This window comes from Pseudarthrobacter sulfonivorans (genome assembly GCF_014712225.1).
In the GTDB taxonomy this organism is placed as follows: domain Bacteria; phylum Actinomycetota; class Actinomycetes; order Actinomycetales; family Micrococcaceae; genus Arthrobacter; species Arthrobacter sulfonivorans.
The window spans coordinates 57065-286612 of record NZ_JACXBW010000001.1; the positions used below are offsets into that span (position 1 = coordinate 57065).

Annotated in this window: 214 protein-coding genes and 4 tRNA genes (2 of these 218 only partly in view); 74 read left to right on the top strand and 144 right to left on the bottom strand. The window is 65.2% G+C overall.

Annotated elements, in window-relative coordinates; all coding sequences use genetic code 11:
- From IAQ70_RS00275 to rpsJ, 22 genes are all read right to left on the bottom strand, one after another.
- On the bottom strand, positions 1–301 hold the 5' portion of the coding sequence (locus IAQ70_RS00275; RefSeq protein ID WP_190987670.1) for an adenylate kinase. 269 nt of this gene lie to the left of the window's left edge; 301 of the gene's 570 nt are visible here — the first part of the coding sequence; the start codon lies at positions 299–301; its stop codon lies beyond the left edge, outside the window.
- 5 nt (positions 302–306) lie between these two features.
- Entirely contained in the window at positions 307–1617 is a 1311-nt protein-coding gene (secY, locus tag IAQ70_RS00280; protein WP_190987314.1) for a preprotein translocase subunit SecY, read from the bottom strand.
- Between the two features lie 217 nt (positions 1618–1834).
- Entirely contained in the window at positions 1835–2329 is a 495-nt protein-coding gene (rplO, locus tag IAQ70_RS00285; RefSeq protein ID WP_190987315.1) for a 50S ribosomal protein L15, read from the bottom strand.
- The gene (rpmD, locus tag IAQ70_RS00290) at positions 2330–2536 is read right to left on the bottom strand and encodes a 50S ribosomal protein L30 (RefSeq protein ID WP_190987316.1); all 207 of its coding nucleotides are present in this window, start codon (positions 2534–2536) and stop codon (positions 2330–2332) included.
- Between the two features lie 3 nt (positions 2537–2539).
- Entirely contained in the window at positions 2540–3271 is a 732-nt protein-coding gene (gene rpsE, locus IAQ70_RS00295) for a 30S ribosomal protein S5 (RefSeq protein ID WP_190987317.1), read from the bottom strand.
- Positions 3268–3651, bottom strand: coding sequence for a 50S ribosomal protein L18 (rplR, locus tag IAQ70_RS00300; protein WP_190987318.1), 384 nt, complete (start codon positions 3649–3651; stop codon positions 3268–3270). The genes rpsE and rplR overlap by 4 nt, the downstream gene beginning before the upstream one ends.
- Before the next feature lie 2 nt (positions 3652–3653).
- The gene (rplF, locus tag IAQ70_RS00305; protein ID WP_056344361.1) at positions 3654–4190 is read right to left on the bottom strand and encodes a 50S ribosomal protein L6; all 537 of its coding nucleotides are present in this window, start codon (positions 4188–4190) and stop codon (positions 3654–3656) included.
- A gap of 18 nt (positions 4191–4208) precedes the next feature.
- Complete coding sequence (gene rpsH / locus IAQ70_RS00310) at positions 4209–4607, bottom strand: 30S ribosomal protein S8 (RefSeq protein WP_018773673.1); 399 nt, start codon at positions 4605–4607, stop codon at positions 4209–4211.
- 91 nt (positions 4608–4698) lie between these two features.
- Complete coding sequence (gene rplE / locus IAQ70_RS00315) at positions 4699–5280, bottom strand: 50S ribosomal protein L5 (RefSeq protein ID WP_190987319.1); 582 nt, start codon at positions 5278–5280, stop codon at positions 4699–4701.
- Positions 5280–5639 carry a 50S ribosomal protein L24 gene (gene rplX / locus IAQ70_RS00320; RefSeq protein WP_024366125.1) on the bottom strand — a complete coding sequence of 120 codons (360 nt, stop codon included), beginning with the start codon at positions 5637–5639 and terminating at the stop codon, positions 5280–5282. The genes rplE and rplX overlap by 1 nt, the downstream gene beginning before the upstream one ends.
- A gap of 3 nt (positions 5640–5642) precedes the next feature.
- Positions 5643–6011, bottom strand: coding sequence for a 50S ribosomal protein L14 (rplN, locus tag IAQ70_RS00325; protein WP_024366126.1), 369 nt, complete (start codon positions 6009–6011; stop codon positions 5643–5645).
- A 935-nt stretch (positions 6012–6946) separates the two neighbouring features.
- Complete coding sequence (gene rpsQ, locus IAQ70_RS00330) at positions 6947–7255, bottom strand: 30S ribosomal protein S17 (protein WP_190987320.1); 309 nt, start codon at positions 7253–7255, stop codon at positions 6947–6949.
- Positions 7252–7581, bottom strand: a complete 330-nt coding sequence (rpmC, locus tag IAQ70_RS00335) for a 50S ribosomal protein L29 (protein WP_066293285.1) — start codon at positions 7579–7581, stop codon at positions 7252–7254. Before rpmC ends, rpsQ begins: the two co-directional genes overlap by 4 nt.
- A gap of 2 nt (positions 7582–7583) precedes the next feature.
- The gene (rplP, locus tag IAQ70_RS00340) at positions 7584–8000 is read right to left on the bottom strand and encodes a 50S ribosomal protein L16 (RefSeq protein ID WP_190987321.1); all 417 of its coding nucleotides are present in this window, start codon (positions 7998–8000) and stop codon (positions 7584–7586) included.
- On the bottom strand, positions 8001–8834 hold the full coding sequence (rpsC, locus tag IAQ70_RS00345; RefSeq protein WP_190987322.1) for a 30S ribosomal protein S3: 834 nt from the start codon (positions 8832–8834) through the stop codon (positions 8001–8003).
- Positions 8835–9200 (bottom strand): 50S ribosomal protein L22, encoded by a 366-nt coding sequence (rplV, locus tag IAQ70_RS00350; RefSeq protein ID WP_003803798.1) that lies wholly within the window; start codon positions 9198–9200, stop codon positions 8835–8837.
- A 38-nt stretch (positions 9201–9238) separates the two neighbouring features.
- The gene (gene rpsS, locus IAQ70_RS00355; protein WP_011692805.1) at positions 9239–9520 is read right to left on the bottom strand and encodes a 30S ribosomal protein S19; all 282 of its coding nucleotides are present in this window, start codon (positions 9518–9520) and stop codon (positions 9239–9241) included.
- A gap of 12 nt (positions 9521–9532) precedes the next feature.
- Positions 9533–10372, bottom strand: a complete 840-nt coding sequence (rplB, locus tag IAQ70_RS00360; RefSeq protein ID WP_164205891.1) for a 50S ribosomal protein L2 — start codon at positions 10370–10372, stop codon at positions 9533–9535.
- Between the two features lie 29 nt (positions 10373–10401).
- Positions 10402–10707 carry a 50S ribosomal protein L23 gene (gene rplW, locus IAQ70_RS00365; protein ID WP_018773664.1) on the bottom strand — a complete coding sequence of 102 codons (306 nt, stop codon included), beginning with the start codon at positions 10705–10707 and terminating at the stop codon, positions 10402–10404.
- Complete coding sequence (gene rplD, locus IAQ70_RS00370) at positions 10704–11327, bottom strand: 50S ribosomal protein L4 (protein ID WP_190987323.1); 624 nt, start codon at positions 11325–11327, stop codon at positions 10704–10706. The genes rplW and rplD overlap by 4 nt, the downstream gene beginning before the upstream one ends.
- 4 nt (positions 11328–11331) lie before the next feature.
- Positions 11332–11982, bottom strand: coding sequence for a 50S ribosomal protein L3 (rplC, locus tag IAQ70_RS00375; protein WP_108599010.1), 651 nt, complete (start codon positions 11980–11982; stop codon positions 11332–11334).
- A 17-nt stretch (positions 11983–11999) separates the two neighbouring features.
- Positions 12000–12308: a 30S ribosomal protein S10 gene (gene rpsJ, locus IAQ70_RS00380; RefSeq protein ID WP_038464699.1), complete on the bottom strand. Its 309-nt coding sequence runs from the start codon at positions 12306–12308 to the stop codon at positions 12000–12002.
- 455 nt (positions 12309–12763) lie between these two features.
- Here rpsJ and IAQ70_RS00385 point away from each other — a divergent pair, with 455 nt between their 5' ends.
- Positions 12764–14200, top strand: coding sequence for a GH1 family beta-glucosidase (locus IAQ70_RS00385; protein WP_190987324.1), 1437 nt, complete (start codon positions 12764–12766; stop codon positions 14198–14200).
- 7 nt (positions 14201–14207) lie between these two features.
- Here the strand turns inward: IAQ70_RS00385 and IAQ70_RS22985 are convergent, their stop codons facing one another.
- The 9 genes from IAQ70_RS22985 to IAQ70_RS00425 form a co-directional block, all read right to left on the bottom strand.
- Positions 14208–14333 carry a hypothetical protein gene (locus IAQ70_RS22985; protein ID WP_263406468.1) on the bottom strand — a complete coding sequence of 42 codons (126 nt, stop codon included), beginning with the start codon at positions 14331–14333 and terminating at the stop codon, positions 14208–14210.
- A 30-nt stretch (positions 14334–14363) separates the two neighbouring features.
- Positions 14364–18746: a hypothetical protein gene (locus IAQ70_RS00390; RefSeq protein ID WP_190987325.1), complete on the bottom strand. Its 4383-nt coding sequence runs from the start codon at positions 18744–18746 to the stop codon at positions 14364–14366.
- Positions 18747–18962: 216 nt separating this feature from the next.
- The gene (gene tuf / locus IAQ70_RS00395; protein ID WP_190987326.1) at positions 18963–20153 is read right to left on the bottom strand and encodes an elongation factor Tu; all 1191 of its coding nucleotides are present in this window, start codon (positions 20151–20153) and stop codon (positions 18963–18965) included.
- Positions 20154–20413: 260 nt separating this feature from the next.
- Positions 20414–22528, bottom strand: coding sequence for an elongation factor G (gene fusA / locus IAQ70_RS00400; protein WP_190987327.1), 2115 nt, complete (start codon positions 22526–22528; stop codon positions 20414–20416).
- 69 nt (positions 22529–22597) lie between these two features.
- On the bottom strand, positions 22598–23068 hold the full coding sequence (rpsG, locus tag IAQ70_RS00405) for a 30S ribosomal protein S7 (RefSeq protein ID WP_011692813.1): 471 nt from the start codon (positions 23066–23068) through the stop codon (positions 22598–22600).
- A gap of 1 nt (position 23069) precedes the next feature.
- Positions 23070–23444, bottom strand: a complete 375-nt coding sequence (gene rpsL / locus IAQ70_RS00410) for a 30S ribosomal protein S12 (protein ID WP_011692814.1) — start codon at positions 23442–23444, stop codon at positions 23070–23072.
- A gap of 421 nt (positions 23445–23865) precedes the next feature.
- Positions 23866–27765: a DNA-directed RNA polymerase subunit beta' gene (locus IAQ70_RS00415; protein WP_190987328.1), complete on the bottom strand. Its 3900-nt coding sequence runs from the start codon at positions 27763–27765 to the stop codon at positions 23866–23868.
- A gap of 106 nt (positions 27766–27871) precedes the next feature.
- The gene (gene rpoB / locus IAQ70_RS00420; RefSeq protein ID WP_190987329.1) at positions 27872–31381 is read right to left on the bottom strand and encodes a DNA-directed RNA polymerase subunit beta; all 3510 of its coding nucleotides are present in this window, start codon (positions 31379–31381) and stop codon (positions 27872–27874) included.
- A gap of 297 nt (positions 31382–31678) precedes the next feature.
- On the bottom strand, positions 31679–32146 hold the full coding sequence (locus tag IAQ70_RS00425; RefSeq protein WP_190987330.1) for a hypothetical protein: 468 nt from the start codon (positions 32144–32146) through the stop codon (positions 31679–31681).
- Positions 32147–32367: 221 nt separating this feature from the next.
- On the opposite strand from IAQ70_RS00425, the gene IAQ70_RS00430 reads away from it, so the two are divergent.
- Together IAQ70_RS00430 and IAQ70_RS00435 are read left to right on the top strand one after the other, a co-directional pair.
- Positions 32368–33567, top strand: coding sequence for an acetyl-CoA C-acetyltransferase (locus tag IAQ70_RS00430; RefSeq protein ID WP_190987331.1), 1200 nt, complete (start codon positions 32368–32370; stop codon positions 33565–33567).
- Entirely contained in the window at positions 33567–34064 is a 498-nt protein-coding gene (locus IAQ70_RS00435) for an aminoacyl-tRNA deacylase (RefSeq protein ID WP_190987332.1), read from the top strand. The genes IAQ70_RS00430 and IAQ70_RS00435 overlap by 1 nt, the downstream gene beginning before the upstream one ends.
- 126 nt (positions 34065–34190) lie before the next feature.
- Here the strand turns inward: IAQ70_RS00435 and rplL are convergent, their stop codons facing one another.
- The 9 genes from rplL to IAQ70_RS00480 form a co-directional block, all read right to left on the bottom strand.
- Positions 34191–34568 (bottom strand): 50S ribosomal protein L7/L12, encoded by a 378-nt coding sequence (rplL, locus tag IAQ70_RS00440; protein WP_164205871.1) that lies wholly within the window; start codon positions 34566–34568, stop codon positions 34191–34193.
- Between the two features lie 80 nt (positions 34569–34648).
- On the bottom strand, positions 34649–35248 hold the full coding sequence (gene rplJ, locus IAQ70_RS00445; protein ID WP_190987333.1) for a 50S ribosomal protein L10: 600 nt from the start codon (positions 35246–35248) through the stop codon (positions 34649–34651).
- 306 nt (positions 35249–35554) lie between these two features.
- Positions 35555–36673 carry a GNAT family N-acetyltransferase gene (locus IAQ70_RS00450; protein WP_190987671.1) on the bottom strand — a complete coding sequence of 373 codons (1119 nt, stop codon included), beginning with the start codon at positions 36671–36673 and terminating at the stop codon, positions 35555–35557.
- 8 nt (positions 36674–36681) lie between these two features.
- A complete protein-coding gene (locus IAQ70_RS00455; protein WP_190987334.1) occupies positions 36682–37797 on the bottom strand; it encodes a GNAT family N-acetyltransferase in 1116 nt (371 codons plus the stop codon).
- Positions 37798–37919: 122 nt separating this feature from the next.
- The gene (gene rplA, locus IAQ70_RS00460; RefSeq protein ID WP_190987335.1) at positions 37920–38627 is read right to left on the bottom strand and encodes a 50S ribosomal protein L1; all 708 of its coding nucleotides are present in this window, start codon (positions 38625–38627) and stop codon (positions 37920–37922) included.
- A 183-nt stretch (positions 38628–38810) separates the two neighbouring features.
- Positions 38811–39242, bottom strand: coding sequence for a 50S ribosomal protein L11 (gene rplK / locus IAQ70_RS00465; protein ID WP_190987336.1), 432 nt, complete (start codon positions 39240–39242; stop codon positions 38811–38813).
- A gap of 130 nt (positions 39243–39372) precedes the next feature.
- Complete coding sequence (gene nusG, locus IAQ70_RS00470; RefSeq protein WP_190987337.1) at positions 39373–40254, bottom strand: transcription termination/antitermination protein NusG; 882 nt, start codon at positions 40252–40254, stop codon at positions 39373–39375.
- Between the two features lie 116 nt (positions 40255–40370).
- A complete protein-coding gene (gene secE, locus IAQ70_RS00475) occupies positions 40371–40655 on the bottom strand; it encodes a preprotein translocase subunit SecE (protein WP_190987338.1) in 285 nt (94 codons plus the stop codon).
- 81 nt (positions 40656–40736) lie between these two features.
- Positions 40737–40809 (bottom strand) — tRNA-Trp (locus IAQ70_RS00480).
- A gap of 270 nt (positions 40810–41079) precedes the next feature.
- On the opposite strand from IAQ70_RS00480, the gene IAQ70_RS00485 reads away from it, so the two are divergent.
- Positions 41080–42297 carry a pyridoxal phosphate-dependent aminotransferase gene (locus tag IAQ70_RS00485; RefSeq protein WP_190987339.1) on the top strand — a complete coding sequence of 406 codons (1218 nt, stop codon included), beginning with the start codon at positions 41080–41082 and terminating at the stop codon, positions 42295–42297.
- Positions 42298–42445: 148 nt separating this feature from the next.
- Here the strand turns inward: IAQ70_RS00485 and IAQ70_RS00490 are convergent, their stop codons facing one another.
- Both IAQ70_RS00490 and IAQ70_RS00495 read right to left on the bottom strand, forming a co-directional pair.
- The gene (locus tag IAQ70_RS00490) at positions 42446–43129 is read right to left on the bottom strand and encodes a LuxR C-terminal-related transcriptional regulator (RefSeq protein WP_190987340.1); all 684 of its coding nucleotides are present in this window, start codon (positions 43127–43129) and stop codon (positions 42446–42448) included.
- Complete coding sequence (locus IAQ70_RS00495; protein ID WP_190987341.1) at positions 43126–44574, bottom strand: ATP-binding protein; 1449 nt, start codon at positions 44572–44574, stop codon at positions 43126–43128. Before IAQ70_RS00495 ends, IAQ70_RS00490 begins: the two co-directional genes overlap by 4 nt.
- A 124-nt stretch (positions 44575–44698) precedes the next feature.
- Between IAQ70_RS00495 and IAQ70_RS00500 the strand changes: the two genes are divergently transcribed.
- From IAQ70_RS00500 to IAQ70_RS00520, 5 genes are all read left to right on the top strand, one after another.
- On the top strand, positions 44699–46270 hold the full coding sequence (locus IAQ70_RS00500) for a PspC domain-containing protein (protein ID WP_190987342.1): 1572 nt from the start codon (positions 44699–44701) through the stop codon (positions 46268–46270).
- A gap of 1 nt (position 46271) precedes the next feature.
- A complete protein-coding gene (locus IAQ70_RS00505; RefSeq protein WP_190987343.1) occupies positions 46272–46565 on the top strand; it encodes a hypothetical protein in 294 nt (97 codons plus the stop codon).
- A gap of 3 nt (positions 46566–46568) precedes the next feature.
- Positions 46569–46820: a PspC domain-containing protein gene (locus tag IAQ70_RS00510; RefSeq protein WP_190987344.1), complete on the top strand. Its 252-nt coding sequence runs from the start codon at positions 46569–46571 to the stop codon at positions 46818–46820.
- Between the two features lie 200 nt (positions 46821–47020).
- Positions 47021–48046, top strand: coding sequence for an ATP-dependent 6-phosphofructokinase (locus IAQ70_RS00515; protein WP_190987345.1), 1026 nt, complete (start codon positions 47021–47023; stop codon positions 48044–48046).
- A gap of 27 nt (positions 48047–48073) precedes the next feature.
- On the top strand, positions 48074–48790 hold the full coding sequence (locus tag IAQ70_RS00520) for a GNAT family N-acetyltransferase (RefSeq protein ID WP_190987346.1): 717 nt from the start codon (positions 48074–48076) through the stop codon (positions 48788–48790).
- Positions 48791–48809: 19 nt separating this feature from the next.
- Here IAQ70_RS00520 and IAQ70_RS00525 read toward each other — a convergent pair whose 3' ends face one another.
- From IAQ70_RS00525 to IAQ70_RS00550, 6 genes are all read right to left on the bottom strand, one after another.
- Positions 48810–50333: a DHA2 family efflux MFS transporter permease subunit gene (locus IAQ70_RS00525; protein WP_190987347.1), complete on the bottom strand. Its 1524-nt coding sequence runs from the start codon at positions 50331–50333 to the stop codon at positions 48810–48812.
- Between the two features lie 2 nt (positions 50334–50335).
- Positions 50336–50785 carry an ankyrin repeat domain-containing protein gene (locus IAQ70_RS00530; RefSeq protein WP_190987348.1) on the bottom strand — a complete coding sequence of 150 codons (450 nt, stop codon included), beginning with the start codon at positions 50783–50785 and terminating at the stop codon, positions 50336–50338.
- Positions 50785–51867 carry a CAF17-like 4Fe-4S cluster assembly/insertion protein YgfZ gene (gene ygfZ, locus IAQ70_RS00535; RefSeq protein WP_190987349.1) on the bottom strand — a complete coding sequence of 361 codons (1083 nt, stop codon included), beginning with the start codon at positions 51865–51867 and terminating at the stop codon, positions 50785–50787. Before ygfZ ends, IAQ70_RS00530 begins: the two co-directional genes overlap by 1 nt.
- Positions 51868–51963: 96 nt before the next feature.
- The gene (locus IAQ70_RS00540) at positions 51964–52686 is read right to left on the bottom strand and encodes a flavodoxin family protein (RefSeq protein ID WP_190987350.1); all 723 of its coding nucleotides are present in this window, start codon (positions 52684–52686) and stop codon (positions 51964–51966) included.
- Positions 52687–52777: 91 nt separating this feature from the next.
- Complete coding sequence (locus tag IAQ70_RS00545) at positions 52778–53392, bottom strand: nitrobindin family protein (protein ID WP_190987351.1); 615 nt, start codon at positions 53390–53392, stop codon at positions 52778–52780.
- Positions 53393–53560: 168 nt separating this feature from the next.
- A complete protein-coding gene (locus IAQ70_RS00550; RefSeq protein ID WP_190987672.1) occupies positions 53561–54295 on the bottom strand; it encodes a permease in 735 nt (244 codons plus the stop codon).
- Between the two features lie 379 nt (positions 54296–54674).
- Between IAQ70_RS00550 and IAQ70_RS00555 the strand changes: the two genes are divergently transcribed.
- The 8 genes from IAQ70_RS00555 (at position 54675) to asd (ending at position 62895) form a co-directional block, all read left to right on the top strand.
- A complete protein-coding gene (locus tag IAQ70_RS00555; RefSeq protein WP_190987352.1) occupies positions 54675–55373 on the top strand; it encodes a winged helix-turn-helix transcriptional regulator in 699 nt (232 codons plus the stop codon).
- Between the two features lie 228 nt (positions 55374–55601).
- A complete protein-coding gene (gene mshD / locus IAQ70_RS00560; RefSeq protein ID WP_190987353.1) occupies positions 55602–56573 on the top strand; it encodes a mycothiol synthase in 972 nt (323 codons plus the stop codon).
- Between the two features lie 149 nt (positions 56574–56722).
- Positions 56723–58972, top strand: coding sequence for an RNA degradosome polyphosphate kinase (locus IAQ70_RS00565; protein WP_190987354.1), 2250 nt, complete (start codon positions 56723–56725; stop codon positions 58970–58972).
- Positions 58973–58980: 8 nt separating this feature from the next.
- Positions 58981–59949: an NUDIX hydrolase gene (locus tag IAQ70_RS00570; RefSeq protein ID WP_190987673.1), complete on the top strand. Its 969-nt coding sequence runs from the start codon at positions 58981–58983 to the stop codon at positions 59947–59949.
- Positions 59950–60071: 122 nt separating this feature from the next.
- The gene (locus IAQ70_RS00575; RefSeq protein ID WP_190987355.1) at positions 60072–60875 is read left to right on the top strand and encodes a thymidylate synthase; all 804 of its coding nucleotides are present in this window, start codon (positions 60072–60074) and stop codon (positions 60873–60875) included.
- Positions 60872–61456: a dihydrofolate reductase gene (locus IAQ70_RS00580; protein WP_190987356.1), complete on the top strand. Its 585-nt coding sequence runs from the start codon at positions 60872–60874 to the stop codon at positions 61454–61456. Before IAQ70_RS00575 ends, IAQ70_RS00580 begins: the two co-directional genes overlap by 4 nt.
- Position 61457: 1 nt before the next feature.
- Positions 61458–61676 carry an NF038396 family protein gene (locus IAQ70_RS00585; RefSeq protein ID WP_190987357.1) on the top strand — a complete coding sequence of 73 codons (219 nt, stop codon included), beginning with the start codon at positions 61458–61460 and terminating at the stop codon, positions 61674–61676.
- An 88-nt stretch (positions 61677–61764) separates the two neighbouring features.
- Positions 61765–62895, top strand: coding sequence for an aspartate-semialdehyde dehydrogenase (asd, locus tag IAQ70_RS00590; RefSeq protein ID WP_190987358.1), 1131 nt, complete (start codon positions 61765–61767; stop codon positions 62893–62895).
- Between the two features lie 84 nt (positions 62896–62979).
- On the opposite strand, the gene IAQ70_RS00595 is transcribed toward asd, so the two are convergent.
- Together IAQ70_RS00595 and IAQ70_RS00600 are read right to left on the bottom strand one after the other, a co-directional pair.
- Complete coding sequence (locus tag IAQ70_RS00595; RefSeq protein WP_190987359.1) at positions 62980–63957, bottom strand: type IV toxin-antitoxin system AbiEi family antitoxin domain-containing protein; 978 nt, start codon at positions 63955–63957, stop codon at positions 62980–62982.
- A 199-nt stretch (positions 63958–64156) separates the two neighbouring features.
- Positions 64157–65254: a winged helix DNA-binding domain-containing protein gene (locus tag IAQ70_RS00600; protein ID WP_190987360.1), complete on the bottom strand. Its 1098-nt coding sequence runs from the start codon at positions 65252–65254 to the stop codon at positions 64157–64159.
- A 37-nt stretch (positions 65255–65291) separates the two neighbouring features.
- Here IAQ70_RS00600 and IAQ70_RS00605 point away from each other — a divergent pair, with 37 nt between their 5' ends.
- Positions 65292–65804: a hypothetical protein gene (locus tag IAQ70_RS00605; RefSeq protein ID WP_190987361.1), complete on the top strand. Its 513-nt coding sequence runs from the start codon at positions 65292–65294 to the stop codon at positions 65802–65804.
- A 30-nt stretch (positions 65805–65834) separates the two neighbouring features.
- On the opposite strand, the gene IAQ70_RS00610 is transcribed toward IAQ70_RS00605, so the two are convergent.
- Genes IAQ70_RS00610 through IAQ70_RS00620 form a run of 3 tightly spaced genes read right to left on the bottom strand, consistent with a single transcriptional unit; the run spans position 65835 to position 67820 of the window.
- On the bottom strand, positions 65835–66902 hold the full coding sequence (locus tag IAQ70_RS00610; protein ID WP_190987362.1) for a UDP-N-acetylmuramate dehydrogenase: 1068 nt from the start codon (positions 66900–66902) through the stop codon (positions 65835–65837).
- Positions 66903–66912: 10 nt separating this feature from the next.
- Complete coding sequence (locus tag IAQ70_RS00615) at positions 66913–67350, bottom strand: MaoC family dehydratase (protein WP_190987363.1); 438 nt, start codon at positions 67348–67350, stop codon at positions 66913–66915.
- Between the two features lie 2 nt (positions 67351–67352).
- Positions 67353–67820, bottom strand: a complete 468-nt coding sequence (locus IAQ70_RS00620) for an FAS1-like dehydratase domain-containing protein (RefSeq protein ID WP_190987364.1) — start codon at positions 67818–67820, stop codon at positions 67353–67355.
- Positions 67821–67928: 108 nt separating this feature from the next.
- Between IAQ70_RS00620 and IAQ70_RS00625 the strand changes: the two genes are divergently transcribed.
- Positions 67929–68309, top strand: a complete 381-nt coding sequence (locus IAQ70_RS00625) for an ArsR/SmtB family transcription factor (RefSeq protein ID WP_190987365.1) — start codon at positions 67929–67931, stop codon at positions 68307–68309.
- Positions 68306–69982, top strand: coding sequence for a SulP family inorganic anion transporter (locus IAQ70_RS00630; RefSeq protein WP_317983542.1), 1677 nt, complete (start codon positions 68306–68308; stop codon positions 69980–69982). The genes IAQ70_RS00625 and IAQ70_RS00630 overlap by 4 nt, the downstream gene beginning before the upstream one ends.
- 10 nt (positions 69983–69992) lie before the next feature.
- Here the strand turns inward: IAQ70_RS00630 and IAQ70_RS00635 are convergent, their stop codons facing one another.
- The 4 genes from IAQ70_RS00635 to IAQ70_RS00650 all read right to left on the bottom strand — a co-directional run bounded on the left by IAQ70_RS00635 (position 69993) and on the right by IAQ70_RS00650 (position 74078).
- The gene (locus IAQ70_RS00635) at positions 69993–70217 is read right to left on the bottom strand and encodes a DUF3188 domain-containing protein (RefSeq protein ID WP_190987366.1); all 225 of its coding nucleotides are present in this window, start codon (positions 70215–70217) and stop codon (positions 69993–69995) included.
- A 124-nt stretch (positions 70218–70341) separates the two neighbouring features.
- Positions 70342–71205: an HpcH/HpaI aldolase/citrate lyase family protein gene (locus IAQ70_RS00640; protein WP_190987367.1), complete on the bottom strand. Its 864-nt coding sequence runs from the start codon at positions 71203–71205 to the stop codon at positions 70342–70344.
- Positions 71206–71371: 166 nt separating this feature from the next.
- A complete protein-coding gene (locus tag IAQ70_RS00645; RefSeq protein WP_190987368.1) occupies positions 71372–72313 on the bottom strand; it encodes an aldo/keto reductase in 942 nt (313 codons plus the stop codon).
- Between the two features lie 46 nt (positions 72314–72359).
- Positions 72360–74078, bottom strand: a complete 1719-nt coding sequence (locus tag IAQ70_RS00650) for a glycoside hydrolase family 13 protein (RefSeq protein ID WP_190987369.1) — start codon at positions 74076–74078, stop codon at positions 72360–72362.
- A 121-nt stretch (positions 74079–74199) separates the two neighbouring features.
- Between IAQ70_RS00650 and IAQ70_RS00655 the strand changes: the two genes are divergently transcribed.
- Positions 74200–75366, top strand: coding sequence for an ROK family protein (locus tag IAQ70_RS00655; protein WP_190987370.1), 1167 nt, complete (start codon positions 74200–74202; stop codon positions 75364–75366).
- A gap of 62 nt (positions 75367–75428) precedes the next feature.
- On the opposite strand, the gene IAQ70_RS00660 is transcribed toward IAQ70_RS00655, so the two are convergent.
- From IAQ70_RS00660 to IAQ70_RS00680, 5 genes are all read right to left on the bottom strand, one after another.
- Positions 75429–77000 carry a Na+/H+ antiporter gene (locus tag IAQ70_RS00660; protein WP_190987371.1) on the bottom strand — a complete coding sequence of 524 codons (1572 nt, stop codon included), beginning with the start codon at positions 76998–77000 and terminating at the stop codon, positions 75429–75431.
- Between the two features lie 149 nt (positions 77001–77149).
- Entirely contained in the window at positions 77150–77806 is a 657-nt protein-coding gene (locus tag IAQ70_RS00665) for an SDR family oxidoreductase (RefSeq protein ID WP_190987372.1), read from the bottom strand.
- Positions 77807–77841: 35 nt separating this feature from the next.
- Positions 77842–78402, bottom strand: coding sequence for a dihydrofolate reductase family protein (locus IAQ70_RS00670; RefSeq protein WP_190987373.1), 561 nt, complete (start codon positions 78400–78402; stop codon positions 77842–77844).
- 103 nt (positions 78403–78505) lie between these two features.
- Entirely contained in the window at positions 78506–79288 is a 783-nt protein-coding gene (gene yidC, locus IAQ70_RS00675) for a membrane protein insertase YidC (RefSeq protein WP_190987374.1), read from the bottom strand.
- A 159-nt stretch (positions 79289–79447) separates the two neighbouring features.
- A complete protein-coding gene (locus IAQ70_RS00680; RefSeq protein ID WP_190987375.1) occupies positions 79448–80563 on the bottom strand; it encodes a S1 family peptidase in 1116 nt (371 codons plus the stop codon).
- A gap of 2754 nt (positions 80564–83317) precedes the next feature.
- On the opposite strand from IAQ70_RS00680, the gene IAQ70_RS00690 reads away from it, so the two are divergent.
- The gene (locus IAQ70_RS00690; protein WP_190987377.1) at positions 83318–83668 is read left to right on the top strand and encodes a hypothetical protein; all 351 of its coding nucleotides are present in this window, start codon (positions 83318–83320) and stop codon (positions 83666–83668) included.
- A gap of 450 nt (positions 83669–84118) precedes the next feature.
- On the opposite strand, the gene IAQ70_RS00695 is transcribed toward IAQ70_RS00690, so the two are convergent.
- From IAQ70_RS00695 to IAQ70_RS00720, 6 genes are all read right to left on the bottom strand, one after another.
- Positions 84119–84334, bottom strand: coding sequence for a hypothetical protein (locus IAQ70_RS00695; protein WP_190987378.1), 216 nt, complete (start codon positions 84332–84334; stop codon positions 84119–84121).
- Between the two features lie 20 nt (positions 84335–84354).
- The gene (locus tag IAQ70_RS00700) at positions 84355–84522 is read right to left on the bottom strand and encodes a hypothetical protein (protein ID WP_190987379.1); all 168 of its coding nucleotides are present in this window, start codon (positions 84520–84522) and stop codon (positions 84355–84357) included.
- A gap of 911 nt (positions 84523–85433) precedes the next feature.
- A tRNA-Met gene (locus IAQ70_RS00705) sits at positions 85434–85507 on the bottom strand.
- Positions 85508–85568: 61 nt separating this feature from the next.
- Positions 85569–85640 (bottom strand) — tRNA-Thr (locus tag IAQ70_RS00710).
- A gap of 251 nt (positions 85641–85891) precedes the next feature.
- The gene (locus tag IAQ70_RS00715) at positions 85892–88132 is read right to left on the bottom strand and encodes a DEAD/DEAH box helicase (RefSeq protein ID WP_190987380.1); all 2241 of its coding nucleotides are present in this window, start codon (positions 88130–88132) and stop codon (positions 85892–85894) included.
- 414 nt (positions 88133–88546) lie between these two features.
- Positions 88547–89200, bottom strand: a complete 654-nt coding sequence (locus IAQ70_RS00720; protein ID WP_190987381.1) for an MOSC domain-containing protein — start codon at positions 89198–89200, stop codon at positions 88547–88549.
- Between the two features lie 180 nt (positions 89201–89380).
- Here IAQ70_RS00720 and IAQ70_RS00725 point away from each other — a divergent pair, with 180 nt between their 5' ends.
- Genes IAQ70_RS00725 through IAQ70_RS00735 form a run of 3 tightly spaced genes read left to right on the top strand, consistent with a single transcriptional unit; the run spans position 89381 to position 92722 of the window.
- The gene (locus IAQ70_RS00725; protein ID WP_190987382.1) at positions 89381–89944 is read left to right on the top strand and encodes a Tat pathway signal protein; all 564 of its coding nucleotides are present in this window, start codon (positions 89381–89383) and stop codon (positions 89942–89944) included.
- A 2-nt stretch (positions 89945–89946) separates the two neighbouring features.
- On the top strand, positions 89947–91158 hold the full coding sequence (locus IAQ70_RS00730) for a glutathionylspermidine synthase family protein (protein ID WP_190987383.1): 1212 nt from the start codon (positions 89947–89949) through the stop codon (positions 91156–91158).
- 31 nt (positions 91159–91189) lie between these two features.
- Positions 91190–92722 (top strand): APC family permease, encoded by a 1533-nt coding sequence (locus tag IAQ70_RS00735; protein WP_190987384.1) that lies wholly within the window; start codon positions 91190–91192, stop codon positions 92720–92722.
- A 64-nt stretch (positions 92723–92786) separates the two neighbouring features.
- Here IAQ70_RS00735 and IAQ70_RS00740 read toward each other — a convergent pair whose 3' ends face one another.
- The 5 genes from IAQ70_RS00740 to IAQ70_RS00760 form a co-directional block, all read right to left on the bottom strand.
- Positions 92787–94115 (bottom strand): MFS transporter, encoded by a 1329-nt coding sequence (locus IAQ70_RS00740; RefSeq protein WP_190987385.1) that lies wholly within the window; start codon positions 94113–94115, stop codon positions 92787–92789.
- On the bottom strand, positions 94112–94600 hold the full coding sequence (locus IAQ70_RS00745; protein ID WP_190987386.1) for a winged helix-turn-helix transcriptional regulator: 489 nt from the start codon (positions 94598–94600) through the stop codon (positions 94112–94114). Before IAQ70_RS00745 ends, IAQ70_RS00740 begins: the two co-directional genes overlap by 4 nt.
- 67 nt (positions 94601–94667) lie before the next feature.
- The gene (locus IAQ70_RS00750) at positions 94668–95831 is read right to left on the bottom strand and encodes a cystathionine gamma-synthase (RefSeq protein ID WP_190987387.1); all 1164 of its coding nucleotides are present in this window, start codon (positions 95829–95831) and stop codon (positions 94668–94670) included.
- A 13-nt stretch (positions 95832–95844) separates the two neighbouring features.
- Positions 95845–97230: a cystathionine beta-synthase gene (locus IAQ70_RS00755; protein WP_190987388.1), complete on the bottom strand. Its 1386-nt coding sequence runs from the start codon at positions 97228–97230 to the stop codon at positions 95845–95847.
- Between the two features lie 43 nt (positions 97231–97273).
- The gene (locus IAQ70_RS00760) at positions 97274–97666 is read right to left on the bottom strand and encodes a VOC family protein (RefSeq protein WP_190987389.1); all 393 of its coding nucleotides are present in this window, start codon (positions 97664–97666) and stop codon (positions 97274–97276) included.
- Positions 97667–97796: 130 nt separating this feature from the next.
- Between IAQ70_RS00760 and IAQ70_RS00765 the strand changes: the two genes are divergently transcribed.
- Positions 97797–98792 carry a DNA-3-methyladenine glycosylase family protein gene (locus IAQ70_RS00765; protein WP_190987390.1) on the top strand — a complete coding sequence of 332 codons (996 nt, stop codon included), beginning with the start codon at positions 97797–97799 and terminating at the stop codon, positions 98790–98792.
- Between the two features lie 23 nt (positions 98793–98815).
- Here IAQ70_RS00765 and IAQ70_RS00770 read toward each other — a convergent pair whose 3' ends face one another.
- Positions 98816–100492: an AMP-binding protein gene (locus IAQ70_RS00770; protein WP_190987391.1), complete on the bottom strand. Its 1677-nt coding sequence runs from the start codon at positions 100490–100492 to the stop codon at positions 98816–98818.
- Between the two features lie 113 nt (positions 100493–100605).
- On the opposite strand from IAQ70_RS00770, the gene IAQ70_RS00775 reads away from it, so the two are divergent.
- On the top strand, positions 100606–100884 hold the full coding sequence (locus IAQ70_RS00775; protein ID WP_190987392.1) for a putative quinol monooxygenase: 279 nt from the start codon (positions 100606–100608) through the stop codon (positions 100882–100884).
- 152 nt (positions 100885–101036) lie between these two features.
- Here the strand turns inward: IAQ70_RS00775 and IAQ70_RS00780 are convergent, their stop codons facing one another.
- The gene (locus tag IAQ70_RS00780; RefSeq protein ID WP_190987393.1) at positions 101037–101465 is read right to left on the bottom strand and encodes a thioredoxin family protein; all 429 of its coding nucleotides are present in this window, start codon (positions 101463–101465) and stop codon (positions 101037–101039) included.
- A 159-nt stretch (positions 101466–101624) separates the two neighbouring features.
- Between IAQ70_RS00780 and IAQ70_RS00785 the strand changes: the two genes are divergently transcribed.
- Together IAQ70_RS00785 and IAQ70_RS00790 are read left to right on the top strand one after the other, a co-directional pair.
- Positions 101625–102608 carry an ABC transporter ATP-binding protein gene (locus tag IAQ70_RS00785; RefSeq protein ID WP_190987394.1) on the top strand — a complete coding sequence of 328 codons (984 nt, stop codon included), beginning with the start codon at positions 101625–101627 and terminating at the stop codon, positions 102606–102608.
- Positions 102605–103405, top strand: coding sequence for an ABC transporter permease subunit (locus IAQ70_RS00790; protein WP_190987395.1), 801 nt, complete (start codon positions 102605–102607; stop codon positions 103403–103405). The genes IAQ70_RS00785 and IAQ70_RS00790 overlap by 4 nt, the downstream gene beginning before the upstream one ends.
- Positions 103406–103438: 33 nt before the next feature.
- On the opposite strand, the gene IAQ70_RS00795 is transcribed toward IAQ70_RS00790, so the two are convergent.
- Positions 103439–103993, bottom strand: a complete 555-nt coding sequence (locus tag IAQ70_RS00795; RefSeq protein WP_190987396.1) for an acyl-CoA thioesterase — start codon at positions 103991–103993, stop codon at positions 103439–103441.
- A 440-nt stretch (positions 103994–104433) separates the two neighbouring features.
- Here IAQ70_RS00795 and IAQ70_RS00800 point away from each other — a divergent pair, with 440 nt between their 5' ends.
- The gene (locus IAQ70_RS00800; protein WP_190987397.1) at positions 104434–105423 is read left to right on the top strand and encodes a LysM peptidoglycan-binding domain-containing protein; all 990 of its coding nucleotides are present in this window, start codon (positions 104434–104436) and stop codon (positions 105421–105423) included.
- Between the two features lie 86 nt (positions 105424–105509).
- Here IAQ70_RS00800 and IAQ70_RS00805 read toward each other — a convergent pair whose 3' ends face one another.
- The 3 genes from IAQ70_RS00805 to IAQ70_RS00815 form a co-directional block, all read right to left on the bottom strand.
- Positions 105510–105941, bottom strand: a complete 432-nt coding sequence (locus tag IAQ70_RS00805) for a CBS domain-containing protein (RefSeq protein ID WP_190987398.1) — start codon at positions 105939–105941, stop codon at positions 105510–105512.
- Between the two features lie 311 nt (positions 105942–106252).
- Positions 106253–106334 (bottom strand) — tRNA-Tyr (locus tag IAQ70_RS00810).
- Positions 106335–106515: 181 nt separating this feature from the next.
- On the bottom strand, positions 106516–106770 hold the full coding sequence (locus IAQ70_RS00815; RefSeq protein WP_190987399.1) for a hypothetical protein: 255 nt from the start codon (positions 106768–106770) through the stop codon (positions 106516–106518).
- 202 nt (positions 106771–106972) lie between these two features.
- On the opposite strand from IAQ70_RS00815, the gene IAQ70_RS00820 reads away from it, so the two are divergent.
- Positions 106973–107464 (top strand): YajQ family cyclic di-GMP-binding protein, encoded by a 492-nt coding sequence (locus IAQ70_RS00820; RefSeq protein ID WP_190987400.1) that lies wholly within the window; start codon positions 106973–106975, stop codon positions 107462–107464.
- Positions 107465–107647: 183 nt separating this feature from the next.
- Here the strand turns inward: IAQ70_RS00820 and htpX are convergent, their stop codons facing one another.
- Together htpX and IAQ70_RS00830 are read right to left on the bottom strand one after the other, a co-directional pair.
- Positions 107648–108514 carry a zinc metalloprotease HtpX gene (gene htpX, locus IAQ70_RS00825; RefSeq protein ID WP_190987401.1) on the bottom strand — a complete coding sequence of 289 codons (867 nt, stop codon included), beginning with the start codon at positions 108512–108514 and terminating at the stop codon, positions 107648–107650.
- 35 nt (positions 108515–108549) lie between these two features.
- Positions 108550–109821: an MFS transporter gene (locus IAQ70_RS00830; RefSeq protein ID WP_190987402.1), complete on the bottom strand. Its 1272-nt coding sequence runs from the start codon at positions 109819–109821 to the stop codon at positions 108550–108552.
- 78 nt (positions 109822–109899) lie between these two features.
- Between IAQ70_RS00830 and IAQ70_RS00835 the strand changes: the two genes are divergently transcribed.
- From IAQ70_RS00835 to IAQ70_RS00845, 3 genes are read left to right on the top strand one after another with little or no spacing between them, the layout of a single operon-like run.
- The gene (locus IAQ70_RS00835; protein ID WP_190987403.1) at positions 109900–110724 is read left to right on the top strand and encodes a hypothetical protein; all 825 of its coding nucleotides are present in this window, start codon (positions 109900–109902) and stop codon (positions 110722–110724) included.
- A gap of 30 nt (positions 110725–110754) precedes the next feature.
- Complete coding sequence (locus IAQ70_RS00840) at positions 110755–111237, top strand: Fur family transcriptional regulator (protein ID WP_190987404.1); 483 nt, start codon at positions 110755–110757, stop codon at positions 111235–111237.
- 7 nt (positions 111238–111244) lie between these two features.
- Entirely contained in the window at positions 111245–112738 is a 1494-nt protein-coding gene (locus tag IAQ70_RS00845; protein ID WP_190987405.1) for a catalase, read from the top strand.
- 128 nt (positions 112739–112866) lie between these two features.
- On the opposite strand, the gene IAQ70_RS00850 is transcribed toward IAQ70_RS00845, so the two are convergent.
- The 4 genes from IAQ70_RS00850 to IAQ70_RS00865 form a co-directional block, all read right to left on the bottom strand.
- Positions 112867–113760, bottom strand: a complete 894-nt coding sequence (locus IAQ70_RS00850) for an ABC transporter ATP-binding protein (protein ID WP_190987406.1) — start codon at positions 113758–113760, stop codon at positions 112867–112869.
- Complete coding sequence (locus IAQ70_RS00855) at positions 113750–114523, bottom strand: ABC transporter permease (RefSeq protein WP_190987407.1); 774 nt, start codon at positions 114521–114523, stop codon at positions 113750–113752. The genes IAQ70_RS00850 and IAQ70_RS00855 overlap by 11 nt, the downstream gene beginning before the upstream one ends.
- Entirely contained in the window at positions 114520–115275 is a 756-nt protein-coding gene (locus IAQ70_RS00860; protein WP_317983557.1) for an ABC transporter permease, read from the bottom strand. Before IAQ70_RS00860 ends, IAQ70_RS00855 begins: the two co-directional genes overlap by 4 nt.
- Positions 115276–115358: 83 nt before the next feature.
- Positions 115359–116348 carry an ABC transporter substrate-binding protein gene (locus IAQ70_RS00865; RefSeq protein WP_190987409.1) on the bottom strand — a complete coding sequence of 330 codons (990 nt, stop codon included), beginning with the start codon at positions 116346–116348 and terminating at the stop codon, positions 115359–115361.
- A gap of 263 nt (positions 116349–116611) precedes the next feature.
- Between IAQ70_RS00865 and IAQ70_RS00870 the strand changes: the two genes are divergently transcribed.
- On the top strand, positions 116612–117247 hold the full coding sequence (locus IAQ70_RS00870) for a DUF2461 domain-containing protein (protein ID WP_190987410.1): 636 nt from the start codon (positions 116612–116614) through the stop codon (positions 117245–117247).
- 170 nt (positions 117248–117417) lie between these two features.
- On the opposite strand, the gene IAQ70_RS00875 is transcribed toward IAQ70_RS00870, so the two are convergent.
- The 7 genes from IAQ70_RS00875 to IAQ70_RS00905 form a co-directional block, all read right to left on the bottom strand.
- Complete coding sequence (locus IAQ70_RS00875; protein WP_190987411.1) at positions 117418–118944, bottom strand: amino acid permease; 1527 nt, start codon at positions 118942–118944, stop codon at positions 117418–117420.
- A gap of 175 nt (positions 118945–119119) precedes the next feature.
- Complete coding sequence (locus IAQ70_RS00880) at positions 119120–119527, bottom strand: DUF779 domain-containing protein (protein ID WP_190987412.1); 408 nt, start codon at positions 119525–119527, stop codon at positions 119120–119122.
- Positions 119527–120549: an alcohol dehydrogenase AdhP gene (gene adhP, locus IAQ70_RS00885; protein WP_190987413.1), complete on the bottom strand. Its 1023-nt coding sequence runs from the start codon at positions 120547–120549 to the stop codon at positions 119527–119529. The genes IAQ70_RS00880 and adhP overlap by 1 nt, the downstream gene beginning before the upstream one ends.
- A 76-nt stretch (positions 120550–120625) precedes the next feature.
- A complete protein-coding gene (exaC, locus tag IAQ70_RS00890; protein WP_190987414.1) occupies positions 120626–122152 on the bottom strand; it encodes an acetaldehyde dehydrogenase ExaC in 1527 nt (508 codons plus the stop codon).
- 238 nt (positions 122153–122390) lie between these two features.
- Entirely contained in the window at positions 122391–123785 is a 1395-nt protein-coding gene (locus IAQ70_RS00895) for a helix-turn-helix domain-containing protein (protein WP_190987415.1), read from the bottom strand.
- Positions 123786–123810: 25 nt separating this feature from the next.
- Positions 123811–125205, bottom strand: a complete 1395-nt coding sequence (gene xylB, locus IAQ70_RS00900) for a xylulokinase (protein WP_190987416.1) — start codon at positions 125203–125205, stop codon at positions 123811–123813.
- A gap of 49 nt (positions 125206–125254) precedes the next feature.
- Positions 125255–126076: a DeoR/GlpR family DNA-binding transcription regulator gene (locus IAQ70_RS00905; protein ID WP_190987417.1), complete on the bottom strand. Its 822-nt coding sequence runs from the start codon at positions 126074–126076 to the stop codon at positions 125255–125257.
- Between the two features lie 136 nt (positions 126077–126212).
- Between IAQ70_RS00905 and IAQ70_RS00910 the strand changes: the two genes are divergently transcribed.
- Both IAQ70_RS00910 and IAQ70_RS00915 read left to right on the top strand, forming a co-directional pair.
- Complete coding sequence (locus IAQ70_RS00910) at positions 126213–127577, top strand: MFS transporter (protein WP_223858580.1); 1365 nt, start codon at positions 126213–126215, stop codon at positions 127575–127577.
- 31 nt (positions 127578–127608) lie between these two features.
- Positions 127609–129096, top strand: a complete 1488-nt coding sequence (locus tag IAQ70_RS00915; protein ID WP_190987418.1) for a mannitol dehydrogenase family protein — start codon at positions 127609–127611, stop codon at positions 129094–129096.
- 9 nt (positions 129097–129105) lie between these two features.
- On the opposite strand, the gene IAQ70_RS00920 is transcribed toward IAQ70_RS00915, so the two are convergent.
- Positions 129106–130539 (bottom strand): FAD-dependent oxidoreductase, encoded by a 1434-nt coding sequence (locus IAQ70_RS00920; protein ID WP_190987419.1) that lies wholly within the window; start codon positions 130537–130539, stop codon positions 129106–129108.
- A 154-nt stretch (positions 130540–130693) separates the two neighbouring features.
- Complete coding sequence (locus IAQ70_RS00925; protein ID WP_190987420.1) at positions 130694–131692, bottom strand: DNA topoisomerase IB; 999 nt, start codon at positions 131690–131692, stop codon at positions 130694–130696.
- Between the two features lie 84 nt (positions 131693–131776).
- Between IAQ70_RS00925 and rarD the strand changes: the two genes are divergently transcribed.
- Positions 131777–132814, top strand: a complete 1038-nt coding sequence (gene rarD / locus IAQ70_RS00930) for an EamA family transporter RarD (RefSeq protein ID WP_190987421.1) — start codon at positions 131777–131779, stop codon at positions 132812–132814.
- A gap of 29 nt (positions 132815–132843) precedes the next feature.
- Here the strand turns inward: rarD and IAQ70_RS00935 are convergent, their stop codons facing one another.
- The 5 genes from IAQ70_RS00935 to IAQ70_RS00955 form a co-directional block, all read right to left on the bottom strand.
- Complete coding sequence (locus tag IAQ70_RS00935) at positions 132844–134424, bottom strand: endo-1,4-beta-xylanase (RefSeq protein WP_223858581.1); 1581 nt, start codon at positions 134422–134424, stop codon at positions 132844–132846.
- 135 nt (positions 134425–134559) lie between these two features.
- Positions 134560–136344, bottom strand: coding sequence for a polysaccharide deacetylase family protein (locus tag IAQ70_RS00940; protein WP_190987423.1), 1785 nt, complete (start codon positions 136342–136344; stop codon positions 134560–134562).
- A gap of 59 nt (positions 136345–136403) precedes the next feature.
- Positions 136404–138176, bottom strand: a complete 1773-nt coding sequence (locus IAQ70_RS00945; protein WP_190987424.1) for a polysaccharide deacetylase family protein — start codon at positions 138174–138176, stop codon at positions 136404–136406.
- Between the two features lie 19 nt (positions 138177–138195).
- A complete protein-coding gene (locus IAQ70_RS00950; protein ID WP_190987425.1) occupies positions 138196–139530 on the bottom strand; it encodes a glycosyltransferase family 2 protein in 1335 nt (444 codons plus the stop codon).
- A 2-nt stretch (positions 139531–139532) separates the two neighbouring features.
- The gene (locus IAQ70_RS00955) at positions 139533–140024 is read right to left on the bottom strand and encodes a hypothetical protein (RefSeq protein ID WP_190987426.1); all 492 of its coding nucleotides are present in this window, start codon (positions 140022–140024) and stop codon (positions 139533–139535) included.
- Between the two features lie 636 nt (positions 140025–140660).
- Here IAQ70_RS00955 and IAQ70_RS00960 point away from each other — a divergent pair.
- Positions 140661–142043, top strand: coding sequence for a dihydrolipoyl dehydrogenase family protein (locus tag IAQ70_RS00960; protein WP_190987427.1), 1383 nt, complete (start codon positions 140661–140663; stop codon positions 142041–142043).
- A 3-nt stretch (positions 142044–142046) separates the two neighbouring features.
- Here IAQ70_RS00960 and gabT read toward each other — a convergent pair whose 3' ends face one another.
- On the bottom strand, positions 142047–143429 hold the full coding sequence (gene gabT / locus IAQ70_RS00965) for a 4-aminobutyrate--2-oxoglutarate transaminase (RefSeq protein WP_190987428.1): 1383 nt from the start codon (positions 143427–143429) through the stop codon (positions 142047–142049).
- Positions 143430–143465: 36 nt separating this feature from the next.
- Positions 143466–144896 (bottom strand): gamma-aminobutyraldehyde dehydrogenase, encoded by a 1431-nt coding sequence (locus tag IAQ70_RS00970; RefSeq protein WP_190987429.1) that lies wholly within the window; start codon positions 144894–144896, stop codon positions 143466–143468.
- A gap of 147 nt (positions 144897–145043) precedes the next feature.
- Here IAQ70_RS00970 and IAQ70_RS00975 point away from each other — a divergent pair, with 147 nt between their 5' ends.
- Entirely contained in the window at positions 145044–146477 is a 1434-nt protein-coding gene (locus IAQ70_RS00975) for a PucR family transcriptional regulator (protein WP_190987430.1), read from the top strand.
- Positions 146478–146525: 48 nt separating this feature from the next.
- On the opposite strand, the gene IAQ70_RS00980 is transcribed toward IAQ70_RS00975, so the two are convergent.
- Positions 146526–148157 (bottom strand): CYTH and CHAD domain-containing protein, encoded by a 1632-nt coding sequence (locus tag IAQ70_RS00980; protein WP_190987431.1) that lies wholly within the window; start codon positions 148155–148157, stop codon positions 146526–146528.
- A gap of 127 nt (positions 148158–148284) precedes the next feature.
- Here IAQ70_RS00980 and IAQ70_RS00985 point away from each other — a divergent pair, with 127 nt between their 5' ends.
- Positions 148285–149505: an MFS transporter gene (locus tag IAQ70_RS00985; RefSeq protein WP_190987432.1), complete on the top strand. Its 1221-nt coding sequence runs from the start codon at positions 148285–148287 to the stop codon at positions 149503–149505.
- Positions 149506–149512: 7 nt separating this feature from the next.
- Complete coding sequence (locus IAQ70_RS00990) at positions 149513–150193, top strand: FadR/GntR family transcriptional regulator (RefSeq protein WP_190987433.1); 681 nt, start codon at positions 149513–149515, stop codon at positions 150191–150193.
- 199 nt (positions 150194–150392) lie between these two features.
- On the opposite strand, the gene IAQ70_RS00995 is transcribed toward IAQ70_RS00990, so the two are convergent.
- A complete protein-coding gene (locus IAQ70_RS00995; protein WP_190987434.1) occupies positions 150393–150929 on the bottom strand; it encodes a hypothetical protein in 537 nt (178 codons plus the stop codon).
- Between the two features lie 149 nt (positions 150930–151078).
- On the opposite strand from IAQ70_RS00995, the gene IAQ70_RS01000 reads away from it, so the two are divergent.
- From IAQ70_RS01000 to IAQ70_RS01010, 3 genes are read left to right on the top strand one after another with little or no spacing between them, the layout of a single operon-like run.
- Positions 151079–151366: a hypothetical protein gene (locus IAQ70_RS01000; RefSeq protein ID WP_190987676.1), complete on the top strand. Its 288-nt coding sequence runs from the start codon at positions 151079–151081 to the stop codon at positions 151364–151366.
- Between the two features lie 3 nt (positions 151367–151369).
- Positions 151370–152197 carry a DUF1206 domain-containing protein gene (locus IAQ70_RS01005; RefSeq protein WP_190987435.1) on the top strand — a complete coding sequence of 276 codons (828 nt, stop codon included), beginning with the start codon at positions 151370–151372 and terminating at the stop codon, positions 152195–152197.
- Positions 152198–152228: 31 nt separating this feature from the next.
- Entirely contained in the window at positions 152229–152669 is a 441-nt protein-coding gene (locus IAQ70_RS01010; RefSeq protein ID WP_190987436.1) for an SRPBCC family protein, read from the top strand.
- A 134-nt stretch (positions 152670–152803) separates the two neighbouring features.
- Here IAQ70_RS01010 and IAQ70_RS01015 read toward each other — a convergent pair whose 3' ends face one another.
- The 3 genes from IAQ70_RS01015 to IAQ70_RS01025 all read right to left on the bottom strand — a co-directional run bounded on the left by IAQ70_RS01015 (position 152804) and on the right by IAQ70_RS01025 (position 156427).
- A complete protein-coding gene (locus IAQ70_RS01015) occupies positions 152804–154270 on the bottom strand; it encodes an FAD-dependent oxidoreductase (RefSeq protein WP_190987437.1) in 1467 nt (488 codons plus the stop codon).
- A 36-nt stretch (positions 154271–154306) separates the two neighbouring features.
- Complete coding sequence (cobA, locus tag IAQ70_RS01020; protein ID WP_190987438.1) at positions 154307–155596, bottom strand: uroporphyrinogen-III C-methyltransferase; 1290 nt, start codon at positions 155594–155596, stop codon at positions 154307–154309.
- 219 nt (positions 155597–155815) lie between these two features.
- Entirely contained in the window at positions 155816–156427 is a 612-nt protein-coding gene (locus IAQ70_RS01025; RefSeq protein ID WP_190987439.1) for a TetR/AcrR family transcriptional regulator, read from the bottom strand.
- A gap of 73 nt (positions 156428–156500) precedes the next feature.
- Between IAQ70_RS01025 and IAQ70_RS01030 the strand changes: the two genes are divergently transcribed.
- Positions 156501–157013, top strand: a complete 513-nt coding sequence (locus IAQ70_RS01030; protein WP_190987440.1) for a cupin domain-containing protein — start codon at positions 156501–156503, stop codon at positions 157011–157013.
- Here the strand turns inward: IAQ70_RS01030 and IAQ70_RS01035 are convergent.
- The 10 genes from IAQ70_RS01035 to IAQ70_RS01080 form a co-directional block, all read right to left on the bottom strand.
- Positions 157010–157459, bottom strand: coding sequence for an SRPBCC family protein (locus IAQ70_RS01035; RefSeq protein ID WP_190987441.1), 450 nt, complete (start codon positions 157457–157459; stop codon positions 157010–157012). The two genes, IAQ70_RS01030 and IAQ70_RS01035, sit on opposite strands and share 4 nt — an antisense overlap.
- Positions 157460–157582: 123 nt before the next feature.
- Positions 157583–158545 carry an ABC transporter permease gene (locus IAQ70_RS01040; protein ID WP_407682551.1) on the bottom strand — a complete coding sequence of 321 codons (963 nt, stop codon included), beginning with the start codon at positions 158543–158545 and terminating at the stop codon, positions 157583–157585.
- Positions 158535–159260: an ABC transporter ATP-binding protein gene (locus IAQ70_RS01045; protein ID WP_190987443.1), complete on the bottom strand. Its 726-nt coding sequence runs from the start codon at positions 159258–159260 to the stop codon at positions 158535–158537. Before IAQ70_RS01045 ends, IAQ70_RS01040 begins: the two co-directional genes overlap by 11 nt.
- A gap of 41 nt (positions 159261–159301) precedes the next feature.
- The gene (locus tag IAQ70_RS01050; RefSeq protein WP_190987677.1) at positions 159302–160438 is read right to left on the bottom strand and encodes an ABC transporter substrate-binding protein; all 1137 of its coding nucleotides are present in this window, start codon (positions 160436–160438) and stop codon (positions 159302–159304) included.
- Between the two features lie 133 nt (positions 160439–160571).
- The gene (locus IAQ70_RS01055) at positions 160572–161738 is read right to left on the bottom strand and encodes an RtcB family protein (RefSeq protein ID WP_190987444.1); all 1167 of its coding nucleotides are present in this window, start codon (positions 161736–161738) and stop codon (positions 160572–160574) included.
- A 145-nt stretch (positions 161739–161883) separates the two neighbouring features.
- Entirely contained in the window at positions 161884–163308 is a 1425-nt protein-coding gene (locus IAQ70_RS01060; RefSeq protein ID WP_190987445.1) for a sulfate adenylyltransferase subunit 1, read from the bottom strand.
- Positions 163309–164256, bottom strand: coding sequence for a sulfate adenylyltransferase subunit CysD (gene cysD, locus IAQ70_RS01065; protein WP_190987446.1), 948 nt, complete (start codon positions 164254–164256; stop codon positions 163309–163311).
- A complete protein-coding gene (locus tag IAQ70_RS01070; protein ID WP_190987447.1) occupies positions 164253–165044 on the bottom strand; it encodes a phosphoadenylyl-sulfate reductase in 792 nt (263 codons plus the stop codon). Before IAQ70_RS01070 ends, cysD begins: the two co-directional genes overlap by 4 nt.
- A complete protein-coding gene (locus tag IAQ70_RS01075; RefSeq protein ID WP_223858585.1) occupies positions 165041–166789 on the bottom strand; it encodes a nitrite/sulfite reductase in 1749 nt (582 codons plus the stop codon). The genes IAQ70_RS01070 and IAQ70_RS01075 overlap by 4 nt, the downstream gene beginning before the upstream one ends.
- Before the next feature lie 154 nt (positions 166790–166943).
- Positions 166944–167678, bottom strand: a complete 735-nt coding sequence (locus IAQ70_RS01080; protein ID WP_190987448.1) for a sirohydrochlorin chelatase — start codon at positions 167676–167678, stop codon at positions 166944–166946.
- A 60-nt stretch (positions 167679–167738) separates the two neighbouring features.
- Between IAQ70_RS01080 and IAQ70_RS01085 the strand changes: the two genes are divergently transcribed.
- Positions 167739–168434 carry a trimeric intracellular cation channel family protein gene (locus tag IAQ70_RS01085; RefSeq protein ID WP_190987449.1) on the top strand — a complete coding sequence of 232 codons (696 nt, stop codon included), beginning with the start codon at positions 167739–167741 and terminating at the stop codon, positions 168432–168434.
- 14 nt (positions 168435–168448) lie between these two features.
- A complete protein-coding gene (locus IAQ70_RS01090; RefSeq protein WP_190987450.1) occupies positions 168449–168874 on the top strand; it encodes a hypothetical protein in 426 nt (141 codons plus the stop codon).
- A 170-nt stretch (positions 168875–169044) separates the two neighbouring features.
- Here the strand turns inward: IAQ70_RS01090 and IAQ70_RS01095 are convergent, their stop codons facing one another.
- From IAQ70_RS01095 to IAQ70_RS01110, 4 genes are all read right to left on the bottom strand, one after another.
- A complete protein-coding gene (locus IAQ70_RS01095; protein ID WP_190987451.1) occupies positions 169045–169875 on the bottom strand; it encodes a type IV toxin-antitoxin system AbiEi family antitoxin domain-containing protein in 831 nt (276 codons plus the stop codon).
- Positions 169876–170405: 530 nt separating this feature from the next.
- The gene (locus IAQ70_RS01100) at positions 170406–171506 is read right to left on the bottom strand and encodes a polyprenyl synthetase family protein (RefSeq protein ID WP_190987452.1); all 1101 of its coding nucleotides are present in this window, start codon (positions 171504–171506) and stop codon (positions 170406–170408) included.
- The gene (locus IAQ70_RS01105; protein WP_190987453.1) at positions 171503–172834 is read right to left on the bottom strand and encodes a geranylgeranyl reductase family protein; all 1332 of its coding nucleotides are present in this window, start codon (positions 172832–172834) and stop codon (positions 171503–171505) included. The genes IAQ70_RS01100 and IAQ70_RS01105 overlap by 4 nt, the downstream gene beginning before the upstream one ends.
- A 5-nt stretch (positions 172835–172839) precedes the next feature.
- Positions 172840–173616: a demethylmenaquinone methyltransferase gene (locus IAQ70_RS01110; protein ID WP_317983544.1), complete on the bottom strand. Its 777-nt coding sequence runs from the start codon at positions 173614–173616 to the stop codon at positions 172840–172842.
- A gap of 105 nt (positions 173617–173721) precedes the next feature.
- On the opposite strand from IAQ70_RS01110, the gene IAQ70_RS01115 reads away from it, so the two are divergent.
- The 4 genes from IAQ70_RS01115 to IAQ70_RS01130 all read left to right on the top strand — a co-directional run bounded on the left by IAQ70_RS01115 (position 173722) and on the right by IAQ70_RS01130 (position 177823).
- A complete protein-coding gene (locus IAQ70_RS01115; RefSeq protein WP_190987454.1) occupies positions 173722–175077 on the top strand; it encodes an isochorismate synthase in 1356 nt (451 codons plus the stop codon).
- 224 nt (positions 175078–175301) lie between these two features.
- A complete protein-coding gene (locus IAQ70_RS01120) occupies positions 175302–176102 on the top strand; it encodes an ABC transporter substrate-binding protein (RefSeq protein WP_190987455.1) in 801 nt (266 codons plus the stop codon).
- 114 nt (positions 176103–176216) lie between these two features.
- Positions 176217–177008, top strand: a complete 792-nt coding sequence (locus tag IAQ70_RS01125) for an amino acid ABC transporter permease (protein ID WP_190987456.1) — start codon at positions 176217–176219, stop codon at positions 177006–177008.
- A gap of 11 nt (positions 177009–177019) precedes the next feature.
- Positions 177020–177823: an amino acid ABC transporter ATP-binding protein gene (locus IAQ70_RS01130; RefSeq protein WP_190987457.1), complete on the top strand. Its 804-nt coding sequence runs from the start codon at positions 177020–177022 to the stop codon at positions 177821–177823.
- 418 nt (positions 177824–178241) lie between these two features.
- Here IAQ70_RS01130 and menD read toward each other — a convergent pair whose 3' ends face one another.
- The 6 genes from menD to IAQ70_RS01160 all read right to left on the bottom strand — a co-directional run bounded on the left by menD (position 178242) and on the right by IAQ70_RS01160 (position 186086).
- Entirely contained in the window at positions 178242–180026 is a 1785-nt protein-coding gene (gene menD / locus IAQ70_RS01135) for a 2-succinyl-5-enolpyruvyl-6-hydroxy-3-cyclohexene-1-carboxylic-acid synthase (RefSeq protein ID WP_190987458.1), read from the bottom strand.
- A 156-nt stretch (positions 180027–180182) separates the two neighbouring features.
- Positions 180183–182258, bottom strand: a complete 2076-nt coding sequence (locus tag IAQ70_RS01140; protein WP_190987459.1) for a PhoX family protein — start codon at positions 182256–182258, stop codon at positions 180183–180185.
- Between the two features lie 248 nt (positions 182259–182506).
- Positions 182507–183529 (bottom strand): o-succinylbenzoate synthase, encoded by a 1023-nt coding sequence (locus tag IAQ70_RS01145; protein WP_190987460.1) that lies wholly within the window; start codon positions 183527–183529, stop codon positions 182507–182509.
- Between the two features lie 58 nt (positions 183530–183587).
- Positions 183588–184001: an Hpt domain-containing protein gene (locus tag IAQ70_RS01150; protein ID WP_190987461.1), complete on the bottom strand. Its 414-nt coding sequence runs from the start codon at positions 183999–184001 to the stop codon at positions 183588–183590.
- Positions 183998–184690, bottom strand: coding sequence for a GAF and ANTAR domain-containing protein (locus IAQ70_RS01155; protein ID WP_190987462.1), 693 nt, complete (start codon positions 184688–184690; stop codon positions 183998–184000). Before IAQ70_RS01155 ends, IAQ70_RS01150 begins: the two co-directional genes overlap by 4 nt.
- A gap of 379 nt (positions 184691–185069) precedes the next feature.
- Complete coding sequence (locus IAQ70_RS01160) at positions 185070–186086, bottom strand: magnesium and cobalt transport protein CorA (protein ID WP_190987463.1); 1017 nt, start codon at positions 186084–186086, stop codon at positions 185070–185072.
- Positions 186087–186192: 106 nt separating this feature from the next.
- On the opposite strand from IAQ70_RS01160, the gene IAQ70_RS01165 reads away from it, so the two are divergent.
- From IAQ70_RS01165 to IAQ70_RS01175, 3 genes are all read left to right on the top strand, one after another.
- The gene (locus IAQ70_RS01165; RefSeq protein WP_190987464.1) at positions 186193–186528 is read left to right on the top strand and encodes an ArsR/SmtB family transcription factor; all 336 of its coding nucleotides are present in this window, start codon (positions 186193–186195) and stop codon (positions 186526–186528) included.
- A gap of 14 nt (positions 186529–186542) precedes the next feature.
- The gene (locus IAQ70_RS01170) at positions 186543–187052 is read left to right on the top strand and encodes an SRPBCC family protein (RefSeq protein ID WP_190987465.1); all 510 of its coding nucleotides are present in this window, start codon (positions 186543–186545) and stop codon (positions 187050–187052) included.
- 95 nt (positions 187053–187147) lie between these two features.
- Positions 187148–188224: a LacI family DNA-binding transcriptional regulator gene (locus IAQ70_RS01175; RefSeq protein ID WP_190987466.1), complete on the top strand. Its 1077-nt coding sequence runs from the start codon at positions 187148–187150 to the stop codon at positions 188222–188224.
- An 88-nt stretch (positions 188225–188312) separates the two neighbouring features.
- Here the strand turns inward: IAQ70_RS01175 and IAQ70_RS01180 are convergent, their stop codons facing one another.
- The 4 genes from IAQ70_RS01180 to IAQ70_RS01195 are packed head-to-tail and all read right to left on the bottom strand — an operon-like array spanning position 188313 to position 193126.
- The gene (locus IAQ70_RS01180; protein WP_190987467.1) at positions 188313–189812 is read right to left on the bottom strand and encodes a glycoside hydrolase family 32 protein; all 1500 of its coding nucleotides are present in this window, start codon (positions 189810–189812) and stop codon (positions 188313–188315) included.
- Positions 189813–189840: 28 nt separating this feature from the next.
- Positions 189841–190722 (bottom strand): carbohydrate ABC transporter permease, encoded by an 882-nt coding sequence (locus IAQ70_RS01185; protein ID WP_190987468.1) that lies wholly within the window; start codon positions 190720–190722, stop codon positions 189841–189843.
- 8 nt (positions 190723–190730) lie between these two features.
- Positions 190731–191708, bottom strand: coding sequence for a carbohydrate ABC transporter permease (locus IAQ70_RS01190; protein ID WP_190987469.1), 978 nt, complete (start codon positions 191706–191708; stop codon positions 190731–190733).
- Entirely contained in the window at positions 191705–193126 is a 1422-nt protein-coding gene (locus IAQ70_RS01195) for an extracellular solute-binding protein (protein WP_190987470.1), read from the bottom strand. The genes IAQ70_RS01190 and IAQ70_RS01195 overlap by 4 nt, the downstream gene beginning before the upstream one ends.
- 203 nt (positions 193127–193329) lie before the next feature.
- On the opposite strand from IAQ70_RS01195, the gene IAQ70_RS01200 reads away from it, so the two are divergent.
- A complete protein-coding gene (locus IAQ70_RS01200; RefSeq protein WP_190987471.1) occupies positions 193330–194238 on the top strand; it encodes a phosphatase PAP2 family protein in 909 nt (302 codons plus the stop codon).
- A gap of 47 nt (positions 194239–194285) precedes the next feature.
- Here IAQ70_RS01200 and IAQ70_RS01205 read toward each other — a convergent pair whose 3' ends face one another.
- The 4 genes from IAQ70_RS01205 to IAQ70_RS01225 form a co-directional block, all read right to left on the bottom strand.
- Positions 194286–195800: an APC family permease gene (locus tag IAQ70_RS01205; protein WP_190987472.1), complete on the bottom strand. Its 1515-nt coding sequence runs from the start codon at positions 195798–195800 to the stop codon at positions 194286–194288.
- Between the two features lie 23 nt (positions 195801–195823).
- Entirely contained in the window at positions 195824–196384 is a 561-nt protein-coding gene (locus IAQ70_RS01210; protein WP_190987473.1) for a hypothetical protein, read from the bottom strand.
- A 394-nt stretch (positions 196385–196778) separates the two neighbouring features.
- A complete protein-coding gene (locus IAQ70_RS01220; RefSeq protein WP_190987475.1) occupies positions 196779–197693 on the bottom strand; it encodes an LssY C-terminal domain-containing protein in 915 nt (304 codons plus the stop codon).
- Positions 197694–197766: 73 nt separating this feature from the next.
- Entirely contained in the window at positions 197767–198984 is a 1218-nt protein-coding gene (locus IAQ70_RS01225) for an MFS transporter (RefSeq protein ID WP_190987476.1), read from the bottom strand.
- Between the two features lie 118 nt (positions 198985–199102).
- Here IAQ70_RS01225 and IAQ70_RS01230 point away from each other — a divergent pair, with 118 nt between their 5' ends.
- Positions 199103–199444: a hypothetical protein gene (locus tag IAQ70_RS01230; protein ID WP_190987477.1), complete on the top strand. Its 342-nt coding sequence runs from the start codon at positions 199103–199105 to the stop codon at positions 199442–199444.
- A 64-nt stretch (positions 199445–199508) separates the two neighbouring features.
- Here IAQ70_RS01230 and IAQ70_RS01235 read toward each other — a convergent pair whose 3' ends face one another.
- Entirely contained in the window at positions 199509–199841 is a 333-nt protein-coding gene (locus IAQ70_RS01235) for a hypothetical protein (protein ID WP_190987478.1), read from the bottom strand.
- A gap of 183 nt (positions 199842–200024) precedes the next feature.
- Between IAQ70_RS01235 and IAQ70_RS01240 the strand changes: the two genes are divergently transcribed.
- On the top strand, positions 200025–200777 hold the full coding sequence (locus IAQ70_RS01240) for an SDR family oxidoreductase (protein WP_190987479.1): 753 nt from the start codon (positions 200025–200027) through the stop codon (positions 200775–200777).
- A gap of 340 nt (positions 200778–201117) precedes the next feature.
- Positions 201118–201444, top strand: coding sequence for a hypothetical protein (locus IAQ70_RS01245; RefSeq protein WP_190987480.1), 327 nt, complete (start codon positions 201118–201120; stop codon positions 201442–201444).
- Positions 201445–201774: 330 nt separating this feature from the next.
- On the opposite strand, the gene IAQ70_RS01250 is transcribed toward IAQ70_RS01245, so the two are convergent.
- Entirely contained in the window at positions 201775–203673 is a 1899-nt protein-coding gene (locus tag IAQ70_RS01250; RefSeq protein WP_190987481.1) for an O-antigen ligase family protein, read from the bottom strand.
- A gap of 112 nt (positions 203674–203785) precedes the next feature.
- Between IAQ70_RS01250 and IAQ70_RS23240 the strand changes: the two genes are divergently transcribed.
- Together IAQ70_RS23240 and IAQ70_RS01260 are read left to right on the top strand one after the other, a co-directional pair.
- Positions 203786–205702 (top strand): carboxypeptidase regulatory-like domain-containing protein, encoded by a 1917-nt coding sequence (locus tag IAQ70_RS23240; RefSeq protein WP_190987482.1) that lies wholly within the window; start codon positions 203786–203788, stop codon positions 205700–205702.
- A 343-nt stretch (positions 205703–206045) separates the two neighbouring features.
- The gene (locus IAQ70_RS01260) at positions 206046–208817 is read left to right on the top strand and encodes a fibronectin type III domain-containing protein (protein WP_190987483.1); all 2772 of its coding nucleotides are present in this window, start codon (positions 206046–206048) and stop codon (positions 208815–208817) included.
- 164 nt (positions 208818–208981) lie between these two features.
- Here IAQ70_RS01260 and IAQ70_RS01265 read toward each other — a convergent pair whose 3' ends face one another.
- Positions 208982–210268, bottom strand: coding sequence for a MinD/ParA family ATP-binding protein (locus IAQ70_RS01265; RefSeq protein ID WP_190987484.1), 1287 nt, complete (start codon positions 210266–210268; stop codon positions 208982–208984).
- Positions 210269–210896: 628 nt separating this feature from the next.
- The gene (locus tag IAQ70_RS01270; RefSeq protein WP_190987485.1) at positions 210897–211040 is read right to left on the bottom strand and encodes a hypothetical protein; all 144 of its coding nucleotides are present in this window, start codon (positions 211038–211040) and stop codon (positions 210897–210899) included.
- Positions 211041–211294: 254 nt separating this feature from the next.
- Between IAQ70_RS01270 and IAQ70_RS01275 the strand changes: the two genes are divergently transcribed.
- The 3 genes from IAQ70_RS01275 to IAQ70_RS01285 all read left to right on the top strand — a co-directional run bounded on the left by IAQ70_RS01275 (position 211295) and on the right by IAQ70_RS01285 (position 214135).
- A complete protein-coding gene (locus tag IAQ70_RS01275; protein WP_190987486.1) occupies positions 211295–212203 on the top strand; it encodes a hypothetical protein in 909 nt (302 codons plus the stop codon).
- Positions 212204–212289: 86 nt separating this feature from the next.
- Complete coding sequence (locus IAQ70_RS01280; RefSeq protein WP_190987487.1) at positions 212290–212727, top strand: MarR family winged helix-turn-helix transcriptional regulator; 438 nt, start codon at positions 212290–212292, stop codon at positions 212725–212727.
- Positions 212720–214135 (top strand): MFS transporter, encoded by a 1416-nt coding sequence (locus tag IAQ70_RS01285; protein ID WP_190987488.1) that lies wholly within the window; start codon positions 212720–212722, stop codon positions 214133–214135. The genes IAQ70_RS01280 and IAQ70_RS01285 overlap by 8 nt, the downstream gene beginning before the upstream one ends.
- A 161-nt stretch (positions 214136–214296) precedes the next feature.
- Here IAQ70_RS01285 and IAQ70_RS01290 read toward each other — a convergent pair whose 3' ends face one another.
- Positions 214297–215112 carry an MBL fold metallo-hydrolase gene (locus IAQ70_RS01290; protein WP_190987489.1) on the bottom strand — a complete coding sequence of 272 codons (816 nt, stop codon included), beginning with the start codon at positions 215110–215112 and terminating at the stop codon, positions 214297–214299.
- Positions 215113–215349: 237 nt separating this feature from the next.
- Here IAQ70_RS01290 and IAQ70_RS01295 point away from each other — a divergent pair, with 237 nt between their 5' ends.
- The 3 genes from IAQ70_RS01295 to IAQ70_RS01305 all read left to right on the top strand — a co-directional run bounded on the left by IAQ70_RS01295 (position 215350) and on the right by IAQ70_RS01305 (position 216977).
- Positions 215350–215646 (top strand): hypothetical protein, encoded by a 297-nt coding sequence (locus IAQ70_RS01295; protein ID WP_190987490.1) that lies wholly within the window; start codon positions 215350–215352, stop codon positions 215644–215646.
- 1 nt (position 215647) lies between these two features.
- Positions 215648–216172 carry a hypothetical protein gene (locus tag IAQ70_RS01300; RefSeq protein ID WP_190987491.1) on the top strand — a complete coding sequence of 175 codons (525 nt, stop codon included), beginning with the start codon at positions 215648–215650 and terminating at the stop codon, positions 216170–216172.
- A 67-nt stretch (positions 216173–216239) separates the two neighbouring features.
- Positions 216240–216977, top strand: coding sequence for a hypothetical protein (locus IAQ70_RS01305; protein ID WP_190987492.1), 738 nt, complete (start codon positions 216240–216242; stop codon positions 216975–216977).
- Positions 216978–217001: 24 nt separating this feature from the next.
- On the opposite strand, the gene IAQ70_RS01310 is transcribed toward IAQ70_RS01305, so the two are convergent.
- Entirely contained in the window at positions 217002–217862 is an 861-nt protein-coding gene (locus IAQ70_RS01310; RefSeq protein WP_190987493.1) for an SGNH/GDSL hydrolase family protein, read from the bottom strand.
- Between the two features lie 102 nt (positions 217863–217964).
- On the opposite strand from IAQ70_RS01310, the gene IAQ70_RS01315 reads away from it, so the two are divergent.
- From IAQ70_RS01315 to nhaA, 4 genes are all read left to right on the top strand, one after another.
- Entirely contained in the window at positions 217965–218402 is a 438-nt protein-coding gene (locus IAQ70_RS01315) for a DUF1003 domain-containing protein (protein WP_190987494.1), read from the top strand.
- Between the two features lie 111 nt (positions 218403–218513).
- Positions 218514–219746: an amidohydrolase gene (locus IAQ70_RS01320; protein WP_190987495.1), complete on the top strand. Its 1233-nt coding sequence runs from the start codon at positions 218514–218516 to the stop codon at positions 219744–219746.
- Positions 219747–219849: 103 nt separating this feature from the next.
- Positions 219850–220026 (top strand): CsbD family protein, encoded by a 177-nt coding sequence (locus tag IAQ70_RS01325; protein WP_190987496.1) that lies wholly within the window; start codon positions 219850–219852, stop codon positions 220024–220026.
- 490 nt (positions 220027–220516) lie between these two features.
- Entirely contained in the window at positions 220517–221860 is a 1344-nt protein-coding gene (nhaA, locus tag IAQ70_RS01330; protein ID WP_190987497.1) for a Na+/H+ antiporter NhaA, read from the top strand.
- Positions 221861–221878: 18 nt separating this feature from the next.
- Here the strand turns inward: nhaA and IAQ70_RS01335 are convergent, their stop codons facing one another.
- From IAQ70_RS01335 to IAQ70_RS01350, 4 genes are all read right to left on the bottom strand, one after another.
- Positions 221879–222472 (bottom strand): hypothetical protein, encoded by a 594-nt coding sequence (locus IAQ70_RS01335; RefSeq protein WP_190987498.1) that lies wholly within the window; start codon positions 222470–222472, stop codon positions 221879–221881.
- A 278-nt stretch (positions 222473–222750) separates the two neighbouring features.
- Positions 222751–223587 (bottom strand): cation diffusion facilitator family transporter, encoded by an 837-nt coding sequence (locus IAQ70_RS01340; RefSeq protein WP_190987499.1) that lies wholly within the window; start codon positions 223585–223587, stop codon positions 222751–222753.
- A complete protein-coding gene (locus IAQ70_RS01345; protein WP_190987500.1) occupies positions 223584–223910 on the bottom strand; it encodes an ArsR/SmtB family transcription factor in 327 nt (108 codons plus the stop codon). The genes IAQ70_RS01340 and IAQ70_RS01345 overlap by 4 nt, the downstream gene beginning before the upstream one ends.
- 169 nt (positions 223911–224079) lie before the next feature.
- A complete protein-coding gene (locus IAQ70_RS01350) occupies positions 224080–225270 on the bottom strand; it encodes an SLC13 family permease (RefSeq protein WP_190987501.1) in 1191 nt (396 codons plus the stop codon).
- Positions 225271–225378: 108 nt separating this feature from the next.
- Here IAQ70_RS01350 and IAQ70_RS01355 point away from each other — a divergent pair, with 108 nt between their 5' ends.
- From IAQ70_RS01355 to IAQ70_RS01365, 3 genes are all read left to right on the top strand, one after another.
- Entirely contained in the window at positions 225379–227919 is a 2541-nt protein-coding gene (locus tag IAQ70_RS01355; RefSeq protein ID WP_190987502.1) for a polysaccharide pyruvyl transferase family protein, read from the top strand.
- An 837-nt stretch (positions 227920–228756) separates the two neighbouring features.
- On the top strand, positions 228757–229470 hold the full coding sequence (locus tag IAQ70_RS01360) for a hypothetical protein (RefSeq protein ID WP_190987503.1): 714 nt from the start codon (positions 228757–228759) through the stop codon (positions 229468–229470).
- Positions 229471–229491: 21 nt separating this feature from the next.
- Positions 229492–229548 carry the 5' end (the start) of a hypothetical protein gene (locus tag IAQ70_RS01365; protein ID WP_091420562.1) on the top strand. The gene runs 612 nt beyond the window's last position, so the window shows 57 of its 669 coding nt (coding positions 1–57); the start codon lies at positions 229492–229494; the stop codon falls past the right edge of the window.

A 229548-nucleotide genomic window follows, 5' to 3' on the forward strand; every position in this document is an offset into this window, starting at 1 on the left:
TGGTGGCGAGGATCCCGTCGAGGTAGTCCACCTGCGCGGTGGTGCGCGGGTAGCCGTCCAGGAGGAAGCCGTTTTCGACGTCGGACTCGCTGAGGCGGTCGCGGACCATTTTGTTGGTCACGCTGTCCGGAACGAAGTCGCCGGCATCCATGTACTTCTTGGCTTCGATGCCAAGGGGCGTTTCGCCCTTCACATTGGCGCGGAAGATATCGCCGGTCGAGATCGCCACAACACCGAGGCGTTCGGAGATACGTTCCGCTTGGGTTCCTTTACCGGAGCCGGGTGGCCCAATAATCAACATTTTGGTCATCGCAATAGCCCTTCGTAGTGACGTTGCTGTAGTTGCGCATCTATTTGCTTGACGGTTTCAAGGCCAACGCCCACCATGATCAGGATCGAGGTGCCACCGAACGGGAAGTTCTGGTTCGCGTTGATCAGTACCAGTGCAATCAGCGGAATCAGCGCCACGAAGCCCAGGTAGATGGCGCCGGGCAGCGTGATCCGTGAGAGTACGTACTGCAGGTAGTCCGCCGTCGGTTTACCGGCGCGGATACCCGGGATGAAGCCGCCGTACTTCTTCATATTGTCGGAGACCTCTTCAGGGTTGAAGGTGATCGCGACGTAGAAGTAGGTGAAGAACACGATCATGGCGAAGTACAGCGCCATATAGATCGGGTGGTCTCCTCGGGTCAGGTTGTTGTTGATCCACTCAACCCATGGCTGAAGCTGCTCGCCGGGCTTGGGCTGGTTGAACTGTGAGATCAGCCCCGGCAGGTAAAGCATGGAGGAAGCGAAGATCACGGGGATCACGCCAGCCATGTTCACCTTGATGGGGATATAGGTGCTGGTACCGCCCACGGTGCGGCGTCCGATCATGCGCTTGGCATACTGCACCGGAACGCGGCGCTGGGACTGCTCCACGAATACCACCAGGGCCACGGTCACCAGCCCGATGGCGAGGACCAGGAAGAAGGTGCCCGGTCCCTGCGAGGTCCAGATGGCACCGAGCGAGGTGGGGAACTGCGCCGCGATGGAGGTGAAGATGAGCAGCGACATGCCGTTGCCCACACCCTTTTCCGTGACAAGCTCGCCCATCCACATGATGAGCCCGGTACCTGCGGTGAGGGTGATGATCAGCAGGATGGTGGTGATGATGCTGCTGTCGGGGATGATCGGCAGTGCACAGCCCGGGAGCAGCTGGCCTGAACGTGCCAGCGACACCAGTGTCGTTGCGTTCAGGAGGCCCAGGGCGATGGTGAGGTAGCGCGTGTACTGCGTGAGTTTGGACTGCCCGGAGGCGCCCTCCTCGTACAGTTCCTGGAACCGGGGAATAACCACCCGGAGCAGCTGCACGATGATGCTGGCCGTAATGTACGGCATGATGCCCAGGGCGAAGATGGACACCTGAAGCAAGGCACCGCCGCTGAACAGGTTGACGAGCTGGTAGAGCCCGCCTGCCGTCTGACCGTTCTGCAAGCATTGCTGGACATTCTGGTAGTTCACACCAGGCGAGGGAATGAAGGCACCCAAGCGGAAGATTGTGATGATTGCCAGCGTGAACAACAACTTGCGTCGCAGATCAGGCGTGCGAAAGGCCCGGCCAAATGCGCTAAGCAAGCGTCCTCCTGTGTTGTTAATAAGCGTGGTGTGATGGGGGTCAATAATCCCAACAACCGAGTCTAACGGGTGGATTGGCCATGCGAATAATCCGCAGGGCCAACCGCGCGACGGGCGGCAGGAATTACTCGGCGGGCGGATGCGAAAAAACTCCCGGCGTGCAGGGCCCTGGGGTCCTGCACGCCGGGAGTTTACAACGGGCTTCCGCCCACCGTCTCTAGAGAGCGGTGGTGCTTCCGCCTGCTGCAGCAATCTTTTCCGCGGCGCTGGCCGAGAATGCGTGGGCGGTGACGTCAACCTTGACGGTGATGTCGCCGGTGCCCAGCACCTTGACGGGCTGGTTCTTGCGAACGGCACCCTTTTCGACCAGGTTCTCCACGGTGACAGCGCCACCTTCGGGGAACAGCTCGTTGAGCTTGTCCAGGTTTACGACCTGGAACTCAACGCGGAACGGGTTCTTGAAGCCGCGCAGCTTCGGCAGGCGCATGTGCAGCGGCAACTGGCCGCCGGCAAAGCCAGCCTTGATCTGGTAGCGGGCCTTCGTACCCTTGGTACCGCGACCAGCGGTCTTACCCTTGGAACCTTCACCACGACCAACGCGGGTCTTGGCGGTCTTGGCACCCGGGGCGGGACGCAGGTGGTGGACCTTCAGAGCATTCTGCTTCTCAGCAGTCGCGCTCTGTGCCTTCTCAGCAGTGTTTTTCTCTGCCATTTACTTCGCCTCCTCTACCTTTACCAGGTGCGGAACCGTGTTGAGCATTCCAACGGTCACGGCGTCGGCGGTGCGGACAACGGTGTGTCCGATCCGCTTCAGGCCGAGGGACCGAAGGGTGTCGCGCTGGTTCTGCTTGCCGCCAATGACGGACTTGATCTGAGTGATCTCCAACTGGGAGTCGGAGGGAATCAGGTTCTTAGCCATGACTTAGACACCCGCCTTCTGGTTCAGGATTGCCTTCACCATTGCCGGCGGAGCAACCTCGTCGAGGGGCAGGCCGCGGCGTGCTGCCACTGCCGCCGGCTCTTCGAGCTGCTTCAGGGCAGCAACCGTCGCGTGAACGATGTTGATGGCGTTTGCGGAGCCCAGCGACTTGGAGAGGATGTCGTGGATGCCCACGCACTCCAGTACTGCACGGACCGGGCCACCGGCGATAACACCGGTACCGGCGGAAGCCGGACGCAGCATTACGACGCCTGCAGCGGCCTCACCCTGAACGCGGTGCGGGATGGTGTTGCCGATGCGGGGAACGCGGAAGAAGGACTTTTTGGCCTCTTCCACGCCCTTCGCGATTGCGGCAGGAACTTCCTTAGCCTTGCCGTAGCCAACGCCGACCATGCCGTTACCGTCACCAACGACGACCAGAGCGGTGAAGCTGAAGCGACGACCACCCTTGACCACCTTGGAAACGCGGTTGATGGTGACAACGCGTTCTATGAACTGGCTCTTCTCAGCTTCACGGCCGCCGTCGCGGCCGCCACGGCCACCACGGTCGCCGCGGCCCTGGCCACGGTCTCCACGCTCGCCACGACGAGCGCCGCCACGGCGGTCGTCAGCAGCGGCTGCGGGAGCAGTGGTCTCAGTGGCCGGAGCAGCTACGGCGTCAGTCGCCTTCTGATCTGCAGACACAGTGTCCTTTTCGTTGTTTGCTTCCGTCACAGTGACAGCCCACCTTCACGTGCGCCGTCAGCGACAGCAGCGATCCGGCCGTGGTACTTGTTACCACCGCGGTCGAAGACAACTGCTTCGATACCGGCAGCCTTCGCACGCTCGGCAACGAGCTCGCCAACGCGCTTGGCCTTGGCGGTCTTGTCGCCTTCAAATGCACGAAGGTCGGCTTCCAAGGTGGAGGCGCTTGCTACGGTCAGGCCCTTGGTGTCATCGACAACCTGGACGAATACGTGGCGTGCGGAACGGTTGACGACCAGACGAGGACGTACAGCCGTACCGGAGATGCGCTTGCGGATACGAAGCTGGCGGCGGCTGCGCGCGGCAGACTTGCTCTTGTTCGTACGCTTTTTGTTAATTGAGATGGCCATGGTTACTTACCAGCCTTTCCGACCTTGCGGCGGATGACTTCGCCTGCGTAGCGAATGCCCTTGCCCTTATAGGGGTCCGGCTTCCGCAGCTTGCGAATGTTGGCAGCAACCTCGCCGACCTGCTGCTTGTTGATACCTGAAACAGAGAGCTTGGTCGGGGTCTCAACTGCAAAGGTGATGCCGTCCGGTGCGGTGACATTTACCGGGTGGCTGTAGCCGAGAGCGAACTCAAGGTCAGATCCCTTGGCCTGAACGCGGTAACCAGTACCAACGATTTCAAGCTTCTTCTCGTAGCCCTTGGTAACGCCCTCGATCATGTTCGAGATCAGGGTGCGGGTCAGGCCGTGGAGTGAACGGGAGGCGCGCTCGTCGTTCGGGCGGGCGACAGTCAGGGTCTCTGCTTCCAGGGAAACCTCGATCGGGCTGGCCACAGTGTGGTTCAGCTCGCCTTTGGCACCCTTGACGCTGACGACAGAGCCGTCAACCTTGACCTCAACGCCGGCGGGAACGGTGATGGGGAGACGTCCAATACGTGACATTATTCTCTTCCTTTCCCGTTACCAGACGTAGGCGAGGACTTCGCCGCCCACGCCCTTCTTGCCGGCTTGCTTATCAGTCAAGAGGCCGGAAGAGGTGGACAGGATTGCGACACCCAGGCCACCGAGCACGTGCGGGAGGTTGGTGGACTTTGCGTAAACACGCAGGCCCGGCTTGGAAATACGACGAACGCCAGCGATTGAACGCTCGCGGTTCGGACCGAACTTGAGCTCGAGGGTCAGCTTCTTGCCAACCTCAGCGTCTTCTTCTTTCCAGGAGGCGATGTAACCTTCGGCCTTCAGGATGTCGGCAACGCGTGCCTTGAGCTTGCTGTACGGCATGGTCACGGAATCGTGGTATGCCGAGTTTGCATTGCGCAGACGCGTAAGCATGTCTGCGACAGGATCTGTCATTGTCATGGTGGGCTCTTGCCCTTCCTCATAACGGTTTCCTCGGTCCGGCCTCTGCAGGAACTGCAGGCTGCACCGAAGGACCTGTTACGTAGTTAGATTAGTCTTCGGCCTTGAACGGGAAACCAAGCGCCTTAAGCAGCGCGCGGCCTTCGTCATCGGTCTTGGCAGTGGTGACAACCGTGATGTCCATGCCGCGGGTGCGGTCGATGGAATCCTGGTCGATTTCGTGGAACATAACCTGCTCGGTCAGACCGAAGGTGTAGTTGCCATTGCCGTCGAACTGCTTGCCACTGAGGCCGCGGAAGTCGCGGATACGGGGCAGAGCCAGCGTGACCAGACGATCCAGGAATTCCCACATGCGGTCTCCACGCAGAGTTGCGTGTGCGCCGATGGGCATGCCTTCGCGCAGCTTGAACTGTGCGATCGACTTGCGGGCCTTGGTTACCTGCGGCTTCTGGCCGGTGATCAGGGTCAGATCGCGGACAGCGCCGTCGATCAGCTTGGAGTCCTTAGCGGCATCTCCAACACCCATGTTCACAACGACCTTCACCAGGCGGGGAACCTGGTTGACGTTGGTGTACTTGAATTCCTCAACGAGCGTGCTCTTGATGGAATCGGCGTACTTTGTCTTCAGACGAGGAACGATCTTCGCTGCCGGAGTCTCGAGAGTCTCAGTCATTAGATGTCCTTCCCGGAGCTCTTGGCCACGCGTACACGCACTTCGCGCTTCACGCCATCGCGCTCAACGGTCTCGGTGCGGAAACCGACGCGGGTGGGCTTCTTGGTGGACGGGTCAACCAGAGCCACGTTGGAGATGTGGATCGAGGCTTCGACGACCTCGATGCCACCGGTCTTGGTGCCGCGCTGCGACTGACCGACCTTGGTGTGCTTGGTTACGCGGTTAATGCCTTCAACCAACACGCGGTTGGTCTCGGGGAATACGCGCAGAACCTTGCCCTGCTTACCCTTGTCGCCGCCGCGCTCAGCCTTGGCGCCAGTGATGACCTGAACGAGGTCACCCTTTTTGATCTTAGCCATGGACTAGAGCACCTCCGGAGCCAGAGAAACGATCTTCATGAACTTCTTGTCACGGAGTTCACGACCAACCGGTCCGAAGATACGGGTACCGCGGGGGTCACCGTCAGCCTTCAGGATCACAGCTGCGTTCTCGTCAAACTTGATGTAGGAACCATCCGCACGGCGGCGTTCCTTCTTGGTACGGACGATGACTGCCTTGACAACATCGCCCTTCTTTACGTTGCCGCCCGGAATTGCGTCCTTGACGGTAGCGACGATGACGTCGCCAATGCCTGCGTAGCGACGGCCAGATCCACCGAGAACGCGAATGGTAAGGATTTCCTTAGCACCCGTGTTGTCGGCGACCTTGAGTCGCGACTCCTGCTGAATCACTATTTACTCCTTGCGTCGCGCCGGTTCTCAGACCGAAAATCTTCCTACGGAATGAGCCTTGCGGAACGGTTGATCGGGGTGTCTCTTGACCTGCCTGGATTTTGCCAGACCAGGCCTAAACTCCCGTGCCAAAAACATTTGCTTCCCAGGCGGTTTCGGACAGGTCCGAAGCGCTAGGGGGCACTATGCCGTGGCACGATTGTTTACGAGGTTGATGTTGGCGCACGAACGGCGCCATACAAACTCAAAATCTTAGCACAGTTTGGGCCATCTCCCATATCACACCCCGGCAGTCCGTGCCCACTCCCCGGCTGCCTCACAGGGGAACGCGCGACGGCGGCGCGCGCGGCACGCTTTCGGCCCGCCGCGGGTGCCGCTCCCCGTAAACCCGCGCCACCGCCGTCGGGCTCCTGCCCGCCCACCCTCCTCCCCCCGGACGCTCCCACTGCCGGACGCTCTATCACTTAATGCGGGTTTTCAACCAACGCTCTCTCACTCTCCTCAAGAAAGTGAGAGAGCGTACCCCGAAAACCTGCGTTAACTGAGAGAGCGTTCCAGACGGGGCGGACGACGGCGGCGCGCACGGCACGCTTTCGGCCCGCCGCGGGTGCCGCTCCCCACAAACCCGCGCCACCGCCGTCGGGCTCCTGCCCGCCCACTCTCCGCCCCCCCGGACGTTCCCACTGCCGGACGCTCTATCACTTAATGCGGGTTTTCAACCGACGCTCTCTCACTCTCCTCAAGAAAGTGAGAGAGCGTACCCCGAAAACCTGCGTTAAGTGAGAGAGCGTTCCAGGCGGGGCGGACGACGGCGGCGCGCACGGCACGCTTTCGGCCCACCGACGGTGCCACTCCCCCGCAATGCGAGGAAACCCCCGCTCCCAAAAAGGGAACGGGGGTTTCCAGGGCAGGACCTGCAAGCAGGCTGCGGGGTGTTACTTGGCCTTTTCGAGGATCTCGACCAGGCGCCACCGCTTAGTAGCGGACAGCGGGCGGGTCTCGGCGAGGAGAACGAGGTCGCCGATGCCGGCGCTGTTCTCTTCGTCGTGAGCCTTGATCTTGGTGTTGCGGCGGATGACCTTGCCGTAAAGGGCGTGCTTCACGCGGTCCTCAACCTGGACAACGATGGTCTTTTCCATCTTGTCCGAGACCACGTAGCCGCGCTTCGTCTTACGGTCACCGCGCTCGGCAGCGGTAGCTGCCGCGGAAACAGTTTCCGTCACGTTCTCGTCCTTTTCAGTCACTTGGCATCCTCCTCGGTCTCAACCGTTTCAGCCTTTTCGGCCTTCTTGGTTGCAGCCTTCTTGGACTTCTTCTCTTCCTTGGCTTCCACAACCGGTGCGGCAACCTCGGCACGAATGCCCAGCTCGCGCTCACGGAGAACGGTGTAGATGCGTGCGATGTCCTTCTTTACCGCGCGCAGACGACCGTGGTTCTCCAGCTGACCGGTGGCGGACTGGAAACGCAGGTTGAACAGCTCTTCCTTAGCCTTACGGAGTTCTTCAACGAGGCGCTCGTTGTCGAACGTGTCCAGCTGTGCGGATGCAAGTTCCTTGGATCCTACTGCCATTTCTATTCACCACCTTCGCGACGCAAAATGCGTGCCTTCAACGGGAGCTTGTGGATTGCCAGGCGCAGGGCCTCGCGAGCTACCGATTCTTCGACGCCGGAGATCTCAAAGAGAACCCGTCCCGGCTTGACGTTAGCGACCCACCACTCCGGCGAACCCTTACCGGAACCCATGCGGGTTTCGGCAGGCTTCTTCGTGATCGGACGGTCCGGGTAAATGTTGATCCAGACCTTGCCGCCACGCTTGATGTGGCGGGTCATCGCGATACGGGCAGACTCGATCTGACGGTTGGTTACGTATGCCGGGCTCAGGGCCTGGATACCGTACTCACCGAAGGAGACCTTGGTGCCGCCCGTAGCAGCGCCGGAACGACCCGGGTGGTGCTGCTTACGGTGCTTGACTCGACGTGGGATAAGCATTTAAGCCTGTCCTCCTTCTACTGCAGCGGGTGCAGCCTCAACTGCCGGAGCCTCGGCAGCCGGAGCTGCCTCTGCTGCCGGACGGTCGGTACGACGACGGCGGTCACCACGGTCAGCGCCACCCGGGCGGCCCGGGCGATCGCTGGGGCCGCGGCCGCGGGACGGAGCAGCAGCTGCCTGCTGAGCCAGTTCCTTGGCGGTGACGTCACCCTTGTAGATCCAGACCTTCACGCCGATGCGGCCGAAGGTGGTCTTGGCCTCGTAGAAGCCGTAGTCGATGTTCGCGCGGAGGGTGTGCAGGGGCACACGGCCTTCGCGGTAGAACTCCGAGCGGGACATTTCAGCGCCGCCCAGTCGACCGGAGCAGGCGATACGGATGCCCTTGGCACCTGCACGCTGCGCGGACTGCATGGCCTTCTTCATCGCACGGCGGAAAGCCACGCGGGAAGTCAGCTGCTCAGCAACGCCCTGGGCAACAAGCTGAGCTTCCATCTCGGGGTTCTTGACCTCGAGGATGTTCAGCTGAACCTGCTTGCCCGTGAGCTTCTCAAGCTCGCCGCGGATGCGGTCTGCTTCAGCGCCGCGGCGGCCGATAACGATGCCGGGACGTGCCGTGTGGATATCCACGCGGACACGGTCACGGGTGCGCTCGATCTCAACCTTGGCGATGCCGGCGCGCTCCATGCCCGTGGACATGAGCTGGCGGATACGGATGTCTTCGCGAACGAAGTCCTTGTACCGCTGTCCGGCCTTGGTGCTGTCAGCAAACCAGTGCGATACGTGATCGGTGGTGATGCCGAGTCGGAACCCGTGCGGGTTAACTTTCTGTCCCACTTAGCGAGCCTCCTCTTTCTCCGGGGTAGCGACTACCACGGTGATGTGGCTCGTGCGCTTCTTGATCTGAAATGCACGACCCTGGGCGCGCGGCTGGAACCGCTTCATGGTCGGGCCTTCATCAACAAACGCTTCGCTGATGATGAGGTCACCTTCGTCAAACGCAACGCCGTCGCGGTCCGCGAGGACCCGGGCGTTGGAGATTGCCGACTGAACTACCTTGAATACCGGCTCTGAAGCTGCCTGCGGGGCAAACTTCAGAATTGCCAGAGCCTCATTCGCTTGCTTACCACGAACAAGGTTGACGACGCGCCGGGCCTTCATAGGCGTTACGCGGATGTGACGCGCAATTGCCTTGGCTTCCATTGCTTTCCTTCTCTCGTCTTTGACGTAAGTGCAGGCGCCTAGCGGCGCTTGCCCTTACGGTCGTCCTTGACATGGCCGCGGAATGTCCGCGTGGGAGCGAATTCGCCGAGCTTGTGCCCGACCATCGACTCAGTGACAAACACCGGAATGTGCTTGCGTCCGTCGTGTACGGCGATCGTGTGCCCGAGCATGTCGGGGATGATCATCGAACGGCGGGACCAGGTCTTAATGACGTTCTTGGTGCCCTTTTCGTTTTCCCTGTCCACCTTCACAAAGAGGTGCTGGTCAACGAAAGGACCTTTTTTCAGGCTGCGTGGCATGTGTCCAGGCTCCTATCGCTTGTTCTTGCCAGTACGACGACGACGCACAATAAGCTTGTCGCTCTCTTTGTTCGGGCGGCGGGTGCGGCCCTCACGCTTACCGTTCGGGTTGACGGGGTGACGTCCACCGGACGTCTTACCCTCGCCACCACCGTGCGGGTGGTCAACCGGGTTCATGGCGACACCACGGACGGTCGGGCGAACGCCCTTCCACCGCATACGGCCGGCCTTGCCCCAGTTGATGTTCGACTGCTCGGCGTTGCCGACCTCGCCGATGGTTGCGCGGCAGCGCACATCAACGTTGCGGATTTCGCCGGAAGGCAGACGCAGCTGGGCGAAGCGGCCTTCCTTGGCAACAAGCTGGATCGATGCGCCGGCGGAGCGGCCCATCTTGGCGCCGCCACCCGGGCGCAGTTCGACTGCGTGGATTACGGTACCGACCGGGATGTTGAGCAGGGGCAGGTTGTTACCGGGCTTGATGTCAGCACCGGCACCTGCCTCTACGACGTCACCCTGGGACAGCTTGTTCGGGGCGATGATGTAACGCTTGGTGCCATCAACGTAGTGCAGGAGGGCGATGCGAGCCGTGCGGTTCGGATCGTACTCGATTTCGGCAACGCGGGCGTTGACGCCGTCCTTGTCGTGGCGACGGAAGTCGATCAGACGGTACTGGCGCTTGTGGCCACCACCCTTGTGACGGGTCGTGATCTTACCGGTGTTGTTACGGCCGCCCTTTTTGGGCAACGGACGTACCAACGACTTTTCCGGAGTCGACCGCGTGATTTCGGTGAAGTCCGCTACGCTCGAGCCACGACGGCCCGGGGTAGTCGGCTTGTATTTACGGATTCCCATAATTTATTTCCTCGTTAAAGTGGTCTCCGCTACGAGAGCGGACCGCCGAAGATGTCGATGGTGCCTTCTTTGAGGCTCACAATTGCACGCTTGGTGTTCTTGCGGGTACCCCATCCGAATTTGGTGCGCTTGCGCTTACCGGCACGGTTGATGGTGTTGATCGATTCGACCTTGACGGAGAAAATCTTCTCCACGGCCAGCTTGATCTCGGTCTTGTTCGAGCGGGGGTCCACCAGGAAGGTGTACTTGCCCTCATCGATCAGGCCGTAGCTTTTTTCCGATACGACGGGTGCAAGCACGACGTCGCGCGGGTCTTTGATGGTGGCTGCACTCACTTGGCATCCTCCTCGTTCTTTGCCACTGCCTTGTCAGCAACGAATGCTTCGTAGGCAGCCTTGGTGAAGACAACGTCGTCAGAGACGAGTACGTCGTAGGTGTTCAGCTGGTCTGCGTACAGAACGTGAACTCCGGCGAGGTTGCGCACGGAAAGTGCTGCAACATCGTTGGCGCGCTCGATGACAACCAGCAGGTTCTTGCGCTCGGAAACTCCGCGCAGCGTTGCCAGTGCGGTCTTGACGGACGGCTTGGTGCCCTCCACCAGTTCAGCAACAACGTGGATGCGACCGTTGCGTGCCCGGTCAGACAGTGCGCCGCGCAGTGCAGCAGCAATCATCTTCTTGGGGGTGCGCTGGCTGTAGTCACGCGGTGTGGGACCGTGGACAACGCCACCACCGGTCATGTGAGGAGCACGGATTGAACCCTGACGGGCGCGGCCGGTGCCCTTCTGCTTGAACGGCTTGCGACCTGCACCGGAAACCTCGGCGCGGGTCTTGGTCTTGTGGGTACCCTGGCGAGCAGCAGCGAGCTGGGCAACGACGACCTGGTGCAGCAGCGGCACGTTGGTCTGAACGTCGAAGATCTCTGCGGGCAGGTCAACCTTGACAGTGCTAGTCATTGAACTAGGCTCCCTTCACGGCGGTGCGTACGAGTACGACCTGGCCGCGGGCGCCGGGGACGGCACCCTTGATCAGGAGCAGCGACTTCTCGACGTCAACTGCGTGAACCGTGAGGTTCAGCGTGGTGTGACGAACGGCGCCCATGCGGCCGGCCATTTTCATGCCCTTGAAGACGCGGCTCGGGGTGGATGCGCCACCGATTGAACCGGGCTTACGGTGGTTCTTGTGGGCACCGTGGGAAGCTCCAACGCCGTGGAAGCCGTGACGCTTCATAACACCGGCGAAGCCCTTACCCTTGGTGGTGCCAATAACGTCGATCTTCTGGCCGGCTTCGAAGAGCTCAACAGAAAGCTCCTGGCCCAGCTCGTAAGTGTCAGCATCTGCAGTGCGCAGTTCGACGACGTGGCGGCGAGGCGTGACGCCTGCCTTTTCAAAGTGACCAGCCAGCGGCTTGGTGACCTTGCGGGGATCGATCTGGCCGTAGCCGATCTGTACAGCGACGTAGCCATCAGTGTCTGCGTTGCGCAGCTGGGTGATGACATTCGAATCTGCCTGGACCACAGTGACGGGGATGAGCTTGTTGTTCTCGTCCCAGACCTGGGTCATGCCGAGCTTCGTGCCCAGCAGGCCCTTTACGTTACGGGTTGCGGTCATAGTCTCTCAGCACCTCCCTACAGCTTGATTTCGATGTTCACGTCGGCCGGCAGGTCGAGACGCATAAGCGAATCAACAGCCTTCGGCGTGGGATCGATGATGTCGATAAGACGCTTGTGCGTGCGCATTTCAAAGTGCTCGCGGCTGTCCTTGTACTTGTGCGGAGAGCGGATTACGCAGTAGATGTTCTTCTCCGTAGGCAGCGGCACAGGGCCAACTACCGTTGCGCCTGCGCGCGTGACCGTCTCAACGATCTTCCGGGCTGAAACGTCAATGACCTCGTGGTCGTATGACTTCAGCCGGATGCGGATTTTTTGTCCCGCCATGTCGCCTGACTCTCTTTCGTTAGTGCTGCTCTGAGTAGGGCTGCTCTGTTCACTATTCGTGTTGCATGTGGCTGCCGAAGCATTTGAAGTCTGAACTACCACCCGCCGCACAAGCTGAATCCGGATAAATCCGGGTTCCTCAACCTGCCGACGTAACCGACCCCCGCGGTCGGGCGTGTCGCGCTTAGCACGCATACAAATCCGCAGTTCCATGGGGAGTGGGTTATGTTTGGTCTTCCACTTGGACCCTGACACCCGGCATTATCCGGATCGGGACACGAAGAAGCGCTTGAACAACTCATCTAGTATGCCGGATATTATCCGGAGAAGCGAATCTGCCGGCCGCTCCCCCAACTGGGTAGCAGCAGATGCCGGTTTGAGGGTCCATAACGACATCTGCTGCTACCCAGTTGGAAGTCATTGCCTTCGTCAACTTCCGAATGGATGATGGGGGGATGACCGTCGAAAATGACGTTTCCATTCAGGATTTGGCAGGTCGGCTGCCCCGCACCTTCACCCTGGGAGTAGCAGCCGCCGCTTTCCAGATCGAGGGCGGTCTGGCCGCCGGCGGCCGGGGCCCCTCCGGCTGGGATGCCTTCGTGGAGAAGCCGGGCGCCATCTGGGACGGCCACTCACCTGCGGTGGCCTGCGACCACTACCACCGCTCGGCCGAAGATGTCACGCTCATGCGGGAACTCGGCGTCGACTCCTACCGCTTTTCCATTTCCTGGCCGCGGATCCAGCCGGAGGGCCGCGGCGCGTTCAACACGCAGGGCCTGGACTTCTACGACCGCCTGATCGACCAGCTCCTTGAAGCGGGCATCTCCCCCATGGCCACTTTGTACCACTGGGATACGCCGCTGCCCCTAGAGCACGGCGGCGGCTGGATGAACAGGGTCACCGCGGAGCGGTTTGCTGAATACTCGGCCGCGGCCGGCAGGCGATTTGGTGACCGGGTGGACCAGTGGGTCACGCTCAATGAGCCGGCCTCGGTGGTGTTGAACGGCTACGCCCTAGGCACGCATGCGCCCGGACGTTACCTCCTCTTTGACGCCTTCCCCGCGGTGCACCACCAACTGCTTGCCCACGGCTTGGCCACTCAGGCGCTGCGTGCGGAGGGCGTCCGGGGCGGCATCGGTGTAACCAACCTACACTCCCCCGTCCGGCCGGCCTCCAGACGAATCAGGGACAGGGTTGTCGCCAAAGTATTCGACCTGATGTTGAACCGGATCTATGCCGATCCGATTCTCCTGGGCCGGTACCCCTCCTCGCTGAGGCTCGCGAAGCCGTGGCTGCGTTCCCTGCCCAGGATTTCCGACGCCGATCTGCGCACCATCCACCAGCCCGTGGACTTCTACGGCGTGAACTATTACCAGCCGGTAAAGGTGGCTGCCGGCCAGGGCACCGGCGACGACCTCACGGTGCCGGCAGAAGCGATGATCCGGATCCCGGCCCATCAGGTGCCGTTCGACGAGTACGGGACGACGGGCTTCGGCTGGCCAGTGGCTCCTGACCACCTGGGAATTTTGCTGCGCGAACTGAAGGACCGCTACCGGGACGCCTTGCCGCCGCTCTACATCACTGAAAGCGGCGCCAGCTTCCCGGAGCCGGAGCACGTGACGGGCCCCATTGATGACCGTCAGCGGATCGACTACCTCGCGGGCCATCTGCACCACGCGCTGGAGGCAACAGCCCCCGGCGGCATCGCCGAAGATGTCGATCTTCGCGGCTACTATGTGTGGACTTTGATGGACAACTTTGAATGGGCTGCCGGATACTCACAGCGCTTCGGCCTGGTGCACGTGGATTTTGACACCCTGGAACGCACCCCGAAGGAGTCGTTCTATTGGTACAGGGCGCTCAGCCGGGCCCGGAAACCGTTGGCTGACTGAGGCCCGGTTACTGGTTCTTGTTGGCGCGGTTAATGCGCTTGGCGCGGTCGATCTCGTTGCGGAAATACTTCTTGGCCCAGAACCCTCCGGCGACCACGGCAGCCACGATGATCAGAAAAATCAGCCATTCCATGATGTACTCCTCTCGCTGTTAGCAACAGTATCAGTGCCTTCGGGGCGGTTTCCTGTCACCGCGGAACTCTCCCCCTCTCGCCGGCCGCCTGTCCCCTGTTTCCGTCGACTGCTCCCTGTCACTGCCAAGCCAGAGGCCGGTCGAGGGGTCCGGCCCACGTGCCGGACCGTCTGCCGGTCCAGCGATCGGCCCGGTCCCGGGCCCGGTCGCGGGCGCGGTCGCGGGCGCGTCGGGTCCCGCGCCGGCCGGGCCGCGGTTCAAGCGCCAGACCGCAAAGGCGATCAGCCCCACAGCTATCACCGCAAGGAGCAGGAACGTGTAATTCCTCATCGCCCACAGAATGCAGGCCGCCACACCGGCCGCGCCCCACCAGACAAACATCCGCTCGCCCGCAACAAGGCCAGCCACCAGCAGCAGCGCCAGCAGGACCAGCACCCACAACTGTTGCGCACCGGTTCCGCCGAACACGACACCCAGAGCACCCAGCGACAACAGCCCGGCAGCGGCACCCACCAGGAACCGTCCGGCCTGCTGATGGCCGGAGACGTAGCGGCACCCGCCGAGGACAGCGCCCAGGACTACGTACCATTGAGCCACCCAGAACGGATCGGGAAGGCCAGCGAACACCCGGCCATTCAGCCTGACCGGCACATCCAGGGCAAAGATGGCGGCGCGCTGGACCGCTGCCGTAAGAGCCAGGGCACCCACCTCCAGGGCAATCCGCCGCGCCTTTGCAGGGGCCTCCCGGTAGGCGATTCCGACGGCGGCGGCCAGGACCGCTGCGGCCGTCCAGGAGGTGACGTCATGCCTAACTCCCGCCATGGCCACCAGGAGCAGACCCAGGAAGGCGCCGCCCGCAAGCGACCAGCGACGCACCGGATCGCCTTCCAGCGGGCCGGCGTCCACGCGGCCCACGTCCACCCGGCCCACGTCCAGGCGGCTGGCGTCCAACGCGTCACCGCGAATCAGCCGCCCAGCATAGAGTGCAACCGAGGCCGGGGCCGCGCCTGCCAACCATGGCAAGAAACCGCCCCAGGCTCCGGCAGTATCCGGGAGCGCCTCCCCCGCCAGTGCAATGGCACCCCAGAGCGTTGCCAATGCTGCCGGTGGGTACAGCAGCGCCTGGTCCTCGACGTGCGAAGCCGCAAACAACACCACGGCCAGAACCAGAACAGCAGCACCCGTCACCCAGCCTGCCGCCAACGGGGAGACGACCAGGCCCGCGCCAGCGAAGGAGCCGGCGGTCACCAACCAGAGCCAATGCTCAATATCTCCAGCGTCCACGTTGCGGCTGCGTCGAAGGGCTCCGGCCGCAACGGCGAGCAACGCTACGGTCAGCAGCACCGCAGCGGTCCCGGTGTGGCTGAACACCGCGGAGACCAGGAACGTCCCGCCGAAAGTGACCAGCGGCCCCAGCGCGAGAACTCCGAACAGTGCCGCATACACAGCAAAGTAAAGGGAACCCCGGGCTGTGAACAGTTTGCGGGCCACGGCTGCAGAGACAAGAAGCAGGAGCAGCTCGAACAGCACCACCCAGCGGCCGCCGTCGTCATGCTGTGCCGGCAGCCTGGCGGCACTTTGTCCCGCCAGATACACGAGAGGCAGGATGGCCTGCCCCGCCAGCGTGATCCAGACTGCAGCCTGCTGGTACGGGACCTCGGCCAGCCGTGCGCGCATCGCCCAACGGACTCCATGCTGGGCGGCCAGCACCAGGGCAAAGGTCACGGAAACCACGGTGGCTGAAGCGGTGATGTCATAGCTCAGTACCAACGCCAGGCCTGCGGTCAGAACCCGGGCGGCGACGAAGTACCAGCCCTTCCAGGCACGCTGCGGCTCCGCCACCACCATCAGCGTGCTGTAGACGGCGAAGATACCCAGGACCAGTTCAACGATCAGGAGGCTGCCGTTACTGAAGGCCAGCAGTGAGCCGAACGCGAACGGCGCCAACCAGAGGGCACCTGCCTCGCGGCGGAGGAAGTAGCCTGACGCAGCGCCGCCCAGGGCCGCAAGTACCGTAGCGGAGGTGTGCTGCCATCCTGCGGAATCGGCCTGCGCCAGAAGGGCAGTGGCCACCAGCTGAACGAGGATCACTGCGGCAGCGTCTGCGGCAATCCCGCGGGGAGCACGACGGCGTGCTGCCGCCACCAGCGGCAGGCACAGCTGGAGTGCCAGTACCGTGACGAGGACCAAGGCGGGGCGCACCGCCTCATCCCCGATGACCACGGCGCCGGCGTCCCGCTGCAGCTGGTCAAAGGCCGTCATGGTGAGGACCGTTGCTGCCGCCCGGGCGAACCACCAGTAGGCCCAGCGGTGTTGGCGCAGCGGCAGGCGCTTCGCCGTGATCACCAGATAGGCGACCACGAAGAGCAGCGCCACGTTTCCGGCACCCTGCGAGACCGCCTGGAAAGCCACGGCAACAGCACCCACGGACAAGGCCAGCGGCACCGCTTCCCACACAGTCGCGGACCAGTCCTTCTCCGCAGCAGGCCGCGGAAGCAGCATCGCCCCGACCCCGAGGGCCGCCAGCAGTTGAATCATCAGGGCCACGGCCGTCAGGGCGTGGTCCGGTGCGGCCTCGAGGAACGGCAGCGCGACCAGAACCAAGGCTCCCGCGGACCCGAATGCTCCCAGCGTGGCCTGCGGGGCAAAAGCGGACACCCCGGAACGCTGCAGGGCGGCGGTAAGGAGTTGCTGGCACACCAGTGCTAGCAAAAGTGCGAACGCCGAGGCTTCATCCCGCCCTGGCCCCTGCCCCATCACGGCCGCCACAGTCACGGGCACAGCGAGCGTGAGTGCTGCCCGGGCTCCCAAAACATGCCGTCCACGGGCTGTTCCTGCCGAGAAGGCTCCGCGGACAGCCCAATAACCGGAGCCCAGAAGAAGCATCACGGCCAAGGGCCACTCGCCCATGGGCCCACTTGCCAGCCCCGCCATGGCAAGGGCAGCTACCGGCCCCCACTCGGTGCGGCCACGCCATCTGGCAGCCAGCACCATGCCAGCGGCGAGCGAGCAGGCCACCGGAATCCACAGCGGCACTGCCAGCTCCCTGTCCGCCAGACCCTCCCTGACAAATAACTGGACGAACCTGGCGACTTCCTGGGCAGCCCCAAAGGCCACCGTGGCCGCCAGCTGCACCGCAAAGGTGACCACGGCATCAGTCTGCCAGCGGGCACCGGCACCACTGCGGGAAGCGCCGGCGGCAGGACCGTGGGAAGCCCTCTGAGGACCTCCGGCACGCCGGCCGGGAAGCTGCGGGCCGACAAATACGTCCGCCAGCCGGGCGGACAACAGCGCCACGCCCAGCACCTGGACAGCGAGCAGGACGCTGGCCGTCAGCAGGGCATCGCTCCCCCGGCCGGTCAAGTCCCAGATCGCGACGGCGGCCGCTACAGTCAGGGCAGCCCGGGCGGCGTAGAAGTTGCGGAGCCGCCACGGCCCCGGGACAACAGACATCAATGCGAAATAGACCCCGCACAAAGCAATGATGAGCGCGTATTCGGCCTTGTCCAGGTACAGGGGCACGCAGGTGGCAGCGGCAGCCACCGCCGGAACCACGTAGGGGTGCAGGACCATCAGCGGCCGGACATAGACGGGCGGCAGCCAGCCGGGCCGAGCCAGGGCAAGGACGGTCAGCAATGCAGCCACACCGATCAGCGACGCGAAATACCAAACCAAGGCGCCGCCGAGGACGGAGACTCCGGAGAACGCCGTGGAAGCGAGGAAGGTCAGCGATAGGTAAACCAGCACCCGGCTCTCCAGCCGGACAGCCGCCGCGACGTAGGCCATGGTGCCCACTAACGACGTCAACAGCCAGGCTGTAGGACCGTTTGGCAGGGCAAAGTTGTACAGCGCCAGGCCCATCACCGGAACGAGGGCAAGTCCGGTGCCGGCGAACGCCACCGCGGCCGGCCGGAGCCGCGGCACCCGGGAATGGAGTACAAAACCCGCGCCGTAGAACAACGCGGTAACGGTGACGACCCCCGCGAACCGCATCATGGGCGGAAGGCTTGTGCCGATGAACAAGGCAGCGGCCGCCACCAGGAGAAGACTGGCTACGTAGAGGGTGATGTTGATGTTTTGGCGGTCCCGCTTTTCGCGTCGCGCCTGGCGCTCGGCCGGCGTCTCCGGGTACCTCTGGAAGGCAGCGGCCGGCGACGGCGACGGCGACGGCGCCTGGATGGTTACGCGTGCAGGCCATGCCTGCGGCGCTGCAGGCGGCAACGGCGACACTTCAGCCCAGGGTGATGGAGGTGTCAACGCAACCGGAACGTCGGCGACCGGAACCGGAGCCGGCGCAGGCACGCCGCCGCGTGCCGCCGTCGTACTTCCTGTTGCCGGCGGCACGTCGGGGAGCGGCTGGGACGGCGCGCCGCGGCCTGTACCCAGTTGCCCCGCTGCCTGGAGTTTGGCCACGGCATCAAGCCATCCCTGGAGATGACCGGCGCGGTATCCCGCCTCATAAGATTCGTTCCTCAACGTGATACCTCCGGCGCAGATCAGTCCGCACAATTAATCCAGTGATTGGATTAACGATAGCAAACAACAGCCCCGCCGCGTAGATACGCAGCGGGGCTGTTGATAAGTGTCAGCGGACCGTCATGCGGCCTGCCAACATCAGATCAGCAAGTATTACTTGATGATCTTGGTAACGCGTCCTGAACCAACGGTGCGGCCGCCTTCGCGGATAGCGAAGCCGAGGCCCTCTTCCATGGCGATGGGCTGGATGAGCGCAACGGTCATCTCAGTGTTGTCGCCAGGCATAACCATTTCCGTGCCTTCCGGCAGGGTGATAACGCCGGTTACGTCCGTGGTGCGGAAGTAGAACTGCGGGCGGTAGTTCGAGTAGAACGGGTTGTGACGTCCGCCTTCGTCCTTGGAAAGGATGTAGACGTTGGCCTCGAAGTCGGTGTGCGGGGTGATGGAACCCGGCTTGACGACAACCTGGCCACGCTCTACGTCATCACGCTTCAGACCGCGGAGCAGGAGGCCACAGTTCTCGCCGGCCCATGCTTCGTCGAGCTGCTTGTGGAACATCTCGATACCGGTAACCGTGGTCTTCTGGATCGGGCGGATGCCGACGATCTCGACCTCGGAGTTGATGGCGAGGGTTCCACGCTCGGCGCGGCCCGTAACAACGGTGCCACGGCCGGTGATCGTGAAGACGTCTTCGATCGGCATCAGGAAGGGCTTGTCGCGGTCGCGGATGGGGTCCGGAACAGAGTTGTCGACAGCTTCCATGAGCTCCTCGACGGACTTGACCCACTCCGGGTCGCCTTCCAGAGCCTTCAGGCCGGAAACGCGGACAACCGGTGCTTCGTCGCCATCGAAGCCCTGCGAGCTCAGGAGCTCACGAACTTCCATTTCAACGAGGTCCAGCAGTTCCTCATCGTCAACCATGTCGGACTTGTTCAGCGCGACCAGCAGGTAGGGAACGCCAACCTGGCGGGCGAGCAGAACGTGCTCGCGGGTCTGTGCCATCGGGCCGTCAGTGGCGGCAACCACGAGGATTGCACCGTCCATCTGTGCAGCACCGGTGATCATGTTCTTGATGTAGTCAGCGTGACCCGGGGCGTCTACGTGTGCGTAGTGGCGCTTCTCGGTCTGGTACTCAACGTGGGAGATGTTGATGGTAATGCCGCGCTGACGCTCTTCGGGAGCAGAGTCAATGGACGCGAAGTCACGCTTCTCGTTGAGAGTCGGGTACTTGTCGTACAGCACCTTGGAAATGGCGGCAGTCAGCGTCGTCTTACCGTGGTCAACGTGACCAATGGTGCCGATGTTGACGTGCGGCTTAGTCCGCTCGAACTTTGCCTTTGCCACAGGTTCCTCCTAGAACGTTTTCAAATGACTTACCCTTCAACCGCGCTTGTCGCGGCAGAAACTCAAGCAAGTCTACTTGGGGGGCTTTGGATTGGTGAAATTGCAGATTCAGGAACTAATACTAGTGCCTAGAGCCTGTTCGTGCAGATGGCCGCGGCCCGGCTTGACCGGACTGCATCCGACCGGGACCCGGCCACCTGCACCAGGTGGCTTCCGTCAACCGGAAACGCACCCGAGTTTTTGCTGCGAAGCCGTAAAGACTACTCGCCGCGGTTCTTCTGGATGATCTCGTCGGCAAATGCCTTCGGGACCTCGGCGTAGCTGTGGAACGTCATGGAGTACACAGCGCGGCCCTGGGTCTTTGAACGCAGGTCACCGATGTAGCCGAACATGCCGGACAGCGGGACGTGCGCACGGATGACCTTGACACCCTGTGCATCTTCCATGGACTGCATCTGGCCACGGCGGGAGTTGATGTCGCCGATAACTTCACCCATGTATTCCTCAGGGGTGCGGACCTCGACATCCATCAGCGGTTCAAGCAGGACAGGGTTCGCCTTGCGTGCGGCTTCCTTGAAAGCCATACGGCCGGCGATCTTGAACGCCATTTCCGAGGAGTCAACATCGTGGTAAGCGCCGTCAATCAGCGTCGCCTTGATGCCAACAACCGGGTAGCCGGCCAGGACGCCGTCGTTCAGTGCATCCTGGATACCAGCGTCAACCGAAGGGATGTATTCGCGAGGAATACGGCCACCGGTCACCTTGTTCTCGAACTCGTACAGCTCGCCCTCGGAAGTGTCCAGCGGCCCAATGGCAATCTGGATCTTCGCGAACTGGCCCGAACCACCGGTCTGCTTCTTGTGCGTGTAATCGTGACGCGCAACAACATTCTTGATGGTTTCGCGGTACGCGACCTGCGGCTTGCCGACGTTGGCCTCGACCTTGAATTCGCGGCGCATGCGGTCCACCAGGATGTCCAGGTGGAGCTCGCCCATGCCGGCGATGATGGTCTGACCGGTGTCTTCGTTGAGGGAGACCTGGAAGGTCGGGTCCTCAGCGGAGAGCTTCTGGATGGCCGTGGAGAGCTTCTCCTGGTCACCCTTGGTGTTCGGCTCGATGGCAACAGAGATCACGGGCTCCGGGAAGCTCATGGACTCGAGAACGATCTGGTTGGCGGAGTCGCACAGGGTGTCGCCCGTGGTGGTGTCCTTCAGACCGATCGCTGCGTAGATGTGGCCGGCGGTAGCGCCGTCAACGGGCATTTCCTTGTTGGCGTGCATCTGGAACAGCTTGCCGATGCGCTCCTTCTTGCCCTTGGTGGAGTTGACCACCTGTGCGCCTGCTTCCACGTGACCGGAGTACACGCGGATGAAGGTGAGCTGGCCGAAGAACGGGTGCGCGGCAATCTTGAACGCCAGAGCCGAGAACGGCTCCTCAGAGGAAGGCGCGCGGACGATCTCCTTCTCTTCGTCGCGGGGATCGTGACCGATCATCGGCGGGACGTCGAGCGGGTTCGGCAGGTAGTCGATGACAGCATCGAGCATCGGCTGAACGCCACGGTTCTTGAACGCGGAACCACAGAAGACCGGGTAGAGCTCGGAGTTGATGGTCATCTTGCGGATGCCAGCCTTGAGTTCCTCGACGGAAATCTCTTCGCCTTCGAGGTACTTCTCCATGAGCTCCTCGGAGGACTCTGCAACGGTCTCAACGAGCGCTGCGCGGTACTCTTCGGCCTTTTCCTTGAGGTCAGCCGGGATCTCCTGGACCTCGTACTTGGCACCCATGGTGACGTCACCCTTGGAGTCGCCCGGCCAGACCAGCGCGCGCATTTCCAGGATGTCGACGACGCCGATGAAGTCGTTCTCGGCTCCGATCGGCAGCTGCATAACGAGCGGCTTGGCACCGAGGCGGCCAATGATGGTGTCGACGGTGAAGTAGAAGTCAGCGCCGAGCTTGTCCATCTTGTTGACGAAGCAGATGCGCGGGACGTTGTACTTGTCAGCCTGGCGCCACACAGTCTCGGACTGCGGCTCCACGCCTTCCTTGCCATCGAAGACGGCGACAGCGCCATCGAGGACGCGCAGTGAGCGCTCAACCTCAACGGTAAAGTCAACGTGGCCGGGGGTGTCGATGATGTTGATCTGGTTGTTTTCCCAGAAGCAGGTCACGGCGGCAGACGTGATGGTGATGCCGCGTTCCTTCTCCTGTTCCATCCAGTCAGTGGTCGAAGCGCCGTCGTGCGTTTCGCCGATCTTGTGGTTCACACCCGTGTAAAACAGGATGCGCTCGGTGGTGGTGGTCTTGCCGGCATCGATGTGAGCCATGATGCCGATGTTGCGGACCTTACTAAGGTCGGTAAGCACGTCCTGTGCCACGGTGTCTCCCTTTCGGATGGACTACACGTTCGCCGCCGGCTCAGGTGAGCCGGCGGCGTCCGGGAGTTATTACCAGCGGTAGTGTGCGAAGGCCTTGTTGGATTCGGCCATCTTGTGGGTGTCTTCGCGACGCTTCACAGCGGCACCGAGACCGTTGGAGGCATCCAGGATTTCGTTCTGGAGGCGCTCGGTCATGGTCTTCTCGCGGCGGGCCTTCGAGTAGCCAACCAGCCAGCGCAGTGCGAGGGCGGTAGAGCGACCTGGCTTGACCTCAACCGGAACCTGGTAGGTGGCGCCACCGACGCGGCGTGAGCGGACCTCGAGGGAAGGCTTGACGTTCTCCATGGCCTTCTTGAGGGCTGCTACGGGGTCGCCGCCGGACTTGGCGCGGGCGCCTTCGAGGGCACCGTAAACGATGCGTTCTGCGGTGGACTTCTTGCCGTCAACCAGCACCTTGTTGATCAGCTGCGTGACCAAGGGGGAGCCGTAAACGGGATCTAGTACGAGCGGCCGCTTCGGGGCCGGACCCTTGCGAGGCATATTACTTCTTCTCCATCTTTGCGCCGTAGCGGCTGCGTGCCTGCTTACGGTTCTTCACACCCTGGGTATCGAGGGCGCCACGGACGATCTTGTAGCGGACACCCGGAAGGTCCTTAACACGACCGCCGCGAACGAGCACAATGGAGTGCTCCTGCAGGTTGTGGCCTACGCCGGGGATGTAAGCGGTAACTTCAACGCCACCGTTGAGGCGCACACGTGCGACCTTACGCAGAGCCGAGTTCGGCTTCTTGGGGGTGGTGGTGTAAACGCGGGTGCAAACACCGCGGCGCATCGGGCTGCCGTTCAGGGCAGGAGCCTTGGTCTTTTTGACCTTAGGCGTGCGGCCCTTGCGGACCAGCTGGTTAATCGTAGGCACTCTCGTGTTCTCCGTTGGTTTGATCTCTACCGGCACATTCAGGCGTCAGCCGTGCTTGCATCGGTTTTGGCGTTGTCCCTGCAGCCTTGGCGTCTCGAATCTTGCTTAGGCGTGCAAAAGAGTGGCATTCGTCGCGCACCTAGCCCGCAACCCGGAAACAAGCTCACACCCAGCATCATGAGAACAAAACCAAAATGATGCTGCGGCGGCCTTCATCCACTGCCACACAGAACAATTACCAAAATTCTAGCACGGCTTGATCCTGAGCCTTAATCGGGTGTATGGCGGACGACGGCGGAAGCCGGGTGCCGCCGTCGGCCTTCCTCAGAGTCTTCCAGCACTTAAACAGCAACGCGGGGTCACTTTGAGCCCGATCCAGGGTGTGGACCGGGCCGTAAGTGACCCCGCGTTGCTTTAGGCGCTAGCGGAAGTCGTTTCCGAGATCGTAGTCATCCAGCGGGATGGCGTGGAACTCAGGAGCTCCGTCGCCGCCCAGGGAGTCGTACGAGAAGTCACTGAACGCGCTGGGGCCGGTGAACAGGTTGGCCTTTGCTTCCTCGGTGGGCTCCACGGTGACCTCGGTGTAGCGCGGGAGACCCGTGCCGGCCGGGATCAGCTTACCGATGATGACGTTCTCCTTGAGGCCGAGCAGCGGATCGCTCTTGCCTTCCATGGCCGCCTGCGTCAGGACGCGGGTGGTCTCCTGGAAGGAAGCTGCGGACAGCCAGGACTCGGTGGCCAGGGACGCCTTGGTGATGCCCATGAGCTCGGGACGTCCGGAAGCCGGAGTCTTGCCCTCGGACACAACGCGGCGGTTGGCCTCCTCGAAGCGGCTGCGCTCGGCGAGCTCGCCGGGCAGCAGGTCCGATTCGCCGGACTCGATGACCGTGACGCGGCGCAGCATCTGGCGGACGATAACCTCGACGTGCTTGTCGTGGATACCGATGCCCTGGCTGCGGTACACGCCCTGGACCTCGTCCACCAGGAACTTCTGCGCGGCACGGGGACCCATGATGCGCAGAACCTGCTTGGGATCAACCGGGCCGTTGATGAGCTTCTGGCCTACCGTGACGTGCTCGCCATCCTCAATGAGGAGGCGTGAACGGCGCAGTACCGGGTATGCGATCTCTTCAGATCCGTCATCCGGGGTGATGACCAGGCGCATCTGGCGCTCGGACTCTTCGATGGCGATGCGGCCGGCTGCTTCAGCAATCGGTGCGACACCCTTCGGAGTACGGGCTTCGAAGAGCTCCTGGATACGGGGCAGACCCTGGGTGATGTCATCGCCACCGCTGGCGGAAACAGCACCACCGGTGTGGAACGTACGCATGGTCAGCTGGGTACCGGGCTCACCGATGGACTGGGCAGCGATGATGCCGACGGCCTCACCGATGTCCACGGTCTTGCCGGTGGCCAGTGAACGGCCGTAGCACAGGGCGCAGGTGCCGACGCTGGATTCACAGGTGAGTACGGAGCGGACCTTGACCTCGGTGATACCGGCTGCGAACAGCTCGGCGATAACGACGTCGCCGCAGTCGGTGCCGCCGGCCGCAAGGACGTTGCCCTTGGAGTCCACAACATCAACAGCGAGCGTACGGGCGTAGGCGCTGTTCTCGACGTTCTCGTCCAGGACCAGCTCGCCGTTGGCGTCCGGAACGGCAATCGGCGTGACGAGGCCGCGTTCGGTGCCGCAGTCCTCTTCACGGACGATGACGTCCTGCGAAACGTCCACCAGACGACGGGTCAGGTAACCCGAGTTGGCGGTACGCAGCGCGGTGTCAGCCAGACCCTTACGGGCACCGTGCGTGGCGATGAAGTATTCCAGCACCGACAGGCCCTCGCGGTAGGAGGACTTGATGGGGCGCGGGATGATCTCACCCTTAGGGTTGGCCACCAGGCCACGGATACCCGCGATCTGACGGACCTGCATCCAGTTACCACGTGCACCGGAGGACACCATGCGGTTGATCGTGTTCATCGGGGACAGGCTGTCACGCATCGCCTGGGCGATTTCGTTTGTTGCCTTGTTCCAGATCTCGATCAGTTCCTGGCGACGCTCGTCGTCGTCGATCAGGCCCTTGTCGTACTGGCCCTGGATCTTGGCAGCCATGGTTTCGTAGCCGGCAAGGATCCGCGGCTTGTCCTTGGGTACCTCGATGTCCGAGATGGCGACGGTAACGCCGGACCGGGTGGCCCAGTAGAAACCGGCGTCCTTCAGGTTGTCCAGCGTTGCCGCCGTGATGACCTTCGGGTAGCGCTCGGCGAGGTCGTTGACGATCGTGGACAGTTCGCCCTTGTCCGCAACGTTCTCAACCCAGGGGTAGTCCTCGGGCAGGGTCTGGTTGAAGATGACCTGGCCCAGGGAGGTCTGGACGAGTACCGGCTGGCCGGCCTCCCAGCCTTCCGGAGCTTCCCAGCCTGCGTAAGGAACAAAGCCTTCAAGACGGATCCTGACCTGCGAGTTCAGGTGCAGTTCGCGGAGGTCGTAGGCCATGATGGCTTCGGATACCGAGGAGAAGACGCGGCCTTCGCCGGCTGAACCGACACGCTTGGTGGTCAGGTGGTAGAGACCGATGATCATATCCTGCGAAGGCAGGGTGACCGGACGGCCGTCGGACGGCTTCAGGATGTTGTTCGAGGACAGCATCAGGATGCGTGCCTCGGCCTGGGCTTCGGGGCTCAGCGGCAGGTGGACTGCCATCTGGTCGCCGTCGAAGTCAGCGTTGAAGGCGCCACAAACCAGCGGGTGGAGCTGGATTGCCTTACCTTCAACAAGCTGCGGTTCGAACGCCTGGATGCCGAGGCGGTGCAGGGTAGGTGCACGGTTGAGCAGCACCGGGTGTTCGGTGATGATCTCTTCCAGCACGTCCCAGACCTGCGGACGGTAACGCTCAACCATGCGCTTGGCCGACTTGATGTTCTGTGCGTGGTTGAGGTCAACCAGGCGCTTCATCACGAACGGCTTGAAGAGCTCCAGAGCCATCTGCTTGGGCAGGCCGCACTGGTGCAGCTTCAGCTGCGGGCCGACGACGATGACCGAACGGCCGGAGTAGTCCACGCGCTTGCCGAGGAGGTTCTGGCGGAAACGGCCCTGCTTGCCCTTGAGCATGTCGCTCAGGGACTTCAGCGGACGGTTGCCCGGTCCGGTGACCGGACGGCCGCGGCGGCCGTTGTCGAAGAGGCTGTCAACAGCTTCCTGAAGCATGCGCTTCTCGTTGTTGACGATGATCTCCGGCGCGCCGAGGTCAAGCAGGCGCTTGAGGCGGTTGTTGCGGTTGATCACGCGACGGTAGAGGTCGTTGAGGTCGGAGGTCGCGAAGCGGCCACCGTCCAGCTGGACCATCGGGCGCAGTTCCGGCGGGATCACCGGGACGGCGTCGAGAACCATGCCGAGCGGGCTGTTGTTGGTGGTCAGGAACGCGTTGACCACCTTCAGGCGCTTCAGGGCGCGGGTCTTGCGCTGGCCCTTGCCGTTGGCGATGATGTCGCGCAGCAGGTCCGACTCGGCCTGCATGTCGAAGTTCTCAAGACGCTTCTTGATGGCTTCGGCACCCATGGAGCCTTCGAAGTACATGCCGTAGCGGTCGCGCAGTTCGCGGTAGAGGCCTTCGTCGCCTTCGAGGTCAGCGACCTTCAGGTTCTTGAAGCGGTCCCAGACCTGCTCGAGGCGCTCGATTTCGGCGTCGGCACGCTTGCGCACGTTCGCCATCTGGCGGTCGGCGGAGTCGCGGGCCTTCTTCTTGTCGGCAGCCTTGGCACCTTCACCTTCGAGGCGCGCGATCTCGTTTTCGAGGTCGCGGGCGATGGTGGCGATGTCGGAGTCGCGGTTGTCGATCAGCTGCTTCTTCTCGATGTCGTGCTCAACCTGAAGGTTGGGCAGTTCCTCGTGGCGGCTGTCGGCATCGACGCTGGTGATCATGTAGGCGGCGAAGTAGATGACCTTTTCGAGGTCCTTCGGTGCCAGGTCAAGGAGGTAGCCCAGGCGGGACGGAACACCCTTGAAGTACCAGATGTGCGTGACCGGGGCGGCCAGCTCGATGTGGCCCATGCGCTCACGGCGGACCTTTGCGCGGGTGACTTCAACGCCACACCGCTCGCAGATGATGCCCTTGAAGCGCACGCGCTTGTACTTACCGCAGTAGCATTCCCAGTCGCGGGAAGGGCCGAAGATCTTCTCGCAGAAGAGGCCGTCCTTCTCGGGCTTGAGCGTGCGGTAGTTGATGGTTTCCGGCTTCTTAACCTCGCCGTAAGACCAGCCACGGATGTCATCCGCGGTGGCGAGGCCGATCTGCATGAGGCCGAAGGAGGATTCGCTGGACATATGGTCCCTGTTCTCTCTTGTTCTCTAAATTCTGAAGTCTTGGGTTGCGGGAGGAGGGAGGTGACATCCGACGGCGGGTGGTCACCCGCCGTCGGACATCAGCCTGCTAAACCTCTTCTACGGAACTGGGCTCTGCACGAGACAGATCGATGCCCAGTTCTTCCGCAGCCGTGAAGACTGCGTCATCAGAGTCACGCATTTCAATTGTGGTTCCGTCCGTGGAAAGTACTTCCACGTTCAGGCACAGCGACTGCATTTCCTTGATCAAGACCTTGAAGGACTCAGGAACGCCCGGTTCGGGGATGTTCTCGCCCTTGACGATGGCTTCGTAGACCTTCACGCGGCCATGGATATCATCGGACTTGATCGTGAGGAGCTCCTGGAGCGTGTACGCGGCGCCATAAGCTTCCAGCGCCCAAACTTCCATCTCACCGAAGCGCTGGCCACCGAACTGTGCCTTACCACCCAGCGGCTGCTGCGTGATCATGGAGTACGGGCCGGTGGAGCGCGCGTGGATCTTGTCGTCCACCAGGTGGTGGAGCTTCAGGATGTACATGTAGCCGACCGAGATCGGATCCGGGAACGGCTCGCCGGAGCGGCCGTCGAACAAGCGGGTCTTGCCTGAGGAGTTGATCAGGCGGTCGCCGTCGCGGGTGACATTGGTGGAATCCAGCAGACCCGTGATTTCCTCTTCACGGGCGCCGTCGAACACCGGCGTTGCGACAGTGGTGGAGCCACTCTCGCGCGGCAGGTTCGGCAGCTGCTTCATCCACTCGGGCTCACCTTCGATCTTCCAACCGGTCTTGGCAACCCAGCCGAGGTGCGTTTCCAGCACCTGGCCGACGTTCATACGGCCCGGAACACCCAGCGGGTTCAGGACAATATCAACGGGGGTACCGTCGGCAAGGAAGGGCATGTCCTCGATCGGGAGGATCTTGGAGATAACACCCTTGTTGCCGTGACGGCCGGCGAGCTTGTCGCCGTCGGTGATCTTACGCTTGGCAGCCACGTAGACGCGGACCAGCTGGTTCACGCCCGGGGGCAGTTCGTCGTCATTGTCGCGGTCGAAGACGCGGACGCCGATGACGGTGCCGGACTCGCCGTGCGGAACCTTCAGGGAGGTGTCGCGCACTTCGCGGGACTTCTCGCCGAAGATGGCACGCAGCAGGCGCTCTTCCGGGGTCAGTTCGGTTTCACCCTTCGGGGTGACCTTTCCGACCAGGATGTCGCCGGCTTCAACTTCAGCACCGATGTGGATGATGCCGCGCTCGTCCAGGCCTGCCAGGACTTCCTCGGACACGTTGGGGATGTCACGGGTGATTTCCTCGGCACCAAGCTTGGTGTCGCGGGCATCGATCTCGTGCTCCTCGATGTGGATGGAGGAAAGAACGTCCTCGGCAACAATCCGCTGCGAGAGGATGATGGCGTCCTCGAAGTTGTGGCCTTCCCATGACATGAATGCCACGAGCAGGTTCTTACCGAGGGCGAGTTCGCCCTGGTCCGTTGCCGGGCCGTCGGCGATGATGCCGCCGACCTCGAGGCGCTGGCCTTCGTTTACCAGGACGCGGTTGTTGTAGCAGTTGCCCTGGTTGGAGCGCGCGAACTTGTTGATGCGGTAGTTGGTTTCCGTACCGTCGTCGTTGAGCATGATGACCAGCTCAGCGGAGACCTCGGTAACCACACCTGCCTTCTTGGCGATGGTGACATCACCGGCGTCGACGGCGGCTGCACGTTCCATGCCGGTGCCCACGAACGGGGCCTCGGAACGGACCAGCGGCACGGCCTGGCGCTGCATGTTGGCACCCATGAGTGCGCGGTTGGCATCGTCATGCTCGAGGAACGGGATCAGGGCCGTAGCCACGGACACCATCTGGCGCGGGGAAACGTCCATGAACTCGACGTCGGCGGCGGGAACGAGCACGGGCTCGCCTCCACCACCGCGGGCGCGGACCAGGACGGTCTCTTCGGCGAAGCGCTTGTTCTCGTCCAGCGGAGCGTTGGCCTGTGCGATCAGGACCTCTGCCTCGTCGTCGGCCGTCAGGTACTGGACCTCATCGGCCACAACGCCTTCGGAAACGAGACGGTAAGGAGTCTCGATGAAACCGAACGGGTTGATGCGGCCGTAGGATGCCAGCGAACCGATCAGACCAATGTTCGGGCCTTCAGGGGTTTCGATGGGGCACATACGTCCGTAGTGGGACGGGTGGACGTCTCGAACTTCCATGCCTGCGCGGTCACGGGACAGACCACCCGGGCCAAGCGCGGACAGACGGCGCTTGTGGGTCAGACCCGAAAGCGGGTTGTTCTGGTCCATGAACTGCGACAGCTGGGACGTTCCGAAGAACTCCTTGATGGCTGCGACAACCGGGCGGATGTTGATCAGGGTCTGCGGCGTGATCGCTTCGACGTCCTGGGTGGTCATCCGCTCGCGGACAACGCGTTCCATACGGGACAGGCCGGTGCGGACCTGGTTCTCGATGAGCTCGCCGACGGCGCGGATGCGGCGGTTGCCGAAGTGGTCGATGTCATCGATCTCGACGCGCAGCTCGTGGTCCTGGCCGTCGCGCTTGCCCGTGAGGGTCTTCTCGCCGGCGTGCAGGGCAACCAGGAACTTGATCATGGCCACGATGTCTTCAACGTGCAGGACCGAAGCTTCCTTGTCACCAAGGGAGCGGTCGATGCCAAGCTTGCGGTTGATCTTGTAACGGCCAACCTTGGCCAGATCGTAGCGCTTGGAGTTGAAGTACAGGTTGTCCAGCAGGGACTGGGCAGCCTCGACTGTGGGCGGCTCGCCCGGTCGCAGCTTCCGGTAGATGTCCAGCAACGCGTCTTCGCGGGTTTCGGTGGCGTCCTTCTCCAGCGTTGCACGCATGGAGTCGTACTGGCCGAACTCTTCGAGGATCTGGCCTTCGGTCCAGCCGAGGGCCTTCAGCAGAACGGTGACCGACTGCTTGCGCTTGCGGTCGAGGCGTACGCCGACCTGATCGCGCTTGTCGATTTCGAGTTCAAACCAGGCACCGCGGGACGGGATGATCTTGGCAGTGAAGATGTCCTTGTCACTGGTCTTGTCAGCGGTGCGCTCAAAGTAGGCGCCCGGTGAACGGACCAGCTGGGAGACGACCACACGCTCGGTGCCGTTGACGACGAAGGTGCCCTTCTCGGTCATCAGCGGGAAGTCGCCCATGAACACGGTCTGCTGCTTGATTTCGCCCGTGTTGTTGTTCATGAACTCGGCCTTGACGTACAGCGGAGCCGAGTAAGTTGCGTCCCGGTCCTTGCACTCGGCCATGGTGTACTTGGGATCAGCGAACTCGGGATCGGAGAAGCTCAGGGACATGGTGCCCTGGAAGTCCTCGATCGGGGAGATCTCTTCGAAGATGTCCGACAGTCCGGACGTGGTGGCGACGCTGAGGTCGTTTTCTTCGACGGCTTTCGCTACGCGTGCCTGCCAGCGTTCGTTTCCGACCAGCCAGTCGAAGCTGTCCGTCTGCAGGGCAAGCAGATTCGGAACGTCAAGCGGTTCGTGAATCTTTGCGAATGAGAGCCGGCGAGTGGCACCATCAGTGCTGTCGGCGGTGTTAGCGGTTTGGTTATTAGAGGTGCTCGAGGCGACCAAGAGGGATCCTTCCACAGACCTTCAGGCGTTTTCAGATCTCCCCCGCTGTGCACCCTGCGAAATGACTCCGCAGTGCTACCATCCGGTTCCGCTATATGACCCGGGGCCGGGGCTGACCATACAATGACGTTGTTGACGGCACGTTGATGGTCAGCTGCCAGGCAAAGCCCACCGCTATATGAAGGCTGAAGGTAAACAGGGAAGACGCAAATATCTACGATACGGCAAAACCAATTACGTGTCTACCCCACAACCGCACGTTTTGCAAGCACCGATTTTTTCGGTGCAGATCCGTCATCAGAGCGTGAGCGTCACGCCCTCGGCCGTGCAGGCTCCGGCGTTCGCAAAGACCGCGTCACGCACGGCGTCCTTGGTGACCTGGTCCGGTTGGCCGCCGTTCCCGACGACGGCAGAGTGGCTGATGGTCAAGGCGCTCAGCGACGAAAATAATCCCCTCAGGTTTCCCGTGTACCCGTCCTTGGCTTTCCATGCCTTCGAGTAGATCTCCTCGTAGGCGTTGGACGTCGGCTCGCTGGCTCTGTACTCGGCGAAGAGCGAATTGAACAGCTCGCAGCCTTCCTTTACCTTTCCGGCCTGGGGAGCGGATGCGCCGGTAGGGCGCGACGGCGAAGCCTGGGAAGGTGCGGCGCTGGATGTTATGGAAGTAGTCGTCGCAGTAGCGCCCTCCGGAGCGCGCGTGGTTACGCTGCAGGCCGTGAGTCCGGCGAGGCAGACGAAGGCCGCCGCGGCGAGGATTTTCTTCAAGATTCTGCTCCCTGTTTTTGCGCTGCCGTGAGGCTTTGCGTTCGTCGTCCACCCTACGCACCGTGCCGGGGCGGTGCACACTGCGGAGATGGGTAGTTCTCCCCTATCCCCCCGCGCGGACGCCCGGCGGAATCCCCGGGGCCGTTTCTGCGTTTGGATTAATGTGTGAAGAGGCTCACGATAGCCTTTGGCCTACACGTTACAGAGCGGAAGAGATCACAATGGGCAACACCATGAACAACACCGACGTTGTCATCCTGGCAGCAGCGCGGACCCCGCAGGGCCGCCTCAACGGGCAACTGGCGAGCTTTACCGCCGTCGAACTTGGTGCGCACGCCATCAAGGCCGCGCTCACCGCGAGCGGCGTGGATGCAGGCAAGGTGGGTGCGGTCATCATGGGCCAGGTGCTGCAGGCCGGTGCAGGGCAGAACCCGGCACGGCAGAGTGCCATTGGTGCCGGCATCGGCTGGAACGTCCCCAGTGTCACCATCAACAAGGTGTGCCTGTCCGGCCTGACCGCCGTGATTGACGCCGCCCGCATGATCCGCAGCGGCGACGCCACTGTGGTGGTTGCCGGCGGCCAGGAGTCCATGACCCGCGCACCCCACCTGCTTCCCGGCTCCCGCCAGGGCTGGACCTACGGCGCCATCCAGGCTTTGGATGTTGCCGCGCACGACGGCCTCACGGACGCCTTCGACGGCCAGTCCATGGGCCTTTCCACCGAGACCAGGAACCTCACCCTCGGCATCGACAGGACTTCGCAGGACAACGTGGCAGCCCAATCGCACCAGCGTGCCGCGCTGGCTGCGAAAGACGGAATCTTCGACGACGAGATTGCGCCGATCAGCGTCAAGCAGCGCAAGGGCGATCCCCTGGCTGTCGGCACCGACGAAGGCGTCCGGCCCAACACGTCCATCGAGACCCTGGCGGGCCTCCGGGCCGCGTTCGTCACGGACGGGACCATCACCGCCGGGAACTCCTCTCCCCTGTCCGACGGCGCCGCCGCACTGGTGCTTGCCTCCCGCCAGTTCGCCGAGGAAAACGGGCTGGAATACCTGGCCGTGGTGGGCAAGCCGGGCCAGGTCGCAGGCCCGGACAACTCCCTGCATTCCCAGCCGTCGAACGCGATCATGAACGCCCTGGAGCGCGCGGGGTGGAGCACCAGGGATCTGGACTTCATCGAAATCAACGAAGCATTTGGTTCAGTGGCGGTGCAGTCCTTGAAGGACCTGGACTATCCCCTGGAGCAGTGCAACATCCACGGCGGCGCCATCGCCCTGGGCCACCCCATCGGGGCCTCCGGTGCCAGGCTTGCCCTGCACGCCGCCCACGAACTCAAGCGGCGGGGCAGCGGCAAGGCCGCGGTCTCCCTGTGCGGCGGCGGCGGCCAGGGCGAGGCCCTCCTGCTGTACCGCGACTGATGGTGGGGCAAATCGAAAACGGAGGCGCCGCCGTCGGACGTCAGCGCTTCCTGGCTGACGCGGCAGCGCGCGGCCTGGACGTGCAGATTGTGGAGCGGTTGGCGGCCCGGAGCCTGGAGGAGGCTGCCGGGATCCTGGGCATCACGCCGGCCGACATCGTGAAGTCGCTGGTGGTCAAACACAAGGACGGGACATTCCTGTTTGCGCTGATTCCGGGTGACCGGCAGATCTCCTGGCCCAAACTGCGGGCTCTGGTGGGCGTGAACAAGCTGTCGCTGCCGCCGGCCGACGTGGCCCTCGACGCCACCGGGTACGAGCGCGGCACCATCACACCGCTCGGCAGCACCACGGCCTGGCCGGTGTACGCGGACGCCACGATCACGGGCCGGCGGATCTCCATGGGGGCCGGCGAGCACGGCTACAGCGCCTTCGTTGAGGCGGACGAGCTCACCTCGGCCCTCGGCGCCGTCGTCGCTGACATCTCGGAACCCAACTAACCCAACTAAGTAGCAGTACATGTCGTTATGAGCGCTCATAACGACATGTACTGCTACTTACTTGGGTTAAACGCAGGAAAACCCCGCCCACCGAAGTGGACGGGGTTTTCCGTGAAGCAGCGTGAGTTACTTGAGGGTAACGGTGGCGCCGGCAGCCTCGAGCTGCTCCTTTGCCTTCTCGGCAGCTTCCTTGGTGACGCCTTCGAGAACAGCCTTCGGAGCGCTGTCAACAACGTCCTTAGCTTCCTTGAGACCGAGGGAAGTGATGGCGCGAACTTCCTTGATCACTGCGATCTTCTTTTCGCCGGCAGATTCGAGAACGACGTCGAATTCGGTCTTCTCTTCAGCTTCTTCAGCAGCGCCGCCACCGGCGGGGCCTGCAACAGCAACAGCAGCTGCAGTTACTTCGAAGGTCTCTTCGAAGAGCTTGACGAACTCGGAGAGCTCGATGATGGTCAGTTCCTTGAAAGCTTCAATGAGCTCTTCGTTGGTGAGCTTCGCCATGGTGTGGCGTCCTTCCTATAGGTGGTGCTTGGCGGCCTGGGCCGTTGCCTTCGCACCGGAGTCTGGTGGGTAAAGAGAAACTAGTTCTCTTCGGCAGCGGGTGCTTCGGCGGGGGCCTCTGCAGCTGCTTCGGGGGCTTCTTCAGCTGCAGGAGCTTCTTCAGCGGCGGGAGCCTCGGCAGCTGCCGGTGCACCGTTCTCTTCTTCAAGCTTGAGGCGCAGTGCGTCAATGATGCGTGCAGCGGCGGCAGCAGGAGCCTTGAGGATGCCTGCAACCTTGGCGAGCTGCAGCTCGCGGGACTCGAGTGCTGCCAGGGCAGCAACTTCGCTGGCGTTCAGTGCCTTGCCCTCGAAGTAACCGGTCTTGATGACCAGCTGCTTGTTGGCCTTGGCAAAATCCGTCAGGCTCTTGGCAGCGGCAACTGCGTCACCCTTGATGAACGCGATCGCAGTGGGGCCGGAAAGCTCGCCGTCGAATGCTGCGACGCCTGCTTCCTTGGCTGCAATAGCGGTCAGGGTGTTCTTGACGACCGAGAACTTGGTGTCCTGGCCGAGAGAAACACGCAGCTGCTTGAGCTGTGCAACGGTGAGCCCACGGTATTCGGTCAGGACAGCGGCGTTCGATTCCTTGAAATCGTTAGTGATCTCAGCTACTGCTGAAACCTTTGTAGGCGTTGCCATAACCCTCCTTCCGGGGATAGTGCCGGTATGCGACGGTCCCCGCTCAAGGTGAGCTAAAACTAAAAACGCCCCGCGCAGATGCACGGGGCTTGGCTCAACATGGCTAATGCCTTGGAGCGTTTGCTTCGTTCACCTGCGCCGGCCGCCCTATGTCAGGGTCCTTCGTCCAGAAACCCATTTTGGCCTCCCGCGCACAACTGCAGAGTTGAGCTGAGTACAGGAGAATGGATTTCCAACAACCGACGGTCTTTGGTAGTCCAAGCTTACGGGACGCGCCGCCCCTCTACCAAATCGGGCAAACTCGCCTCAGCTCTTGCTGGTACCCAGGTACGGCAGCTCCTTCTGCCAGATGCCTGTCACGCCGGCCGTTGTGAAACCGAGCTGCTGGTTGACCGTCAGCAGGTACCTGTTCTCCGGCGCGTTCCAGGTGTAGATGACGCGGGCGTCGGGGAACTGCTCGGTGAGCCGCTCCATATTGGCCACCTTGATCAGCAGGCCCAGTTTGTTTCCGCGGTGCTCCTGCAGGACCAGCGTGTCATCCTGGAACACGACGTCCGGCCGGTGGGCCAGGACGCTGATCGTGGTAAGGCCCACGAGGGATCCGCTGGCGAGATGCTCGACGGCGGTAACCACCGTTCGCCGTCCCTGCGCGATGGTGACCTCTTCCGCTTCCCGGAGGATCCCGCCGTCGAACACCATGCCCTGCTCGATGGGAGTCTCCAGGGAAGGGTCGACGTCGGCGCCCGCCTGGTTCTCGAGCGCAGCCACCGCTTCCAGCCACTCGTCCGGGCACCTGTCCGTCCAATGGTGGAGCCGGTAGCGGCCGTTGTTTGCCGCATCGGCCTCGGCCTGCAGATCGGCCACGAGCTTGGTATCCAGCGGAAGCATGCACGAACTGAACTGCTCGATGTGCTGGAGGGTGTACCCGGTTTTGCGGGCAAACTCGACTTCCCGGCTTTCCAGCGGCACAAACCCCTGCCCCGAACCCGGTACCAGTTGCGCCTTCTCGAACTCGTGCAGCGACGCCCCGGGGTGGTTGGTGTCCACCAGGATCAGCGTGCGGCCCTCGCTTCGGGCAAGGTGTTCGGCGGCCTGGAGGAGCTTGCGGCCCACACCCTGCCGCTGGATTTCAGGCAGGATGTCCAGCGTGAATTCCGCAAGGTCGAGGTTGTCCGTCAGCGGCAGGGCGATGTCCACTGCGCCCACGATCTCGCCGTCAACCTTGGCCACCAAAATGACCTGGCGCTCGTAAGGGTCGGCCAGCTCAAGCAGTTTTTCCAGCGGCGTGTACGCGAGGTCATCGCTGCCCCACGTCTGCATCCTGACCTTCCGGCCCACCTCCACTGCCGCCAGGAAGTCCGCTGCGTCCGGCGCGTCAAGGGAGTCCGGGATCCATAGCTGCTCGATCCGCACGTCTTTAGCCATAAAGGGCATCATCCCAGCCGTTTCTGCCATTCACCCTCATAACCAGCAGGCTTGAATCCAAGCGATGTATTGATCGCCAGCATATGCTGGTTTTCCACGGCGTTCCACGTGAGCACCGAACGCGCCGCCGGCCACCGTTCCTGGGCAGCCCGCAGGTTCGCGGCCTTAGTCAGCAATCCAAGTTTCTTCCCGCGATGTTCGGCGGTGACCAAGGTGTCCTGCTGGATGATGCTCGCCGGAACGCCGGCCCGCCAGGTCAGGACCGTGTAAGCCACGAGCCGGCCCGTGCTCTCGTGCAAGGCTGCTGCGACCTGCGCCTGGATCCCGCCGCGGCCGTTTGCCCGCTCTTCATGCCGAACCCTGGCAGGGTCCCAATCCTCCGCCTCCCAGTTCAATCCGGCGGTGGGCACATCGATGGTCATGCGGTTCCTGAGGATCGCGTACTCGCCCACGAGCCACTCCGGGCATTTGTCAGCCCAAGCCACCACGGCGTAACCGCCGCCGGCCCGCCGGCGCGCGGCGCTCTCCAGTTCCTCAAGCTGGTCAGCCGGGACCGGAAGCGCCAAGCGGCTGGCCCGCTCCACCTGTTCCAGTTCATAACCGCAGCCGGCGGCAAAGGCCACGCTGGGATCATCTGCGGGAAGTCCCCCGGCCCCCGATTTGGCGGGAACAAGCCGCCCGGCCCGCTCCACCGTGTCGGCGGGCAACTCACAGTAGGCGTCCAGCGAGGTCCTGGCACGCGCCGTTGCCACGGCTTCCGCATACTCCAACAGCCTCCGCCCCCGGCCCTGCCGCCGGTAGCCAGTCGACACCAGGACGTTGATGCCCGCTGTAGTCGTGTTTTCACGCAATGGCAGCGTCACCGAACACATGCCCACGGCGTCGCCGCCCTGCCGCGCCATGAACAGGTGCCGTTCCTCGTACTCGCTTCCTCGCCAATACTCCAGGTCTTCAAGGAGAGTGGGGCAGCGGTCCAGGTTGCCCCACTTCTCCAGTTCGTGCGCTTCCAGCAGCGCGTGGCACTCCTGGAACTCCGTGGCACTGTCCGGGCTTCCGTCGAGGACGTAGGTGCCGGCGTCGGGCGTTGGCGGGATCTTTACCGGAGTGATGGCCAGCGCTGTCATCACCCCAGCCTAGCCATCCGGACTGTTCAGTCGAGTGACGGGTAAAAAACAAAGACCGCCCGGCGACATGCCGGACGGTCTTTGGTGTGCCGGACAGGTCCGGCGGGGAGTCGCTGTGAGGATTAGACCTCGGTCAGGACCTTCGTGACGTTGGGGTCAACGGAGATGCCGGGACCGAACGTGGTGGCCACGGTGGCCTTCTGGATGTAGCGGCCCTTGGAAGCGGACGGCTTCAGGCGAAGGACCTCTTCCAGTGCTGCCGCGTAGTTCTCGGCAAGCTTGAGGGCGTCGAAGGAGACCTTGCCGATGATGAAGTGCAGGTTCGAGTGCTTGTCGACGCGGAAGTCGATCTTGCCGCCCTTGATGTCGTTGACAGCCTTGGCGACGTCAGCGGTCACGGTGCCGGTCTTCGGGTTCGGCATCAGGTTACGCGGACCCAGGACCTTACCGAGGCGGCCAACCTTGCCCATGAGGTCAGGGGTGGCAACGGCGGCGTCGAAGTCGGTCCAGCCGCCCTGGATCTTTTCGATCAGGTCATCGGAACCAACGAAGTCGGCGCCGGCAGCGATTGCTGCCTCAGCCTTGTCGCCCGTTGCGAAAACCAGGACGCGGGAGACCTTACCGGTGCCGTGGGGCAGGATAACGGTGCCGCGGACCATCTGGTCAGCCTTGCGAGGGTCAACGCCCAGGCGGAAGGCAACCTCAACGGTGGCGTCGAACTTGGACGGGTTGGTGTCCTTGGCGAGCGTTACTGCCTCGAACGGCGCGTAGAACTTCTCCGCGTCGATCTTGGCGGCTGCTGCCTCATATGCTTTGCTGCGCTTTGCCATGCTGCTTATTTCTCCTTGTGCAGTTGTGGTCTGCGGACCGCGCTGGGCCCTGCCACAGTTGGTGAACGGGCTCGTTATCCGTGCCCGGTTCCCAACATTTCAATTTCGGTGGTGCCGGTTCCCCGGCGGTGCCGCCCGTCGTCGTGATCGGTTTCCCGAACCCAACATTTGGCAGCGAGGGAATTAACCCTCGACGGTGATACCCATGGAGCGGGCGGTGCCGGCGATGATCTTCGCTGCGCCTTCGAGGCTTGTGGCGTTGAGGTCTTCCATCTTGGTGGAGGCGATCTCGTTGACCTGGGCCTGGGTCAGCTTTGCAACCTTGACGGTGTGCGGGGTGGGTGAACCCTTGGCAACGCCTGCAGCCTTCTTGATGAGCTCTGCAGCCGGCGGGGTCTTGGTGATGAACGTGAAGGAACGGTCTTCGTAGACCGTGATTTCCACGGGGATAACGTTTCCGCGCTGGGCTTCTGTGGCAGCGTTGTACGCCTTGCAGAATTCCATGATGTTGACACCGTGCTGGCCAAGCGCAGGACCGATCGGCGGAGCCGGGTTAGCGGCGCCTGCCTGGATCTGCAGCTTGATGAGGCCGGTGACCTTCTTCTTGGGAGCCAATGTAAGGTCCTTCTCTCAATATCTTCCTGGGACACAGGAGCGTGCCTCAGGTTGTTGGCCGCCATGGCGAGGCGGCCGGCCGTTCCGGGGCTGCTAAGCGGGCAGTCCGGAACGAATTCTGTGCGGGTTGCTAGATCTTGCTGACCTGGTTGAACGCCAGGGTGACAGGAGTCTCACGTTCGAAGATCGACACGAGGACCACGAGCGTCTGGGATTCAACCTTGATCTCGGAGATCGTGGCGGGGAGGGTCTCGAACGGACCTTCCTTGACGATGACCGACTCGCCGACCTCGAAGTCGACGTCAACCGGGGTCTGCGACTGCTTGTTGACCGGCTTGCCCTTTTCGGCCTGCTCTTCTTCAAAGACCGGCGCGAGCATGGAGAAGACTTCGTCGAGGCGCAGCGGCACCGGGTTGTGGGCGTTGCCCACGAAGCCGGTCACACCGGGAGTGTGGCGGACGGCGCCCCAGGAGGCATCCGTCAGGTCCATGCGGACAAGCACGTAGCCGGGAATGCGGACGCGGTTGATGACCTTGCGCTGGGCGTTCTTGATCTCCACGACTTCTTCCATGGGCACCTGGATTTCGAAGATGTAATCTTCCATGTCCAGGGTCTGGATGCGGGTCTCAAGGTTGGCCTTGACGCGGTTTTCGTAACCGGCGTAGGAGTGGATGACGTACCAGTCACCCTCCTGGCGGCGCAGCTTGGCTTTGAATTCGTCGGCGGGGTCGACCTCGGCCTTGGCGGCTGCAGCTGCCAGGGCGTCTGCCTCAGCGTCGTCGCCTTCTGAATCGCCTTCTGAATCGGCGTCGTCGCCTTCGGAGTCGCCGTCTGAATCGGCGTCCTCTGCAGCGGAATCGTCGGCAACATCAGAATCGTTGTCGGCGTCGGCAGATTCGGGCGCAGCGGACTCGACCTCGGACTCTTCACCGGCTTCGACCGTGGGGGCCGCCGTGTTGTCCGTGGACTCTTCCAGCTCAGTCTCGGTTACCTCGAGCTCCTGCTCAGACACTTGGTCTCCTGCTTCCTCATTGCCTAACATGCCTATTTAAATGGCTCAATTCCGCACACCCCGTGGATTCTTACCGGTTACCCGGTCAGTGCCACGCGGCCTGCGGACGGTGCGCCTTAGCGGTCCCCGGGAGCGATCCCGCCGAAGACCCAGCTGACCGCGGTTCCAAAACCGAGATCCAGAATGCTAACGATCACCATCATGATGGCGACGAACACCAGCACCACGAGCGTGTAATTGATCAGTTCCTTGCGGGTTGGTGCAACAACCTTCTTCAGCTCGCCGATGACCTGGCGGACGAAGAGTGCAATACGGGCGAAGAAGCTTGCCTTGGCGGCCTTCTTAGCTGGGCGGCCCTTGGAGCTGCTGGCAGCTGTTTCGGTCACCTGGTCCTCGCTCATCTTTGCAATGTTGGATTACCCGGTCCAGATCAGAACCATGGTTACTGCGCGTGCTCCGGCATTACGCCGGAACAGCTTGCGCAGGGCAGACAGGACTCGAACCTGCAACCTGCGGTTTTGGAGACCGCTGCGCTACCAATTGCGCCACTACCCTTTGGGAGGAAAACGAAATCCTGCCGTGATCGCCAGCTTTCACTGGGGCGCACGTCATCATCCGTGTTTCAACACCGGAGAACAAGTCTACGCAACAACTTCGTCTACGTCGAACCAGCCTCGTTCCGGACCTCCGTTTCGCCGTCATATGTGCCCCTGGCCTGCAGTCACATCCACGCCGGCAATCCGAACGATCCGGTGAACAGCATAGAGTAGATCTCGTCGAATTCCACCATCAGCCCTCGGGCTGCAAGCGAAGAACGGACCCGCCATGTCTTCCGCCCGCGTTTCCCAGCGCATATCCGCCATTGCCGAATCCGCAACCCTGGCCGTTGACGCCAAGGCCAAGGCGCTGAAGGCAGCCGGCCGGCCGGTCATTGGCTTCGGCGCGGGCGAACCGGACTTTCCCACCCCGGACTACATCGTAAAGGCGTCCATCGAGGCAGCCGGCCAGCCCAAATACCACCGCTACTCTCCCGCCAGTGGCTTGCCGGAACTGAAGAAGGCCATTGCGGAAAAGACCCTGCGCGATTCCGGCTACACCGTTGACCCGTCCCAGGTGCTGGTGACCAACGGCGGCAAGCAGGCCGTTTACAACACCTTCGCCACGCTCGTGGATCCGGGCGACGAAGTGATTGTGCCCACGCCGTTCTGGACCACCTACCCGGAGGCCATCCGGCTCGCTGGCGGCGTTCCCGTAGAGGTTTTCGCCGGCCCGGAGCAGGACTACCTGGTCACAGTGGATCAGCTTGAGGCGGCCCTCACGGAGAAGTCCAAAATCCTGCTGTTTGTGTCGCCGTCGAACCCCACCGGCGCGGTGTACTCCCCCGAGCAGGTCGCTGAAATCGGTAAGTGGGCCGCGTCCAAGGGCCTGTGGGTCGTCACCGACGAGATCTACGAGCACCTGACCTACGACGGCGTTCCGTTCACTTCCATCGCCACCGCGGCCCCGGAACTCGGCGACAAAGTGGTCATCCTCAACGGTGTGGCCAAGACCTACGCGATGACCGGATGGCGTGTCGGCTGGATGATCGGCCCGGCCGATGTCATCAAGGCCGCCACCAACCTGCAGTCCCACGCGACCTCCAATGTCTCCAACATCATGCAGATCGCCGCCCTCGCCGCCGTTTCCGGACCGCTGACCGCCGTCGACGAGATGAAGGTGGCCTTTGACCGCCGCCGCAAGGCGATCGTCGCGGGCCTGAACGCCATCGACGGGGTGGAATGCCCGACGCCGAAGGGCGCCTTCTACGTGTACGCGGACGTCCGCGGGCTGCTGGGGAAGGAATTCCCGACGGCGGCAGGCACCGCGACGCCGTCGACCTCCGCGGAACTGGCTGCCTTGATCCTGGACGAGGTCGAGGTTGCTGTCGTGCCGGGTGAGGCCTTCGGCCCCTCCGGCTTCCTGCGTCTCTCCTACGCCCTCGGCGACGAGGACCTGGCCACCGGCGTCGCCCGGCTCCAGGACTTCCTGGGCAAGGCCAAGTAGGGACGCTCTCTCACTTATTGCAGGAAAAACCGGAACGCTCTATCACTTTCTTTAGGAGAGTGATAGAGCGTTCCGGTTTAAACCGCATCAAGTGAGAGACCGATTGCGTATGAGCCGCATTAAGTGATAGAGCGTTTTGGGGGCGGGGCTAGAGGAGGCGGCGCTCCGCAGCCCACTTGGTCAGCTCGTGGCGGCTTGAAAGCTGGAGCTTGCGCAGCACCGCGGACACGTGGGTCTCCACGGTCTTGATGCTGATGAACAGCTCCTTGGCGACTTCCTTGTAGCTGTAACCGCGGGCGATCAGCCGCATCACTTCCAGTTCGCGGGCGGAGAGCTTGTCGAGTTCATTGTCGGCGATGTCGGCCGGCGCGGTGCCGAATGCATCCAGCACAAAGCCGGCCAGCCGGGGCGAGAACACGGCGTCGCCGCCCGCAACGCGGAACACGGCATCCGTGATCTCGGCGCCGGAAATGGTTTTGGTGACATAGCCGCGTGCCCCGGCCCGGATGACCGCCACCACGTCCTCGGCTGCGTCGGAGACACTGAGGGCCAGGAACTTTGTGGTCCCCAAGAGCGCTGCGGAGCCTGCGATGACCTCGCGTCCGCCGCCGCCCAGGCCGCCCGGCAGGTGCACGTCCAGCAGCACCACCTCGGGCCGTTCCCGGGCGATCACCGCAATGGCCTGCTCCACGGTGGCGGCCTCACCCACCACCTGGATGCTGGCGTCGAGGTCGGCTTTGAGGCCTGACCGGAAAATCCCGTGGTCGTCCACGATCACTACCCTGACGGACTGTGCCGGGCGATTGGGTGCGGTGCCCTGTGCGTTGTTCATAATCTTCCTTCTGCGTTATCCGGATGGCGCGCGGGCAGGCCCAAACGCACCTCGGTGCCGTTAGGGGTGCTGGTGATGGCGGCCGTCCCCCCGTGGCGCTTCATGCGTCCGATGATGGATTCCCGGACGCCCAGCCGGTCCTCGGGAACATCGTCCAGGTCGAAGCCCGGGCCCCGGTCCTTAACGAAGACTTCGACGCGGCCATCCGAGACCTCCAGGTACACGGAGACGGTTCCGCCGCCGTGCCGGGAGGCGTTCAGCATCGCCTCGCGGCTGGCCTGGACCAGGGCTTCATGGGCTTCGGTCATGGCGGTGTCCCCGACGCTGACCACCTCTACGGCGTTGCCCAGGAAATCCTCCACCTCGGCGGCCGCGGCCTTGATCCGGTCCGAAAGCTGGCCGGCTTCCTTGCCCGGGTCCTGGAACAGCCAGCCCCGCAGTTCACGCTCCTGCGCCCTGGCCAGGCGCACCACATCGTGTTCACTGCCGGCGCGCCGCTGGATCAGGGCCAGGGTCTGCAGCACGGAGTCGTGCAGGTGTGCTGCGATCTCGGCCCGCTCCGTTTCGCGGATCCTGCCCGAGCGCTCCGCTTCCAGGTCCCGCCAGAATTTCAGCGCCCACGGCAGCAGCACCAGCATCACCCCGCCCAGGACCGCCACCGATGCCAGCAGCGCCAGCCAGGTCTGTTCCCAGGAGCCGGAACCGGACACCATCACCAGCACACCGGCTACCACCAGCGCCAGGCCGGCAGCGAGACGCCCCCACCCGCCCGCCTGGTCTGCCTTGGTTTTGTCCACCAGTCCGGCGCGGCGGTTTTCGTCGAGCTGCATCCAGGCGATGGCTGCCCCGCCAAGCACGGCGGCAGCGGGGATGAGGGTCCCCAGCGGCACGTCCACGCCCAGGAGCTGGGCGATCATGATGCCCGCCACCAGCAGCAGACCGGTTCCCAGCAGGATCTCCTTGCCGTACCGCACACCGCGGACGCTGAACCACGGCGCAGTGGGGGCAGCGCCGTCACCGGCGCCGGGGAGGACAGCCAGGGGCGGGACAGCAGCGGGCGGAACAGCAGCACCGGAAGCACCCGCGCTGGAGCGCACCCCCGCAGCGGAGGCACCGGCGTCGGGCATTCCCCACAGCGGGGCCGACGGCGCGTGGCCGGTAAAGTGCGCCGCCGTTACGGGCGCCGGCGTGAGGCTCACGGCCGGGGCAATGGGCGACGCCGGACGCCGGGCGTTGCGCCGGGCGCTTTCGTCTGCCGTGGGGACCATGATCCACAGCCACGCGTAGAAAGCCAGCCCCGCACCACCCGCGAGTGTTGCGAGCGCCATGCCGGTCCTGACGTTTCGCACGGGCCAGCCCAGATGGGCCGCCAGGCCGGCACACACGCCCGCGATGACGCGGTCGGTGCTGCGGACCAGCGGGGGGCGGGTAAGTGCGGTGGTCATGAGTCAATCCAAGCACGGATCAGGGTCTCCCGGACCCGGTTGCGGCCGGAACCGGGGGTGACTCAGGGACGAGTCAGGGTGTTCCCCAATAGTGCCCGGCCGCCGCTGACGGCAGGATCGAAGTATGAACTCGCAGACCCCTATCCCCGACGACGGCCAGCCCACCGAACCCGTTCCACCGGGCGGTCAGGACCAGCCCACTGAGCCTCTTCCGCCCCGCGGACAGGACCAGCCCACCGAACCCCTCCTGCCGCCGCCCCCGGCCGCAGGCCAGCATCCCGGCCCGCAGGCGCCCGGGCAGCCGACTGACTTCTTCCCCTGGATCCGGAGCCACGGCATCTACCGTGGACGCGACCGGTGGATCGGCGGCGTTTCCAGCGGCATCGCACACCGGATGGGCATCGATCCGCTGATCGTCCGGGGCATCTTCATCGTCCTGACCCTGTTCGCCGGAATCGGCGTCCTGCTTTACGGCTTGGCCTGGGCCCTCCTGCCAGAGCCCGACGGGCGCATCCACGTCCAGGAGGCCGGCGCCGGCCGGTGGTCAAGCGGCATGACCGGCGCGCTGATCACCACAGTGCTCGGACTCACCGGCCTCGGCGGCGGATTCTGGGGCTGGAGCCACAACGGCTTCGGCGGATTCCTCTGGACCGTCTTCTGGGTGGGCGGTGCCATCTACGTCATCTACTACCTCACCCAACGGAACAAGGCCCGGAACGGAGCCCCCATGAACGCCACACCCCGGCCCGCCGGGGCCGGCGGCAACGCCGCCTTCGCAGCCCCCTATGCCACGCAATACCCCACGGCCCCCTACACGTCGCCCTACGCCGGGACGGATACCGGCTCCGCCGCAATTCCTCCCTACACCCCGACGCCGTCCGCAGGCTCCACGCCGCCCTCCGGCGGTGCGTTCCCGGGCGGTGACAAGTACGGTGGCGGCAGCTACGGTGGCGGCAGCTACGGCAGCGGGGGCTACGGCGGGAGCAATTACGACGGCGGCAGCTCGGGCGGCGGTAACTATGGCGGCGGCTACCAGGCAAAGGGCCCCGCCCAGGCACCACATGCCCGCCCCTCCGGCCCCGGCGCCCCTGCCGTGGCCGTCACCGCCGGCGTAGCGCTGCTGGTGGGCGGCGGACTGAAGGCCCTCGACGCCTTCAACGTGATCGATCTCGGCCAGTCCGCCAACGCCGTCGTATGGGCCAGCGGCGCAGCCGTGGTTGGCCTGGGCATCCTCATTGCAGGCCTCCGCGGTAAGACGGCGGGCATCCTCAGCCTCTTCGCCGTAGTAGCCCTGATCACGGGCGGTATCTACAACGTGGTGGGCAACAGCGACAGGGTCCGCTTCACTGACGTCAACTGGACGCCGGTAAGTATTGAACAGGCCCGGGACGGCTACAACGTCACCGCAGGTCGCGGCACTCTTGACCTCACCGACCTGAACGTCACCGCACCGCTGACGTCCGACGTCGTGGTTCCCCTTGACGTCACAGCCAGCAACGTCACGGTCGTGATCCCGGCGGACGTCCCCGTGACGGTCAGGGCCGATATGACCATGGGCAACATTCACGAAGGCGCCGACAGCCGCAGCGGAATCACCACCCGCGAAAGCAAGTACAACACCGACAAACGCGGAGCCAGCCTGATCGTGCAGATTGACGGCACCTTCAGCAACGTCACCATTCAGGAAGGAAACTGACATGAGCAGCTTTGATCCGGCACCGGATTCATCCAAGTCGGAAAGCACGACGCCGGCAACGCCGTCCGGAACCGACGCACCGCAGCAGCCATCCGCCCGCGTCGGCACCATAGTCTGGAGCCTCATCGTCCTGGCACTGGCCGCACTCATCATCGTCGCCCAGCTGGGCGTCGTGACGCTGAACGGCACCTATGTGCTGATCGGGCTCATGATCGGGGCCGGCGCGGCACTCGTCATCGGCGGCCTGCTCTCGGCCCGGAAACGTGACAACAAACCTACAACAGGGAAGTCTTGAACCATGGACAAGTTCTTCAGCATCGTCAGGGGCTTCGGCCTGAAACGCGGTCCCGAACGCTGGCTGGGAGGCGTGTGCGGCGGCATCGCAGCCAGGCTCAATGTGGATGTGGCCTTTGTGCGGATCGCTTTCCTGGTCTTCTGCCTCCTCCCGGGCCCCGCCGTTGTGATCTACCTCGCGGCGTGGCTGGTCCTTCCGGACCAGCGCAACTCCATCCCCCTGCAGAACTTCCTGGACCGCCGCGCAATCAGCTGATCAGGGCACCAGGCAGGACCCGGCGAGACAGGCCCCCGCACCGGAGAACCCCTTCGGACCGGGGGCCTTTTGCTGTCTCGCCTGAAAGGTGCCCTTTGTCACCGGTTTGTGTCGTAACGCACACGGCCGACTACAATCTAGGTGAGCTCAGCGTGGCGCTCTGCCCCTAACCCCCTTCACATCAGGATTTGAGCAGAGACATGAAAATTGGAATTCTCACCAGCGGTGGGGACTGCCCGGGACTGAATGCCGTGATCCGCGGAGCGGTCCTCAAAGGCATCGCCATCCACGGCCACGAATTCGTCGGCTTCCTGGACGGCTGGCGCGGTGTGGTCGAAGGCGACATCATCGACATCCCCCGCACCATGGTCCGCGGCATCGCCAAGCAGGGCGGCACCATCCTGGGCACCTCCCGCACCAACCCCTTCGAAAACGGCGGCGGCCCCGAAGTCATCAAGGCCCACATGGACCGCCTCGGCATCGACGCCATCATCGCGATCGGCGGCGAAGGGACCCTGGCAGCAGCAAAACGCCTCACCGACGCCGGCCTCAAAATCGTGGGCGTCCCCAAGACCGTGGACAACGACCTCGACGCCACCGACTACACCTTCGGCTTTGACACCGCAGTCCAGATTGCCACCGAGGCCATCGACCGCCTCCGCACCACCGGCGAGTCCCACCACCGGTGCATGATCGCCGAGGTCATGGGCCGCCACGTGGGCTGGATCGCCCTCCACGCCGGCATGGCAGCCGGCGCCCACGCCATCCTGATCCCGGAGCAGAAAGTCAGCATCGAACAGATCACCGAGTGGGTCCAGGAAGCCCATGACCGCGGCCGCGCGCCGCTGGTGGTGGTGGCCGAAGGCTTCGTGCCGGAACACATGGAAACCCCGCACTCCGAGCGCGGCCTGGACACCTTCGGACGCCCCCGCCTGGGCGGCATCGCGGACCAGCTGGCGCCCGAGATCGAGGCGCGGACCGGCATCGAAACCCGCGCCACCATCCTCGGCCACATCCAGCGCGGCGGCGTACCCTCAGCCTTCGACCGCGTCCTGGCCACCCGCCTGGGCATGGCCGCCATCGACTCGGTGGTGGAGGGATACTGGGGCACCATGGTGGCGCTCAAGGGCACCGACATCGAACACGTCGGCTTCGAGAAGGCCCTGGGCCAGCTCAAGACGGTTCCGCAGAAGCGCTACGACGAAGCGGCCGTCCTGTTCGGCTGAGCCGCGCATTCCCCCTAGGCTGGGGATATGACTCTTGACCCCGGTTCCGCCGCCATCGTCCAGCTCGCGTGGGCCCGGCACCTGGGGCTCGACGACGACGCTTTCGGTTCGTCCCTGGCGTCCGGCGAGCGGGTGGTCAGGGCCGACGAAACGGCCAAGACAGTGGAGTTCGTCAGGCTTTTCGGGAGCTCCGCCCTGGTGGGTCCGCAGTGGCTGATCCACGCCGCGGCCGGCATCCCGGATGACGAGATGGCCCACCACGTGACCCTCCTGACCCTGACCCGGTCCCACGGAGGCCACGGCCTCGGCGCTGCCGCACTGTTCTTCGCGGATGACCTTCCGCTCCGCCAGCCGGCCGAGGAGCTGACCGTGTCCCACGGCAACCCCGCGGCGATCGAGCTGGAAGGGCTTTGCCCGCCGGATGACGTCAACGAGGTGGGCCTGTCCGAGCTCGAAAACCGGTACACCATCGTGCATGAGGTGGACGGCCGGCAGGTGCCGGTGGCGTGCGGTGCATACGCGGAATGGGAGGGCCTGCTGGGCCACCTCGGAGTTCTGGTGGACCCCGAGTGGCGGCGGCGAGGACTGGGTTCCCTGGCAGCGTCGATCGCGGCCCACGAAGCACTCGCTGCCGGCCTGACTGTCCAGTGGCGGGCCGAAGTCAGCAACACCGGGGCCGTTGCCCTGGCGCGGCAGCTGGGCCTGACCGCGGGCGGGATCCAGACCAGCGTGCAGCTGGGCTGAGGCTCCTGCCGGCCCGCGCCTACGCGGGCCGGGAAGCGCCTTCCGGGGCCTCCCCGGCCACCGCAGGCGCCGGTCCTGCACCCCAGCCGTCAACGGCCTTTGGCTTGGCGAAGAACAGTGCCACAGCCGCGCCGAGCAGGATGACGGCCGCCGGCAGCATGATGGACTGGCCCATCGCCGTCGAGAATCCTTCATGGAGGGCCTCAGGCAGGGCTCCCCCGAACGACATGGGACTGGCGCCCTCTGCACCCCCGGGCGCGGCGGGCAGTTCGGCAGCCAGCCTGGATTGGATCAGCACGGCGATTGCGGCACTGCCCAGCACCGCGCCGATCTGCCGGGTGGTGTTGTAGACGCCTGACCCGGCACCGGCCTGGCGCGGCGGGAGGTTCCGCGTCGCGGTGGTACTCAGCGGAGCCCAGATCCCGGCGTTGGCGAACCCCAGCACGGCGCTGGGGAGCAGGAAGAGCCAGATGGGGGTGTCCGGGTGCATCAGTGCCGAGTTCCAGAAGAGGGCCACGGCCATCAGGACCAGACCGGTGGCAGTGATGTACTTCGGATTGACGCGGTCAATGATCTTGCCCACGACCGGCGCAAGACCGCCGGAAATCACGGCCATGGGAACCATCATGAGTGCCGACTGGGTAGGCGTCAGGCCGCGGACCACCTGGTAATAGAAAATCAGGGGCAGGCTAAAGGCTGTGACCGTGAAACCCACGGTGGTGATGCCAATATTCGCGAGCGAGAAATTGCGGTCCCTGAAGAGTGCCAGGGGCAGTAGCGGCTCACCCTTGTTGAACCGCTGCCAAAGAACGAACACCACGAGTACGGCAAGGCCAGCAATGATGAGTCCCCACACCGTGATAGGCCCGCTGATGGTCCCCCAGTTGTAGGTCTCGCCTTCCTGGATTCCGAAAACCAGCAGAAAGAGGCCGACGGCGCTGAGTAGGACGCCGGGGATGTCGAATTTGTGCGGGTGGGTGCTGAGGGACGGCACGAACCGCCACGCAAGGATGAACCCGACGACGCCCACCGGTATGTTGATGAAGAAGATCCACTCCCAGCCCAGGCCATCCACCAGGACGCCGCCCAGGATTGGGCCCACTAAAGTGGCCACACCCGCTGTGGCGCCCCAGATGCCCATCGCGGCACCGCGCCTGTCCGGTGGAAAGATCCGCGTGATGACGGCCATGGTTTGCGGGGTCATGATGGCGGCACCGAGGCCTTGGAGTACCCGGGCCATGATGAGCGTCTGGACGTCACCGGAGAGTCCGCACCACAGCGAGGCCAGGGTGAAGACCACCAGGCCGGCAAGGTACAGGCGCTTCGGCCCGAAGCGGTCGCCCAGCCTGCCCGTGATGAGCAGCGGGACCGCGTAGGCAAGCAGGTACGCGCTGGTCACCCAGATCACCGAATTGATGTCGGTGTTCAGGCCTTCCATGATCCGGGGATTGGCCACGGAGACGATGGTGGTGTCGATCAGGATCATGAAGAACCCGATCACGAGGGACCAAAGGGCGGGCCAGGGCCTTGCGACATTCTCCAAGTTCAGTTTCCCAACAGTTCGAGGATTTCGGTGCGGGCGAACATCTGCGCCGCCGCGCGCGCCGAGGGTGTGCCGGCGTCCGGATCAGCACCGGCCTCCAGCAGGGCTTTGGCGACGTCCGTGTACCCCTTGAAGGCGGCGCCGGCCAGCGGCGTCTGGCCGCGGTCGTTTGCCTTGCCGGCCTCCGCCCCGTGCTGGAGGATCAGCCGCACCGTTTCGGCGTGGCCATGGTAGGCGGCCAGCATCAGGAGGGAGTCCCCGGCGGCGTTGGTCATGGAAGCCGGGGCGCCGGCGTCCAGGTACGCCCGCAGCAGCCCGGTATCTCCGTCCCGGGCGGCCTGGAAGAGTTTCGCTGCCAACGCGAGGGTTTCCTCGTCCGGCGCTTGGGTGCCGGGCGGTGTGGAGGTCGTGGAGCCAGGCGTCGTGGAGCCAGGCGCGGAGTTTTCGGTCATCAGCGGGTCCCCCTGAGGAATCCTGTCTGGCGCCCGACTACCTGACCGGCGTCGGGGGCAACAATCACTTCCTGGGCGGCGGTGTAGGGTTCCTCGCCGTCCAGCACGGTCAGCATTTCATCCGGCGCCACGGACCGCTTGATGACAGCCAGGGCAACGGGACCCATTTCGTAGTGCTGTGCCACGGAGGTGACTGTCCCTACTTTCCGCTCGCCGAGCAGGACCTGGCTGCCCGGTGCAGGCATGGTGTGCTGGGACCCGTCCAGCTGCAGGAAGACCAGGCGCCGCGGCGGGTGCCCCAGGTTGTGCACCCGCGCGATGGTCTCCTGGCCCTTGTAGCAGCCCTTCGCCAGGTGCACGGCGGTGCGGAGGAGGTCCAGTTCGTGCGGAATGGTTTTGTCGTCGGTTTCAGCGCCCAGCCGGGGGCGCCAGGCGGCGATGCGGAGGGCTTCGGCGGCCATCATCCCGGCCAGCGGCCGGTCCCCCACCGTCTGTTCCAGTTCGGCGGCAGGCACCAGGTACTCGATCCACGGCCGTTCCAGGCCGGGGTGTCCTTCTTCGGGGACCACCGCATACGAGTAACCCCCGGCACCCACGTGCGGCCACGGATCGCGCCAGGCGAGCAGCCCGGCCCAGTCCGCTACTTCCTTGGTGGACCCGAGCACTGCCCAGTCGCCGGAGACGTCGCTGATTTCCACCCGGAGCGTGAACTTCATCTTGTTCAGCCACTCGGCCAGCGGGCCAGCCTCTGCGGCCTCGACGATCAGCCAGGTGGTCCCGCCGTCGTCCACTACCCGGGCGTCAAACTCTATCCGGCCCTGGACGCTGAGCAGGAGCAGCTCGCTCGATTCCCGCGGCTGCAGGCCGGTGACCTGCTGGGAGGACAGGGTGTTCAGCCATGTCAGCCGGTCCGGACCGCTGACGGTCACCACGCCGCGGTGGGAAAGGTCGACGACGGCGGTTCCGGCTGCGAGCGCGCGCTGCTCGCGCAGCGGCTCACCGTAGTGGGCGGCGACGCCGGCGTCCGCGCCGGCGGCCTCGACGGCGCCAGGGCGCGACAGGAGTGGGCTAGGGGTAGTCATACAGGCGGCAACGTCCTTTAGTCAGTGAGTATTCCGTTGGGGCCACCCCCGCCGGGTTCCCTGGCCGAGCTTGCGAGGTCAGGGTGCGGGTGGGGATTAGCGGTATTCCGGGTTTTCGAAATCGAAGCGCGTGCCGGCTTTCCATTCTTCGGGAAGGTTTCCGTACGCGGGAATCCCGCCGGCGTCCTTGAGCATCCGGGCAAGGTGCAGCAGGTTCCAGGTCATGAAGGTGGTGTTGCGGTTCGTGAAGTCGGACTCCGGGCCGCCGGAGCCCTCGTCCAGGTAGCTCGGCCCCGGGCCCACGGGCCCGATCCAGCCGGCGTCCGCCTGGGGCGGGATGGTGAAGCCGATGTGCTGCAGGCTGTACAGGACGTTCATGGAGCAGTGCTTGATGCCGTCTTCGTTGCCGGTGATGAGGCAGCCGCCCGCTTTGGGGTAGAACGCCCACTGGCCTCTGCTGTTGAGTTGGCCCGAGTGGGCATAGAGCCGCTCAATGAGCTTCTTGGTCTGTGAGGAGTTGTCGCCAAGCCAGATCGGACCGGCCACCACCACAATGTCCGCTTCGTCAACAGCCGGGTACAGTGCCGGCCACTCATCGGTTGTCCAGCCGTGCTCGGTCATGTCCGGATACACGCCGCTGGCGATGTCATGATCCACTGTCCTGATCACCCGCGTGCTGACGCCCTGTTTTTCCATGATGAGGCGGCTGACCTCAATGAGACCCCCGGTGTTGCTGGATTCCGGGGACCTCTTCAGCGTCCCGTTGAAATACAGCGCCTTCAGGTCGCTGTAGTCGGTGGTGTTCTGCGGTGCCGCCATGATGCTCCCCTGGTTCACTGGCGCGGGCTGACCCGTGCGGACTGGGCTGTGGAAGCCCAGTCTACTGATGGTCAGTGAAACAGGAGCCGGGTCAGGAGACTTTCTTCAGGAAGGCAGACGCGTGCGCTTCAAGGCCGCTGCCGGGCGTCGAGGCGCCACCCGTGGCGACGTCCCAGCGCCAGAGCAGGTTGCCGTCCACCAGGCCGAAGATGCGCGTGGCGGCGCTGTAGTCCTTCGAATGGCTTCCGCGCATCACCATATCGGTGGTGAGCTGGATCTGGGGGCCCTTGATCTGCCCGTAATAGAGCTCGGAGATGCCGCCGGGGTGCGCGATGGACACCGAGATGTCGAAGCCGCCGTCCTTGTTGCGCAGGGCTTCGACCTCGTCGGCGCTCTTGAGCGCCGGCACAATGTCGGCCGGGATCAGGCCCGGGCCGCCGTCGGCGTCCAGCTGTTTGCGTTCAAGCGCCCAGAAACCGGTCTCAACCGTGAGCGGCCTAAGGCGCGTTCCGTCGTCGTCCGTCAACCAGCTCTCCGCACGGTACTGCAGGTACGGCAGGCCGTTGTGTGTGAAGGAGACGTGCTGGACGAAGTGTTCCGAATCCTCATCCCCGCTGCCGAGCCGGCCGCTGCCCTCCCACTCACCAATGAGCCAGGAAAGCGGAACAAGTTCCGGTGTCAGGTCTGTAGGAATCTCTATCGGCACAACAATTACCTCAGGAAATCGCTAGCTGCGGGACGGGTTTACTTCTGGCCTTTGAAGAGGCGGTAAACCACAAAGCCGGCAAACCAGGCCATGGAAAGGCTGGCGACGCCGAGCAGGACAAGGAAGAAGATTTCAAATGCAAGTACGGACATGATGCCATCCTAACCGTTAGTAGATGAGTAGTTTGTCTATGAAGTAGGCGAGGGAACCCACAGCGGACACGGGTGCCAGACCCATGCTAAGGGCCGCGGCGAGATTCAGCGGAGCCCCGCGGAGTGTGACGAGCCGGCGGAAGCTGACCAGGACAGCGCCAACCACCACGCCGAAGATCGCGGCGGGCAACACGGCAAGGTCGGAGAAGACCAGCCCTGCGAGCGGTCCCGCAAGACCCGCCAGGACGATGCCCAGCGGAGCAACCACCCTGTCCGGCCAGCGGATGAGCCCGGCGAACAGAGCCACGGCGGCACTGATGGCTGCCACCAGCATCATTTCGCGGACCCCGTTGAACCGGGCACCGGCTATCCATCCGGCGCCGAGGCAGGAGAGGAGCACCCCGGCGCAGCAGCCCAGCGTGGATTCCAGCCGCTGGGCCTGGCCGGTGCCGCGAATGAGCTGCACCACAAAGACGGCCATCATCCCCAGCGCCATGAAGGCGGGTGTCCAGTCCAGGAAACCCGGCGCCGGGACCAGGCCGGCGGCGATTGCGGATCCGACGCCAGGCAGGGCAATGACAGCGGCAAGCGTCTTCTTCGCCGGAATGCGGAGGAAATGGGGCCAGCCGACGCCTACCGCCACAGCAATGGCACTGGCGACGCCAACGAGTGCCTCCGGCGAGACGTACACGCCAACAATGATGGCTACGAGCCCCGCCACGCCTATCAGGCCAATGACCCAGGAGCCCAGCGACCGCGCCGGGGCCCGTTCTTCCCCGCTCACGCTGATCCCAGCCCTTCCGGTCCGCCGTTTCGACACTGCACTCAATTCGCTGCATTCCCATTCTGGCTATAGCCCGGCGGCTTGCCCTCCGCGGGAGGGCATTCTGCCCCACGGCTCAATCCTGCCTTATATGACTCGGATATGTCGCAAAACGAAGGTCCGCAGCGGCGGAATCCCTGTTCGCGGGAACACCGTTCGGTATACTCAAAGTTCAGCTATGCTTCCTGCAACGGTTGCCGGCCGGACAGATGTTTTGCCGGCCCAAGATCGTGGCAGTGAGCTGGTTCCAGCCGGTGAAAACCCGGTTCAGTCGCCCGAAGATGCGCGGACGCCCCTTGGAGGAACAATGTCGCACATCCTGCTATTGACGAACAGCACCGGGTCATCGGTGGACATTCTGCCTGCCCTCGAATTACTGAATCATCGCGTGCACATCCTCGCCGCTGAGCCCACCGCCCTGCTGGAGACTGATCCGTGCGACATCGTGCTGCTGGATGCCCGCAAGGACCTGGTGGGCGCCCGTTCCCTCACGCAGTTGCTGAAGGCAACCGGGTTGAGCGCACCGCTTGTCCTGATCCTGACCGAAGGCGGCATGGCTGCCGTTTCTTCGGCCTGGGCTGTGGACGATATTGTGCTCGACTCCGCTGGTCCGGCCGAGGTGGAAGCACGCATCAGGCTCTCGGTGGCAAGGGCAGTTCCCGAACAGGACGATGCTCCCACGGAGATCCGGGCAGCCGGGGTGGTTATCGACGAGGCCAGTTACACGGCCCGCGTCAACGGCGCACCGCTGAACCTGACATTCAAGGAGTTCGAACTCCTCAAGTACCTGGCCCAGCACCCCGGCCGCGTCTTCACCCGCCAGCAACTGCTCACCGAGGTTTGGGGCTATGACTACTACGGCGGCACCCGGACCGTTGATGTCCATGTCCGCCGCCTCAGGGCCAAACTCGGGGCGGACCACGAAAACCTGATCAGCACGGTCCGCAACGTCGGCTACCGCCTCACCCTGGTGCGGCAGCAGGAGGACGAGCTGACGGAAGCCTGACAGCCGGCATCCGGAATTAACACAACAGCCCCGGACCACCTCAAGTGGTCCGGGGCTGTTGTTGCATATTTCGTGGAGGACATACGGGTCGAACGTATCGAGGCCACCCCACTGGTGGATCCCCCTCGCTCCCGCCAGTCTCCTGCCGGGTGAGGTACCGACTATACGTAACTGCCGGGGCACCATCAAATCGGGGCACGTTCCAGTCCGGACGTATAGCCTAGCCTCATGAGTCCTGCGCACCCGGAAAAATGGCCCGTCCTCGTTGTCCACGGCGGTGTGGACGAGCAATTGCAGAAGGATTGCCTGGGGCTCCTCGCCGCCGCCGAGGAATCCGACGGCAACCCTTCGCTTTCCGAGCAGACAGTGGTAACACTCCGCGCCGGGGATTCCGCCGAGCACTCGCTCCTGACCCTGGCCCTTTACGCCCCGGACGAGGACTCAGACCCTTCCTCCGGCCAGGACCTGGCCGGGTTCGCGGTGGTGGTGGAGGAAGCCGACGGCAGCGGCGTGCTGGAGATTGCAGTCCACCCCAGCTACCGCAACCAGGGCGTGGCGGACCGTCTGGTAGGTGCATTGAAGTCCGAGCGGGGTTTGGACGGCCTGAAGGCGTGGTCGCACGGCAACCACGAGGCGGCAGCGGACCTTGCCGCCCGTTACGGCTACGGTCCGGTGCGGGAGCTCTGGAAGATGAGGCTGACCACCGCCACCGCTGAACTGCCCGACGTCGGCCTTCCGGACGGCGTTACGCTCCGCGCCTTCGTGCCGGGCAGGGATGAGGACGGATGGCTTGCAGCGAACCGCACCGCCTTCGCCCATCACCCGGAACAGGGTTCGCTGACCCGTGCGGACCTCGATGCCCGGATGGCCGAGGACTGGTTTGATCCCGCCGGCTTCCTGCTTGCCGTGGACGCGGAGGGCCAACTGCTGGGTTTCCACTGGACCAAGGTCCACCCACGGCACGGCGCGCACCCGGCGATCGGTGAAGTGTATGCGGTGGGAGTCACCCCGGCCGCGCAGGGCAGGGGCCTGGGCAAAGCGCTCACTGTTGCCGGGATCAGGTACCTGCAGGGCCTGGGGCTGCACGCCGTCATGCTGTACACGGACGCGGACAACGCGCCGGCCGTCGCCCTCTACCGTGGCCTGGGTTTCACGCGCTGGGACATGGACGTCCAGTACGGGCCTCTGACCACGGCTTAGGTTCGCCTCGGGTGAGTTATCCCACTCGCCGGACGAAAGGCCCCCGCTTGCCGTAAGTACAGGGTCCGCGGACCCTGTTTGATTGTAAGGTTGGTAGGGAACCGCGCCGGCCGTGGGCCAGCATCAAGCGCCAGGTAAGAGGAGACACCATGAAACCGGAACCCGCGGGAACAGCCACGTCCAAGGGCGCTTCAGCGCCCGCGCGGGCCCGTTTCGGCTCATCCGAAGTACCGGCTTCGCGCGCCACGCAGGACCGGATCGACATTCCGGAGTTTGCGCCCAACCTCGTGCCCGAAGGCGACATCCGGCCCGACCGTTTCCTTGACCGCGAGCTGAGCTGGCTTGCCTTCAACTCCCGGGTCCTGGAGTTGGCCGAAGACCCGAACCTCCACCTGCTGGAGCGCGTCGCCTTCCTCTCCATCTTCGCGTCCAACCTGGACGAATTCTTCATGGTCCGGGTGGCCGGGCTCAAGCGGCGTATCGCCACCGGCCTCGCGGTGCCCTCCCCCGCCGGCCTCAGCCCGGTGGAGGTCCTCGAAAAGATTGGCGACGAAGCCCACCGCCTCCAGCAGCGCCATGCCCAGGTCTACGCCGAACAGATCCGGCCGGCACTGGCCTACGAGCACATCCACCTGATGCACTGGGACGAACTGGACGATGCCGCCAAGCAGCAGCTCAGCGCGATGTTCGCCGAAAAGGTCTTCCCCATCCTGACGCCGCTTGCCGTCGATCCGGCGCATCCCTTCCCTTACATCTCGGGACTCTCGCTGAACCTCGCCGTGGTGGTGCGCAACCCCGTCAGCGACAAGGAACTCTTTGCCCGCCTTAAGGTTCCGGACCAGCTTCCCCGCCTGATTTCCATCGACGGTCCCCGCGCCGGTGCCATTGCCGGGCGCGTGGCACGCTTCATCGCGCTCGAAGAGGTCATCGCCGTCCACCTGGACAAGCTTTTCGCCGGCATGGAGGTCCTCGAGCACCATATCTTCCGCGTTACCCGCAACGAGGACCTGGAAGTCGAAGAGGACGACGCCGAGAACCTGCTGCAGGCGCTCGAAAAGGAACTGCTGCGCCGCCGTTTCGGCCCGCCCGTCCGCCTTGAGGTCAGCAATGACATCAACCCGAACATCCGAGCGCTGCTGATCCGCGAACTCGGAGTGGAGGAGTCCGAGGTCTATTCGCTTCCCGCGCCGCTTGACCTCCGCGGGCTGTCCGTCATTGCCGGCATCGACCGTGCAGACCTCCATTATCCGAAGCACATGCCGCACACGTCCCGGTTCCTCAACGAGTCCGAGACATCCAAGGCCGCCAACGTTTTCTCGGCCATGCGCCGCCGCGACATCCTGCTCCACCACCCCTATGACTCCTTCTCCACATCGGTGCAGGCGTTCCTGGAACAGGCCGCAGCGGACCCCAAGGTCCAGGCGATCAAGCAGACCCTGTACCGGACTTCGGGAGACTCCCCCATTGTTGACGCCCTGATCGACGCGGCCGAGTCGGGCAAGCAGGTGCTGGCGCTGGTGGAGATCAAGGCCCGTTTCGATGAGCAGGCCAACATTTCCTGGGCCCGCAAGCTCGAGCAGGCCGGCGTCCACGTGGTGTACGGCATTGTGGGATTGAAAACGCACTGCAAGCTGTCGCTCGTGGTACGGCAGGAAGTGGACGGGCTCCGCCGCTACTGCCACATCGGCACCGGCAACTACCACCCCCGCACCGCCCGCTACTACGAGGATCTTGGCCTGCTGACCGCCAACGAGCAGGTGGGCGAGGACCTGTCCAAGCTGTTCAACCAGCTTTCCGGCTACGCGCCCAAATCCACGTTCAAGCGCCTGCTTGTGGCTCCCCGCTCTGTCCGGTCCGGCCTGATTGACCGGATCGAGACCGAAATCCGCAACGCCCGTGCCGGGCTGGCCGCAAGGGTGCAGATCAAGGTCAACTCTATGGTGGATGAGGCCATCATCGATTCCCTCTACCGCGCCTCCCAGGCAGGCGTGAAGGTGGACGTCATTGTGCGCGGCATCTGCTCGCTGCGTCCGGGGGTGCCCGGCCTCAGCGAGAACATCACGGTTCGTTCCGTGCTGGGCCGCTTCCTTGAGCACTCCCGGGTATTCGCCTTCGCCAACGGCGGGGACCCCGTGGTCTACATCGGCTCGGCCGACATGATGCACCGCAACCTGGACCGCAGGGTCGAGGCCCTGGTCCAACTGGCCAACCCGGACGACATCACCTACGTCCTTGACCTGCTGCGGCGGTACATGGACCCGGAGACTGCCAGCTGGCACCTGGACAACGAGGGCCTGTGGAACCGCCACCACATATCCGACGACGGCACGCCCCTTGAGGACATCCAGTCGTGGCTGTTGGCATCGCGTTACCGCCAGCGCAGCCTGAGCCGGCGGTAGGGCCGGCGTTGTCGAGCGACATCCTCGTAGCAGACCAGACAGACCACCCCGGCGAAGCGGTCGCGGTGGTTGCTGCCGGGGCCATTCCCTGGCGGGTCAACTCGAACGGCCTTGAGGTCCTCCTGATCCACCGGCCCCAGTACGACGACTGGTCCTGGCCCAAAGGCAAAATCGACGCCGGCGAGACGATTCCCGAGTGCGCCGCACGTGAGGTGCGCGAGGAGATCGGGCTGTCAGCGCCCCTGGGCATTCCCTTGCCGCCCATCCATTACCACGTGGCCTCCGGCCTCAAGGTGGTCCATTACTGGGCGGTCAAAGTCAACGGGGCCAAGCTCGTTCCGGACGGCAAGGAAGTGGACCGGGTAGTCTGGTGCGCCCCCCAAACCGCCGCCGGGCTGCTGACCAACCCGTCCGACGTCGTCCCTTTGGATCATCTGCGGGCCGCCCACAAAAACGACCAGCTCGACACGTGGCCGCTCATTGTGGTGCGCCACGCAAAGGCGAAGCCCCGCTCGTCCTGGACGAAGGCGGAGGGAGAGCGGCCCCTGGCGGCCACCGGCATGCGGCAGGCGCAGGCCGTCGGCCGGCTGCTGCAGGCCTGGCAGCCACCGCGTGTGGTCACGAGTCCCTGGCGGCGCTGCGTGTCCACGGTGGCGCCCTATTTGAGGGCGTCCGGTGCCAAGGTCAAGCTTGTCGATGCGCTGACGGAACACCGGCACGCCCGCACCCCCAAGAAAACGGCTGCCGTCATCGAGTCCCTCCTGGACAAGCAGCGGCCCGTGGCCCTGTGCACGCACCGGCCGGCGCTCCCCACCGTCCTGGCCCAGCTGGGCAAGAACATGCCGGGCCGCCTGCGGGCCCTCCTGCCGGACGCCGACCCGTACCTTTCCCCCGGGGAACTGGTGGTGTGCCACGTCGCCCTGGGCGACAAAAACCGCATCGTGGCAGTGGAACAGTTCAAGCCTTTTGACGACTAGTGGCACTGAGCCGGCGGACGTGGTTTGTGACACGGAGGCCGGCAAGAAGGTGATCGCCGGGATAGCTCCGGGCGTGGCAGTGCTTCGCCGCGCGCATCCGGCCGTCCCGGTAGACTTTAGCCGTGAGCATCCCGACGCCCTATGAAGACCTCCTGCGCGATGTCCTGGCCCATGGCACGCACAAATCCGACCGTACGGGCACCGGAACCACCAGTGTTTTCGGCCGCCAGATCCGCTTCGACCTGGCCAAAAGCTTCCCGCTGATCACCACCAAGCGGGTGCATTTCAAGTCCGTGGCGGTTGAACTCCTGTGGTTCCTGCGGGGCGAATCGAACGTGAAATGGATGCAGGACCAGGGTGTGACCATCTGGAACGAGTGGGCCGACGCCGAAGGCGAACTCGGCCCGGTTTACGGCGTCCAGTGGCGCAGCTGGCCCACCCCTGATGGCGGCCACATTGACCAGATCGCCGAGCTGGTGGAGAACCTGAAGTCCAACCCGGATTCGCGCCGGCACATCGTCTCCGCCTGGAACGTCTCCGAGCTTAAGGACATGGCGCTGCCTCCGTGCCACGCGTTCTTCCAGTTCTACGTGGCGGACGGCAAACTGTCCTGCCAGCTGTACCAGCGCTCGGCCGACATGTTCCTGGGCGTGCCCTTCAACATTGCCTCCTACGCCCTGTTGACCTGCATGATCGCGCAGCAGGTTGGGCTCGAGCCCGGCGAGTTCGTTTGGACCGGAGGCGACGTCCACATTTACGAGAACCACATGGACCAGGTCCTCAAGCAGCTGGACCGGGAGCCGTATGAGTACCCGCAGCTGAAGATCACCCGGAAGCCGGCGTCGATCTTCGACTACACACTGGACGACTTCGACGTGGTGGGCTACCAGCACCACCCCACGATTAAGGCACCGATCGCCGTATGAGCACCGAAAACACTGCAGACCCGCAATCCTTCACCGAGGACCTCGCCGGTACCGTCAGCGGCGTCGGCCTGGTGTGGGCGCAAACCTCCGGCGGCGTGATCGGCAAAGACGGCGACATGCCGTGGGACCTGCCCGAAGACATGAAGCACTTCACCCGGCTCACCACGGGGCACCCGGTGATCATGGGCCGCAAGACATGGCTGTCTTTCCCGGAGAAGTACCGTCCGCTGCCTGGCCGCACGAACATTGTGATCACCCGGCAGAAAAACTGGGGCGGATCACCAGAGGCGGAGGGCGCCGTCGTGGTTCCTTCCCTTGATGACGCGCTCCTGGAGTCCCAGTTTGTCGACGGCGGCGAGACCGTCTGGATCCTGGGCGGCGGCGAAGTGTTCCGGCAGTCCACTGAACTCGCCAACGTTGCGGTGGTCACCACCATCGATGTGGAGGCCGACGGCGACACGTACGCTCCCGAGCTCGACGAGACCTGGGAGGCGGCCGCCGCTGTCCCGCCGGACGGGTGGCTGACGGCAGCGAACGGGACACGCTACAGATTTACCAAATGGGTGAGGACGCAGGGCTGAGATGTTGAAAAAACCGGAAACACTGTTTGTGCTGGGCTACATGCTCCTGCCGCTGCTCGCGCTGCTCTCTGCCATTGTTGGCCTCACCATGATCCTGGGCGGCAACAAGATCGCCGGTGCCATCGTGCTGGTCGTGGTGACGCAGGCCTTCGCGTTTGGTGCCTTCTTCGCGCTGCGCGCCCGGAAGGCTGCCGTGCTGGAGGAAAACAACCGGAGTTGACGGAAGTTTGTCCGGGGGAATCAGCGCGAACCGGTAGCCGTGACGTAACCGACTGCGCAGGGCCGGTTCCGAAGTCTAAACTGTACGAATGACTACAGCAGCTACCCCCTCCGTCGGCCTGGTCGGATGGCGCGGCATGGTCGGCTCCGTCCTGATGCAGCGCATGCAGGACGAGGGCGACTTCGCCAACCTCAACCCGGTGTTCTTCTCCACCTCCAACGCAGGAGGTGCCGCCCCGTCGTTCGCTGACGGTGCCGGCAAGCTCGAGGACGCGTTCGACGTCGATACCCTGGCGAAGCTGCCCATTATTGTCACCGCCCAGGGCGGCGACTACACCAAGCGCGTGCACACCGAGCTGCGCGGCCGCGGCTGGGACGGCCTCTGGATTGACGCCGCCTCCACGCTGCGCATGAACGACGACTCGATCATCGTGCTGGACCCGATCAACCGCGACGTCATCGACAAGGGCCTGGTCAACGGCACCAAGGACTTCATCGGCGGCAACTGCACCGTGTCCTGCATGCTGATGGGCCTGGGCGGGCTGTTCAAGAACGGCCTCGTCGAATGGGGCACCTCCATGACCTACCAGGCGGCCTCCGGCGGCGGCGCCCGGCACATGCGCGAGCTGCTCAGCCAGTTCGGCACGCTCAACGCCGAGGTCAGCTCGGAACTGGACGACCCGGCGTCGGCCATCCTCGAAATCGACCGCAAGGTCCTGGCCCACCAGCGTACGGACATCGACGCCACCCAGTTCGGCGTGCCGCTGGCAGGCTCCCTGATCCCCTGGATCGACGCGGACCTGGGCAACGGACAGTCCAAGGAAGAGTGGAAGGCCGGGGTTGAGACCAACAAGATCCTGGGCACCTCGGATGAAAACCGGATCATCATGGACGGCCTGTGCATCCGCATCGGTGCCATGCGCTCCCACTCGCAGGCTCTGACGCTCAAGCTCCGCGAGGAGCTCTCCGTGGCCGAGATCGAAACCCTCCTTGCCGATGACAACGAGTGGGCCAAGGTCATCCCCAACACCAAGGAGGACTCCATGGCCGGCCTGACCCCGGTGGCCGCTTCCGGCACGCTGGAGATCCCGGTGGGCCGTATCCGGAAGATGGAAATGGGTCCGGAGTACATCAGCGCGTTCACCGTGGGCGACCAGCTCCTCTGGGGCGCCGCCGAGCCGCTGCGCCGCATGCTCAACATCGCCACCGGGAACCTGTAGCCTTCCCGCCCCCTGAGAGCGGCCCTGACCCGCAGGAGCGGTGCTACCCAGCACCGCCCGTGCGGGTCGGGGCCGCTTTCGCGTCTAACGAGCAAGAACTTGGCCACGCAGAATCCGGGACCGGTCCATTATGGTCGCGATGCGCCGGCACAGTTCTCCAGGATGGGCCAGGTGATTCCATTCAACGCGGAGTACCAGCCATCCTTCTTCGATCAGCGCATTCTCACGGCTTCGCTCGGCGAGTAGCACCTCGTCGGTCGGTTTGTAATCGGTGTACTTCCCCCTGCCATCAAACTCGATCACCACTCGGGACTCAGGATCCGCGAAGTCTGCCCTGAAGCGGCCCAGGGCGGTCGGGATCTCAAATTGTGGAATGAACATGGTCAGCCCAAGAGACCGGAGCAATAGCCGCGTGCGGGTCTCCCCCACCGATTCTGACCGACCATCGAGGACCGCCAGGAGATCCAGCGCCCGGCGGCTGCCGCGCTTGACCGGGCTCTCTTCCAACAGACGGCGCATACTGTCAATCCGGGCACCCTTGCACAGTGCGTGGTCGCCGATCACCGCGGCCTGTTCCAGCGGAAGGATACGAGCGCAATCCAGGACTGTGCGTTCGATGCTGGTGGTCAGGATCTCTCTGCCGTCCGGGCCCCACAGCGTTGAAAGGTCCCCGGGCTGCAGGTCCATCCGATGCGTCCGCACGTTCCTGCCTGAGCTCTTCCTTGTGTTGGCATAGTCGGTGGTGACGTGGACCAGTGGCCCTACGTCCCAGACGTGACAGCTGTGCAATCTGGCCGCGCTGACGTGGCTGTAACGGGAGAGCCCGCCGGTCGACAGGAAATGGGCTTGGATCTTCAAGGCGTCCCTAGTCCAGGGCTTGGCGACTTTCCAGTCGGTAGTCCGGATATAGGCTCCGCGGCGAAGCCTCAAGAGGATCCCGCTTCGGATGGCTGCCGTCAGCACCCGTTCTTCCAGTCCGGCCGCGCCCAACTGTCGGGTGGAGGCCATTGGGAACACCGGCCACCGTGCGTCCAAGAGCAATTGCAGCTTGTCGCTATTCATGATCCAAGGCTCTCGGACCAGCCACAACAACGGCAGGTTCCGGCAACGTTATGTGGACAACTCTGCGGCCGGCGTACGCCCGCCTCCGCTTCCGGCTGGCTTCTGCGGCCCTGGCCCGCAAAAGCGTTGCTGGCCAGCACCGCTCAAGCGGGGCCGGGCCGCTCTTGCGGGTCCGGGGCCGGATGAGGCGCGCGCGGCCTCAGTGATCCAGGAAGCTGAGGTACTGTTCGGCGGCCTTGTCGAACGCCGCCTGCGCGCCGGCACCGAGGGACCGGGTTCCGTCGAAGAATTCGGGCACGACGGCGGCGCTCCGGCTGGTCCCGGCACGCGCCCAGGTGCCAACCACCTCTCCCCCGGCCACGATGGTCTTCTTGAATACACCGTTGCCGCCGGGAACGATTCTGTTGGCATGCTCCGGCGCCAGCACCAGGCTCCGGTCCTGGTAGCCCAGCAGGAACTCGTCAAAACCGGGCAGAAGGAGCACCGACCGCTGCCCGGGCACACCGTCGTCGAGCAGTGATGCGGTCTTCGGCGACATCCAATAGCTGGCATGGCCGAATTCCAGCTCGACCAGCTGGCCCCGGACCTGTTCAAAAGCTGACCGCACTTCGGTCAGCGGGATCTGGGTCCACCACGCAAAGTCGCGGAGCGTGGCCGGGCCGTGGCTGCGGAAGTAGCGAAGCATAAACTCGGCGATCGCGTCCTGCCGCTCAAGGACCCTCGATTCCGGGATCCACTCATCGAACGCCGCCAACAGCTGCTGGTTACCGGCGAGCGGACCCTGGACCAGCCACGCATGCCGGCACAGCGTCCCCAGGATGTGGATCCCGCGCTGGCCGGTGGTGGGCTGCCCGGCAGCCTCAAACACTGAAAAAAGCTCGCTGCGGCTGAGAGATCCGCCCCCGACCACTCGTTCCAAGGCCACGTCGCGGCACTTTTCGATGTCCGCCCAAGTGATGTCCAGTTCCCGGTGCCGGCCGGCGACCACCCGGTGAAGCCGCTCCGCCGTGAGGCCCAGCATCCAGCGCAGGTCCTCCGGAGCCACCAGGTGGAGCGTGCCACGCATCGGCCAGGAGCGGACCACGCTGCCATCCTCCAGGGCGGCCCGGACATCCGCGAGCCCTGCCCCGGGAACCCGGAGGCCGATGGCCATGAGTGACGCCTGCAGGTCCTGCGCCTGGGTGGCCGTCATCCAGCGGACAGCCGCCGGGACTGAGGCCAGCCCGGGACCGAGCAGCCCTTGGGAAGCAAGCCGGAGCCGGCCCATGACGTTGCGGGTGACGCGGGTGGCGGCCATGCCCTCATCCTAGATGCTGTCCAGATAGGGTAGGACCATGACTTTGGGGAGTTTGTGGCAGTTGTTCGAACGTGAAACAAAGGGCTGGATGGTGGGAGGGACCGTCGCGGTCCTGGCGGGCGTGACCATCGGGCTCGCCCCAACTCTGGGACTCGGGGAGGGCGGATTCGCGGACGCCGGGTCCCCGGCCCAAGGCAGCATGGAACTCCTTTTGCCCTCGCTGTTCCTGTCGTTGGGTGGAGGGTACGCCGTCCTGTTTCCCGGGTTGCGGGCAGGCGGCGATGTTCACCTTCTCCGCGATTGGAAGGTGTCGCCACTCAGTGGCAGGCTCCTCTGGGCCCTCTCCCTCGCCACCGCGACGGCGGGTCTGATGGCCTGCATCCTCGCCGCCGCGACGCATTCGGCCCTTCCAGTGGCGCTGGTCTGGCTGTTCATGGGCCCGTTCCTGGCGCTCAGCGGCTGGGCCGCCGCACTCATGGGGACAGCGGCGGCCGTCCGGCGGACAGACGCTACAGACGCGCACGGAGCCCTGGCCACGCAGTCCTGCTGACTTACCGCTCTGCCTGCTGTCCTGCTGACTTTAAAGCGTCAGCCCGATCAGCAGCGGTTCCGGGTGCAGTTCAATGCCAAAACGTTCGACGACGCCGTCCCGCACCTCGCGTGCGATGGCCAGCATGTCCTTGGCGCTGGCTGAGCCCCGGTTGGTGATGGCCAGCGTGTGCTTGGTGGACAGCGACGCGCGCCCGCCGGAGGCGCTGTCCGGTTCCAGGCCGTAGCCCTTGCCGAACCCGGCCTGTTCGATCAGCCAGGCAGCAGAGAGTTTGACCATGCCGTCCACACCGGCGGGGTACTGCGGCGCGTTGTCCGGCAGCCCTGCAGCCACGTCCGCGGGAACAACCGGATTGGTGAAGAAGGAGCCGGTGGAATAGGTGTCCCGGTCCGCAGGGTCCAGCACCATGCCCTTGGACGCGCGCAGGCGGAGCACTTCGCGCCGGACGTCGTCGGAGTAGGCACGTTTGCCGGGTTCAACACCCAGGGAACGGGCCAGCTCCGCGTAGCGGATGGGCGCACTCATCCGGCCCAGAGGCAGCTGGAATTCGACGGTCAGCACGACGTAGCGGGGCGACCCCTCCACGGTGGTCTGCTTCAGGATGGAATCCCGGTAGCCGAACTTCAGCTCCGAGTTGGTGAAGGTCTGGACCGCGTTTCGATGCCGGTCCCAGGTGCGGACCGCGGCGATGGTCTGAGATACATCCGAACCGTAGGCGCCGACGTTCTGCACAGGAGTGGCACCTGTTGCACCGGGGATGCCGGAGAGTGCCTCGATGCCGGACCAAGCGTGCAGTACGGCATGCTCAACCAGGGCATCCCAGTTGTGGCCCGCCTGGACCACCACGGCCACACCGCCGCAGGAGTCCTCCGCGCTGACGGTGAAACCCTCCGAGGCGATACTGACCACGGTGCCGGGGAACCCGTCGTCGGAAATCAGGAGGTTGGAGCCGCCCCCGATGATCAGGACCTGCTCCCCCGCGGCGTCGGCCGTGCGGACGGCGTCGATGATCTCCGCCTCGTTCCGGGCTTCAACATACTTGCCGGCGGGACCCCCGACGGCGGCCGTGGTTAGGGCAGAAAGCAATTTCAGGCTCACAGCTTCACCCCTAGGACAGCCTGACGACGGCCTGGGCCTTCATCAGCACTTTTTGCCCTGCCGAAACCACGGTGAGGTCAACGCGTGCGGTGCCCGCCTCGGCGTCGAGCTTTCCGATGGCGCCGCTGACCTCGATAGTGGCCCCGGGCTCGTCGGTTCCGGTGGTGTCCGTGACCAGGACCGGCTTGGTGAAGCGCGTCTGGAAGTCGACGACGGCGGCGGGGTCGCCTGCCCAGTCGGTTACGAGCTGCACTGCGGCACCCATGGTGAACATGCCGTGGGCGATCACGCCGGGCAGTTCCACGCCGGTGGCGAAGGCCTCGTTCCAGTGGATGGGGTTGAAGTCGCCGGACGCGCCGGCGTACTTGACCAGGTCGGTGCGGGTGACCTCGATGGTACGGCTGCCGATGTCCTGGCCGGCGCTGAGTTCGTGGAAGCTGGGGCTCATGGTTACTGTCCCTCTCCGCGGACGAGGATGGATGAGGTGGCGGTGGCGACGGGCTCGCGTGAATCGCTGCCGCCGTCGGTCAGGGCAAAAATTTCCTGGCGCGTGGTGATCATGGCACCGCCGCCCATGGCGCGGACGCCGTCAACGTGCAGTTCCGCCACCAGCCGGTCGCCGGCGACGATGGGGCGGTGGTGGATGAAGCGCTGGTCGGCGTGGACTACGCGGGTGAAATCGATGCCGGCATCCGGGTCCTCGATCAGCTGGGCGTCGGCGCGCTGGGCGATGATGATGGCGAACGTGGGCGGCGCCACCAGGTCGGCGTGGCCCAGGGCCTTGGCGGCCTCGACGTCGAAGTGGGCGGGGTGCGTTGCCTTGACGGCGCGGGCGAACTCGCGGATTTTCTCGCGGCCGACGTCGTACACCTCTGCGGCAGGGTAGCTGCGGCCCTGCAGGTCCGGATTGATAGTCATGGCCTCAAGCCTATCGTTCCGGGCAGCCGTCGGGGTCTTGCCATCCCTTGATATGATGAATTCATCATTCCATCAAGTGACCTGCTTGCAGGATCAGGAGCGCTCCCGATGTTGACTCCCGCCCAGGCTCCGCTGTACGAGATCAAGGCCAACCTCTTCAAGGCATTGGCCCACCCCGCTCGGATCCGAATCCTCGAACTGCTGTCTGCCGCCCCGCAAAACACCGCACCCGTCAGCTACCTTCTTGCGGAGACAGGGCTGGAGGCCTCCCACCTCTCCCAGCACCTGTCGACGCTGCGCAGGCACAAAGTGGTGACATCGGTGCGGAGCGCCAACGCAGTGACCTACAGCCTGGCCCACCCGGGCATTTCGCAGCTGTTGGCCATCGCGCGCACCTTCCTGCTGGACAGCCTCGCCGACTCCAACGAACAGCTCCGGCTGGCGCGGCAGCTGCCGGCCGGGCATTTGCCCGCGGAGTCCGCCTCGTGAGCACCGGGCTGCGTTCCGGTTCTCTGGCACTTGCCCGCTTCCTGCCGTCCCGGGCGGACTACGCCGGGCTCCGGCACTCCTGGCGGACGGACGTATTCGCTGGTATCACGGTGGGCATCGTGGCTTTGCCGCTGGCACTGGCATTCGGGGTCAGCTCCGGGGTGGGCGCGGAGGCGGGACTCATTACAGCGATCGTGGCCGGACTGGTTGCCGCCGTCATGGGCGGCTCCCACGTCCAGGTCTCGGGACCAACAGGGGCCATGGTGGTGGTCCTCGCGCCGGTGGTGGCGGTGCACGGAACCGGCAGCGTAGCCCTGGTGTCACTGATGGCCGGACTGATGGTCTGCGCGCTCGGCATTAGCGGCCTGGGGAAGACCGTGGCCTTCATTCCCTGGCCCGTGGTGGAAGGCTTCACCCTCGGAATCGCCGCCATCATCTTCCTCCAGCAGGTTCCCCTGGCCACCGGTACGGCCGGGACCCCGGGACACAACACGCTGCTCGCGGCCATCGAGGCGGCGTCCGGGGCAGCGGCGCCCACCGTCCTGCTGACCCTCGCGCTCGTGGCGGGGGTCGCCGTTGTGATGGTCCTGGTCCAGAAGTATTTCCCGGCACTGCCGGCGAGCCTGCTCGCGGTACTACTTGCGACGGCGGCTGCCGAACTTCTGCGGCTGGACGTGCCCCGGATCGGCGCGCTGCCGCACTCCCTGCCCTCGCCCTCATTGCCCGCCATGGACCTTGCGTCCGTTGGCGCGCTGGCGATGCCCGCCGTCGCCATCGCAGCCCTCGCTGCCATCGAATCCCTGCTTTCTGCGCGCGTGGCAGGCGGAATGGCCGGGCCGGACGGAACTCCGAGCGGCCCCTACAGCCCGGACCGGGAGCTCACGGGTCAGGGCCTGGCATCCATCGCCGCCGGCTTGTTCGGCGGAATGCCCGCCACCGGCGCCATCGCCAGGACCGCCGTGAATGTGCGCTCCGGCGCGAAGACCCGACTGTCCGCCGTTGTGCATGCCGTGGTGTTGCTGGCCATTGTGTATCTGGCGGCCGGACTGGTGGGCAGCATTCCGCTCGCGGCCCTCGGCGGCGTGCTGATGGTCACCGCGGCGCGGATGGTGTCCCGGCGCACGGTTGCCGCCATCCTTCGCTCAACCCGCTCGGATGCGGCGGTCTTTGTCCTCACGGCCATCATCACCGTGGCGTTCGACCTGATCGTGGCGATCCAGATCGGGCTGGCCGCGGCGGCACTTTTCACGCTGCGGAAATTCGCGTCGCTGAGCAGTGTGCAGCGTGAGGAGATTGCCGGACCGGCCGCTGACGGCGATGACCACATTGCCGTCTTCCGGCTCGATGGTGCCATGTTCTTCGGTGCCGCCGAACGCATCCTCCAGGAGATCAGCCAGGTCAGGGACGTCCAGGTGGCCATCATCAGGCTCTCCCAGCTACGGATGCTTGACGCCACGGGCGCCCACGCACTCGTAGAGGTGATCTCCGCCTTGGAACTGCGCGGCATCACGGTGCTCCTGAAGGGAGTCCGGCCGGACCATCTTGCCCTGGTGACCAATGTCGGCGTGATCCGTTCGCTGCGCCACCACAAGCATCTGTTCGAGGACCTGCCGGCTGCCGTGGAGCATGCCCGCAGCCATGTGCGCCGGAACGCGGCAGCAGCTACCGCGTGAGGTTCCCTCGCTACCGCTTGAGGTTCTTCCGGATCGCCTGGCCCCGGACCACGATGCCGACGATGTGCAGGACCAGGCCCAGCCCGATGACCGGCAGTGACGCTGTGGCCAGGCCTTGGTTACCGGACGTGTTGCCGATCAGGTTCAGGATGATTCCGACGCCGATCAGCCCCATGGCGCAGAAGACGGTGACCTTGTAGGCGGTGGGCGCGGTGTTCCAGAATTCGTTCAGCACCGTCCAATTCTAGCGAGCATTCAGGACAGGGACTGCCGGGGCACCGTCCCAAAAGACCCCGTGAACCAGATAGCGCGTATCGGTCACGGGGCCTCCTGTCCTGTCTTGGGACGTGGCGGAGGCGTCAGAGCGCCGGCTGCACCCCAAAGGCAATTGCGAGCTTCATGATTTTTTCGGCGCGGCCGAGGCGGGGCAGGTCTGAGCCGTCGCGGATGACGCGGCCGTTGGCTTCGAAGTCGTTCATGAAGTCGGTGGCCCAGGCGACGTCGGACGGCGTGGGGCTGATGACCTCGTTGATGACCGGGGTCTGGTCGATGGCCAGGCAGAGCTTGCCGGTCATGCCCATCATCACGGTGATGCCGGTCTGCTCGCGCAGGATCGGGTGGTTCGTGCCGACCGTGGGGCCGTCGATGGGGCCCGGCAGGTTCCCGACGCGGCTGGCGACGACGAGCTTGGCGCGCGGGTAGGCCATGGCCTCGGCGGTGGCGGCCATGCCGGTGTCGCGGCGGAAGTCGCCGGAACCGAAGGCCAGGCGGAACGCTCCCTGGGCCTTGGCAATGTTGTTGGCTTCCTCGATGCCCACGGCGGATTCCACGAGCGGGATGACGGGCGTCTTGCCGTCCATCCGGTGGAAGCTTTCGGTCACCTGGTCTGCGGACTCGGTCTTGGCGAGCATCACGCCGAGCAGGCCCGGGGTGCCGCGCAGTCCGGCGAGGTCGTCGGCCCAGAACGGGCTGGTGGCATCGTTGATGCGGACCCAGGCCTTGCCGCCGCCGGTCAGCCAGTCAATGACATGTCCGCGCGCCTGGTCCTTCTGGGACGGGTCCACCGCGTCTTCAATGTCCAGGATGATCGAGTCAGCGCGGGAAGCAGCCGACTGGTCGAACAGTTCGGTTTTCATCGCGTTGACCAAAAGCCAGGAACGGGCGATTTCAGCTGGGATGTTGCGCTCGGGCCGTACGGTCTCCGTGGCGGTGATTGACGTCATGCTTCTACCGTATCTGGCCGGGCCCTGCGAGCGCTAAGCAGGAATGCCATACGTGATGACCAATACGAACAGTACCGGCCTCAGGTGCTCGGCGGGACGCGAATGTAGGTAGCAGCAAGTGTCGCTATGGGCTCTCAAAACGACACTTACTGCTACCTAGTTGGGGTTACGGGAGGTTGCCGCCGCGCGCCGCGATCCAGAGCCCGTACCAGTCGGCACGGGTCATGGCGTCAGCTACCCGGGCGGCATCAGCACACGCGGCGATCCGCGCCCGATTCACGGTGCCGATCACGGGTGTGATGCCGGCCGGGTGCTTCATCAGCCAGCCCAGGAGGACGGACTCCCCCGTGGTGCCGTATTTGCCGGCGAGCTCCCGGACGAGGACCGCGGTGGAAGTCTCGGCCGTCGTCGGGTCTTCCGGGCCGGCACCGGTGTACAGCCCCCGTGCCAGCGCGCCGTATGCCTGCAGGGTGACACCGTTGCTGGTGCAGTATTCCAGTGTGCCGTGCGGAAAGCTGTAGTCCAGCAAGTCCGCATGGTTCACCAGGACCTGGCTCTCCAACCAGGCACGCTTCAGCAGGCTCATCTCCAGCTGGTTGGCCACCACGGGCGCCTCCAGCCGGTCCTGCAGCGCGTGGATCTGCGCGCCGGACATATTGGACACGCCCACCTGCCGCACTTTGCCTTCGGCGAGCAACTGCCCGACGGCGGCCGCCACCTCCGCCAGGTCCGTCAGGGGGTCGGGGCGGTGCAGCAGGAGCACGTCCACATAGTCCGTCTGCAACCGTTTCAGGCTGCCGGCCACCCGCTCCAGAATGGATTCCCGGCTCAGGTCGTAGTGTGTGGCAAGCCCGCGCTCATTGAGCCGGATCCCGCACTTGGTCTGCAGCCGGATCCGGCTGCGCAGGCCGGGCGTAGCGGCAAGCACTTCACCGAAGACGGCCTCGGACTTGCCGCTCCGGTAGATGTCCGCGTGATCGAACAGCGTGATCCCTGCAGCCAGGGCAGCCTCGACGGCGGCAGCGGCCTCGTCCACATGGTCAGTGCCATGCGGCTCGTCGGACCAGCTGCCGCCCAGGCCCATGCAGCCGTAGATGAGCTCCTGCATCAGGCGGAGTTCCCGTCCGCCACGGCTGCCGCCACCGGAACCGGCATCAGCGCAGCCACGCCGTGCTGTTGGCCGGCAGCTTGCCGTCCTGCAGCGGAGAGCTGCTGATGAGCACGGACCCGGCGGGAAGTTCGACGGCGGTGTCCCCGAAGTTGGTCACCGACTGCCAGCCACCGGGGCGGCTGAAGTGCAGGACTTCCGGGTTGCCTGTCTCCACCCATTCCAGTTCCTCCCCGGCCTGCAGTTCCCGGCGCAGCTTCAGGGCCTTGCGGTACAGCTCAAGGGTGGAGTTTTCGGTGCCGTCCTGCGCCTCGACGGCGTACTTGCTGAACCAGTCCGGCTGAGGAAGGTGCGCGCCGCCGTCGCCGAAGCCGAACGAGGTGCCTTCAACCTTCCAGGGCAGCGGAACCCGGCAGCCGTCGCGGCCCACCTCAACGCCTTTGTTCCTGAAGAAGGCCGGGTCCTGGCGTTCGGAATCCGGGATCTCGGCCACTTCCTGGAGCCCCAGCTCCTCTCCCTGGTAAAGGTAGGCAGAGCCGGGGACTGCCAACATCAGGAGGGTGGCAGCACGGGCGCGCTGCTCGCCGAGCGCCACATCCAGCTGGTCCGAGGGGCCGCCGGCCAGGAGCCAGGCTTTCCCGTCCTGCCCCTTGGCCTCCTTAGCCTTCAATCCTGCGGACCCCTTGGGCAGCCCGTAGCGCGTGGCGTGCCGGACGACGTCGTGGTTGGAGAAGACCCAGGTGGACGACGCCCCGGTCTCCTTGGCCTCAGCCAGGTTGCGGGTGATGATTTCGCGGAATTCCTCGGCGTCAAAGTCGGCCTGGAGCAGGTCGAAGTTGAACGCCTGGCCCAGGCCTTCCGGGCTGGCGTAGCGGGCCCGGCGGGTGGCGTGCACCCAGGCTTCAGCGACGGCGGTGCGCGGCGGGTCGTACTCGTTGAAGACCTCCCGCCATTCGGCGTAGATCTCGTGGACCTCGTCGCGGTCCCAGAACGGGTGGGTACCGTCATCGAACCCGTCCACCAGCTGCCCCTCCCGGGCAAGTTCGAGCTTGGACAGCAGCGGCTCCGTGAGGTCCTTGGTCAGCGCATGGGCCACGTCCACGCGGAAGCCGTCCACGCCACGGTCGGACCAGAACCGCAGCGTCTTCAGGAAGTCCTCCCGGACCTCGCGGTTGGACCAGTTCAGGTCCGGCTGCTCCTTGGCGAAGATGTGCAGGTACCACTGGCCGGGCGTCCCGTCAGGTTCGGTGATGCGCTCCCACGCCGGGCCGCCGAACACGGAATCCCAGTCCGACGGCGGGAATTCGCCGTTGGGCCCCTTGCCGTCACGGAAGATGTAGCGCTCCCGGGCGGCCGAACCCTTGGGCGACGCCAGCGCCTCGCGGAACCATTCGTGCCGGTCCGAGGAATGATTGGGGACGATGTCCGCGATGAGCTTGATGCCGGCCCCATGCAGGGCCGCTGCCATCGCGTCGAAGTCGGCCAGGGTGCCGAGCTTGGGGTCCACATCACGGTAGTCGTCCACGTCGTAGCCGCCGTCGGCGAGCGCCGACGGATAGAACGGGCTCAGCCACACGGCGTCGATCCCCAGTTCCCTCAGGTACGGGACTTTGGCAGTGATGCCCTTGATGTCCCCCAGCCCGTCACCGTTGGAATCAGCGAAACTGCGCGGGTAGATCTGGTACACGGCAGCCTGGCGCCACCAGTTCGGGTCAGCGGGGCGGTCAGCTTCGGACAGGGTTGCCAGCGTGGCAGTGGTGGCCAAGGGGATGATCCTTTTCGTCTGGGAGGGTGATCGTTACGGGACGGCTGGGTACAATTTAGATAGTTACTAAATATATTCCACCACCAATTATGGGACTGCGAAATCTGGAGGTCAAGGACGCATGAAGAACGCCCGGTCACCAAGCCCCCAACTGCTGCGGCGCCATAACGCCAACGCCGTCCTGTCCTTCCTGCGCACCGCGGAGGTAGCCACCGGTTCAGACCTGATGGCGTCGACGGGACTGACCCGGGCGTCGGTCATCGCCGTCTGTGAGGACCTGCTCCAGCGGGGCTGGATCTGGGAACTGGAGGCGGACCGCCAGTCCGGCCAGCCGAAGGGACGGCCCGCCCGCCGGTTCGAGCTGAATCCGCGGGCCGGCGTGGTCCTGGGCATCGACATCGGGGCGGCCACCACCACCGCCGCAGTTGCCGACCTCCGCGGAAACATCCTTGCGAGTGCCAGCCGCGGCTTCCGAATCCCCGAGATCCCGGCCTCGGAACGCATCGATGTTGTTGACCGGGCCTGCCGGGCAGCACTTGCAGAGGCGGGTGCCACTTCCCCGGACGTCCTGGCGGCCAGCGCCGGCCTTGCGGCGCCGGTGGACCGCGCCGGCAACGTCCTGGTGACCCGGCCTTTCTGGCGGTTGTTCGACGTCGGCCTCCGGGCCGCCATGAAGGACCTCCACGGCTGGACGGTGCTGCTGGAGAACGACGCCAACCTCGCGGCCCTGGGTGAGCGGTGGCGCGGAACGGGCGCAGGCGTTGATGACCTGGTGGTACTGCTCGCCAGCGAGCGGATCGGTGCCGGCATCATCGAGTCCGGGCGGCTGCTTCACGGACTGTCCGGGGCGGCGGGCGAAATGGGCTACCTGGATCTGGTGGAAGGGGTGGGCAGTTCCGCCGGTATTGCCGTGCTGGCCCGGGAGTGGTACCAGGCCGAAACGGGATCCCTGCTTGAGGCACCGGAAGTCTTCGCCGCCGCGGCCGCGGGCAATCCCGCCGCCGCGGCAGTCCTGGACCGGCTGGCCGAACGGCTGGCGCGGGTGGTGGCATCACTGGCGGTCCTGCTGAACCCGGAGCAGGTGGTGATCGGCGGAGCAGTGGCCGGCTCGGCTGGCGCCCTGGTCCCCGGCATCGAGGCGTGGCTTCCGCGCTTCACGGCGACGGTTCCGCGCGTCACGGTGTCACCGCTGGGCGATGCGATCGTGACCATCGGGGCAGTCCGGCATGCGCTGGACTTCGTGGAGGCCAATGCGCTGGACCTGGCACTCGCGCGCCGGCCGGCTTGAGGTGCTGCCGGCGGCCCGGAGGCGCACTCCCGGAGCCCTCCCGGCGACTGCACACGCCCTGCTCACTCCGGCATGATCATGGTCCGCAGGTCCAGCTGCCGCAGCACCCTGTCCGCGACCTCGGGATCCATGTCGGGTTCATTGCGGGCCATCACCACTTCCTGCCGTGCAGCATCCAGGGCGATGGTTTGGACTGCGATGGCGAGCCCGCGGCCCCGGGACCGAAGCTCGGCCACGCTCTCGTTCCGCAGGCTGCCGTCCAGGAGCTCGGCATGCAGCCGGCTCATCTTTGCCTTGACCAGGGCCACTTTCTCCGGCGGAAGATCCTTCATGAGGTCATGCTGCTTCAGTGCGGCAACCGCCGCCTCCTGCGCCCGTTGGGCCAGCAGACGGGCGGCATCGCGTTCCTCTGACCCGTCCCCGGAAGCATCCAGGACCCGCATCAGCCACGGCAGCGTCAGCCCGGGCAGCACCAGGGTGGCCACCAGCACGGCACACGCGATTACCAGCAGGTAGTCCCGGGCAGGGAACGGCGTGCCGTCGGCCAGGGTGACCGGCAGCGCAAGCGCAAGGGCCAGGGTAGCGAGCCCGCGCATGCCGCACCAGGTGAGGATCAGGACCTCCTTGGCCGACGTGGGCTGGAGGACATTCTTGCGGTTCCGGGACCCCAGGGCCAGGACGGCCAGCCACAGGAACCGGACAACGAACACCAGCACGCAGACCAGCCCGGCGACGCCGAGCATGCCGAGGATGTCCGCACGTTCATCGTGGATGACGTGCCGGATTTCCAGCCCGACCAGCCCGAAGGCCAGACCGGTAGCCAGCAGCTCCACCACGTCCCAGAAGGCCGCCCGGGTGACCCGCTCCTCCGCGTACTGCGGCCGGGAGTGCCGCTGCATCTCCAGCGCGGTAACCACCACGGCAATCACGCCGGAGGCGTGCACCTCTTCTGCCAGGATGTAGGCCGCGAAGGGCACCACCAGCGTCACCGCGCTGCGTGCCACCAGCGAGGTGACCAGCCTGGTGATGAGTCCTGTCAGCCAGCCCATGGCCATGCCCACCACCACGGCAAGCGCGGCGCCGATCACAAACTTCAGGACGACGTCGGGCCCTATTTCGGTGCCGCCCACTGCAGCGGCGACCGCCGCCTGAAAGATCACGATGGCAGCGGCGTCGTTGAAGAGTCCCTCGCTTTGCAGCACGGTGGTGAGCCGGCGCGGCATGTGCACGCGGCCAGCCACCGATTCCACCGCAATGGGGTCCGGCGGCGCCACCATGGCACCCAGTGCGATCGCCGCCGGAATGCCGATGCCCGGAATCATGAGCCACGCGGCACCCGCCACAGCGGCGGTGCTGATGACCACCAGCGCCACGGCCAGCATGATCAGCGTGCGCCACCGTACCCGGAAGACCGCCCATGAACTGCGCTGTGCCGTGGCAAAGAGCAGCGGCGGCAGGAAGATGGGCAGGATCAACTCAGGTGCGATGTTCAGGTCAGGGAAGCCAGGGATGAAGGTCAGACCGATGGCCAGCAGGAGCATGAGGACCGGATACGGCAGGCGGAGCCGGTCCCCCAGACCGACGGCCACCACTGTGGCCAACAAAAGTCCGATGATGAGTGCCAGCTGATCCATGTGCCTGCTTCCCCGGCGGGGCGGCCTGTCCCGCCGCCCGGTGGGAGGCGCCTGCCGCCGGTGTCAGTTTATCGGCGGCGGCACTTCATCGGCGCCTGTACTTTGGCGATGGCGGCACCGCCGCCAGGCCGCCTGCGCCGGATCGACCGTTAGGGCAGCGGTTCCAAAGCCGCCGCGATGGGCAGGGTGCCGTCGCGGAATTCGATGGTCCGTCCTGCTGTTTCGGGCAGGTCCAGTACTGCCGCAGCCACGCTGGCCGTGTTGCTGCGGGAGGTGGCTCCGTTGCCGTCCCGGGGCGGGTCGACTTCGATCAGGCCGCTCGCCGGCTGGTCCGTCAGGCTGCCCGGCCCCAGGATGGTCCAGGCAAGTCGGGTGCCGCGCAGGTACTGATCCGCCGCCGCCTTGGCATCGGCATAGGCGAAGAATGGGTTGTCAGCCGGGACGCCGTGGTCCGGGCCAGCGCCCAGGTAGGACACCATGACATACCGCCCGACGCCGGCCTCCGCCGCCGCGTCCATGGACCGGATGGCGGCGTCTCGGTCCACCGCGTAGGTGCGTTCCGGATTCCCGCCGCCGGCGCCGGCTGACCAGACCACGGCGTCGTGGCCGCTGAGCGCAGCGGCGATGGCCGCCGTCGTCGAGTCTTCAACATCCAGGACCGACGGCGTTGCCCCCGTTGCCGCGACGTCGGCGGCATGGTCCGGGTTGCGGATGATCGAGGTGACGCTGTGGCCCTCCGTGGTGAGGAGCGTGGACAGGTGGAGGGCCACTTTGCCGTGGCCGCCGATGATAGCGATGCGGGTCATGCCCCCATTCTGCCCCTCCATGCCGTTCAGCGCAGTCAGGCGAGGGTGCGGTACCTGAGATAGACCACGCCGTTGCCGAACCTGTGTTCCGCCAGGAGTTCGAGCCGCAGGTTCAGGCCGTCGGGCAGGAAGCGCAGGCCGCCTCCAACAGCCACCGGGTTAACGAAGAGCTGGCACTCGTCCACGAGCCCGGCCTGCAGGGCGGCCGCGGCGAGGGTGGCGCCGCCGATGCTGATGTTCCCGTCTGTGCTGTCCTTTAATTTCTGGACTGCTTCCGCGTCGAACGTCCGCTCGATCCTGGTCCGCGCTGTGGTGACGGTTGCGAGCGACGAGGAGTAGACAACCTTGTCTGCCCCTTGCCAGATCCGGCCGTAATCCTGGATATAGTCCGGCGCACCGGGCGTGCTGCCGAGGGTTTCCCAAACCGACATGACCTCATACATGCGGCGTCCGAGCAGGTACGTGCCGGCATCGCGTTCGAGATCATTGACGAAGGTGTGGACTTCCTGGTCCGGTTCGCTCCAGCTGAAGTCGCCGTCCCGGTCCGCCACGTACCCGTCAAGGGACGCGATGCCTGAATAGATGAGCTTGCCCATCCGCCCATTGTGCCGCCGTCGTGCGGTGTTGGATAGGCCGCGCCTCCCTGGAGCGGCGACGTCTCGTCGCTATTGCACGCCCTCCGCAGCGAGAGCTCGCCCCTCACTTGACGAAGAACTGTTGGGCCAAGGTCCAGAGGTTGGTGGTGGTCCAGTAAATCAGGACGCCGATCGGGAAGAGGACGCCGCCAACGCTGAAGATCAGCGGCAGGATGTACAGGAACATTCTCTGCTGTCGCAGCAAGGGATTGTCCGCGGAATCCTCGGGCATGCTCCTGGCCATAATCCGTCGCTGCGTCATGAACTGCGAGGCCGTCATGGCCAGGATCATGAGGACAGTCAGGACTGTGACCGCCGCTTGATCACCTGCGCCGCCGTGCAGTACGGACGCTGACAGCGGGGCACCAAAAATACTTGATTGGTCGAACTGCACCACCTGCTGGCGGCTCATCGCGCCAATGCCCTGACCTTGCCCGGCTGCTGAGGTGATGCCGGAAAGCACCTGGAAAAGGGCGAGGAAGAACGGCACCTGGATCAGCACGGGAAGGCAGGCGGACAAAGGATTGGTTCCATGTTCCTTGTACAGCGCCATCTGCTCCTGCGCCATGGCCTGCCGGGAAAGCTGATCCGTTTTGCCCCTGTACTTGTCCTGCAGCTTCTTCAAGTCCGGCTGCAGTCGCCGCATCCGGCGCTGGGCGTTGACCTGTCTGAGGAAGACCGGAATCAAAGCGGCACGGATGATCAGCACCAGCCCGATGATGGAAAACGTCCATGTCCAGCCGTTGGCCGCCGGCATGCCGATGCTGCTCAAGGCGTCGTGGAACCAGACCATGAGGGCGGAGACAAGCCACTTGAACGGGGCCATGATCGTTGCGAAGACGTCCACTGAAACCCCCTTCGCCAGATGCTGCCAAGCTACGGCGAAAAGCCTCGCTTGTCACGGCCCGGCGCAGCAGAGCACGGGTCAGCACAGCTCGTCGCCGCTCCGGTTGAACACAGGGTGGGCAGGGCATTTCAGGCCGCCGTGGGGGTGCGGCCTCACGACTCAACTCGAGTGGCCGTGATCAGGGTCGCCCGAGGACAGTGATGGCGCCGAAGCTGTGGCTGTCGCTAGCGTCGTCTTGCGTCGTTGTTGGAATAAATAGACGGCGCCCGCGATCACCATGGCGGCTAGTACGCAGAGTGCCACGATGAGAGTCGTAGTCAGTGAATTGTCACTAGTCGAAGCCGCCTGCGGTGCAGCTGGCTGGGCAGCTGCACCATTCGACCCGGAGGTCGTCGACGCCCCCGCAGCTGCTGTAAGCTTCACGCCGTTTTGCTCCAGAAAGGTCCGGAGGGTCGCAGTATCCGTCACAAACGATTCATTCCTATTGGTAAACCCGCTGCTGTTGACACCAACGACCTCGCCAGCCGCGTTAAGTGTAGGTCCGCCAGACATGCCACTGATCAGCTCGCCATCCAGTTGAAGCTTCGGCACGCCTTTCTTGGATACGGTCTGGGCGCTTATCGATCCCTCCTTGAAGGTAGGTGACTGCCGGGTGGCTTCCGTGATTGATGCGGTGTCACTGGGAAAGCCGACAGCTGTTATGTGGTCGCGAACCTTCGGCGCCTGCTCCGCAATTGGGAGGACAGTGCCGGCAGTATCCTTGCCGACAACCTGCACTAAGGCGTTATCGCCGGCTTCGGGATCCTGAGCAGCGACCAGTCGTGCCGTGATCCCGTCCTTGTCGAAAGGGGCATTCTTGACGATGCTCGGCTGGCCAATTGAGATGGTCGGTGTCGATTCGACCCGAACAGTCCACGTGAGCTGATCCAGATTGAACTGGCCACTGGTGGGGGCGAGCTTGTTCTCATTGATAACGGTCTGGAGCAGTGCCTTGCGAACGGCGTCATCGTACTGCACGCAGTGGCCCGCTGTCACGATATCGCCGGCTCCGCTGACGATGAAGCCTGTGCAGCCTTTGCCTGCGGTCGCCGTGAAGCGCTGGGAAGTGTCATCCGAGTATGGAACTTCAACTTGACCTACCCAGGAGGAGTCAACCCACACCGTCGATCGCATCACCTGATCAGTGTCGATGTCCGCAACAGCGGGCAATGCGGGCACTCCGACCGCCAGAAGTGCGAGGCAGGGAACTAGCGAGGCTCGTAGCAGGGGCTTCATGGCCATATCTTTCTCGTTCGGCGGCGCATCCATCCCCTGCTACGAATGCATGATCCGGGTGAATCATGCCTGCATTGTAGGCGATAAAGTATTTGCCTTCAACGAAATTTTGACCAATATTTACCGGTTTGAAAGTGTCACTCCTAAACTGTCGTGCACATGCGGCATTCTGAAAGCCCGCCCTCATTAAAAGCGGGCTTTGCGGAATGCCGGCGAGCGTCACGGCCCGGGGCGGGGCCCGACGGGAAGGGGGGCCACCCTCACCCATCACGCTCCCGAAAGTCCATAAAACCGTACTTCCGCGAATACATACGGGCAAATACACGGGTTTAGCTGGGGGCTCCGACCGGCGTTGGTTCGGTGACCTCTGATTTACAGTCAAACGTTTTTGCTTCGAACCGGGGCCAGCGGCACTGGTGTCCGGAGCAGGTAGTCGAACAACCGGGAGCATCATCTCCCGGTGGCCTGTTCAGGCCACCGGGAGGCGCTTACGGGACAAACGGTAGATCACACGGCCATGAGAGGAAGGCTGGGGCCGTAGATGGCTACTGAGATCCTCATGTGGCTCCTTAGCCCCGCTCCGCACCGGAAGCGAGCCGCCACACCTCCAAGAGTTTCCTCACGTGTGCTTGCACACAGAAAAACCCCGGGAATCTCAAGGATCCCGGGGGCTTAGCCTGTAGCGGTGGGGAGGCTCAATCTCCCGACCTCACGATTATGAGTCGTGCAATTGTTCCTCTAGATTAGTAAGGCCTTTCGGCAGTTAGTAGCCATTTCGTAGCCACCTCTTTTTCGGAGCCGCTCAGTTGGCCACGGCGGGGGCAGTCAGTAGGGCATCGACGGCCCGCGCCGACGACTGCCCGTCGTGAGCGAACAGTTGAGCGTAAACGTCCATCGTCGTCACGGCCGAACTGTGGCCCGCTATCTGCTGCCCAACTTTAGGGTTGGCTCCAGTGCTGATCGACAATGTCACGGCGGTGCGCCGCAGGTCATGAAACACGATGTTCGGAAGCTTTGGGTCCAGCGCTTGGCATCGCTTCACCGCGGGATGGAATACGCGGCGTGCAAAGTTGGATGATCTCGGTTCCGCACCTGATGGTGATGTAAAGACCAGGGCACGAATGCCAGGCGCTCGTTGATACCTTCCCTGTCGCCAAGACGGGGAGGTGGAGGTCCAATTCTCCGCGCCGCGGAGCCAAGTTCTCACTGCAGGTCCGCCCGTAGACGGGTCATGAGCGGTCCTGAGCGGCGAAATTTTGACAACGGTACTGCGCCTGGCACGAAAGACACCCGGACCCCTTGACAGCGTCAATTGATCGTCCGGTAGCCGCCAGTAGCCAAGCGCAAGAGTGCAGCACGGTTCCCCTCGATGGGCAACCCATATGCGGTGCCGTTTGAAATGTCCTCGACACGTCAAGTGTCGCGGTCATGAACGGATGCGGTTAGTGCTGGGTCGGCCTTGACGCCGACCGGCCGGTGGGGAGTCGGTGAAGGTCCGGAGCCGGGTGCCGCCCGGGGCGATGTGCGCCCCGGAACACCTATCAGGGCTTGGGGGCCGGTTGCGATCGGGCGGGTGGCGCCTTCCGTCACCAGAATGTGTCCAGCGATTAGTGGTCCCGGGCCTAGCATAAGAATCAGGCCCGGGAGCCGTTCTGTCAGGGCGGGGGGATGTCACTCACCCCCTGCCCGACTCACCTCTTCGGGCGTTGGACATACGCTACGCACTCGCCCTGGTTCTTGAACTGCGGGTAATTTTTCCATCCCCCGTTCTTGCACTGGTCCACGCTGGTCGGCGCAGCGGGAACGACTGGAACGACACCATTGGAGGTCGAAAATGTTTCATTGAATGGTTGGAAAATTGCTACCCCATTGTTTGGCATCTCAGCATCCCTGGCGAACGCTGTGCCGCTGTCCGTGTAGCTCGCGCCTCCAGTGTTGATGGTGGCCGAGTAAGTCAGGGCCGGCGCGTCAAAAGCCCCGAACGACCCGGCGCACCAAGCGAAGCCTCCGCCGCCCGCGGCAAGGTCCTTCGTCCCGGTTACCGTGCCCGCGGCACTCGTGATGGTAAACGTGGAGTGAAATGAGCTTAGGGTGCTCGTTATGTCCGGAGGATTAGGAATGCCAGCGGCACCGACAGTGATGTCTTCGACGAAGGTGCCAGGGTAGGGTCCCGTCGCGGTTCCGGTTGCATGAAGGGTGAACGTGCCACCCCCAGTGCTCGTACAGGCGTAGGATGCAGCATCGAACGCCCCCTGTGGGCTTAGGAACACCTCTCCAGCAAGACTCGGCGGGGGGGGTTGTCGCGGCCTGCGCGCCCGGGGATGCTACGACGAGTCCGGCGGCAACTAGGAACATAATCGGGAACATTTTGCTGATTTTCATGATGCGACTTCGGGCTGCAGTGGGCATGATGACCTCTCTGTCATCTCGGGTAGAGAAAGCAAAGGTACCTTCTGTTCCAAGGCACGAGCCAAGAAAGCAGGATGGTTAGGGACCAAATTAGGGGTTCGTTGTCCGCACTCCCCAAGGGGGACAGGTAAGCACCCCCCGAGATTGTCTTCACACGCTGGATGTGGCCCCGCAAGTTTCCCCGCGATACATGCCAAAAGGCCCGAGTCCGGGAGCTCCGAGTATGCGAAGCCGCCAACCTTGGCGAACAGGGAGAGATGTCGGCCGGTTGTCCGCAAGGCCGGCCACCTTCCCTGATGGATCGCTTAGGCGTTAACGTAAGCCATGGAATTGTTAGTTGGGATCGTGATCATCCTGATTCTCTGGTTCATTGGGGTCTTGGCCTGCACGATTCTCCCCATCCTGGCTCTGGGCAGGTTTGTCCGGCGGCGATCGAGGCCGGAGCCGCAGCAGTTCTCGTACGTGCGACAGCCGCCGAAGCCGCCCGTGAGGCGGGAGAAGCCCCAGGGACCCGACCCTGCGGAGTACTTGCAGAAGTGGGACGCGCCCCACAAGCGGTTCGTCGTCCAGGACAAGAATGCATGGGACCGCGAGTTCAAAGCGGCCGAGGAGGGGACGGAGCCGCCCCCGGTGCAGCCGACGGCGACGTCGGAAGTGCTTGCCAAACTGAGCTCCAGGCTGGGGCAACTCGAGTAGGACGGAGACAGGGACGGGAGAGGCTTTCCCCGACGGCCGGGGTCGCGGCCTCGCGGATTGACCGGCGAAGGTGGTGTTCCGCCCCACGCTAAGAACCATGCCGTCCGCGCCGTTCACAGGTTCATCAGCGCCGAAGCACATAGCCTCAATTGGGCGGCATGACATGAATAAGATACTCGATGCATTCGATTCCCATATCGACCCGATTGTCACTTATCAACCGAATATGGTTGGTTCTTAACCCGTACGCGAGCCTAGGCGCTTGAGCGGGCAGGCGCCATAGCCGCTTTGGGGTCACCCCCAGGGGTCTAGGCAAGGGCCCTGGGGGCCTGTCCAGGAGTCGCACTCGGGTGTCCGTTGCGCAGGTCAGCTCCATCATGGGAGCCAACATGTTGCCCGGGAGATATGGAGCCAGAGATATTGCGAAGGACCCCCGGCGGGACGCCCTTGTTACTTGGGCGTGTCTTGCAGTTCCTTTGCCCTGCTCTGGAGCTTATTGCGCTTACGTCTGAGCAGGTGGTAGGGGATCATCAGGGCCAGCGCAGCCACTACGAACCAAATACTGTTCCCCGTGGTGGCCAGGTCGGTGGTCAACCAGAGCCAGAGCCAGATCGCCACCACCGCCCAGTACAGCACGTTGAGTGACGTGATTGCGTAGTCGATCATTGAGCGCTGCATGACGCGACTCAGTGGCGGGGCGCCCGGTTGATCTCAATGAACCGGTGCGATCCCGAGAACCGCTTCGGGTACTTCGCTCTGTTCTCCCGGTTCCAGCGGCGTATCAGCATCTTGCTTAGAATGACCACCACCACCAGCGAGGCTACAGCGACGATCCAAGCTGTTACAGGGTCCATGTCTCCATCCTCTCAGTCGATTTAGTGACTGATCCACGAGGCACTTACCCTTCTTTAGGATTGGGTCCAACAGTCGTTCGGATGCGCCTTTGCAGAACTTTTGCGGTCACCTCTCCCTTTCGTGCTGACAACTGAAGAGGCCCGGGGCAGTCCAGGACTAGAGGCCAAGAACGACAAGGGCGTCGAGACCGAAATCTAGCCGGGGGGTGACACCGTGTCTGCCGCGCAAGGCTCGCGCCCAAATTGAAGCACTAGTGGTGTGTATCAGTTTTGTTTGATGGTTTCGAGGGCGACGCGCCGCGGGCTACTTTTTCGAGGATTGAGTCTGCCGTCGCGGTCCAGATCAGGGGTTTGGGTTCGGTGTTGTGAGCGGCGAGTGAATGCATGATGGTAATAGCCCTGCGTCTCCTCGAGTTTCCCCGGAGAAGGGGGCAGAGAAAATTACGTCCACGCTGCTAATCATTGCGTACGCCAGAGGGAGTGCTGCGCAGTCTTGGACGTGTCAGAGCAAGGTGTGCACCGGGATAAGGCTCCGACCGGCGTCGATCCAGTGAAACTTTCGATTTTCAGACGAACGTTTCACTTCGAGCCGCTTTCTAGCAGCACTACCCGGGAGCAGGAAGTCGAGCAGCCAGGACCATGCTCTCCCAGTGGCCGCTCTACGCGATCAAGAAGCCCTCACCTGACCCGACTCTAGGAGTAAGGCTGTAGGGGGCCGATGAGGGCCGTACACGGCTGCTAAAGGCTCCACTGTGGCCATACCAGCCCCGCCCCAGTAGTAGCCATTTAACAGCCACTCCACAGAGAATATGGTGGTTTTCGGGAGAATCTAAGAGACGCCTCTTGGAGGTGAGTCTTCATCCAACACAGAAAAGCCCCCGGAATCTCAAGGATTCCGGGGGCTTAGCCTGTAGCGGTGGGGAGGCTCGATCTCCCGACCTCACGATTATGAGTCGTGCGCTCTAACCAACTGAGCTACACCGCCACGAATGAGAAAAACCTGCATCAAGCCGGTCAAAACCGCCTTGACACAGGCCCTCATCCAGAGCCCCCCACCGGAATCGATCCGGTGACCTCGTTCTTACCAAGAACGCGCTCTACCACTGAGCTAGGGGGGCAACGAGTAAATACTCTACCGGAAGACTTGGCCACCAACAAATCGGCAGCCGAATGCGGCCCGGGACACGAAAAAGCCCCTAAACCCGGGCCTAAAAGTGCCTTCGGGTGCCGGCTGGGGAGCCCTTGGAGCCCGGCCGCGTTGCAGGGTGTGACGAAGCGAACATACGGCACATGCGCGAGTCGGTTAAACACCGAAAGGCCGGCTCGAAAGCCGGCCCCTCGGGGAGAAACTTGTCAGGCTAGCTGACGGTTACCACTTGCCCTTGCGGTTGAAACCGCCTTGTCCGCCTTCGGTGCGGGGCTTGCGTGAGCCGTCGCCGTGGCCGCCAAAGCGGGAATCGCTGGCCTGGCCGCGGCTGGAGCCGCTGTCGGCACCAACGCTGCGCTCTGAACGGTCGCTGTACGAGCGGCCACCGCGGTCAGCGGAGGAACGCTCGCCGTCGGACTTGCGGAATTCCTTCTTGAACCCGCCGCTGCCCTTGAAGTTGCCACCGCGGTCGCCGCCGCCGGAGTAACCGCCGCGGTCTCCGCCGCCACGGTTGCCCTGGTAACCCCCACGCTCGCCGCCGCCCGACGGCTTGCGGCCGTTGTCCAGCTCGAGGTGGATCAGTTCGCCGCCGATCCGGGTGCGGGACAGGGCGCGCAGCTGATCGGCGCTCAGGTCTGCCGGGAGCTCCACGAGGGAGTGGTCCGAGCGGATGTCGATGCCGCCGATCTGGGCGGAGGAAATGCCGCCCTCGTTGGCAATGGCGCCCACGATGGAGCCCGGCATAACGCGCTGGCGGCGTCCGACGGCAATCCGGTAGGTGGCGTTGCCCTCGGTGAGCGTGCGGGTCGGGCCACGTGAGCCGAAGCCGTCCTTGGAGCGCTCGCGCTTCTGGAACTCGGGAGCTGCCGGCAGTTCCTTGACTAGCAGCGGCTGTCCACCCTGTGCCATGACGGCCAGCGCGGCGGCGATCTCCGAGGCGGGAACGTTGTGCTCCTGCTCGTAGGAGGCGATGAGGTCGCGGAACGCCGAAACGTCCTCTGACTCGAGGGTCTCGGTGATCTTCTCGGCGAACTTGCCCAGGCGCAGCGTGTTCACGGTCTCGGCCGTGGGCAGGTGCATCTGCTCCACCGGCTGGCGGGTGGCCTTCTCGATGGAACGCAGCAGGTACTTCTCCCGCGGCGTCATGAACAGGATGGCGTCGCCGGAACGGCCTGCACGGCCGGTGCGGCCGATGCGGTGGACGTAGGACTCCGTGTCGTGCGGGATGTCGTAGTTGACCACGTGGCTGATGCGCTCAACGTCAAGGCCACGGGCGGCGACGTCGGTGGCCACCAGGACGTCGATGCGGCCTTCCTTCAGCGCATCAACAGTGCGTTCGCGCTGCTGCTGCGGAATGTCGCCGTTGATGGCGGCAGCCTGGAACCCGCGGGCCTTCAGCTTGTCAGCCAGGTCCTCGGTAGCCATCTTGGTGCGCACGAAGGCGATCACGCCGTCGAACTCTTCAACCTCAAGGATGCGGGTCAGCGCGTCGAGCTTGTGCGGGCCCATGACCTGCAGGTACCGCTGGCGGGTGTTGGCGCCGGTGGTGGTCTTGGATTTGACCGAGATCTCGGCCGGGTTGTTCAGGTACTGCTTGGACATCCGGCGGATCTGGCTCGGCATGGTGGCGGAGAACAGCGCCACCTGGCGGTCCGACGGGGTCTGCTGGAAGATCTGCTCCACGTCTTCGGCGAAGCCCATGCGCAGCATTTCGTCGGCCTCGTCCAGCACCAGGTACTGGAGCTCGGACAGGTCCAGGGAACCCTTGGAGATGTGGTCGATCACGCGGCCGGGGGTACCGACGACAACCTGGGCACCGCGGCGCAGGCCGGCGAGCTGGGGGCCGTAGGCGGAGCCGCCGTAGACGGGGAGGACCGTGAAGTCATCGATGTGCTTGGCGTACGAGGTGAAGGCCTCGGCAACCTGGAGCGCCAGCTCGCGGGTGGGGGCCAGGACCAGGGCCTGGGTCTTGCGGGACGGGCCGTTGAGGTCGTGGAGCTCGGCCAGGCGGGACAGTGCCGGTACTGCGAATGCTGCAGTCTTACCGGTGCCGGTCTGGGCGAGGCCCACGACGTCGCGGCCTTCAAGCAGCAGCGGAATGGTTGCTGCCTGGATGGGGGAAGGCTTTTCGTAGCCGACGTCCTGCAGGGCGGCCAGGACACGGCCGTCGATGCCGAGATCGGCGAAGCGGACGCCTTCCTCTTCGTCGTCCTCGGCCTTAGCGGGGGCGGCCGGGGCTTCCTCAGCCGTGGCGGCGGGTGCTTCTTCGGCAGCCGGAGCTTCCGCAGCGGTTTCGGCGGCGGGCGCTTCGGCCTCGGTGAATTCGACGGCAGCCGGAGCTTCTGCAGCGGGTGCTTCGGTTTCAGCGGCGGGCTCGGCTGCGGGGACAGCGGCCTCGGTGAATTCGACGGCAACGGTTTCGGCGGTTACCGCTTCGGTGGCGTCGTTCTGATTTTCGGGCATAGGGAAATTTCCTCATCCATAGGGGGCCAGGCGGCACAACCCGAGGTGAGCGGAGCCGCAGTACGTGTGCCGTGGGTGCCGGGCATACATTGACCGGCCGGTCACTGGAAGTCCGGCGCTTTCGCAATCCCGTGGCAGGACTTCCCGCTGCATCTCTTGGCTGCTATCCCAGCAGTCTGTACAGCGTTTTCTTTAGCCGGCTCTCCCTATGAAAATGCCCGCATCGCTTGTGCGGGCCCCAACACTTGCCAGTCCTGCCTCAAAAATTGGGCAGGAATAAGGGATTTCCGGAGTGGGGGATATTTCTAGTGTACGGTACGCATCCCCTTTGATTGAAATTGAAACGTACGACGGCGGCGGTGAGCTTGCGCACACCGCTTTTGCGGGTGCCGCGTGAGGAGGCTCCAGCGGCTGCTACCGGGCCAACTGCTGCTGCAGCCGCTCGAATTCCCCCCGGTACTCGGGCTGCAAACGGATCTCGCCGTCGGCGTCGGCGTCCCGCAATGCCTCCATCAATTCAAGGTCCGGCTCGCTGAACCATTTTCCGATCGTGATGCCGTGCCGGGGAACAAACAGGCGGTGGATGTGGTCCCCGGCCCGGATGGTGCCGGTCCGCACCACCCGAAGGTAAGCGCCCACGCGGCCTGCTTCGGTAAAGCGCTTCACCCACTGCGGCTCGCCCATGCTGCGTTGGAAGGTGGCACATGGCGTTCGTGGAGAGGTGATCTCCACTTCGACGTCGAGACCGATCTTCCAGCGTTCCCCAATGACGGCGCCGGTAGTTTCGATCCCGGCCACGCGCAGGTTCTCGCCGAAGATTCCGGGTGGGAGGTCGCGCTGCAGCTGGTTCATCCAATACTCGGCGTCCGCCTGGGAATAGGCGTAGAGGGCCTGGTCTTCACCGCCGTGGTGGACACGGCTCGCCTGGATATCTCCGTGGAGTCCCAGTTTGTGGACCTTGACAGGCCCTGCCACCGGCCGTTTGTCGATGGCCGTGACACCCACGCTCCCCTCGTCGGGCAGGAGCTGATGGACGCGGCAGACGGCAAGCACTGAAGCAGGTTCCATGGCTCCAGTGTAGGTTCCCGCCCACGCGTTCAGGCGGCGGGGCGGGGTTGGGGCTTCTCCCCCGGTTTCTGCTCGCTGCCGGCCGGGGCACCGGCTAGGCTGATTTCAGGATTGAGCGTCCGGCGCGCCGTTGCGCCCCTTTCAGCTCGAGTTCAACATCGACTACCGAGGGGGAATGTCATGGACGCGGATAAGGACCCAGCCGACGGTCCTGCCGGGGACAAAGCCAAGGACGCGCCAAAGCCCCCGCCGTGGCAGGTTCCCAAGCCGGAACTGCGGCCGGAGCTTTTGAATCAGCCCACCCCGTCGGTGGACCCCTTCGCCAAGGAGCGCGAGCGCCAAGCACATGAAATGGCCACCCGCAAGAAACGCTCCCAGCGTCGCACCGTAGTGGTGGGCCTGGGCGTCACGGCGCTCCTCGCCGGCACCATCACCGCCATCGTGGCCAGCAACGAGGATGAGCCCGAGTACGCGCAGGTCTGTTTCAACGACGAAACCGGCGAGCGCGTGGAGGACACCCAGTGCAACAGCTCGGCCGGGCGCAGCGGCGCACTCTATGCGTGGTACTTCTACTCCCGCGGCGCAAGTGTGCCCGCCGTAGGCCAGAACCGGTCAACGGCGCCGAACTTCAGCAGAAGCGTTCCCAGCGGCGCCAAGGCCTCCACCGGCTACAGCACCAAGGGCGGCACGGTCAGCAGGGGCGGCTTCGGCAGCAGCTCCAAGGGCGGAAGCACGGGGGGCTAGGCGTGAAGCGGTTGTTATCGGAACCCCGGCCCGGCTGGAAGCAGAAGATCGAAGAGCAGGGCCTGGTCTTCTCCACCACCACCATGCCCGACGGCCGGAAGATCGAATACTGGAACGAGTCCGCCTACTACGAATTCACCCTCGATGAGGTGGAGACGCTGGAGGTGACAGCCGAGGACATGCACAAGATGTGCCTCGAAGCGGCGAAGTTCCTGGCCACCGGCGCCATGGGGAATATCGGCATCGGCCCGCAGGCCCTGGAGCTCGCCGCCGAATCCCTGCAAGCCGGGGATATGGACATCTATGGGCGCTTCGACTTTATCTATGACGGCCGGGGCGGCCCGGCCAAAATGCTGGAGTACAACGCCGACACCCCCACGGGCCTGATCGAGGCCGCCGTCGCGCAGTGGTTCTGGCTGCAGGACGTGTTCCCGGAAAAGGACCAGTGGAACGGCATCCACGAGGCCCTGATCCGGCAGTGGAAGAAGATGCAGTACCGCACCGGGATGAGCACCCTCCACATCGCCCACTCCGAAGCGGAGGAATCGGGCGAGGACTGGATGACAGCCGCCTATATGCGTGATGCGGCCAGCCAGGCAGGCTGGACCACCATCGGCATCAACATGTCCGATATCGGCTGGGACCCCAACCTGAACAGGTTCGTGGACCTGGACAACTTCATGATCAGCACCATGTTCAAGCTCTACCCGTGGGAGCTGATGATGAAGGAGCCGTTCGGGCACCGGCTGCTGCAGCGGGCCCACAATCCGCGGTGGGTGGAGCCCGCGTGGAAGATGCTGCTTTCCAACAAGGCCCTGCTCGCGGCGCTCTGGCACCTGTACCCGGACCACCCCAACCTGCTGCCCGCCTACCTCAACGAGCCCGGGCCGCTGAAGGAGTGGGTGGCCAAGCCGCTGCACGGGCGCGAGGGCGACAGCATCAAGATCCATGCCCAGGGCATCAGCATGGAACAGCCCGGCGGCTACGGCCGCGAGGGCTGGTGCTACCAGCAGTTCCAGCCGCTGCCGGACTTCGACGGCAACCATCCGGTCCTGGGACTGTGGGTGGTGGACAGCGAGTCCGTGGGCTGCGGGATCCGGGAATCGGACGGCCCCATCACCGACTACTTCTGCCGTTTTGTGCCCAACACCATTGACGCTCCCGCCCCGCTTTCGGCGGCGGCCCACTCCAATAAGGCAGGTATCGCCCTATGAGCCCCCTGACACTTCCGAGCCCGGTGGCACGATGAGCGCGGAGACCACGACGGCGGGCGGCGGCTCCGGCGGGCCGTTCGGCAGTGCCGTCCCGGCCAAGGGGCTCCGTGCCGGAATCCTGGACCTCGGCGACTCGGTCATGCTGGGCCTGGCGTCCACGGCGCCTGTGTATTCGCTCGCAGCCACGCTGGGCCTGATCGTGGCCGTCAACGGGAACTACACTCCCCTGATCCTGATCCTCGGCTTCATCCCCGTCCTCTTCATCGCCTACGCGTTCCGCGAACTGAACAGCGCCATGCCTGACTGCGGCACCACGTTCACGTGGTCGCGCCGGGCATTCGGTCCCTGGGCCGGCTGGCTGGGCGGCTGGGGCGTGGCCCTGGCCGGCATCGTGGTTCTGGCCAACCTGGCGCAGGTGGCAGGGCAGTACCTGTGGCTCCTGATCGGCGACGGTTCGCTGGCCCAGAACAAGCTGGTGGTCACGGCCACCGGCGTGCTGTTTATTGTTTTTATGACCCTGGTGAACTACCGGGGCATCCGGCTCGGCGAGCACGTCCAGCGGGTCCTGACCTACGTGCAGTATGTCTCGCTGGGCATCTTCGCGCTGGCCATCATTGTGCGGATCGCGGGCGGCGCCCCCGAAGGCCAGGCGTTCGACCTCGAATGGTTCAACCCGGCGGGTGCCTTCGCCGATCCCGGTGCGGTGGTGCACGGATCGCTCCTGGCACTCTTCATTTACTGGGGCTGGGACACCTGCCTCGCGGTCAACGAGGAAACCGAGAACCCGTCCACCACCCCCGGCCGCGGGGCCGTCATTTCAGCCTTTGTGCTGGTGGCCATCTACGTCTCGGTGGCACTGCTGGTGATGATGTACGCCACCGTGGGCACCGAGGGCATTGGGCTGGGCAACGAGGCGAACCAAAGCGATGTGTTCCTGGCCATGAAGGACGTGGTGCTGGGTCCGTGGGGCTGGCTGATCATCGTGGCTGTCCTGGCCTCGGTCCTGTCATCCACGCAGACCACCATCCTGCCCACGGCCCGCGGCACGCTGTCGATGGGCGTGCACGGCGCGCTGCCGCCGAAATTCGGCGAAGTCCACCCCCGCAACCAGACCCCGGGATTCTCCACCCAGGTGATGGGCGCCGCCGCCGCGGCCTACTACGTGGCCATGAGCATCCTCAGCGAGAACTTGCTCTCCGATTCGATCAGTGCCATCAGCCTGTTCATCGCCTTCTACTATGCACTGACCGGCTTCGCGTGCTTCTGGTACTTCCGGGGCACGCTCCGCGGGTCGGCCCGCAACCTCTGGTTCCGGGGCATCCTCCCCCTCGTCGGCGCGCTGATCCTCACGGCGGCGTTCTTCATTTCGGCGGTCCAGATGTGGGATCCGGCCTACGGCGACACCCAGATCTTCGGCGTCGGCGGGGCCTTCATCAGCGGCGTGGTGCTCCTGGCCCTGGGCGTGGTGCTCGCCATCGTCTGCCGGTTCCTGCCGTCGACGCGGGGGTACTTCACGGGGAGGCCGACGGCGGCGGCCAGCACACCGCCGTCGTCCCCCAAGTAAGTAGCAGTAGATGTCGTTTTGAGGGGTCAAAACGACATCTACTGCTACCCAGTTGGGGAGGTGGCTAGGCGGCGGCCACCGGGACCGGTGCGGGGTCTTTGTCAGACTTGTCCTTGCGGATCGTTGCACTGATGACGGCGGCGATGGTGCACATGGCGGCCGCGCCGAACCAGGCGTAGGTGTATTCGCCGGTGGAATCCCGGATGGCACCGGCGCCGAGCGCAGCCGCGGCCGCACCAAGCTGGTGCGCAGCGAAGACCCAGCCGAACACCACACTGCCGTCCGCGCCGAACGTTTTCCGGCAGATTGCCGCGGTGGGCGGCACGGTGGCCACCCAGTCCAGGCCGTAGATCACGACAAACACGATCATGCTCGGCTGGACGGTGGCGCTCAGCAGCAGCGGCAGCACCAGCAGGCCGATCCCGCGGAACTGGTAGTACACGGCCAGCAGGACTTTGGGGTTGTAGCGGTCGGTCAGCCAACCGGAGGCGATGGTCCCCAGAATGTCGAAGATCCCGACGACGGCGAGCAGCCCGGCCGCGGTGGTTTGCGGCATGCCGTGGTCGTGCGCGGAGGGGATGAAGTGGGTGCCGATCAGGCCGTTGGTGGTGGCGCCGCAGATCGCAAAGCCTGCCACGAGCGCCCAGAATGTCCGCACTTTGCTGGCGCGTTTGAGGACCTGGAGCGCGCGCACGGCGGCGTTGCTGCTGCGTTCGCTGTCCGGTGCGGCTGCCGCGGCAGCGGACGCGGCCGCTTCCTCCTCAGGTTCCGTTTCACCGTAAGGCAAGGCGCCGACGTCGGCCGGTGAGTTCTTGAGGAACTTCAGCACCAGCGGAACCACCGCCAGCGCGCCGGCGGCGATCAGCAGCGAGGCCTGCCGCCAGCCTGGATCCTGGGCCAGCATGGCGATGAACGGCAGGAACACGAGCTGGCCCGCGGCACTCCCGGCAGTAAGGATCCCGATCACCAGGCCCCGGCTCTTGGCAAACCACGTGTTGGCGATGGTGGCGGCGAAGACGAGGGCCATGGAACCCGTGCCCAGCCCGATCAGCAGGCCCCAGGTCAGGAGGATCTGCCAGGACTGGCTGACCAGGACCGTGAGCGCGCTGCCGGCGCCGATCATCACCAAGGCCGTGGCGGTGACGGCCCGTATGCCGAACCGTTCCATCAGGGCGGCGGCGAAAGGGGCGGTCAGGCCAAACAGCACCAGGTTGATGCTCACGGCGGCAGAGAGGACGGTGGTGGACCAGCCGAACTCCTGCTGCAGCGGCACCATGAGCACCCCCGGGGCGGCCCGGAACCCGGCGGCCCCCACGAGGGCCAGGAAGGCGACCGCGGCAACAACCCAGGCAGGGTGGATCCGCCGCCGGCGGGCGGTTTCGGTGGCGCTCATGCGGCGGTGGCCAGTTGCATAGGCGCGTCCGTCCGGGTGAGGCTGTGCCAGCTGGTGTTGGCGGCCGTGAGCTGTTCCCCGCACGCGGTGCAGGTGTCCGCGGAGCCGGTGCGCTGGCCGCAGCCGGAATGGATCACGAACATGTGGGCCTGCTCGGAGGGTGCGGGCAGGTGCTTTTCGGACCAGATGGCCACGGCATTGAGGACAGGGAGGGCGTCCTCCCCCTTGGGCGTCAGGACGTACTCCTGACGGGGGCGGCCGCCGTCGTCGTACGCCTTTTTGGTCAGCAGCCCGGACTCCACGAGCCCCGCCAGGCGCTTGGTGAGCACGGAGTCAGCCACCGCCAGCCGGGACTTCATGGCGTCGAAGCGCCCGTTGCCAAAGAAAACCTCGCGGAGCACCAGCACGGTCCACGGGTCGCCCAGGATGTCGAGGCCGCGTGCCATGCTGCAGGTGCGTTGGGACCAGTCGGATCGGAGTGCCATAAAGGCACCCTAGCTAACTTTCTTGAAGAAAGCCAGGGTGCCTTTTAGGTGAATCGACTCGGCAGGTTTACTTCAGGAACGTGAAGGCCTGCTCCAGGTCCGCGATGAGGTCCTCCACGTCTTCGATGCCGCAGGAGAGCCGGATCAGGTTGACGGGAACCGCCAGCTCCGTGCCCTTGACCGACGCGTGGGTCATCTCGGACGGGTAGTTCATCAGCGATTCGATGCCGCCCAGGGACTCAGCCAGGGTGAACACCGACGTGTTTTCCGCGACCGTGCGGGCTGCCGCTTCGCCGCCCTTGAACTGCACGGAGACCATGCCGCCGAACTTCTTCATCTGCTTCTTCGCGAGCTCGTGGCCGGGGTGCGAGGGCAGGCCCGGGTACAGCACGGCCTCCACCTCGGGACGCTCCAGCAGCCATTCGGCCACGGCCTGGCCGTTGTCGCTGTGCCGGTCCATGCGCACGCCGAGCGTCTTCAGCCCGCGCGTGGTGAGAAACGCGTCCATCGGGCCGGACACTGCCCCCACGGCGAACTGGACAAAGCCGATCTTCTCCGCGAGCTCCGCATCGTTGACCACAACCGCGCCGCCCACCACATCGGAGTGGCCGCCGATGTACTTGGTGGTGGAGTGAACCACTACGTCGGCACCCAGGGCGAGCGGGGTCTGCAGGTAGGGCGACGCGAAGGTGTTGTCCACCACGAGGAGGGCCCCGGCGTCGTGCGCGATGGTGGCGAGCGCCTCGATGTCGGTGATCTTCATCAGCGGATTGGAGGGGGTCTCCACCCAGACGAAGCGGGTCTTGTTCGCGGCCACCGCAGTGCGCACGGCATCCAGGTCCGCCATGTCCACGGGGGTGTTGCCGATCCCCCACTCGCCAAGCACGCGGCTGATGAGCCGGTACGTGCCGCCGTAGGCGTCGTTGCCGAGCACGATGTGGTCGCCGGGCCGGGTCAGCGCCCGGATCAGCGAGTCCTCCGCCGCGAGGCCGGAACTGAAGGAGTAGGCGTGGGTGCCGCCTTCCAGCGCCGCGAGCTGCTCCTGCAGGGCGTCACGGGTGGGGTTGGTGCCGCGGCCGTATTCGTAGCCGTCGCGGAGACCGCCGATGCCGTCCTGGGCATAGGTGGAGCTGAAGTGCACCGGGGGAACCACGGCGCCGGTGCGGGGCTCGAAGGCCTGGCCGGCGTGGACGGCGCGGGTGTTGAAGCCCTGGTTTTCAGAAACAGACATTGAGTTCCTTTGGCTAGTTGCTGAGGTAGGCGAGCAGGTCGTGGCGGGTGAGGATTCCCACGGGCGCGCCGACGAAGGTCACCATCACGGTGTCCACGTCGGAGAGCAGCTCGCGGGCAGCGGAGATGGTCTCCAGCGAGCCGATGACCGGCAGCCGCTCCCCCATGTGTTCGGAGATCTTGTCCGTCAGCTTGGCCTCGCCCCGGAACAGCTTGCTGGTCAGGGTGCGCTCGTCCACCGCGCCGAGGACCTCGCCCATCACCACGGGCGGTTCCTGCGAGAGGACGGGGATGTGGCTGACGCCGAACTCGTTCATGATGTTGATGACATCGCGGACGGTCTCGTTCGGGTGGATGTGCACCAGGTCGGGCAGTTCGCCGTTCTTGGTCTTGATGACCTCGCCGACGGACGCTTCTTCGCCGCCGGACAGGAAGCCGTAGGAGCGCATCCACTGGTCGTTGAAGATCTTGGCCAGGTAGCCTCGGCCGGAGTCGGGGAGGATAACCACCATCACGGCGCTTTCGGGGAGGTCGCGGGCGGCCTTCAGTGCTGCCACCACGGCCATGCCGGAGGAGCCGCCCACCAGCAGCCCTTCCTCGCGGGCCAGCCTGCGGGTCATCTCGAACGAGTCGGCGTCGGTGACGGCAATGACGTCATCCGGCACGGACTTGTCGTAGTTGTCCGGCCACATGTCCTCGCCGACGCCTTCAACAAAGTACGGGCGCCCGGTGCCGCCCGAGTAGACCGAACCTTCGGGGTCCGCCCCGATGACCTTGACCCGGCCGCCGTCGGCCTCGGGACGGTCCGCGGAGACCTCCTTGAGATACCGGCCGGTGCCGGTGATGGTGCCGCCGGTGCCGGCGCCGATCACGCAGTGCGTCACCCGGCCGTCCGTGTCCCGCCAGATTTCCGGGCCGGTGGTCTCGTAATGGCTGCCCGGCGCGGCCGGATTGGAGAACTGGTCCGGCTTGTAGGCGCCGGGGATTTCGGTGACGAGCCGGTCCGAGACGCTGTAGTAGCTCTGCGGGCTGTCGGGAGCCACGGACGTGGGCGTGACAACAACCTCCGCGCCGTAGGCCTGAAGCACGGCGCGCTTGTCCTCGCCCACCTTGTCCGGCACCACAAAGATGCACTTGTAGCCCTTTTGCTGGGCCACAAGCGCCAGCCCCACGCCGGTGTTGCCCGACGTGGGCTCGACGATGGTCCCGCCGGGCAGGAGCTTGCCGGTCCGTTCGGCCTCTTCGATCATCTTCACCGCGATGCGGTCCTTGATGGAGCCGCCGGGATTGATGTATTCCAGCTTGACCAGGACTGTGGCTTTGATGCCTTCCGTCACGTGGTTGAGCTTGATGAGCGGCGTGTTTCCGATGAGGTCCAGGACGGACTGCGCGTACTTCATAGGTACAAAGTTACCGCCTGCTGCGGCCTGCCCTTTCCGGGCGTCAGTTGCCCGCCGCGGAATCCGTCTGCCAGAGGCCCATGATGTTGCCTTCAGTGTCCGTGAAATAGGCGTACCAGCCCATCCCGGGAACGGCGGCCTTGGCCTGGGCCACCGAACCCCCGGCGGACTCGACCTGCGCCAGGGCCGCGTCAACGTCCTCCACATCGATGGTGATGATGGGGGTTTTGAGGCTGTCCGTGCGCGGGAACAAGGCCCCGTTGATCGCTCCGGGAGCGCTCGGCATGCCGGTCTTTTCATCCGACGGAGTGGTGATGGCGCTGGTGTAGTCCATCCCCTGCATGGGGATCAGGTTCCAGCCAAACGCGCTTTGATAGAAGGTGTTGGCGCGTTCTTTGTCACCGGTGGGGATCTCGAAATGCACAACTCCAGCCACTGCATGCTCCTTTGAATGCGGGGGAAAGCGCGGACGCCCCGCGCCACAGTTGGAGTCTAGCCCCGGCGTCCGCGGCCCGTAAGGGGGCTCCGGAACGCGCGTTGTCGGCGCACCGTGGGACGATGAAGACATGACCATAGCTGACGTTCCCGCCCGGCTGGCCGCCGCCGCGGACGCGTCGCTCCGCTGGCACCCTGATGGCCCCTACAGCCTGCAGCAGACGCTCGGCACCCTCCTGCGGGGCACCGGGGATCCCTCGTTTTCGTTCCGCCCGGACGGACTGTGGACTGCCTTTACGACGCCGGACGGCCCGGTCACGCTGCGCCTTTCCGCTGCTGCGGGTTCGGGAGCGGGCGGAGCCTTTGAAGGCGCCGTCGATGCCCAGGCATGGGGCCCCGGATCCGCTGCCGGACTCGCCGGCGTGCCGCGGCTCCTGGGCGCCGGCGACGACTGGACGGCCTTCGACGAGCCCGCTTTCCATGCCACGCTCCCCCGGATGGTCCGGGACGCCCGACGCCGGAACCCGGCTGTCCGCCTGCCCTCCACCGGGCGCGTGGTTGACTGCCTCGTGCCCACCATCCTGGAGCAGAAGGTCACCGTCATCGAGGCCCGGCGCGGCTACCGCTACCTGATGTACCGCTTCGGGTCCCCGGCGCCGGCGGCAGGTCTGTCCGCACCCGAGGGGCTCCGCGTCCAGCCCACCCCGGAGCAGTGGCTGCGCATCCCCTCCTGGGAGTGGCACCAGGCCGGAGTTGGCCCCCAGCGCTCGGCGACGGTCATGCGGGCGCTGCGCTCCGCCGTCGCGCTTGAACGGCTGGCCGCCCTCCCCGCCCTGGAGGCAGCAGAGAAGCTGCAGGTCATTCCCGGCATCGGGATCTGGACCGCGGCCGAGGTGGTGCAGCGGACCCACGGCTGCCCGGACTCCATCGCCGTGGGCGACTATCACCTCGCGGCCTATGTGGGAGCCGCATTGACCGGCCGGCGGACAGATGATGCCGGAATGCTGGCGCTGCTGGAGCCGTGGAAAGGGCACCGCCAGCGGGTGGTCCGCATGATCGGCTTGAGCGGCTTCCGCAAACCTACGTTCGGGCCGCGGATGACCATCCAGGACCACCGCCGGCACTGACCTTCTTTTCAAGCAACGGTGGGTCAGAGCCCCAGGCGGGCCACGGCTTCCTCGCGCATCTCCACCTTGCGGATCTTCCCTGAGACGGTCATCGGGAAGCTTTCGCGGACATCCACGTAGCGCGGGATTTTGTAGTGTGCCAGCTTGCCCTGGCAGAATTCGGCGACGGCGGCCGCGTCCAGGGGTTCAGCGCCCGGCTTCAGGATGATGCAGGCCATCAGTTCCTCGCCGTACCTTGCATCCGGGACGCCGATCACCTGCACGTCCTGGATGGCGGGGTGGGTGTACAGGAACTCCTCGATCTCGCGCGGGTAGACGTTTTCACCCCCGCGGATCACCATGTCCTTGATCCGGCCTTCGATCACCACGTAGCCATCCTCATCCATCCGGGCAAGGTCACCGGTATGCATCCAGCCGTCGGCGTCGATGGCTTCGGCGGTTTTGTCCAGCTGGTCCCAGTAGCCCTTCATCACGGCGTACCCGCGGGTGCACAGCTCGCCGATCTGTCCGCGCTCCAGGACCTCCCCGGAGCCGGGGTCGATGACCTGGTTTTCGAGCAGGGGCATGGTTCGGCCCACGGTTTCCGTCCGCTGCTGCAGGGTGTCGCCGTCGCGCGTCATGGTCGAAACCGGCGAGGTCTCGGTCATGCCGTAGCAGATGGCCACGTCCACCATGTGCATCTCGGAAATGACCCTGTTCATCACCTCGATGGGACACAGCGAACCCGCCATCACGCCGGTCCGCAGCGTGGAGAGGTCGTAAGAGGTGAAGTCCGGCAGCGCCAGTTCGGCGATGAACATGGTGGGCACCCCATACAGCGATGTGCCGCCGAAGTCCTGCACAGCCTCCAGCGCGGCAGCCGGGGTGAAGCCGCGTCCCGGAATGATGGTGGCGGCGCCGTGGCTGAGGGCGGCCAGGTTCCCGATCACCATCCCGAAGCAGTGGTAGAACGGCACCGGGATCACCACCCGGTCATGCTCCGTGTAGCCCAGCAGTTCGCCAATGGAGAAGCCGTTGTTCAGGATGTTGTGGTGCGTCAGCGTGGCACCCTTGGGGAAGCCGGTGGTCCCGGAGGTGTACTGCAGGTTGATGGGATCGTGCGGGCCGAGTTCCGCCATCCGCTCCCTGAGTCCGGAATGGCCGACGGCGTCAGCCCGCTTGAGCAGCTCGGCGTACGTCAGCTCTGCCTCACTTTGGGGGTCGCCGGCGTCGAGCCCGTCGGCATCGGCGGCCGGCAGGAACACGAGTTCCTGCAGGTCCGGGCAGGCGGCCAGCGCCTGGCGGGCCATGCCCACATAGTCGCTGGTCCGGTCCGACGGCGCCGTGACCAGCATCCGCATGCCGTTTTGCTTCACCACAAACTCGAGTTCGTGACTGCGGTAGGCCGGGTTCACATTCACCAGGATGGCGCCGGCCTTGGCCGTGGCGTACTGCAGAAGGGTCCATTCGGCGCAGTTCGGGCTCCAGATGCCGACGCGGTCACCCTTGGCGACGCCCGAGGCGAGGAGTGCGCGCGCGAGGCGATCGACGTCGTCGTTCATTTTCGTGTAGCTCCACCGGCGGGCGTCCCCGCCGGGAACCGCCGCGGCCTCGATCAGCGCGTCGTGGAAGGGAAACCGGGACACCACCCGCTCGAAGTTCTGTCCGATGGTTTCCTCAAGGAGCGGAACGTCAGTGTCCCCGGCTGTGTAGGCGCGCATGGTGGCACGCTACCAACTGACCCCGGGCAATGAAAGCGTAAGGGAGCGCAACAGGAGGGTGTCCGCGCGTCAACCGGCCAGGATGCCGTCCGGGGGCCGGTATTGTGAAATCCATGAGTGCACCGATCGACCTGCAGGCAACGTTCATCCCCAACGACGGCGAGTTCTTCCGTGTGAAGCTCGCACTGGAAATCGCCATCGACGAGGTGGTGAGCGAGCCTGGCTGCCTGCGTTATGAGCTGACCGAGGCCAGCGAAGAGAAGCTGGTCCTGACGGAACAGTGGGCGTCCGAGGAAGACCTGGCGAAGCACTCCAAGGGCATCGCCCTGCAGGACCTGAACGAATCCCTGAGCGCGCTGCTGGCCGAGCCCGTGAAGATCGAACGCTCTTAATCTCTTTCCGCTTAACCATCGACTGCTCCGCAAACGCCGTTTTGAACGTTCAAAACGGCGAGGGCCCACGCCGGCAGGGTTCCCTGGCCGAGCTTGCGAGGCTAGGGAGCCGGTGGGGATCAGTCGATGTTGTTAAAGAGGAACGGGGCGGCTTAGAGGTCGGGGATCTGGGTGCCGTCCTGGGGACCCGCTGGCTGGCTGCTGGCAGCCGCCGCGGCTTCCGCCTGCGAGCGCGCCACGTGGGCGTGGACCTCGTCCATGTCCAGGGCCTTCACCGCGTCAACAACCTGCTCCAGCTGCTGGGCGTTCAGCGCACCGGGCTGGGAGAAGACCAGGACCTTTTCGCGGAAGGCCATCAGCGTGGGGATGGACGTGATGCCGGCCTCGGCCGCGAGCTGCTGCTCGGCCTCGGTGTCCACCTTGGTGAACAGGACGTCGGAGTGCTTCTCCGACACGGCGCTGTATGTGGGCCCGAACTGCTTGCACGGACCGCACCATTCAGCCCAGAAATCCACCAGGACAATGTCGTTGCCTTCGATGGTCGATGCGAACTGTTCACCTGTGATGTCTAAGGTAGCCATGGTTCCAACGGTACGCGAGCCACGGGCGGATGTCCCCGCCGGAGGCGCCCTGTTCGCTGCCCGCGTCATCGGGAATATCCGCGACGCTGCCGTGTACACCGGGCCCTGCGGGGCCTAACGTAGGGGCATCAGGCGCGACTGCCGAACACAGGAGGGGTCATGGCCCACGCTATCTCCACCCGGTCCCTCACCAAGAAATTCGGCCGCCGCGAGGTGCTGCACGGGGTGGATTTCAGCGTGGAGGCGGGCTCCGTGTTCGGCATGATCGGCCCGAACGGCGCGGGCAAGACCACCACCATGCGCTGCCTGCTGGACATCATCCGCCCCACCTCCGGCGAAATCCGGGTCCTGGGCAAGGATCCCCGGCTGGGCGGTCCGGAGCTCAGGCGCAGGATCGGCTACCTGCCGGGCGAGCTGTTCCTCGAGGGCCGCGTGACCGGCCGCAAACTCCTGGCCCACTATGAGGCCATCAGCGGCCCGGTGGCGCCGGGCCGGATCGACGCGTTGGCGGACAGGCTGGGGCTGGACCTCGACCGGCACACCCGCAAGCTGTCCAAGGGCAACAAGCAGAAACTCGGCCTCGTTCAGGCGTTTATGCACGATCCCGAACTTTTGGTCCTGGATGAACCCACCAGCGGACTCGATCCCCTGGTCCAGCAGGAGTTCCATGCCATGGTCCGCGAAGCCCGGCAGCAGGGGCAGACCATCTTCCTCAGCTCCCACGTGCTCAGCGAAGTCCAGCAGACCGCCGACACCGTGGCCATCCTGCGGGACGGCCGGATCATCGCCGTCGAATCAGTCAGCGGGTTGCGGGAAGGTGCCGTCCGGCACCTTCGGTTCTCTGCAAACGGGATAACAGCGCACGACGCCGGCGCGCTGCTGGGGGCGGTGCCCGGCGTCGGGCATGTGGAGGTACTGGAGTCCAACGGTACCGTCACCCTGTCCGCCACCTTGGAGGGTGCCATCCAGCCGCTGGTCAAGGCTTTGGGCACCCTGCAGTTGAGGGACCTGGTCCTGGAGGAGCCTGACCTGGAGGAATCGGTGCTGCAGATGTATTCCGGTCCCGGGGATGCAAGCTCCGGGGAAGCAAACTCCAGGGATTCAAGCCACAAGAATTCGATCCACAGGCAGGCGGCCAAGTGAGCACCACCCTGCCGCTGTTCCGCCGCGCCTTCTTCGACACCTGGCGCTCCACTCTCGCGTGGGCGGCCGGACTGGCCGGCGCCACATTGCTGTACCTTCCGCTGTACCCGTCCATTGGCGGGAGCGCACAGATGCAGGACATGATCGACGCCCTCCCGCCCGAAATGACGAAGGCACTGAACTACGACCAGATCGCCACCGGTCCCGGCTACACCCAGGCAACACTCTTCGGACTGATCGGCTTCCTGCTGATGACCATCGCCTCGGTGGGGTGGGGCGCCGCCGCGGTGGGCGGCGACGAGGAATCCGGCCAGCTGGAACTGACCCTCGCCCACGGGGTGACGCGGGTCCAGGTTGTGGTGGAACGCGCCATGGCCCTGCTGGTTCGGGTCCTGCTTCTCGCGGCGCTGGTCTTTGTGCTGGTCCGGTTGCTCAACGAGTCTGCCCGGCTGGGTATCCGGCCGGAGAATCTCTTTGGTGCGGCCGTGCTGTTTGCGGGGCTGGCGCTGCTGACGGGGGCCGCCGCCCTGTGCGCCGGCGCCGTGTCCGGCAGGCGCACCTATGGGCTGGCCGCCGGGGCCGCCGTCGGCGTTTTGGGATACGTCTTCAATGCGGTCGGGAGGCAAAGCCCGGACCTCGAGTGGCTGCTCCGCCTGAGCCCCTACCACTGGGCCTACGGCAACGCCCCCGTGGCGAACGGAGCCGACTGGGCTGCGGCGGGCTGGCTCTGGGGCATCTCGGCGGGGCTGGTGGCCGTGGCCGCCTTCGCTGTCAGCAGGCGCGACGTCGGCACCTAGGTTGCGCTTGCCGCCGCCCCGTGGCCGGGGTAGTCAGACCGTGGCGTCCCACAGATGCGGCGCAGGGGTACGGCTGCCAGGCAGCGCATTCGTCTCACGCCATTCGTGGATCCAGTCCGGCAGCACCAGGTCCGCCGGCGGGTGGCCGAATTCGCGCAGTATCTCTTCCTGGCTGACAGGTTTGCCTTTGCTGACCAGGCGGGTGGCGATGTAGGCACGCGCGTAAATCTCGCCGTCGGCCACCATGCGCTGCTCGAAATAGATGGCTTTGGCGTCCAGGCCGATGATCTTCGTTTCAATGGTGTACTGCTGCCACAGCTGCAGCGACTTCCGGAACGCGATGGTCTCCCCCGCCGCCACCGGGCTCCAGCGGCGCCGGCGCATCTTCTTCCACACGCCGCTGCGGACCATGAGGTCGAACCGGCCCAGGTCCATGAGGGAAAAGTACATGCCGTTGTTGACGTGCATGGCGATGTCGATGTCGGTGGGGAGGACCCGCAGCGGCACGGTCGACGTGTCCCAGATGGTCAGCGCCGGGCGGCGGGTGGACGTGAACAGCATCAGGAGGGTGCGCAGAAGCAGGTGCATGCCCCCATGTTACCCGCGGGTAACATGGGGGCAAATTCCGCGTTCCGGGGTGGTTGCCACGGCCCTTGCGAGGAGTTCCAGCGCGCTCCGGGAGCGAGTACCAGCGGGAAGGGCGTTGAGTAGGAAACTCAGGCCGGGCCAAGTAGGCCGCGGAAATAATAGGGTAGCGCCTACTCGTGTCCCGTCGGCAGCGGCTTCCTAGACTCGGAGTTCCTAGGGCCGAACAAAGTTGCCGGCGCATCCTCCAATGCTGGGGTGGGTGATGCCGCTTCATTGCGGAGCACCCGTATTTTTCGTAGGCGGGGGCCTCCCATCGTGCGCTGAGGGGTGCCGGCCACAGGCCGGGACCGCGCAGCGCATCACACGTTGCTCCGTCCTGCATTCGGTTTGGTGGCACAGCCACGGAACCTGTTGCCGGGCCGACCCTTGATGGGCCACCTATGAACCAGTCGACCGTAAACAACTCCGAAACTCCCCGCCGAAACTTCGAAACAGACGTCCCAAGGGTCGATCTCGTACCAGGCCGCAAACCGGTGAACACCAAGCTGTGGGCGGGCATGGCGAGCGCGGTAGTGGTCGCCTCTGTCAGCATTGCCGCGTTGACAGGACCCGCCGCGACCACGCCCGGGGCACCATCCGCGGCGGGAGCAATCACGACGGCGGACGCACCGGCTCAAGGGGCTGCCGAGCCGCTTGTCCCCGCGCCTCAGGAGGAGCCCTCCACCGCGGCGGCTGAAGCGGCTGCCGTCGACCCTGCTTCGGTTCCAGCGGCAGCTGCCGCGCCGGCCGAGACACCGGCCCCACCGGCTCCTGAACCTCCGCCGGCACCCGACCCGAACCTGTACACAGTGGTCCCCGGTGACACCGTGGGTGGGATCGCGGCCCAGCACGGGGTGGACATGAACGCAATGCTGGCCGCCAACGGACTCGGTGGCTACAGCGTCATCGTTCCAGGCCAGACGCTGAAACTGACCGGTCCCGCCGTCGCGGTTTCAGCTCCCGCACCCGCACAGGCCGCCGCTCCGGTACAGGCTGCCGCTGGGCCCGCACCGGCTGCGGCTCCGGCCCCGGCGGCGGCTCCCGTGGTACCGGCCGCCCCGGCTGTCCGGACCATCTATGTGGCGGGCGCCGGTGGACAGTCCATGGTTGACGCCTGCATCGGGCCGATCCATTACACGCCAAATGACGGGTATTCGCTCTTCATCACGGAGCACGATTTCTGTGGCGGCTGGGGGCGCTTCTCCGGCATCGGCGTGGGTGAAACCGTCAGCATTCCCGGTTACGGCACGTTCACGGCGACGGCACGGGGCCAGGTACCTAATCCGGGCACCACGAACGACGTTATCCGGGTATTCGGCGGATTCCCCCGGGCGATCCTGCAGACGTGCATCCCCGGCACCAACCAGATGCTGCTGATCGCCCTGAACTGAGTTCTTAAGCTTGTTCGCGGTTCCGAACCTTCAAGGTAAGGAGCCGCGAACAAAGCTGTGTTGGAATTCGTTGGCGAAGCGATTCGCTAGGCCGACGTCTGGTGGCGTTCGGAAATGTGCTCTACCAGTGCGCCCACGCGGTCCTCGCTGTAGTTGCGTGCAATGTCACCCTGGCTGATGATGCCAACGAGTTTGTGGTCGGCAATGACCGGGAGCCGCCGGACCTGGTGCCGTTCCATAACCTCGATGGCTGTGTCAACACTTGCATCGGCGTCAACCCAGTGGGGTTTGCCGGAAGCGAGCTCGCGGGCCATCATCTCGCGGGGACTGCGGCCGGCAGCGACACACTTGAGCACAATGTCGCGGTCGGTGATCATGCCCCTCAATTTGCCGTCATCGCCACAAATCGGCAAGGATCCGCAATCCAGGTCCAACATCATCCGCGCGGCGTCCTCGAGCGTCTGGTCTTCCTTGATACACCGGGCATCCGTCGTCATGAATTCGCGTACAACACTCATTGGTCCTCCTTCATCGATTGAGTATCGACGCAGGGCATCGGGGCACATGCGCCGATGATGCCAGCCTACGCCCGGCCCGGAGCACCTGTCGACGGCGGTTTTGTGCAGCTTCCCGCGCAGCATTTCCCCGGCTTACGGTCTAGTCCCCCGGTAACGCCGCGGGGAGTAGACCGGCAGGCGGGGAGTACCGGACCGGCCCGAACCGGCCGGAAGCACCGGAGCAGGCCCGGGTGCACCGTGGCCGGCCGGACCTGCTCCCAGGGCACGAAAAAGCCTCCGGAACCTGGTGGTTCCGGAGGCTTTTCCATGGGTGGCAGATGAGGGATTCGAACCCCCGTAGGCGTTGCCAGCTGATTTACAGTCAGCCCCCTTTGGCCGCTCGGGTAATCTGCCGAACTTCAAAAGAAGATCACCCCCGGCTGCAGTCTGCAGAACGTCCGTTTCCGGGCCGTTCCGCTTCCAGTAACCGCGGGCAAGACAACTTTACAGAACTTCTGCCGAAGAATCGAATCGAGCCGCTTCGCCATCGAAACGGACTCGAAAACCCGCGCGGTTCCGCGGGAAAACCGGGAAATCAGGCTTCGCCGAGAATGCGACCGGCCAGCTTCGCCTCGAACTTCAGTGCCTGCTCCTCGGTGATTTGGTTCAGCTGGACTGCCCGCCGGAGGTCTTCGCTGACGCCGTCCATGCGGGCGGACGCATCCGGGACGGGGCTGAAAATGATGGAACCTGCCAGGGCGGCTGCCGCGACGGAGGTGGCTGCGGTGGCAACTGCCCCGGCGGCAGCGGCGGTTGATCGGGTGACGTAACGGACGGCGTTGTTTTGCATTGCTTCCCTTTCGTGCTTCTTCCAACTCGTTCAACTCTCCCCTGCCGGGCTTCGTTCCCGCCGGGCGTCCGCTATGAGGGAACTGTGAATCGATCCGTGATGGCTCCTCAGTAGCGTCAGAGCCGATCCGTATTAGGCTGGAATGCAGAGATCAACGCCCTCCAGAGCCAATGCGAGGGCAACCATCAGCACAAGGAGAGTCATGGCAGGCGAGTCAACGTTCGACGTCGTAAGCAAAGTGGACAAGCAGGAAGTGGCCAACGCGCTGAACCAGGCGCAAAAGGAACTGACCCAGCGCTACGACTTCAAGGGTGTGGGCGCCGAGGTTGACTTCAGCGGCGAGAAGATCCTGATGAAGGCCAACTCCGAGGAGCGGGTCCTCGCTGTGCTGGACGTGCTTCAGTCCAAGCTGATCCGCCGCGGCATCTCGCTGAAGTCCCTGGACACCGGCGAGCCCTTCCCCTCCGGCAAGGAATTCCGGTTGGAGGCTTCCATCAAGGAGGGCATCGAGCAGGACCTGGCGAAGAAGATCAACAAGAAGATCCGGGACGAGGGCCCCAAGGGCGTCAAATCCCAGATCCAAGGCGATGAACTCCGCGTCTCCTCCAAGTCCCGCGATGACCTTCAGGCCGTCATGGCGCTGCTGAAGGACTTCGACGAAGCCGACCTGCAGTTCGTGAACTTCCGCAGCTAGTCGTGCCGTCGTTTTCGACGCGCAAAGAACATACCGACACGCAAAAAGGCTGGCGCGCCCGAAATATGGGGAGCGCCGGCCTTTTTGCGCGTCGAGGGGTACTTTGCGCGTCGCGACGGGTACTTTGCGTGTCGAGGGGCAACGTCCGCGGACGACGGCGGCGCCTGGCTTAACCAGCAGGCGTCAGTTAAGCGGCCGTCCCGCCATCCGTTCCAGCCGGGTGATCCGCTCCCCCATGGGAGGATGCGTGGCGAACAGCTTGGTCATGGCGCCGCCGCGGAACGGGTTGGCGATCATCAGGTGCGAGGTGTTGACCAGCTTCTGATCCTGCGGGAGCGGCACAATCCGCACTCCCTGCTCGATCTTGCGCAGGGCTGAGGCGAGCGCCAGCGGATCGCCGGTGAGCTGCGATCCGTCCTCGTCGGCGTCGTACTCCCTGGTCCGGGAGATGGCGAGCTGGATCAGGGAGGCCGCGAAGGGCGCCAGGAGCGCCATGGCCAGCATGGCCAGCGGGTTGGAGTTGCGCCGGTCGCCGCCGAAGAAGAGCAGCATCTGGCCCACCGAGGTGATGACTCCGGCCACCGCCGCGGCCACCGACGACGTGAGGATGTCCCGGTTGTACACGTGCATCAGCTCGTGCCCCAGGACGCCACGGAGCTCACGGGCATCGAGCAGCTGCAGGATCCCTTCGGTACAGCAGACGGCGGCGTTTTTGGGATTCCGGCCTGTGGCGAAGGCGTTGGGGTTCATCGTGGGCGAAAGGTAAATGCGCGGCATGGGCTGGTTGGCCCGGACGGAGAGTTCCCTGACGATCTGGTACAGCTGCGGCGCCTGCGCCTCCGTGACGGGGTAGGCCGCCATCGAGCGGATGGCGATCTTGTCGCTGTTCCAGTAGCCGTAGGCCGTGGTGGCCACTCCCACCAGCGCCATGATCACGATGGGCGCCGAGCTGCGGGTGCTGAGCCCGATCAGGCCGCCCAGCCCCAGAAGCACCGCCCAGAGCACCCCGAAGAGCGCTGCAGTCTTCAGTCCGTTGTAATGCCTGTGCACGTCCACTCCTCCACGTCACCCCAACACAACAGGGCTTAAGGCACCGGGTCATGGGCATCGTACTTCCGAAAGCCCGGCTGCAGCCGTGAGACCAGCCAGGCCACCAGCACGCACAACGCCCCACCCAAAAGCAGGACCCAGCCCTCACTCAAAATCTTAGTCCCGCCGCCCGCCAGCAGGTCGCCCACGCGGGGGCCACCGGCCACCACCACGATGAAGACCCCTTGGAGCCGTCCCCGCAGGTGGTCCGGCGCGGCTGCCTGCAGGATGGTGTTGCGGAAGACGGCACTGATGGAGTCTGCGATCCCGGCCAGGGCACAGCACACGGCCGCAGGCAACAGCCAAAGGGTGGCGCCGCCGTCGTCCGTCCGGCCCGCCAGGAGCACCACCACCCCGAAGCCGGCAATGGAGGCACCCCAGCCCATGACGGACCACACCACCGCGCTCCCCTGCCACCGGACCCGGCCCAGGGGTCCGGAGAAAAGCCCGGCCAGGAAGGCGCCTACCGCGGTGGAGGCCAGCAGGATGCCCACCGTTGCTTCGCCGCCGCCGATCATCAGCGCGCCGATGGCCGGCATCAGCGCCCGCGGCTGGGCCAGGATCATGGCCACGAGGTCGATGATGAACGTCATCCGCAGGTTGGGCCGGGTGCCCAGGAAACGGAACCCTTCAACCACGGACCGGATCCCCGCCCGGCCGGCAGTTCCGCCGGGCGGCATGGACGGCAGCCGGAACACGGCCCACAGGACAAACACGAAGCATATGAAGTCGATGGTGTACGTCCAGCCGAAGCCCACCCACGCCACCAGGAGACCGGCCAGCAGCGGCCCTATCGTCATGGCCAGACCGAACGTGATCATGTTGAGCGCGTTGGCTGCGGGAAGCAGTTCCTTGCGGATCAGCGTGGGGATGATGGCACTGCGCGCCGGCTGGTTGATGGCCTGGGCGCCGCTCTGGAGAGCCACCAGGAGGTAGAGGATCCAGACGTTTCCAAGCTGCAGCCAGGACTGGAGGGCAATCAGCCCGGTGGTCAGCCACAGGACCGAGCTGGCCAGCAGCGCCACCGTGCGGCGGTTGTGGGAATCGGCGATGGACCCGCCCAGCAGCCCACCGAACACCAGCGGCACCAGCGCGAAGACGCTGAGCAGTCCCACATAGAAACTGTCCTGCGTGAGCCGGTAGACCTCAAGGCTGACGGCCACCAGCGTCAGTTGGCTGCCCACGGCTGCCACCGCAGAGCCGAGCCACAGGCGGCGGAAGGGAGGGCTCTCACGCAGCGGTGTGATGTCTGCCAATAATTTCCCCACCCCGCAACCCTAATGGTGACTGTCAGGTCCGGATGTCCCGCACGCTTGGTATTCTCAGGCTGGCGAAAGGAGTAGCTCATGAGTCTGTCCAGGCGGCTTCTTTACGCATCAGAGATCTGGGAGGTTGCCCGGCCCCGCACCGCGCTGACCGCAGGGCACCTAATCATCCGGCTCAGCAACCCCGCCGTTGCCTTCGATCCCGGCTCCGCAGCCGACTGGCTCCTGTGCCATGACGCCGCCCGGCAGGCACTTGCGGACGTGCTCGGGGCCACCCGCTGCACGGTGTTGTTTGCGCACCAGTGGCACCCCCTTGGTGCGGCCATCGGCGAGCCGGAGGTGGAGTCCTCCACGCCCACGTTCCACCTGTTCGGGCGCTGGGACGGCGAGACGGTCACCCCGGGCGAACAGCTGCTGCTTCCCGCCCAGCGCCGGGTGCCCGTGGCACCGGAGGAGCTCGTAAACTTCGACGACGGCCTGCGCGCCGCCCTGCGCCGCGCGGCTGTGGAGCGCGCCGCAGGCGCGAGATGGCAGTTCGAGGCAATGCCGGGCTCTGGCACTGCCGCGAACTGCCATCTGGCGGAGCCTGACCCGCTGGGTGGCGCCCTCCCGGAGATACTGATGAAAGCTCCTGAGGCTAAGGCGGGGCGGCACCATACTGTTCTGTGCCCGGCGTCGCTGTCTGAGGCGTCGTATCATGCGCTGACGCCCGGGCACCTGCTGGCTTTGGCGGCCGCCGTGCAGGAACTGACCGATTGCCCCGGGGTCACGGGCCTGAGCTGCGTGGTGCCGGATCCCGGTGCCGGACCGCTCGAAGTCCACGCCTTGGGCCGCTCGGCCGGCGAGTCCGTAAACCCGCTGCAGGAGTTCCTCTCGATACCCAAAGTTAGCCAAGCCTTATTGTGATGAACTCATAATAAGTGCTTCAATAGAAGCATGACGGAACACTCTGGCGGCCATGATGCATGGGCTGCTGCCCTGCGGTCCCACGGCCGCCGCGTGACCAAGCAGCGGCTGGCCGTGCTTGCCGCCGTCGAACACCACCCGCATTCACCGGCGGAGAGCATCCTGGCTGCAGCGCGGGCTGAGCTTCCCGAACTCACCGCACAGTCCGTCTACGTTGTCCTGGGCGACCTCACCGACCTGCATATGCTGCGCCGCTTCGAGCCGCCGCACTCCCCCGCCCTGTACGAGACCCGCGTGGGCGACAACCACCACCACGCCATCTGCATCAGCTGCGGGCTCGTGGAGGACGTGGAATGCGCCGTCGGGCATGCGCCCTGCCTCACCCCGCACTGGGATGAGAACGCCAAGCCCATGACCATCCAGATCGCCGACGTGATGTACCAGGGCATCTGCCAGGACTGCCAGCAGTCCCAACAACTTCCTTCTGAACGTACCCAAGTAACCGAGAAATAGGAGAACAATGACTGCCATTTCAACGACCCAGTCAGGTGCCCCCGTCACGTCCGACGCGCACTCCCAGTCAGTTGGTGCCGACGGTGCCATCATCCTGACGGACCACTACCTGATCGAAAAGCTCGCGCAGTTCAACCGCGAGCGTGTGCCGGAGCGTGTGGTGCATGCCAAGGGCGGCGGCGCCTTCGGTACGTTCAAGACCACCTCGGACGTCTCCAAGTACACCAAGGCAGCATTCCTGCAGCCGGGTGTGGAGACGGACATGCTGATCCGTTTCTCCTCGGTCGCCGGCGAAAGCGGCTCCCCCGACACCTGGCGCGATCCCCGCGGCTTCGCCGTCAAGTTCTACACCACCGAGGGCAACTACGACCTCGTGGGCAACAACACCCCCGTCTTCTTCATCCGTGACGGCATCAAGTTCCCGGACTTCATCCACTCGCAGAAGCGCCTCCCGGGCACCCACCTGCGTGACGCCGACATGCAGTGGGACTTCTGGACCCTGTCCCCCGAATCCGCACACCAGGTCACCTGGCTGATGGGCGACCGCGGCCTGCCGGCTTCCTGGCGGGAAATGCAGGGCTACGGCTCACACACCTACCAGTGGATCAACGCCGAGGGCCAGCGCTTCTGGGTCAAGTACCACTTCAAGTCCAACCAGGGCGTCAAGGCCATGACCGGCGATCAGGCCGAAGAACTGGCCGGCTCGGACGCGGACTTCTACATCCGCGACCTGCAGGAAAACATCGCCGAGGGCAACTTCCCGTCCTGGGAACTGCACGTCCAGGTCATGCCGTACGAAGACGCCAAGACCTACCGCTTCAACCCGTTCGACCTCACCAAGGTGTGGCCGCACGCTGACTACCCGCTGATCCACGTGGGCACCATGGAGCTGAACAAGAACCCGGAGAACTACTTCGCGCAGATCGAGCAGGCCACCTTCGCGCCGTCGAACTTCGTGCCGGGCATTGCCGCTTCGCCGGACAAGATGCTGCAGGCCCGCATCTTCTCCTACGCCGATGCGCACCGTTACCGCGTGGGCACCAACCACGCCCAGCTGCCGGTGAACCTGCCCAAGAGCCAGGTCAACAACTACAGCCAGGACGGCGCCGGGCGTTACCACTTCAACGCCCCGTCGGTTCCGGTGTACGCACCGAACTCCGTGGGTGGCCCCGCCGCTGTTGAGCCGCAGAACCCGGCCGGCGGCTGGGAGAACGACGGCGAGCTCACGATCTCCGCGCACTCCCTGCACGCCGAAGACGGCGACTTCGTCCAGGCCGGCACGCTGTACCGCGAGGTGTTCGACGACGGCGCCAAGGCCCGCCTGCTGGACACCATCACCGGTGCCGTGGGCGGCGTGAAGAGCCCCGGCATCAAGGAACGCGCCATCCAGTACTGGACCAACGTGGACGCCGAACTGGGCGCGAAGCTGCGTGCCAACCTGGGCGTCGCTTCGGTTGCAGGCCCCGCCTCCGACGCTGAGGCAGCCAACAAGATCGGCTGATTCGGTCCTTCGGAGAACCTGAACACCCCGCCACGGATTATCCGTGGCGGGGTGTTTTGCTTCGCTGGGGTTTGGCTTCGTGCGGTGATGCCGGGCCGCTTGGTGCAGCTACCCGTTTTGTCCGGTAGCTACGCCACGTCCGTACGGCTGGCGGGCGCGGCCTGGGTGGTGGCTGCCGAAACCGTGCCTGCGGCCGCGGGGCGGTGGCCCTTCTTGGCGAGCTGGATCTGTTCGTAGACGTGGTGGCGGAGTTCCGTGAAGCGTGGCAGCGACCGGGTCTCCAACTGATCGCGGTCCACCGGGAGGTCGATCACGATGTCCTCCTGCACCACGGTGGGCGAGGAAGACAGGATGATGACGCGTTCGCCGAGGTAGACGGATTCGTCGATGTCGTGGGTCACGAAGAGCACTGTCACCCCGAACTTCTTCCAGATCGTGCGGATCAAGTCCTCCAAATCCGCGCGGGTCTGCGCGTCCACAGCGGCAAACGGCTCGTCCATCAGCAGCACTTCGGGCTGATACGCGATGGCCCGGGCGATTGCCACGCGCTGCTGCATGCCGCCGGACAGCTGCCACGGGTAGGAGCGCGGGACGTGGGCCAGGCCCACGGCCTCGAGGGCCTCGTCCACGAGCCGGTCTCGTTCGGCCTTGGCCACACCCTGGTTCTTCAGCGGCAGCTCCACGTTTTCCCTGACGCGCATCCAGGGGAACAGCGACCGGCCGTACTCCTGGAACACCACGGCCATCTTCTTCGGCGGGCCCGAGACGCGTTTGCCGTCCAGGAGCACCTCACCCTCGGTGGGGGCCATCAGTCCGGAGATGCACTTCAGGAGCGTCGTCTTGCCGGAGCCGGAGGGACCCACGAGGCAGGCCAGCTCGCCGGCGCGCAGGTCGAAAGTCAGGTTGCGCACCGCCTCGATGTCGCCGCCGTCGGTCTGGTACACCTTCTTCAGCCCGCGGACCGAAAGCATCGCCTCCGGCAGAGTCTTCCCGGACGGGGACGGGGTTGCGTCAGGCTGCATTTTCTACCTCTTTCTGGCCGTGGTACCAGCGCAGGATGTTCCGCTCGGCCCACTGGAAGATGAACGACATGGCCACACCCAGCAGACCGAGCACCACAATGCCGGACCACATTTCCGGAATGGCGAAGGACCGCTGGAACTGGACGATGGTAAAGCCAAGCCCCGAGGACGAGGCGAACATTTCGGAGATGACCATCAGGATCAGCCCGAGGGACAGTGACTGGCGCACGCCGGCCATGATCTGCGGGCTGGCCGAAGGCAGCACCAGGTACCGGACACGGGCCCAGCCGTCGATGCCGTAGGTGTGCGCCGAATCAGAGAGCACTCCGTCCACGGCCCGGACGCCTTCGATGGTGTTCAGCAGGACCGGCCAGACACAGCCGGAAATGATCACTGCGACCTTCATGGAGTCCGTAATGCCCATCAGCAGGATCAGAACGGGGACCAGCACAGGCGGCGGGATCGCACGGAAGAATTCCAGAGTGGGTTCCAACAGCGCCCGGAGCCATTTGACCGAGCCGATCAGGACGCCGCCGACGACGCCGATGATGATTGCCGCGACCACGCCCACCAGGAGCCGTCCAAGGCTGGGCAGCACGTCGCTGAAGAATCGTGGGCCGAACCAGACCTCGCCGAACTTGGCGACGAGTGTGGCCGGGGTGGGGACGAAGAAGTTCACCGCGCCGAGGGTTGAGGCCCACCAAAGCAGGACCAGCAGGACCGGCAGCGCCAATACGTATCCGAGGGTCTTCAGGGGTTTCATACGATCACCTCGGAACGGACGGAGGAGTGCCAGGACAGGGTCTTCTTCTCGATGAACCGCATCACCGCGTTGATCAGTACTCCAATCAGGCCGGTGGCCAGCACCAGGGCATACATGCCCGAGATGGCGCCGCCGGACTGGGCCAGCGCGATTTCCCGGCCGAGGCCCGGAGAACCGATCACCAGTTCGGCCGTGATGGCCAGGACCAGTGCCACTGTGGCGGCCAGGCGGACCCCTGTCATCAGGTAGGGCAGGGCCGTGGGGAAAACGACGTAGCGGATCCGCGCCATCCGGCCCAGTCCGTACGTCTTGGCCGTGTTGTTGGCGACCATGTCGATGTCGGCCACACCGTAGAGGACCTGGATCAGGACCTGCCAGAAGGCGGCATAGGTAATCAGCATGAGCGACGATTCGATTTTCACACCGAAGAGCAGCACCGCCAGCGGAATGAGGGCCACGGACGGGATGGGGCGCAGAAACTCCACTGTGGAGTTCGTGGCCTTGCGCAGGAAGTCGCTGGAGCCGATGACAAAGCCCAGCAGCACCGCCAGGGCGACGGCGATGACCAGGCCCAGGAACCAGGCGGTCATGGTTTCAACCACTGCGATCCAGAAGGCTGTCAGGCCGAAGTCCCGCACCAGCGCCACAATAACCTCGCTGGCCGGCGGGAGAAAGCGTTCATTGATGATGCCCAGCCGCGGAATGAGCTCCCACGTGCCCAGGAATCCTAGGATCCCGGCCAGGCCAAGCACCTGTTTTACCGGAAACTTGCGGACCTGCCGGCGGTCCCGTCCCGCACTGGAGACGGGACCGCCGGAGGTTAGAGCGTCGGCACTCACGGGAGGAGGTCGCCTGCGTTCGGAGCCTTGGTCAGCGTGCCGTACTTGGCTGCGGCGTCGCCGAGGGTCTTGAACGCATCCTTGTTGAATTCCACGCGGTAGCGCGGCAGGATCATCTTGGCGCGGGTGGCTTCATCGATTTTGGTGTAGGTCCCCACGATGTCCCGTACTTCCTGCGGGTGCGCCTGGGCGTACTCGAGGGATTTGTTCATGGCACGGGTGAACTTCGCCGTCAGCTCGGCCTTGCCCTTGACGGTGTCCGTCTTCGTGAAGTATCCGGCAATGTCCAGTTCCGGGCTCATTTCAACGAAGTTCGAGGAGACGATCTTGCCCCCTTCGGACACGGCCTTGGAAAGGAAGGGCTCCAGGATCCACGCTGCGTCCACCTGCTTGTTGGCCAGGGCGGCCGGGGCGTCCGGGAAGGCCACCTCAACGAACTTCAAGCTGCCGGGATCGCCGCCGTCCTTTTCGATGACGGACTTGATGGTGGTGTCGCCGATATTGGAGAGGTTGTTTACCGAGACGGTCTTGCCGGCGAGGTCTTTCGCGGACTGGACACTCGAGCCGGCCGGGACCACGACTCCGCCGACGTCGTTCCCCTTTTCACCGGTAGTGGACACTCCGTTGGCGACAAACTTCAGGTCCAGGCCTTTGTCCTTGGCCACCATGACCGAGATGAGGTTGGAGAACGCGAAGTCAAAGCTGCCGCTGACCACGCCCGGGACGATTGCTGCGCCGCCGGTGGCTGTCTGGATGTCCAACTGCAGGCCCTCGTCCTTGAAGAACCCCTGCTTATCGCCCAGATAGATCGGTGCGCAGTCGACGATCGGGATGACACCTACGCTGACCTTCGTCAGATCGCCGCCCCCGGTTGCGCCAGCGGATGCGCTGCCGCCGCCGGTGGAACTCGGTGAACCGGACCCGCAGGCTGACAAGCCCAGGACGGATGCTGCGGCGAGTACCGCAATAACGCTACGACGTTTCATGTTCACTCCTTTGTGATTTGCATTGGGAGTGAGGCGCCCCCAAGCCAACTCTGTTCGCAGTCCGAACAGACGTTCAAGGCAAGTCTCAGTGACTGGACGTTGAAGGGTCAACCAGATCGGCCCATTGTTATCCTCATGATACGTAAGCGACCGCATGGTGGACAGGGTCGCGGTTCTTCGCAGGCGCGGGGATGAAAATGACGCTTTCCACATAGACACGGCCCGCTCTGGCTGGAGCCCGGTCCCCTGCCTAGGATCACTGCATGAGTACATTTCAGGGCATCCCCGCAGGGGCATTCGCGTTCTACGCCGAGCTTGAGGACAACAACAACCGGGAGTGGTGGCAGGAGCACAAGGACAGCTACACCAGCCTGGTCCGGGATCCGCTCATCGCCCTCCTGGCTGAACTGGAACCACGGTTCGGTCCTGCGAAGATCTTCCGGCCCAACCGGGACGTCAGGTTCTCCCAGGACAAGTCACCCTACAAAACCGCCCAGGGCGCCTTCGCTTCTGCCCAGGAGGGTGTGGGTTTCTACCTCCAGGTGAGCGCGGACGGACTGCTGGTGGGAGGCGGCTACCACTCCCATACCCCGGCGCAGCTGGCCAGGTTCCGGAATTCGGTCGACGCATCGGGCACCGGTGAATCGCTGCGGCACATCGTGGACGGCGTAGCTGCCGCGGGCTTTTCGGTGGAGGGCGAGAAACTGAAGACTGTGCCGCGCGGTTACGACCGGGCGCATCCCCGGGCGGAACTGCTCAAGCACAAGTCGCTCTCAGCCGGCACCGACCTGGGCCAGCCGGAGTGGGTCTCGTCACCGGCGGCCGTCCAGGAGATCGCCACGCTATGGGAACAGCTACGGCCCCTTGTTGACTGGGTGGGGCGGCACGCCGCACCGTGACAGCCTGGCTCGCGCACTACAGCCGTCCCCGCACTGCCCGTTCCGTGGCGTCGTCGATGCCGAACCATATGAAAGAGGCATCCGATCCCGTGAGGGACCGGATGCCTCCATTACCGAGGGATTCCGTAGGAACTACCGGGAAAGAGCTTCGTGCAAGGCGTCCGAAGCGGCTACAGGCGGGACGCGAGTTCCTTTTCAGGGGCGCCGTCCACCGCAGACTTTGCCGCGGCGAACTTTTCGTTCAGGCGGGAGTGCCTCTGGCCGTAAGCGAAGTAGATGATGATGCCGATGACCAACCAGCCGGCGAAGAACATCCAGGTTTCCACGGCCAGGTTTGTCATCAGGTACAGGCACAGCACGGCGGAAACCACCGGCAGGACCTTGCCGAACGGCACCCGGAAGGACGGCTTCAGGTCGGGGCGCTTCTTGCGCAGCACCAGGATGCCCAGGCTGACCATCACAAACGCGGACAGAGTGCCGATGTTGATCATCTCTTCGAGCAGGTCCACGTTGGTCAGGCCGGCCACGAGGGCCACGGCGGCGCCGCAGATGATCTGGAGACGGACCGGCGTCGAACGCTTATCGCTGGTTTTGGACAGCGACCGCGGCAGCAAGCCGTCGCGGCTCATCGCCAGCACCACACGGGACAGTCCCATCAGGAGCACCATGATGACAGTGGTGAGGCCGATCAGGGAGCCGAACGCGATGACCTTGGCAGCGGTGGTGTTGCCGACGGCTTCGAACGCGGTGGTGAGGGTGGGGTTCTCTGCCGCCGCAAGGTCGGTGTAGGAAACCATGCCGGTCAGTGCAAGGGACACCAGGATGTAGAGCAGGGTCACCACGGCCAGGCCGCCGAAGATGCCGCGCGGCAGCGTCTTCTGCGGGTTCTTCACTTCCTCCGCGGAGGTAGCCACTACATCGAAGCCAATGAAGGCGAAGAACACCAGGGCAGCACCGGCGAAGACACCGAGCGTGCCGTACTGGGCCGGCGCAGCGCCGGTGAGGAAACCGAAGAAGGACTGCTTGAGAACGTCAGCGGCGCCACCGGCAGTGGGCTCGGCAGCAGGGACGAACGGGCTGTAGTTCTCGAATTTCACGTAGGTGAAGCCCACCACGATCACAAACAGCACCACGGCGATCTTGATCAGTGTGAAGACGTTGCCCACGCGGGCCGAGAGCTTGGTGCCCAGCACCAGGAGGACGGTGAAGATCGCAACAATCAGGAAAGCGCCCCAGTAGAGGTCCACACCGCCGATCGAGAGGGCCGGCGGCACGTCGGCTCCCATCAGCGCGAAGACCTTGCTGAGGTAGATGCCCCAGTACTTGGCAATAACTGCCGCTGCGGTGAACAGTTCCAGGATGAGGTTCCAGCCGATGATCCACGCGAGCAACTCGCCCATGGTGGCGTACGTAAAGACGTACGCTGACCCGGCGACGGGAATGGCGGTGGCGAACTCGGCGTAGCACATGATCGCGAGGGCGCACGTTACGGCGGCAATGGCAAAGGAGACCGTCACGGCCGGGCCGGCGAAGTTGGCCGCAGCCTTGGCGCCCACCGAGAAGATGCCGGCACCGACAGCTACCGCGACACCCATGATCATCAGGTCCCAGGTACTGAGTGACCGCTTGAGCTTGCGTCCGGGTTCGTCGGCGTCGGCGATCGACTGCTCGATGGTTTTGGTCCGGAGAAGGTTCATAAGTGGTTCCACAATCTTGAATAGTGTAGGAAACAGACTTATCAACTTTACCGTCCATCCACTGGACGGTCGGAATTGTTCCGCATCGTGAGACGGCATGGATGCCGAAGATAATGCAGGAAAGCCCTCGAGAGCCTCCTTTTCGGAGACCTCGAGGGCTTTCCTGTCGAACTGGCTAGACGGGCCAGTCCATCAGGGTGGACCGGATCAGGAAACGTTTGCCTTCGGGTGACTCAACCGAGAAGCCGCTCCCCCGGCCTGCCACCACATCCACTGTCAGATGCGTATGGCTCCAGTATTCGAACTGCTCCCGGGACATCCAGAACTCCAGCGGCTCCGGCTTGAGCCCGTCCGAGATATCGAAGAGTCCCAGCAGCACGTCAGAATCGCCCGTGATGAACTCACCGGCCGGGAAACACATGGGTGATGATCCGTCGCAGCACCCACCGGACTGGTGGAACATCAGCGGCCCGTGCTGGCGCCAAAGTTTCCGCAGCAGTACCACCGCCTCGGGGGTGAGCGCCACCCGGGAGAAATCCTCCCCCGGCAGCGTCACCGCGGCGTCGAGCCGATTGTTGGGCATCAGAACCTCAGCACCACGCGGCCGTCGATCTTCGCATGCTTCATTTCGTCAAGGACTGCGTTGATTTCCCCGAGTTCCCGCACCGAAACGGTGGGATGGATCCTGCCCTGCGCGTAGAACTCCAGGGCTTCCTCCAGGTCCTGCCGGGTGCCGACGATCGAACCGCGGACGGTCAGGCCCTTGAGCACAATCTCGAAGATCGGTGCCGGGAAGTCGCCCGGCGGCAGGCCGTTGAACACAATCGTCCCGCCCCTGCGCGCCATGCCGATCGCCTGTCCGAAAGCGGACGGGTGCACTGCGGTGACAAGGACTCCATGGCAACCTCCGGTTTCACGCTGGATGACTTCCGCGGGATCTTCGTGCAGGGCGTTGACCGTCAGCTCGGCACCATGGGACTTCGCCAGCGCGAGCTTGTCGTCCGCGATGTCCACGGCGGCAACCCGCAGTCCCATGGCAACCGCGTACTGGACGGCGATGTGCCCCAGGCCGCCGATGCCGGAGATGGTGACCCACTGGCCAGGTTTGGCCTCGGTCATTTTCAGGCCCTTGTAGACCGTGACGCCTGCGCAAAGAACCGGTGCCACCTCCACGGGGTCCGAGCCGGCCGGGATGCGCGCCGCGAAACGCGAATCCACCAGCATGTACTCGCCGAACGAGCCGTCCACGCTGTAGCCGGCGTTCTTCTGCACCTCACAGAGGGTTTCCCAGCCGGTGCGGCAGTACTGGCAGTCGCCGCAGGCGGACCAGAGCCAGGCGTTTCCGACCAGGTCGCCCACGGCCAGGTCCGTGACGCCCTCACCCAGGGCCACCACTTCGCCCACGCCCTCGTGGCCGGGAATGAACGGCGGCGTCGGCTTGACCGGCCAGTCGCCCTCGGCCGCGTGGAGGTCCGTGTGGCAGACCCCGGTGGTGAGCACCTTGACCAGGGCTTCCCCCGGCCCCGGGGTGGGAATGGCAAGGTTTTGGATCTGGATGTCCTGGCCGAACTCGGTTACTACTGCTGCTTGCATTGTCGTCGTCATTGGCGAAATCCTTGCGTCGTTGTAGCGGTGGTGAGGGGATGGCGGGCGGCCCTGGGGCCACCCGCCCCCAGCCGGCTTAGAAGAAGCCGAGCTTGTTTTCGTTGTAGCTGACCAGGAGGTTCTTGGTCTGCTGGTAGTGGTCCAGCATCATGGAGTGGTTTTCACGCCCGATGCCTGAGGATTTGTAGCCGCCAAAGGCGGCACCCGCCGGGTAGGCGTGGTAGTTGTTGACCCAGACACGGCCTGCCTGGATTTCGCGGCCTGCACGGTACGCAACGTTGCCGTTGCGGGACCAGACGCCGGCGCCGAGGCCGTAGAGGGTGTCGTTGGCGATGCCCATGGCGTCGTTGTAGTCGCTGAACTTGGTCACCGAAACCACCGGGCCGAAGATCTCCTCCTGGAAGATCCGCATCTTGTTGTGGCCCTCGAAGACGGTGGGCTGGACGTAGTAGCCGCCGGCCAGGTCGCCGGGAAGCTCGGCGCGGCCGCCGCCGATGAGCACCTTGGCGCCCTCCTGCTTGCCGATGTCGATGTAGGAGAGGATCTTCTCGAGCTGGTCGTTGGAGGCCTGCGCGCCCACCTGCGTTTCGGTGTCCAGCGGGTTGCCCTGGATCATCTTCCCCACCCGGGCGATGGCGTCGGCCATGAAGGAGTCGTAGATGTCCTCCTGGACCAGGGCACGGGACGGGCAGGTGCAGACTTCGCCCTGGTTGAAGGCGAAGAGCGCGAAGCCCTCCTGTGCCTTGTCGTAGAAGGCGTCGCTTGTATCGGCGGCAACATCGTTGAAGAAGATGTTGGGGCTCTTGCCCCCGAGTTCCAGGGTGACCGGGATGAGGTTCTGGCTGGCGTACTGGCTGATGAGCCGGCCGGTGGTGGTTTCACCCGTGAAGGCGATCTTACGGATGCGGGGGCTCGAGGCCAGCGGTTTGCCCGCCTCGACGCCGAAGCCGTTGACCACGTTCAGCACGCCGGCGGGCAGGAGGTCACCGATGAGTTCCATCAGGACGAGGATGGACGACGGCGTCTGCTCGGCCGGCTTCAGGACCACGGCGTTGCCGGCCGCCAGCGCGGGGGCCAGCTTCCAGACCGCCATCAGGATGGGGAAGTTCCACGGGATGATCTGGCCGACGACGCCGAGCGGCTCGTGGTAGTGGTAGGCGGTAGTGTCGTCGTCGAGCTGCGACAGCCGGCCTTCCTGGGCCCGGACGGCGGAGGCGAAGTAGCGGAAGTGGTCCGCGGCGAGCGGCATGTCCGCGTTGAGGGTTTCGCGGATGGGCTTGCCGTTGTCCCAGGATTCGGCGACGGCCAGCATCTCCAGGTTTTCATCGATCCGGTCGGCGATCTTGTTCAGGATGGCGGCGCGCTCGGTGACGGAGGTCTTGCCCCAGGACGGTGCGACCTTGTGAGCGGCGTCCAAGGCGAGCTCGATGTCCTCCGCGGTGCCGCGGGCAACCTCGCAGAAGACCTTGCCGGTGACGGGGGTGATGTTCTCGAAGTACTGACCCTTGACGGGGGCTACCCACTCGCCGCCAATCCAGTTCTCGTAGCGGTCCTTGAACGTGACCTTCGAACCCTCGGTACCGGGCTGTGCGTAAACAGTCATTGCTAGCTCCTTTGCTGTGCAAGAGGCGCCGCCTTATCCTGCGGCCGCCGTTGGAGTCAGCGTACGAGGGTGCAGGTTGCAGTTAGGTTGCAACCCCGTGAGCCAGGTCACAGAAAAGGTTGCTGTAGCAGGGACCACGCCTTCCGTGTTCCCTGGCCGTGGAGCCGCTCCGGCGAGGCCCCGGCCCGAGCTTGCGAGGGCTGGGAGCCGGAACGGACTTGCGAGGTTAGGGAGCAGGTCAGGCGCTCAGTTCGGCTTCCAGCCGCTCAAGATCGGCGACGACGGCGGCCCGTTTGGGCGAGCGCGGCGGCAGCAGCTTCAGGGCGGCAGTCCGGACGTCGACGTCGTCCTTTGCCTCCGGGAGGGCCGCATACTTGAGCAGCGTCTCGGCACTGCCGTCAGTGAGCACCGCTTCGCGCATGAGCGAGGAGACCCTGTCGCGCAGGTCAATGATGCCCGGCGCCTCGGACCGCGGCAGCACCGCGCCCCGGTAGATTTCGAGCGCAATCCGGTGGGCACCGCGCTGCAGGCAGTTCAACACCTGGCCGCTGTCCGGGACCAGGTCCATGCTGAGTTTGTAGGGCCGGGAGCCGGGGACGGCGGCCGGGTTGAGCTGGTGCAGGATCTTGCGCAGCCGGACCATTTCGGCGCGGAGCGTCATGGCGGACCCGTCACCCGGATAGAGCAGCACACAGATCTCGTCGGCGCTCAGGCCGTCCGGGTGAATGCTGAGGAGGGCGAGGATCTCACTGTGCCGGGCGGACAGCGCCACCGTTTTTCCTTCGATGCTGAGCAACGCCTGGTCGCGGCCCAGAAGCTGCAGGCTGTTGCGGTAGAGGCTGCCTTCCTTCACACCGCCGGCGCCCGCTCGCCCTGCCCGCGCCGAACCCGGCATGGCCGCCGAACCGGCCTTCCGTCGTCGGGCGGGCCGGCTGGCAAGGGTTGCCGCCAACTGCAATCGCTCTACGCGGAGCTGCGCCTGTGCGGCGGCGACCGTCGCCTCGACGAGCGACAGAGTGTGGGGCGCCACCGCGCTGGCCTTGCCCGTGATGTCCACAACACCCAGCAGGGCACCGGAATCCGGATCGTGGAACGGGACGGCGGTGCAGCTCCACGCGTGCACGGACCGCTGGTAGTGCTCGGCCCCGGAAATCTGGATGCCGCGGCCCAGTGCCAGGGCAGTTCCTGGAGCGCTGGTGCCCACAGTGGCCTCCGACCAGTCGGCGCCTGGCACGAACATCATGCCTTCGGCACGGCGCTGCAGGGCCGGATCGCCCTCCACCCAGAGCAGCCGGCCCACCTCGTCCCCCACCGCAACGAGCAGGCCGCTGTCGTGGCTGGGCTGGACCAGGAGCTTGTGGATCACCGGCATGATGCTGGCCAGCGGATGCTGCCGCCGGTATTCCTCGAGTTCGTCGGTGTCCAGGGCAAGGGGCGCTTCGGGGTTGTCCGGGTTGGCCTGCAATTTGGCGGACCGTTGCCAGGATTCCCGGATGAGCTCGCGCAGGCCAGGGAGTTCCGGCGCGAGCGGAAAGGCTCGTGCGTCCAGCTGCTCGTGGGCGGCCAGGGCATGCCGCTGGGCCACCGCTAGCAGTTCACTGCCAGCTGCCGGCGGCTGGATAAGGTTCCTCATCGAACTCCCCTCGGTGCTGCACAGTCTAGTGGCTTGCCCAGCTTTCTGTCCGGTCGCGGAGTTCGGCATAGCGCTCGTAGACCTGGGGCCGGGGTGTGTCTTCAAAGACCGTGGAGTCTGCGCCGGGCCACAGCGGGGGCTGCTCGGCTCCGCTGAGCGCCCAGGCAGCCTGGCGCGCCGCGCCAAGCGCCACATACTCCCCCGGCGCCGGGACGTTTACTGCCACACCGAAGACCTGCGGTGCTATGCGGCGCAGTGCCTCTGACTGTGATCCGCCGCCGATCAGCAGGATGCGCCGGGTGGGCACTCCGGTGGCAGTTTCCAGTGCCTTGACCGCATCCTGGAGCGAACACAGCAGGCCTTCGATGACGGCGCGTGCCAGATCCTCGCGGTTCGTTGCGGAGGTCAGTCCATGCATGGTGCCGGTTGCTTCCGGACGGTTGGGCGTCCGCTCCCCGTCCAGGTACGGCAGCATCACGGCGCCGCCCGCGCCCGGCCGGGCGGACAGGGCCAACCTGGCGAATTCAGCGTGGTCCACTCCCAGCAGGCGTGCCCCGAACTCGAGCACGCGGGCGCCGTTCAGGGTGCAGGCCAGCGGCAGGTTCCGCCCGGTGGCGTCGACGAATCCCGATACCAGCCCGCTGCCGTCATGCACGCTGGCGTCAACGACGGCGGAGGCCACACCGGAGGTGCCGATGGACACGCAGACGTCACCGGGGCCAAGCCCGAGGCCAAGGGCTGCGGCCATGTTGTCCCCCGTGCCGGCCGCGATGGCCTTGCCGTCGCGAGTAGCGCCGACCACTTCGTTCGGGCCCGCTACCCGGGGCAGGCCGACAGCGTGGCCCAGAGCCAGGCGGGCGATTTCCGGCACAAACTCACGTGCCGACGTCGAATAGTAGCCTGTGCCTGAGGCGTCGCCGTGGTCGGTTGTCATTTCACGCTGTCCGCCCAACTGCCAGGTCAGGTAGTCATGCGGCAGCAGCACATGTTCGGTGCGTGCTGCGCTTTCGGGCTCGACGTCCCGGAGCCAACGAAGTTTTGACGCGGTCAGCGAGGCGACCATGACGCTGCCCACGGCGTCGGCGCAGGCCTGCGGCCCGCCGAACTCGTCGACCAACTGGCGCGCCTGCGGCGCGGATGAGGTGTCGTTCCAGAGGACGGCGGGCCGGACCACGCGGCGGTCCGCATCGAGCGCCACCATGCCGTGCTGTTGTCCGGCCACCGAGACTGCGTCGGCCTGCGGGAGCAGCTCGCCGGCGGAGGCGGCCAGTGCCGCCTGCCAAGCCGCCGGATCCACCTGGGTGCCATCCGGGTGTGCGGCACGGCGCAGGGTGTGGACTTTACCGGTCTCGGCGTCCACCAGCGCGGCTTTGCAGGACTGGGTGGACGAATCGATGCCAAGGACGAACTGGGGGCTCAAGGAAGCTCCTGAAGAATGAAGGGACGCTCGGTCCGGACGGTGCCGGGCATTACAGTGCAGGCGCGGTATGGATTGTCAGGCCCAGCCGCTCCAACTGGGCCCGGTGTGAGGCAGGCAGGTCCGCCGCGACCACGATGTCGTCAAAGATGTCCAGGTCAACCACGTGGTAGAGGCCGTTGGATTCGAACTTGCTGGTGTCGGCCAGCAGGACCTTTCGCTCGGCCACTTCGATAATGGCCTTCTTGGTCAATGCGGCCTCGGCGTCAGGATGGAACAGAGCGCCGTTCTTCAGAGCCGTGGTGGAGACGAACACCAGGTCCGCGGCGATGCGCTTAACCTGGTCCACCACCACAGTGCCCAGGAAACTGTCCGTCTCGGAGTAGTACTGGCCGCCCAGGCCCACCAGCGCGATTGACGGATGCTGGGCTACGACGCCCATGAGACCCAGCGAGTGCGTGATCACCGTGGACGGCTGACGGTCCGCGATGTACTGGCCCATGGCCCCGACAGTGGTGGAGTCGTCGAGGCAGACGATGGCGCCGCCGGGAATGAGTCCGGCTGCGGTCCGGGCCAGCAGGTCCTTCTGGGCAGAATTCATGTGGCGGCGGAGCCTGACATCCCGTTCAGCGAACCGGCGCGGGATGGCCCTGGCACCGCCGCGGATGCGTTCCAGCCTTCCGTCCCGGGTCAGCTGGTCCAGATCGCGGTGGATGGTCATGATGCTGACGCCGAAGGTCTCTGCCATTGCCTCCAACTTGGCGCTGGCGCGCTCCTCCACGAACCGCGCCAAGGCATGGCGGCGCGCGTCGGGCTGCAGACCATGGAGGGCTGTTCCGGCGCTGGATTCCACACCGTGCTGTTCGGTAGTCACATTCCAGATGGTAGATCCAAACCCGAGGTGAATCAAACATGCTGATTACTTCTCACTTCTAACATTATTTATGTTATCTTTGTGAAATTATTGTTAGATTGACCACACGGATTCGCTAGCGACGCAAGGAAGCGACATGAGATCTGATGCACCGGCCCGGGAGGCCGCCGACGCAAAACCCGCCACATTCTTTGATCGGCTGGGGCTCCCCCGGCCGCTGATCTGGGGGTTCGTTGGCCTGACCCTGTTCATGATCGGCGATGGCGTCGAGACCAACATCCTGGCGCCCTACCTGACCGACGCCCACGGGTTCTCGATCCCCTTGGCCGGCTCCCTGGTCACCGTCTACGGGATCGCTGTTGCCATCGCAGCTTTCTTCTCCGCAGCGCTGTCCGATCTGTGGGGTCCCCGTAAGGTCATGATCATCGGCGCGGCCATCTGGATCGTGTTCGAGGTTCTGTTCCTCGGCGTTGCCTTGGCAGCCAGCTCCAACACGGTCCTGATCTTCGTCAGTTATGGGCTCCGCGGCTTCGGCTACCCGTTCTTTGCTTACGGATTCCTGGTCTGGATCAGCGCCACGGCCAATGCCAGGCGCCTGGCCATGTCCATCGGCTGGTTCTACGTGGCCTTCAGTGCCGGCCTGCCTACGCTCGGCGCCGCCACGGCCAGTGTTTCCCTCGAAATCTTCGGCCTTTCCTACTACCAGACCCTGTGGATCTCCCTCGTCCTGGTGGTCGCCGGCGCTGCCGTGGCGCTCGTCGGCGTCAAGGAAAAAACGGGCCGCTCCCCGCTGGTGGAGAATTCCGATCAGGTCTGGGCCACGCTCACCTTTGGCCTGAAGTTGCTCGTGATGGATCGCAGGGCCCTGATGGTGATGCTCACGCGCATGATCAACTCGATCCCCACCTACGGCATGGCCATCTTCTTCCCGGCGCTGTTCGTTGACCGCTTCCAGTGGTCCGTGGGACAGTTCCTGATCCTGACCACCGTGATCTACGCGGTGAACATCCCCTGCAACCTGTTCTTCGGATGGCTCGGCGACCGCCTCGGCTGGAGCCGCACCGTGACCTGGTGCGGTGCACTCGTGTGCGCCGTTTCCATGTTGGGTCTCTATGTTGTGCCGGACTACGCGGTGAGCCAGGGCTGGGCGGCCGCATACCCGCTCACCCTGCTGATCGGCGCCGTCTTCGGCATCGGCCTGGCCGGCTTCGTTCCACTGTCCGCCATCGCCGTGTCCCTGGCTCCGAAGCATCCGGGCGCGGCCATGAGTTCGTACAACCTGGGCATCGGTGCCGCCGTGTTCGCCGGGCCGCTGCTCGTGGCTCTCCTGTACGGGACGCTGGGCGCGGCCGGCATGGTGTACCTCTTCGCCGCCCTCTACATCCTCGCCGGGCTCTTCGCCGCCGCCCTGCGCGGAACGCAGCCCGGCTTCGGCGGTGTCCCCGCCACGGCCGCGGAGGCCTCCACCACACCCCAACCCGTGGCCGCCACCACCAACTGACCCACCACCATTCACCTCCCAGGAGAGCACCATGGAACTCAGCAACAGCAGCCTGCCGGACGTCCCCCAAACGGTCGCCACGCCGTCGTACGACCGCTCCGCGGTGACCGCAGGCATCGTCCATTTCGGCGTGGGCGGCTTCCACCGCGCCCACCAGGCCATGTACTTGGACCGGCTCATGAACGAGGGCAAGGCCCTGGACTGGGGAATCTGCGGCATGGGCGTGATGCCCTCGGACACCAGGATGCGGGATGCCCTGAAGGCCAGCGACGGGCTGTACACCCTGGTGGTCAAGAACCCGGACGGCAGCCGCGACGTGCGCGTCGTCGGCTCGATCATCGACTACGTGTTCGCTCCGGATGACCCGCAGGCCGCCGTCGAACGGCTGGCCGACCCCGCCATCCGGATCGTCTCGCTCACCGTCACCGAGGGCGGCTACAACGTCCATCCCGTCACGGGCGAATTCGATCTGGCCAACCCGCAGGTGCGGGCCGATCTGGCCAACCCGGGGCGGCCGCAAACCACTTTTGGGCTGGTCTGCGCCGGCCTCAGGCTGCGCCGCGAGCGCGGGATCGCCCCGTTCACGGTGATGAGCTGCGACAACATCCAGGGCAACGGCGAAGTCGCGGAACGGATGTTCACCGCGTTTGCCACGGCCCTCGATCCGGAGCTCGGGGCCTGGCTGGAGGCCAACGTGCCGTTCCCGAACTCGATGGTGGACCGGATCACGCCGGTCACCACCGATGCCGACAGGACCGATGTCCTCACGGAGTATGGGATCAACGACGCCTGGCCGGTGGTCAGCGAGGACTTCGTCCAGTGGGTGCTGGAGGACAAGTTCGCCGCGGGCCGCCCGGCCTTCGAGGACGCGGGCGTGCAACTCGTGGACGATGTGGTTCCGTACGAGCTGATGAAACTGCGGCTGCTCAACGCCAGCCACCAGGGCCTGTGCTACTTCGGCCACCTGGCCGGATACCGCGCGGTGCACGATGTTGTCCGGAACCCGCTGTTCGCCAAGTTTCTGCTGCGCTACATGGACGAAGAAGCCACGCCCACGCTGTCCCCGCTCCCTGGCGTCGACCTGCAGGCATACAAGCACAAACTGATCGATCGTTTCAGCAACGAGTACGTGGCGGACACGGTGGCGCGCCTCTGCGCCGAGAGTTCGGACCGCATCCCGAAGTGGCTCATGCCTGTAGTCCGAGAGAACCTGGCCGCGGGCCGGCCGGTGGAGCTGTCCGCCGCGATCGTTGCCAGCTGGGCGCGTTACGCCGAAGGTGTGGATGAAAGCGGCGAGCCGATCACCGTCGTCGACCGTTTGGCCGAACAGCTGACGGCAGTCGCGCAGCGTAGCCCGGAGGACCTGGACGCCTTCATCGCGGACCGCGAGCTTTTCGGCGATGTCATTGACGATGAACGGTTCCGCAGCGCCTACCGGAACGCGCTGGCTTCACTGCACAGCAGGGGTGCGATTGCCACTTTGGAGAAGCTGGTGGCCGCACCGGCCCGTACTGCCTAGGGCCTCGGGTCAGGCGCGGGAAATGTTGATCATTTCCTCGCGCGGAACTACTTTGACGCGTTCACGCACGACGGCGGCAGTCCCGTCGTCGCCGACCCATTCCGCGCCGAGGGCTGCTTCGTGCGCATCGAGCTTGATCCAGCCCTCCCACGTGGTGTACTCGATACCGCGCTCGTGGAGGAGATCGATAATAGCCTGGGGGTCCGGGTTCTGGGCCGGGGGCAGCGTGAGCCGGTCCTCCAGGAGGAAGCCGATGGTCTCCAGGGCGTCACCCTTGGTGTGTCCGATCAGGCCCACCGGTCCGCGCTTGATCCAGCCGGTGGCGTAGATTCCCGGGACCGCGTTGCCTTCGGCGTCCAGGACCCGGCCGCCCTCGTTGGGGACCACACCGCGTTTGGCGTCGTATTCCAGCTCATCCAGCGGCGAGCCGTGGTACCCGATGGCGCGGTACACGGCCTGGACGGGGTAGTCCACGAACTCGCCGGTGCCCTTGACGTTGCCGGTCCCGTCGAGTTCCATCCGCTCGAACTTGATGCCCGCTACCTGGCCGGACCCGGCGTCGTCATATATTTCAACGGGGCTGTGCAGGAAGTGAAGGTGCAGGCGGCGGGAGGACGGTTCTTCCGCTTCGGCGTGCTCCTCCACCAGCCAGTTGGTGAGGGTGTTGACCATGGTTTTGATCTGGTTGTTGCTGCGGATGGCCTCATCGGAGGCTTCGTCGAATTCGAAGTCCTCCGGGTACAGCACAATGTCCACGTCCTTCATATGGCTCAGCTCGCGCAGCTCCAGCGGGGTGAACTTCACCTGGGCGGGGCCGCGGCGGCCGAAGACGTGGACGTCCGTGACGGGCGAGTTCTTCAAGCCGGCATAGACGTTGTCCGGGATCTCCGTGGTGAGCAGTTCATCGGCGTGCTTGACCAGCATCCGGGCGACATCCAGCGCCACGTTACCGTTGCCGATCACGGCGACTTCTTTGGCGTCCAGTGGCCACTCGCGAGGCACATCGGGGTGGCCGTCATACCAGGACACAAAATCCGCCCCGCCGAAAGAACCGGCCAGGTCGATGCCGGGGATGGGCAGGTCCGCGTCCTTGATGGCACCGGTGGAGAAGATCACGGCGTCATAGAAGGCGCGGAAGTCATGCAGGGTGAGGTCGCGGCCGTAGGTGACGTTGCCGAGGAAACGGATGTCGCCGCGGTCCAGGACTTTGTGCAGGGCGTTCACGATGCCCTTGATGCGCGGATGGTCAGGGGCCACCCCATAGCGGATCAGGCCGTAAGGCGCCGGGTAGGCCTCGAACAGGTCGATGCTGACCTCGAAGTCGCCATCCTTGACACCGTTGGACTTGGTCAGGATGTCCGCCGCATACACCCCCGCCGGTCCGGCGCCGACGATGGCGACACGGAGTGGACGCTTGGAGGTGGTTTCGCCTGGTTTGGACACCGGGAGCCCTTCTGGAACGAGGAGAATGCGCCTAAGCGCACAATGCAGGCTGTGCACGGTGCGGGTTGCACACAGTGCCCCTATTCTAAATGTGCCCGGGCGCGGATCGTGCAAGTCGGAATGTGCAAGGCGGACCGCCGCTCCCGGGAGTTGCTTAACCGCTCCTTTGCAGCGGCACCACATCACCCTCCCGGTAAAGCAGCGCGCGAAGCTCGGACTCGGCCGACTGCACCCGGTGGGGATCGATGGTCTCCCCCGCGGCAAAGTGGTCCAGCAGCCGGGGGTCAACATAGCTTTTGCGGGCGATCGACGGCGTGTTCCCCAGCACCGCCGCCGCCTCCTCCATGGCGATGCTGATGGCGCGCTTCCGCGCCGCCACCTTTTCCTGGGGCCCGCTGCGCGCCAGGCTGACGGCTGCCGCCACGGTCCCGCGCAGCGTCCTGAAGTCCTTGGCCGTGAAGTCCAGGCCCGTGCGCTCCTTGACGTAGCCGTTGATCTCGGCACTGGTCACCGGATGCCAACTGCGCCCGTTCTTGTAAGCCAGCAGACGGGCGTTGCCACCGCGGCGCTTGAGGGTCCGCACGAGGGCGGCAAGGTCGGCGTCGTGGATTTCCGATTCCCAGTCCTTGCCGCTCTTGGCCGGGAATCTCAGCTCCAAGGATTCCTTGCGGACGTGCACGTGCGCGCACAGCAGGGTGGCGAGGCCGCGGCTGCCGTTCTCGTTGGTGTACCGCTCGGAGCCGACCCGAAGGGATCCGCTGTCCAGCATCCTGAACGCCGCCGCGAGGACGCGTTCCCGGCCAATGCCGTCGCTGCGCAGGTCAAGGGTGACCTGCCGGCGGGCGGCGGGCAGCGACTCCGCCAGCTGCAGGGCGCGATCGAACTTCACCCGGTCTTTCCGCTCACGCCACGCCGGATGATAGATGTACTGGCGCCGGCCCACGGCATCCAGGCCCGTCGCCTGGATGTGCCCGTTCTCGAACGGCGCGATCCACACGTCTTTCCAGGCCGGCGGGATCCCGATGCTTTCGAGCCGGTCCCGGACCGGCCCCGGAGGCAGCGTGGAGCCATCCAGATCGCGGTAGCTGAAGCCCGTCCCCGCGGCCACGCGCCGGTAGCCGCGGCCGTTCGCGTTACTGCGGCGGAGCCTCACGGCGTGGCATCCTGCCGGTTCGTCCGTTCCATAAAGGCAAGCCTACTGACGATTTGGCGGAATACCCGCCGGGAGCGTGATGTTATGGGAGACGTGCCTACTCCCCACGGTCCCACCCCCGCCACCAAAGCCACCGCCGCAAAGGCTGCGGGAAAGCCTGCGGGCGGGTCCGGCGCGCCGGGACTCAAGGCTTCAGGGCCGAAGGCCGTGGACAAAGAGACGACGGCGGGAATCCTGTTCGGCTTCGGCGCCTACGGGCTGTGGGGGCTGCTTCCCCTCTACTTCATTGCGCTCCTGCCCGCCGGGCCGGTGGAGATCGTGGCCAACCGCGTGGTGTGGTCGGTGCTTTTCTGCGCAATCCTGATCACTGTCACGCGGTCCTGGCGCACCCTGGCCAACGCCTTCCGCGACCGTTCCGTCTTCGGCGCCTTGGCCATCGCCGGCGCCCTCATCGCCGTGAACTGGCTGACCTACACGTACGGCGTGACCACCGGCCAGGCTGTTGAAGCCTCGCTGGGATATTTCATCAATCCCCTTGTCTCGGTGCTCCTCGGCGTGATCGTCCTCAAGGAAAAGCTGCGCGCCCTCCAGTGGGCCGCGGTCGGAATCGGCTTTGTTGCGGTGGCTGTACTCACGGTGAGCTACGGCAAACTGCCCTGGATCGCCCTGACATTGGCCTTCAGTTTCGGCCTGTACGGGTTCGTGAAGAACCGTGTTGGCCGCAAAGTGGATGCGGTGACAAGCCTCAGCGTCGAGACCATGGTGCTGGCTCCGGTGGCCGGGGCCACCATGGTGTTCCTCGGTCTGAGTGGCTCCGCTACCCTGGCCGCCCAGGGTCCCGGGCATTTCTGGCTCCTCGCGGCTTCCGGGGTGCTCACGGCAGTGCCGCTGCTGTTCTTCGGCGCGTCGGCCCGCCGGCTTCCGTTGACCACCATCGGGCTGCTGCAGTACGTGGCCCCCATGCTCCAGTTCGTTGTGGCGCTGCTGGTCTTCAAGGAGGCCATGACGCCGGACCGCTGGATCGGTTTTGGGGTGGTGTGGCTGGCGCTGCTGGTCCTGACGGTGGACATGCTGCGGATGGCAGGGAAAAACTCGGCCGCTAAGCGGCTCGCCCGGCAGTAGGCGGCCTCTGCCCGGTGGCGACCGGGCGGTCAGCCGCCCAGCGAACGCCGCATAGCGTCGTACGCTGGCCTCGGCTTCCCGTCGTCGAACAGGAAGTCGTGGCCCTGCTGCAGGCTGCCGTCGTCGTCGATCGACCAGTTGTAGCGGTTATCGACCCCCCACGTCGTGTAGGAGACGCAGGCGCGCGAGCCCAGACAGGTGGCCAGCACAGAAGCGTACTGCCTCGCCTGGGCATCCGTCCCCTGGTCGTCCGTGACGTCGTTCTCCGAGATGCGCACACGGAGGCCCGCCGCGTCGAAGGTGGCGAGCGTTCGGGACAGCTCTCCCGGCGGAATGGCGTCGGTGTCGAGGTCGTAGATGTGCGCCTGGAGGCCGACGCCGTAGATGTGGCCGCCCTGGGTGTTGGTGTCGAGCGCCAGCTTGAGCAGGGCGTCCTGGCGGCGGCCCGGCACGTCGGCCCCGTTCTCGTTGATGAACTGCCTGACGTCCGGATCGGCGTCGTAGACCGCCTTGGAGACGACCGCCGGGTAGCCGGGCCCGAAGACGCGGTACCAGATGTTCTGCTGGAGGCTGGTCCCCTGATCGACATCGAAGGGCTCGTTGACCACGTCGAGCGAGGCGAGCCGTCCCTTGAAGTGCGTCACCACGGTGTTGACGTAGTCAAGCAGCGCGGTGGCGCTCGCCTTGCGCTCCGCGTCCGTGCCGCTGGGCAGCTCCTGCATCCACCGCGGCATGGCTTCGGTGAAGGCGATGGTGTGGCCGTGCACGGTCATGCCCTTGCTCTCGGCGATCGTGAGGATCGCGTCGGCTTCCTCGAAGGTGTAGACGCCCCGCTGCGGGGAGAGGAACTGCGGCTTCATGGCGTTCTCCGGCGTGACTGAGCCGAAGTTGCCGACGAGCTCCCGCGCGTAGTCTGCGTCCGAGGCGAGCGGACCGAGCGCCACGGCCGCACCGATCTTGAAGTCCGGCCGGGACTTGGCGGCCAGTGCCTGCAGGCCGTCGGCCGACGACTGGCCCTCGGCGACCGCGACCCCCGACGTGCGCAGGCCGGCGCTCTCCGGCGCAGCCGCCTTGAGGGAGGTGACGTCGAAGGCCCCGGAATCGCTCGATAATCCGAGCCACAGCTTCCCGGAGGAGAACACCTTGCCGAGGGGAAGCGAGGCGAGCTTGTCCCCGCCGCTTGTCACTTCAAGGGTGTCCCCGGACCGGCGCACCGAGAGCGGCGCTCCCGGGTCGCTCAGAGTGACGCGCTCGTCATGCACGGGGACAGGCTGCGTCATGTCCCGCTTCTGCGTGCCGTCGAAGACGGCGATCTCCAGGTCATCGCCCTGGAGGGTGAGGCGCAGGCCCGCCGGCTCGACGCGGAACTCGTCCGCGATCACCGGGGGCCGGTCGTACAGCGCCCATGACGCGTCCGCGGTCACGTCGGCGAACGTCGCGCTGAGTGTGAAGTCCCCGCTGACTACCAGATGTGTGCCGGCCAGGTTGAGCGGCGGGTTCGGCTGGCCTCCCGCGCCGTTCTGCTCGACGATGCGCCTGGCGGTGGCGGTGACCTGCAGGCCGTTGCTTCCGGCCGTCACGCCCGGGGTGTCCTGCCAGTTCTCGTGCAACAGGTCGACATTCACATCCGGCTCCGGTGTCGGCTCGGGTGAGGAGCAGCCGCCGAGGACAACGAGAAGGCCGGACGCCAGCATCACCATCAGTGCGTGCGCGCGCCCGGCCATCTTATGTCCTCTTCCTCGTCGTTAGGGCTTGGTCCAGCGGACGTCGTCGAAGTACCCCTGCAGTCCCGAGTTGCCCTGGACGATCACCTGCACGCTCGCCTTGGCGACCGCGGTGGTGCTTGGCGAGTATGTCAGGTCAACGTTGGTCACGCCGGCGGCCGTTACGCCGAGCTTATACTGCCCGGAGATCCACTGACCGGCCGCGTTGTACTCGTCGATGTAGAAACCCACCTCACCGCTGGTTCGCGCCGCGACGTTGAGGTACCCGGCGATCTTGTAGGTACCGGCCGTCACCGCGACCTGTGGGGAGAACAGGTGCTTGTTCGCCGTGGTGGCCGTCAGTTTGACCGAGTTCACCGGGTTGGCCGGGCTACCGTGGTTCGCGGCGTCGGCCACGATGGTGGTAGCCGAGTCGGTTGTCCAGCCCGAGCTGATGCCGGCGTCGAAGGTGCCGTTGGCGACGAGGTTAGACGACGGCGGCGGGGTAGCCTCCGCGCCGAGCGCCAGCATCTGCACGTTGTCCACGTAGGCCGTGATGCCGGTGCCCGTCACCCAGATCTGCAGGCTCGCCGAGGCCACATTGGTGGAGCTCGGCGTGTACGTGAAGTTCATCGACTCCACCCACCGCGAGTTCTCCCGTTTGCGGAACTGCCCGGAGATCCATTGTCCGGCGGCGTTGTACTCGTCGACGTAGAACCCGACCTCACCGGTCGTGATCGCAGCCACGTTGAGGAAGCCCTTGAACATATAGTTCGTCGTCGGCGTCACGGGAAGCGTTGGTGAGAACAGGTGACCCGTCGTGGCGCCTGAGACCAGCTTCACCGATTTGGCGAAGTCGGGGTAGCTGCCGTTGTTCGCGGCGTCCGCCGTGATGGTCGCCGGGGCGTCGGTCCGCCAGCCGTCCCCAAGGCCGTTGTTGAACGTGGGGTTCGGCATCTTGTTGGGGGTGCCGTTCACGAGGCCTTTGCTGACGTTGACGTTCTTGATCTGCCCGGCCGTGACCTTGGTCTTGACGTACGCGGCCAGCTGATCGAGCTCTGCGGTGCCGTACTCGTAGTCGTCCGGGACTTTGCTCGGCGTCGGCCTGATGTCGTGGAAGGTGAAGACGACCCACTGCTTGTTCGCGATCGCCGCGTCCACCTGGGCCTTCAGTGTGGCCACCGGGGTGGTGACTTCCTGGACGGGGACGTCGCGGAGCAGGTAGTCGCCGAGCGGCCAGGGGTTGTTGCCGGTGTCCGCGAAGCCGCGCATCGAGCTGTAGTACTTGGCCACCCGGGCGAGCGCGGACATATCGTAGTCGCCGTACGGCGGGGCGAACGCTGTCGGGTTGAAGCCGTTGGCTACCAGCGTGGCCTTGCTGTTGGCCAGCTCGGCGTCCACCTGCGCGGCCGTCAGCTTGGTGGCCTGACAGTCGTTGCCGACGCTCACGAGGCACTGATGGTCGACGGTATGCGACCCGATCTCCCACCCGTACGTGTTCTGCAGCTGCGTGAGCTGGGCCCACGTCATGTACGGCACATCAGTGTTGGCCCGGCAGGTGTTCGGCACGGTGGTCATTCCGACGCAGTTCGTAATCACGTAGTTGGTGCCCGTCAGCCCGTATTTCTGCAGTGTAGGCGCCGCCTGCGTGAGCGCGCTGGCCTGGCCGTCGTCGAAGGTGAAGGACACCAGCGCCGCTGGGGCAGGGTTATCCACGGCGGCGTAGGCAGCTGCCGGGGACAGCAGTGCGGTGGCCATGGCCCCCACCGCCCCGATGGCCACGAGCCTGGCGCGCCCCCGCGCCAAGCTGGATCTGATTCCGGTCATGAGATTCTCCGTTCTTTTCGGGGGGCCGACAGCGCCGGGTGACACAGCCGAATGGTTGATCACGGGCCCTGTAACTGCTTGAACGCCTCGGCGACCGGCAGGACTTGGATACCACTTTGGTCGACGAGTTGCAGCTGGGCGCCGAGGACGTCGCTGGTGATGGTGCTCCGGTCCGCCGCGATGGTGTGCTCCTGGGTGCCGGTGTTCGCCTGGGTCGCGATCTGGTGGTAAACGAGGATGAGCCACCCGTTCGCCCGGGACGTCTCGGCGAGCGCTTCGGCCAGTCTGTCCGGCGTGGTCTCGTCGGTGACGTAGAAGACCTTCAGATCGTGCGGGTTGAGGTTCTGCCGGGTGTTGATGCCATCGTCTGTCCCGCGCATGATGTCGAAGTACTTGCTCGCGTACCAGTCGACCTGGGAGTCGGACCGTCCGTACGGGGGTGCCAGGTCGTCGGTGCTGAGGCCGGCTGCCGCGAGGGCCTCCTCACTCTTCCGCAACTGATCGTCCAACCGGTCGGTGGCGATCGCAGTGAGATCGACGTGTTCGTAGCTGTGTGCGGCGATCTCATGCCCGGCGTCGTGCATCTGCTGCACCTCGGCGGCCGTCACGAAGTTCGGCGTCTCGATGGAGCTGGGATTGACATACTGGGTGGTCCGGAAGCCGTGCTGGTTCAGCAGTGGCAGGGCGCGGTCGTACACCGACTGCCAGCCGTCGTCGAACGTGATCGAGACCAGGGGCTTGTCCCAGCGGAGGGGTCCCGGGTTGGTGATGTCGGTCAGGGAATAGTCTCGGACAGCTGTGGTGCCGTCCCCGTGCGACACCAGGGTGACCAGCGCCGACTTGGCTCCGACGGGGACCTGGAACGTCTCCCCGATCGTCGTCCACTCTCCCGCCGGAGGCACCGTCTCCAGGTTGTGGAACTCGCGCCCGCCGGCCGCGAGTTCGAACTCCGCCACCACGTCCACCTGGCGGTCGGAGTGGTAGGTTGCGCCGAACTCGAAGTACCGGTCAGTGGTCACCGGGACCGGCTGGTACTGCCACTTCGCTTCGCCGTTCTGGTAGTTCGAGATGCGGGTCCAGAGGAAGTTGCCGGCACCGTCCTTGCCGCGCCCTGATTCCACGGTCGACGCCCCGGAGGCGTACGGGGACCATACGTCAGGTGCACCGGGCTGCGGACCGGCGAGCCCCGGGTCGGGGATGAGGTTAGGGCCCCTCGTCGGAGCGGCCGGCACCCGGACGTCGTCCGCTGCCTCCAGGTATGCGCCCTCGACCCGGACGGTGGCCTTCGATGAAAGCCGGAAGACGTACTCCACCGCCGTCGTCGTGATTCCGCTGTGGAACGCGTCGCTCACGGTGAACGGGGTATTGCCCGGCCGCTCGAGGGGGTTCCGAAGCTGCTCCAAAGTGGAACTGCCGTCGGCGTGGTACTTGCGGGCCAGGAGCGTGAAGTCCGCGTCACTGCTGGTGAACGCCTTGAACAGGTAGGTCTTCCCCGCCTCGACACTCACCCGGGGGCTCGTCAGGGTGACATCGCCCGTGGCGTACTGGGTGATGTCGAGCTTCAGAGCCTGGCCGCTCAGCTGTCCATTGACCTGCTCCAAGGTTGTCAGGGCGTCCCCGCTGTGGTGTACGTTCCAACCGCCCACGGGGCTGGCGGCTGCCGAGGGGACCGACGCCACTGCAGCGCCCGCCGTAGTGGCAACGAGCGTGGGGAGCAGGTTCGCGCCGGGCCGCGCCTGGGCAATGCTGCTCTTCCCACCGGTGTACAGTAGCCACCCGGCGGCGATCAGGACGACCACCACCGTAATGACCAGGAGCGGATTCAACAGCACACGGAGAATCCACCTGCGTCTACGCACGAGCTACCACCAGGACGCCGCCGGCCCGCTGCGGCGACTTCCAGGTGTTGATCTTGGGACGCTGGAACAGGCCGCGTGAGCGCGCGATGCAGCGAACTGCCGCCGTCAGTTGCACCAGGTCCATGATGTAGAACAGGAAGTACGCCGTCGGCGCGTAAATGGACAGCCGAACACGTTCACGTGCGGTCAGGTTCTCATCCATCCACACTGTCAGCAGTGTGTAGGCGGTGATCGTCGCGTAAGCACCGAGTATGAGGGCGGGCGTCTGCGTGACCAGCGACCAGTAGACCGCGTATGTCCAGGCCAAGGGCGAGACGAGCAGCGTGAACTCGCTGAGCACGGCCATCGGCATCCGGTAGTAGGTCAACGTGCCGGTGTACCGGCGACTCGGGTTGAGAATCATGCCGCGGTACTTGATGAGGTTCTGGATGCTGCCGTACTTCCAGCGGTAGCGCTGCTTCGCCAAGGCACGAAGCGTGAGCACGCCCTCGGTCTTCGCCACCACGTCAGCGCCGTAGACCATGCGGAAGCGCCGGTTGCCCAGGTTGGTGATCTTCGTGCTCAGGCCGATGTCCTCGGTCACGGTGTCCGTGTCGTAGAAGCCGACCTTGCGCAGCACCCGCATCCGATAGGTGGAGGCCACCCCACCCACCACGAACTCGCAAGTCAGCAGCGAGTAGAGCTTCTTCGAGCGGTAGCCGATCATGTGCTCGAACCGCTGCAGGATCCCAAGCACCGTCGTCTCATCCAGGATCTGTACGTTGGCGGCGACACCGGCCACGTACGGGTCTTCGAAGTAGGTCAGGGCGTTCGTGATGGCGTCCGGACCGATGATCGAGTCGGCGTCGAGCGTCATCACGAACTGCCCGCGCGCGTGCCGGCGAAGCGCCGCGTTGAGCGCCGCGCCCTTCCCGACGTTCTTGCGCATCCGCACGACGCGCAGGTCCATCTCGGGGTGGCGCACCTGGTAGTCGCGGACCAGCCGACCGGTGAGGTCCGTGGACGCGTCGTCCGCGACGATGACCTCGAGCGAGCGGTACGTGCTGCGCCGGATGGAGTCGAGCGTCCGGACAATCACCGACTCCTCGTTATGGGCGGCGACGACGACGGAGACCAGCCCGGGCACCTCGGCGAGGGCCCGGCGCGTCCAGGTGGCCGTCGCGGCACATTCTGCCTCGTACCCTACGGAGTGCCGGACGTCCCTCCCCTTCCGCCGCTGCTGCCAGATGTCGTAGAAGTTGGCACCCACCAGATACAGGCCGAAGTGCACGACGTACAGGATGCTGACACCGGCGAACAGCCAGAAGATCACCAGCGCGATGTCCATGCTCACGCCTCAGGGGAGTTGGAGGCGAGTGCGGGCAGGTGCGCGGTGCTATGGGTCTCGGAGCGCCAGTTGCGGTGCCCCCGGCCCTGCACGTTCACGGTCCCGGCGACTGCGGCAGGCGCCTCGGCCGGCTGCAGGACCTCGCCGAAAGAATTCGCGACGGCGTCGGTCAGCTGGGCGGCGGCCGGCTGGACCAGATCGATAACGGCCGTGATGGTCGGAACGGCGGTGCTCGGCGCGGCGGCGGCCGGAACGGCTGCGCTCGGCGCCAGGGTGTCGACAAGAGTCGCGCGCGCGGCGCGACGGCGGGCTCCGCGCCGATACATCCCGACGCCGATGAAGCGCACTACCACGGTGAGAAGCACCAGGCCCCACAGCACGACGCTCAGCTGTGCCACGAAGCCGAGCAGTCCCTCGAACATGGCGCTATCCCGGCCGAAGGTCGCCTGTGCAATCAGGGTGACGCTCTCATTTCCCGTTGAAAGCTGAGTCATTGCATTTCCCCTGTCTCAAGCAAGATGTTGTCGTTAGCGTTGGCACGTCGCTTCTGCTCCGGGGGCGTAGCCAGGCCGGCGTCGAAGTACCCCGTGTCGGTAAAAGTCCCTGTCATCAGGCGATTTTTGCCGGCAGTGTCCTTCCCCGGCGGCTGACACGGAACGAATGGGAACGGAGCTCCGCTTTGCGAGGCCGGGGAGCGGCGGGTTAGGCAGGCAGGGGCGCCGGCGATCCCCAATCTCGTCTCCAGGGCTTCGATACTATGGAGCGGTTTCATGCCGAGTCTCCTCAGAGTTGGGCCATCCAGGAGCTGCTTACCCGGCCCGTTGGTAAGTCCAAGTTACGTATCGTTCCAGACGCCAAACACGAGTAGCCGGTACTCTAAAAGATTCTTGGGGGTACTTACGGACAGCGCCTCGCAGAGGCCGGGAGTTAGGTAGTTGCCCGTGACAAGGGTGGGGGTATTAGGTACTTTCCCCTCAAGGGCGTTAGGTAGCTCCCCCTTCGCATGCCGCCAGGACACCGAAAAGGCAGCCCTTCGCCCCGGAGTCGTTGCCCTTTTTCGTCTCTCGTACAGGCGGGTACGCTGACGGTGGCAGGCAAGAATTCTCCGGCAAGGAAGAGGGCCAATCTCAATGAAGCCCCGTAATGTGGACCTGCTCGTTGTCGGCGGCGGCAAGGCAGGGAAGTCCCTGGCCATGGATCTGGCCGCGGCCGGCCAGAGCGTCGCCATGGTGGAACGCGGCATGATCGGCGGCACATGCATCAACGTGGCCTGCATCCCCACCAAGACCCTTGTCAACAGCGCACGGCTCCTGAAATCCATACGCAGAGCCGCTGAATTCGGCATCACCGGCGCCGAGTCTCCCGCCATCGACGTCAGCCGGCTGCGCCACCGCAAGGACGACGTTGTGGGCACCATGGTGGCCGGGCAACGGAAGGCATTCCTCGGCTCCGGGATGGACCTGGTGATCGGCGAGGCCAAGTTCGTGGCAGAACGCACCGTCGAAGTGGCCCTCGACGGCGGGGGCACCCGCACCATCAGCGGAACCAGGGTGGTCATCAACACGGGCATGGTTCCTGCCCTGCCTCCCATCGACGGTCTTGCAGGTGCCGGCGTCCTGACCAGCGAGAGCATCCTTCGGCTCGAGGAACTCCCGCGCAGCATGGTGGTGCTCGGGGGCGGCTACGTCGGCGCTGAATATGCGTCGATGCTTCATCTCATGGGCGTCCGCGTCACCGTAGTTCACCGCGGGGCGCACCTGTTGGGCCGTGAGGACGCCGACGTGGGCGGGGCTGTCGGGGAGGTTTTCAGGCGCGATGGCATCGAGATCCGTCTCGGCGTGGAGGCCACGAAGGTCACCCGCGCGGCCGACGGCACGGTCACGGTGGACCTGTCCGACGGCGCCACCGTCACCGCGAAGGACATTCTGGTGGCGCTGGGCCGCAGCCCTGTCACGGCAGGGCTGGGACTGGAGAAGACCGGCGTCGAGCTGACGCCGCGCGGATTCGTGGCAGTGGACCAGCACCTCCGCACAACTGCGGACAGCGTTTGGGCGGCAGGGGATGTTGCCGGCTCCCCGCAGTTCACCCACGCGTCCTGGAACGACTACCGCATCCTCAAAGCCAACATGGCCGGCGGCGACCTCAGCACCACGGACCGGCTAATTCCCTACGCCGTGTTCATCACGCCGGAATTGGGCCGCGTCGGCCTGACCGAGTCCGAAGCACGGGCGGCCGGGTACAACATCCGGATTGCCCGCATGCCCGTTTCCGCCATTCCGCGGGCCCGCACCATCGGCGAGCTCGACGGCGTCTGGAAGGCCGTCGTCGACCGCGACACCGATCTGATCCTGGGCGCCGCGCTGCTCAGCGCCGAGGCCAGCGAGGTCATCGGCGTCGTCCAGATGGCGATGCTGGGGGGCCTGCGCCACCAGCAGGTGCGCGATGCCGTGATCACGCACCCCACCATGACCGAGGGGCTCCAGCTGCTGTTCAGCGACGCCTACCTGGCGTAGCCGCTAGGCGTTGGCCCTAATGGCGGCGGCCAGGACGTCCAGGCCGTCGTTCAGCAGGGCGTCGGTGATCACCAGCGGGGGCAGCAGGCGGATGACGTTGCCGTACGTGCCGCAGGTGAGGATGATGACCCCCTCCTTGAGGCAGGCGGCCGCGACGGTTTTGGTCAGCTCGGGGTTGGGATCCTTCGAACCGGCCTGGACCAGTTCGATGGCCAGCATGGCACCGCGGCCCCGGACGTCGCCGACGACGGACTTCCCGACGCCGGCCAGTTCTTCCTGAAGGGTGCGCAGCCGGCCGGTTGCCAGTTCCTCGATGTGGCGGGCACGCCCGGCCAGGTCGTATTCCTCCATGGAACCGATGGCAGCAAGTGCCGCGGCGCACGCCACAGGGTTGCCGCCGTAGGTGCCACCCAGTCCGCCCGCATGGACGGCGTCGAGCAGGTCGGCGCGGCCGGTTATGGCGGAGAGCGGCATGCCGCCGGCGATGCCCTTGGCCATGGTGATGATGTCCGGGACCACGCCTTCATGGTCCACGGCGAACCATTCGCCGGTGCGGCAGAAGCCGGACTGGACCTCGTCGGCGATGAAGACGATGCCCTTGTCCCTGGCCCAGTCAGCCAGGGCCGGCAGGAAGCCGTCGGCCGGGACGATGAAGCCGCCCTCGCCCTGGATGGGTTCGATGATGATCGCGGCCACCAGGTCAGCGCCGATCTGCTTTTCGATCATGGTGATGGCGCGCTGTGCGGCCTGGGCACCGGTGAGGTCCGGGTTTTCCTCGCGGTATGGGTAGCTCATCGGCAGGCGGTAGACCTCGGGCGCGAACGGGCCAAAACTCCCGGCCGGGCCTGACTTGTACGGCATGGCCTTGGCCGTCAGTGCCATGGTCAGGTTGGTGCGGCCGTGGTAGGCGTGGTCAAAGGCGACGACGGCGTCACGCCCCGTGGCGAGCCGGGCCACCTTGACCGCATTCTCCACGGCCTCGGCGCCGGAGTTGAACAGCACTGTCCGCTTCTCGTGGTCGCCCGGGGTCAGCCGGTTGAGCTGCTCGGCGAGGGCCACATAGCTTTCGTAGGGGGTGACCATAAAACAGGTGTGCGTGAAATGCTCCACGGCTTCCTTCACGGCCCCGACGACGGCGGGATCGGACGCGCCGACGCTGGTCACGGCGATGCCCGAGCCGAGGTCGATGAAGGAGTTGCCGTCGACGTCGTGGATGATCCCGCCGTCGGCATCGGCCACATAGACGGGGACACTGGAGGCGACGCCCGCGGCAACCACGGCCCGGCGGCGTTCGGTCAGGGCGATGGACTTGGGGCCCGGGAAGTCGGCCTGGACGCGGCGCTTCTGTTCCAGGCGGAAGGTGATGTCATTTGTTGTGGCAGTCATGGTGTTTCTTTCGTCAAAAGGAGGGTGCCGGTGGGACTAAGCGTCGAGGGCGGACATGACGTGCTTGATGCGCGTGTAGTCCTCGACGCCGTACATGGAGAGGTCCTTGCCGTAGCCGGACTGCTTGAAGCCGCCGTGCGGCATTTCGGCCGTGAGCAGGATGTGGGTGTTGATCCAGACGGCACCGAAGTCCAGGTCGCGGCTCATCCGCATGGCCGTGCCGTGGTCGGACGTCCAGACGCTGGACGCGAGGGCGTAGTCGACGTCGTTCGCCAGTTCGAGTGCCTCCGCCTCCGTGGTGAACTTTTGCACCGTGATGACCGGGCCGAAGGTTTCCTTCTGCACGATGTCGTCCGTCTGCCTGGCCCCGGTGACGATGGTCGGTTCAAAGAAGAAGCCCTTCTCCCCCGCCCGGTGGCCGCCGGTGACAACCTTGCAGTTTTCCGGGAGGTGCTCCACCACGGAGGTGACGGCGTTGAAGTGGTTTACGTTGTTCAGCGGGCCGAAGTAGTTGTCTTCATCGTTCTGCGAGCCGGTGTGCAGGGTCTTGGTGTGCTCCACCATGGCGGCCACGACGTCGTCGTGCACTGAATCCTCGACCAGCACGCGGGTGATGGCGGTGCAGTCCTGGCCGGCGTTGAAGAAGGCGAACTCGGCGATGGCAGCGGCGCTCTTTTTGATGTCGGCGTCCTTGAAGACGATGGCGGGGGCCTTGCCGCCCAGCTCCAGGTGGGCGCGCTTCAGTCCGCGTGCAGCGCCCGAGGCCACGGCGATGCCGGCCCGGACGGACCCCGTGATGGACACCAGCCCGGGGATCTTGTGCTCCACCATCAGGGCGCCGGTTTCACCTGTTCCCAGGACCACGTTCAGGACGCCGGCAGGCAGGATGTCCCCTGCCAGGCGGGCCAGCACCAGGGTGGATTCTGGAGTGGTGTCGGAGGGCTTGAGGACCACGGTGTTGCCTGCTGCGAGGGCGGGGCCGATCTTCCAGATGGCCATCAGGAAGGGGTAGTTCCACGGCGCCACCTGCGCCACCACCCCGATGGGTTCGCGGCGGACGTAGGAGGTGTGGCCCTCAAAGTATTCACCGGCGGACTTGCCTTCCAGGATGCGGGCGGCGCCGGCAAAGAAGCGCAGCTGGTCGGCCCCGGCCGCCACTTCCTCGGACGCTATCAGCGAGCGTACCTGGCCCGTGTTGCGGTGCTGGGCCTCCACCAGTTCATCGCTGTTGGCTTCAATGGCGTCAGCGAGCTTGAGGAGCATCAGCTGGCGCTGGCCGGGGGTGGCGTGCTTCCAGCTCTTGAAGGCATCCCTTGCTGCGGTCATGGCGGCGTCAACGTCCGCCTGCACTGAAACGGGCGCCTTCGCCACCACCTCGCCGTTGGTGGGGTTAACGATGTCCAGCAGGCTCGTGCCGGCCGGGGTCACGAACTCACCGTTGATGAAGTTCTGCAAGGTCTGAACCACGATGTACAACCTCTTTCAGGGGGAACACCAGTGCGGTGTTTGACTGCTCTGAGCCTATGCCCCAGCCCGGAGGACGGGAATAGCCACCTGCACACCGTTCAGGGCCGTGTTTAGTGCGCGCGCCCAACCCGTGGCTATCCTTGAGGCATGGCCATTTCCCTCGCGATGCTGCTCGGTGTGCAGTCCCTGCGCCTGTCGAAAGCAGGGCTGGCGGAGACCACCTGGCACCACGACATCAACTGGGTGGCCGTCACGGAGCTGGAGGACCCCCAGCGTTTCCTCAACGGCGGGGAACTGGTGCTGACCACCGGGATGCGCCTGCGTTCGGCACCGGAGCAGCGGCGGTTCGTCCGCCAGGTCCAGCGCGCGGGCGCTGTGGGGATCGGGTTCGGCACCGGCCTGACGCACGACGACGTTCCGCCGGCCCTGATTGCCGAGGCCAACCGCTGGGGGCTTCCGGTGGTCCGGGTCCCTTATGAAACGCCGTTCATCGCCATCGGAAAACTGGTGGCCGACGCCCAGTCCGCCGATCACGTCGCCAAGCTGGAACGCCTGATCGCAGGCCACCAGATCCTGGCTAGGGCACTCCTCACCGGCGGCGGCCTGAGCCAGCTCCTTAAGCACCTCGGCGGCATGCTGCGCACGGACATTGCCCTCACCCAGTTCACCGCCCACCTGTACAACAGCAGTACGGAACTTCCCACCGCGTACACCTGGGCCTCCTACCCGATTCCCACCGGCCGCCGCGATGCCTGCACCCTGTGGGTCCGCCATCCCTTCGAGGATTCCGGCATCATCGGCTACGCCCAGAACCTGATCAGCGTGGAGCTGAACAACATGGTAAAGCAGCGCCAGGCCCAACGTGCCCTGTGCGGCCAGGTCCTGGAGGACGTCATCCACGGCTCCCTGGAGACCAGCGAGGCCCAGCGCCGGCTGGCCGGTGTCGGCCTTAACAGCACCCGCCGGAACGTGGTGCTGCTGGCGGTTTCCGCCGCGCATCACAAGGCACTGGTGAGCACCTCGGTGCCGCAGGTTTTGGAGAACGCGGTGACCGCCGTCGTCGGGCAGGACCTGGTGATCGTGGTGCATGACGACGGCGGCGCGGCACCCGCGCTGGCCCGGGAGCTCAGCGACCACCTGGCTGAGGCGGGGATCCACGCGACCATCGGCATCGGCGGCGCGTACACGAAGCCGAACGGCCTGCGCTGGAGCTACTTCGAGGCCCGGGACGCGGCCAGCCACGGCCTGCCGGTGAACGAGCCGGAACGCCTCAGCCTGACGTCCCTGCTGCTGGCCAGCGAGGACGTTCCCTTGGCGGACATGGCCAACGAGTCCCTCAGCCCGCTGCGCACGTTCGATGCGGCCCATGGCTCGGAGCTGATGGCCACGCTGGAAACTTACCTGAACCACAACGGCTCGGTGGCCGCCGTCGCCGAGGCCCTGACCCTGCACCGGAACACCGTGCGCTACCGGCTGGCGCAGATCACGGAACTGACCGGCTATGATCCTTCGCTCACTGCGGACAGGGTGCAGCTCTGGCTCGCGCTGGCGGTGGCCCGGCTCGGCGCACGGCAGGGCTAAAAGCAACGCGGGGTCACTAAACGCCCGATAAACGGCCCCGGAGGGGCGTTATCCGACTCCGCGTTGCAGTGTTTTGCGGGACTTCTTGCGCGCCTTCCAATACTTCGCTTCAGCCTCGGCCGCCAACTGGATCTGCCGGGTGTGGAGCGTGACGAAAGCCGAAACGACGTCGTCCGGGAGTTCGGGCATGGCGGCAATCCGGGCCAGCCGGTCCCGGGCCACCACACTGTCATGGAAATTGCCCAAGATCTCCTGCTCCCGGTGGGCGGCTTTGGCAGTTTTCCTGGCGCGTTTGCCATGCACGGGCACCATGGATTCCGCCACGTGCCGCAGCCGTTTGGCATCCTTGCGGACCTGGTGAAGGGTCTCCTCGTACCCGGCTCCGCGGCGGGCACGCTTGGCTTTCCGCGCTGCGCGCTGCAGCCGTTTGGCAGCTTTGCGCACCAGCCTGCCGGTCGCCTTGCGGGCCGGGGCTGCCCCTTCGGGCCGGGTTGGCGGCTGATCACGGAAGGCTTCGAGGTCGTCCAGGAGCCGGAAATATCGCTCGGAAAGCAGCGTCTTCTGCAGCTTCCGGTATGCGGTGTCCAGGGTGTTGCCGAGCTCCTCTTCCAGCCTGTCCGCCGCAGCCTTCGACGCCGGTCCCGGGGGGAGCTCCGCCGCGTGCCCACGCAGGCGGTCCAGCATCACTTCGGCGTCGCGCGGGGATCCCAGCATCCCGCCGAGCCACTTCAGCTCGTCCCGGAGCCGCCGAACGGTGACGGCGCTGTAAAACCCACGATAGGCCGCGAGCGCCGAACGTGCCCGACGGGTGGCCGAGCGCAGGTCATGCACGGCCTCGGGCTGCTCCAGTCGCACGCCGGGATCGCTGGCCAGCATTTCGTCGATCTGCGCGGCCAGATAAGCGATCAGGAGGTCTGATACCGGCCCCTTCTTACCGGGGGCTTTCCTGCCGGGCCCTTTCTTGGATGGCGGCTTGACGGCCGAAGCGGAGACATCCTCTCCCGCGGCCTTCGCACCACCAGCTCCCTGCAGTGCTTTAGCCAGCTTGGACCCGTGCCCCGCCGGGCGCGCGCCCGTAGCTGTGAGGGTATCCTCCGCCGCCGGAAACAGGTCCGGGCTTCCGTGCACCAGCTCGAGTTCCCATTCACGCCAGTGCTGCGTTCCGGCCTCCTCGTCCAGCGCGCCGCTGAGCTTGAGGATGTGCGCGCTGACGCGATCATCTGCCAGGTCCGCGAGATGGACCCCGTCATCTCCGTAAAGCGGGTAGGTGGTGCGCTGCGTCTCCAGTCGAACAGCAGGCAGGGGATCGTCGCCGCGCAGATACACCAGCAGGTGTGCCAACAGAATGTCTGGAACGACGCCGGGCTGGCCCAGCGGCGCCCGAAGCTCGCGGCGCCGCTGGGGTTCAGCCGAAGACCCGGACCCCCCGCTCCCGGAACCAGCACCGTCTCTCGGGGGAAGCTTCGCGTGCCACCCGGCGTCGCTGCCGCCCGTGCGACGGCGGAGGGTGATTCCGCGGGAGGCGAGCGCCGAGTCTTCGGTGTCGAAGTACACCGCCTCGAGGTGGTCAACGCGCGGCTCCCCCACCCGGGCGACCCCAGGGACCTTCCTGAGGTCGGGCACCTCGGCGTCAGCGCCGACGTCGTACTTCTTTTCGACCTCAACTTCCTGGGAAGCCATGACCAGCCGTCCTTCCGCTTTCGCCCGACCCAACTGCTGGCCCGAGTCTATGCCCGGGACGTTAACAGTCGGAGACATTCAGCACAGAAGCGTAGACATCAAACGTCTAACGTCTAACGTAAAAGACATGACTGCCCCGCCCGCTCCGCCCGCATTGTCCGCCGCCCCGCCCAAGCCGCGCTCCGCCGTCGTGTTCGGTGTTGTGGCGCTGGTGCTCATCGGGCTGAACCTGCGGGCAGGGATCTCCGGCGCATCGGCGCTGCTGCACGATCTTCAGCAGGTCCTGGGCTACGGGCCGCTGCTGGCGGCCGTCATCCCCTCCATCCCCACCCTGTGTTTTGCGCTTGCCGGGGCGGCAACCTCCTGGCTGACCGGCCGGCTGGGCGTAGAGAAGGCCATCCTGCTGGCCCTGGCGTTGCTGGCCGGCGGGCTCCTGCTGCGCGGAATCCCGGCAACCGGCATGCTGCTGGCGGGAACCGTGATCGGGATGTCCGGCTTGGCGGTCTGCAATGTGGCGATGCCGTCGTTCATTCGCGAGCACTTCGCCCATCGCACGTCGATGATGACCATGCTTTACACGGTGACCATGACCACCGGCGCCACTGTCACGGCAGTAGCGGTTATCCCGATGGCAATGGCTCTGGGTTCGCCGTCCTCCGCGGTGGGCGCCATCGGGTTCCTGGCGGTGGCGGCTTTCCTGGGCTTCCTCCCCGTGGTGCTGCACACGCACCGGCACAGCGTCCGCGCCGCAACCACGTACATTTCGCCGTGGCCCCTGCTGCGCACCCGGAAGGGCAAACTGCTCACCGCGATCTTCACCCTGCAGGCCCTCCTGGCCTATTCACTCATCAGCTGGTTCCCCTCAATGCTGATCACCATGGGGGTAAACGCGGCGGACAGCGGCCTGCTGTACGGGCTGATGCAGCTGGTCTCCGTGCCGGCCGGCATGGTGATCATCGCCATCGGCTCGCGGCCCCGCATGCTCCGGCCTGCCCTGTATCTGGTCAGCATCATCATGGTGGCCGGGATGGCGTCACTGCTGTTCCTGCCGGTGAGCCTGGCCGTCATTTCCGCTGTCCTGCTCGGGTTCGGCCTGGGCATTTTCCCGCTGGTCATGGTGATGATCAGCCGGAGCGGGACAAGCACTGCCGAGACCACGGCACTGTCCACCCTGGCGCAATCGACCGGCTACCTGCTGGCGACGGCGGGCCCGTTCGGCACCGGCCTGCTGTACGGCGTGACGGGCAGCTGGACCCTGCCCCTGGCACTGCTGCTGGGCCTCGCGGTGGTCCAGGTTGTGGTGGCCCACCTGATCTCGCGCACCCCCATCGCCGCCCGGAAAAGGTAGGGACCCCATGACCCTCAGCACGTCGCACCGTCCACCGCTCGCTGACGAAGTCACGGCCAAGCTCCGCCAGATGATCCATTCGGGCGAATGGCAGCTGCAGCAGCGCATCCCCTCGGAGACCGAGCTGATCCAGGGCCTGGGCGTGTCCCGCGGCACGCTCCGCGAGGCCATCAAGGCCCTGGCGCACAGCGGGATGCTGGAGGTCCGCCGCGGCGACGGCACCTACGTCCGTGCCGTCAGCGAAATCAGCGGCGCCGCCCGGCGCATGTACCAGGACCATACGGAGGAACACATCCTCGAGGTCCGGCTTGGCCTGGACACCCAGGCCGCCAGCCTCGCCGCCAAAAATGCAACGGCCGACGACGTCGCCGCCCTGCGCACGGTACTCGCCGCCCGGGAGGTCGCCTGGCATGCGGCCGACTTCGAGGGGTGGGCCCGGGCGGACTGGGAATTCCACGCGCGGGTGGCCCAGGCTTCCGGGAACCCGCTGCTGCACGAGCTCTATGTCAGCTTCGGAGACGTCTTCCACCAGGACCTGCTCAAGCAGCAGCGCAAGGGCCGCCTGGACGGCCTCACGAACGAGGGGCACGGCGACCTGGTGGATGCCATCGAGGCCCACGATTCCGCGGCCGCCGTGGCCAGCGTGAGCCAGAACCTTAACTCGTGCGCGGAGTGGCTGCGGGCCTAGGCCTGCGCTTTCTGTGCGGCGTCCCAACTAGGTAGCAGCAAGTGTCGTTTTGAGCCCTCATAACGACACTTGCTGCTACCTAGTTGGGGGGGCGGGTTCCCAAAGGCGACGCGCGCCTTCCCCCGCACGCGCACGACGGCGGTCCGGCACCCAAGTGCCGGACCGCCGTCGTGCGTTTCCTGCTTATGCCGTCGCGGCGCTAGGAGCGAAGGCCGGCGAACACGTTCTTGGGCCGCTGCATTTCGCCGTGCTTGGCGCCGAGGATGATCACCGCGGCGGCGAAGCCTGGAATGGCCCACTGCAGCATCTTGAGCTGCTGTTGCGCCGACTTCAGCTCATCGGAGGCCCCAGCCCTGGGCTCGGTGGCACCCTCGCCGCCCTGGTCCGCAAGCTGGTCCACCTTCTTCCCGAGGATGCCGGCGTAGAGCGTCACCGCAGCACCGGCCACAGTCACCGCGGTCTTGATCAGCGTGTCCCGCGCAACGCCGTCCTGCTTGGAGATGCGCCCCTTGTTCTCCCAGGCGATGGCGAGGTCTGCCACCAGGTGTGAGGCGAACGCCGCCGTCTGGAGGGGTGCCCACTTCATCCAGCCCGCGCTGGAGAGCCGCGTACGTTCGGCCGGGTCCTTGGCTTCCGCAGCCGCCCCGTTCAATCCGACTGCGCCCATGAGTGAGCCGCCGAACCACGCCGCGGCCGTCAGGTCGTGGACGGCGCGGGCAACAAGATTTCCTGCCATGATGTGTCTTCCTCACGTTGAGCTGGTTCCGAATGACGCTGGTGCGGTCTTCGCAGATTCCCTGATGTTCACGCCCACGCCATGGTAAGCACACTTAGTAATGTTACGGAAGCCCGTCTTCAGCAGCGGGAACGCGTAATATCGTGGCCATGGAAACAGGGACCTTGTTCGGCTGGGCATTCGGCGACCCCGCCCGGGAAAATGACGGCGGCTACCTGTCGGGCCTTGAGAAGGAAGCCTTGGAAAACGCAACGGAGACCGCGAAGGCCCGGGGCGTCAGCGTGGTGCCCGGCTCTGAGGTCTTCACCTCATTGAGCGCTCACGACAGCCTGGTGGAGCTGGATAACGCGCCAGGCAAGCTGGTAGTCCGATGCACTGTGCATGTCGAGGGCCCGGGCGCCGGCAAACTGCACGCAGAGGGGCCGATGAACGGCTAAGCCATGGCAGACGGGGATTCCAGCATCAGCGAAGCGGCAGACGCCGTCGAGGAAGCGTCCGACACAAAGGCGCTGGACGTTGTGGCGCGCTCGGGATTTGCCGTGATGGCCCTGCTCCACATCATTGTTGGTGCCATCGCCATCGCCCTGGCCTTCGGGCAGCCTGGCGAGGCGGAAGCCACCGGTGCCATCGAGCAGTTGGCCGCCAACCCATGGGGACCAGTCATTCTGTGGGCCGGCGTGGTTGCATGCACTGGCCTGGGACTGTGGCAGTTGAGTGAAGCCACGGTCCGCGCCCGGCACCTGCCCCGCAAGGAGCGGCTCGGAAAGCTGGTCTCCTCCGGCTTTCTGGCCGTTGCCTACGGAAGCATAGGGCTGACTTTTGCCGGGTTCGCCGTCGGCCTGCGCGGGGATTCGGGCGACACCACACGCGATTTCAGCACCGCCCTCCTGAACACGCCGTTCGGGCTGCCTGTCCTGGTGGCACTCGGCCTGACCATCATGGGGGTGGGCGTCTACTTCGTGGTGAAAGGACTGCGGCGCGGGTTCAAGGAAGAGCTCTTTCACTTTGACGGGACCCGCCGCGGCAGACTCATCGACTCCCTGGGCGTCACCGGACACATGGCCAAGGGCATCGCTTTGAATCTCGCCGGGCTGCTCTTCGTCATCGCGGCGGCGAAACACAGCCCCCAAGAGTCCACAGGGCTGGACGGGAGCCTGAAGGCGCTCCGCGACCACCCGTTTGGCCCTCACCTGCTCGTTGCAATCGGGGCCGGTTTCATCTGCTACGGCGTATTCGCCCTGGTCCGCGCCCGGTTCGGCCGGATGTAACCTTTTCGCACCACCGAAAGGAAGGAAAGCCATGTCAACCGTTTCCCGCGTATTTAGCTCACCGGCCGAGGACGTCTGGAGGGTGATCGCCGACGGATGGCTGTACTCCGGCTGGGTGGTGGGCGCCTCGAGGATCCGGGCCGTTGACGCCCACTGGCCCGAAGCCGGGGCCAGGCTGCACCACTCCGTCGGCGCCTGGCCGCTGGTGATTGACGACAGCAGCCGAGTGACCGCTGTCGAGCCCGGCCGCTCACTGGAACTGGTGGCACGAGGGTGGCCGATCGGCGAAGCCAAAGTGCTGATCACGGTGGAAGACCTGGGCACCCAAAGCCGGGTCACCATCGCCGAGGACGCCATCCGCGGCCCCGGCAAACTGATACCCAAGGCGGTGCGCGACGTGCTGATCGGCACGCGCAACACCGAGACGCTCAAGCGGCTCGAACTGATGGCCGCAGGCGGGGCGGGGAGCTAGAAAGCAACGCGGCGCGTAAAGCAACACAGGCTTAAAGCAACGTGGGGCTTAAAGCAACGCGAAGTCACTCCCTGTCCGATGGTGACGTCTTATTGGACAGGGAGTGACCCCGCGTTGGTTGACCGGGTTACCGGCTAGACCGCGGCGGTGACGCCGTCGCGGGAAATGTTGACCATGTCCTCGCGCGGCACCACCTTGATGCGCTCGCGCTTGACCTCAACCCCGTGGGATCCGCCGGCCTCGGTGGCCGCCGCACCCAGGGCGAGTTCGTGGGCGTCCAGCGCCAGCCAGCCTTCCCAGCTGGTGAACTTCACGCCGCGGGAGTCGAGGAGTTCGACGACGGCGTCCGCCTCGGGCGTCTGCGCCACGGGCAGGTTCCCGCGGTCTTCCAGCAGGTAGGTCACGGTCTCGAGGGCGTCGCCCTTGGTGTGGCCGATCAGGCCCACCGGGCCGCGCTTGATCCAGCCGGTGGCGTAGATGCCCGGCACGTGGGTTCCGGAGGCATCCAGGACGCGTCCGCCGTCGTTCGGGACAACGCCCTTCTTGTGGTCGAACTCGATTTCCGGCAGCGCCGAACCAAAGTAGCCGATGGCGCGGTAGACGGCCTGGACAGGGTAGTCAACGAACTCGCCGGTGCCGCGGGCGTTGCCGGTACCGTCCAGTTCGGTGCGCTCGAACTTCATGCCGGCGACCTTGCCCGGCGTCTCGGCGTCGTCGTAAATCTCCACGGGGCTGTGCAGGAAGTGCAGGTGCAGGCGGCGGGAGGCCTTGAGCTCGGAGAGGTCCTCGGGCTGCTCGGCGATCCAGTTGGTGAGGGTTCCCACCATGGTCTTGGTCTGGTTGTTGCTCTGGATCTGGCGGTCCGATTCCTCATCGAACTCGAAGTCCTCGGCGTACAGGACGATGTCCACGTCCTTGGAGTGGGACAGCTCGCGCAGTTCCAGCGGGGTGAACTTCACCTGCGCGGGGCCGCGGCGGCCGAAGACGTGCACGTCCGTGACGGGCGAGTTCTTCAGGCCGGCGTAGACGTTGTCCGGGATTTCGGAGACGAGCAGGTCATCGGCGTGCTTGGACAGAACGCGGGCCACGTCCAGGGCCACGTTGCCGTTGCCGATGACGGCGATTTCCTTGGCGTCCAGCGGCCATTCGCGGGAAACGTCCGGGTGGCCGTCGTACCAGGAGACGAAGTCCGCGCCGCCGTAGGAGCCGTCCAGCTCGACGCCCGGGATGTTCAGGTCCGCGTCCTTGATGGCGCCGGTGGCGAAGATGACGGCGTCGTAGTGGGTGCGGAGGTCCTCGATGGAGAGGTCGGTGCCGTAGTCCACGTTGCCGAAGAAGCGGATGTCGCCGCGGTCCAGCACCTTGTGCAGGGCGTTGACGATGCCCTTGATGCGGGGGTGGTCCGGGGCAACGCCGTAGCGGATCAGGCCGTAGGGTGCCGGGTAACGGTCAAAGAGGTCGATGCTCACGGTCAGTTCGCCGCTCTTGACGGCTTCGCTCTTGGTGAGGATGTCCGCGGCGTAGACGCCGGCCGGACCGGAGCCCACGACGGCGACGCGCAGCGGACGCTCGGCAGATCCTACGGAGGTGCTTGATGACACGGCTGTGTTCCTTTTCTTCGGTCCGGGTGGGTGTGGCTAGGGGGTGAGGACGCGGGTGGTTCTGGGGTTGGTGCTTGCGGTGGTGCGGGGCTGGTTCGGGGTGGTGGTGCTGTAGTCCGCTGTCTTGAAGTGCGACGGCGCGAACGGGCTGACGCGGACAACGTCGCCGATCACAATAACGGCAGGATTGGCGACGCCGGTGGCTTCTGCCTGGTCGGCGATGGACCCGAGCGTCCCGATGGTCACGCGCTGATTCGGCAAATAGCCGTTCTCCACGATACCTACTGGCGTGTCCAAAGGCAGCCCGGCTTTGCCCAGAGCGGACGCCGATTCGCGCAGTTGGCCCACTCCCATGAGCAACACCACAGTGTGGTCGGCCCGGGCGGGGACCTCGGAGAGCTCCTCGTGGCCGGTCACGACGCTGAAGCCCTTGGCCAGGCCACGGTGCGTTACGGGAATGCCGGCGGCGGCGGGAACGGAGATCGCGGATGTGACGCCGGAGACCACTTCCACCTCGACGCCGTGGTGCCGGCAGTATTCGGCTTCCTCACCGCCACGGCCCAGGACGTACGGGTCGCCGCCCTTGAGCCGGACCACGCGGTTGCCCTGCTGCGCTTCGGCCACGAGGATCCGGTTGATCTCGGCCTGCGGCACGGGATGGTGGCCGGGGGTCTTGCCCACCTCGATGACGCGGACGTCCGGGGCCAGTTCGTTGAGCAGTTCGCGCGGGCCGAGACGATCGGCAACCACAACGTCGGCCTGGCCCAGGAGCCGGCGGCCGCGGACGGTGATCAGGCCGGTGTCGCCGGGTCCGCCGCCCACCAGGGCCACGGAACCGCGGTGGGCCCGGCGGCGGCGCAGCGGGAGGTCGCCGGTTTCCAGTGCGGTGGCGACGGCGTCGCGCAGGGCCATGGCGCGGCGCGGGTCTCCCCCGGCGTTCACTGCAATGTGCACGTCATCAACCACTGCGACTGCGGGAGTCCAGGCGGCTGAAGCTTCGTGGTCGGAGGCGTTGACGCACCAGATGCGCTGCGCTTCGGCGTCGGCCGACACCTGGGTGTCCACGGCGGAATCGCCGGTGGCCGTCTGAACGAACCAGACGCCGTCGACGTCTTCCGGGCGGTACGGGCGCTGCTCCCAGGTGAGGAGGCCGGCGTCGGCCAGTTCCTGGAGCGCGGCGGAGGCAACGGGAGCCACGACGGTGACCCGGGCACCGGCGTCGAGCAGTCCCTTGGCGCGGCGGGCAGCCACCGGGCCGCCGCCCACCACCAGCACGGGACGGCCGAGGAGCCGCAGCGCGGTGGGGTAAATATCCTGAATTGCCATGGATCAACGGTAGGGCCGCGTCACACTGCCCAACAACGGCTCGGAAACACCCGTTCACGTAAGGTAACGCCGCGTCATAAAGCCGCGTGCGCTGTTGCCGGCGCCGTCGAGGGCCGCATTGCCTACAGTCCGGGCCCAAAATGGCTCAATCCACGGCGTGTCCGTGTCGAAGTGCCCCGGTTCGGTGACTCCGGCCGGCGGGGAACCACCGGCGTGCAGCTAGCGGATGACTCCAGGTGGCCCTTGCGAGAGTGCGTGGTTAAGCAAAGCGTTGGCCGACCACCGCATCGACGCAACCGCGGCATCCCTGCTCAGGCCCCCAATGTCCGTAAGCCACACCAGCGACTCGATGCCTATGGCACTGCGGATCGCGAGGACGAGCTGATGGATCTCGTGGTCCGTGAGGCTTTCCTGAAGAGGAGCAAGCGCCTCCGCGATCCAGCCAATGGCCCGCCCTTGGCGCAACGGCAGGTTCCGTCCCTCGGCCGGTTGCAGGGAAAGCCGCAACATGGTCCGCTGCTGCGCCTCGGTTTCGATGATCATGGTGGTGAACTCGACCACCACGGCATCCAGCCGTTCAGCGACACCTTCCGGCGGATTGTCTGGCAGCATCGACGTCCGTGCGGTCTCAGGGTGGGCGGCCGCCAGCAACTCCCTTTGGCTGGGAAAGTACCGGTATGCCGTACTTCTGGCCACACCCGCCGCGAGCGCAGCTTCGTCCACGGTTGGCGTGGCACCGGATGCCACGATGTGGCGCGCCGCAGCTACCAGCGCATCCAGGGTGCGGCGCTTCTGGCCTGTGCGGCCGACGTCTGCGTAGGGTCTTGACATGCTCTTTATGGTACTCGAGTCTTGTTATGGGACAACCGTCCCATAAGTGCGTGCGAACATCGAGGCGAACAACATGGAGACTAGGAATGCAGCATCAGCGATAGTGCGCCAGCCTGGCGAAGGAGCCAGACGCTGGTTCTTCGGCGGAGGGGTGCACACGTGGAAGGCCACCGAGCACGACACCGCAGGCGCCTTCCTTCTGTTCGAAGACGAGATGTCCCTCAATAAGGTCACTCCCCTGCACACGCATCCGGAGTCCGATGAAACGCTATACGTCCTGTCCGGGGAGATCCTGTTCAACATGGACGGGATGGAGCACCGGCTCGCAGCAGGCGGCGTAGCCATAGCCCCACGCGGCGTCCCGCACGCCTTCAAAGTTTTGCAGGAGGGCACCCGAATCCTGTGCCTGCAGACGCCCGGAGTAGCCCAGGCTTTCTACGATGGCGCGAGCGAGCCCGTCGGCGCTGCCCCTGACGGTCTTGATACCGGGGGCAGCCGGCAGGTGGATTTCGGCCGGATCAGAGAATCCGGCCGCCTCAACGGAGGAATTGAGATCATCGGCCCGCCGCCGTTCCCGGAACCCTAAGGCTGAGGAACCGCCAGGAACATCCCCCTATCAGCGATGAGGCGTTCCAGGTACCGGCGCAGCACCAGCTTTTCGGCGAGGCGGCCCAGAATCCCGAACGGCGCGGTGAACTCCACCCGGTCCGTCATGACGGTGCCAGTGACTGCGGCTTCAAACTCGTGGACGTGGCGGAAGGCCTTGAACGGGCCCTTGACCTGCTCATCAGTGAAGGCATTGGGGAAGTCCAGCGAGGTGATGCGGCTGGTCATCCGCAGCGGGACGCCGAAATGCCGGGCCCGCCAGGTCACCTCCTGGCCGTCTCCGATCAGCCCCGACGTGACCCCGCCAACGGCTCGCTCGCCGGCGCCCTTTTGGGACTCAGTGTGGGCGTCCACGCTGCGGGCGAGATCGAACAGGCGCTCCCGCGGAAGCGCGGACTCGGTGCGGCACACGAAGCTGACGGTCATGGCGCCAGTCTGCCAGACTCTGTCCCCACCCCCTCGCCGTCGTCGTTGGGTACAGCAAAGCCCGACGGCGGGACTCGCCGTCGGGCTCTGGCCTTGCGTTGTGTGCCTCTTGAGGGGTGCGGCTTAGCGGGTGCTGCCGGCAAGGAGGCCGCGGCTGCGGAGGAGGCGCTTCTCGATCGGCCCGAACACCAGCAGCTCGATCAGGATGCCGACTGCCAGGATCAGGAGGATGGCTGCCATCACGATTGCCATGTCGGACAGGTCCCGGCCCTGGTCCAGCAACGAGCCCAGGCCGAAGCCGATGGTGCCGCCCACTGCAATGATCTCGGCAGCCATGAGGGAGCGCCAGGAGAACGCCCAGCCCTGCTTGAGGCCGCTGAGGTACCCCGGAAGTGCCGCGGGCAGGATGATCTGGATAGCCATCTGGAGCCGGTTCGCGCCCAGAACCGTTCCCACCCGGCGGTACTGCGGCGGGATCTGGTCCACGCCGGAGATGAGCCCGTTGATGATGGACGGGATGGCGCCCATGAACACCACAAAGTAGACGGTGGCGTCGGTGAGGCCGAACCAGATGATCGCTGCGGGGACCCAGGCCACGGAAGGCAGGACCTGCAGTCCGGAAATAAGTGGCCCGAAAGCGCGGCGCAGCGGAGCAACCTGTGCCAGCAGCAGCCCCACCGGAGTAGCGATGGCCACCGAGATCAGGAACCCCACGATCCCGCGCTGCAGCGACGTCCATACTGCTTCCTGCAGCTTCGCTTCGCCCCAGAGGACGCCGATCTGGCCAAGCACGTCAAGCGGTCCGGGAACCAGGTCGCGGCGCTTGAAGCCGAGCGATACATAGAACTGCCAGGCCAGGACCAGGACCACCAGGGCGGCGATGGGCAGGAGCACCCGGCTCCAGTCGATCCGGTGCTTGCGCAGGGCGTCGGACTGGAGGGAGTCCAGCCCGGCTTCGAGCTCGCGCAGGTCCTCGTGGCCGGTGGACGTGCGGGTCAGGGCGGCGTGCACCTTGCGGGTCTCCGGCTCGGTGCTTGAGCTTGTTGACATCGGGGCCTCCGCGAGCGGGGTGGGGTTACTTGGCATGGCGGCGAATCTCCTCCCGGAGCCGGGCGGTGATGACCCCGGTCAGCTGTCCGGCGAGGCCGGCGTCGGTTCGGTGGTCCTCGGTGACGGCCCACTCCTGGACCACCCGCCCGGGGCGGGACGACAGCAGCAACACACGCTGCCCCAGCCGCACGGCCTCGCGGACGTTGTGCGTGACAAAAACGATGGTGCGCCCGGTTTCCTTCCAGATGCGTTCCAGCTCGTCGTGGAGGAGGTCGCGGGTGATGGCGTCGAGGGCGGCGAACGGTTCATCCATCAGCAGCAGCTGCCGGTCCTGCGACAGCGCCCGGGCCAGTGCCACCCGCTGGCGCATGCCGCCGGAGAGCTCGTGCGGGCGTTTGTCCCCCGCCTCGCCGAGGTGGACCAGCTCGAGGAGTTCATCGGCCTTGACACGGCGTTCAGCTTTTCCCAGGCCGCGCAGCTTGAGGGCAAGTTCGATGTTTTCCCGCGCGGTGAGCCAGGGGAAAAGGGCGGCGTCCTGGAACATGAATGCTGCGCCGTCGCTGGGTACTTCGAGGGCGCCCGACGTCGGTGCCTCCAGTCCCGCCATGATGTTCAGGAGGGTGGATTTGCCGCAGCCGGAGGCGCCGAGGAGGGCGACGAACTCGCCCGAGGCGATGGTGGCGTTGACGTCCTCCAGCACCGGGGCGCCGTCGCCGAAGCGCTTGCCCAGCTGTTCCAGTACGACTGGCATGGTCCCGTCCTTAGGTTGGTGAGGGTGCCTTGGCGGCGAGGTCAGTCCTGGCCGAGGTGCGCGGCGGAGATCCGCTGGCCGGCAGTTCCGATGACTTCGTTCAGGGCGCGGAGGTCGAACAGGCCGGTGATGTCCGCCTGCTTGGTGGTGCCTGCGTCTGCCCCGTCCTTGAGTAGTTTGGGGTACGTTCCGGCGAGCGGGTCAACGGTAAAAATGACGTTCTGCAGGGACCGCTCAAGGACATCGGCGGGGAGTGCAGCGCCGGCCGATTCCTGCAGGGCGGAGTTGATGACGTCCGTCTTTTCCGCGGCGGGTGCGTTGTTCAGCCAGGCTACTGACTCGACATGGCCGCGCAGGAGGGCCTTCACCGTGTCCGGGTGTTCGGCCGCGAACTTCTTGTTCACAATCAGGATGGTGGTGGGGAACTCGCCGGCCTTGCCGGAAAGGGAGCCGTCCCACAGGTCCTTTTCATCCACCAGGACCTTGGCCCCGGCGGTCAACACCAAACGGGACGCCCACGGCTCAGGCAACCACGCGCCGTCGAGCTTTCCATCCTGGAACAGCTTCAGCGTCTGGGCGTTGTCCGTGGGATTGATGGCGACGTCGCCGCTGCCGTCCACGTTCGTTTTGTAACCCTGCGACGACAGCCACGCGCGCAGCGCCACGTCCTGCGTGCCGCCAAGCTGCGGGGACGCCAGGGTCTTGCCCTTCAGGTCCGCGGCCGAGGTGATCCCCGGCTTGACCACCAGTTGCGCGCCGCCCGCGGCGGCGCCGGCGATGATGCTGACGGACTCGCCCCTGCTTTTGACGAACGAGTTGATGGCCGGATTCGGGCCTATGTAGGCGGCGTCGATGGCGCCGGCGTTCAGTGCCTCGATCGCGGCGGGCCCGGCGTTGAACGTTTCGGTGCCGAGCCTGGTGCTGCCCAGGTTGCGGGCGAGGATTCCCTGTTTCACACCCACCAGCGCGGGAGCGTGGGTCAGGTTTCCGAAGTAGCCCAGCTTCAGCTCGTCAGCCGGTGTGGCCGCCGGCGCGGCCTCAGCGGACGAGTCCCGGGAAATGTTGGACGCCACCACGGCGCCAAAAGCGATCAGCAAAACCAGCCCGATGGCCAGGGCAGCCTCGACGGCACGCTTGCGCTGGGGTACAGCGCTTTCGCCTGCCACGATGCGGGTCATCCCGGGCTTGGAACTTGTCATTGTTTCACCATAGGGAGTGACATAAACCCATTCAATGAAGCAGAAACGGGGGGTCACGCGGGTTCACGCGGCGTCACATTCCGCACCGCGTTGAATCCACAACGCGGCCGGTTCAGTCCCCTTTAACGTTGATCAGCTGACGCAGTTTGTGGCGGACCTTGACCAGGTCAGCGGCATCGTGCATCACCTGGTCGATGGGTTTGTACGCCGCCGGAATCTCATCGATAAACGCCTCCGTGGCCCGGAACTCGATTCCCTGCATGGCCGTCTTCAGCTCAGCCAGCGAGAAAGTCTTGCGCGCGGCCGTCCTGGAATACTCCCGGCCGGCGCCGTGCGGGGAGGAATTGAGCGAGACAGGGTTGCCCAGGCCCTCCACAACGTACGACGCCGTTCCCATGGATCCGGGAATCAGTCCGGGATCGCCGTGCTCGGCCCTGATGGCCCCCTTGCGCGACACCCACAGGGACTTCCCGTAGTGGGTTTCCTGCCGGGTGAAGTTGTGGTGGCAGTTGATCCGTTCGCGTTCCGTGACGGGGCCGCCCACCCAGTGGCCGAACTGCGTGATGACGCGGTCCATCATTTCCTCGCGGTTCAGCAACGCGAAATGCTGGGCCCACCGCAGCTCTTTGATGTACCGGTCAAATTCGGAAGTGCCTTCCTCCAGGTAGGCGAGGTCCGGGTCCGGCAGCCTGGTGCCACGCTTCCGGTTGACCTGCTGCGCGACGCCGATGTGATGCTGGGCGATCTTGTTGCCGACGCCGCGCGAGCCGGAGTGCAGGAACAGCCAGACGGCGTCGGATTCGTCGGCGGACACCTCGATGAAGTGGTTGCCCGAGCCCAGGGAGCCCAGCTGCAGCTCCCACTTTGCGACGTACTGGGCAGGGTTGAAGCCGGCTTTGGCAGCCAGCTTCCTGAGTTCGGCGATCCGCGGCTCGGCGGTGGCCTTGACCGTCCGGTTGTTGTGGCCGGCGGACAGCGGGATGGCCCGTTCGATGTCCTCGCGCAGCCGTTTCCGGTCCTTGGGAAGGTCCTGCACCGAGTACTGGGTGCGGACGGCGATCATGCCGCAGCCGATGTCCACGCCCACGGCTGCCGGAATGATCGCGTGCAGGGTGGGAATTACCGAGCCCACGGTGGCTCCCTTGCCCAGGTGGGCGTCCGGCATCAGGGCAAGGTGCGGGTAGATGAACGGCAGCGTGGAGGTGGCCACGGCCTGCGCGCGGGTCTTCTCGTCCAGGATTGAGGCCCAGTTGATGAGCTTGCTGGTGATGGTTTCCAACAGTCTGCCCTCCCACTCCCGATGATGGTGGGCTGAACGAGGCGTGGCAAGGGCTGCGGGAGGTCCCGAACCGCGAAATCGCCGGAAACGTGCGGGATCGCCGGGCAATTCCGGCGATCCCGCACGTTTCCGGCGACCTCGGCGCTTAGATGGAGTAGCGCTCGTCCTCGTGGTCGCCCGGGTGGTCCTTGACCAGGCCGGCTGCCAGCGTGTTGCCGTCCTGTGGGTCGATCACCAGGAACGCGCCGGTGCGGCGGTGGTGCAGGTAGTTCTCCAGCGGCAGGGGCGCGGCGAGCCGGAGCTGTGCGTGGCCGATGTCGTTGAGTTCCAGGCTGGATGCGCCTTCAAGCTTGAAGCTGGCCAGGTCGAGCTTGCCGCTGACGCTGCGGACCAGCGCCTGGACGGTGCGGGTGCCGTGCTTGACCAGCACCTTGGCACCTTCCCGCAGCGGCTTGGGCGAGAGCCAGCACAGAGCGGCGTACAGGTCGGCTGAGGCTTCGCGGACAGTGCCGGCGGCGGCGATCGTGTCACCGCGGGCGACGTCGAACTCGTCCGCCAGCCGGATTGCCACGGACTGCGGGGCGAACGCTTCCTGCAGGGACTCCCCGGCGAAATCGATGCCAGCCACCGTCGTCGTGCGCGGATCCTGGCCCGGGGTCAGCACCGAAACCTTGTCCCCCACCTTCACGGAGCCCTCGGTGATCTGGCCGGCGTACGCACGGTAGTCGCGGAAGGCCTCCACGTCCAGGCCGGCGGCCACGGCGTCGGGGGCCAGCGCGCCCTGTGGCCGGATGACCAGCTGCACGGGGAACCGGAAGCTCTCCAGCTGCGTGTCGATCTCATCGGCGGCCGGCAAGGTTTCGAGGACCTCCAGCAGGGCCGGGCCGTCGTACCAGGGGGTCCGCTCGGAACGGTCCACCACGTTGTCGCCGTCGAGGGCGGACACCGGAATCACCAGCAGGTCGTCGATGTGGTCTGCGGTGCCCAGTTCGGCGGAGCCGATGCCCAGTTCCCGCGCAACCTTCTGCACGTCCGCCTGGATCTCACGGAAGACGGCCTCGCTGAAGTCCACCAGGTCGATCTTGTTCACGGCCACAATCACGTGCGCCACGCGCAGCAGCTGCAGCACGGACAGGTGCCGGCGGGTCTGCTCGAGGACACCCTTGCGGGCGTCAATGAGTACGACGACGGCATCCGCCGTGGACGCGCCGGTCACCGTGTTTTTGGTGTACTGCACGTGCCCGGGGCAGTCGGCGAGGATGAAGCTGCGGCGGTCCGTGGCGAAGTACCGGTAGGCGACGTCGATGGTGATGCCCTGCTCGCGCTCGGCGCGCAGGCCGTCGGTCAGTAGGGCGAGGTCGATCCCGCCCTTCTCGCCGCCGAAGCCGCGGTCGGACGAAGTGCGGGCAACGGCGTCGAGCGTGTCAGCGAGGATCGCCTTGGAGTCGTGCAGGAGGCGGCCCACCAAAGTGGACTTCCCGTCGTCGACCGATCCTGCGGTGGCGAAGCGGAAAAGGGTGGTGGGCAGGGCTGTTTCCAGATCCGCCGGGAGAACTGCTTCGGTGGTCATTTAGAAATACCCATCCTTCTTGCGGTCTTCCATGGCGGCCTCGGAGATGCGGTCATCTGCGCGGGTGGCGCCACGTTCGGTGATGGTGGAGGCGGCAACTTCGATCACAACGTCGCTCACGGTGGCTGCGTCCGATTCCACCGCACCGGTGCAGGACATGTCGCCCACGGTGCGGTAGCGGACCGTCTTGGTGATGACTTCCTCGTGCGGCAGCGGCTGGGAGACCTCGCCGACTGCCCGCCACATGCCGTCGCGGGCAAAGACTTCGCGGTCGTGGGCGTAGTAGAGGCCGGGCAGCTCGATGTTCTCGCGTTCGATGTAGCGCCAGATGTCCAGCTCGGTCCAGTTGCTGATGGGGAATGCGCGGACGTGCTGGCCCACGGTGTGGCGGCCGTTGTACAGGTTCCACAGCTCGGGGCGCTGGTTCCGCGGGTCCCACTGGCCGAACTCGTCGCGGAGGCTCAGGATGCGCTCCTTGGCGCGGGCCTTGTCCTCGTCGCGGCGGCCGCCGCCGAACACGGCGTCGAACTTGTTCTGCTGGATGGCGTCCAGCAGCGGCACGGTCTGCAGCGGGTTGCGGGTGCCGTCCGCGCGTTCGGTCAGCTCACCGCGGTCGATGAACTCCTGGACGCTACCGACGACGAGCTTCAGTCCCAGCCGGTCCACCGTCCGGTCGCGGAAGTCGATGACCTCGGGGAAGTTGTGCCCGGTGTCCACGTGCAGGACAGGGAACGGAACCTTGCCCGGCCAGAACGCCTTGGTGGCCAGGTGCAGCATCACCACGGAGTCCTTGCCGCCGGAGAACAGCAGCGCAGGCTTCTCGAACTCGGCCACGACTTCGCGGATGATGTGGATCGCTTCGGACTCGAGGGCGTCCAGGCTGGAGAGGCGCGTGGAGACGGCAGCTTCAGTCACCTGGGTGGTCTCCTCAGTTAGGAAAGTGCTCATACGTGTAGTCCGCATTCTGTCTTGTCGGAACCTGCCCAGCGGCCGGCGCGGGGGTCATCGCCGGGCGCCACCTTGCGGGTGCAGGGCTGGCAGCCAATGGAGGGATAACCCTGGGAAAGCAGCGGGTTGACGGGCAGGAGGTTGTCGTCGGAGTACTGGACCAGCTGGTCGAACGTCCATGCAGCGACGGGGTTGACCTTGACCAGGCCGTTGGCCTCATCCCAGGTCACCAGCGGCGTGTTGGTCCGGGTGGGGGCCTCGTCGCGGCGGACGCCGGTGAACCAGAGTTCGTAGCCGGCCAGGGTGCGGCGCAGCGGGGCCACCTTGCGGAGGGCGCAGCACTGGGCCGCGTCCCGGGCGAAGAGGTCCTTGCCCAGGAGCCGGTCCTGCTGCTCCACTGTGTTTTCGGGCAGTACGTCCACCACGTTGACGCGCAGGTTCGCGGCCACTTCATTCCGCGTGGCGTAGGTCTCCGGGAAGTGGTAGCCGGTCTCGAGGAACAGGACGTCGACGCCGGGCATCTGGTCAGCGACCAGGGCCGGGAGGACGGCGTCGGCCATGGAACACGCGACGGCGACGGCGGGCAGATCGAAGTTGCGCTCCACCCAGGCGATCACGTCGCGGGCCGGGGCGTCCCAGCCGAGCTCGGCGGCGCCGGACTCGGCGAGGGCCTTGAGTTCATCGTGCGAGCGGAGGGTGTTGGCGGGCGATGCCGCCGTGGCCTCAACCTGCGCGGTGGCCTCGGCCGGTGCAACCACTGGATCTACTCCCAGCGCGTGTTTGCTCACTGGAGGGCCTCCTCGTCTGCTGCGTGGGCCCATTCGGCGAAGGTCTGGCCTTCGGCGCGCTGGGCCACGAAAGTGCGCACCACGCGCTCCACATAGTCCGGCAGGTCCTCGACGTACACCTTGAGGCCGCGGACGGTGCGCCCCAGCCCTGCCTCCTCGCGGTCCGACGAAGCCAGCCCGCCGCCCAGGTGGACCTGGAATCCCGGGGAGGGATCGCCGTCGGGCGTTGGCAGCATCATGCCCTTCAGGCCGATGTCCGCGGTCTGGATGCGGGCGCAGGAGTTGGGGCAGCCGTTGATGTGGAGGGACAGTGCGTGCGGCAGTTCGCCGGAAGTGGCGAGGTCCGCCAGGCGGCGTTCCAGGTCGGCAACGGCGGTGGCGGCGGTGACCTTGGTTTCCACGATGGCCAGCTTGCAGTATTCGATGCCCGTGCAGGCGATGGTGCCGCGGCGGAACACCGACGGGCGGGCGGACAGGCCCAGGGCGTCAAGCTCAGCCACCAGCGGTTCAACCTGGTCCTTCGCGACGTCCAGGACCACCAGCTTCTGGTGCGGGGTGGTGCGCAGGCGGTAGGAGCCGGCCGCTTCGAGGGTGTCGGCGAGCTTTACCAACTGTGCGCCGGAGAGGCGGCCGGCCAGCGGGGTGGCACCGATGAAGAACTTGCCGTCCTTCTGTTCGTGCACGCCGATGTGGTCGCCGGGGGTGGTGGGCTTGGGCGCGGCCGGGCCGTCGGCCAGCTTGTAGCCGAGGTACTCGTCCTCGAGGATCTGGCGGAACTTCGCCGGGCCCCAGTCGGCCAGCAGGAACTTCAGCCGGGCCTTGGTGCGCATGCGGCGGTAGCCGTAGTCGCGGAAGATGCTGGTGACGCCGAGCCACACGTCGGCGGCTTCCTCCGGCCGGACGAAGGCCCCGAGGCGCTTGGCCAGCATCGGATTGGTGGAAAGCGCACCGCCCACCCAGAGGTCATAGCCGACGCCCAGCTCGGGGTGGACCATGCCCACCAGGCCGAAGTCGTTGATCTCATGGACCACGTCCTGGCTGGGGTGGCCGGTGATGGCGGTCTTGTATTTGCGCGGCAGGTTGGACAGCAGCGGGTTGCCGATGAACCGCTCCCCCAGCTCAGCGATGAGCGGGGTGGGGTCGATGATTTCGTCCTTGGCGATGCCGGCCACGGGCGAGCCCAGGATGACGCGGGGAACGTCGCCGCAGGCCTCGGTGGTGGACAGGCCCACACCTTCGAGCCGGTTCCAGATCTCGGGGATGTCCTCCACCCGGATCCAGTGCAGCTGGATGTTCTGGCGGTCGGTGAGGTCGGCGGAGTCCCGGGCAAAGTCCACGGAAATCTGGCCGATGACGCGCAGTTGCTCGGTGGTGAGCGCGCCGCCGTCGATCCTGACACGGAGCATGAAGTACTTGTCTTCGAGCTCGTGCGGCTCGAGCGTTGCGGTCTTGCCGCCGTCGATCCCGGGCTTGCGCTGGGTGTACAGCCCCCACCAGCGGAAGCGGCCGTGGAGGTCCTGGCTGGGGATGGCGTCGAAGCCGTCCTTGGCGTAGATCGTCTCGATACGCTCGCGGACGTTGAGGCCGTCGTCTTCCTGCTTCCAGGTTTCGTTGGCGTTCAGCGGGGTTTTCCCGTCCACTTTCCACTGCCCGTGCGGCTTTGCAGCGGGGCGGCTGGACGTGCGTGCGGGGCGCTTGGCGGCTGCGGGGTCCGCGGACGCTCCGGCTAGAGCTGTATCAGTCATGCATCGACTGTAGGTTGCCCACAATTGCGTCACAAAGGGTCGGGAAACCCTGAGTCACCTAGGGAAACATTTCGTCACGAACCGCCGGTGAGCCTTGAAGAAGCCCGCTTCCTGTGATTCGCCGGGCCTTTGTATTCAGGGCGCCGGGGCGCCGCTACTGACCGCGCGCGACGGCGGCGTCGAACCGTTCCAGCGCAATCTCGGCGAGCACGGCGGAGGGCAGCAAGGGTTCCGTCACGAGGTCGGCGCCCGCCTTGGCCAGCTGGTCGTGGAAGAAGCCCGGCGCGAGGAGGTAGGACGCAATCACCACGCGGCCGCGGAGGTCAACAGCCCCCGCGGACTCCCCCGCCCCGGCACCCCCTGCCGCTTCCTCGCGAAGCATGGCGACGGCGTCGGACACTGACGGCTTGGCTGAGGCACCGTAGGCGGGCTCAATCCGGTTACGCCGCAGCTCCCGGAGCTGACCGCCAAGCTCCTCCACGCTGATGGCGGCGTTCGGATTGGAGGACCCCGCAGCGGCGAGGACAATCGAGTCGCGGTCCGTGACGCCGGCCTCGCGGAGGCGCTGGTCCAGCAGGGCCGCGAGCCTTGGATCGGGGCCCAGCGGCCCGGCGGCAAGGGTCCCCGGGCGGCTCTTCACCGCCCGCGCGATGTCCACCTTGACGTGGTAGCCCACACTCAGCAGCAAGGGTACGACCACGGCCCCGGCACCTTCGGGCAGGCCCGCCACCACGTCCACGAGATCCGGCTGCTGGACGTCCACGTAGGCTTCCCGCACGTCCAGGCCCGGGCGGAGTGCGGCAATTGCGGCGCGCAGGGCGTTGACCTCGGCCGCGCCCTGCGGGCTCGATGTCCCGTGGGCACAGGCGACCATGATGGGTGTGTTCATAGCCGCTAGCGTAACGTTGGAGCCGCACTGTCCGCCCACTTTGAATCAACCGGGACGCCCATGACATTCGCCTTTGACACCGCTCCCGTGTGGCTGGACCTTGTGGGCGTGTTCTTCTTTGCAGTGTCCGGCTCGCTCCTGGCGGCGCGGAAGAACATCGACATCGTGGGGTCACTGCTCCTGGCTTCGCTTGTCGGCCTGGGCGGCGGCATAATCCGGGACCTCATCCTGGCCGGCGGCCCGCCCGCCGCGTTCAGTAACCCGGCCTACCTTTTCCCTCCCGTGGTGGCCACGGTCCTCGTGTACTCCCTCTACACCAGCGTCGAGCGGTTCACTTCGCTGCTGACACTGTTCGACGCCGGCGGGCTCGCACTGTTCTGCATGACAGGCACCGTCAAGGCCCTCGCCGCCGGCATGAATCCGGTGGCCGCGGCGCTGCTGGGCGTGATGACTGCGGTGGGCGGCGGCCTGTTGCGCGACGTCACGGCCAACGAAGTTCCCGAGCTCTTCAACCCCAGGGACATTTACGCCTTGCCGGCGTTTCTGGGGGCGGCCCTGACCGCCGCGCTGTGGGTTGCGGGCGCCTTCAACGTCCTCACTGCCGCAGCCGTTGCCGCCGTGGTGTTCACGTTCCGGGTCCTGGCGTGGCGGCGTTCCTGGCAGGCCCCGCTGGCGGTTCACGGCTGGCATCGGCGGGAGGAAGGCGGGGCTGGTTCCGGGGACGGTGGCGGCGGCAATGAGGGTCCCGGCGATTAGCTAGGATTGGGACCATGACTGACATGTTCCTCGAGAAGTTCCGCGCGCTTGTTCCGAAGTATCTCGAGGATGAATGGCAGGAAGAGGATGGCCTGTCCGCGGAGGAACTGGACGCGGCCCTCGCCGAACACCAGTTCCAGGTTCCGCTGGTCCTTCGCGAGTTCTACCAGGCCGTTGGCGGCTGCGAGGACCTCATGGAGGCGTACCACTACTTCTGGGACCCCGAAGAGCTGGAAGTTGATGACGAAGGCTTCCTGATGTTCCTCGAGGACGAGGAGGAACAGTTCACCTGGGGCTTCCGCGTGGGAGATCTCGGCGTCCCTGACCCCATCGTGTACCGCCGCAACAACGCCCGCGCGCAGTGGAAGAGCGAGGAAGGCACCTTCTCCGAGTTCGTCTTCGACATGTTCGAGTGGGCCTTCAACGACGAAGAGGACTAAAGCTCCTGGGTGCCTGCCCGGCCCACGTGGCCGGGCAGCCGTCGTGGGGCACATTGACCGGATTGCGTAACTTATAGCCGCCGACGTGGCTAACATCCTTGATTTTCCGGGCAATATTTGGAGACGCGCCCGGATAACTTACGCATTTGCGTCGGGGGCGGAGGCCGACTTCAGTGAAACTTGCCTTCACGCCGGAGTTTGAGGACCCTGAGAACCTCCGCCACCATAACGTCCGGCGTGTGAACCACATCGTCGTAGTAGTACCGCAGCACAAGGTAGCCACCCAGGACGCTGCTGTTGTTTCGGCGCTGGTCTTTCTTGACCGACTTGGGCGCGAAGTGGGTTGAACCGTCGGTTTCCACCACCAGGCATTCCTCGATGAGGAAATCGACCTCGCCGACGCCTGGGATGAAGACGTGCCGCCGCACGCGCAGGCCAGCCCGCCGGAAATGCGTGTTTGCCAGGACTTCCAGGAGCGAGTCTGCTCGCGGAATGACCAGGTCCAGCACCGACCTGGCAGTTCCGTTGCGCCTCCCTTGAGCCTTGGCATAGAGGAAGTCCAACTCTATGTCGCGTCTACCGACCGCCGACTGCACCATGACCAAGGATTCCAACTCGGGCAGGCAACGAAGGCTGTGAAGCAAGACGTCCGCGAGGCCGGCGACTGGCAGCCAGCCATGCCTGGGGTGTTGAGGCCGGCCATGCTCGACCACTTTGGCAGCTGGCCCCGGATGACTCCTGCACAGGTGCAGCCCCCGGGCTTCATCGAGTGTCCACAACTCATAGAACGGAGCGGCTGAGACGCATGTCAGGAGTCCCCCGTGCGCCATCGCCTCGCCGAGCTGGTTCAAGCTGGGAAGGCTGTAGACCCCGCGGCTGAGCTTCAATGCCAGGCCCATGGAGACGGCGTTGGCAATCGCGGGCCGTCCGAACCCGGCTTGCCTCAACTGCGCGGCACGAGCCACCCCACCGTGCCTCCGAAGGAAGTCGATAATGTCCACCAAATCAGCCTGGCGCGCGGAGGCCGCGGCGAGGAGACCTCACCTCGGCTATGTGGACAACCTAACTGGCATGGCGGCACCCAAAGTGCGTGACTTTTGGCGGTCCGACGAGTCAAGATCCCAGTGCTTCCGGGCTTCCAGATCCCTCAAAGGGCCGAAAGTTACGCATCTTGGCCTCACAGAGCGGGTTGAGCGGGCCGCCGAGCCAAAGAGGGGAAGCTCAGCGCCGGGGAACGCGCATCCCGCCCCGCAATGTGCCCCGCGAGGGACTCACGAGCCTGTGACACGCACCTAACAGCTGGCTTGCGTTATGTGACAAACCTGTCATAAACTGTTCATGGATCCGCTAAACGCCTCCGGCGGGTCTGATGCGAACGGAGATATAGCCCCGGTTCGACGTAACGTGTGACTCATAACGTTGCTGAGAACCGGGGCTATTGCATTTAAGCCGGCGCCCGCCCAGCCCACCCAAACGAAAGCGGAGCCCCGCCGAGTCGACCCCGGCAGAGCCCCGCGCAAAGAAGACCGAATCAGCTGGCGCGGTCCACCACGGCCAGCGCGAAGTTGGAGAGCGAGGCTTTCACAACGCCCTCCGGCAACGGCGCCAGGGCAGCGATGGCTTCGTCGGCCCAGCGGCGAGCGACCACCCAGGACTCGGCAGTGACCGGGTGCGCTCGCAGCCCGGCCACGGCAGCAGCCAGCGCATCATCGGAGGTCAGGTCCCCGTCAATCAGCTTCAGAAGTTCGACGGCGGACTGGTCACCGGCGGCGGCATCGCGGCGCAGGAACAGGACCGGGAGTGTCGGGACGCCTTCGCGGAGGTCGGTGCCCGGGGACTTGCCGGACTTGACCTTGACGCCGGTGACATCGATGACGTCGTCGGCGAGCTGGAAGGCCACACCCACCTTCTCGCCGTATTCCACCAGCAAGTCTTCGTAGGCCTCATCGGCACCGGCGAAGATGGCACCGAGCTGGCCGGACGCCGCAACCAGGGAGCCGGTCTTATCCGCGATGACGGAAAGGTAGTGTTCCACCGGGTCCTCGTCCGGGCGCGGGCCCACGGTTTCGTGCAGCTGGCCGAGGCACAGGCGTTCGAAGGTGCGGGCCTGGATGCCCAGCGCGCGGGAGCCCAGCTCGGACACCAGGATGGACGCGCGGGCGAAGATGAGGTCGCCAGTGAGGACGGCCACTGAGTTGCCCCAAACTTCGTGGGCTGTGGGCGCGCCGCGGCGGAACGGGGCCGAGTCCATGACGTCGTCGTGGTAGAGCGTGGCCAGGTGCGTCAGTTCCACCACCACGGCCGCCTGCACCACGGCGGGCAATGAAGCGTCACCGAGGTGGGCGCAGAGCAGGGTCAGCAGCGGCCGGACACGCTTGCCGCCGGCCTCGACGAGGTGGCGCGACGTTGCGTCAGCCAGCGGATCGGAGTTGGCGATGGCTTCGCGCAGCTTCTTCTCCACCCGGGCCAGGTTGGTGGTGATGGCGGGGCCCAGCTCGGCATCCTCCGCGATCGCCGCGAATCCGGCCGGCAGCTGAAGGGCCGTGGCGATGGCGGTCGTATTGAGGCTGGGTTCGGAGTCAGGCAGGCCGTGCCCGGCATGCGTCCAGCTGTGGTCTGCAGAGTTGGTCACTGGTTAACCCTAACTTTTTGTTGCGGATACCGCTGGTTCGTAGCCGAGGGGGTGTTGGACGTGGCCGGAACCAGCGATTCCAGGACCCGGATTACCCTGTCCTCAAAACCCTTCGCTGCCGGATCGGTCAGGTTGGCGAGCAGCCGCACCACAAAGCGCATCAGCACAGGAATCGGCATCCCCGTCCGGAGCGCGAGCTTCATCACGGAGGGCTTTCCGATCAGCGCGGCAAATGCCCGGCCCAGCGTGAAGTGCGATCCCCACTGGCCGCGCACATAGTCCGCGTACCCGGCGAGGTGCGCGTCGGCGTCGTACGTTAGCCCCGCGGAAACAGACCGCGCGGAAGCGTCAATGATGAACTCCGCCGCGAACCGCGCCGACTCCATCGCGTAGGAAATGCCTTCGCCGTTGAACGGGGAGACCATGCCGCCGGCGTCACCCAGCAGCAGGAGGCCGGGAGAGTAGTGCGGCGTGCGGTTGAAGCCCATGGGCAGCGCGGCACCCCGGATCTCGCCCACCTGGTTCTCCGGGGTGAAGCCCCACGCGGGGGGCATGGCGGCGGTCCATTCGCGCAGGACCTGCTTGTAGTCGAGCTTGCCGAATTCCTTGGACGAGTTCAGGATGCCGAGGCCAACGTTGGAGGTGCCGTCGCCGACGCCGAACACCCAGCCGTAGCCGGGAAGCAGTTTTCCGTCGCGGCCCGGGAGTTCCAGCCAGCCTTCCATCCAGTCGTCATCGTGGCGCGGGCTGGTGAAGTACGTGCGGACCGCGACGCCGAGGGGGCGGTCGTCGCGCTTCTGGATGCCCAGTGACACGGCGGTTCGGGTGGAGTTTCCGTCCGCGGCGAGTACGACGTCGGCACCGAAGTCGCGAGTCTCCCCCGTCTTGCGTCCCGACTCGTCCAGGAGCGCTGCGCGGACACCGGTCACGCGGCCGTCTTCGGACCGCAGGGCTTCAGTGACGCTGTGCCGTTCGAGGATTTCGGCGCCGGCGGCCTGCGCGTGCCGGGCCAGTTCCTCGTCGAAGCCAACGCGGGTGCGGATCAGGCCGTACTGCGGGAAATCGGACACCTCGGGCCAGGGCAGCTCGATGGTCCGCCCGCCCGCAATGAGCCGCAGGCCCTTGTTGCGGCGCCAGCCATCAGTTTCGGGGTGTGGCAGGCCGAGTTTCTGGATTTCGCGGACCGCGCGCGGGGTGAGGCCGTCCCCGCAGACCTTCTCGCGCGGGAAGCTGGTCTTCTCGAGGACAGTCACGCTGATGCCCGCCTTGGCAAGGTAGTAGGCAGCGGTGGACCCGGCCGGCCCGGCGCCGACAATAAGTACGTTCACAGGTATCAGCGGGTGATGTTGCGGCGAAGCTTGGCCACGGGGCCCTTGTGCGCGGCAATCGCGGCAGCGCCGCCGTCAGGAGTTGATTCGAGCGGCTTGGTCGCCCGGTGGACGGCCACGATCCCGCCGGTCAGGTTCCGGTAGGTGACCTTTTCCCAGCCCGATTCCTGCAACCAGGCGGCCAGGTGGTCCTGGTCCGGCCAGGCGCGGATGGATTCCGCAAGGTAAACATAGGCGTCCGGGTTGGAGGCGACCTTCACTGCGATGGCCGGGAGGGCACGCATCAGGTATTCGGTATACATCGTGCGCCACAGCGGAACCACGGGCGCGGAGAACTCGGCGATGACCAGCCTGCCGCCGGGCTTGGTGACGCGGAGCATTTCGGCCAGCGCCTTCTTGGGCTCGTTGACGTTGCGCAGCCCGAACGAGATGGTGCTCGCGTCGAAGCTGTTGTCCGCGAAGGGCAGGTTGGTGGCGTCACCGGCAACGAAGTTGATGTCCGGGCGGCGGCGCTTCCCAACCTTGAGCATGCCGAGGGAGAAATCACACGCAACCACATCTATGCCCGCATCGGCATATGGCTCACTGGACGTCCCGGTTCCGGCTGCGAGGTCGAGCACCCGCTGGCCGGGACGCACGTCCACGGCATCCACCACAATTTTGCGCCAGCGGCGCGTCTGTCCCATCGACAGAACATCGTTGACGACGTCGTATTTTGGTGCGACGTCGTCAAACATCGTGGCTACTTCGTCCGGACGCTTATCCAAGGATGCTCGGTTCACTCCGTCATTGTCTCAAATGTTCCGTAGGCCCCCTAACTGTGGGCAAATCTTGGGCTGTGGGCTGAAAGTACCGCGGAGTAGCGTGCAGAGTACTGTTGTCTCATCATGACGAGCACGTTCCGCACCCTCACGGTCCCCCTGGATGGCAACGCGTCCGCCGGCGGACTTCCGCAGTTCCTGGTCCGGGACGATGTCCTTTGCTGGACCCGCCGCGAAGCCGGCCTGGTGGGCTTTGGTGAGATCACGCGTTTCACCGCAACCGGGCCGGAGCGCTTCCTCGAGGCCGACATCTGGTGGCGCCACCTCGTCCTCGAAGCGGACATCACCGACTCGGTGGCCCTGCCCGGCACCGGGCCCGTAGCCTTCGGCTCCTTTGCCTTCTCCAAGAAGTCCGCCCACGAATCGCGCCTGATCGTCCCGGAGATTGTGGTGGGCGTCCGGGACGGCCGGTACTGGCTCACGCAACTGACGTTCGACGACGGCGAACTCACCAAGGAGGGCGCCCTCGCCGCCCTGGACCGCTGGCTGAGTGGCGGCAGCACCTGGGATGGCATCCCGGGCGAGGGCGCCGCCGGGGCGGGTGACGCCGTCGTACGTCCTTTGCCGCTGGCCACCGGGGCGACGCTGCACACCGGGTCGCTGAGCGAGGAAGACTGGATGGCTGCGGTCGCTGCGGGCGTGGAGGAAATCCGCACCGGGGCTCTGGAGAAGCTGGTGCTGGCGCGGGACATCGTGGCCACGGTGCCGTCGGGCGTGAACGCTGCGAAGGTGCTGCGCGAGCTGGCCGTCCGGTACCGCGAATGCTGGACGTACGGGGTCGACGGGCTGGTGGGCGCGACGCCCGAGATGCTGATCCAGGTGGAGGGCCGCACCGCCCAGGCGCGCGTTTTGGCCGGGACGCTGGACCGCCGTGACGCGCACGGCGAGGACGGAATCCCCATGGACTATGCCGAGCGCGTGCTTGCCGGGTCCGAGAAACAGCGGCACGAGCACGAGATCGCGATCCAGTCGCTGACCTCGCAGCTGGCGCCGTTTTCCGAGGCCATGAACGCCCACGACGAGCCCTTCATCTTGGAGTTGCCCAATGTGTGGCATCTGGCGTCGGACGTGAAGGCGGAACTTACCGAGGTGGAGGGCCACGTGCCCACCTGCCTTGCGCTGATCAACGCGCTGCACCCGACGGCCGCCGTTTGCGGCACCCCCACGCAGGTGGCCGGCGCCCTGATCCGCAAGCTCGAGCACCTGGACCGCGGCCCGTATGCAGGGCCGGTTGGCTGGCTGGACGCCGCTGGCAACGGCGAATGGGGCATCGCACTGCGCGGCGCGGTCATCGAGGATCCGCATACCGTGCGGTTATATGCCGGCTGTGGAATCGTTGATGGGTCCCAGCCCGAGGCCGAGCTGGCTGAGACGTGGGCGAAGTTCCGGCCAATGCTGGAGTCGCTGGGGATCTCCAACTAGGTAGCAGCAGATGTCGTTTTGACTGCTCAAAACGACATCTACTGCTACCCAGTTGGGCGGGGCGTCCGGGATTCCAGACGAGCACGCCCTTTAGACTCTTGCATAAGGCTCGGCAATAGTTATCCAATAGTGAATCTAAGTTTCGTGTGATGTACATCTCTCGTTCGGCGATACACTATGAACCGATTTAGTACCGCATACCCCTGCAACAAAAGGTAAAAAACATGCAGCTCAAGTCCCTGGCCCAGGCCAAGATCGCCGCCAAGGCAGCAGCAATCCTCGCCGCCGGTGCACTCACCCTCACAGCCTGCGGCGGCGGCTCCACCCCGGCAGCTTCGGAAGGCGGCGTCCAGCTCATCAACGCAGGCAAGCTGACTGTCTGCTCCGACATCCCCTACGAGCCGTTCGAATTCCAGAAGGACGGCAAGATCGTCGGCTTCGACATGGACATCGCCAACGAGATTGCCAAGGACCTCAAAGCCGAACTCAGCGTGGTGGACAGCTCGTTCGAAGCCATCGAGACCGGCACTGCCCTGACCGGGTGCGACCTCTCCATCTCCTCGGTGTCCATCACCGACGTCCGCAAGTCTGTGATGGACTTCTCCAACCCGTACATGGACGATGACCTCACGCTCGTAGCCACCACGGCATCCGGGATCACGGACATCAACAGCGCCAAGGGCAAGAAGGTTGGTGTCCAGCAGGCCACCACCGGTGCCAAGTACGCAGCGGAGAAGGGCATCGACGCGCAGCAGTTCGAGGACAGCGGTCTTTTGGTCCAGGCCATCCAGGCCGGCACCATCGACGCCGCCCTGGGCAACCAGTCCATCCTGGCCTATGCCATCAAGGATGACCCCAAGTTCAAGCGCGTGGAGGACTACGCGTCCGGTGAGAAGCTCGGCGTTTCCATCAAGAAGGGCAACACCGCCATGGCCGAGAAGGTCAACGCAACCCTGAAGCGCATCACCGACGACGGCAGCCTGAAGAAGTTCGAAACCACCTGGTTCGGCGAGGCCGCCAAATAAGACTCTTTCGGACTGAGACTTACACAGCCCTGAGAACGACGCCGCTGGGGCCCCTGACGAACTGCACCGCAGTAGGTCCGGGGCCCCAGCCACGCAAATGAATGTGAGCACCCCATGGCAATGACCGCACGTCAACGGGCCAGAGTGAGCCTGTATATCCAGATCGGCATCTTCGTAGTGGCCGTGGCCGCGCTGGTCCTGGCCATCGACTGGAAGACCGTCGGCAACAGCGTCTTCAACTTCGCCAAGATCGGCCCGATGTTCCCGGACATCTTCCTGGTTGGCCTCAAGAACACCCTCATCTACACGTTCCTCGGCTTCGTGGTGGGCCTTTCCGGCGGTCTTCTGCTGGCCCTGATGAAGCTCTCCGCCTTCCCGCTGTACCGCTGGATCGCCACGGGCTACATCGAATTTTTCCGCGGCGTCCCGGCGCTGCTGGTGTTCATCGCCTTCGGCTACGGTGTCCCGCTAGCGTTTGGCGTTCAGTGGAACGTGACCCTGATCGTCATGATCTCGCTGGGTATGGTGGCTTCGGCATATATCGCTGAGACCCTCCGCGCCGGCCTGCAGGCTGTGCCGAAGGGGCAGCTCGAAGCCGCCCGGTCGCTGGGCATGCCGCAGTGGCGGGCCATGGTGTCAATCGTGATTCCGCAGGCATTCAAGATTGTGCTCCCGCCGCTGACCAACGAGGTCATCCTGCTGACCAAGGACTCCTCGCTGATCTACGTCCTGGGCCTGACCGCCTCGCAGTACGAGCTGACCAAGTTCGGCCGCGACGGCATCTCCAGCCTGGGCGCGGGCCTCACGCCGCTCCTCGTGGCCGGCGCCTTCTATCTGGTCATCACCATCCCCCTGAGCCTCCTGGCCCGGAAGTTCGAAAGCCGCTCCGCGCGGACCAAGCGATAGGCAGGGAAGCCATGAACGACGTCGTAAATTCCTCCTCCGGCAGCACCGGCACCATCCACGCGGCCGGGGTTTCCATCAAGGACCTGCGCAAGTCCTACGGGTCCAACGAAGTCCTCAAGGGCATCAGCCTGGACGTGGCACCGGGTGAGGTAGTGTGCCTGATCGGGCCCTCCGGCTCCGGCAAGTCCACCTTGCTGCGCTGCGTGAACCTCCTGGAGCAGCCCAACGAAGGTGCCATCCACGTGGGCGGCTTCGAGGCTACCGACCCCGACGTGGACATCGACAAGATGCGCCGCAAGGTGGGCATGGTGTTCCAGCAGTTCAACCTGTTCCCGCACCTGAACGCCACGGCGAACTGCACCATCGCCCAGACCAAGGTCCTGAAGCGCTCCCAGGAAGAGGCCGACAAAGTGGCCCGGCACAACCTGGAGCGCGTGGGCCTGGGCCACCTGGCCGACCGTTTCCCGGACCAACTCTCCGGCGGTCAGCAGCAGCGTGTTGCGATTGCCCGGGCGCTGAGCATGAACCCCGAACTGATGCTCTTCGACGAGCCAACCTCCGCGCTGGACCCCGAGACCGTGGGCGATGTCCTCTCAGTCATGCGGAACCTGGCCAAGGAAGGCATGACCATGCTCGTGGTCACGCACGAGATGGGCTTCGCCCGCGAAGTGGCTGACCGCGTCGTGTTCATGGACGGCGGCGTGGTGGTTGAGGAAGGTGTGGCCGAGCAGGTCATTTCCGCACCCACCCAGGCCCGCACCAAGGAATTCCTGCGCCGCGTGCTTGATCCGACCCACATCGAGATCCAGGAGTAGGCCGGCTTTTCGCCGCCCTCGACGCGCGTCTTCCGTGTCGACGCGCAAATTCCCTGGCGAAACCGAAATACCGGTCGCGCCAGGGACTTTGTGCGTCACGGACGTTTTTGCGCGTCGAAATCCGCGGAACGCGTACGACGGCGGGGCACGCCGGCCGCTGACAGCATGCGTTCCAGCTTCCCGGGTTCCATGAGGTCGGCCCAGTCCCACCCACGTTCATCCCGGTGGCACGGATCCGGTTCTCGCGCTTCTTTTCCTCCACGACCGCCTGCGACGGCGTCCCAGGCTCAGATGCCGCTATGTGGAAAGCGGCTGGCGACGCGCGTAGTCCTTTTCGACGCATACCTTCCGTGGCGCGGCCGAAATATGGGATGCGCGAGGGCATATCCGCGTCGGCAAGGAGTAAGCGCGTCGCCGGCTAGCGGCCGAGGACGCCAGCCACCGCGGCGGATACGGCGGCCCTGAGGCGGGCGTGCAGGTCCCGCAGGCCAACCCGGTCCGTGCGGACCTCCACGATGCTGCGCCCCTGGACCGGCTGGGCAAGCGCTTCGGCGAGTCCCGCCGTCGTCGTCACCGCGCAATGGCCGACGCCGTACGCTCTGGCGAGTGCCGCGAGATCCACTGAGTGCGGGGTGCTGAAGAGGCGTTCGACGGCGTCCGTGTAACCTCCCGCTTCGCGCACCGCGCCGTGCTCGAGCAGGTCGAAGATGGCCCCGCCGGCATCGTTCAGGACCACGATCCGCAGGTCCGGCACGGCCTCGCCGGGGCCGATGAGCAGGCCGCCGGCGTCGTGCAGGAAGGTGACGTCGCCCAGCAGCAGCGTGGTTTCCTGCCGGCCGCCGAGGGCGATTCCGGTGGCGGTGGAGATGGTGCCGTCGATCCCGGCCAGGCCACGGTTGGCGTAGACGGTGGCCGCCGGCTCGGCGGCAGGCAGGCCTGCGAGATCCACGTCGCGGATGCCGTTCGAGGAGCCCAGCATCAGCTGGCCGCGGGTGTGGCCCCACACCAGCGCGCCCACGGCCGGACCGAGCGCGGCGTGTTCCGCGGCCAGAGCCGCGTCGAGGGCGTGCTGCGCGGCGGACCCGGCCAGCAGCCAGGTATCGAGCCAGTCGGACGGTCCGCGGCCGGCAAACTCTGCAAGGTCGGTCAGGCTCTCCAGCGGCAGTTCCGTGCGCCGGCCGGCCTCGTACCAGGCCACGGGAACCGGCTGGTACAGGGCGGAAAGAACGTCGGCCCTGGCAAGAAGCGCAGAAACCGGCCGCGAAAGGGTGGGCCGGCCGAAGAGCACCACCCTCTCGATGTGCTGCGCCGACGCCGGTCCGAACTGCTCCAGCAGCTGCCGGTAAGGGCCCACTGCGTTGGGGCCGAAGCGGGCGTTGGAGGACGGCTCGGCGAGCAGGGGAAGGCCGTGGGCGCGGGCGAACGCTTCGGCGACGGGGCCGGCGTCGTGCCCTGCCAGCACCACGGTGCGTCGCTCCTCCAGCGAAGAAGCGGCCGGCGGCAGGTTCATGGTGAGCGGATCGGTGGCGATGCGGAATTTCCGCCGGCCAGCCGCCGTCGGAAGCTGCTCCCCCGGCGAGGGCACCAGCGGGTCGCGGAAGGCCAGGTTCAGCTGGACGGGACCGGGCGCGAGATCGGAGAACGCGCCGCTGGCGGCGGAGAGCGCCGTATCCACCGCGCGGAGCGGGCTGCTGCCGGCGGGAACGTCGGCCGCAAACCGGACGTGGTCGCCGAACAGGTCCAGCTGGAAAGTGGTCTGGTTGGCGCCCGTGCCCAACAGCTCCGCGGGACGGTCCGCGGACAGCACCACCAACGGGACCGCCGCATGGTTTGCCTCCATCACGGCCGGCAGGAGATTCCCGACGGCGGTGCCGGACGTGGTGAGGACGGCCGCCGGAGAGCCGGTGGACAAAGCCAGACCCAAGGCCGTGAAGCCGGCGGACCGCTCGTCGATCCGGACCAGCAGCTCCACTCGTCCGGCTGCGGAAGCTTCAGCCAGCGCATACGCCATGGGAGCCGAGCGAGATCCCGGCGAGACCACCACATATTCCACACCGCCGTCGATCAGGGCATCGACGGCGATCCGCGCCGCCTCGAGCGACGTCAGGAAAGGACCGTCCGGCGAAGAAGCGGCAGGGTCCGGCGAGGAAGCGGCAGTGTCCGGCGAAGAAGGGGCGGGGTCCGGGTCATTCAGCGAAGTCACCGAACCAGTCTGCCACCCCCAGACGCTCTCTCACTTAATGTCCTTTTAAACCAAACGCTCTATCACCTCCCGCCGCCGGAACAACAGGAGGTGATAGAGCGTTGGCCAAAAACCCCCATTAAGTGAGAGAGCGTCCCTGGGGTGGAGGGCCGCAGACTAGCCGCGGAACACCTGGATCACTGACGGACGGGGCGCGCGCACCTGGCCGCGTGCCGGCGTCGCACCTTCAGCAACGTAGTCCGGGAAGAAGGAGAGCTGCTTGTCGAAGGAGCCGTCCTCACCCGGGTGCTGCACGGAGACGAAGACGGTGCGCTCGTCGTCATGGACGATCGGCCCGCAGGTTTCACCGTCGCGGGGCACGGCCAGGAACTGTTCCACCTTGCCGCGCTCAGCGCCTTCGAGGGTGACCTTGAAGAGGCCGTCGGCCTTGCCGATGCCGGACGGGGCGCCGTCGGTGGAGATCCAGAGGTTGCCCATGGAGTCGAACGCGAGGTTGTCCGGGCAGGAGATGGGTGAGACCTGGTCCACCGGGAAGCCGGAGAAGTAAGTGACGTCGCCCTGCGCCGGATCGCCACAGACCATAAGCAGGTTCCACGTAAAGGTGGTGGAGGTCTGGTCCCCGGTTTCGGTGATTTCCACGATATGGCCGTCGCGGTTCTCGTTGCGCGGGTTGACTTCGGTGGCGCCTTCCTTGCCCGCCTTGCCGCGGTCGGAGTTGTTGGTGCAGGCCACGTAGACCTTGCCCGTGAGGAGGCTCGGCTCCACATCCTCGCAGCGGTCCATCTTGGTGGGACCAACCTTGTCGGCGGCGAGGCGGGTGTACACCAGGACCTGTTCCACGGACATGCCGGGGACGGCGGAGGCCCCGTCCACCACCAGCGGCAGCCACTCGCCCGTGCCGTCGAATCCGCCGTCGGCCGGAACCGTGCCCTTGCCGTCGATCTCAGCGGCCGCGGCACTGCCGGTGAACTTAGCCACATACAGGTTGCCCGCGGAGAGCAGCGTCATGTTGTGCTTGCGGTCGCCTTCGCGGTACTTATCGGCCGAGACGAACTTGTAGAGGTAGTCGAAGCGCTCATCATCGCCGGAGTAGGCAACAACGTGGCCCGAATCGGCGATGATCACGTTGGCGCCCTCGTGCTTGAAACGGCCGAGCGCGGAGTGCTTCTTGGGCGTGGAGGTGGGATCGAACGGGTCAACTTCCACGATGTACCCGAAGCGGTTGGCCTCGTTCTCGTAGCCGGGGGTACGGGTGTCGAAGCGGGGATCGTCCAGTTCCCACCGACGGGCAGTGGCCTTGGAGCTCAGGCCGTAGCGCTTGTCCTCGGGGGAAACGCCCGGGGAGACGAAGTAACCGTTGAAGTTTTCCTCGCCCGAGAGGATGGTGCCCCAGGGAGTGGTGCCGCCGGCGCAGTTGCCGAGGGTGCCCTTGATGAAGCGGCCCTTCTTGTCGTCGACGGTCGTCACCAGCGCGGAGCCCGCTACCGGACCGGTCAGTTCGTAGACGGTGTTGTTCAGGTAGCGGCGGTTCAGGGGCGCGCCCTGGACGTAGGTCCACGGCTTGGCGGTGTTCTTGCGCTCCAGCTCGACCACGCTCAGGCCGTGGGCGGCCTGGCCGACCGCGCGGACGTCGGCAGCGGGCATCGTAGCCGGGAACATGATGTTCTCGTTGGTGTATTCGTGGTTCGCGAACAGCACCGCGCGGCGGCCCTTGGTGCCCGGGATCTCCACGATGTCGGTGTAGTCGTTGTTGTAACCGAACTGCTGCTCCTGCGCCTTGGCAGTCTGGTTGTGGAGATCAAAGTCCGGCGCGCCCTTGAAGATCGGGTCACCCCAGCGGATCACGGGTTGCCAGGTGAAGCCTTCGGGGACAGTGACGGCGTCGACGGCGGCATCGATGGATGCGATCGGCGTGAACTTCAGCTTCGACTTGCTGAAGCCCTCCTTTGCGGCGGGTGCCAGCCCGGGACCCCCGGCAACTGCCGGTTCCGCTGAGGCAACAGCGCTGCCAAGCACGACGGCGAGGGCACCGGCGGCGCCGAAGCCCAGGGCGGCGCGGCGGGACATGGTGGCGGACGCGATGTCGCGGAAGTAACTGTTGGAGCTGGTGTTGCAGACATCGCCGGCGCAGGCGTTGTCGCACTTCAGGGCGCAGGTGACGGCACTGCGCTTACCCTTCGTGTGGCCAAGCATGGGCAGCAGGTTGAACTTGCGGTTTGTCGTTTCAGACAAGGTTTGCCTCCAGTAAGACGATCGGGTCCCGCCCACCCTGTCAGCCGGTTCCGACCCGGAGTCGTCAGCCAGATGAAGTTCCGGTTAACCGCCGGTGACCTGCAGAAACTGCGAGAGCGTCGCCACGAAACCCGCCTTAAGTGATAGAGCGTCGCCACGAAACCCGCATTAAGTGATAGAGCGTCCCTGGGGTTGGGAGGGCCGCGCCGGGCAGGCTGAGGTGGAGGTTACGGCGCGGCGGTGGAAGGTCAGGAAATTGCGGCGAGGATGGCGTGGACGCGGCGGAGGCGGTCCAGCCACCAGTCCCTGCGTTCGGCGGAAGCCGCAAACTGCTCCAGCAGCCCGGCGTCGGCGGCGACGTCGCGGAGGCGGATGGCGCCGTCGTCGGCTACCAGCGGGTCCAAGGTGATGTCGGAGGTGAACAGCGACACCGTGCCCAGCCCGCATGCATAGGGCAACTCCGGCAGGGAAGCCGCCAACGCCAAGCCGGCGCGGATTCCCACGGAGGTGTCCAAGGCGGAACTGACGACGGCGGGCAGCCCGGCCTGGGCCACAATGTCCAGGGCACGCCGCACTCCCCCGAGCGGTGCGACCTTAACAACCAGCAGATCGGCAGCGCCGGCCCGGGCCACCCGCAGGGGGTCGGACTCCTTGCGCACACTTTCGTCGGCGGCGATCAGCACGGGCGTTCCGGCGTCCCGCAACCGGCGCCGCACCTCGGCCAGTCCCTCAATGGAGGGCACCGGCTGCTCGGCGTATTCAAGCCCGACGCCGGCGAGCCGGGTCAGTGCCTCGACCGCGGCCGGCACGTCCCAGCCGCCGTTGGCATCAACGCGGATGGCAGCGTCAGGCAGGGCGGCACGCACGGCAGCAACCCGGGCGGCGTCGTCGTCGAGCGTCTGCCCGCGTTCCGCCACCTTGATCTTGACGGCATCTACCCGGCCGAACCGGGCCAAAACCTCGGGCACCTGCTCCGCGGAGACAGCAGGGACGGTGGCGTTTACAGGAATGACCGAGCGGACGGGAGCGGGAAAACCCTGCCAGCCGGCTTCAATCGCGGCAGCCAGCCAGCGGGAGGCCTCGGCGTCCTCATACTCGGGGAACGGGCAGAACTCCGCCCAGCCAACGGGGCCCCGCAGCAGGAGGGTTTCCCGTTCCATGATGCCCCGGAACTTCACCCGCATCGGCAGGCTCACCACGTGCGCGCAGGCCAGCAGATTCTCGAGTGACGGCAACATGGGCGGCAGCGCGGGCGGGACCGAGGAAGGCATGCGTTCACTGTACAAGCGCCCCGCGACATCGTTCGGCGCCGGAGGCCAGGCTGAGGTGCTATTTCCTGCCCGGCGCGGAATCAAGGTACCTCTGCAGAAGATCCGAAGTCTGCTGGCTGCACTTCATGATCGTTTTGAGGTGGGCCACTGCCAGCCGGGGCAACACGGTGTCCGGTGCCGCTTCGCGGGTCTCGGTTCGAACCGACCGCTCCAGCACCATGGCATATTCCGCGAGGCGCTGGGCTCCTACCATCTGGCTTGAGGTCTTCAGGCTGAGGACCGCGTCCAGGCTGCCGGCCAAGTCTCCGGTGGTCAGGGCCAGGCGCAGTTTTTCGGTGCGCTGCGGCAGCTGCGCCATGAAATTCCGCACGAAGACTCCCCACACTCCGTCGTCGTCGTCAAGTTCGTCGCGCAGCCTGTCCAACGCGGCCGGATCCAACAGGGGCAGCGCGTTGACGTCGTCCTGTGTCATGTCTTGAAGTGGGTGGCCGGTGCTCCGCCTGGCAGATCCTCAAGGAGGGATTCCGCGAGCGCGCGGACCTTGACGTTCCGGTTGCTGGATGCCTTGGCGATGATACCGAAAGCCTCCTCGTATGAGCAGCGGTTCTGGCCCATGATCACCCCGCACGCGACATCAATGGACGTCCGGGCCTCCATGGCGTTCCGCAAATGGGCAGCCGCCGCCTCCGCCGCCCGGACCTCGGAGGCCATGACATAACTCCGCGCTGCAAGCTTGCTGAACATTACGACGTCGGCCAGTACTGCGGGTGCGAAAACACCGGTTTTCTCCGTGATGAGGGTTAGGGCCGCCTTGCATCCCGATTCCAGCTGAAGGGGCACGGACACCACCGACCGGTATCCTGCGTCCCGAAGGGGCCCCCAGTACGCGGGCCACCGCTGATCCCTGGAAAAGTCGTTGAGGATGACCGCCAACCGCCCGGCAATTGCCTGCGAGACCGGCCCGTCACTGTTGCGAAGGTCCCACCGGGCAAGAGTGGCCGCCTGCTCGCTGGTGCCCGCCGTCAGAGGCGTCAGGCCCGGACGAACCACGGAGATTGCGCAGTCCAGCGAACAACCGGCCCGTTCCGAGAGGGCAGCAGCGGCGGCCCGGGCGAGTAGGCCGAGGGAGTCCTTTTCACTGCCGGCGCGGAAGTCCAGCAAGACCCCCGCCGACCCCACCGTCCAGGCGTCGCTCGCCGCGTTGTGCCCCGGCAGTGACGCGTTTCCCGGCCCGCCGTGCCAATCTGCCCCACGCGAATTCGCCCCGTGCGGCGTAGCGGAAGTGTGCGAAGTTGAGGTACGCGGTGCAGGCGACTTCCCGCGGTATGGCGCTGTGCCACTGGCTCCGTCACCGGCCGCTGACGGATTCCGCGACCGGCGGACGCGTAGTTCGAAACTCATGACCTGACCCCCATAGCCGCTCTGCCCCAACGTCCCGCAGGACCCTCAACAAACGCTAGGCGGCAGGGGGGAATGACACACGAGTAGTGAGTACTCTACTTTTCACCGCGGCACCACTAGGTACCGGCCAACTACGCCACTAAATCCACTTGTTGTGCTTGAAGGTCAGGTACAGGACAACGCCCAAGGCAACCATCAGGCCCAGCGCAAAGGGGTAGCCGAACAGCCAGTTGAGCTCGGGCATGTCCCGGAAGTTCATGCCGTAGATTGAAGCCACCAGCGTCGGCGCGAACAGGATGGCCGCCCACGAGGAAATGCGCTTGACCTCCTCGTTCTGCCGATAGCTGGATTCGGTGAGGTTCCTCATCTCGTCGTTCTGCCGCTGGGCCACGAGGGCGGCGTTCACGGCGAGCGCATTCTGCAGCAGGGCGCGGAAGGCAGCCACGCGCTCGTTGAGCCGGATGATGTGGTCCAGCACGTCCCGGTAGTGGTCCTGAAGTTCGGGCTCTTTCTCCCGTCCCGGGGTGCCCGCCATGAGGGCCTGCAGGATTCCCGCGAGCGGGCTGGTGGCACGCTGGAACGTGATGACCTGCCGGGAGAGTTCGTAGATCCGGCGGGAGACGTCAGGATCGGCGCCGAAAAGGTCGTCCTCGATCTCGTCGATGTCGTTCTCAAGCCCGGCCGCGACCGGTTCGTACTCGTCCACCACCTGGTCCAGGATGCCGTAGAGAACGGCGTCCGGGCCCAGGGCGAGGAATTCGGGCATGCCCTCCATCCGGCGTCGGACCCTGGCCAGGTCCGGGGACTCGGCGTGGCGGACGGTGACCACGTAGTCAGCCCCGACGAAAACATGGATCTCGCCGAAGTCCACCTTTTCGACGTCGTCCAGATAGCGTGCGGGCCGGAGCACCAGGAAGAGGCCTTCGCCGTAGTGCTCAAGCTTGGCGCGCTGGTGTCCGGCGAGCGCGTCTTCAACGGCCAGATGGCTGAGGTCGAATTCCTCCGCCACTGAGCGGAGTTCGACGGCGTCGGGCCGGTAGAGTCCGATCCAGGCCATCCCTTCGCGCTGCCTGAGCAGGAAATACGTCTCGTCGAGGTCTTCGGGGTCCGCGGTGCGCACGCCGTTCACATACACCGCGTTGTCGATGATGGCCACGGCCACGCCTCCTTTGGACAGTCTCCTTGTGGGTGACGTTAGACCTTGAACGCCGGGAACCCAAGAGACCTTCCAACGCATATCCATATGGGTATACAATGCTGGCATGGCACGGGCAGCAACAACGGCGGACGCGTTCAACGCGGTGGCTGAGCCCCGCCGTCGGGAAATCCTGGACGCCCTCGCCCAAGGCGAGCGCCCGGTCGGCGAGCTGGTTGACCTCCTGGGCCTCGCGCAGCCGCACGTATCACGGCACCTGCGGGTGCTGCGCGAGGTGGGTGCCGTCGTCGTGCGCGATGAAGGGCGGCAGCGCGTGTACCGGCTGAATCCGCAGGCGCTGAAACCCATCCACGACTGGGTTGCCGGCTACCGGCACCTCTGGGAGGAACGGTTTGACCTCCTCGACGACGTGCTGGCAGACCTCAAACAGGAAGAGCACTGAGAAGGAGTACGGCAATGGCACAGGCAGGCAGCGGCACCATGGATGTCACGTTCCCCAGCGACACGGAAATCCTCATCACCCGCACCCTCAAGGCGCCCCCGCACCTGGTGTACCGGGCATGGACGACGCCGGAGCTCGTCAGACGGTGGTGGCCCGGCCGGCGGGGCCAGATGACCGTGGCGGACATGGACTTCCGGGTGGGCGGCGCGTGGCGATATGTCATGGTGTCGAACGGCGAATTCGAGGTGGCTTTCCACGGCATCTACCGCGAAATAGTGCCCGCCGAGCGGATCGTCCACACCGAGATCATGGAGCTGCCGGGCACTGCGCCGGACAGCGAGGAGGGGGCAGTGCTCAACACCGTCACCTTCGAGCCGGCCGACGACGGCGGCGCCACCATCGTGCGGATCCGCACCGATGCGGGCACCAGGGAGGTCCGGGACATGATTGCCCAGTCCGGCATGGAAGGCGGCGTGCGCGAGCAGTTCGAGATCATCGAGGAACTGGCCGCCTCGCTCACCTGAGCGTCGCCGCGCCCAGAAGGCGCGACCACCGACCGGTACGGGCACCTCACACGCGTTAGTTAGAATGCAGGAAATACCGTACGCCGGAGGAAAGCATGAACCGCAAAGCCACAGCACTGGACGTCGCCAAGCTCGCCGGGGTGTCCCGCAGCGCGGTGTCGCTGGTCCTGAACGGCCGAGGCGACGGCAATGTGGCCAAAGAGAGCCAGGTCCGGATCCGTGAGGCGGCGGCCACGCTGAACTACACGCCCAATGCCATCGCCGTCAGCCTGCGGAACCGCCGGTCGAGGATCATCGGAATCGTCTCCGACCAGGTGGTCACCAGCCCGTTCGATGGCAACATCATCGCCGGCGCGGATGCAGTGGCCAGGTCCCAGGGTTTTGTCACTGTGGTGATGGATACGGAGTCGGACGAGACGCGTGACGAAAGCGCCGTGGCGACGCTGCTGGACCGCCAGGTGGACGGGCTGATGTACGTCACCGTGGGACTGCGGCCCCTGCACGTCCCGCTCAACATGCTGCGCGTTCCCTCGGTGCTGGCCAACTGTTTCGATGACCGGCCCGAGGCCGGCGTTCCTGCTGTTATTCCGGATGAGGTCCGCGGCGGCCGGGAGGCGGCCACGCACCTGCTGGAGCTTGGCCACCGCGACATCGCATTCCTCGCCGGCGACAGCGTCTATCCCGCCGCGCCGCGCCGGATCCAGGGTCATCGGGATGCCTTCGAGGCTGCGGGGCTGCCGGTGCGCGCGGGCCGGATCCTCCAGGTGGGCTGGGACATCGACGCGGGATTCCACGGCGCCATGAAGCTTTTGGACGGCGTGGCCGTGGCGGAGAGGCCCACCGCGATCGTCTGCGCGAACGACAGGCTGGCCATCGGCGTGGTGCTCGCGGCCAACCGGCTCGGCCTGGCGGTCCCTCAGGATGTCTCGGTCATGGGCTACGACGACGAATTCCGGATCGCCGCCACCATGGTCCCCGCGCTCACCACCATGGCACTCCCCCTACGGGAGATGGGGGCCGCCGCCATGACCGGCCTCCTCGCTGAACTGTCGGAGGAACCCGGGAACGACGGCGGCGCCTCCGCAGGCGCGCGGCGCGCAGATCAGACGCTGGTCCCGTGCCGGCTCGTGGTGCGCGAGTCGACGGGCCCGGTCCCCGCCGGCCGGAACTGATCCGGTCCCCGGGCAGCAAGGCAACGCGGGGTCGCTTAATGCCCTTCTGAGGCGTCTTATTGGGCATTGAGTGATCCCGCGTTGCCAGTTATGCCGGCTGTTCCAGCTGCCAGACGTCAGCGGCCGCGCCCTCGGGAAGCCGCAGCACCCACCGTTCGCCCGGCGCCGGATACGCCCGCAGCGTGGTGGCCACCGACCCGCGCCGGTACACCTCCACGAGCGACGCGTCCACAAACACCCGCAGCTCCTCCCCCGCGGCCAGCGTTCCGCTGAACACCGTTTGGGGTGAGGAATCGCCGTCGGCCTCACCGTCGGCCACCAGGGAAAGTTCGACGACGGCGGCCGCGGCCAGTGCGCCCGGCCCGCCGCCGGGGGCGGTCACCACAGCTTCGGCATACGGTGGCAGCTCAACGCTCCTGGCTGCCTGTGAAGCCAGTTGGGTGCCACGATAGGCATCCACTTCCGGCGCGGGGGCCACGGCGAGGGCACCGTCCACGACGGACAGCAGGCGCGGATGGGTGAGCACGCCGGCCCATCCCGCGGCGTCGATTTCGTCCTGGCTGCGGCCGCGGCGGCCGTCCCGGCCCGGCCCTTCGTTGGCCCAGCCCCACAGCAGCGCCTTCGGCTCCCCCGCGGCACCAGGAGCAGCACCGCCGTCCTGCAGCTGCACGATCTGCGGCGCATAGAAGTCCCGGCCCAGGTCCGATTTCCCGCCGGACTGCGGGGAGAAGACGGGCAGGCCGGTGGCGGGATCCTCGGCCAGGCTGCCGATGAGGTGGCCCACCCCGTTGGCGTGCTCGTGGTGGTCGCCGGAAAGCCACAGCGAGAACATCATGACCCAGGCGTCCTCGGAAAAAGTGCCATCCGAAGAAGCATCCCCGGAGCCGGACGGGGATTCAGCGAAAGAATCGGCCGGCACGCGCACCAGCTGCGGGCACTCCCAGATTTCGGCCGGCGTGTGGGCGGCAGCCACGGCGTTCTCCGAGGTCAGCCAGATGCCCTGGTATTTCCAGTCGGCCAGGTCCTCCACGGTATACAACAGCAGGGCCGCGTGCCCGGAGGCAAGACCGGCGCCCTGCATGGCGTAGCGCTTTCCGTTGAAGTGGAAGATGAAGGGGTCACGGACCGCCGTCACTTGCGGATCGGACGGCATGGACGCGGCAATGTGCCCGTCCTGATTCCAGGAAACAAGGTCCGCGGACCCGCGGGAGATGACTACCTGGGAGTGGCCACCGTCGCCGCGGACGCCGGAGTACGCGGCGGTGGGGACACCGCCGTCGTCCGTCACCACGCCGGTCCAGCAGCCGTACTCATCCGGCCCGCCGCCCTGCGGCCGCAAAGCCACCGGATGCTCCTCCCAGCGCACCAGGTCGGCGGAGCTGACGTGGCCCCACGCGATCCTGTGGTGGCGGGCGGACTCGGGGTTGTACTGGAAGAACACGTGGTAGCGGCCGTCGAGGTGGCTGATGCCGTTGGGGTCGTTGATCCAGCCCTGGGCGGGGCGGGGGTGGAAGTGCGGAAACGCCGGGTCCGGGTGGGCCGCGGCCACGCGGGCGAAGTCGGTGGCGGCAAGATCCGGGGATGACATGAACGTAAGCCTTTCAGAAGGGTCGGGGTTATTTGCCGCTGCCGGCGGTGAGGCCGTCCTGCAGCGCGCGCTGGCCAAAGATGAAGACCACCAGGGCGGGAATCATGGACAGGACCACGCCGGCCAGCACCACGGAGATGCTGCCTGTGCCGAGGTTGCCCTGGAGGGAGACCAGGCCCAGCGGCAGGGTGAAGTTCCGTTCCGAGATGGTCATGATGAGCGGCCGGAAAAATTCGTTCCAGTGGAAGTTGAAGGCGAGGATGCCCACAATCGCCATGCCCGGGACGGCCAGCGGCGCGTAGACCGAGCGGAAGGTCCGCCAGGGCGAGGCGCCGTCGATCGACGCCGCTTCCGCGAGGTCGGCGGGCAGCCCCAGGAAGTACTGCCGCATCAGGAAGGTGCCGAACGCCGTCGGGATGGCCGGCAGGATCAGGGCAAGCAGGGTGTCCGAGAGTCCCATGCCGCGGATCAGCATAAACACGGGCACGATGGTCACCTGCACGGGCACCATCATGGTGGCCAGGACGATGGAGAACAGGGCGCCGCGGCCGCGGAATTTCAGGTTGGCGAAGGCGTAGCCGGCCATCGCCGCGGTGACCATTTGTCCGACGGCGATGAGCCCGGTGACCAGCGCACTGTTCAGCACCAGGATGACGATATCCAGCTGTTTGAAAACCTGGGTATAGGACGTGAAGTCAGGATTCCAGGGGAAGAACGACGGCGGCAGCTTGAACGATTCCGACGGCGACCGCAGCGAGGTGGACAGGGTCCACATCACCGGGCCCAGGGTCAGGACGGCCGCGATCATCAGCAGGACAACGCGGAGGACCAGGTTCCAGTTCGGCTTCCGCCGGGTGCGGGCAGGCACGGCAGGTGTGCGGGTGGAGACACGCTCTGTAGTGGTAGTCATGGCTGGCCTTACTGGTAGAAGACGAATCGTTTGCTGAGCCGGAACTGAGCGGCGGTGATGGCCATGATGATGAGGGTCAGGATCACGCCGATGGCGGAGGCCTGGCCGAATTCCAGCCGCTGGAACGCGGATTCAAAGATCACCATCACGGCGGTGCGGGTGGAGTCCCCGGGCCCGCCGCGGGTCAGCACGTACGGCTGGTCGAACACCTGCAGCGCACTGATGATGGCCATCACGGACGCCAGCAGGGTGGTGGGGCTGAGCAGCGGCAGGGTGACGTAGGTGTGCTTGCGCCAGCCGGTGGCGCCGTCCAGCGACGCGGCCTCGTAGGTTTCCGCGGGGATGGACGCCAGCCCGCCGATGAACAGCAGGAACGAGAATCCGAAGTTCTGCCACACGTAAACAAGGATGACGACGGCGGCGGACCCGCCGGGGGTGGTCAGCCACGGCACCGCGGGGATGCCGGCGAAGGACAGGAACCAGTTGACCACGCCGAACTGCTCGTTGAAGAGGTACCGCATAAAGATGGAGACCGAGGCGGCGGAGAGGATCAGCGGGAAGAAGAACGCCGAGCGGAAGAAGGTCCGCAGCCAGGCAGGCATCTTCTCCTGCACCATCACCGCGAGCGCCAGTGCCAGGCCGAGCTGGAAGGCCACCGCCACAATCACAAACACAATGGTGTTCAGGAAGGACACCCGGACCGTGGGGTCCTGGACCACTTCGGCGAAGTTGTCGAAGCCCACGAATGTCGGGGCGGAGATGATGTCCCAGCGGAAGAACGCCAGGACCACCGACGCCACAATGGGCACCAGCGTGAACAGGCCCATACCCAGGATGGTGGGGGCAAGGAAGATCCAGGCGAGCCAGCGCTGGCTGTGCCGGCCGGACGCGGTCTGGGACGTCCCCGGTGTTGCCGGCTTGAGGGTCTGCGTGGTCGCCGGCTTGGCCTGCTTGGCCCGATCCCGGCGAGGGGTGGTGGTGCTCATGACTGCCTCCTCAGGGCCAGTTCAAGATCGCGCTGCATGGACTCGAGGGCCTGCTTCAGCTGGCGCTCATCGCCGCTGACGGCAAGCGAGACGTTCTTCATCAGGGCCGTTTCGACGGCGGCCTGCTGTGGCGGCGCCGGGATGGGGCCGGTGGTCGGGAACTTGTCCAGCGTGTCGTAGAAGACCTTCCAGTGGGCCGGGCCCTTCCCGGAGTACAGGGCTTCGTTGACCATGGAGCGGCGGGCCGGGGTGGTGACCGGGTTGGGGAAGATCAGCTCCATGGCTTCGCGGCTGGAGCTGAACTTGATCCATTCCCAGGCGGCGTCCTTGTCCTTGGCGGTCTTCATGATGGCGTAGCCGGCGGTGCCGAACTGGTGCCGCTGGGTCCGCCACTTGGGGAAGAACGCCACGTCGTAGTCGTTCTCCTTCATGCCGGCCTCGTGCAGGCCCTGGACCCAGTAGCCGCCCGCCGGGGTGGTGCCGATCCGGTTGGAGGCGAAGAGCCCCACCAGGGAACTGCCGCCGCCTTCCTCGGGCCGGACGCCGAGGCCGTCCTTGACCAGGCCGCGGAGGTAGTCGAAGGTCTCGAACACGCGCGGATCGTCGGCGTTGGGTTCCAGCCACTGGTAGCCGCCGGAACGCAGGCCGCGGGAGGGGTCCTTGGCGTAGAAGGAGTCCCAGAGCCAGTCCCCGCCGGTGGACCGGGTTTCCTTGAGGAAGCTGGTGTCGTTGGCGTAAAGCCACGGCACCACACCGCCGAAGAGCCGGTTGGTCCAGTAGTACGGGGTGAAGTCCGAGGGCCGGGCTTTGCGCATCGCGGCGAGGCTGTTGCGGAAGTCCACGTTGGTCCAGTCGTCCGCCGGTCGCTCCAGCCCCGCCTGCGCGAAGGCCGTGGTGTTGTAGTACATGTTGGCGGCGTTCCAGTCCATGGGCAGCTGGAAGAGGCTGCCCTTGTACATAAAGGCCTCCACCAGGCTGGGGTGGACGTCGTCGAAGAACTCGGCCATGTCCGCGGCGTCGCGGCGCAGGTACTCGTCCAGCGGATGGGCCAGCTTGTCCGCGAAGAGCTGCGCGCCTTCGGTGGCAACGTAGACCACGTCCGGCGGGGTGCCCGCGGCAACCATGGTGAGGATTTTGGTGAAAAAGTCTTTCCAGTCCACGGCCTGGATGGCCTGGACCTTGACCCGGATGTCCGGGTGGAGGCGGGTGAACGCATCGATGGCGCGCTGGCGCGCGGCGGCATCGGCGGCTGTTCCCATAATGGCAATGCTGAGGCTGTTGTCGCCCCGCCCGGGGATGTCGGATCCGGAAAGCCGGGGCCACGACGCCACGGTTGCTCCCACGATTCCTGCTCCCAAGGCACCCAGGGCAGTCCGGCGTGAGATTTCACGCAGGCGGCCAGTTGTGGCACCGGTCATGTCGATTTCCTTCCTAACACGTGTTAGATAGCGTAGAGGACCCACCTAACACGTGTCAAGCATCACATTGCGCTTCCCACTCCGCCCAACTAGGTAGCAGCAGATGTCGTTCTGAGGCTCCATAACGGCATCTGCTGCTACCTAGTTGGGTGAGAGCTACCCGGGTGAGAGGTCCTCACAGGATTCTGTGACACCCTTAACTGATGACCTTGTCGAAGCCCGCGCGCATCAGGACTCCCGCACGCCCCGCCCCAGGCTCCGGCTTTATGTTCTTCTTCGCCACGCTCGCCTGCGTTGTGGGCCTGATCGCCACGTACTACTACTTCGTCCAGACCACCACGGGCCAGTTCATCGACGAATCCGCCCTGGTCGAGGCCGTGGACATCCACGGCCCCGCGGGCAAGGCAGCCACCGAGTTCCTGGACTGGCTGCCCACCATCTCCCTGGTGATGGCCGCCGTCGTGATTCTGTTCGTGACGGTGATCCGGCGGCGGTGGTCGGCGGCCGGGATCGCCCTCACCGCGTGCATCGGCGCGAACATTGCCACCCAGGTCCTCAAGGATGTGCTGCCGGCGCGCCCGGACAAGGGTGTGGTGACGCTGGAACTGAACTCCCTGCCGTCCGGGCACACCACGCTGGCGGCGTCGGCTGCGGCGGCGGTGTTCCTGATGTCCTCGCCGAGGTGGCGTCCGCTGGCGGGTTTTGTGGGCGGCACGTTCGCGATCGCCTCCGGGGTGTCCACGCTGATCAACCAGTGGCACCGCCCGGCCGACGTCGTGGCAGCCTTCCTCCTGGTGGGCGCGTTCATGATCCCCGCCGGCTGGCTGATCCTCAGGCTGGGCGGCACGTGGAACGTGTGGGACGGCTTCGACAGGCATGTCGGTTCGGCGCGGATCTGGCTCAAGCTGCCGGTGGGGATCGGGCTGGCATCGGCTGCGGTGGCTGTGTATTCGCTCGTCAAGATCGCGCCGGGCCCGCTGCAGGAGGGCAGCACCACCAACTACTTCTGGGCCGGCATCGCGCTCATTGTCATCGCCGGGTACCTGGCCACGGTGGCCACCACATCGCTGTTCGCGTATGCCGCACGACGGCGGGACGCACCCAGGCGCTGACGGCACCTGTTGCGCGGCGCGGGCCGCCCGGCGTCAGTAACCCGCTCTCAGCGGCCAGTCGGCGGAAGGCCCTCGTCCTTGCCCTCGTTCTTGCCCTGGTCCTTGCCCACGTTCTGCATGCCCACCGGCCCGCCTTCCGGGGTGTTGGTCCGCTTGTTGATGAGCCAGGTGACCAGCCACAGCACCACGCCGATTGCCATCAGTCCCCCGGCGATCTGGTACTGGATGACGTTGCGGCCCACCCACGGTCCGGCCAGGAACGCGCACAGCAGGGCCGCCAGCAGAGGCAACTGCCCGGGCGAGGTGAAGAACACTTTGCGGTCGGGGTCCCGCTTGCGGCGGAGGATCAGGCAGGCCACATTCACCACGGTAAAGACGCACAGCAGCAGGAAGGCTGTGGTGCCGGAGAGGTTGGCCACGATGTTGCTCTCGGGGTCGCTGGTGACGTACAGGATCAGCCCCAGCGCGAGGACGGTGGAGAAGGCGATGCCGGCCCACGGCGTCCGGCGGGTTGGCAGTACTTTGCCCAGCGCGCGCGGCAGCACGTCCTGGCGGGCCATGCCGTAGATCAGGCGGCTGGCCATCAGCATGTTAATAAGGGCGGTGTTGGCGACGGCGAAGACCGCGAGAAACGGGAAGATCTTGTCTATGGGGAAGTCCGGCGAACCCTTGTGCACCACCTCGAGCAGTGCGGCGCCTTCGGCCTCGCGGATGTTTGCCAGCTCGGTGGGCGACAGTACGCTGACCACGGAGACGGCCACCAGCATATAGAGGAGCACCGCGATGCCCAGCCCTGTCAGCATGGTCCGCGGGAAGATCTTCTCGGGGTGTTGGGTCTCCTCCACCATGTTGACCGAATCCTCGAAGCCCACCATGGCGAAGAAGGCAATGGACGTCGCTGCGGTGACGGCGAGGAACATGCCCTTGTCTTGGTAGTCGTTGAAGACGAAGATCTCGCCAGGGTTGCCGGTGCCCTGAGCCATGACATAGAAGCCCACGCCGATCACGATGCACAGGGCGGTCATCTCCACCAGCGTCAGGACAACGTTGAACTTCACGCTCTCCCCCACGCCGCGCAGGTTGATGATGGCCAGCAGGAGCATGAAGCCCATCGCGACGGCGGTGATCATCCCTTGCGGAGGCACCTCCATCCAGCCGTTGATTTCGAGCCCGCCGAAGAAGTTCTGGGCCAGCACGTTTGCGGAGGTGGAGGCGCTGGTGATGCCCGAACAGACTACGGCGAAGGCCACCAAAAAGGTGACGAAGTGGATCCCGAACGCCTTGTGCGCATAGAGCGCCGCACCGGCGGCCTGGGGATACTGCGTCACGAGTTCCAGGTAGGAGAAGGCTGTCAGTGTGGCCACGACGAACGCCAGCAGGAACGGAAGCCAGACGATTCCGCCCACCGTGCCCGCCATGGTTCCGGTAACGGCGTAGATGCCGGCACCGAGGATGTCGCCCACTATGAAGAGCAGGAGGAGCTTGGGTCCGAGAACCCGTTTAAGCTCGTGTTCGTCACCTTCAGGAGTGACATCGAACACTTGGTCTGGAGTAGTGCTCATGCTTGACCTCCGCAGCCGGAACATCAGGACGATTCCTTTAGGGTGATCCTCGCAGGACATTTTGGCAACACGCTCGGCCCCGCGGCGCATGGCCGCGGGGACCAGATGGCGGCGGCAGCATCGGCGTCGGACATTCCGGACTGCAGCCCGCCGCGGGCCCGGACCGCGGCGGCGGCCTCCCCGTACCGTTCCAGCCGCTGGAGTGCGTGCGGTCTGCAGCTTCTCCGCGGCGGGGTCGACGGCGGCGGCCTGGGCAATGACCCCACCACCGGGCCGGTGCGCCGGTGGACCTCGACAAACCAGTCGGCCAGGACGGCGATGAGGGCGTCAAAGTCGGCCGCTTCCGCGGTCCGCTTCCGCATCAGTTCCAGGACGTTCGACGGCGAGTGGGGGCCCGACGCCGCGGAGTCCAGCACTGCGGACAGCAGCGCCGCCTTATTCCCCACGGAGTTGTAGACGGTCTGCAGGGCAACGCCGCTCTCCGACGCTATGGCTTCGTCAGCCAGGGGGACACAAATGTCCCTATGCGCCCATCGCCTTCCGCTCCCGGGAGCTGACTGAAGAAACGCGTCCACAGTTCGCACAGGTGATCTGATACGAGCGTGAGGTGGTCAAAACAGGCATGAAGAACAGTGTGAGCTTTCGGGCGTGCTCGTCGAGGTAATGCTGCACGAACCGTCCGCAGTTCGGGCAGGTGGCGGGCCGGCCTGGCAAGGCGCGGACGACGGACTTGAGGCCAAAGATCAAAAGCATAAAGTTCCCCTCCCGGGATGTCTGCTTAGTGAGACACCGGACTTTCAAACGGCACTCGGCGCGAAGCCCGGCGCCGCGCTCTTCAGCCTATCGCAGTAAAGCTAAGCGTGCTTAGTAATTCCGTCGATGCTTCACCTGCGGAAGCACAAGGGCAAGACCCAACAACTCATTTTCCGGGCGCGCTCTTCGAGGTGGTGGTGGACGAACTGCCGGGAGCCAGGAGCGTTATGAGTGCCTTTCGAGTCTTTCCGGAGGATTGAGGTCGATGATGGGCAGGTGGCCGTCCGTGCGGATGGAGTCCCCTCCCCCGTTGCGGTGGTGGTAGCCGCTCGAGAAGTTACGGATGACGTGCACGGATTCCACCGCGTTTGCCGCGCGAAGCGTATCAATAATGAAGTCACGTTCTTCGTCGGTGCGGTCGGCGATCTTGTGCGTGATCTGGAAGGTGAACAGGGATAATCCCACGCTTCGGTCGTACGTGCCTGCGCCCACCCAATTCACGGGGATGCCGCCCGGCAGCATCCAGCCGTCGGCGCACTTCCAAAACCGGACGTGATGCCGTTTACGGGGATTTCCGTCGATCTCACGCTGAAAAGCCAGGTTCTGCCTGTTCCCGAAGACGTAGAGGGAGCTGACCGGCGCCCTCGGATAGCTACGCCGCCGGATTGTTGAAATGAGAGTTCGCCATGCGGTTGCCGGGGTGAGGGCGTCAGCTTCCACCCAGCCAGCCTTCAACATCGCATGCCGCAGTTCAGCTTCGGGGCCAAATACGGCGAGGTTGACCGGGTCTCCGAGGACTCCGTCACCGGTACGGGCACGGCCGATGAAGTAATCCGGAATGTAGAGGCTGCTCAGCATCTTGTGTATCCGGGGAAGCAATGCGTAAGCCAGGATCAGCCATACCGGTAGGAACACCCAGGCCTGCGAGGGTCCGCGGGCTAGCCGGGCGAGCAGGAAGTAGTACACCGCCCAGCCCACCGCCACGGTTATGAGCCCATAGAACAACCGCTGCAACACGGCAAGGCCGGTTGCCCAGCGGCTCTGTCTACGCTCCTGCGAGCTCTCCGCACGGGAATGGTCCGGTTCAGCCGGAACAGCGCGGTCAGCGTTCTCCGATGCCAAGGCCACCTCCCCGTTCAAGACAGCTACCTTACGCGGGACGGTGTAAGGATATCGTCTTCACGCCAAGCGCCCCCTAACTTCGACGTCGTCCTTAGTAGTTCCGCCGGTGCTTCAGCCGCGGCAGCACCACAGCGAACACACCAGCCGCGGCAAAGCCCAGAAACCCTGTGGCTGAAACCCCGGCCCCCAACGTCGCCAAAGCAGTCACCCCGGACAGCAGGACGGGCCCGCCGGTTGATCCGGCGTCGGCGATGAACCGCCACAGGCCGAGGAACTGGCCACGACCCCGGTCGGGTGAGAAGTCGGCACCGAGGGTCATGATAAGCCCGGAACTGATGCCGTTGCCGAAGCCGATCAGCAGCGCGGCAAGCAGCAGCCCCGTAAACGAGGCAGTCAAAGGAATCAGCAGCATCGCGATGCCCATGATGATGGTGGAGGGGATGGCCACAAACAGCCTGCCGCGCCGGTCCATCACCTTGCCGGCGGGATAAAACACCAGCATGTCGATCGCGCCGGACAGCCCGTAGATCAAGGATGCCTGGGCCGGATTCATTCCCAGATGCTCCGCCCACAGCGGGATCACCACCTGGCGGGAAGCGCGCAGCGCGCTGAGCAGCAGGATCCCCACCCCCAGCGTCAGGAACACGCCGGCATGCGAGACCGCCACGTTCCGCAGCGTGGGCTCCGGAGTCTTGTGGCCGCCGTCGGGCGCTGCGGGGACCACCAGATCAGGGATGGTGACGGCCAGAACGGCGGCCGCCGCCATGCCCGCCACACCCACCCAGTACGCTCCGGCGATCCCCGCGAACTGCATCACGCCGGCACCGATGAACGGTCCCACGAAGACGCCGATCCGGCTGACCCCGCCCAGCGTCGACAGTGCCCGCGCCCGGAACTGGATGGGCACGGCCTCGGTGAGGTACTTCTGCCTCGCCAGGCTGAAGACACTGGCGGCCATCCCGACGACGATCATCGCCACCGCGAGCAGCCAGAGTCCGTTGGGGATCAGGGAGGACAGGGCGGCGGCCGCGAGCGCGAGGGCACCCACCGCGGCGGCGCCGACGATTGACCAGCGTTCGCCGAACTTGAGCGTTATCAGGGAAGCAGGCAGGTTGAAGAACCACGAGCCAAGCCCGATCAGGGTGACGATCAGCGCGGAAACCGCCACCGAGGCACCGAGGTCGCGCGCGGAAAGGACCACGACAGGGAGCACTGCGCCCTCACCGATGCAGAACAGCAGCGCAGGCCCAAAGGCGGGTAGGGCGATGCTTCGGAAGTTGAACGGCGGCGGGGTTCCTGGCGAAGTCATCAGATTTATCCTATGCGAGAAGATTCCGCGCACTTCGGGGGGTCACAAGCAGCCCCGCGAGGACTAATCTTTGCCTTGTGGGGTGCTTTCACGCGCCCCTCAAAGCCGAGGAGGTCTCATGGGTGAGGTGTGGATCCGCACCATCAGCAACAGCCTGGTCCGGGCAGACAAGATCACGGAAATAGCGTCCACCAGAGGGTCTCTCCACGACGACCAGGGCTACGTGCTGAAAGTCATTGTGGACGGCAAGGCCCACGTAATTATTGACGACGGCGGGCTGCCGGGCTCGTCCACGGAACGGCAGGATTATGCGCGGCATCTGGAAGACGCCCTGCTGTTCGCACTCGACGAGGCACGTGAGGCCCAGGCCTCAGTAGTGGTCTGCTTCGAACCCGGAACCGAGCGCTGGGCCCTCGCCCCGGCGGCGGAGCTGGCCGGCAGGATTCCCGCCGGCGGTTAGCAACTGTCGATTAACGTCCAATCCGGCGGGCTGGTGGCTCCGCCGGGCTGGTGGCGGGGCTGGTTCAGGCGGCCACGCGGGTGGGCGTGTGATGCGCCGTGTGCACCGCATGCCGCGGCGGGAGGATGCTGAGCGTGCACCGGGTCTGCTGCGGGTCGATCCTGGCCGGGAGATGATGCGCTTCGGAGCACGTCTCCAACTGGCGCAGGGCTTCGGGGTCGACGCGGGCATGTCGCATGTCCAATTCGAGGACGAGGTTATGCCTCAGGGCGTTCGCTCGCTTCACCACAACATAAAGGGCCTGGATGCTGTGAATGGTGACGTGGCCCTTGGCGAGAACCTGGGCCTTGGCATGGTCGAGATCGACGCGGACGAGAATGCTGAGCTTATCGGACAAGGTCAGGCGCCTTCCTTGGATGGCTGCGACGCTGCGGCCAGTGGCCGCGCTTTTTCCGCCACATTCAGGCTAGGCAACTCCGTGTGATCTGCGCAACATGTCCGCGGATTGTGTCGGAGGCGTCCCTGCCCGGCGCCTTGGAGTGCCCGAAACCTGGAACGCCGGTGCCCTAGGATTCGGAGCATGAACATTGCAGTTGCCGGCGGAACCGGAACAGTTGGACGCCACGTGGTCCGCATCGCCCTGGCCCGCGGCCACCGCGTCGTCAGTCTCTCGCGCGCCGAAGGCGTGGACCTGGTGGACGGCAACGGCCTGGCCGAAGCACTCAGAGGTGTGGATACGGTCATTGACGTGGCCAACACCCAGACGCTGAACGGCAAGAAATCCGTGCAATTTTTCACGGCCGTTACCGGCAACCTCCTGCAGCAGGGGAAGGCGGCCGGGGTTCGGCACCACGTGGCACTCTCCATCGTGGGAGCGGACAAGGCGGCCGCTGGATATTACGCCGGGAAGCTGGCCCAGGAAAAACTGGTCCGCGACTCCGATCTGCCATGGACCATCCTTCGCGCCACCCAGTTTCACGAGTTCGCGGAGCAGATACTGCATCGCAGCTCCCTGGGCCCGTTGGTACTGGTCCCCCGGATGGCCACCCAACCCGTGGCAGCACGCGAAGTGGCGGACGCGTTGGTTGACGCCGCGGAGGCGGGACCGCGGGGACGGGCTGCTGACCTTGGCGGCCCTGAACGCAGACAGCTGGCTGACCTGGTCCGCGCCTCTGCGCTGAAGCAGGGGCAGAAGAAACGCATCATTGAGTTCACCGCGCCGGGGCCGCTGTGGCGCGCGATGCGGAACGGCGACCTCATCCCGGAGCCGGGCGCCGCCGTCGGGCGCCAAAAGTTCAGTGAGTGGCTGGAGACCGGGACGCGCGGAACGTAGCCCGGGCGGCCTTAGTGGCCCCGCCTGGAGCGCATAACCCCTGCCACGAGACCCATGGTGCCCACCAAGGATCCGAGGATAATGCTGAGACCTGACACGTATTCAAGAATGGTCATCGTTGACACACCTTTCATCTGGCTGGTCCGCTGACGCTAACTGCGAAAGCTCAGGATCTGCGCAAGACGGCCAGTGTGTCTGGTCACGATTCGGCGTCATAAACTCGTCACTGTTGCGTGGATCACATTTGCTCTCTACTCTGAGTAAGGCTTAAGAAGCGGGCCAAGCAAGAAATAGCAAGAAGCTGCAGCGTCGCAGCCACTGCCGGGGAAGGCTTTACAACTTGAACTCCAAGCTCAACATCGTTGTCCGTGTAGACCTCGACCATGCCAAGGCTCTGGTGATTGCAAAGGGGCATATCACCGTCCACAGCGTGAACGCACTTTACGTAGTAGTTAAGCGGGCCAATTCCTTAAGGGAAGGCCTCGACCTGAAGCTGGACATCACTCATGCATGGGTGGATGACGAAGCACTGGAAATGCTCCGTGCCGCTTCCGACACCCATCATCTGCCAGCCAGGATCGATCCGCAGCAGGCACCTTGCACCATCAGCGTGCTGGCGCCGCGCCGTGAGCATGCACCCGCAGGGCGCGAACTGATCGCCGCCTAAGGCATCCAGGCAAGGCATCCGCAGCGCCCACGCATCGGGCCAGAGTGCCAGCCACAGACCCTTCACTTTCTGATTTCCATGAACTGGGAGTGCAGCTGTATCCGAATAGACGGGTAGCTGCACTCTGAGTTCGTTGGAAACGCGTATCAGGGCCGCCTCCCAGGCGACAGCGCCACCCCACCTCGCCACCGTGGACTGATCCACGATCATGCTGCACCCAGCCACAGGGTCCGCCCTGCATGCCCAGCGCGTCGTTAAGCCAGGGCCGGCCCGGTGCAGTACGTCCCGGAAAGACGAGTGCTCAGCACAATGACTGGCTCCAGGGTGAGCTCAACGGTTTGAACCTGGCACGGTGACGCCGTTCTCACCGTTCACGGCCGTGGTGCCTTCCCGGAGCTTTGCGAGAATGGCTTGTTCTTCGGCAGGCTCGGGAGTGAGCGACGCTGCCTTAGTCACGTAAGCGATGGCGATGTCGTGGCGGCCTGCCCAAAATTCCGCAAGGCCGGACTGCAGCAACACCTGCGAGTTGACGGGTGCCAGACCCCTGGCTGTGGAGAGGGTCTGCTGTGCCGCTTCCAAGTTGCCCGCCGCCAGTTGGCCAACGGCAAGGGACGTCAGCGACTCCACCGACTCAGGGTTTGAGTCCAGTGAACGGGTTGACCACTGGACGGCCGATTCCCCGGACCGAGGATCCCCTGCAGCTGCCCTGCCGGCAAAGGACTGCCCCGCCAACATGGCAACATCGCCATCCCACGGCCGCAGGTTTGCTGCGGCCGTGAATTGTTCGGAGGCTTCGTTGAGGCGCCCGTCAACAACTGCATCCTGGCCCCTCTTCATAGCTATTTCTGCCGCCGAGGCCGTACCGGCCGCGATAGTCATTAATGCCATGGCTCCTGCCGCTGACCATGTTCCGGCCTTGGCAAACGGGTTCGCTGTGGTGGCTTCGAGAGTCGGGTTGACGGCTTTGACGGCTTTGACGGACTTGGCGGGCGCCGGCGAAGCAGCCGCTACACCTGCCAGGGCTCCGGCAAGCAAACCCGGGATGACGGCTGTACCCGGCGTCGGAAAATGCGTGAGCAGGACCAGTCCAAACGAGAACACCGCAGCCATGGCACCGACGAAGAACAACCGGTCCTGTTCAGTGCCGCAGGCTCGGATGTTCCGCATACCGGCACGAAGGACGGCCGCACACAAGAGCACGTTTACGATCAACAGCAGGACGCCGCCGTCGGTCAACCACTGCAGCGGAATCATGTGGGGACTGTCAGCTGGATAATCGGTGCCCACCCGTGCAGCGAACGCCTCACTTTGGAAGAGCGGCAGGGCGTCGACAAACCGTCCCGGGCCAACCCCCAAGAGCCAATTGTCTTGGATCAGCGCCCACGTGGCCGCCCACAGATCGGCGCGGCCTGTCACAGTTTCGACAGTAAAAAATCTCTCCCGGACACCCGGGAAGGCAAGGACCCCCAGGGCAACAGATGCTCCCCCGCCCAGCAGCCAGAGGGCGGCAACGCGCCATCCAGTGGTGCGTCGGCGCTGCCAAGCCCGCCAGGCCACAACGGCGAGAACCAGAATGCCGAGGACAAGGATGACGGCCCGGGACCCCGAGGCCACAGCAACAAGGCCTCCGCTGACGGCACCCACAATGTCCCAGCGGCGGCCAAGCCAGGTGGCCCGCGGCAGCAGGGCAGCACAGCCTGTCAGTCCGACGATTCCCATGTCTGTCGCGTTGCCGAGAGTCGCCCCCGGCCTGAACTCCTCCGTGTCCCCTAGCACCCGCACGCCGAACGCCTCAAGGACCGCCAGAACGGCAAGCAACAGCATGCCCCCGGCCAGCATCCGCATCCAGTCGGCCCGCCCGGACTTCCCGGCACCCGGACCAAAAAACCGGGCTCCCAACCCAAGGAGCAAGAGGTAGGCTGCGACTGTCGGCACACCCTCGTAGCGTGGCCACCGGCCCCAGAATGCGGGGCCGAAACCGTCAGCCATCACGGCTGCCACCGCAAAAACTGCGAGGACGCCGACGGCACTCCAGCGTACCGACGGAGCCAGCCTGCCCCGTGAGGCCACAAGCAAGCCCACTGCAATTCCGGCCGCCAGGAGGGCAATCTTCGGAAAGGCAAAGCGGAACAATCCGCCGGGCATCAGAACAAAAATGCACCCCAACAGGACATACAGCGCAGCCCGGATGGGAAGACCGGAGTGAGGGATCTCCCCTGAAAAGCGCATAGCTGATTTCACATTTGACCTTCGTTTGGACTAATTCACCGATTACATCCTAGGATCGCGACTAGGGCCGCAGACTTGCGGCCTTTCCTTCGCATCAAAATGGGGTAAGTCTATGCGTAGAGGTGCAACGAGCCGGCTTCGGCTTGGATTAGCAGTAATTGCAGCATTAGTTCTTAGCGCGATACCGCCGGCGGGTCTGGTCACACCCGCCGTTGCCGCCGGAACGGGCAGCATTTCAGGCACGGTTACGGTCCCGGTGGGGGTGGACGTGACGAGCATCAGGGTCTATGCCAATAACAGCGACATCCATGCTTCAAGTCCAGGGTGGGTGACGCCTGCTGTAAATGGAAATTTCACGTTTAACTTTCTGGATCAGGGGGCGTACTACGTCTCCTTCAGTTATGGCGGGGGTCCTGTATCGCCCATAGTTTCCACGTCATATACGGGGGGCCCATCCCTGTCGACTCCTGTTTCTGTTTCGGCCGGAAGCGCTGTTACAGGTATCAACGAGACGTTAAAGCCAGCCGCCATCGTATCTGGCACGGTTTCTGTTCCCGCCGGTTCGCCCGTATTTGAGGGAACCGTATTGGTCTTGGCAGGACCAGACTTTGCGGGGAATTCGGTATATGGAAACTTCATCACCCGGTCGGATAACGGACAGTTCTCCATTGGTGGCTTGAAATCTGGTAACTACAAGTTGCAGTATCTTCCAACAAGCAACTCTCCCTGGGCGAAGATGTGGCATGGAGGCGTTGGCGGCCACGCGGCTTCCCCGGCAGTTGTCTTGACCGAAGGCGCACGCGTCACCGGCGTGAACGACCAGGCAGTGGCAGGCGCCTCCATCGAAGGTCTGGTGTCCGGCGGAGATGCCCAGAACCTGGTAACTGTAGTCGACGCAGCAGGAAACGAGACTGGAACAGGTGCTCTAAACGGGTCCTCATATTCCTTCCGCAACTTGTTGCCCGGCGCTTACACAGTGGGCTTCAACCGTTCAAGCGGTTCCTCCACGACGCTGGAAGCCCAGTACTACAACAACCTGCCTGAGGGTGACGGCATCAACGCGGCTAACCGCGTAACCGCGGCGGCTGGCGAGCAAGTGTCAAACGTCAACGCAACGATGCGAGTGGGAGCAACGCTTTCCGGCAAAGTCCTCACCGCAGAAGGCACCCCGCTGACCAACTCACAGGTTCGGGTTTACACCAAGGACGGTTCGCTCGTAACCCGCGGCGGGACCACGGATGGCGACGGAAACTTCACAGTCACTGGCCTTACCACCGGCAAATACCTGGTGGCGGCCAACATGATTGCCAGCCACCCCTCCGGAGCCCTCGGCCCCATCTACTCGGGCAACGCCCGCACTGAATCCGGGGCCACCGCGGTCTCCACCGTTGTCGGTGAAAACACCGACATCGGAACACTGAGCTACGGGACCGCGCCCGGCAGCACGCCCGTCTTCACCGATGTACCGGCAGGTTCCCAGTTCGCGGCAGAAATTACCTGGCTCGCGGAAAAGGGCATCTCCACCGGGTGGACCGAGAACGGGATCACGACCTACCGCTCGCTGCAGCCCGTCAACCGCGACGCCATGGCAGCCTTCATGTACCGTCTGGCAGGCAAACCGGCCTTCACCGAACCGGCCGTCTCACCCTTCATCGACCTGCCTGTCGGCACCCAGTTCTACAAAGAAATCACCTGGCTCGCCGCCCAGGGCATCTCCACCGGCTGGGACGAACCGGGCAACACCAAGAGCTACCGGCCGCTCCAGCCCGTCAACCGCGACGCCATGGCGGCCTTCATGTACCGTCTGGCAGGCAAACCGGCCTTCACCGAACCGGCCGCCTCGCCCTTCATTGACGTATCCGGCAGCACCCAGTTCTACAAAGAGATCACCTGGCTCGCCGCCCAGGGCATCTCCACCGGCTGGGACGAAGCAGGCAACACCAAGAGCTACCGCCCCTTCCAGCCCGTCAACCGCGACGCCATGGCCGCATTCATGTACCGCTACAACACCAAGTTCGGCTCCAACTAACAAGCCAAACTAAAAGCGCGTGGGCCCGGACACTCGTTCCGGGCCCACGCGCTTACTTCGCAAGTAAAAGCTACAGCTGCAGAGGCAGCAGCGAAGTTGTGCGCGAGTGCTCACCGGAGCGTCGGATGCTGATGTCCGGTCGACCTTCCATTTAGGGCTGCCACGGATCGAGGGGCACAGCCTCCCTCCAACGCGGACACCGAATGCTCAGCCATGGCTGCCCGCTGCCTCACCTTCCCAGCACTATTCACGCGGTGACAAAAAAGGGGTCCTACAAGTGAAACTAGCAAGACATATTGCATTGGTGGTGACTGCTGCAATTCTCGCCTCCGGAGGCGGCACAGTGGTATCCACCATTTCAGCGCAGCCAGCCCAGGCGGCCGTATCACAGCCTCAAATCGACGCGGCGGTGGCGCGAATTCTGGGTGATACCAACGCCGAACGCAGTAAAGCCGGGCTGACGCCCCTGAAACTGAACACGGCCATGAACACTGTTGCCCAGAACTGGAGCCAAGTGATGGGCGACGGCCGGGGCATGGTTCACAACCCTGACTACGCCTCTCAGATTCCTCAGGGCTGGCAGGGCGCCGCTGAAAACGTTGCCTACGGCTATTCACCCAGTAGCGTTACCGGGGGCTGGATGGGCTCAGAAGGTCACAAGCGGAATATCCTGGGGACTTTTACCCACATTGGAATCGGCTACTACATCGACGATCGTGGCCGTGGCTGGTTTACGCAGAACTTCGGCAGATACGAAGTTCCCAACTTGACCATCATCAATGAACCGGTTACCACCGTAGGCAAGTTCGAATTTACCTCCACCTGGGCAGCTAAATGGGACGAGCCGGTCGACGGCTACAGCGTTGAACTGTCTTCCGCCGACGGCACTCTTCTGCGTACAGAAAGCATCACTGTTCCCACCGTTACCTTTACGGGCCTGACTGACCGCACCGCCTACACGGTGAAAGTGGCCGCACTGAAAACGGACGCTCTCGGGACGCTTCACGTCTCCCCAGCAAGGACGTATGCGGTCACCACGCTTGAAGACCTTCCGAGTGTCACTGCCCCCTCAAGCCTCATGCTGAGTTCCACTGACACCAGTGTCACAGCAGCCTGGGCAGCACCACTTTCCTCTTATGGCGTGGTCTTGCCTTACCGGGTTGAACTCCTGGCGGCAAATAAGGCTGTAGTTCAGACCGCTGAAACCTCGGACCTGAATTATGTCTTCCTTAACCTCACCAGCAACACTGACTACACAGTGAGCGTCACGGCGAAAACACAGGTGCGGGACAACACGGCATCTGCCTTTGCCAGCAAAACTACCAAGACTGCTCCTTCTTCAGCAGCCGCAGTCACCGATCCAACCAACTTCGCAGTCGTCAGTGACACCCACAGCAGCATCAAAGCCACTTGGGCAGAACCAACAACCAGGACCGGTGAAGGGCTGACGTACAAGCTGACCCTCTCAACTCTTGGAAAGCCTGATGTGGTCGCCGAAACGGCATCACTGGCTCACACCTTCCCCGGGCTGACCGGGAACACGCGTTACAGCGTGAAAATCCAAGCCAGCATTACAGCGGAGAACGGCGCCAACAAAAGCACCAGTGCCGGTGTCACTAGGAACGTCACCACGCTAATCAACGATGACGCTGTTTCTGTTACCGCCCCCACCCTCCTGCCCATCAACGTGGAAGCCAGGAACGCGACCCTTAGCTGGAATGCGCCGGCAACAGTGGTGGGGAAGCTTGTTGATTACGCGGTAACCGTGACGCAAGCAGGTCAGGCCGACAGAGTATTTAAGACAACGGCAACCACCTATGTCGTCTCGGACCTGCAGGAAAATGTTTCCTACACCTTTGGTGTGAAAGCCAACGCCGCTTCCCTCAACGGGAAGAACCTTGCCTCTGCCAGTTCGGCGCCCGCCACGCATACAACTCCATACGCGGCTGACACGGTCGCCGTTGGTGCCCCACGTCTTTTGGGACTAACCGCTCCTACTTACAGCGTGATCACTGCCTCCTGGGCCGCGCCTTCACCTGTGGCGGGCAGCATCACCGGCTACACGGTTACCCTCAGGTCCGGTAATACTGCCCTGAGCACAAGGACCGTTACGAATTTGAGCACCACCTTCACCGGCCTTACAGCTAACACGAACTATTCGGTGGAAGTGGTCGCCCACGCTGTTTCAGCAGACGAAACAAAGACGGCAGTTTCCGCTGCTGTCAGCGCCGCAATCACAACGCCGGCGAGCATTTCCGCCCCCAATGCACCAACATCTTTCAAAGCCAGCTCGGTGACCCATAACTCAGCCGTCCTCACGTGGGACGCGCCCTCCGGAGTCATAGGAAATTTGAAGGACTACACAATTGTCCTCAAGCAGACGGGTATGGCCGACCGCACCGTTACAGCGACGGGCAATACCTACACGTTGACCGAGCTATTGGAAAACACGTCTTACACTGCACAAATTGCTGCAAACATCACATCCGCTCTCGGCACGGGTACACTCACATCCCCTAGCGCGGCTACGGAATTGAAAACACTGATGCCGTTCAATGACGTTAACGGAAGCATCTTCATCAAGGAAATTTCGTGGATGAAGGACAAAGGCATTTCCACCGGCTGGGATGACGGAAGCTACCGCTCGCTGCAGCCCGTCAACCGCGACGCCATGGCAGCCTTCATGTACCGCCTGGCAGGCAAACCGGCCTTCACCGAACCGGCCGTCTCACCCTTCATCGACCTGCCTGTCGGCACCCAGTTCTACAAAGAAATCACCTGGCTCGCCGCCCAGGGCATCTCCACCGGCTGGGACGAACCGGGCAACACCAAGAGCTACCGGCCGCTCCAGCCCGTCAACCGCGACGCCATGGCAGCCTTCATGTACCGCCTGGCAGGCAAACCGCCCTTCACCGAACCGGCCGCCTCACCCTTCATTGACGTATCCGGCAGCACCCAGTTCTACAAAGAGATCACCTGGCTCGCCGCCCAGGGCATCTCCACCGGCTGGGACGAAGCAGGCAACACCAAGAGCTACCGCCCCTTCCAGCCCGTCAACCGCGACGCCATGGCCGCATTCATGTACCGCTACAACACCAAGTTCGGCTCCAACTAACAAGCCAAACTAAAAGCTAACAAGCCAAACTAAAAGCGTGTGGGACCCGGAAACTCGTTCCGGGCCACACGCTTATTTGGAGTCCCCGCAAATGTAAGTAGCAGCAGATGTCGTTTTGAGGCGTCAAAACGACATCTGCTGCTACTTAGTTGGGGGGACGAAACCTACCGGTACCCGTCCACGATGGCCGCCGCGATCTCCTTGTAGGCCCGCCGGGTCTCGGGCTTCAGCACGTCCAGGGTGACCAGGTCGCCGTCGGCCACACCTCGGTCGTGCGGGACCGCGATGAGCTGGCGGCAAATCCCGGCGAGGTGTTCCTCGATGGCGTCCTTGTCCACGCGGGAGGAGACCTCGTCCTTGTCCGTGATCACCACAATCGCGTTCCGGGCCAGGTCCTCGTACCCGTGGCTGGCCAGCCAGTGCAGGGTGCTGCGGGCGCGCTTTGCCCCGCTCACGGCATACCCGGCCGCGATCACCAGGTTGTCGGCCGACTGCAGGATCCCGCTCATCGCGTTGTGGGTCACGCCGGTGCCGCAGTCGGTCAGGGCCACGGAGTAGTAGTTGGAGATCAGCTTGCGGATCCGCAGGTACTCGGCGGCCGTCAGCGAGTCGGAGACCTCCGGGTCCTGCTCCCCCGCGATCAGGTGCAGCCGCCCGGCGTGGTGCATGTACCGGGCCAGGGCGGTGAGCGAGTCCACCGATTCGATGTTCGCGAGCAGGTCCGTGATGGTGCGCGGGCTGGCCTGCTGGTAGATCCCCTCGCCCAGGGCACGCTCCACGAGGTCACCGGAGTCCGGGTTGGCGTCGATGGCGCAGGGCGCGTCGCCGCGGAATTCGGCCAGGGTCAGGCCCACCCCCACCGTGGTGGAGGTTTTACCGATGCCACCCTTGAGGCTCAGCACCGCCGTGTTGTAGCTGCCCTGCAGCTGGCGGGCGATGCGGCGGGCCAGTTCGTCCTCGTCGCGCTGCTTGGCGCTGGGCCCCAGGTTCCAGGCCCCGCCGGTCAGCGCGTAGATCGCGCCGCGGAGGCCGCCCACGGGCCGGGGCTTCTGCTCTTTCACGAACAGGCCCGGGGAGCTGATGAAGTCAGGCATGGGCGCCTCGGCGATCACATCCGCCGCCGTGGGCCGGATGCGCCGGAACGCGGGTGCTTCCTCAGGAACGTACGACGACGGCGGCGCGGCAGTGTCGGCGTCGTACGCCACCGCGGTGGCGAGGGAGCTGCGCTCCTCCGGCTGCGCGGGCTGCGGTTCTTGTACCTGCTGTTGCTGAGCGCGCTGCTGCGGCTGCGCGGTAACCGGCGGCTTGGCAGGCCGGCGGGTGGGCGCCGGAACGTGTGCCGCAGGTTTGGCTTGGTCGGCGGCGGCCGCGGCCTCCGCCCAGGAGCTGCGGCGCGGTACCGGAGTGCCGCCGTCGGGCGTGGTGGAAGGCTCGGGAGTTACGGCTGGCATGGTTCCTGTCTGGGCATCCGAAAGCGCTCCGTCGGCGCGGCGGAGGTCGCGGCGTCGTCGGGACGGTTGCGGCTGCCCTGCATCCTCTGCAATGGCATGTGCGTTGTGATCCGCCGGATCGGGCATGTCTGTCCCCCAGGACTTCGGCTCAAGGTTCTGCGGCACTATATACGGACTGTTTCAGTCAACCAGTCTAGGCGCTGAGGCAGAAGATGAGCTCAGTGGCGGGTCAGTGCGGCCACCACAACGCACGCGGTGAGCACCAACAGGACGGTCAGGACGGCGTAGGCCTGCCACTTCGGGCGGCCCTTATGCGGGTTGATATCAACATAGGGCATGGCTAGCTGCGGTCACTCCTTGTGGCGGTGGCGGTCACCCGTATCGCGCGCCGCTTGAGGCGGAGCACTTGGTACATCGCACAAAAAGGAATCAGCAGTGTGCCCAGAAGAGCGCAGAGCGCCAGGGCATAGTCAATGAGAGCCAATGCGGCCTCCCTCGGTTAGCAGTGATCCCCCATGCGATCAGGGGTCACGCTAGCCGTAAGTCACAGCCGTTGACAAATCATGCAAAGGTTACTGAGCTTTGGAGGCCGCTTCGGCCCATGACCACCCGACGGGACGGCGCCCGTTTACCGGTTCATTGCCAGCAACACCACCGCTGCCGTGGCCACTGCCAACGCAACCAGCAGGACGTACGAAGCCAGCTTCAATCGACGACGGCGGAGCTCCCGCCGGGACTCACGCACCGTCCAGGTCCCCCCATGTTTACCCATGCCAAAATCGTAGGAACGAAGCCTCAAGGTTTGCTCAAGTCGTACCGAATGTGACGCGCAACGCGGGGTCAGTCACGGTCCATCGGGGAGCATTCCATGGGCCGGGAATGGCCCCGCGTTGATCTGTGGCCGTCTTGGCGGTTCGCGGCCGACGAACAAAACTTCCCGCAACTGCAAACTTTTCCTTCCTCCCGGAACAGGGCCGGTGCCCTTACTATCAGGGAAAGCGCTTTGTGCGATCCGAGGAGGTCCCCTTGAACAGGCACCATCGGTCGCGTGTGCTGCTCCTCTCCGCCGCGCTGTCCGGGGTCCTCGCCCTCACCTCGTGCGGCGGCCTTCCCGTGCCGGCACCCACGACCGGGACGCAGGACACCAGCCAGGCCTCCGCACCGCCGCCAACTCCGGCGCCCGCGAACCCCTCCGATCCCTACCCGTCCCCGGCGGGCCCAACGTCCGGGCCCGATCCGACTTCCGCTCCGGCCCCGGACCAAACGTCCGCGCCCGATCCGACGACCGTTCCGGCCCCGGACCCAACGTCCGGCCCAACGCCCGGTTCAACGCCCGACGGCGGCAGCACCGCCGTCGCGCTTTCCAGCTTTTCGGGGACGTCCGCTGACGTGAAGTACACCTTTGACCACCCCTCCGACTGGACCGTGCAGGACTCCGCGACGGGAGGCGCGCCGGGTTCCGGGGCGGTGTCGGTGCTGGGCGCCGACGGAACGGTGCTGGCGTCGCTGACCATCCTGGTGGCGTGGGGTGCTGAGTGCCCGTGTGTGGAACGTCCCGCCGTTCACCTCGGTGATGTGGACGGGGTGGTGCAGCTGTCGAAGTCCGGCGCGTTCGTGGTGCGGTCCATGGCGGTGGACCTGACGGAGTTCCCGGAGGACCGCGCGGAGAACCAATGGCCGGACAACGTCCGGGTGGTCACGTCCCTCAGCATGAACGCGGGCCCGCCGCCCGCTGCCCTGGTGCCGCGGCTGATGTACGGACTGGGCCTGGTGGAAACGGGGGTGGTGGCCACCAACGGCATTACCCACCGCACGGTTCTCTTCATCGCCAGCGGCGACTTCAACACGATTGCCGAAGCGCAGGCCTACGCGGCGTCCGACGAGCACAAGAAGGTTGAGGCGATGATCGCTTCCTTCCGGGAGGGCACCATCTAGCGAACCGAGCCTCCCGTAGCCGGACATGGGCAAGCTCACCCCCATATACTCAAGCAACTTGATCAATCTGCTTGTACAATTGAGGGATGACCGACGTATCGGGCGACCAAGCGCTCACGCACTCCCTCTTCGAAGCCCTGCACCCGCTGCTCCGGCAGCTCAACGCCGAGCGCACCATCTCGCCGGGCAAAATCGGCGTGCTTCGTCATCTTGCGGAGCGCGGGAGGGCGACGACGACGGAACTTGCCGTTGTCGTCCGGGTCAGCCCCCAGGCCATTTCGCTCGCCGTGCGTGAGCTGGAAGGACTGGGGTTTGTGGAGCGCGCCCCCGACGCCGACGACAGGCGCCGGGCCTGGATTGAGATCACCCCGGCGGGCAGGCAGAAGCTGGCCCGGGAATCCTCCGCCGGTCAGGGCTGGCTTGACCGGGCCGTCACCGAGCGGCTGAGTCCGGACGAGCGGAAATCCCTGGCGGCGGCCATTCCCGTGATCCGGAAGCTTGGAGCGGAGCCGGCCAATGACTGAAACGCGTTCACCCCTGGTCCCGGCGCTGGTCTACGCCGCGCTGTCCACCGCCATTGTGAGCTCGCTGGGCATGCTGCTGGTGCCCACCATCTCCCGCGAAATGGACGTGTCGGTGGGCACGGCGCAGTGGATGCTCACGATCAACCTCCTAGTCGGCGCGGTCGCAACCCCCGTGATGGGCCGGCTCAGCGACGGGCCGCACAAGAAGAAGCTCCTGCTGTGGGCGCTGCTGGTCATCCTGCTCGGGTCCGTCATCGCCGCGCTGGCGCCCAACTTCACGGTCTTCCTGATCGGCCGGGCGCTCCAGGGCCTGACCTACGGAATCGTTCCGGTGACCATCGCCCTGGCCCGCCGCTACGTCGCCGCCGACAAAGTGCGGTTCGCCATTTCAAGCCTGTCGGTGACGGTCGCAACGGGCCTGGGGATCGGCTACCCGCTGACGGGAATCATCGCCGGAACGTTCGACTTCCGGTTCGCCTTCTGGTTTGCCGCACTGTTTGTGGTCACGGCCATCATCGTCGTCTTCCGCGTAGTGCCGGCCGGACCTGATGAGCGCGCCCCGCGGGTGCCGTTCGATTACACCGGCGCAGGCCTGCTGGGCCTCGGCCTGGGTGTCCTTCTCCTGGGCATCAGCGAAGGCCCCAACTGGGGCTGGAACTCGCCGCTGACCATCGGCGCGTTCATCGTGGCCGCGGCACTGCTTGCGGCCTGGGTCCTGGCAGAACTGCGCAGCCGGAACCCGCTGATCAACCTCCGGGTCCTCCGGAACGGGGAAGTGCTCCTGGCCAACAGCACCGCGATCGGGCTGGGCGCCGCGATGTACATCGGCCTCTCCATTTCCAGCCTCATCGCCCAGGCTCCCGCCTCCACCGGCTACGGTATCGCCCTGCCCGTATTCTGGGCCGGCTTCGTGATGTTCCCCCTGTCGGTGGGAAGCTTCAGCGCAAACCGCCTGGTCCGCCGCCTCGCGCACCGGGTCCGGCTGACCACGCTGCTTCCGATCGGCGCCGGAATCATCGCGGCGGCCGGGATGCTGCTCTGGTTTGCGCACAGCCAGCTATGGGAAATCCTGGTCGGAATGCTGGCCCTGGGCCTGGGCATGGGTGCGAGCTATGCCGCCATGCCGGCGCTGATCGCCCGCAGCGTGGCCAACGATGAACTGGGCAGTTCCGTGAGCTTTAACCAGGTCCTGCGGACCGTGGGAAGCTCGTTCGGCACCGCCGTCTCCGGCGCGGTGCTCGCGGCCAACATGGCGCCGGATCTTCACCCCACGGGGCGCGGCATCAGCGCGACACTTGAAATCGGCGCGCTGCTTTGCACTGCGGTGTTCCTGGCCTTGCTCGTCCACGCCCTGATTACGCGTTTCCGCCGGACACCGGCTGCGCCGGCCGGGGCCCTCCGCGACTGATCCTCCGCGACTGATCCCGCGCCGCCCGCCCAACGACCAACGGGGGGGTCGCTCCATGCCCAATAATCCCTCGTTATCGGGCCGGGAGTGACCCTCCCCACCCGCACCCTAGCCTCGCAAGCTCGGCCGGGGAACCCTGCGGGCATGGGCCCCCGTTGCTGTTAGTGGAGCGGACGCGTTTCCTGCAGCCGCTTGATGAACCAGCGCGACTGTTCCGGGCCGTAGGGCAGCACAGGGATGGCCTTGGTGGCGTCCGAGGGTGCTTCGCGGATGGAACGCTGGGCCTGCCGGACCGCGGTGGTCATGGTGTTGGCCATGGTCTTGACGAACTGGTCCGTGCAGGGCTGGCCGTGGCCGGGGATGAGGAATTCGTAGCGGTGGCGCAGGGCTGAGATGTGCCGCAGGGAGTCGGCCCATTCCTCCGGATAGGAGTCCTCGAAGGACGGGTGCGCGCCCTGCTCCACGAGGTCGCCCGCGAACAGGGTGGTGGGGGTGCCCACCAGCAGGTCGCCGTCAGTATGGCCGCGGCCCAGATGGAAGAGGGTGACGGTGAGCCCGCCGAGGTCCACCAGCACGGGCTGGTCCCTGACGATGGCGTTGGGCACCACCAGCTCCACGTTCTCGCCTTCACCGGTGGACATCTCCGGCTCCAGCGTTCCCACAAAGCGGCGCTGCAGGTCCCCATGGCTGTCGATCTCGCGGGCACAGTTCTCGTGCGCCCAGAACTCGGTCACGCCGTCGGAAGCGAACACGGCGTTGCCGAAGAAATGGTCGTAGTGCGCGTGGGTATTGACGACGACGAGTGGCAGCTCCGTCTTCTCCCGCACCGCGGCCAGGATCTCGCGCCCCTGCCGCGGCCCGCAGCCGGTGTCCACCACCATGGCCCGCTCCGAGCCAATCACCAGGCCGGTATTCAGCAGCGAACCTTCGGTGACCAGCACGTAAGTATCCGCGCCGACTTCGAGCCATTCTGACATTGTTACTCCGTACCTCCGGATGCACGTTGCGTTCTTCTGGCCTCGATTCTACCCACGGGACCCCCGGGTTTCAGGGAGGCTGGACGGGTGCGGGACGCCCGGCGGCGGCGCTCCCCCGGCCAGGGCCGAAGCCCCGGCTCGCGCCTGTTGACATGCACCGGAGAGATCCGGACCATTTGTTGGGAGAGCCGGAATATCCAGTTCTCACCCATCGGACGGTGTGGAAAGGTGTGGGAAATGAACAAGGAGCCCTCGGGAAGCCTCGAGATCAGCCAGCTCGCTCAAATCGACTCCCTTATTACCAAGGCGCAGTCCCGCGGCTTGGGCATATCCGATGTTTTCAAGACGCATATCACTGAAGAACAGGCAGCAGCCACACCAGACATACACCACCCACTGTTCGATCTGTCAGACCATGATCGGGAGCTTATAGTCCAGATCCGGGAACTGGCCTCACAGCTGGACCACACGGCCTCGATCGGCGAACTGGTTGAACTCCGAGGACAGATCGTTCAGGGTCTTAATCAAGGCTGATGTGGCCGAGACCGTATGGACAGCAGCCGTAGGTGCATTCCTCGCCTGCTGGATGCTGGCCAGCATCCTGAATCAGGCGTCGTTGCCCTGGTGGCAGAGGGTAGTTCAAAACGATGTGCTTGGCCTGCTTCCCCGCTGGACGTTTTTTGCGCCCAATCCCGCCCACGAGGACGTCCATGTCGTCTACCGTGACCAGGCATCGGGCACCTGGGGAGGGTGGCGTCCCCTAACCGTCGCGCCTCCGGACGCACGGATGCGGTGGATTTGGAACCCCGGACGATTTGAACGCAAGGCGTCCATTGACCTTGTCAACGGCCTCCGGCGCAGCCGTTTCCGTCTCAAGGAGAACCCGGAGGCGCTCATCGTCTGCACCCCGTATGTGGGCTTGCTGGGCTGGGTTGCCCGGCAGAGGGTGGAACCGGGGGCCACCCATCGTCAGTTCGCTGTTGTCACTAGCGAGGGGTTCCCGCCCCAACAGAAACTGACTGTTGAGTACGTGTCAGAAGTGCATCGCCTTGATCCTTGACCCGGCGCAGGCCCTGGACCTGACGAGCCGCCTGGCCGCCGGTGCCGCATTGGTCGGCAATTGGGAAATGTTCGCGGCGCGCAGGACGTTTTCGACGGCGGGCGTGTTCCACCTCGACGGTGTACAGGGCCTTCACTGGAAGCCAAGCCGCCTTCTCCGGATCCTCGGCGGCCGCGAGATGGCTGTCCTGGGCATCGGTGCTGCAGGCTGCCTCGCCCTGATACTGGCCGGTCCATGGGGTGCAACGGGCGTTGTGGGCCTGGTACTTGCCTTGTCGGCCCGGCTGGCAATGGCCCAGCGGCGCATCATTGGCGGCGACGGCGCGGAACAACTGACAACGTTGACGCTTGTGGTGGTGCTCCTCGCCGCCGCGCCCGTCAGTTCGCCGCAGCGAATCCAGTTTGCCGTGGCTTTCATAGGAGGGCAGGTAATACTGGCGTATCTTACGTCCGGGGTGTCCAAGCTCGCTTCGCCGCTCTGGCGAAACGGATCGGCCATGACGGGAATTATTCATACCCAGACGTATGGACTGCGCGCGGTGGCGCTGGCGTTGGACCGCATTCCGCGGAGCAGCCTCATTCTCGGCTGGGCGGTGATGTTGTTCGAATCAGCGTTTGTGTTGTTGCTTTTCGGCCCGCATTGGCTGGTCATAGCGGTGTTGGCCTGCGCTTTCATCTTTCACTTAGGCTGTGCCGTTGTCATGGGCCTTAACGACTTCCTGCTGGCCTTTCCCGCGACATTTCCGTGCGTACTGATGGTTGCGCAATGGTTATCGGGCGCCGTATCCGGTGGCGGCTCCGTGTAATTGGCCCCGGTTGCGCTGTGCGGCTCATTTCGTCAGAGCGGCCCAGGCCGCCAGGAACTTGTCCGCAAGATAAGCGTGGCCGGCGGTGTTCGGGTGCGCTCCGTCAGCATCGAATCCCGGGCTGTTGGCACGCGTGAACCAGCCGGCCTCGTAGGCGTCGATGAACGGGGCGTTGGCCGCTGCGGCCCCGGCGCGGACGGCCGTGTTCGCGCCGCGCAGTTCCTCCGCGAGGGGCTGCGGGGCGGAGGGCCCAAGAACAAGCACCTGGACGCCGGGCCAGAACCTGCGGGCCGCGTCGATGGTCTGCGCCGTGGCGGTCTTGAGTTCGTCGGGGTTGTTCAGCTCCGAGTCGTTCTGGCCGCCCTGAAGAATGAGGACGTTGGGGACGAAGCGCGGGTTCCGGGAGATTTCGCGCAGCCGTACTTCGTACTCCAGTCCGCGGTCGTCCTGCGGACCTCCGCCCCACGCGAAACCGGTGCCGCCCACACCGTCGATGTTGGTGGGGTACCCGAGGGCGCGGGCAACAACGTACGCCCACCCCTGGTCCTCCCGGTCTGCACCCGTCCCGGCGGTGTACGAATCGCCAAGAATAAGGAACACGGGCTTGGCGGGAAGCTCAATCCGCAGCCGGGAGGCAGCCGCAGTGGCAGTCCCGGAAGCAGTGGCCGCGGGCGTTGGTGTCGGGGCCGCGGATGCAGCAGCAGTTGGCGCCGCGGCAGAGCGGGCGGGCAGCGGGCTGGCGGGTTCGCCTGCGCCCCGCGGATTCGTCAGGGCAAGAGCTGCCACGCCGAAAGCAGCCACCGCCAGCACAAAGAGGGCACCGTATTTGAGCCACTCCTGCCTTGTCAGCCTGGGTCTCCCGCCGTTTCTCGTCACCCGGCACATCTTACTGGCCCCGCAGGACCCACCGCCCCGTGAAGGCAGTATCCGCCCTGGGGCACCGGCTGCCCCGGCCCGGGCAGGCCCGGCCCGGGCTTAATCTGAGTGATGACTGATCAAAGGAACACCTGGCACGACAAACACAAAGCTTCCTTGACCAAAGGTCAACGCGCCGCCGACATCATGCGGAACGGGATGGGAAGCTGGCCCTTCGTGGGGAGTTTCATAGGCTTCATGATCATCTGGGCCGCCATCAACAGCTGGGCGCTGGCCACCAGGGCATGGGATCCATACCCTTACATCCTCCTGAACCTGTTGCTTTCCATGTTGGCAGGCCTCCAAGGCGCCATTCTCCTCATCGCCGCCAAGCGACAGGACGCCATCGCCGCGGCCATGGCCCAGCACGACTTCGACACCAACATCAGGGCAAAGGAAGAGATCGAACTTCTCATAAGCATTAACCGTGAGCAGCTGGAGATACTGCAGGAATTGAAGAAAACGGCGGCTCTGACGAACGTCAACGTCGAGGGCCGGTCAGGCCCCTGAGAGAACGCCATTCCGAACGAATCACATCCTGCCGCGTCCGGGTTTAAGCTGATCATGCCAGTTGCGTCTGGCCGGCCCGGGCGCGCCCCGACTCCTCGGAGAGTGATTCGTATGAGCGGCTACGAGACAGTGTTGGCAGGCCTTGACGCGGAACTCGGCTGGGTCCGGGACTTCTACACCCACCTCCATCAACATCCCGAGCTGAGCCTTGAGGAGCAGCAGACCTCCCGCCTGGTCGGGGAGAAACTCACCTCGTTCGGCTATGACGTCACGCACCTGGGAGGCACCGGCGTCGTCGGCGTCCTCCCGAACGGCGACGGCCCCACGGTCCTGGCGCGCGCGGACATGGACGCGCTCCCCGTCACTGAAGCCACGGGGCTCCCCTACTCCTCGGAGGTGGAAGGGGTGATGCACGCCTGCGGGCACGACGTGCACGTCAGCACGCTGCTCGGGGCCGCCAAGCTGATGGCGGACGGCCGCGGGGCCTGGTCCGGGACCTACATCGCGCTGTTCCAACCGGCCGAGGAGATCGGCGCGGGTTCCCGGGCAATGGTCGACGACGGCCTGGTCACCAAGGTGCCGCGGCCCGACGTCGCGCTTTCCCAGCACGTGATGCCCATCGCGGCGGGAACGCTGGCCACCACGGCCGGGCCGGTCCTGTCCGCCGGGGATTCGCTGAAGATCACGGTGTACGGCAAGGGCGCGCACGGGTCCATGCCGCATATGTCGGTGGACCCGGTGGTGCTGGCGTCCTCGATCGTGCTGCGGCTGCAGACCATTGTGGCCCGCGAGACGAAGCCCGGGGACTTCGCGGTGGTCACCGTCGGGGCGCTGAATGCGGGGACGAAATCGAACATCATCCCGGACCGCGCCACACTGCTGCTGAACATCCGCACCTACGACAACCAGGTCCGGTCCGCGGTGCTCGCCGCGATCGAGCGGATCGTCCGGGGCGAGTGCGCCACAGCCGGATCTCCGCAGGAACCCGGGTTCGAGTACTACGACCAGTTCCCGCTGACCAGTAACGACGCCGCCGTCACGGAGAAAATCACGGCGGCCTTCACCCGGCACTTCGGCCCGGGCGCCGTGCTCGCTGCCACGCCGCAGACCGCGTCGGAGGATTTCAGCCGCATCCCGGACGCCTTCGGCGTCCCGTACACCTTCTGGCTCCTGGGCGGCCACGACCCGGAAAAGTACCGCGCCGCCGTCGAACGCGGGACGGTTTCCCAGGACATCCCCGGGAACCACTCCCCCTTCTTCGCGCCGGTGCTGGATCCGACGCTGTCCCTGGGCGTGCAGGCCCAGGTTGTTGCCGCGATGTCCTACTTAGCCAAGGATGCTTAGGCCATGAGCACTGCCGTGGCGCTGCTGGCGCTGGTGTGGTTAAGATGAAAAAGTGACCTGCCGGCAGACAGCCGGCAGCAGCAACAAACCGTAGGAGTACACCATGGGTTTGGATGACAAGATCGAAAACGCCGCAGAGAAGCTGGGTGGCAAGGGCAAGGAAGCCGCCGGGAAAGCCACCGGTGACGAGAGCCTGCAGGCGGAGGGTAAGACTGACCAGGCCAAGTCGGACCTGAAGCAAGCCGGCGAGAAGGTCAAAGACGCTTTCAAGAAAGACTGACTCCGGATCAGATGGAAGGGCGCCGCTCCATGATGGGGCGGTGCCCTTCCGCGTTCCACGTCTGGATCGCGGCCCGCGGTTCGGTGGAGTACGCAGGCCCGGGCGCAGCCGAGCACGCATCGCAACGGCCAACAAACTGGTGGGGGCAATCCAGGGGATCTATGGCGTCCCCGGTTGAAAGTCTGACTCGCATGTGACCCCCTCCGTTCCCGGCCGCGTCGCGAAAGGCCGGCGCGCTGACCGTCTAAGGTAAAGCGGCAATGGTGCCGGCGGTGACCCCAGTGGCTACCAACCCTGAAAGCCCCGCCGGCAGCTTAAGTAAATCGAATAGGCCGACGCGATTCACGAGTAACCAGTACTCAATTTTTGCAGCCCCACTACGCACCAGGAGACAGCCGGGCACAGGAATGCGGGCGGGTAGACTGGCAGGAGGTGAGCCGGGAAGTCTGGTCGGCATGTTCTTTGTCGACCCACTGTTTAGGACACCTTCATGGGCAAGAATCCCTCCCTTCCTCCGCGTTCCTCCGTCCTGGGACGGGGAAGCTACGGCGAAGTGCTGCGCATCGGCGCCATCCTGCGGAAGGAAACCGTTGGCGGCATCCTGCTTGTCGCCGCAGCGGCTATCGCCCTGGTCTGGGCAAATTCACCGCTTTCCGGCAGCTACTTCGCGTTGCGCGACGTCCGCATCGGGTACGAGCCCTGGCATCTGGAACTGAGCCTGGGATCCTGGGCTGCCGACGGACTGCTGGCCATCTTCTTCTTCCTCGTCGGGCTGGAACTCAAACGTGAGTTCGTGGCCGGCGACCTTCGCCAATTCAGCAAGTCCGTGGTGCCCGTCGCAGCCGCCGTCGGAGGCGTCGCAGTGCCTGCGGTTATCTATGCGCTGATCAATCTCACCAGTCCCGGGACTTTGCGGGGCTGGGCCATCCCGACGGCAACGGACATCGCTTTCGCCGTAGCTGTGTTGGCGATCATCGGTTCCCACCTGCCCAGTGCGCTGCGGATCTTCCTGCTGACGTTGGCCGTGGTGGATGACCTGCTGGCCATCAGCATTATCGCGGTGTTCTATTCCAGCGATATCCAGGCCGGGCCGCTGCTGCTGGCCCTCATTCCGCTGGCGGCATATACCTTCCTGGCCCAGAAGTGCCGCCGGTTCTTCGGCACGAAGCCTGCCGCGGCGTGGCTGATCCTTCTCCCCTTGGGCGTGCTCACGTGGGGGTTGGTGCACGCCTCCGGCATCCATGCCACTGTCGCCGGCGTGCTGCTGGGGTTCGCCATCCCGGTGATCCGGTCCGCTGCCGGCGGCGGCCCCTCCGCGGGTCCCGGCCTCGCCGAGATCTTCGAACACAGGTTCCGGCCGATTTCCGCAGGCATCGCGGTCCCGGTCTTTGCCTTCTTCTCCGCCGGAGTGGCCGTGGGCGGCTGGGACGGCCTGATCGCGGCGGTGACCGACCCCGTGGCCATCGGCATCATCGTGGCCCTGGTACTGGGCAAACCGGCCGGGATCCTTGGCACCACCTGGCTCCTGACCAAGGCCACCCGGGCGTCGCTGGACAAGTCCCTGAAGTGGATTGATGTGTTCGGGGTGTCCCTCCTGGCCGGGATCGGCTTCACGGTCTCGCTCCTCGTGGCGGAGCTGAGCTTCGGACAGGGCAGCGTCCACGATGACCACGCCAAGGTGGGGATCCTCGCCGCGTCGCTGCTGGCCGCCCTCCTGGCGTCGGCCGTGCTGGTCACCCGTAACCGCCAGTACCGTGCCGTGGAGGCGGAAGAGGCCTTCGACACAGACCGCGACGGCGTCCCTGACGTCTACGAGGAAGACCACCGCTCCTGACCTGACCCGGGGCCCGGATCAGTGGTGCGGACCGGGACCGGGATGCGGGTGCGGGGGCACGTGACTGTGCAGGTGCGGCGGCACGGGTGGCGGGCCGCCGTGAGGCAGCGGGTGCGGGGGCGGCGGACCGCCGTGAGGCAGCGGGTGCGGCGGCCCCGCGGGCCATTCGCCGCCGTCGTTCCGTCCGTCATTAGCCGCGGCAGCGGCCGTAGTCTGCGGCACAGTTTCCCCGGCTGCCGCCGGGGCCTCGTCCCGGCCTGCTCCCGTGGCCGAACCTTCCTCGGAAGCGCCCGGGTAGAGCCCGTAGTAGCTGTAGAGTTCCTGTTCCTGCGTCTCCGTGATCGCGCCGCGGTCACTGTCGATGCGGGGGCCGTTTTTCACCGTGTCCTTCGCGAACGCGACCCTGATCACGGATTCCTCGAGGCTGGCGCCCGAGAGCGGGGCGAAGGATTCGGACATGCCGAACAGCCCCGTCCGCACGGTGACGAATACCGGCTCCCCGGAATCCCCGCTGGTGAAGATCTGTTCCACGGAGCCGATTTTCTCACCGGCGACGTCCACAACGACGCCTCCGTTGAGGACGATGTTGTCTATGTCCTGCAGGCTGAGCATGAGGCACATCCTTCTCGTGAGCGGTTCCGCGGATAGTTGCCGGGCTGTCCTATTCTGTCCTTATTCTGAGCACCGGCGACAGGGTCCGTTCTCCCGGTACCGGCTGAACGGACGGCGGTTACGGCTCTAACGCGCGGCCTCGTCGAGCAGTTGCCGGCGGGGCGGCTGGAGCCGGCTTGGTGGCAGTGACGGCGACGTACCAGGTCACCCCGGCGCCGACGAGGGCCGCGAGGAGAATCCAGATTGCGGCCCGGACCTTCGGGCGGAAACAGCTGCGCTCATCGGTCGGCCGGCTTCGTTCCACGGCCAACGGCGACAGGTGCAGCCAGCTCGTCGGCTTTGCACCCGGCACAGCAGGAACCCGCAGGCTCCTTACCGGCAGTCCGGGCAATTTCGATCACCACAGGGGCAGATGCTGTGGAGGTCTTGTCGACGGGCGCGCAGCAGTCATCGTCCTCTTCCGCGTGATTGTGACCGCCGGCGGTGTGCGGCGTGGCGCAGCAGGCCTCACCGCGCCAGGCGTTGATGCCTTCCCGGACGGCGATTCCGGCAATGATCAGTGCCGCGCCGGCATCGGCCCACCACCAGCCCAGAGTGCTGTTAAGCACCAAGCCAACCAACAAAACGGCCGAGAGGTATGTGCAGAGCAGCGTCTGCTTCGAATCCGCCACGGCGGTCCTGGAGCCGAGTTCCCGTCCGGCGCGGCGCTGCGCCCAGGACAGGGCGGGCATGATCGCCAGGCTCAGGGCAGCGATCACGATCCCTGGCGTCGAGTGCTGGGCCTCTCCCGCGCCCGTGAGTGACCGGAGGGCGTCTACGGTCACGAACGCGGCGAGGGCGAAGAAGGAAATGGCGATGATCCTCAACGTCAGGCGCTCACGTCGCTCGGGATCCTTGGCAGAGAACTGCCAGGACAGCGCCAAGGCGGACGTCACCTCAATGACCGAGTCCAGGCCGAAGCCGATCAGCGCTGAGGAGTCGGCAACCCCGCCGGCCCAGAGCGCCACAACAGCCTCGATGACGTTGTAGGTGATGGTCGCAGCAGCGAACAGTCTGATCCTCCGGATCAAGACCGCGCGGCGATCCAAACTTGGTGCGTGGGTCAGCGCGGTCATACGAAGCACTCTCCGTCCGGGGCGCAGCACGCGGGGTCCACCGCAAGGACTACACCAAGCAGGTCCTTGATGGCGTGGCCAAGCCGGGCATCTGCCAGCTCATAACGGCTCCGCCGCCCATCGGGAACCGCAACGACCAGGCCGCAGCCGCGCAGGCACGTTAAGTGATTGGACATGCTCTGCCTCGACACTCCGAGGGAATCAGCCAGATCCGACGGATACGACGGCGCCTCCGAGAGTGACAGGAGTACCCGGGCGCGGGTCGGGTCCGAGACCGCATAGCCAAACCTGGCCAGCACGGGTGCTTGGGTGAGGGTTTCCATGCGGCCAAGGTACATCCATGAATGTATTCATGCAATCTTGTACTTTGCGCCGCTGCGCGGATAGCTGCGCGCAGAGCTGCGCGGAGAGCTGCGCGGAGATACGGACGGCATGAATGATGAGTTGCGGCGCAGCCCACAACGAACCGCCGACCCACCAGCCGGAGACTGACTACCCGGCGGCCGCCAGGGCCAGGACCGCCGCGAGCACGGTCACAGGCGCGACGATCAGGCCGAAGAGGGCGTAGCCCCGCCAGGTGATCAGGACGTTCATCCGCACCAGCCGGTCGTGCCAGAGCAGCGTGGCCAGCGATGCCCACGGCGTGATGAGCGGGCCGGCATTGACCCCGATCAGCAGGGCCGCCATGCGCTGCGGCGTCCGGGCCAGGGGTTCGGCCAGCAGGTAGGCCGGCAGATTGTTCAGCACATTGGAGCCGACCGCACCCGTGACGGCCAGCCGCAGCAGCTCCGGTAAGCCCTGGCCTTGCCCGGCGAGCTGGCCCACGATGGCTGAGGCGCCCAGGTGCCGGGCGGTTTCCATCACCACAAAGAGTCCGGAGGCGAACAGCAGCAGGGACCACGGAACCAGCTGCACCTTGAGGACACGGGGCCGCCGGAGCGCGAACACCACGCCCAGCACGAGGGCGGCAGCGACGGAGGGGATCCAGACCGGGACCCCGGACACCAGAGCGGGCAGCAGCAGCAACAGTACGACGGCGGTGCCGCCGAGGAGGACCCGGTCCGTCGCCGCCGTCGAGCTCCCGGCTTCCGCATCCGGCCTGATCCGCCCGACCGGGATCCGTGAATAGCGCTTGCGCAGATCGCGGCGGAAGACGATGCCAATGAATACCAACGGCACCAGAACCGCGGCGAGGGACGGCGCCCACATCAGAGCCGCAAAGCCGGCAGGACTGAGGCCGCCCAGGCTGTGCTGCGCCAGCAGGTTGGTCAGATTGGAAATGGGCAGCAGGAGACTCGCGGTGTTGGCCAGCCACACCGTCATCAGGGCAAAAGGAAGCGGCGGCAAGCCGGCCTGCCGGGTCACGCCCACCACCACCGGGGTCAGCAGCACCGCCGTCGTGTCCAGCGACAGGAAGATGGTGCTCAACGTTGCGAACACCGCCAGGAGCAGCATCAAGACAACGCTGTATCCGCGGCCCCAGTGCCGCAACCGGCGTGCAGTCCACAGAAAGACGCCCGCCTCACTCGCCAGCTCCGTCACCACGGTCATCGCGACCACAAACAACAGGATGGGAGCCACCCGGTCAACCAGCGCGGCCAGATCGGCCGGGGGCAGCGTCCCGGTGAAAACTGCCACGGCGCCAGCCGCCAGCAGCACCGCTCCAATGATCGCCAACCGCATGCACGGATTCTAGTCCGCACCCGTATGTCCAACCGCGACTACGGCCTCAACGTGGTCTGCGCCTACTATGGAGAAGCCAAGCCTGCAAGCCATTCGAGGAGATCCACCTTGCGTTCCCGCGTCGCTGTCATCATTCGTACCAAGGACCGGGGGCGGCTCCTCGGCCGGGCTTTGGACAGTGTCCTTGCCCAGACGTTCAGCGACTGGCAAATCGTCCTCGTTAACGACGGCGGAAGCCCGGCACAGGTGGATGAGGCCCTGGAACCGCGGCTGGCACGGCTCGAAGACAGGCTGGTACGCCTGGACAACGAGACCAGTGTCGGCATGGAGGCCGCCTCCAACCTTGGTATCCGGGCCGTGGACTCTGAGTTCATCGCTGTCCACGACGATGACGATGAGTGGGACCCGGAGTTCCTGGCCACCACTGTCACTTACCTCGAAGCGCACCCGGGCGACGGCGGGGTGAGCGTCGAAACGGAGATTGTCTTCGAACGTCTGACCCCCGAGGGCCGGGAGGTTGAAGACCGGGTCACCTTTGAACCGGACCTGCGGGGCATTACGTTGGTGGATCTGCTCCACTACAACCGGTTCGTCCCCATCTCCTTCCTCTTCCGCCGCTCGGTGTTCGACGAACTGGGCGGGTTCGACGAAAACCTTCCGGTGGTGGGCGACTGGGAATTCCACCTCCGCTTCCTTGTGCACCACCACATCGGCCTTATCAAGGGCAGGCCCTTGGCCTTCTGGAACCAGCGCCGTTCCGCCCTCAGCAGCGAGGCGAACAGCTTCATCGCCCGCACCGAGGAGCACCAGCTCTATTCCCTGAAAATCCGGGACCGCCTGGTCCGCGAGCACGCCCAGGAATTCGGGCTCGGCCCCCTGCTGTATCAGCGTGAACTTCTCGCAGCCGAAACGGGGCGCCTTCATCACCGGATGGAGGCGATCGGCCACCAGCAGTCCGAAGGGACTGCGAAGCTTGCCCGGCTGATGGATGATGTCCACCAGCTGCAGCGCACTGTGTGGGCCACCTCCCAGCCGCTCCCCCTCCGGGCCTTCCGCTCGGCCAGGCGGCGCCTGCGGGAACGGCGCGAAGAGCGCCAGCGCTCCCTGGAGCTCCAAATGCCGCGGCAGCACGGCGTCGTACATTCCGCAGCGAGCCTCGGCAAGGACCAAGGCGTTGCCATCTTCGGTGACGTCGGCCAGCACGAATACCATGTGGGCGATGAGGCGATGGCACACGCGGCCATCGCGGAGCTCCGGAAGCGCGGCTACGGGAACTTCGTGGTCCTGACGCACGATGTTGAGCAGGCATCGCAGCTGTATGGCCTGCCTGCTGCGAAACGGCCGGAGGTTCCAACGAACCCCTTCACCAGGCACCAGCTCCTGCAGGAGATCAAGCATCTTCTCGACGGCGGGCCGGCCACGGAGCGTGCCGCGGACGTGGTCCGGACCTTCCAGGAAGCGTTCAAGGGCTGCGGCACCCTGCTGCTGGCCGGCGGCGGCAATCTCACATCGCAATACGGCGGCCTGCTCACTGAACGTCTGGCGGCCATCCGGGTGGCGCATTCGATGGGCCTCAAAGTGGTGGTGTCAGGACAGACAGTGGGTCCGGTCCTCACAGGTCCGGACAGTGCAGAGGCAGCGGAAGCCCTGCGCCTGTGCGGTGCGGTGGGTGCCCGTGAACGGCACACGTACAACCTGCTGTCATCGCTGGATGTGGAGACGGTGCAGGTCCTGGACGACGCAGCCTTTTTCGCCCACGGGGTGGAATTGGACGCTTCGGACAGGCCGACGGCCGGGTACATTGCCGCCACGTTCGCGCCGGGGTCGGGCGCCATGCCGAGCAACGACTACCACCGGCACATGGCACGCCTGCTGGACCTCGCCTATGAGCAGCTGCAGCTTCCCATCCTGCTTCTCCCCCATGTATCAACGCTCGGAGCACAGGACGGGGACCAGGAGTGCCACGCCGCTATTGCACGACTCTCCAAAGCGCCGAACATCCGGGTGCTTGACCAGCGGCCCGCCGGGGAAACGGCAGCACTGACGGCCAACGCGGAACTCATCATCTCCAGCCGCTACCATCCCGTGATTTTTGGGTTGTCCGCCGGCGTCCCCGTCCTGCCGGTCGCCGTGGACTACTACGGTGAAGTGCGGATCGGCGGAGCACTGGAAAACTGGGGCCTGCGGCCGCTCCTGCGTTCACTGCGCCACCTCGCTGACGGCGGCGACACCAAGTGGGTCAACTCCGTCATTGGCCAACGGGCAGAGATAAGGAACCACCTTCAGCAGCAGGGGGAAAAGCTGGAGGCGTTCCACACCAGCTGGTGGGATTCCGTTGCCGCTGTCCTCGACGGCGCATCCACGCCGGTGACTCCCGCCCCGCTTCCCGTGGTGAACAGCAGCTTCTCGCTGATTCTGGAACAGGCCGAAAGCCAGGAGGCAGCCCGCCTGAACGCCAGCAACGAGATGGCCATCGGCAACCTTGCCCAGCACAGGGACTGGCTCGAGGGTGAGCTTAGCCAGCGGACAGGACGGCCGGACCCCCTTAGCCAGGGACTTGCGGTGCTCTCGCAGGCCGGCCAAAAGCTGCTCAGGCGGAAGCCGTCCCTGGCAGCCGCCAAGCGCCTGGCGGCGCGTCTAACGCGGTAGCCGTTCGGAGCAACTGGAGCCCCCGCCTGTGAATGTGGGCGCTAAATGGCGTTTTTTTGCGGCGCTAAATGTCGCCCTGGTAGTCCGCAAGGGCCCTGTGGACGGCCGTCGCAGCTCTATAGGCGCAAAGACAAGGTGTTCAGTGCCTAAAAGGAGACTTCCTTCCCAGGAAAACGGGCCTACTGTCCTCGCTGCAGGCCAGCTTGCCACAATGACTTCGTCTTCAAGCATGGTCCTTGTGCCTTCCTCCCCAGTCATAGCCGAGTCTCGCCTGGGATCTTCGCCTGGACAGCATCGGGTCCTGTATCAGTTCACCCCTCCGTCGTTACTGCGGCGTTATTGCCTCCCCCTCGTGGCCGCACCCGGGCAAGGGGCTGCTGGCTGGGTCCCGCTAGATTGACCGGACACCCGCGGCCAACCAAAGGGCGTTGGTGATGGCCAAAATACCTATCGAATGGACCTAGCACTGGCCCAGGCACTCCAAGCAACGCAGTCTGGTGGCCGGAGGCAGACGGCGGCTTCCTCAATTCGCAGTGTTCTGGAAACCCTTCGTTATTGAGAGTTCAGAAATAGTCCGCCTTCTCCGCTCATGCAGATGACTTCAAACGCTCCGGGCAACCAGCCGCAGTGCAACCCGGCTGAGTCGGTTGACGTGAAAATTCCGCGGCGGGCGAGACCCGTCGCACCTCTAGCCGCGCATGGAACCCTGGGTCTAGACTCAGGATCCACGGGACAGGGACGTCATAGGTGCGCTGATGCATGTCAGGTGTCTATGGGGAATTCCAAGTGTTCCACTGTGGCCGCCCTCTTTCAGGCGAATGACGAAGGGACTGTGCGATGCCGTACAACGACACTCCACGACTGGGCGGCGACATGGGAGAGTTCAGCGACGAGCTGAACATCCGTGAGCGGAGGACCTTCCCCGACGTCTCGGGCGACGATCGTTTGTATCGCCGACTCACAGACATCGTCGCTGTCATGACCGCGAGCGGTTCCAGCGCCGATGAGACCTACCACGAGGCGTTGCGAGGGCAGCGGGACGACGAGGAATTCGTCATTCTCGTCTTCAAGACCCTGGACGCGTTGAACGAGTCCGCGTACATCGAGCGCTGGGCGCTCGTGCAGCTCGCGATCGACCTGGAGCATCCCGTCGCTGGCGACTACCTTGCTGAGTTGGTGCGTCGGCCTATCCCGGAGGAGCAGTCCGAAGACCCCGGACACGGGCTGAGCACCGTGACCGAAGAGGTCATACTGCGAACCACCGCGATCGAGGGGCTCGCGAGGCTGCTGCGACGCGACGTCGATACGACCGAGACCCTGCTTGAGACGATCGCCTCGTCCGACTACGTTGCAATGCGCCGCGCCGCGTGGTTCGCGATCGCGGATAGCGGCCGCGATGACGCCGTCCAGCGCGCGCGGTCGATTCTCCAGGAGCGCGGCGATGGCTGGATCGCCGAGCTGCGCCGGATCCCGGTCGAGGAGGCCGAGCAGCACGATCCCAAACTCATCGACCCGCCGCGCGGCCGCACGCCTGCCCCGTATGGCGAGTGACCCAGGAAGAAGGAGATAATCATGGCGATCTGCGACGCGACTGTTCCCGACAAGACGGCATCGGGCGATGCGTTCTAT

Bases quoted from the DNA above. Each gene is read 5' to 3' on its own strand.
- rplO (WP_190987315.1), bottom strand. From the start codon at position 2,329: ATGGCAGAGAAAAACACTGCTGAGAAGGCACAGAGCGCGACTGCTGAG.
- rpmD (WP_190987316.1), bottom strand. From the start codon at position 2,536: ATGGCTAAGAACCTGATTCCCTCCGACTCCCAGTTGGAGATCACTCAG.
- rplR (WP_190987318.1), bottom strand. From the start codon at position 3,651: ATGGCCATCTCAATTAACAAAAAGCGTACGAACAAGAGCAAGTCTGCC.
- rplF (WP_056344361.1), bottom strand. From the start codon at position 4,190: ATGTCACGTATTGGACGTCTCCCCATCACCGTTCCCGCCGGCGTTGAG.
- rpsH (WP_018773673.1), bottom strand. From the start codon at position 4,607: ATGACAATGACAGATCCTGTCGCAGACATGCTTACGCGTCTGCGCAAT.
- rplE (WP_190987319.1), bottom strand. From the start codon at position 5,280: ATGACTGAGACTCTCGAGACTCCGGCAGCGAAGATCGTTCCTCGTCTG.
- rplX (WP_024366125.1), bottom strand. From the start codon at position 5,639: ATGGCTAAGATCAAAAAGGGTGACCTCGTTCAGGTCATCACTGGCGCC.
- rpmC (WP_066293285.1), bottom strand. From the start codon at position 7,581: ATGGCAGTAGGATCCAAGGAACTTGCATCCGCACAGCTGGACACGTTC.
- rplP (WP_190987321.1), bottom strand. From the start codon at position 8,000: ATGCTTATCCCACGTCGAGTCAAGCACCGTAAGCAGCACCACCCGGGT.
- rplV (WP_003803798.1), bottom strand. From the start codon at position 9,200: ATGGAAGCCAAGGCAATTGCGCGTCACATCCGCGTAACGCCTATGAAG.
- rpsS (WP_011692805.1), bottom strand. From the start codon at position 9,520: ATGCCACGCAGCCTGAAAAAAGGTCCTTTCGTTGACCAGCACCTCTTT.
- rplB (WP_164205891.1), bottom strand. From the start codon at position 10,372: ATGGGAATCCGTAAATACAAGCCGACTACCCCGGGCCGTCGTGGCTCG.
- rplD (WP_190987323.1), bottom strand. From the start codon at position 11,327: ATGACTAGCACTGTCAAGGTTGACCTGCCCGCAGAGATCTTCGACGTT.
- rplC (WP_108599010.1), bottom strand. From the start codon at position 11,982: ATGACCGCAACCCGTAACGTAAAGGGCCTGCTGGGCACGAAGCTCGGC.
- rpsJ (WP_038464699.1), bottom strand. From the start codon at position 12,308: ATGGCGGGACAAAAAATCCGCATCCGGCTGAAGTCATACGACCACGAG.
- IAQ70_RS00385 (WP_190987324.1), top strand. From the start codon at position 12,764: ATGACCGTCGAAAATGACGTTTCCATTCAGGATTTGGCAGGTCGGCTG.
- IAQ70_RS22985 (WP_263406468.1), bottom strand. From the start codon at position 14,333: ATGGAATGGCTGATTTTTCTGATCATCGTGGCTGCCGTGGTCGCCGGA.
- rpsG (WP_011692813.1), bottom strand. From the start codon at position 23,068: ATGCCTCGCAAGGGTCCGGCCCCGAAGCGGCCGCTCGTACTAGATCCC.
- IAQ70_RS00415 (WP_190987328.1), bottom strand. From the start codon at position 27,765: ATGTCCAGCGAATCCTCCTTCGGCCTCATGCAGATCGGCCTCGCCACC.
- IAQ70_RS00430 (WP_190987331.1), top strand. From the start codon at position 32,368: ATGGGCAACACCATGAACAACACCGACGTTGTCATCCTGGCAGCAGCG.
- IAQ70_RS00435 (WP_190987332.1), top strand. From the start codon at position 33,567: ATGGTGGGGCAAATCGAAAACGGAGGCGCCGCCGTCGGACGTCAGCGC.
- rplL (WP_164205871.1), bottom strand. From the start codon at position 34,568: ATGGCGAAGCTCACCAACGAAGAGCTCATTGAAGCTTTCAAGGAACTG.
- rplJ (WP_190987333.1), bottom strand. From the start codon at position 35,248: ATGGCAACGCCTACAAAGGTTTCAGCAGTAGCTGAGATCACTAACGAT.
- IAQ70_RS00450 (WP_190987671.1), bottom strand. From the start codon at position 36,673: ATGGCTAAAGACGTGCGGATCGAGCAGCTATGGATCCCGGACTCCCTT.
- IAQ70_RS00455 (WP_190987334.1), bottom strand. From the start codon at position 37,797: ATGACAGCGCTGGCCATCACTCCGGTAAAGATCCCGCCAACGCCCGAC.
- rplA (WP_190987335.1), bottom strand. From the start codon at position 38,627: ATGGCAAAGCGCAGCAAAGCATATGAGGCAGCAGCCGCCAAGATCGAC.
- secE (WP_190987338.1), bottom strand. From the start codon at position 40,655: ATGAGCGAGGACCAGGTGACCGAAACAGCTGCCAGCAGCTCCAAGGGC.
- IAQ70_RS00485 (WP_190987339.1), top strand. From the start codon at position 41,080: ATGTCTTCCGCCCGCGTTTCCCAGCGCATATCCGCCATTGCCGAATCC.
- IAQ70_RS00490 (WP_190987340.1), bottom strand. From the start codon at position 43,129: ATGAACAACGCACAGGGCACCGCACCCAATCGCCCGGCACAGTCCGTC.
- IAQ70_RS00495 (WP_190987341.1), bottom strand. From the start codon at position 44,574: ATGACCACCGCACTTACCCGCCCCCCGCTGGTCCGCAGCACCGACCGC.
- IAQ70_RS00500 (WP_190987342.1), top strand. From the start codon at position 44,699: ATGAACTCGCAGACCCCTATCCCCGACGACGGCCAGCCCACCGAACCC.
- IAQ70_RS00505 (WP_190987343.1), top strand. From the start codon at position 46,272: ATGAGCAGCTTTGATCCGGCACCGGATTCATCCAAGTCGGAAAGCACG.
- IAQ70_RS00510 (WP_190987344.1), top strand. From the start codon at position 46,569: ATGGACAAGTTCTTCAGCATCGTCAGGGGCTTCGGCCTGAAACGCGGT.
- IAQ70_RS00515 (WP_190987345.1), top strand. From the start codon at position 47,021: ATGAAAATTGGAATTCTCACCAGCGGTGGGGACTGCCCGGGACTGAAT.
- IAQ70_RS00520 (WP_190987346.1), top strand. From the start codon at position 48,074: ATGACTCTTGACCCCGGTTCCGCCGCCATCGTCCAGCTCGCGTGGGCC.
- IAQ70_RS00530 (WP_190987348.1), bottom strand. From the start codon at position 50,785: ATGACCGAAAACTCCGCGCCTGGCTCCACGACGCCTGGCTCCACGACC.
- ygfZ (WP_190987349.1), bottom strand. From the start codon at position 51,867: ATGACTACCCCTAGCCCACTCCTGTCGCGCCCTGGCGCCGTCGAGGCC.
- IAQ70_RS00540 (WP_190987350.1), bottom strand. From the start codon at position 52,686: ATGGCGGCACCGCAGAACACCACCGACTACAGCGACCTGAAGGCGCTG.
- IAQ70_RS00555 (WP_190987352.1), top strand. From the start codon at position 54,675: ATGTCGCACATCCTGCTATTGACGAACAGCACCGGGTCATCGGTGGAC.
- mshD (WP_190987353.1), top strand. From the start codon at position 55,602: ATGAGTCCTGCGCACCCGGAAAAATGGCCCGTCCTCGTTGTCCACGGC.
- IAQ70_RS00565 (WP_190987354.1), top strand. From the start codon at position 56,723: ATGAAACCGGAACCCGCGGGAACAGCCACGTCCAAGGGCGCTTCAGCG.
- IAQ70_RS00580 (WP_190987356.1), top strand. From the start codon at position 60,872: ATGAGCACCGAAAACACTGCAGACCCGCAATCCTTCACCGAGGACCTC.
- IAQ70_RS00585 (WP_190987357.1), top strand. From the start codon at position 61,458: ATGTTGAAAAAACCGGAAACACTGTTTGTGCTGGGCTACATGCTCCTG.
- asd (WP_190987358.1), top strand. From the start codon at position 61,765: ATGACTACAGCAGCTACCCCCTCCGTCGGCCTGGTCGGATGGCGCGGC.
- IAQ70_RS00595 (WP_190987359.1), bottom strand. From the start codon at position 63,957: ATGAATAGCGACAAGCTGCAATTGCTCTTGGACGCACGGTGGCCGGTG.
- IAQ70_RS00600 (WP_190987360.1), bottom strand. From the start codon at position 65,254: ATGGCCGCCACCCGCGTCACCCGCAACGTCATGGGCCGGCTCCGGCTT.
- IAQ70_RS00605 (WP_190987361.1), top strand. From the start codon at position 65,292: ATGACTTTGGGGAGTTTGTGGCAGTTGTTCGAACGTGAAACAAAGGGC.
- IAQ70_RS00615 (WP_190987363.1), bottom strand. From the start codon at position 67,350: ATGAGCCCCAGCTTCCACGAACTCAGCGCCGGCCAGGACATCGGCAGC.
- IAQ70_RS00620 (WP_190987364.1), bottom strand. From the start codon at position 67,820: ATGACTATCAATCCGGACCTGCAGGGCCGCAGCTACCCTGCCGCAGAG.
- IAQ70_RS00625 (WP_190987365.1), top strand. From the start codon at position 67,929: ATGTTGACTCCCGCCCAGGCTCCGCTGTACGAGATCAAGGCCAACCTC.
- IAQ70_RS00640 (WP_190987367.1), bottom strand. From the start codon at position 71,205: ATGACGTCAATCACCGCCACGGAGACCGTACGGCCCGAGCGCAACATC.
- IAQ70_RS00645 (WP_190987368.1), bottom strand. From the start codon at position 72,313: ATGCAGGAGCTCATCTACGGCTGCATGGGCCTGGGCGGCAGCTGGTCC.
- IAQ70_RS00655 (WP_190987370.1), top strand. From the start codon at position 74,200: ATGAAGAACGCCCGGTCACCAAGCCCCCAACTGCTGCGGCGCCATAAC.
- IAQ70_RS00660 (WP_190987371.1), bottom strand. From the start codon at position 77,000: ATGGATCAGCTGGCACTCATCATCGGACTTTTGTTGGCCACAGTGGTG.
- IAQ70_RS00665 (WP_190987372.1), bottom strand. From the start codon at position 77,806: ATGACCCGCATCGCTATCATCGGCGGCCACGGCAAAGTGGCCCTCCAC.
- IAQ70_RS00670 (WP_190987373.1), bottom strand. From the start codon at position 78,402: ATGGGCAAGCTCATCTATTCAGGCATCGCGTCCCTTGACGGGTACGTG.
- IAQ70_RS00680 (WP_190987375.1), bottom strand. From the start codon at position 80,563: ATGAAGCCCCTGCTACGAGCCTCGCTAGTTCCCTGCCTCGCACTTCTG.
- IAQ70_RS00695 (WP_190987378.1), bottom strand. From the start codon at position 84,334: ATGATCGACTACGCAATCACGTCACTCAACGTGCTGTACTGGGCGGTG.
- IAQ70_RS00700 (WP_190987379.1), bottom strand. From the start codon at position 84,522: ATGGACCCTGTAACAGCTTGGATCGTCGCTGTAGCCTCGCTGGTGGTG.
- IAQ70_RS00715 (WP_190987380.1), bottom strand. From the start codon at position 88,132: ATGCCCGAAAATCAGAACGACGCCACCGAAGCGGTAACCGCCGAAACC.
- IAQ70_RS00720 (WP_190987381.1), bottom strand. From the start codon at position 89,200: ATGGAACCTGCTTCAGTGCTTGCCGTCTGCCGCGTCCATCAGCTCCTG.
- IAQ70_RS00725 (WP_190987382.1), top strand. From the start codon at position 89,381: ATGGACGCGGATAAGGACCCAGCCGACGGTCCTGCCGGGGACAAAGCC.
- IAQ70_RS00735 (WP_190987384.1), top strand. From the start codon at position 91,190: ATGAGCGCGGAGACCACGACGGCGGGCGGCGGCTCCGGCGGGCCGTTC.
- IAQ70_RS00740 (WP_190987385.1), bottom strand. From the start codon at position 94,115: ATGAGCGCCACCGAAACCGCCCGCCGGCGGCGGATCCACCCTGCCTGG.
- IAQ70_RS00745 (WP_190987386.1), bottom strand. From the start codon at position 94,600: ATGGCACTCCGATCCGACTGGTCCCAACGCACCTGCAGCATGGCACGC.
- IAQ70_RS00750 (WP_190987387.1), bottom strand. From the start codon at position 95,831: ATGTCTGTTTCTGAAAACCAGGGCTTCAACACCCGCGCCGTCCACGCC.
- IAQ70_RS00755 (WP_190987388.1), bottom strand. From the start codon at position 97,230: ATGAAGTACGCGCAGTCCGTCCTGGACCTCATCGGAAACACGCCGCTC.
- IAQ70_RS00765 (WP_190987390.1), top strand. From the start codon at position 97,797: ATGACCATAGCTGACGTTCCCGCCCGGCTGGCCGCCGCCGCGGACGCG.
- IAQ70_RS00770 (WP_190987391.1), bottom strand. From the start codon at position 100,492: ATGCGCGCCTACACAGCCGGGGACACTGACGTTCCGCTCCTTGAGGAA.
- IAQ70_RS00775 (WP_190987392.1), top strand. From the start codon at position 100,606: ATGAGTGCACCGATCGACCTGCAGGCAACGTTCATCCCCAACGACGGC.
- IAQ70_RS00780 (WP_190987393.1), bottom strand. From the start codon at position 101,465: ATGGCTACCTTAGACATCACAGGTGAACAGTTCGCATCGACCATCGAA.
- IAQ70_RS00785 (WP_190987394.1), top strand. From the start codon at position 101,625: ATGGCCCACGCTATCTCCACCCGGTCCCTCACCAAGAAATTCGGCCGC.
- IAQ70_RS00795 (WP_190987396.1), bottom strand. From the start codon at position 103,993: ATGCACCTGCTTCTGCGCACCCTCCTGATGCTGTTCACGTCCACCCGC.
- IAQ70_RS00800 (WP_190987397.1), top strand. From the start codon at position 104,434: ATGAACCAGTCGACCGTAAACAACTCCGAAACTCCCCGCCGAAACTTC.
- IAQ70_RS00805 (WP_190987398.1), bottom strand. From the start codon at position 105,941: ATGAGTGTTGTACGCGAATTCATGACGACGGATGCCCGGTGTATCAAG.
- IAQ70_RS00815 (WP_190987399.1), bottom strand. From the start codon at position 106,770: ATGCAAAACAACGCCGTCCGTTACGTCACCCGATCAACCGCCGCTGCC.
- IAQ70_RS00820 (WP_190987400.1), top strand. From the start codon at position 106,973: ATGGCAGGCGAGTCAACGTTCGACGTCGTAAGCAAAGTGGACAAGCAG.
- IAQ70_RS00835 (WP_190987403.1), top strand. From the start codon at position 109,900: ATGAGTCTGTCCAGGCGGCTTCTTTACGCATCAGAGATCTGGGAGGTT.
- IAQ70_RS00840 (WP_190987404.1), top strand. From the start codon at position 110,755: ATGACGGAACACTCTGGCGGCCATGATGCATGGGCTGCTGCCCTGCGG.
- IAQ70_RS00845 (WP_190987405.1), top strand. From the start codon at position 111,245: ATGACTGCCATTTCAACGACCCAGTCAGGTGCCCCCGTCACGTCCGAC.
- IAQ70_RS00850 (WP_190987406.1), bottom strand. From the start codon at position 113,760: ATGCAGCCTGACGCAACCCCGTCCCCGTCCGGGAAGACTCTGCCGGAG.
- IAQ70_RS00855 (WP_190987407.1), bottom strand. From the start codon at position 114,523: ATGAAACCCCTGAAGACCCTCGGATACGTATTGGCGCTGCCGGTCCTG.
- IAQ70_RS00865 (WP_190987409.1), bottom strand. From the start codon at position 116,348: ATGAAACGTCGTAGCGTTATTGCGGTACTCGCCGCAGCATCCGTCCTG.
- IAQ70_RS00870 (WP_190987410.1), top strand. From the start codon at position 116,612: ATGAGTACATTTCAGGGCATCCCCGCAGGGGCATTCGCGTTCTACGCC.
- IAQ70_RS00875 (WP_190987411.1), bottom strand. From the start codon at position 118,944: ATGAACCTTCTCCGGACCAAAACCATCGAGCAGTCGATCGCCGACGCC.
- IAQ70_RS00880 (WP_190987412.1), bottom strand. From the start codon at position 119,527: ATGCCCAACAATCGGCTCGACGCCGCGGTGACGCTGCCGGGGGAGGAT.
- adhP (WP_190987413.1), bottom strand. From the start codon at position 120,549: ATGACGACGACAATGCAAGCAGCAGTAGTAACCGAGTTCGGCCAGGAC.
- exaC (WP_190987414.1), bottom strand. From the start codon at position 122,152: ATGACTGTTTACGCACAGCCCGGTACCGAGGGTTCGAAGGTCACGTTC.
- IAQ70_RS00895 (WP_190987415.1), bottom strand. From the start codon at position 123,785: ATGAGGAACCTTATCCAGCCGCCGGCAGCTGGCAGTGAACTGCTAGCG.
- IAQ70_RS00910 (WP_223858580.1), top strand. From the start codon at position 126,213: ATGAGATCTGATGCACCGGCCCGGGAGGCCGCCGACGCAAAACCCGCC.
- IAQ70_RS00915 (WP_190987418.1), top strand. From the start codon at position 127,609: ATGGAACTCAGCAACAGCAGCCTGCCGGACGTCCCCCAAACGGTCGCC.
- rarD (WP_190987421.1), top strand. From the start codon at position 131,777: ATGGGAGACGTGCCTACTCCCCACGGTCCCACCCCCGCCACCAAAGCC.
- IAQ70_RS00940 (WP_190987423.1), bottom strand. From the start codon at position 136,344: ATGACCGGAATCAGATCCAGCTTGGCGCGGGGGCGCGCCAGGCTCGTG.
- IAQ70_RS00950 (WP_190987425.1), bottom strand. From the start codon at position 139,530: ATGGACATCGCGCTGGTGATCTTCTGGCTGTTCGCCGGTGTCAGCATC.
- IAQ70_RS00955 (WP_190987426.1), bottom strand. From the start codon at position 140,024: ATGACTCAGCTTTCAACGGGAAATGAGAGCGTCACCCTGATTGCACAG.
- IAQ70_RS00960 (WP_190987427.1), top strand. From the start codon at position 140,661: ATGAAGCCCCGTAATGTGGACCTGCTCGTTGTCGGCGGCGGCAAGGCA.
- gabT (WP_190987428.1), bottom strand. From the start codon at position 143,429: ATGACTGCCACAACAAATGACATCACCTTCCGCCTGGAACAGAAGCGC.
- IAQ70_RS00975 (WP_190987430.1), top strand. From the start codon at position 145,044: ATGGCCATTTCCCTCGCGATGCTGCTCGGTGTGCAGTCCCTGCGCCTG.
- IAQ70_RS00980 (WP_190987431.1), bottom strand. From the start codon at position 148,157: ATGGCTTCCCAGGAAGTTGAGGTCGAAAAGAAGTACGACGTCGGCGCT.
- IAQ70_RS00985 (WP_190987432.1), top strand. From the start codon at position 148,285: ATGACTGCCCCGCCCGCTCCGCCCGCATTGTCCGCCGCCCCGCCCAAG.
- IAQ70_RS00990 (WP_190987433.1), top strand. From the start codon at position 149,513: ATGACCCTCAGCACGTCGCACCGTCCACCGCTCGCTGACGAAGTCACG.
- IAQ70_RS00995 (WP_190987434.1), bottom strand. From the start codon at position 150,929: ATGGCAGGAAATCTTGTTGCCCGCGCCGTCCACGACCTGACGGCCGCG.
- IAQ70_RS01000 (WP_190987676.1), top strand. From the start codon at position 151,079: ATGGAAACAGGGACCTTGTTCGGCTGGGCATTCGGCGACCCCGCCCGG.
- IAQ70_RS01005 (WP_190987435.1), top strand. From the start codon at position 151,370: ATGGCAGACGGGGATTCCAGCATCAGCGAAGCGGCAGACGCCGTCGAG.
- IAQ70_RS01010 (WP_190987436.1), top strand. From the start codon at position 152,229: ATGTCAACCGTTTCCCGCGTATTTAGCTCACCGGCCGAGGACGTCTGG.
- cobA (WP_190987438.1), bottom strand. From the start codon at position 155,596: ATGGCAATTCAGGATATTTACCCCACCGCGCTGCGGCTCCTCGGCCGT.
- IAQ70_RS01025 (WP_190987439.1), bottom strand. From the start codon at position 156,427: ATGTCAAGACCCTACGCAGACGTCGGCCGCACAGGCCAGAAGCGCCGC.
- IAQ70_RS01030 (WP_190987440.1), top strand. From the start codon at position 156,501: ATGGAGACTAGGAATGCAGCATCAGCGATAGTGCGCCAGCCTGGCGAA.
- IAQ70_RS01035 (WP_190987441.1), bottom strand. From the start codon at position 157,459: ATGACCGTCAGCTTCGTGTGCCGCACCGAGTCCGCGCTTCCGCGGGAG.
- IAQ70_RS01040 (WP_407682551.1), bottom strand. From the start codon at position 158,545: ATGCCAAGTAACCCCACCCCGCTCGCGGAGGCCCCGATGTCAACAAGC.
- IAQ70_RS01045 (WP_190987443.1), bottom strand. From the start codon at position 159,260: ATGCCAGTCGTACTGGAACAGCTGGGCAAGCGCTTCGGCGACGGCGCC.
- IAQ70_RS01050 (WP_190987677.1), bottom strand. From the start codon at position 160,438: ATGACCCGCATCGTGGCAGGCGAAAGCGCTGTACCCCAGCGCAAGCGT.
- IAQ70_RS01060 (WP_190987445.1), bottom strand. From the start codon at position 163,308: ATGACCACCGAAGCAGTTCTCCCGGCGGATCTGGAAACAGCCCTGCCC.
- cysD (WP_190987446.1), bottom strand. From the start codon at position 164,256: ATGAGCACTTTCCTAACTGAGGAGACCACCCAGGTGACTGAAGCTGCC.
- IAQ70_RS01075 (WP_223858585.1), bottom strand. From the start codon at position 166,789: ATGACTGATACAGCTCTAGCCGGAGCGTCCGCGGACCCCGCAGCCGCC.
- IAQ70_RS01080 (WP_190987448.1), bottom strand. From the start codon at position 167,678: ATGAACACACCCATCATGGTCGCCTGTGCCCACGGGACATCGAGCCCG.
- IAQ70_RS01085 (WP_190987449.1), top strand. From the start codon at position 167,739: ATGACATTCGCCTTTGACACCGCTCCCGTGTGGCTGGACCTTGTGGGC.
- IAQ70_RS01090 (WP_190987450.1), top strand. From the start codon at position 168,449: ATGACTGACATGTTCCTCGAGAAGTTCCGCGCGCTTGTTCCGAAGTAT.
- IAQ70_RS01115 (WP_190987454.1), top strand. From the start codon at position 173,722: ATGACGAGCACGTTCCGCACCCTCACGGTCCCCCTGGATGGCAACGCG.
- IAQ70_RS01120 (WP_190987455.1), top strand. From the start codon at position 175,302: ATGCAGCTCAAGTCCCTGGCCCAGGCCAAGATCGCCGCCAAGGCAGCA.
- IAQ70_RS01125 (WP_190987456.1), top strand. From the start codon at position 176,217: ATGGCAATGACCGCACGTCAACGGGCCAGAGTGAGCCTGTATATCCAG.
- IAQ70_RS01130 (WP_190987457.1), top strand. From the start codon at position 177,020: ATGAACGACGTCGTAAATTCCTCCTCCGGCAGCACCGGCACCATCCAC.
- IAQ70_RS01145 (WP_190987460.1), bottom strand. From the start codon at position 183,529: ATGCCTTCCTCGGTCCCGCCCGCGCTGCCGCCCATGTTGCCGTCACTC.
- IAQ70_RS01150 (WP_190987461.1), bottom strand. From the start codon at position 184,001: ATGACACAGGACGACGTCAACGCGCTGCCCCTGTTGGATCCGGCCGCG.
- IAQ70_RS01165 (WP_190987464.1), top strand. From the start codon at position 186,193: ATGGCACGGGCAGCAACAACGGCGGACGCGTTCAACGCGGTGGCTGAG.
- IAQ70_RS01170 (WP_190987465.1), top strand. From the start codon at position 186,543: ATGGCACAGGCAGGCAGCGGCACCATGGATGTCACGTTCCCCAGCGAC.
- IAQ70_RS01175 (WP_190987466.1), top strand. From the start codon at position 187,148: ATGAACCGCAAAGCCACAGCACTGGACGTCGCCAAGCTCGCCGGGGTG.
- IAQ70_RS01180 (WP_190987467.1), bottom strand. From the start codon at position 189,812: ATGTCATCCCCGGATCTTGCCGCCACCGACTTCGCCCGCGTGGCCGCG.
- IAQ70_RS01185 (WP_190987468.1), bottom strand. From the start codon at position 190,722: ATGACTACCACTACAGAGCGTGTCTCCACCCGCACACCTGCCGTGCCT.
- IAQ70_RS01190 (WP_190987469.1), bottom strand. From the start codon at position 191,708: ATGAGCACCACCACCCCTCGCCGGGATCGGGCCAAGCAGGCCAAGCCG.
- IAQ70_RS01195 (WP_190987470.1), bottom strand. From the start codon at position 193,126: ATGACCGGTGCCACAACTGGCCGCCTGCGTGAAATCTCACGCCGGACT.
- IAQ70_RS01200 (WP_190987471.1), top strand. From the start codon at position 193,330: ATGACCTTGTCGAAGCCCGCGCGCATCAGGACTCCCGCACGCCCCGCC.
- IAQ70_RS01205 (WP_190987472.1), bottom strand. From the start codon at position 195,800: ATGAGCACTACTCCAGACCAAGTGTTCGATGTCACTCCTGAAGGTGAC.
- IAQ70_RS01225 (WP_190987476.1), bottom strand. From the start codon at position 198,984: ATGACTTCGCCAGGAACCCCGCCGCCGTTCAACTTCCGAAGCATCGCC.
- IAQ70_RS01230 (WP_190987477.1), top strand. From the start codon at position 199,103: ATGGGTGAGGTGTGGATCCGCACCATCAGCAACAGCCTGGTCCGGGCA.
- IAQ70_RS01240 (WP_190987479.1), top strand. From the start codon at position 200,025: ATGAACATTGCAGTTGCCGGCGGAACCGGAACAGTTGGACGCCACGTG.
- IAQ70_RS01250 (WP_190987481.1), bottom strand. From the start codon at position 203,673: ATGCGCTTTTCAGGGGAGATCCCTCACTCCGGTCTTCCCATCCGGGCT.
- IAQ70_RS23240 (WP_190987482.1), top strand. From the start codon at position 203,786: ATGCGTAGAGGTGCAACGAGCCGGCTTCGGCTTGGATTAGCAGTAATT.
- IAQ70_RS01265 (WP_190987484.1), bottom strand. From the start codon at position 210,268: ATGCCAGCCGTAACTCCCGAGCCTTCCACCACGCCCGACGGCGGCACT.
- IAQ70_RS01270 (WP_190987485.1), bottom strand. From the start codon at position 211,040: ATGGGTAAACATGGGGGGACCTGGACGGTGCGTGAGTCCCGGCGGGAG.
- IAQ70_RS01280 (WP_190987487.1), top strand. From the start codon at position 212,290: ATGACCGACGTATCGGGCGACCAAGCGCTCACGCACTCCCTCTTCGAA.
- IAQ70_RS01285 (WP_190987488.1), top strand. From the start codon at position 212,720: ATGACTGAAACGCGTTCACCCCTGGTCCCGGCGCTGGTCTACGCCGCG.
- IAQ70_RS01290 (WP_190987489.1), bottom strand. From the start codon at position 215,112: ATGTCAGAATGGCTCGAAGTCGGCGCGGATACTTACGTGCTGGTCACC.
- IAQ70_RS01295 (WP_190987490.1), top strand. From the start codon at position 215,350: ATGAACAAGGAGCCCTCGGGAAGCCTCGAGATCAGCCAGCTCGCTCAA.
- IAQ70_RS01305 (WP_190987492.1), top strand. From the start codon at position 216,240: ATGTTCGCGGCGCGCAGGACGTTTTCGACGGCGGGCGTGTTCCACCTC.
- IAQ70_RS01310 (WP_190987493.1), bottom strand. From the start codon at position 217,862: ATGTGCCGGGTGACGAGAAACGGCGGGAGACCCAGGCTGACAAGGCAG.
- IAQ70_RS01315 (WP_190987494.1), top strand. From the start codon at position 217,965: ATGACTGATCAAAGGAACACCTGGCACGACAAACACAAAGCTTCCTTG.
- IAQ70_RS01320 (WP_190987495.1), top strand. From the start codon at position 218,514: ATGAGCGGCTACGAGACAGTGTTGGCAGGCCTTGACGCGGAACTCGGC.
- IAQ70_RS01325 (WP_190987496.1), top strand. From the start codon at position 219,850: ATGGGTTTGGATGACAAGATCGAAAACGCCGCAGAGAAGCTGGGTGGC.
- nhaA (WP_190987497.1), top strand. From the start codon at position 220,517: ATGGGCAAGAATCCCTCCCTTCCTCCGCGTTCCTCCGTCCTGGGACGG.
- IAQ70_RS01335 (WP_190987498.1), bottom strand. From the start codon at position 222,472: ATGCTCAGCCTGCAGGACATAGACAACATCGTCCTCAACGGAGGCGTC.
- IAQ70_RS01340 (WP_190987499.1), bottom strand. From the start codon at position 223,587: ATGACCGCGCTGACCCACGCACCAAGTTTGGATCGCCGCGCGGTCTTG.
- IAQ70_RS01345 (WP_190987500.1), bottom strand. From the start codon at position 223,910: ATGGAAACCCTCACCCAAGCACCCGTGCTGGCCAGGTTTGGCTATGCG.
- IAQ70_RS01350 (WP_190987501.1), bottom strand. From the start codon at position 225,270: ATGCGGTTGGCGATCATTGGAGCGGTGCTGCTGGCGGCTGGCGCCGTG.
- IAQ70_RS01360 (WP_190987503.1), top strand. From the start codon at position 228,757: ATGCCGTACAACGACACTCCACGACTGGGCGGCGACATGGGAGAGTTC.